This is a genomic window from Tsuneonella amylolytica (assembly GCF_003626915.1).
GTDB lineage: Bacteria > Pseudomonadota > Alphaproteobacteria > Sphingomonadales > Sphingomonadaceae > Tsuneonella > Tsuneonella amylolytica.
In genome coordinates, this window is record NZ_CP032570.1 from 1,740,211 (window position 1) to 1,966,924 (window position 226,714).

Sequence of the window (226,714 nt, forward strand, 5' to 3'; positions counted from 1 at the left end):
GTGTGCCCCGCCGCCGTACCGCACGGCGTTCGACACGAGGTTGCGCAGCGCCCGCTTCGCCCACGTCACGTGGACCGGGGCGACCACGCGGGGCCCGTGGGCCAGCTCCACCGGCTGGCCCATGTCCTCGAATTCCTCGACAACCGATGCGGCGAGCGCGCCAAGTTCGGTGCGCTCGGGAGGATCGCTCGCGCGGCCGACCCGGGCGAGGCTGAGGATGTCGTCGAGCGTGCGGACGATGTCCTCGATCCCGGCGGCCATCTTGCTGCGCTCGGCCTCGTCCTCCACACTTTCGATCCGGACGCGCAGCGCAGCGAGCGGGGTCTTGAGGTCGTGGCCGATGGCGCCCAGCATCACGTCCTTTTCATCCAGCATGGCGGCGATGCGCGCCTCCATGGCGTTGTGCGCGGCGATGAGGCGGCGGATGTCGTCGGGCCCCTCGGGCTCGACCTGATCGGCCGGATCGCGGGTGCGGGCGAAGGCCTCGACCCGCCCGGTCAGCGCGGCGAGGGGGCGCGCGATACGGCGCAGGATGATCCAGATCGCCAGCATGATGATGCCGAACAGCACGATCGTCTGCAGGATCAGTCCGCGCACCATGCCGGGCTCGCGCGGCGGCGCGACGGTGCGCGCGGTCGCCCAGGTGCCGTCGTCGAGGCGGCGGCTGGCGACGTACATGCGTCCCTTGCGGCCCTCCGCCCAGCGGCCCGTCAGCCGCCCTTCGCGCAGCCGGGCGATGAGGCGCGGATCGCGTGCGGCGGGATGGCTTACGACGCGCACCGCGCCCGCCGTCCGGTCGAGCCCGAACAGGTCGGCAAGTTCGCGCGCCAGTTCGGGTTCGGTCGTGTCGATCGCCATGCGCGGGCTGTCGGCAGCGAATTCGAGCCGCATCCGCCGCGCCCCTTCGCGAAGGGGGACGCCGCGCGCCGCGCGCCGCTCGCGCATCCGTTCGGAGCGGTCGCGCGCGCCTTCGGCATCCTGCAGCTGGAGGGCGAGCACGCCGACCACGGCGTGGGTGCGCCGCTCCTCCGACGCGCGGAACAGCAGCGCGGCCGAGATCGCCTGCGCCGCCAGCAGCGCGACCGCGACGGTCAGCAGGACCTGCCCGACGAGGCTGCGCGGCCAGATCCTCATCCCGCGCCGCCCGCCGCGACCCGCCGCACGTCCGCGGCGAAGCGGTAACCGCCGCCGCGCACGGTCTGGATGAAGTGGGGGTTGCGGCTGTCTTCCTCGATCTTGCGGCGGAGGCGGCTGACCTGGTTGTCGACCGCGCGGTCGAACAGGTGCGCTTCGCGCCCCTGCACGAGATCGAGCAGGCGGTCGCGGTCGATCACCTGCCGGGGCCGTTCGAGGAAGGCGACCAGCAGGCGGAACTCGGCGGTCGAGATCGGCACGGTCGTGCCCTCGGGATCGGTCAGCCGGCGTTTCAGCGGATCGAGCAACCAGCCTTCGAATTCGTACGAGGCGTCGTCCTCGGGCGCGGGCGGCGCCTTGCTCGCGCGGCGCAGGACGCTGCGGATGCGGGCGACGAGTTCGCGCGGCTCGAACGGCTTCACCACGTAATCGTCGGCACCGATCTCCAGCCCGACGATGCGGTCGGTCGGCTCGCCCTTCGCGGTCAGCAGGATGGTCGGGATCGCCTTCGATTCCACCAGGTGCCGGCAGAGCGATAGCCCGTCCTCGCCCGGCATCATGATGTCGAGCAGGACGAGGTCGGGCGCGCCTTCCACCAGCGCGCTGCGGGCGGCGGCGGCGCTCTCGGCCTCGCGCACGACGAACCCCTGGCGCGCGAGATAGGCGGCCAGGGGTTCGCGTAGGGTCGCCTCGTCGTCGACGAGAAGGAGGCGGACGGGCGCAGGTTCGGTCATGGTCGCCGTCATCCGTGGCCCCGGTGGGGCACGCCGGTCAAGCGCGCCCCGTGCCGGTTCCTTACTGGGCCTGCCGTTCGGCCTTGCGGGCTTCCCATTTGGCCTTCATCGCGGCGCGAGCGGCCTGCCGTTCGGCCTGGGTGACCACGCCGTTGCGGTCGGTGTCGGCCGTTTCGAAGCGCTTCAGCGCGGCGGCGGTGAATTCGGCGCGGGTGATCGTGCCGTTGCCGTCGGTGTCGCCGCGCATACCGCGCTTCGCGCCCATCTTCTGGCCGCCCATCTTGTGGCCGGCGTGCATGCCGTCGCCGCGCTTGGCCATCCGGGCGCCTTCGGGCCGGTCGGGCCGGGCGGGGCGGCTGGCCTTGAACGCGGCGCGTTCTTCGGCGCTGACGGTGCCGTCCTTGTTGGTGTCGAGCCGGGCGATCATCTGCGCGCGGCGCGCCTCGCGGTCGGCCTGGTTGAGCACGCCGTCGCTGTTGACGTCCATTTTCGCGAAGCGCTGGGCGGCCATCGCCTCGGCCTGGGCGCGGGTCATGTCGCCCTGGGGGGCCGTGCCGGGGGCGGCGAAGGCGGTGGCGGCGGTGGCGAGCGCCGCGGCGGCGAGCGAAAGCTTGATGGTACGCATGATTGGGTCTCTCCGATCCGGTGAAAAAGTAGAGCTGCGACGGGCCGAGTGGGAGGGGGGAGGGAGGCCCACCGGCATCGCGCCGCAGCTCATGTTGGCCGTTCTAGGCCCGGATTGTCGCACGGATATGCCGGCCGCCGGCCATTTTGTCGCGAAGTGTATCGCGTGGCCGGCGGCGTTCACCGGATCGACAGCGGAGAGAGCCGCCGCCTCACTCGTCGAGGAAGGCGCCGTTGTTGCGCTCGGCCCGCTCGGCCTGGCGGGCGCGTTCGCTGTCCGGCTCCATCTCGGCGCGGCCCGGCTGCTGGGCCTGCTCCGCCTGTCCGGGTGCCTCGCTTTCGAGCGCGGGCTGCCCGCCCTCGCCGCGATCGCCGTAGCCGGCCGGGGTGTGCTCGGCATCGGCGGGGTTCTGCTTGCTGGCGGTTTCCTGGTCCACCGGCGTGCCGTCCTTCGCCCAGCCGGCGTTCTCCTGGCCCGACGATCCCGCCGCCGAGCCGCCGCCGGGCGACTGCCGGCCCTCGACATCCTTCGGCTTGGGTTCCCCTGACTGGGGTTCGCCTGACTGCGATTGGCCCGACTGGGATTGGGACTGGGTGCCGCCGGACTGGTTCTGCGACTGGGACTGCGATTGCGACTGGTTCTGGCCGTTCTGGTTCATGGGTGTGCCTTTCGATTGGTCTGCCCCTTCAAGCGAGCGGCACCCGCGGTCGTTCCGAAAGGGCGGGGGAGGGTTGCCCCGAACTCGGGGGATGTCACACCTGTCACACGGTCCAGGGGGTAAAGTGTCGCCTTGGCCCGGGAAGCGTCGCCTTGTGCGATACGGAGTGTCGCCTTGCGGGATGGCGACGTCGCCTTGGCAGGGGAAGGGAGGCCGGAGGGGCGGCGGAGGGGGAGGGCGCGGCGCATGACCACCCGCATAGCGCGGACAGGGGGCTGTAGGAAAATGCGCAGCGGCCGCAGCGCCGCGGCCCGCTCAGCGCGATAGCATCCATCCGATCAGCGCGCCGAGGCTGAGCATCTGGATCACCGCGATGCGGAACAACCGGCCCGAGAACGGCTGCTTGCGCGTCTTGTGCCGGAACACCCGCCGCCCGGCATAGGCCTCGGCGTGCCGCCCAAGAGCGCCAGCCGCAACGACGTCGCCTCCGCCACCCGCCGCCCGCCCGCCCGCGCCGACCGCTTGTCGATCCCGAACGCGGCGAACGCGGCGATATTGACCGCAAGGAGCCAGAGTGCGGCGAGGGCGGGCGGATCGAGCGGCATGGGACGGCGGGTGAGGGGAGTGTAGCTAGGCGCGCGATTTCCCAGGCGGTTGGGCAGCAGCTCGCTTCAACTCTTCGCTGTTTCTCATTTCGATGGCCGGCTCAAAGAGAGATGTTGTAAATTACTCGACCAACCTAAGGTTTCCAATCTGCTTGCCGCTGCCTGTTGCCCCTCCCTCTAACGGCAACATCGTGACAAGACCAAACACTAGATTATCTATCTCATTCGGTGGGATAGACAAGTCCCTAGCCAAATCCGCCTTGCCCAAACCCATGCTGCGCATTTCAGTAAAAACCTGATTCCAGAGCTGAGAGGTTTCTCTTGCGATCCCCTCGGGTTCCCGAGTGCGGTAACCTACCTTTTGTATTTCTATGCAAAGGCCTCGATATTCCCAGTCAGTTGTCAATCCGAGCTTGTGAACGCGATAGTTGAGAGCTGCTACTGATACTTTCCACCGTTTCTTAGCTCGAACCAACGAACTCAACCCATAGACGATTGGCAGTGTGGCGCGAACATCCGCAGCCGGCATAAGAAATGACGACGCAAAGCGATTTGCCTCGTGTTCGGCTTCCCGACCACGTGGTGCTCCGTGGCGGTGAAGAACCAAATGACCAAGCTCGTGAGCAGCATCGAAGCGCTGATGTTCTGAACTCTTAAACGAATTTAGGAACACGTAGGGCTTGTCACGACGCCACGTAGAAAAAGCATCAACTGATTTTACAGCCTCAGCGAGCGAGCACACGCGCACGCCTTTGGACTCAAGGAGCGCGACCATATTTGAAATCGGACGCTCGCCGATCAGCCAGCGTTCGCGGAGTACGCGGGCAGCACCTTCCGGAGTTTCATGTTTTAGATCTTCGAGGTCAGGCTCAGGGAGATTGAACCTCTCCTCAATCCAATCGAATGCTAGAAAACCTAATGACCCCGACGCAAGAGCTCCGTCACGCTCAGCCGCGGTCATAGAGGACATGGATCGAAAACTGGCTGATCTTTGATCTGCTACATCGATCTCAGCACCCATAAAAAATGATGCAGGAAATCGAAGGAGCGCCGAAATCTCGTCCAACTCCGTTGGACCTGGCTCGCGTTCGTCGGCTTCCCAGCGCATCACGGTTCGTGGATGCAGACCGAGTTGTTCGGCGAATCCCTTTTTGCTTAGCCCCGCGCGCTGCCGGGCTAAGGTAAGTCGTTGGCCACTGAACATAGCTACTTACGGCTGATCTGAACTCGGAATTCGGGGCCATCGTCGAGATCAATGGGCGAACGAACGCGAAGGTCATTGTCGCCGCTGACCAAGATGATGCGTTCCTTCCAACCGCCGATGATTCCCCCCTCACACTTTGTCGGAAGTGAGAGCTCAGCCCGCACAGTTTCTCCGACGGCGTAGATACAGAGGTACCATGTCGTTACTCCAGGTGACTTGGCTTCGTCTGGCTCAAGAAACGGAAGTCGCAGTTGGTTCGATTCAATCGCCATCTTACTGAACTCGCCACGACGCGAGCGGTTCGTCGGAAAGGAGATCGGATTGCCCGCACCATCGTCGGTATTCACCACCGCGACCTTGATGCCGGCTGCCTCGTCGAAAATTGTGGCAAAATTCGCAGTATCGTCTGCCGCCCAACCGGACGGTCGAAATTCTTGGCGGAGTCTGACGACGGCGTCATGCCAAGCCAGCCAACCCCTTGCGATTGGTGGAGAATCCACTGTGCAACCTGCGACCGCAGCGGAAGCGGCGCGAACGGCAGAGATCAGCCCTTCACGATGAAGGCCTAACTCGCGAATTCGATCATCGACCGCAGAACGGGTTATGTAAACAGCAGCAGCCACGAATCACCTTTCGGTCACTTTTTTCTTCCTCATTTGTGATCCAAAAAAGTGACCGCGTCAACTACTCCGCCGCCACAGTTCCGCTCGCGCCGAACATGTCCGGCTCGCCGCTCGCGTCCTCGACGTCGTTCGCGCCTTCGCCCTTCTTGGCTTTCTGGCGGCTGTCGAAGCTCGACCACACGTCGTTCCAGTTGCCCTTCGTCGCGGCCTTCGAATACTCGGTGGCGCGGGTTTCGAAGAAGTTGGCGTGCTCCACGCCGTTCAGCAGCGGGGCGAGCCAGGGGAGGGGGTGATCCTCCACCATGTAGATCGCCGGCAGGCCGAGCTGCGACAGGCGCCAGTCGGCGATGTAGCGGATGTAGCGCTTGATCTCCTTGGCGCTCATGCCCGGCACCGGGCCGGCCTCGAACGCGAGGTCGATGAAGGCATCTTCCAGCCGCACGGTCTTCTGGCAGGCGTCGATGATGTCTTCCTTCACCGCCTTGGTCAGGCAGCCGCGTTCGGCGCAAAAAGCGTGGAACAGGCGGGTGATGCCTTCGCAGTGGAGGCTCTCGTCACGCACCGACCAGCTGACGATCTGGCCCATGCCCTTCATCTTGTTGAAGCGCGGGAAGTTCATCAGCATTGCGAAGCTGGCGAACAGCTGCAGCCCTTCGGTGAAGCCGCCGAACATCGCCAGCGTGCGGGCGATATCCTCGTCGGTGTCGACGCCGAATTCCTGCAGGTAGTCGTGCTTGGCCTTCATCTCCTCGTACTCGAGGAACATGCCGTACTCGCTTTCCGGCATGCCGATGGTGTCGAGCAGGTGCGAATAGGCGGCGATGTGGACCGTTTCCATGTTGCTGAACGCGGTCAGCATCATCTTGATCTCGGTCGGCTTGAACACGCGGCCGTACTTCTCGTGGTAGCAATCCTGCACCTCGACGTCGGCCTGCGTGAAGAAGCGGAATATCTGCGTGAGCAGGTTGCGCTCGTGGTCGGAAAGCTTCTGCGCCCAGTCGCGGCAGTCCTCGCCCAGCGGCACTTCTTCCGGCAGCCAGTGGACCTGTTGCTGGCGCTTCCAGAACTCGTAGGCCCACGGATACTCGAACGGCTTGTAGGTCTTGCGGGCTTCGAGGAGCGACATCTGGTATCTCCGGTTCGGACTGGCCCCACCATATAGCGCATTGGGGGCGACAAGGGAATCGATTGGGCGTGCGAATCGCACACGGGGCGCGGTGCTGCGAAAGGGGAGGCTATGCGTTCGCGGGGCCGGTGCGAACCCGCCCGCAACGTCCCGGTTGGGGATAAACGCCGGCGCGCGTGAACAGGCCGTTAGCCATGTGCGGAACCGGGCAGGATTTGCCGCATTGTGCGGTCAACGGCCAGGCATGGATCGAGCCCTACCTGGTTGCATGAGGGAAAGCACGGACCTGTCCGTTTTTCCCCTTTTCGCGGACCAGGTCCGCAAACCCTCGCGGCCTCCTGTTTCGTTACTTCGGTAGCGGCAGGGGGCCGCAACGGGTTGCGGTGCCCATTCGTTCGGCATCGGGAACGCGAGGTCGCGCCCGCCGGTTCTGCGCGTGAAGGAGATACCCGATGAGCAACCTCGAACCCGACGATTCGCGCGACGTGACCGGATCGCAGACCCCGGCCCCCGGCGAACCGCCCCGCACCGGCCCGCGCGAAGACGAAGCGCGCGAACGGGCGAAAAAGGATGGCGTGACGCCGGCAGAACCCCATCCCGACGGCACGCAAGTCCCGACCGAAGGCGACGCCACCGGCGATCGCTGGCACCGCAAGGCGACCGATGGCGGCACGGCCTGATCGCTCAACCCCGGGCGGATCGGCAACCTCGCCGGTCCCGCCCGAAGGGCGGGGGCCTAGCGCCAGAACCAGCGGCTCTTCGCGCCGCGGCGCGCCCGGTCGCGCCACATCCGCACGTACATCCAGATCCCGCTGAACGAGAAGAACAAGAGGGCGAGGCCCGACAGGAAGCTGATCGCCTCGCCCGCCGGGCCGAACTCCTCGCCCGAGTGGAGGTGATGGAAGAACCCGGTCAGCGACGCGAAACCTTCCTGCTCGCCGCGGGGCGGGCGGCATTGCCAGCCTTCGGGGCAGACGAACCCGGCGGGCGGCGCGGCGGCGGCTGCAGGCGGCTCCACCCGCGACCACGCGGCGAGATGACTGAGCAGGCCGGTCGCCGCGATGAAGAGGAGGAAGACGCCGAAGAAAACCGACAGCCAGCGGTGCCACTTGCGCATGAAAAGTCCCGTATAATTGCGAATCGTTCGCAACAGCCTCTGGCGCATCGGCGGGGCGGCCGCAAGTCGCGGGTTGTAACGCGCGTCCTCAGCGGCGCGCAGCGAGGCTTTCGGCAAGGCGGAAGGCCTCCGCCTCGGCCCGCGTGAAGGCGGTTTCCGCGCCCGGCCCATCGTCCGGGCCGAGGCCGGTGACGAAGTAGGCGACGCCGACCCCGCGGGCCCGGTCGATCCACAGGCCGGAGCGCAGGCCGTACGCCTCCCCCGCATGGCCCACCCACCGGCGCGCCGTGCCGGTGGCATCGTCGCGGCATCCGGCCTGGCGGCTCGCCAGCGTCTGCACGGCGAGGCCGTAGGTGCAGAAGAACCCGCCGTCGGTCGCGCCGTTGCCGCCGTCGAACCGCCATACGGGCGCCTCGATCGCCGCGATGCCGGCCGGCGACAGCAGGCGCACCCCGTCGACCGTGCCGCGGCCCAGCAACAGACGGCCGATCTTCGCCAGCCCGCGCGCGCTGATGCGCAGGCCCCCCTGCGGCGCGAACAGCGACCCGTTCTCGCCTGCGGTCCATCGGGCCAGATCGCAGCTGCCGTCGCCTGCGGCCTGCACCGGGCAGGCGGGCCGCGCGCCGCGCAGCAGGTCCTTGCGCTCGGCCCCCTCTGGCGTGGTGAGCGCCACCGCGCGCGCGACCGCCGCGTCGCTGCAGGTCGGCCAGTTGAAACAGCCGTCGATCGACAGCGGCGCGAGGACTTCGCGCTGCATCAGCCGGTCGAAGCGTTCGCCGGTCGCCTTCTCCATGACGGCGGCGACGACGGGGAAGTTGAGGTTGGCATAGGCGAACCGGTGCGCGGCGGGGCCATGACCGGGGTCCCAGCTCGCCGGGTCCGCCAGCACGCTACGCAGCGATCCGCCGAGCGGGATCGCGTACCGGTCGTCGTGATCGCGCAGCGATGCGGTGTGGCTCAGCAAACCGCGCAAGGTCACGACTTGCGCCGGGTAGGCCGGATTGACGACCGGATAACCGAGCCAGTCGCCGACCGGGCGGTCGAGGTCGAGGATGCCCCGCTCGGCGAGGCGCATGACCCCGATCGCCACGACGAGTTTGCTGACCGATGCGACCCGCACCGGATCGTCCAGCGTCAGCACGCGGTTCACGGCGGCATCGGCGAACCCCTCCGCCCGGCCGCCCCGTTCGCCCGCAGCGTCGAACGCGATCGCCGCGCGCGCCGTCCAGGCGGGCGGCGCCGGATCTTCGGTCGCGACCGGACGGGGCAATGCGCCGCACGTTGCGGCCAGTCCGGCGAGGATTACGACAAGCCAGCGCATCGTTTTGCCCCCTCGTGCATTGTGCCTGTGTAACCCCCGTTTCACCAGGAGAACAGAGATGACCGATACCAGCCAAATCCGCGAACACATGGAAGTCATCGGCGCCGATGGCGTCCACGTCGGCACCGTCGACCGGGTCGAGGGCGACCACATCAAGCTGACCAAGAAAGATTCTTCGGCCCAGATCGAAGGCGCCGAGGGCCAGCACGAAGGCCACCACCACACGATCCCGCTCGGCCTCGTCGCCGACATCGAAGGCGATCAGGTCCGCCTGAGCGCGACGGGCGCGAACGCCCAGAACTTCGAGGAGGAAGCCGACTGACGGCGTTGCCTTTGAGCGAAGCAAACGAAAAGGGCCGGCATCGCGCCGACCCTTTTCTGTGCGTGCAAGGGGAGAATCCGTTCAGTCCTCGGGCGTCTTCACCTCGACACCGAACGGGGTCTGCTGGTGCTGGACGACGACCCAGTCCTCGTGGGCGAGCCGGCGGATCGTGCTGGTGCACAGCGCGCGGTAGGTTTCCTCGCCCCGGCTCGCCTTCACGCGATACCCGATCACGATCAGCCCTTCCTCGGGGCGGCTGACGCGGGTCTCGGCGAAATCGACCTCTTCCCAGCGCGGCGTGTCCTCTACCGCGGCGGTCGCCGCGCCGCCGTCGAACAGGAACGGCTGCGCGGGCAGCGCCATCACGCAATCGTCGGCCACCTTCTCGCGGTAGACGTCCCCGCCGCCGAGCCACAGCTCGCGCTCGAATTCCCAGATGCGATCGTCGTTCATGAACTTCTCCTTCGCCCGCTCAACGCGCGGGGCGGGGAGACGTTCTCGTGCGCGAACGCGTCAGGCCGTCACTGGCAGGCCAGGCACTCGTCGTAGTCCGTCGTCGGCAGTTCGTACTTCGCCGCCTCGGGGGTGTTGTCGGCTTCGACGCCGCCCGCGAAGCCGGCGCGCTGCACGGACTTCGACCGCAGGTAGTAGAGGCTCTTGATGCCCTTTTCCCACGCCTGGAAGTGCAGCATCGCGAGGTCCCACTTGTCGACGTCGGCTGGGATGAAGAGGTTCAGGCTCTGCGCCTGGTCGATGAACGGCGTGCGGTCGGCCGCGAATTCGAGCAGCCAGCGCTGGTCGATCTCGAAGGAAGTCTTGTAGACCGCCTTTTCCTCCGGCGTGAGGAAGTCGAGGTGCTGGACGCTGCCGCCCTTTTCGAGGATCGAGTTCCACACGTTGGTGGAATTCTTGCTCTTCGAATCGAGCAGTTTTTCGAGGTAAGGGTTCTTCACGATGAAGCTGCCCGACAGGGTCTTGTGGGTGTAGATGTTCGCCGGGATCGGCTCGATGCAGGCACTGGTGCCGCCGCAGATAATGCTGATCGAGGCGGTCGGCGCGATCGCCATCTTGCAGCTGAACCGCTCCATCGCGCCGGCATCGGCGGCATCGGGGCAAGGGCCACGCTCCTGCCCCAGGACGAGGCTTGCCTCCTCCGCCTTGGCGCTGACGTGCTTGAACATCTTCAGGTTCCAGACCTTGGCCATCGGGCTTTCGAAGCCGATGCCCTTCTTCTGAAGGAAGGAGTGGAAGCCCATCACGCCCATGCCCACGCTGCGTTCGCGCATCGCGGAATACTTGGCGCGGCCCATCTCGTCGGGCGCGCGGTCGATGTAGTCCTGCAGCACGTTGTCGAGGAAGCGCATGACGTCTTCCACGAAAGCCTTCTCGCCTTCCCACTCTTCCCACTTTTCGAGGTTGAGCGAGGACAGGCAGCAGACCGCGGTGCGATCGTTGCCGAGGTGGTCGACGCCGGTCGGCAAAGTGATCTCGGAGCACAGGTTCGAGGTGGAGACCTTGAGGCCCAGATCGCGGTGATGCTTGGGCATCATGCGGTTCACCGTGTCGGAGAACACGATGTAGGGCTCGCCGGTGGCAAGGCGCGTCTCGACCAGCTTCTGGAACAGGGCGCGTGCATCGACGGTCGCGCGGACCTCGCCCGTCTTGGGGCTGGTGAGGTTCCATCCCTCGCCCGCGCGGACCGCCTCCATGAAGGCATCGGAAATGAGCACGCCGTGGTGCAGGTTCAGCGCCTTGCGGTTGAAGTCGCCCGAGGGTTTCCGGATCTCGAGGAACTCTTCGATCTCGGGATGGCTGACGTCGAGATAGCACGCGGCCGAACCGCGCCGCAGCGAGCCCTGCGAAATCGCCAGGGTGAGCGAATCCATCACGCGCACGAACGGGATGATGCCGCTGGTCTTGCCGTTGAGGCCGACCGGCTCGCCGATCCCACGCACGTTGCCCCAGTAGGTGCCGATGCCGCCGCCGCGGCTGGCGAGCCACACGTTCTCGTTCCAGGTGCCGACGATACCGTCGAGGCTGTCGCTGACCGAGTTCAGGTAGCAGCTGATGGGCAGGCCGCGGTTGGTGCCACCGTTCGACAGCACCGGGGTCGCCGGCATGAACCAGAGCTTGGAGATGTAGTCGTAGAGCCGCTGGGCGTGGTTCTGGTCGTCGGCGTAGGCATCGGCCACGCGGGCGAACAGGTCCTGGTACTTCTCGCCCGGAAGCAGATAGCGATCGTCGAGCGTTTCCTTGCCGAACTCGGTCAGCAGCGCGTCGCGCGATTCGTCGGTGACGATCGTGAAGCGCCGGTCGGCGATCTTCTTGCTGTCGTCGGCCGGCTTGACCGCGGCCTTCACCGCCTCGCCCATCGCACCGGCCATCGCTTCGGCGGCCTTTTCGGTCACCAGTGCGTCGCTACCCATATCCGCCTTGTCCATCGTCATCGCCGCGCTCTTGCTGCTGGTGGTCGCCGGTTCGCTCTCGGTCGCGGTCGCCTCTGCAATCGTGTCCTCGAGCCCCATCGCCGCTTCGTCCCCAGTCCTGAAATCCATGTGTCCCCGCCCGCCCTGTCGTTTCGGGAGCAACGGGGTTCGGTTAGCCCCGATGTTCCGCCTTCGTTCGATTCGGAGCCGAAGTGCCCCGAGTATCATTTCCGGGTTCGCGAAAGGGGAAAACTTTTCCCCGGATTCGTCCCCGGACGGGCGCCGGGCGGTCCCGCAAGGCGCAGTTCGGGCCTGCCGGTACCACATGGTGCCGCCGGCATGCGAAAACTAGGTCTTGTGGGTCCCCCTCAGGCACCAACCACTATCCATAGTGAATCATGCGGGACTCGCGCGCAATAGGGTGAAGCCGCCGTTAACCCCGATCGAGCGTTGGAGTGGCAGGGTGTCATGCGCCGCTACGACACCGCGACGCGGCGGAATTCCTAGGCCCGCACGGCGCGCAACCCGCAAACCGCATTCTGCCGATATTTTTTTCTCCACGGTGCGGCGCGGCAGGATCGGATCCGAAGCGGCAATTTTCGACTCCGGACCGGAAATGTGCGGCAACGATCAATCGGCCATGCAGGCGCCCGGATCGTCAGCCTTGCTGCGTGCCGTCTGATTCTGGTCGGGGCCCGGCGGGACAGCCGCGACCAGACACGGGTCGTCATCGAGCCTCACGACGAGCAGGTAGCTCGTTTCGGGCGCGGGGTGCGCTTGTTCCGCCACATCGTAGCGCACGATCATCGAATCGGGCGCGAACGACGCGGCGCGCGGGCCTCTCCATTCGACGTTCCTGCCGAAGCTGCTGAATCCTCCGCCGCCGATTCGCGCGGTCGGCACCCGGTAGAGTTCGCTTGACGGGGGGACGAGGGTGAGAAGCTGGCGCGCGTCCGAATCGAGGACCTGCAGCGAATACGAGCCCGCACCGGGGCAAGCGACTTCGGTCATCGGCATCTCTTCGCGTTCCTGCCTGAGGATCTTGCAGTTATCGAGCGACGTGTAGCGATAGGTCCGGCCGGCGACCGGCGAGGGGGCGGGCTCGGGCGCTGCAATCGTTCCGCCGGGCGATGGCGCTCCGGCGTTGCCTGCAGGTCGGCCCTCGCCGGCAGCTATCGTCGATGCGTCGGCCGCGTCACGCTCCCGCTCCCCGGTCGCGGGGTCGGGCGAACAGGCGGCGACCGACGCGAGGGCTGCGGCGAAAACGGGCAAGGCAATCGGGCGACCGGAAATGCGCATGACCGGAAAAACGAACAGCGGAGCGGCGCGGTTCCGGTTCGATCACGCGGCGGCCTGTTCGCCCTTCGCGTTGCCGGCTACCGCATCGGCGACTTCATCCACCAGTTCGAGCGGCAGGTCGTGGCCCCAGCCCGGGATCGTCCGGATTCGCGCGCCGGGTATCGCGGCGGCAACGTCGTGGCCGTTCGCGACCGGGATCAGCGGATCTGCCTCGCCGTGGAGGACGAGGGTGCGCACGTCGAGGGACTTCAGCATGTCGCGCCGGTCGCCGTCGGCGATGATGGCGGCCATCTGCCGTGTCGGCCCCTCGGGATAGACGCTGCGGCGCACGTTGGCTCGGGTGCGTTCGCGCACCGCGTCGATGTCGCGCGGGAAGCCGGGGCTGCCGATCACGCCGGAGAGGTACACCCCGTGCTCGACCAGAACGTCTTCCTCCAGGCTGGCGGGCCGCTTCGTCAGGGCCCTGATCGCCTCGGGCTTCGCGCGCGGCATCTTGGGGTTGCCGGTGGCGGTGAAGACCAGCGTCAGGCTGTCGGTCCTGCCCGGGTGCCGCGCGGCGAAGTGCTGGGCGATCATCCCGCCCATGCTGGCCCCCACGATATGCGCATGCGCGATGCCGAGCGCATCGAGCAGGCCCGCCCCGTCGTCGGCCATGTCGGCGAGCGTGTAGGGCACCTTGGGCGTGAGGCCGATCTTCGACAGCAGGACGAGCTTGACGGGGCCGGGCGCCTTCACCCCGTCGAACTTCTGGGACAGGCCGATGTCGCGGTTGTCGTAGCGGATCACGCGGAAGCCGCGCTCCACCAGCGCCTCGACCAGCTCGATCGGCCACAGGGTCAGCTGCGCACCGAACCCCATGATGAGGAGAATGACCGGATCGGCGGGATCGCCGTGATCCTCGTATTCCAGCGTGATGCCGTTGGCTTCGATCTGGGGCATGGTCGGTTCCTCGGAAGTCGGGTGGGGCGGAGTTACGGAACCAGCACGGTGTCGCGCGGAACGGGGTCCGTTTCGGGGTAGTCGAGCGTGTAGTGCAGCCCGCGGCTCTCGTGGCGCTTCAACGCGCTGCGGACGATGAGGTCCGCGCACTGGTGCAGGTTCCTGAGCTCGACGAGGTCGGTCGTGACGCGGAACGAGCCGTAGTAGTCCTGGATCTCCCGCCCCAAGAGCTCGATCCGGTGTGCCGCGCGCTCCAGCCGCTTGGTCGTGCGCACGATGCCGACGTAGTTCCACATCATTCGCCGGATTTCGGTCCAGTTCTGCTTGATGACGACTTCCTCGTCGGAATCGGTGACGCGGCTTTCGTCCCATTCCCGGATCGCCGGGGGCTCATCCATCTCGTCCCATGCCTCGAGGATGTCCTTCGCCGCCGCCTCGCCGAAGACGAAGCATTCGAGGAGCGAGTTCGAGGCGAGGCGGTTGGCGCCGTGAAGGCCGCTTTCGGTCACTTCGCCGGCGGCCCACAGGCCGGGCAGGTCGGTGCGCGCGTCGAGCCCCACCAGCACGCCGCCGCAGGTGTAGTGCTGGGCGGGGACCACCGGGATCGGCTGCGTCGTCATGTCGATGCCGAGGCCGGTCAGCTTCTCGTCGATGTTGGGGAAGTGCTCGCGCACGAATTCGGGGGCCAGGTGGCTGATGTCGAGATGGACGCAGTCGAGGCCGTAGCGCTTGATCTGGTCGTCGTTGGCGCGGGCCACGATGTCGCGCGGGGCAAGCTCGGCGCGTTCGTCGTACGAAGGCATGTAGCGTTCACCCGTTTTCGGGTTCTTGAGGATGCCGCCTTCGCCGCGCACCGCCTCGGTGATGAGGAAGTTCTTGACCTCTAGGTTGTAGAGGCAGGTCGGGTGGAACTGCATCATCTCCATGTTGGAGACCCGCGCGCCCGCCCGCCAGGCCATCGCGATCCCGTCGCCCGTGGCGCCGCGCGGGGCGGTGCTGAACTGGTAGACGCGGCCCGCGCCGCCGGTGGCCAGCACGGTCGCGCGCGCGACGTGCGCCTCCACCTTCCCGGTTGCCTCGTCGAGGGCATAGACGCCCCATACGCGCCCGCTGCCCGAATACTTCTCGCCGTTGCGGCCCGTGATCAGGTCGATGCACGCGCGCCCCGCCAACATCGTGATGTTGGGGTTCGCTTCGGCCGCCCTGAGCAGCGCTTCCTGTACCGCCCAGCCGGTCGCATCGTCGACATGGACGATCCGGCGGTGGCTGTGCCCGCCCTCCCGTGTCAGATGAAGGGTGTCGGTGTCCCTGTTGAACGGAACGCCCAGTTCGATCAACCGATCGATCGAGGCGGGCGCGTTCTCGATGACGAATTCGACCGTCTCCAGCCGGTTCAGGCCCGCGCCGGCGACCATCGTGTCACGGATGTGGTCCTCGAACGTGTCGCCCGCGTCGAGCACTGCCGCGATCCCGCCTTGCGCCCACGCGGTGCTGCCGCCGGTCAGCGACCCCTTGGCGAGCACCAGGACCGATCGCGTTTCGGCGAGCGCGAGGGCCGCGGTAAGCCCGGCGGCGCCGGAGCCGATGACGATGACGTCGTATCGGGAAGCGGATCGGGCGTCGGAAGAAGCGTTCATCCGCGGCTTATTGCCCGCGGCGAGGGGAGGCCGCAAGCGGCGCGCGATTCATCCACATACGGCAATTTCTGAACGGCTCGGCGCGCGGCAGTTTCCGGCGCCCGCGTGCCGGGATAATCGAACAAACGACAGGGGACATGGACGGGAAGGGTCGCGATTCTATGAAGATCGCTCATTTGGCGTGCGCGTTCGGCCGCCACAGCGTGGATGCAGGCAAGGCGCGCAAGGTGCACGGCGGTATGGTCGGCCGCTGCCGGCATTGCGCGACGCCGATGGAAGAAGTGATGCCGCAGCACTGGACCGTGCAGCACGTGCGCGACGCGGGTCTCGGCGACCGGATGCTCGGCTGAAGCGGTTCAGGCGGGGCGCGATACGACGAGGCAATAGCCTGCGTCGATCGCGTTCCGATCCATCAGGTGGCCGTATTCGGCTTCCCAAGCCCCGCTGGCGAGATCGGCTGCAAGGCGGTCGAGCCCGTCCTGCGTACCGTCGATCTTCCAGAACGAGCTGATGCCCTTGCGGATTTCGGGGTCGAGGTAGGCCGCGGGCCGGCGCCAGTAGGCGTAGAGGAAGCCGTCGGTGCAATCGGCGGGGATGGGAACGGGCACGATCTCCACGTGGCCGAGGACGTCGCCGTAGAGCGATAGCTTGGGCATGATGGCGGCATCGAGTTCGGCGAGCTGCGGCCAGTAGTCGAGGATCCAGGCCACCCGATTGTCGGGGTCGAAGGTCAGCAGCACCACCGGCCCGCGCGAGACGCGGCGCATTTCGCGCAGGCCCTGCGCCGGATCGGTCCAGTGATGGATGGTCAGCACCCCCATGACCGCATCGAAGCTGTCGTCGGCGAACGGCAGCGCCTCGGCCGCGCCTCGCACGCACGGGGCGGCGCCCGCGGGCCGCTGGGCGATCATTTCGGCGGACGGTTCGAGCGCGGTGACGTCGCGATCCGCCGGCTCGTAGCTGCCCGCGCCGGCCCCGACGTTGAGCACGGTGCGCGCATCGCCGAGAGCGTCCTCGATCATCGCCGCGATGCGCGGGTCGGCGCGGCGCAGGTCGGCATAGTCGATGCCGATCGTGTCGTAGATCGGCGCTGTATCAGACATTGCTGGTGAGGCTGACGAAGACGTCCTCGAGGTCCGCCTCGCGCGTCGTCACGTCCTCGATCACGAAGCCCTGGTCCTGCACCAGCGCGAGCACCTGCCCGGCGGTCAGCTTGTCCTTGTCGTAGGTGATCGCGACGGTGCGCTCGCCCTTCTTCTCGGCCTTCTTGAAGGCGGCGTGCGCGGGCGGCTGGCCCATGTCGCGGTCGACCGTCACCTCGACGACCTTTTCCGCCATCATGCCGACGAGTTCGCGGGTCGGCTTGTCGGTGATCAGTTCGCCGTGATTGATGATGGCGATCCGGTCGCAGAGCTGCTCGGCTTCCTCGAGGTAGTGCGTCGTCAGGACCACGGTCACGCCCTCTCGGTTGAGGCGGGTCACCAGCTCCCACAACTGCTTGCGCAGTTCGACGTCGACGCCGGCGGTCGGTTCGTCGAGCACGAGGATGGGCGGCGAATGGACCATCGCCTTGGCCACCAGCAGCCGCCGCTTCATCCCGCCCGACAGCGTGCGGGCATAGGCATCGCGCTTGTCCGACAGGTGCACTGCTGCGAGCAGTTCCTCCGACCGGCGCTGGCCCGCGGGAATGCCGTAGAAGCCGGCCTGGTTCTCCAGCACCTCGAAAGGGGTGAAGAACGGGTCGAAGACAATTTCCTGCGGCACGATGCCGATGCTGCGCTTGGCATTGCGCGGGTTCTTCGCAATGTCGAAGCCCCAGATTTCCGCGTTGCCGGCGGTCTTGTCGACGAGTCCGGCCAGGATGTTGATGAGGGTAGACTTGCCCGCGCCGTTGGGGCCGAGCAGGCCGAAGATCCCGCCCTGCGGCACGTCGAAGCTCACGCCCTTCAGGGCCAGCTTCCCCTCCTCTCCCTTGATGCCGGCATAGCGCTTGACGAGGTTGGCGATGCGGATCGCGGGGGGCGTGGTCATGGGCAGGTCGCGTACTGATGTTGGGTGCAACCCGCAACAGCGGGTGCACGGGCGCCGTTGCGCGCCGCCCGCAACATCGGTATCCGCCGCTCCATGAGCATTCCCCCGCCCGAAGTAACCAAGGTGATCCAGCGCCGCGTCTGGTGCGACGGCGCGACCGACATCCGCAGCGGCGCGCACTATCGCCCCGCCGCGCTCGGCCATCCCAAGGTCTGGCTGGAGATCGACGAGCACGGCTACGTCGATTGCGGCTACTGCGACCGCCGCTTCGTGCTGGAAGGCGGCCCCGCCGACGGCGCCGACCAGGCAAGCCTCGTCGACATCTCCGAAGGAAGCGATCCGGGCCACCGCTAACTAGGAGCCGGTCGCAATTGCATCGCGCGTTACCTACATAGCGCCTGATGACATCCGATCCCCACAGCCTGATCTATGCCGACGGCAAGCTCGATCCCGACGAGGCGAAGGCGCTTGCCGCCGAAACGCTGCGCGGTTGCGACGATGGCGAACTCTACCTCCAGTTCGCCGCGAGCGAGAGCTTCGTCTTCGACGACGGGCGGCTGAAGACCGCGGACTATTCGCGCGATGCGGGCTTCGGCCTGCGCGGTGTATCGGGCGAGACGACCGGGTTCGCCCATGCGAGCGAGATCAGCGCCGGCGCGATCCGCCGGGCGGGTGAGACGCTCCGCCTCCTCGATCCCGCGAAGGGAGCGCGGGCCGCCCCGCCGCCGCGGTCGAACCGGCACCTCTATACCGATGCCAGTCCGCTCGACGGTATCCCGTTCGAGCGGAAGGTCGCCCTTCTGGAGCGGATCGACGCCGCCGTCCGGGCGAAGGACCCGCGGGTCGTGCAGGCGACGGCGAGCCTCGCCGGATCGTGGACCGGGATCGAGATCGTGCGGCCCGACGGTTTCATTGCGCGCGACATCCGCCCGCTGGTCCGGCTCAACGTCTCGGTCGTCGCCGAGTCGGGCGGGCGTCGCGAGACCGGCAGCTTCGGCTTCGGCGGACGGTATCTCTACGACGACCTGTTCGACGAGGCGAACTGGATGCGCGCGGTGGACGAGGCGGTGGCGCAGGCGCTCGTCAATCTCGAAAGCGTGCCCGCCCCCGCCGGTGAGATGACCGTCCTGCTCGGTCCCGGCTGGCCGGGCGTTCTGCTGCACGAGGCGGTCGGCCACGGGCTCGAGGGCGATTTCAACCGCAAGGGCACCAGCGCGTTCTCGGGCCGCATCGGCGAGCGTGTGGCGGCCCCCGGGGTCACGGTCGTTGACGACGGCAGCATCGCGAACCGCCGCGGCTCGCTCAGCATCGACGACGAGGGGACGCCCACGCAGGAGACGGTGCTGATCGAGGACGGTATCCTCAAGGGATATATGCAGGACCGGCTCAACGCGCGACTGATGGGCGTCGCGGCCACCGGAAACGGACGGCGCCAGGGCTATGCCCATGCGCCGATGCCGCGCATGACCAACACCTTCATGCGGGCCGGGGCCGACGATCCGGCCGAACTGCTGTCGCGCGTGAAGAAGGGTATCTTCGCCAAGAGCTTCGGCGGCGGTCAGGTCGATATCGTCAGCGGCAAGTTCACCTTCGGTTGCACCGAGGCCTATCTCGTCGAGAACGGCAAGCTGGGCGCGCCGATCAAGGGTGCGACGCTGATCGGCAACGGGCCGAGCGTGCTCACCCGCGTCACCGGCATCGGCACCGACATGGCGCTCGACGAGGGCGTCGGCATGTGTGGCAAGGGCGGGCAGAGCGTGCCCGCCAGGGTCGGCCAGCCGACGCTGCTGGTGGGCGGACTGACTGTCGGCGGCACGGCCTGAATGGTCAGCACCGGTTCAGCCGCCTCGTGCTACATGGGCCGGGTCATGAGAAGAATCGCCTGCATAGCTCTCGCCGTTTCACTCGCCGCTCTCGTGGCGGCCCCCGCCGCCGCCGACCGGGCCGATCGCGGCGAGGCGCGGCTGGCGAAGATGCTGGACGGGCGGGTCGCCGGCGCGCCGGAGGATTGCATCCGCGACTTCGCGCAGGAAGGCATGACGGCCGTCGACGGCGTGGGCTTCGTATTCCGCCGCGGCGATACCCTGTGGGTCAACCGCCCGGCTGCGGCCAACTTCGTCGACGACGGCGACCTGCCGGTGATCGAGAAGTGGAGTTCCTCGCAGCTGTGCGTCCACGACCGGGTGGAGATGCGCGACCGGCTGTCGCTCATCCCCGGTCCCGTCCTTACGCTCGGCGAATTCGTCCCGTTCCGCCGCCCGACACCCGGAGACATGCAATGATCCGCTCCAAACGCCTACCCTACTTCGTCGCCCTCGCTGCCATCGCCGCTACGGCTGCCATTCCGGCCCAGCTTTCGGCGGGAGAGCGGCGGACCGGCGAACAGAAGCTCGCCAAGATGCTCGAAGGCCGGGTTGCGGGCGAGCCGGTGAGCTGCGTCGATACCTATCGCAATCGCCAGTCGCAGATCGTCGAAGGCGCGGCGGTCGTGTACGGCTCCGGCCGCACGATCTGGGTCAACCGGACAGCCCGTCCGCAGGATCTCGACCGGTGGGATGCGATGCTGACGAAGCAGTTCGGCACGCGCCTCTGCCGCCAGGATATCGTGACGACCTTCGACACGTCGACCGGGATGTACACCGGCAACATCTTCCTCACCGACTTCGTACCCTACACCCGCGCGAACTGACGGGCGCCGTGGCCGCCGCCCCGCGCCGCTGGGCGGCGGACCTGCTGTATTTCTGGTTCCACGAACTGTCGCCCGCCGATTGGTGGGGCGGTTCGCCCGCGCTCGACGCGCGGATCGCACGGCGGTTCGGCGGCGACCTCGCGATGTTGCGCACGCGTTGGGCGAGCGAGTTTCTGTCCGACCCGCTGACGGCGCGGGCGGCGATCCTGCTGTTTGACCAGGTGCCGCGCAACGTGCATCGCGGCACGGCGGAGGCCTTCGCCACCGATCCTCTGGCCCGCGCCATCGCGCGCGGCGCCATGGCGAAGGGGTGGCACCTCGGCTTGCCGGACCGCGAGCGCGCCTTCGTGGGCATGCCGCTGATGCACAGCGAGGGAATCGCCGACCAGCGCGCCAGCCTCGCGTTCTTCCGCACCATTCCTGCGAACTTTGGCTTTGCTCGGGATCACTGGCGGATGATCGCCCGTTTCGGGCGGTTTCCCCACCGCAACCCCATCCTGGGGCGACGCTCGACGGCGGCCGAAAAGGCTGCGGTCGCGGCGGGGAACGCGTGGTAACGATGTGCGGTGTAGCCATATCGTGAAGACAGAACAGCAAAGGGAGGAGATCGCCATGAACACCCCGCAGCAGCCAGTGGGCTCGCCTTTCGGATACCGTTCGACCGCCCGCGAGGCGATGGCGGGGCAGGACCTTACCGGCAGACGCATCGTCGTCACCGGCGGCTATTCCGGCATCGGCACGGAGACGGTGCGCGCACTGGCGGGTGCGGGCGCCGAGGTGATCGTCGGGGCCCGGCGCGTCGAAGCCGCAGAGGGAGTGCTGGCTGGCATTGGCGGATCCGTCGCGATCCTGCCGCTCGATCTGTCGGACCCCGCATCCATCGACGCATTCGCCGACGCCGTCGCGAACCGGTGGGACGCGCTCGACATCCTGATCAACAACGCCGCCGTCATGGCCAGCCCGCTCACCCGCGATGCGCGCGGGTACGAGGGGCAGTTCGCGACCAACCATCTCGGGCATTTCCAACTGACTGCCCGCCTCTGGTCCTTGCTGGCGACCGGCGGCCATGCGCGCGTCGTGGCGCTGTCCTCGATCGGGCACCGTCTCGGCGCCCCCGACCTCGACGACCCGAACTTCGAGCGGCGCGACTACGACAAGTGGCAGGCATACGGCCAGGCCAAAAGCGCCAATGCGCTGTTCGCGCTCTACCTCGACCGGCTGGGCGAACCCCACGGCGTGCGCGCCTTTTCGGTCCACCCGGGGGGGATCATGACCCCGCTCCAGCGGCATCTCAGCCGAGAAGAGCAGGTCGCGATGGGCTGGATCGACGCGGACGGAAACGTCAACGAACGCTTCAAGACGACCGAGCAAGGCGCCGCCACCACGGTCTGGGCGGCGACCTCGCCGCTGCTCGAGGGCAAGGGCGGGGTCTATTGCGAAGATTGCGACGTGGCCGCCCCGGCGAGCGCGGACCGGCCGACGGGCGGCGTCCATCCGCACCTGCGCGACGAGGGGCTGGCCGAACGGTTGTGGGCCCTGTCCGAGGAGATGACCGGGGTGCGGTTCAGGCCGTAGGACGCGCGGCGGCGGCGTAGAACTCGCACAGGTCGTTCACCGGACACACGGGACACTGCGGGCTGCGCGCCTTGCAGATACGCTTGCCGAGCTGGATCAGCCAGAAATGTCCCTCGTGAAACGCCCAGGCGGGCGCGCGCGCCTCCAGCTGCCCGGCGGTCTTGTCGGCAGTCCTGGCGTTCGTCAGCCCGATACGGTTGCAGACGCGGTGGACGTGGGTGTCGACCGCGATGGTGTCGGTGCCGAACGTGAACTGCAGCACGATGTCGGCGCACTTGCGCCCGATGCCGGGCAGCGCCATCAGCCCTCCGCGCGTGTCGGGCACCACGCCGCCGTGCCGATCGAGCAGCGCGGCGCAGAACGCGCGGATGTTGCGCGCCTTCATGTTGTAGAGACCGGCGGGCTTGATGGCCGCGGCGATCGCCGCGTCGTCGAGCTTCAGCATCGTGCGCGGGGTGCGGGCGAGCCGGAACAGCGCCTTCGTGGCGGCGGCGGTGTTGCGGTCGAGCGACTGGGCCGACAGCATGCAGGCGATGCAGCTGCGGAAGGCGTCGGGCTGGCCCTTGGGACCCTTCGCCCCCCGCGTGCGGCCTGGCATCGCCTGCGACAGGCGGCGGAACACCTCTTCGACTTCGTCCTCGCCCAGCATGAAGCCCTAGCGGTCGGGAACGCGCGCGGTTCCGGCGGGGCAAAGCGACAGCGCGGGGCACTCGGCACACAGCGGCGCGGCGGGCCGGCAGAACTGCTGGCCGAGCTTCTTCATCAGAAGGTGGTGCTCGTCGAATTCGGCGGCAGTCCATTCGGGCGGCATAGCGGGCATCAGGCTGTCGAAGGCGCGGATCGTGTCGGCGCGCGGCGGCACCAGCTTCATCCGCTGGCTGACGCGGATGTGGTGGCTGTCGAGCACCAGCGCGCGCCGGTCGAAGGTGCTGGCGTTCATAACCCCGGCGGCGACCTTGCGCCCAACGCCGGGCAGGCTTTCCAGCCACGCCATCGCGTCTTCGGTGGAGAGCGCGCCGAGGTGCGAGAGGTCCATACGGCCGATCCGCTCGACTACGCCGCCCAACGCCGATTTGACCCGGGCGGCGGCAATGTCGGGAAAGGTTTGCGTCGCGAGCTCGGCCTCCAGTTCCTCCACCGGCGCGGCGGCGACCGCGTCCCACGAGCCGTAGCGGACGAGCAGGCGTTCGGTCGCGGCGTTCGACGTCGGCGTCAGTGTGCGCGCGCCGATCACACCCTGCACCAGCACCCATTCGGGCTTGCGCCAGTCCGCCGCGGCACGGTCGATGCGGCCGAAGCGCTGGATCATCAGCGCCTGCAATCGGCGCAGCACATCGGTGCGCGGATCGGGGCCGAAGTCGAGCTGGTTCACCGGATCGCCACTGGTACGCGCTCGGCGGACAGGTCGACGATGAGGTCGGCGGGCTCGCCTGCCAGCATGGCTCGGGTTATCCGCTCGTAATGCTGGACGAAGCGGGCGAGGGCGGCGGGCGGCATGGCCCGATCCCCGAGATGCGCTTCCTGCTCGCCGCGCCATCGCTCGACGACGGCGAAGGACGGCGCGCGAAGCACGACGGTGAGGTCGAGGCGGCCGAACAACCCGGTGTAACCGGTCGCCAGCCGATCGTTGACCCAGCGCCGCCATATGCCATCCGCGTCCTCGAACCGTTCGAGTGCGTTGACCGGTTCGGCCAGTTCGACCGCCGGCTGCGGCAATGCGCCGACGCACCAGCCTTCAAGCAATACGACATCGACCGGGCCGGCCACTGTCCGCGACCCGGCACGGTCGTCGTTCGCCTTGTCGAACACCGGCACGTGCGCGCTGCCGCCGGCGAGCAACACATCGAGCGCATCCGACAACAGCCCGACATTGTGCGTCCCCGGCACCCCTCGCGTGGCGAGGAGCGGGTGCACGTCTTGCGACAGCATCGCCCGCTCGGCGCGGGTGAGGTAGAAATCGTCGAGCGCGAGGATCGCGGTGTGCAGGCCCCGGTCCGCCAGCAACGCGGCGAGGCGCGGGGCCATCGTGCTCTTTCCCGAGCCCTGCGATCCCGCCAGCCCCACCAGGACCGGGCGGCCCAGCGCGGTGTGACGCCCGGCGACGGCGAGCCCGGCCGCCGCGTCAGCAGCGGGCCAGCCTAGGTCCGGCTCTGTCCGGTCGGGCATAGCGAGAGCGCGGGGCATTCGGGGCACTTGGGGTTCTTCGGCGTGCAGATCTCGCGGCCCAAGTCCTTCATCAGCATGTGGTGTTCGTCGATCGTGGCCGCGTCCCATTCGGGCGGAAGTTGCGGCATGAGCGCGTCATAGGCCTTCGCGGTATCTTCGCCCGCGGCGATCAGCCCGAGCCGCGCGAGAATGCGAAGGTGGTGCGTATCGAGCACGAGCGCGGGCTGGTCGAGCGTGGTGGTGTTCACGACCTGCGCGGCAATCTTGCGCCCCGCGCCGGGCAGCGCCTCGATCCACGCGACGGCTTCCGACGTATCCATGCTTTCGAGCAGCGACAGGTCGACGGTGCCGACTCGCTCACGGATCGCGCCGAGCACCCCATGCACCCGCTTCGCCGACTGGTTGGGAAACCGAACGCCCTTGAGCGCTGTGACAAGGTCTTCGAGCGGCAGCGCCGCCACCGCGTCCCACGATCCGTTCTCGGCAAGCACCCGGTCCGCCACCGCACTCGACGCCTCGCTCGGCATACGGCTACCGATCAGCCCCTGCACCAGCGACCATTCCGGCGCGCGGCGATCTTCAGGGGCACGGAGCATGTGCCCGAAGCGCTGTACTAGCGCGTCCTGCAGGCGGCGGAGGATTTCGGTTGCGTGGATCTCGGCGGCTCCTTCCGTCGCCGAGCGATTTGGCCGGATTGATCCCCCGGATCAATCCGTGTCGCAAATCACTCCCATTCGATCGTGCCCGGCGGCTTGCTGGTGTAATCGTAGACCACCCGGTTCACACCCTTCACCTCGTTGACGATGCGGGTCGCCACGCGGCTGAGGAAGGCGGCATCGAAGGGGTAGACGTCGGCCGTCATCCCGTCGGTGCTTGTCACCGCGCGCAGGGCGAGGACGTGGTCGTAGGTGCGATAGTCGCCCATCACGCCCACGGTGCGGACCGGCAGCAGCACCGCGAAGGCCTGCCAGATCGCATCGTAGAGGCCGGCGCTGCGAATCTCCTCGAGGTAGACCGCATCGGCCTTGCGCAGGATGTCGCAGCGTTCCTTGTCGACCGCGCCGGGGATGCGGATCGCGAGGCCGGGGCCGGGGAAGGGGTGCCGCCCGACGAAGATGTCGGGCAGGCCGAGTTCGCGGCCCAGTTCGCGGACCTCGTCCTTGAACAGCTCGCGCAAGGGCTCGACCAGCGCCATGTTCATCCGTTCGGGCAGGCCGCCGACGTTGTGGTGGCTCTTGATCGTGACCGAAGGCCCGCCGGTGAAGCTGACGCTCTCGATAACGTCGGGATAGAGCGTGCCCTGCGCGAGGAAGTCAGCGCCGCCGATCTTGCGGGCCTCCTCCTCGAACACGGTGATGAATTCGGCGCCGATGAATTTGCGCTTCTTTTCGGGGTCGGTGACGCCTTCGAGGCCCGCCATGAAGCGGTCTTCCGCATCCACCACCACCAGCGGGATGTTGTAGTGGTCGCGGAACATCGTTTCGACCTGCTCGCGCTCGTTGAGGCGCAGCAGGCCGTGATCGACGAATACGCAGGTGAGCTGCTCACCGATCGCCTCGTGGATCAGGATCGCGGCGACCGAGCTGTCGACCCCGCCCGAAAGGCCGCAGATCACCCGCCCGCTGCCGACCTGTTCGCGGATCTGTGCGATCTTCGTCTCGCGGTAGGCGGCCATCGTCCAGTCGCCCGCAAGACCGCAGACCTTGGTGACGAAGTTGGCGATCAGCTTGCCGCCGTCAGGGGTGTGGACGACCTCCGGGTGGAACTGGGTGCCGTAGAACTTGCGGCTCTCGTCGGCGATCACCGCGAAGGGCGCGCCGTCGCTGGTGGCGACGACCTCGAAGCCGGGGGCGAACCGGGTGACCTTGTCGCCGTGGCTCATCCACACCTGATGCCGTTCGCCGACCTCCCACAGCCCGTCGAACAGCGCGCAAGGCCGCGTGACGGTGAGGAACGCACGGCCGAATTCGCCCTCCCACTCGCCTTGGTTGCCGGCCTCGACCCGGCCGCCGAGCTGGTGGCTCATGACTTGCTGGCCGTAGCAGATGCCGAGGATCGGCAGGCCGGCCTCGAACAGCATCTGGGGCGCGCGGGGGCTGCCTTCCTCGGGCACCCCGGCGGGCGAGCCCGACAGGATGATGCCCTTGGGCTTCAGGCGGTGGAACGCCTCCTCCGCCTGGGTGAACGGGGCGATCTCGGAATAGACCCCCGCTTCGCGCACGCGCCGGGCGATGAGCTGGGTCACCTGGCTGCCGAAATCGACGATAAGGATGGAATCGGGGAGGGTCGCGTCGTCCATGCGGGCCGTTAAGCGAAGCCCTTCGCCCGAGTCCAGCAACGGCAGCGCGTCCTCCCCGATGAAGCGTTACGACATTGGAACGAACAGTTGCACCAAACGCAACACATCGCGCCGTTTTCTCATTTGTGAAAAGTGCGGCGCAAGATTATTTCGGGCGCCGAAGCCGGGCTGCATCCAGTCCTCTCCCCCGTGTGATGGGGCACCCCGGCATCGCCGACCGGCCCCGTCCCCCCGAGTAGGCCCGTCGGCGAGTTCGCCCCGTCCGCCCCGATGCGGATGCGCGCGACGTGAAACGGGGCGGCTGGCCACTCCTCTCCCTCCCAGGCCGCCGCCCCGTATTCATTCCCCCATCGCTCAGGCCGGTTGCGGCAGCGTGTCGGCGATCGTCCTGAGTTCGGTTTTCAGCAACTTGCCGATGTGGCTGCGCGGCATCTCGTCGATCGCATGGAGCATCGCGAGCCGCTGGGTCTTGCCGAGCTTGCCGTTGGTATCGGCCATGATGGCCGGCAGGTCCGCCTCGCCGGCGCCGCCCGCCAGCCGGACGAAGCCGACCGGGGTCTCTCCCCACTTGTGGCTCGGTACGCCGATCACCGCGGCTTCGACCACCCGCGGATCCGCCTCGAGCGCCGTTTCGAGGTCGCTCGGGAAGATGTTGAACCCGCCCGAGATGATCATGTCCTTCGCACGGCCGACGAGTTCGACGAAGCCGTCGGCGTCGATCCGTCCGATGTCGCCCATCCGCTGCCAGACCTCGCCGGTCTCGGGATCGGTCCAGTACCCTTCGCGCGTCTTGGCGTCCTGGTTCTTGTAGCCCGACATCATCGTCGGCGACCGCCCCACGAGGTTGCCCGGCGTCCCCGGCGGCACCGGCCGATCCTCGTCGTCGAGGACTTTGAGCTCGCTCACCGGAGAGGGGCGGCCGACGGTGTGCAGCTTGTCCGGAAACTCGTGCGCGTTGAGCAGGCACACGACGCCGCCTTCGGTCATCGAATAGATTTCGGTGAGCGTGCCGGGCATCCGGTCCAGCACCTCGCGCTTCAGCTCGGCGGAAAACGGCGCGGAGGTGCAGTACTTCACCGCCAGGTTCGACAGGTCGAAGTCGCCGAAGGTCGGCTCGGCCATCAGCCTCTGATACTGGACCGGCACCAGCATCGTCACGCGCGTCCTGTCGGCTTCGGCATGGGCGAGCCAGCGCCTGCTATCGAACTTGCCCATCACGCGCACCGTGCCGCCCGCCAGCAGCGGGGCGAGGAAGGCCACCATCGTGGTGTTCGAATAGAGCGGGGTGGAGGCGAGGCTCACCGGGTCCATTCCGCTGGCGGCGAACGCGCTCGCCGTGGTGGCGAACTGCCGCCAGCGCATCAGGTGCGAATGGACGATGCCCTTCGGGATGCCGGTCGTGCCGCTGGAATAGATGATGTTGAACGGATCGCGCTCGTCCGGATCGAACGGCGGAGCGGTCGTACCCGCAGGCGCCATCCAGTCGCCCAGTTCTTCGTCGAGGACGATGCGGGTCATGCCGGGAAACGCGTCGTCGCCGAGTTCGGCCAGCTTCGCACGATCGACGAAGATGTGCTTCGCCCCCGAGTCCTTCGCCATGCCGGCGAGCTGCTCGGCACTGGCGCTGGTCGTGAGCGGGGCCGCGACCCCGCCCGCGCGCACCGCGGCGAGGAAGACGAGCGCATAGGGAACCGTGCTGGTCCCGAGGATCGCCACAGACTGGCCGCGCTCGAGCCCGTCCTCGATGAGGCGCGCGGCGATCCGCTCTATCCGGTCGCCGAGCTCACCCCACGTGATCTCGCCATCCTCGTCGCGCAGCGCGGGCTTTCCGGGCTGTACCCGCGCCCAGTCTGCCAAGACCTGCGGAAAGGAGCCATAGGGCTGCGACAGGCCGGCGGTGATGCCTTCGGCGCTCGTAATCGGGTCATTCATTACTGCCGGTCCTTGTCGCCGCTCTCTGCCGTTTGATCGTAAGCCGTGAATTGAAGGCGATCGAGACGCCAAGCGGGATAGGGAGCCATGAGTTCTTCCGGGGAGGGGACGGGTCCCGGATCGGCGACGTTCTCAACCGAAGCGTAGATGTAGCGCCCGGACTCGCGAAGACGGACCGTGGCACGGGGCCAACGGTCCAGCAGGCGTTCCTTGAGTTGCCGGGCATCGTCGGCAATGTCGGAACTTTCCAACGCGCGAGGGGCACCATCGAGCAATTCGGCGGCGGCGGTCCGGATGTTTTGATATCCGTCCTTCAATATCGAGATCGCGATGAATAGCGCGGCTGCGCTGTCGGCCCACCAGTATCCCAGACCGATCCCCATCACACCGACTACGCCGGCCAGACCCGTCTGCCAGTCGGCTTTCTGCATGAGTGCGTCGGTATGCAGGACCTTGTCCCGCAGGCGTTCGGCGACGGGCTGCTTCATCCGGCCCAGGACGACGGGCGGAACGATCGAGTAAACCAACGCGGCGACCATCAGCCATCCCAGCCAGATGTCGCGCCCGAACAGGGTTACGGGCGGAACGGTCGGATGTTCTCCCATCAGGAGGGTGGTCGCGCTTTCGTAGAACAGGAATCCGCCCACGAGTGCCAACGCGACCGCGGCGATCAGGAAGGCCAAACTGTTGAAACGGACGAAACCGAAGGGGAATTTTTCCGTCGATCGCTTCGGTTCAAGCCCTGCGGCGACGAGCCAGGTCACCGCCGGTACGAGGCTGAGCACGTCTTCGATCAGCGCGCTTTGCATGGCCTTGCTTGCACCCATGGTGAAATACATCGCGGCGATGATCGAACTCATCCACGCCAGCGTCCACCATTCGAGCCGGCGAGCCCGTGCGAAATCGGCCCGTATCTCCTCGGGAATGCCGCTCATGGGGCCGACCCCTCCACCAGGTCGATCCAACCGTTCTCGCCGTTTTTGAAGGCGAAGCGCGTGAGGCGCATCGACTTGGGCGGAGACGGCGGGCCACCCGGCGGCGTTCCGAAATGAACCGCGGTGGCCCATGGCGAATCGTCGGCGAAACGGCCCAGGACGATATCGAACCGGTCATCCTCCAGCCCTTCGAGAAGCTCCTCGCCATGCCCCCGGACCGAGACGACGCGCGCGCCGGTTTTCCGCGCGACGGTGGCAAGGGTCGCAAGACTTTCCGGATCGGGCGTAACGCCCGCTATGATTCCGAGACGGATCGCCCCCCGTTCGCGGATGCGACTTTCGGTTTCGCCGGGGTCGCGCGGTATGTCGCATCCTGTAAGCGTGACCAGACCCAGCGCTATCGCAAGATAAATCCGCATCATCCTACTTCGACGACAACGCCTGGACCAAGTCGTAAAGGAAGTCGCGGCCGCGATAGACGCCGGCGATCTCGATCCGTTCGTTGAGGCCGTGGGTTCCGTTGCCGTCGGGATTTGCCCAGGCGCTCGGCACGCCGTAAGTCGGGATGCCCGCCCCGCCGGTATAGACACCGTCGGTCGCCCCGGTGCTCATCGTCGGGACGACCGGCACGCCGGGGAAATACTTCTTCGCCAGCGTCTCGATCGGGCCGATGATGGCAGGGTTCATCGGCGGGTTGACCGCAAGCGGCTTGTCGTCACGGCCATAGGCGATCGAGATTTTGTCGTTGCCGATCACGCGAGCGAGTTCGCCCTTGATCTCCTCGGGCGTATGGCCGGGGAAGATGCGGCAATTGACGTTGGCGGTGACCTTCTGCGGCAGCGCGTTCACCGCGTGACCGCCCTCGATCATCGTGGCGACGCAGGTCGTCCGCAACATCGAATGCAACGCCTTGTCCCGGTCCACAACCGCGAGCGCGGCGGTGTCGCCGAGGTTCTTCGACAGCGCGACCATCGCCTTGCCCGCCTCGTCCTGGCGGATCGCGCCTGCCTTGGCGAAGAAGGCGCGGGTGGTGTCGTTGAACTCGGCCGGGAATTCGTGCTTCGCCACCGCGTCGAGTGCCCGCGCCATGTCGTAGATCGCGTTCTGCGGCACCGGCTGGCTCGAATGGCCGCCGGGGTTGGTCGCGGTCAGCTTGTAATCCTGGTAGACCTTCTCGCCGACCTGGACCGTCTGGACCACGAGGTTGCCGTTCCCGTCGGTCCGCCCGCCGCCGCCCTCGTTGAGAGCGAAGGCCGCGCCGACCAAGTCCTTGCGCTGGCTGGTGAGGTACTGCGCCCCGTTGAAGGCGGTGTCCGTCTCCTCGCCGCAGGTCAGCGCCATCTTGATCGTGCGCTGCGGCCGCTTGCCGGTTGCCTTCATGCGGATGAGCGTGTCGGCCCAGACCGAGGCCATGTACTTGTCGTCCACGATGCCGCGGGCGTAGTAGTATCCGTCTTCCTCGATGAACTTGAAGGGATCGCGCTCCCAGTCAGCGCGCTTGGCGGCGACGACGTCGATGTGTGCGAGCAGCAGCATCGGCTTCAACGTCTTCGAAGTGCCTTCCAGCGTGGCGACGAGGCCGCCGTCCTCCGGATGCTCGGGCACCGAGAAAGGGGTCAGTTCGGCATCGGTGAAGCCCGCCGCCCGCATCCGCGCGGCGATCTGCGAGGCGGCCTTCGTGCAGCTGCCGCCGTTTACCGACGTGTCGGTTTCGACCAGTTCCTTGTACAGCGAGAGGAACTGCGTCTGATCCGCTCGCAGCGGGCCCATCGGCTCGATCTTCATCTGCGCTGTTGCGGGGGAGGTGGCCGCGACGAATGCGGCGGCGAGTGCGATCAGGCTGGTCTTCATGTTGGCACCCCCCCCGGTTGTTCGTTAAGCCTAAATTGAGCACCAATCGCCTGTGGATGGAAGGGGCCTTCGAAGGTTTCCCATCCGCCCCTTCGTGCCTATATAATCGGCATGGACGAAACCCCCGAAAACGCCGCGGCCGGCGAGCCGCAGAAGCAGGCCAACCAGAACGGCTACGGCGCCGACTCGATCAAGGTTCTCAAGGGCCTCGATGCGGTGCGCAAGCGGCCCGGCATGTACATCGGCGATACCGACGACGGGTCGGGCCTGCATCACATGGTGTTCGAGGTTTCGGACAACGCCATCGACGAGGCGCTGGCGGGACATTGCGACCTCGTCCTCATCGAATTGAACCCCGACGGCAGCGTCAGCGTCGAGGACAACGGGCGCGGCATCCCGGTCGACATGCACGCCGAAGAGGGCGTGAGCGCGGCCGAAGTCATCATGACCCAACTCCACGCGGGCGGTAAGTTCGAGAACACCAGCGACGACAACGCCTACAAGGTGTCGGGCGGCCTGCACGGCGTGGGCGTGTCGGTCGTCAACGCGCTCAGCGAATGGCTGGAGCTCACCATCTGGCGCGACGGCAAGGAGCACTGGATGCGCTTCGAGCACGGCGATGCGGTCGCCCCGCTCGTGGTCAAGGGGCCGGGGCGCGATCGCAACGGCACGCGCGTCACCTTCATGCACTCCAACGACACGTTCAAGAACGTGACGGAGTACGATTTCGACAAGCTCGAGCATCGCTACCGCGAACTTGCGTTCCTCAATTCGGGCGTGCGGATCAAGCTGGTCGACAAGCGGCACGAGGAGCCGATCGAGCACGACCTCTACTACGAAGGCGGGATCGCCGCATTCGTGAAGTACCTCGACCGCAACAAGCAGCCGCTGGTGCCCGAACCGATCTCGGTGTCGGCCGACAAGGACGGCATCGGCATCGACGTCGCGCTCGAATGGAACGATTCCTACTACGAAAACGTGCTCTGCTTCACGAACAACATTCCCCAGCGCGACGGCGGCACGCACCTCGCCGCGTTCCGCGCCGCGCTGACCCGCACGATCAACAACTACGCCGAGCGCACAGGCCTCCTGAAGAAGGAAAAGGTCGGCCTGACGGGCGAGGACATGCGCGAAGGGCTGACCGCGATCGTCTCCGTCAAGCTGCCCGATCCCAAGTTCGGATCGCAGACCAAGGACAAGCTGGTCAGCTCCGAAGTGCGTCAGCCGCTGGAATCGCTGATGAGCGAGAAGATGACCGAGTGGCTGGAGGAAAACCCGGCCGATGCGAAGGCGATCATCCAGAAGATCGTCGATGCCGCCGCCGCGCGCGAGGCCGCCCGCCGGGCGCGCGAAATGAGCCGCAAGGGCGCGATGTCGGTCGCATCTCTGCCGGGCAAGCTCTCCGATTGCCGCGAGCGCGACCCCGCCAAGAGCGAGATCTTCCTGGTCGAGGGTGACAGCGCCGGCGGCTCGGCCAAGTCGGGCCGCGACAGCCAGTACCAGGCGATCCTGCCGCTGAAGGGCAAGATCCTCAACGTGGAACGCGCCCGGTTCGACCGGATCATCTCGTCGAAGGAAGTCGGTACGCTGATCCAGGCGATGGGCACCGGTCTGCGCGACGAATTCAACCTCGAGAAGCTGCGCTACCACAAGATCGTCATCATGACCGACGCCGACGTCGACGGCGCGCACATCCGCACGCTGCTGCTGACGTTCTTCCACCGCCAGATGCCCGAGATCATCAAGGCCGGGCACCTCTACATCGCGCAGCCGCCGCTGTTCAAGGTCGCCAAGGGGCGGAGCGAGGTCTACCTCAAGGACCAGGGCGCGCTCGACCGCTACCTCGTGGATGCGGGCCTGTCCGGGCGGACGCTTGAAACCGCCGGCGGGGCGCGCTTCGGCGAGGATCTCCGCTCGCTCGTCGACTATGCGCTGCGCATCCGCAGCCTGCTCGGTTTCGTGCCGCGCAAGTACGATCCCGCGGTGGTCGAGCAGATGGCGCTTGCGGGCGCGTTCGATCCCGAACTCGATGCCGGCACCCGGATGCAGGCGCTCGAGTACGCGGCGCAGCGCCTCGGCATGAGCGATCCGGAGGCCGAATGGTCGATTCTTCGGCGCGACGACGGTTCGATCGCCTTTGCCCGCAAATGGCGCGGGGTAACCGACGCGCACGAGATCGACGCCAAGTTCCTCGACAGCGCGGAGGCGCGCAAGCTGCACCGGATCGGCAGCGAGCACGCCGAAGCGTTCGCGAGCCCGGGCAACTTCGTCCGCTCCTCCGCCGAGCCCGAACCCGAGCCGGAAGGCGATGTCGCTGAAAACGAAGACGGCGCGACCGCCGGGTCCGAGGCCGCAACCGTCGCGGTCGAAGGTGCAATCACCCGGCCGACCGAGCTGCTCGACGCGGTGCTCGCGGCCGGGCGCAAGGGCCTCTCGATCAGCCGCTACAAGGGGCTGGGCGAGATGAACGCGGAGCAGCTGTGGGAGACCACGCTCGATCCCGACAACCGCGCGCTGCTGCAGGTGAAGGTCGAGGACGCCGATGTGACCGACGAAATCTTCACCCGCCTGATGGGCGACGTCGTCGAGCCGCGCCGCGAGTTCATTCAGGAAAACGCGCTGAACGTCGCCAACCTCGACGTCTGACTTTCGGCACGGAGAGTTGTCCGTCCCACGCCAGCGGGACGGACAACGGTATCGTCGGTCGAAGGCGGCCTTGCGGGCTTAGCGCATCGCCTGCGCCTGGCGGCTCACCGCGCCTTCGGGTCGCTCTGGTCCTTCCTGCGCGAGGTTGCTGAACAGCTCTTCGTAATGGATCATCGCCTGGCGAAGATCCTCGGTCGTCGCAGTGCCGTTGGTCTGCGCCAGCGCGATGTCGTGACCGGCGCGGTAGTGGCGGGCGACCTCGCCGTGATCGACCGTCAGGCTTTCGTAGCGGGCATCGAAATCGTCGACCGGGTAACCGCGCGCGCCCATCACGCCGCCGATCACGCGGTCGGCGTCGAGCACGGCCTTGGCCGGATCGTCGACGAACCGGTGCTTGGCGGCGTGCCAGTCGTCGGTGAACCGGCGGCGTTCGTCCGGGCCGAGCGGGCGCAGGTCGAGCTTGGCGTGACGCTTCTCGCGCGCAAGGAGATCGTCCTCCGCCTTGCCGCGGGCACCGCGCGCTTCGAGCGTGCGGTCGTACTCGTCCTCGCCGAAGCGTTCGCGCAGGGCGGCCGTCCGGCGCGATCGGTAGAGAAACCACAGGATCAGCGCCGCGACGAGAATCGCGGCGACGATGACTATGACGGTCGTCTGGTCGGGTTGCATACGGGTGCCTTTCAACAAGTGTCACCCCTCCCGACCCTGTGCGAACCGAACTGCCCTGCGGGCCCGGCGGTTCCGCGCGCGGCGCGGGTTATTTCGGGCCGGTGCTTCCCGGCAACAGGTACGTGCGGTCGGGCGAGACGTCGTCGAACGGCACGTTCTCGTTCTGCATCCGGTAAAGCGCGCCGTCGCCCACCAGCACGAGCGGTTGGTTGACCACCCCGCCGAGCCGCAGCCGCCGCCCGTCGGGCAGCCATTCGTAGCGCCCCGTCACGGGCCGGCCGTTCTCGACCAGCACGAACGTGCCGTCAGGCCGGATGTCGAGACTGTTCGCATCGGCCTCGCCGCCGCTGCGGACATAGGCGGTGCCGGTCTTTAACGCGCTACGGGCATGGGCGGGCAAGGCGGGCCCGGCGGCGGGTGCTCCCGAGACGGTGGCAGCCGGAGCGGGCGCGCCGGTGCCGACCCGGCTCGCGAAGTCGTCCGACGTCTCGCCCTGGGGCTGGTCGCCGCAGGCGGTGAGGAGGAGCGCGATGGCGAGAGCCGCCGGCGCGAACGTGAGCGTTGTCATGCCGCAACCCGCTAGCGCCGCCATGTGACGGTTTCTTGGCAGCTTTTGCGCTTGCCAGCGCGCCGCGCGGTGGGGCACCAGCGCGGACATGCTCCGCCAGATCGCCATGCTCCCGCTCGCCCTCGGCCTCGCCGCGTGCGCCACCGTCCCGCCCGTTGAAACCGCCAAGCCGGTCACCGTCCGCATCGTCGGTCTGAACGATTTTCACGGCAACCTCGAACCGCTGGCGCGGCCCTATGCGCTGGGCGACGGGAAGGGCGGGACGCAGGAGGTCTACGCCGGCGGCGCCGCCGCTTTCGCCACCGCCGTCGCGAAGCTGCGCGGGCAGAATCGCGACAGCCTGGTGATCGGGGCGGGCGACCTCATCAGCGCGAGCCCGCTGGCAAGCTCGCTGTTCCTCGACGAACCCACCGTCGGCGTGATGAACCGCATCCGCCTCGACTACACCAGCGTCGGCAATCACGAATTCGACCGCGGGTGGAAGGAACTGAAGCGCCTGCGCGAAGGGGGCTGCGAGAAACTGACCCAGCGCGAACCCTGCGCGGTCGAGCCCGATTACAGGGGCACCGACTATCCCATACTCGCGGCCAACGTGCGGATGCCCGACGGCACGACACTGTTCCCCGGCTACGGCATCACGCGGTTCGGCAGCGGCGCCGATGCGGTGGCGATCGGGGTCATCGGCCTCACCCTCAAGGGCACGGCCGATATCGTCATGCCCGCCGGGATCGAAGGCCTGACGTTCGAGGACGAGGCCGATTCGATCAACGCACTGGTCCCCCGTGTGCTGGCCGAAGGGGCCGATGCGGTCGTCGTCGCGATCCACCAGGGGCTGGTGTCCGAACCCGGTGACGGCTTCAATGGATGCGGGGCGATGGCGGGGGACCTGCGCGCGATTCTCGACCGGCTCGATCCGCGCGTGAACCTCGTCCTCAGCGGTCACACGCACAGGGCCTATGTCTGCGATTTTTCCAAGGTCGATCCGGCGCGCCGCTTCACCGTCACGAGCGCCGGGTTCGGCGGTGCGATGCTGACCGACATCGCGCTGACGATCGACCCGGCCGCGCATCGGGTAACCGGGATTACCGCGCGCAACGTTCCGGTGCAAAGCGCGGGCGGCGAAGGGCGCGCCGTGAACCCCGCCTTCGAAAACTTTACGGCCGATCCCGCCATCGCCGCCTACGTCGCACGCTACGTCGCCGCCGCGGCCGAAGTCGCGGACCGCCCGGTGGGCCGCATCTCGGCCACCGCGACGAAGGCGGGCCGCGAAAGCGAGCTCGGCAACCTCATCGCCGATGCCCAGCTGGCCTCCACGCGCGATGCGGGGGCGCAGCTTGCGCTGATGAATTCGGGCGGCATCCGCGCCGACCTCGCCGCGCGCGACGGGGGAACGGTGACTTACGGCGATATCTATGCTGTCCAGCCGTTCGGCAACACGCTCGTGACGATGACCCTGACCGGCGCGCAGCTGCTGGCCGTTCTGGACCAGCAGTTCGCCGGGCGGGAAGGCAACATCCTGTCGGTGAGCCGGGGCTTTGCCATGACGCTCGACCCGTCGCGCCCTGCCGGGCAGCGGGTGGTGGCGGCCACGCTCGACGGTAAGCCGATCGATCCGGAGGCGAGCTACCGCGTGACGGTCAACAACTTCATCGCCGGCGGCGGCGACGGTTTCACCGCCCTGAAGGCCGGAACGAACCCGGTCGTCGGACCGCTCGATCTCGATTCGATGGAGGCGTATCTGGCAGGAACGGCGACGGTGCCGGTACCGGCGCTGGGCCGGGTCACCATCGTCGGCGGCTAGCTCCGTTAAGCGGGGTCGGGCGGCGTCAGGCGGCGCGCAGGCCCGTGACGCCGCGCGCCCCGCCATCGCGGGCGGACAGGCCGGCGAACAGCGTGTCGACGATCCGGCCGAGCTTTTCCTCGCTCAGCTTGTCGTCGAGGAAGACGATGAGATCGGACAGGGTGTAGGCCGCGACCATCTGGTTGATGAGCGACAGCGCCTCGCCAATCGCCAGCCCTTCGAACGCGCCTTCGGCCTGCGCCTGCGCGATCAGTTCGCACAGGTAGTGATCGCCAAGATCTATGTAGCTTTCCAGCCGGTCGAAATGGGCTGTGCCGAGATCGCAGTACACCTTGAAGGCGGCCGGATCGGCGCGGTAGCGCTGGCGGTTGAGGACGAACCGGCGGGCGAAGAATTCGTACATCTTGCGATTGGCCGGAAGATCGCTCGCGAGCACCTCCTCCATGATCGCGACGGGTTCGTCGAACCACTGTTCGACGATCGCGTCGAGCAGATCGGCCTCGGCCGGGAATACCGCCTCGATCCGCGCGCGAGAAACGCTGGCGCCGGTGGCCACGGCAGCGCGGCTGACGAGATCGCCACGCTCGGCAATCAGGCGTCTCGCGACTTCGACGAAGCGGCGTTTCTCCGCGCCGTCCGCGGTCTCGTTCCCGGTCACGTCGTCCTCCCTTGGATCGCCGACAATCTAGGGAAGCCCGCGCGCGGCGTGAAGGGCCGCGCGCGGGAAATCGTCAGCTCGCGGGTGCGGTATTCACCGCCTTGGCGGCGCCGGTCCGGCGATAGGTCTGCCCTTCGGTCATCGTGCCGGTGGTCGGCGCCTGCGCGTCGGGCATGCGGTAGAGCGCGCCGTCCGCGATTGCGTAGACTTCGTTCTGGCCGTTGTTCTTGATGAGGATGCGGCTGTTGTCGTCGTACCAGTTGTAGGTGCCCGTGGTCTCGCGGCCGTTCTCGTCGCGCATCGTGTAGGTGTCGTCGGTCCTGAGGGTGATCGACCTTTCGCCGCTGCCGACCGGCTGCGCGTAAGTGCCCGCGTAATTCACGCTGGTGCGGGCGTTCGGCGCGACCGAGGGGAAGCGCGTGTCGACCTGCGGCAGGTTCACGTCGACGCCGGCGGTGGTGTCGGTAGCCGCGGGCTCGGTCTTCGCTCCGCCGCAGGCGGCGAGCGCGAGCGAGGAAGCGGCGGCGAGGGCGAGTGCGATACGGTTCATGACGGGTCCCTTCTTCCGTGTGAGTACGCCGCCATAACGGTCGAGCCCGCCGGATGTTTCGGCGGTGTTCGCTCAGCTGTCGGCGAGCGTGTCGTCGCCGCGCGCGGCCAGCCGTTCAGCCTGCTCGGCGAGCCGGTCGAAACGGTCGCATTCCGGCCGCTTCGTGCGATAGAAGGCGGCAAGCTGCGCCAGGTCTGCGGCGAAATCCTCGCTCGGCCACAGGGCTTCCCCGATACCGCCGCGCCGCCCGTCCTGGTCGACCCAGGCCGGAACGATGGGTACGCCCGCCGCCCGCGCAATGTGCCAGAAGCCGGACCGCCATTCGCCGCCCGACGTCCGCGACCCCTCGGGCGCGATGACGAGCGCGAGCTGGTCGGCCCGGGCGAAGGCATCGGCGACCTGGCTCACGTAGTTGGCCTTGCGGCGCGAACGGTCGACCGAAACGCCGCCCATGTCGTACATGAAGCGGGTCATCGGCCAGCGGAACAGCGTGTGCTTGCCCATGAAGGCCGGGCGCATGCCGAGGTCCTCGACCGCGCCGAGAACGAAGACGAAGTCCCAGTTGGAGGTGTGCGGCGCGCCCAGCACCACGCACTTGGCGACCGGGGGCGCGCTGCCTTCGATCCGGTAGCCGCGCCCCCGATAGAGCGCGATGAGGGCGCGGTGCGCGATGCGGGACAGGAACCCCGGCCGCGCGCTCACATCCGGAACACGCCGAAGGCGGGGCGGTCCGGGATCGGCGCTTCCAGCGTGGCGGCAATGGCAAGGCCGAGCACGTCGCGGGTCTGCGCCGGGTCGATCACGCCATCGTCCCACAGGCGGGCGGTGGCGTAGTAGGGGTTGCCCTCGTCCTCGTACTTCTGGCGGATCGGCGCCTTGAACGCCTCGGCCTGTTCGGGGGTCCAGGTGTCGGCGTCGCGGTGGACCGTGGCCAGCACCGATGCCGCCTGCTCGCCGCCCATCACCGAAATGCGCGCGTTGGGCCAAGTGAACAGGAAGCGTGGGCTATAGGCGCGCCCGCACATGCCGTAATTGCCCGCGCCGAAGCTGCCGCCGATGACCACGGTGACCTTGGGCACGGTGGCGGTGGCAACCGCGGTGACGAGCTTGGCACCGTGTTTGGCGATCCCCTCCGCTTCGTACTTCCCGCCGACCATGAAGCCGGAAATGTTCTGGAGGAACAGCAGCGGAATGCGCCGCTGGCAGGCCAGTTCGATGAAGTGCGCGCCCTTCTGCGCGCTTTCGGAAAACAGCACCCCGTTGTTGGCGAGGATCGCCACCGGCATGCCCCAGATGTGCGCGAACCCGCACACGAGCGTGCTGCCGTAGAGCGCCTTGAATTCGTGGAACTCGCTGCCGTCGACCAGCCGCGCGATCACCTCGTGCACGTCGTAGGGCGCGCGAACATCGTCGGGGATCAGCGCATAGAGGTCGTCGCTGCCGAATTTCGGCGGTCTGGGCGTGCCGAAATTCACGCTTTGCGCCGCCGAAGTGTTCGCGCCCAGATGGCTGACGATATCGCGCACGATGGTGAGCGCATGCTCGTCGTTCTCCGCGAGGTGATCGACCACGCCGGACTTACGTGCATGCAAGTCGCCGCCGCCCAGATCCTCGGCCGAGATTTCCTCGCCCGTCGCGGCCTTCACCAGCGGGGGGCCGGCAAGGAAGATCGTGCCCTGTTCGCGCACGATCACCGTTTCGTCGGACATCGCGGGCACGTAGGCGCCGCCCGCGGTGCAGCTGCCCATCACGCAGGCGATCTGCGGGATGCCCAGCGCGCTCATGTTGGCCTGGTTGAAGAAGATGCGCCCGAAATGCTCGCGGTCGGGGAAGACCTCGGCCTGGTAGGGCAGGTTCGCCCCGCCGCTGTCGACGAGGTAGATGCACGGCAGGCGGTTTTCCTGCGCGATTTCCTGTGCGCGCAAGTGCTTCTTCACCGTCATCGGGTAGTAGCTGCCGCCCTTCACGGTGGGATCGTTGGCGACGATCATCACCTGCCGGCCCGAAACCCGCCCGATGCCGCAGATCATCGAGGCGCCCGAGACGTCGCCCTCGTACATCCCGTTGGCCGCAAGCTGTCCGATCTCGAGGAACGGCGAACCCGGATCGAGCAGCCGCTCGACCCGCTCGCGCGGGAGCAGCTTGCCGCGCGCCACGTGCCGCTCGCGGTGCTTCTCCGGCCCGCCGAGCGCCGCTTCCGCGACTTTGGCGCGCAAGGTCTCGGCCAGCGCCTTGTTGTGCGCGAACCGGGCCTTGGCCTCGGCGCTCTCGCGGTCGAGCTTGGTGGTAAGGACGGGTGCGCTCATCCCGCAGCCCCGATCAGTTCGCGGCCGATCAGCATGCGGCGGATCTCGTTGGTGCCCGCACCGATGTCGAGCAGCTTCGCATCGCGCAGATAGCGTTCGACCGGCCAGTCTTTGGTGTAGCCCGCGCCGCCCAGTGCCTGGACCGCCTCGCCCGCCACGCGAAAGGCATTCTCGCTGCTAAGCAGGATCGCGCCTGCCGCGTCGAAGCGGGTGGTCTGGCCGGCATCGCAGCTCTTGGCGACCGCGTAGGTATAGGCGCGCGCCGATTGCAGCGCCACGTACATGTCCGCGACCTTAGCTTGCATCAGCTGGAACGCGCCGATGGGCTTTCCGAACTGCTTGCGCTCGCGAAGGTAGGGGATGACCGTGTCGAGGCAGGCCTGCATGATGCCGAGCTGCAGCCCGGCGAGGACCACGCGCTCGTAATCGAGGCCGCTCATCAGCACGCCGACACCGCCGTTCAATGGCCCCATGATGCGGTCTTCGGGGATGTGGCAATCGTCGAACACCAGTTCGGCCGTGGGGCTACCGCGCATGCCCATCTTGTCGATCTTCTGCCCGATCGAGAACCCGGCGTCGTCCTTTTCGATCAGGAACGCGGTGATCCCGCGGCTGCCCGCGCTGCCGTCGGTCTTGGCATAGACCACCAGCGTGTCCGCGTAAGTCGCGTTGGTGATCCAGAACTTGGTGCCGTTGAGGACGTATCCGCCCTGAACGGCGTCCGCCTTGAGCTTCATCGAAACGACGTCGGACCCGGCGCTGGCCTCCGACATGGCGAGGCTGCCGACGTGTTCGCCGCTCACCAGCTTCGGCAGGTACTTGGCCTTCTGCTCCTCGTTGCCCCAGCGTCGGATCTGATTGACGCACAGGTTCGAGTGCGCGCCGTAGCTCAGGCCCACGCTGGCGCTCGCGCGGCTGATCTCCTCCACCGCGATCACGTGTTCGAGATAGCCGAGGCCGAGGCCGCCCCATTCCTCTTCCACGGTGATGCCGTGGAGGCCCAGCTCGCCCATCGCCGGCCACAGTTCCCGCGGAAACCAGTCCTCGCGGTCGGCCCGTTCGGCCAGCGGGGCGACCTGTTCGTCGGCGAAGCGGGCGGTGGCCTCGCGAATCATCTCGGCGCTCTCGCCGAGCTGGAAATCGAAATCGGGGGTGGCACGCATGGGCAATCCTCTCTGGCCTGCGGCGCATAGCGGAGCGGGAAGGGCGCGCAAACCCCGCGATTCCAGCCCGTTGCACGCAGGTTAAAGATTACCCGAAAACCGTTGAAGTCGTTCGCCTTTCCATCTATTCCGTGCGTGGATCGCCCGCACATGACACGAGAAGACACGACCGAACGGCCGCCCGTCGCCGCCTCGACCGCAGAGTTCTGCGGAGAAGACGAGCGTGTCCAGGTCCTCGCTGCCTATGGTGCGGAGGCGCTCGACGACGATCCGGAGCTGACCGCGATCGCGCGCTTCGCCGCGCAGCTGTGCGATACGCCGATCGCGTTCGTCAGCCTGGTCGATCGGGAGAATCAGCGGTTTCTCGCCCGGGAAGGGGCTGAACTGCTGGGTACGCCACGATCGATGAGCTTCTGCGCTCATGCGATGCTGAATGGCGAGACGATGGTCGTGACCGATGCAACCGCCGATTCCCGGTTCGTCGACAACGAACTCGTGACTGGCGATGCCCACGTACGATTTTATGCCGGAGCGCCTCTGGTCAGTCCCGAAGGGGCACCCCTCGGCGCGCTGTGCGTGATCGACCGCGAACCGCGTGAAGAAGGGCTCACGCCCTTGCAGCTGGATGGCCTGAAAGTGCTCGCTCAAACGGTCATGCGGCGCCTCGCAGGCCGGCGAAACGAACTTGCCGCCGGGCAGGAAGCCAATGAAAGCGCCCGACGCCTGCGCGAGATCGCGGACATGCTACCGGGCATCATCTGGTCGGCCGACGGCGACGGCAAGTTCGAATACTTCAACCAGCGCTGGAACGAAATGACGGGTCTCGACCGCCCCAAGGAAGTCGGCGATTGGCGTCCCGTCGTGCACGAGGACGATGCCGACGGCGTATTCGCCAGCTGGCAGAAAAGCCTGACCGGCGGCGAACCGTTCGAAAGCGAAATTCGCCTCAAGCAGAGCGACGGCAACTGGCGCTGGATGCTTTCGCGCGCCCTGCCGTTCCACGATACCGACGGCAACGTGGCGCGGTGGTACGGAACACTGGTCGACGTGGACGACAGTCACCGCGAGTCGGAAGGGCGCGACCTGCTGGCGCGCGAACTGTCGCATCGGATCAAGAACATCTTCGCCGTCGTGGCCGGGCTTGTTTCGATGCGCGCGCGCAAGCACGAGGGGGCGAAGGAGTTCGCCGAGGAGCTAAACAGCGCGATCCGGGCGCTGGGCCGGGCGCACGACTTCGTCCGCCCGATGGAAGGGCTGAAGGGGGAGGGGCTGCGCGGGCTCCTTATCGAACTGATGGCCCCTTACGCCGACGGCAACGGCCGGGTCGAGATTACCGGGGACGACTGCAGGATCGCGCCCGCCGCCGCGACGCCGCTGGCGCTGGTCTTCCACGAACTCGCTACCAATTCGGCCAAGTACGGCGGCCTGTCGGCGGAAGGCGGATCGGTGGCGATCGCCATAGATTGCGGCAATGACGATGGAACAGCCGACGTGAAATGGCGTGAGCGGGGCGGCCCCGCGGTTGTCGAAACCGGTGAAGAAGGTTTCGGCACCCGGCTCGTCAAGATGTCGATCGAGGGGCAGCTCGGCGGAAAGATGGAACGCCGTTTCGCGGCCGGCGGCATGGAAGTCGACCTCGAAATTCCGCTCGCCTCCATCCGCGCCTGACGCGGTTCGCCCGCCGGCCCTAGCCGCCGCCCCGGTGCGCGGGTAGGCTATCCTCCAATGCTGGCCTTCGACAACGTGACCACCCGCTTCGGCGAGACGACCGCGGTCGACGGCGTGACGCTGTCGGTAGCGGATCGCGAATTCGTCGCGCTGGTGGGGGAATCGGGCTCGGGCAAGTCGACCCTGCTGCGAATGGCGAACCGGCTGGGCGATCCCGACGAAGGCCGGATCACGGTGGGCGGCGCGGACGTGCGCGACGGACCGCCCGCGGCGCTGCGGCGGCGGATCGGCTACGTCTTCCAGTCGATCGGGTTGTTCCCCCACATGACGGTCGCCGCCAACATCGGCATCGGGCCGCGGCTGGCGGGCGACCCGCTCGGCGAGGCCCGGATCGCCGAACTGCTCGAGCTGGTCGACCTGCCCGCCGCCTATGCCGCGCGGATGCCCGATGCGCTGTCGGGCGGACAGCGCCAGCGGATCGGCGTCGCCCGCGCGCTGGCGGGCAATCCCGAATTGCTGCTGATGGACGAACCGTTCGGCGCGCTCGACCCCGTCACCCGCGACGCGCTCGGGCGCCGGGTGCGCGAATTGCACGAAGGGTTGGGCCTGACGACGGTGCTGGTCACTCACGATATGGCCGAGGCGCTGCTGCTGGCGGACCGGGTGCTGGTGATGGCCGCGGGGCGCATCGTGGCCGACGAAACTCCGGCCGCCCTGCTCGGCGGGGCCGGCGGGGCCGAGGCGCAGGCGCTTGTCGCCGTTCCGCGCGCGCAGTCCGACGCGCTGCGGGAGCTTGCCCAAGGCCGACACCCGGCATGAACGGCGTCTGGCCGGTACTTCTGACGCTGGGCGACAAGCTCGCCGCGCACGTCCTCCTGTCGGCGTCGGCCCTGGCGCTGGGGATTGCGGTCGCGCTGCCGCTGGCGGTCTGGGCGAGCCGCAACGCCGCGGTCGCGCGCGTGGCGCTGGGTTTCGCCAGCCTCGTCCAGACGATCCCCGCGCTCGCGCTGCTGGCGCTGTTCTTTCCCGTGCTGCTGAGCCTGCGCGCGGTCTTCGGCGAAGGATTGCCGACGCTGGGCTTCCTGCCCGCGCTGCTCGCATTGGCGCTCTATGCACTGCTGCCGATTTTGCGCAATGCCGTGACCGCGCGGGCCGAAATGGATGCCGGCGTGCTCGACGCGGCGGACGCGGTGGGGATGACGCGGTCGCAAAAGCTGCGGTTGGTCGAGGCCCCGCTCGCCGCGCCCTACGTGATGGCGGGCATCCGCACCGCGGCGGTCTGGACGATCGGCGCGGCGACGCTCTCGACGACCGTGGGCCAGCCCAGCCTCGGCGATCCGATCTTCGCCGGATTGCAGACGCAGGACTGGTCGCTCGTGCTGGCGGGATGCATCGCTTCTGCCGGACTGGCGCTCGCGGCCGACGGATTGCTCGCGCTGGTCGAGCGCGGGCTCAAAACGCGGCGGCCGGCGCTGGCCTGGACGGGCGCGGCGCTGATCGCATTGGGGCTCGTTGCGGCGCTGGTGCCGGGGCGGGGCGGGGATACCCGCGATACGGTGGTGATCGGGGCCAAGAATTTCTCCGAACAGTACATCCTCGCGCGGGTCATCGGCGACCGGCTGGAGCGGGCGGGCTATGCCGTCACCTACCGCGAGGGGCTGGGTTCGGCGGTGATCCACAATGCGCTGACGAGCGGCGCGATCGACGTCTACGTCGACTACTCGGGCACCGTCTGGGCCAACGAGATGAAGCGTACCGGTACCCCGCCGCGCACGGAGATGCTGCGGCAGATCGCGGCGTGGGAAGCGGCGAACGGCGCGCGGATGCTGGGCGCGCTGGGCTTCGAGAACGCCTACGCCTTCGCGATGAAGAGCGAGCCAGCGCGGGCCGAAGGGATCGCCTCGCTGGGCGACCTTGCGGCAAAGGGGCGCGGGCTGGTGCTGGGAGGCGATCTCGAATTCTTCCGCCGCCCGGAATGGCGCGCGGTCGACGCCGCCTATGGGCTGGGCGCGCTGCGGCAGCGTAATTTCGCGCCGACCTTCATGTACGATGCGCTCGCATCGGGCGAGGCGGACGTGATCACCGCGTTCTCCTCCGACGGGCGCATCGCGGCGGACCGGCTGGTGGTGCTGGCCGATCCGAAGGGCGCGCTGCCGGCCTACGATGCCATGCTGCTGGTCGCCCCGGCCCGCGCGAACGATCGCCGTTTCGTCGGCGCGCTGACGCCGCTGGTCGGCGCGATTCCGGTGGAGACGATGCGCGAGGCCAACTTCATGGTCGACCGTACCGTCGACAAGAAGAGCCCGGACGAAGCCGCTCGGTGGCTGGCCTCCCGGATCGGGCGCTAGTCCGCTTCTAGTCGGTGCGCGTCCAGAGCTGGGTCTGGCAGAACGGCCCGATGCAGCCCTTCACCTCCAGCGTGCGCGCATTGCGGCGCTTCAGCACCGAGCGATACGACTTGCCGCTCTTGGGATCGTAGATCGTCCCGCGCCACACGTCGCCGTCTGGCCGGAAACCGGTGAGGATCGGCAGGCCGAGCAGCTTGCGCCCGCGCAGCCGCGCCTCGGGGTTGTTGACGTCGCGCTGGTCCACGCCCTGCGGCGGGGTCTCGAGGAACCTGGCGAGCTTGCCGCAGCGGGTGCCGCCGCAATCGCCGACCTGCACGATGCCGCTCTTTTCCTCCGTCACCCAGCGCCCGTCGATCGGCGCGGCGGCCGCGAGCGGGGCGGCGGCGAGCAGCGCGGCAAGGGACATTGCGACCTTCATCATGTGCTTCACTCCGTTTCGAATCCGACGCCCTGCGGCCAGCCGGGGGCGGCGAGCCCCATAACCTTGAACAGGTCGCCCATCTGGTCGTCGGCAATGAGACGATCGCGCTGGGCGGTGAGTTCCGCGCGGTAGTGCGGCGCGCGCTGTGCCAGTGCTTCGGCGCGGGTTTCGATACCCAGCGCGCGCAGCCAGTCGCCCTGGGTCCGCGTGCCCATCCACGTGACCTCGCGCGATTGCGCCACCCGGGCGAGCGTCGCGAAATCGACGTGTGCGGTGAGATCCGCCTCCCCCGGCGCGGCGAAGGGATCGACCTTGCGATGCGCGCGGACGGCCTGCACCGTCGAACCGGTGCGGACCGCGTCGTGGCCGTAGTCGATCAGCAGCGCACAGCCGCCCTGCGAGGCCAGCCGCCCGGCGATCTCGTAGAGAATCGCGGCGGAGGCGGGACTGGTCTCGATGATCGTCCCCTCGTCCGCGTCGCGGCGATCCTCCGGCACCGCCGCCTCCATCGGCTGGCGGCCCGCGACATAGACGAACCGCTCGCCGTCGAGCCCCACCATCCGCTCGCGCCAGCCGTCGCCTGCGCGGACCAGCTGGCGCACCGGCAGCGCGTCGAGGAATTCGTTGCCCACGATGAGCAGCGGGCAGTCCATCGGCAGGCCTTCGAGGTCGGCATGGAACTGCGCCTGCGGCACCGCCCCCATCTGCACCTCGCGCAGGGCGGGCGAGGTTTCCACGAAGTGGACCTCCGGCGAGAGGCCGTAGCGCTTCATCGTGCGCAGCGCGTCGCGGGTCAGCGTCGCACGGCCCGGCCCCAGTTCCACCCAGGCGACGGGATCGGGGCGCCCGCCGCGGATCCACATGTCGGCGAACCACAGCCCGATCAGCTCGCCGAACATCTGGCTGATCTCGGGCGCGGTGACGAAGTCGCCGTCCGCCCCCAGCGGATCGCGCGTGGTGTAATACCGCGCGTTGGATTCGGCCATGAACTGGGCGAGGCTGATCGGCCCGGTGTTGCGGATCAGCCGGCGGAATACCTCCGCCAGCGGGGTCTCCGCTTCGCTCATGCCCGACCGCTCATCCGGGCATCCTCATGCAGGCACCGTGCGATGCGCCTCCGCGCCCAGCGGCGGGCGCATCAGCGCCCGGACCGCGAGCGCGATGCCGAGCACGATCAGCGGCACGGTGAGCCACTGGCCCATGCTGAGCCCGGTCTGCCGCGCGAAATCGGCGAGCTGCGAATCGGGTTCGCGGTAGAATTCGACCGTGAACCGGCCAAGCGCGATCCCCGCGGTGAAGACACCCACCAGCAGCCCCGGCCGCCAACGAGCCTTGGTCTTCCAGAACAAAAGCAGCATCACGACGACCAGCAGCGCGCCTTCGAGGCCCGCTTCGTAGAGCTGGCTCGGGTGGCGGGGCACCTGCAGCGGGTCGGTGGGGAAGATCATCGCCCACGGCACGTCGGTCTGGCGGCCCCACAGCTCGCCGTTGATAAAGTTGGCGAGGCGGCCGAACAGCATGCCGAAGGGCACGACGACCGAGATGTAGTCGGCAGTGCGCAGGAAGCTGATCTTCCCGCGCCAGCAGACCCAGCCGATCGCCACCAGCACGCCGACCAGCCCGCCGTGGAAGCTCATGCCCCCGTCCCACAGGCGCAGCAGATCCCAGCTCGGCGTTTCACCCGGGGTGAAGTGGGTGAACATGCTGGGCAGGCCGGTGTCGCCGCCGGTATAGAACGCAGCGTAGCCCAGCCGGCCGCCGATGATGATGCCGAGCGTGCAGTAGAAGAACAGGTCGTCGGCGTGGCGCTGCGCCATCGGGCTGCCGGGCGCCTTCACCATTTTCGTCAGGTGCCAGTAGCCCAGCACGATCCCGGCGAGGTAGGCGAGCGAGTAGAACCGCAGCTCGAAGAAGCCGAGGTCGATGCCCCTGCGAAGGCCGAGGTCCTCGAAATGGAGGTACTGGTGGGCCTGCTGGCCCACTTCCGTGCCCATGCCCTGGGCAGCCGCGGCGAGTAGTGACAGCAGCACGTTTGATCCTTACCCTTGGCGTAACCCGTATCCGGGCAGGCCGCCCGTCCGCGCGCGTCTTTGGCAGAAGCGAAGGACACGCGAAAGCCCGGCGGTGAAAACGACAAAAGCGAGAGGACCCGAATGCCCACCCAGCTCGACCAGGACATCCAGCGGATCAACACCGGCCTCACCAGCGCGGGCCAGATGTTCGAGACGAAGTCCGTCACGCGGCGGGGGGTGGAGATGCCCGCCTTCCTCAACGCCCCGCCGACGCTGGCGCACTACATCGCGCACTTCGCGAACCAGCATAAGGACGCCACATTCGTCGTCGATGGCGACCTGCGCATGACCTACGGCGAGGTCTATGCCGCCGCCGCCTGCGTCGCGCATGGCCTGGTGACCAAGCAGGGCATGAAGAAGGGCGACCGCATCGGCATCGCCGCGCGCAACTCGGCGAACTGGATCGCGGCCTACATGGGCGTGCTGATGGGCGGCGGCTGCGCGACCCTGCTCAACGGCTGGTGGACGGGCGAAGAGCTCGCCTACGGCATCGACCTGTGCGAATGTTCGATCGTCCTCGCCGATCCGCAGCGCGCGGCCCGGCTGGACGGGATCGATCACCCTGCGAAAGTGGTGGTGTTCGAGCACGGCGGCCCGCCGCAGGTGGGGCTGGAGGCGGTATGGGCCGAAGGCGACACCGCGATGAAGATGCTCGGCGAATTGGGCCCGGACGATCTTGCGACGATCCTCTACACCTCGGGCTCGACCGGGTTTCCCAAGGGCGCCTATTCCGATCACCTCGGTGTCACCAGCGCGGTGATGAACTACGTCGCGCAGATGGCGACCGTGCTGCAGCTCCTCACCGAGCGCGACGAAGCGCCGACCGCGCAGGCGAGCGCGCTGGTCAACGTGCCGCTGTTCCATGTGACGGGCGAGGTGCCGCTGTTCCTCCAGAGCTTCGCGATGGGCCGCAAGCTGGTGCTGATGCCCAAATGGGACGCGACCGAGGCGCTGCGCCTGCTGGAGAAGGAGCAGATCACCTATTTCGTCGGCGTGCCGCTGATGAGCTACGAACTGGCGACTCATCCCGACCGCGAGAAGTACGACCTGTCGCAGTGCAAGAGCTTTGCCGGCGGCGGCGCTCCGCGTCCGCCCGAACACGTCAACAAGATCAAGGAGGCGTTCCCCGAAGGCTTTCCGCTTCTGGGCTATGGCCTCACCGAAACGAACGGGGTGGGGGCGGGCAACCTCAACGAAAACTACATGGCCAAGCCCGGTTCCACCGGCACCGCTTCGAAACCGCTCGTCGACCTCGCGATCCTCGACGATGCGGGGCAGGCCCTGGCGCAGGGCAAAGTGGGCGAAGTCTCGATCCGCTCGGTATGCAACTTCCTCGGCTACTGGAAGAACGAGGAAGCGACCGCGGCGGCTTATACCGACGACGGCTATTTCCGCACGGGCGACCTCGGCTATCTCGACGAGGACGGATACCTGTTCATCGTCGACCGCAAGAAGGACATCATCATCCGCGGCGGCGAGAACATCGCCTGCATCGAGGTCGAGCAGGAAATCTACGCGCACCCGGCGGTCGCGGAATGCTCGGTCTTCGGGCTCGAGGACGAGCGACTGGGCGAGATTCCGGCGGCGGTCTACGTGCTGAAGGACGGTCACGAGGCGAGCGAGGACGACTTGCGCGAGTTCGTCGCCGAACGGCTCGCGAAGTTCAAGATCCCCCAGTACTTCTTCGCAGAGACCGGCAACCTGCCGCGCCTCGGAACCGAGAAGATCGACAAGCGCGCGCTGCGGGCCCGCTACGCCGACCGGCATGCCGAAAAGCAAGGGCAGGAAGCCGGGACCGCTTGAACAACGTCCGGGTCCCCAACCAGCGCAGCGTCGTCGACCGGCGGGCGCTTTCCGGCGAAGTCGCCGCGCTGTGGGCGGACGGCGGGGCCGGGGCGCGCCCGGCGATCGTCGCCGCGCTGAAGGCTGCGCTGGAGGCGGGGCGCGCGGAGCTAGGCCGCCGGCTGGAGGAGAAACCCAGCGCGGGCCACGAGATCACCGCCGGCTACGCTTTCCTCGTCGATCAAATGCTGCGCGCGGTCCACGACCACGTCGTCGCCGACGTCTATCCCGCCGCCAATCGCACCGCGGGCGAGCGGCTGACGATCATGGCGGTGGGCGGCTACGGCCGGGCCGAGATGGCGCCGCATTCCGACGTCGACCTCGCCTTCATCCACCCCACGCGCAGCGCGCCGTGGTGCGAGCAGGTGATCGAGGCGATGCTCTATTGCCTGTGGGACCTCGGCCTGAAAGTGGGCCATTCCAGCCGCTCGGTCGACGACACGATCCGCATGGCCCGGGGCGACCTCACCATCCGCACCGCGCTGCTCGAAGGGCGGTACGTCTGGGGCGACCAGGACCTCTACGACGAGGTCACGCGCCGCTTCGCCGACGAGGTCGTGAAGGGCACCGAGAAACAGTTCGTCGCCGAGAAGCTGGAGGAGCGCAACGCGCGGCACAAGCGGATGGGCGACAGCCGCTACGTCGTCGAACCCAACGTGAAGGACGGCAAAGGCGCGCTGCGCGACCTGCAGACGCTCTACTGGATCGGGAAGTACATCCACAAGGTAAGGAGCGCCGCCGACCTCGTCGATGCGGGGCTGTTTACCGAGGCCGAATATCGCAGCTTCCGCCGGGCCGAGGGGTTCATGCTGGCGGTGCGCTGCCACCTCCACACGATCACCGGGCGGGCGGAGGACCGGCTGACCTTCGACCTCCAGCGGGAGGTCGCGCGGCGGATGAACTTCGCCGATCGCACGGGCAAGAGCGCGGTCGAGCGGTTCATGCAGTTCTACTTCCTGCAGGCGAAGCGGGTGGGCAGCCTGACCGGCGTGTTCCTCGCCCACATCGACGAACAGTTCGCCAGGAGCCGGGTCCGCAAGGGCCTGCTTGCCGGCTTCACCCCGCGCGCCCGCGACCTGAAAGGCTACAAGGTTTTCGGCGGGCGCATCGCGGCGCCGTCGGACGACTGGTTCCGCAAGGACCCGGTGCGATTGATCGAGGTGTTCCAGCTCGCCGAAACGCACCGGCTGGAAATCCATCCCGAGACGATGCGGCAGGCCGCGCGCGATGCGGGCCTCATCCGCCGGCAGGTGCGCGACGATCCCCGCGCCAACGCGCTCTTCCTCGACGTGCTGGCGGGGCGCAACGATCCCGAAACGGTGCTCCGCTGGATGAACGAGGCGGGCGTGTTCGGCCGCTTCGTGCCCGACTTCGGCCGGGTCAACGCGCAGATGCAGTTCGACATGTACCACCACTACACGGTCGACGAGCACACCATCCGCGCGATCGGCCTGCTCGCCCGGATCGAAAAGGGCGAACTCGCCGCCGACCATCCCCGCTCGACCCGGCTGATTCACGAGGTCGCGAGCCGCCGCGTCGCCTATGTGGCGGCGCTGCTGCACGACATCGCCAAGGGGCGCGGCGGCGATCATTCGCTGCTGGGCGGCGACATCGCCGAGGAACTGTGCCCGCGCTTCGGCCTCGACGCGCAGGAAACCGACCTCGTCGCCTGGCTCGTGCGCCAGCACCTCCTCATGAGCCGCACCGCCTTCAAGCGCGACCTCACCGACCCCAAGACGATCGAGGATTTCGTCGGCGAGGTGCAGAGCGTGGAGCGCTTGAAGCACCTCATGATCCTGACCGCGATCGACATCCGCGCGGTGGGGCCGGGCACCTGGAACAGCTGGAAGGGCCAGCTCCTGGGCGAACTCAGCGACGCGGCGACCGAACGGCTGCGGCTCGGCCACATGAAGCACGGGCGCAAGGAACGGGTCGCGGCGAAGAAGGAAGCGGTGGGCTCGCTACTAGGCGACCGGCGCGGACTGTTGGCGCACTACGCCGACCGCTTCGACGATTCGTACTGGATCGCCGAGCCGGAGGACATCGTCGCCCTCAACATCGTCCAGTACGGCCAAAGCCACGAGGACAAGGACAACCTGTCGGTCCACTGCGAGGTCTATCCGAGCCGCGGGGCGACGCTGGTCACCGTAATCGCGGCGGACCACCCGGGCCTTTTCTACCGCGTGGCGGGCGGCATCCACCTCGCCGGCGCGAACATCATCGACGCGCGCATCCACACCACGCGCAGCGGATGGGCGGTCGACAATTTCCTGGTGCAGGACCCGCAAGGGCGCCCGTTCAGCGAGGCGGCGCAATTGAAGCGGCTGGAGGCCGCCATCGCCGACGCGCTCGCCAACAAGCGCGCATTGGTGCCCGAACTTGCCAAGCGCCCGCTGCCGCTCAATCGGTCGAAGGCGTTCGACGTGAGCCCGGTGGTGACCTTCGACAACCAGGCATCGAACCGCTTCACCGTGATCGAAGTGCAAGCGCGCGACCGCGCCGCACTGCTCAACCGCCTCGCGCGCACGCTGTTCGAGAACCGGCTGGTGGTGAACAGCGCCCACGTCACCAACTTCGGCGAACGCGCGGCGGACACGTTCTACGTGACCGACCTCACCGGCGGGAAAATCGTCGCCCCGACACGGCTAAAGGCGATCGAGGCGGCACTGCTGGCGGCGGCGAGCGACGAACGGCAGGCGGAGCTGGAGGGGGTTTAAAATTTTGCTTGTGCGTAGACTTTAGGCGGCATCTGGTCGCGAAATTTATTTCATCCGGAGCGCTTAACCGGCTCGTTTATTGTCGCAGAGGACCCGATTAGAAATGCCAGCACACAGCTCTTGGCAACTGATCGTTGCGACCATGCAGGCCACTGCTACATCCTTCCAGCGTGATGCAGATGCCACTTCTGAGCACCATAGCGACGACGGTAGCAGCGCCACTGTAAACGCTTCCCGTTCGGCTCGAATGCAAATGGTAATGGTCGCTGTCGGCGGCTTCTCGATGTTGGAAGGCATTCTCGAACAAACTCGTGACTGGAGTTCACCCTTCCGTGAATTAGACGATAAGCTTCGGAAAATCGGGGCGGCTTCGGTCGCAAACGAGTTCCTGGCATTCCGACTAGCCATCAACGTTCTGAAGCATGGCTACGGCGATAGCTACGAGCGATTGCTGAAGAAGGAGGGGCTGCCCTTCCGTGTTAAAGGGAAAGATCAATATTTCTTCGATGAGGGGGATGTCAGCGAAATACCTGGATTGATTTCAGTCGATGTGGATTTCGTGCATTCATGCGCGCTCGCGATCGAGAAGGCCATGACCGCACTTCGCATTCCGCGTTCGGATGTCTAAAAGTTCGGTCACGAAATGAAGAATTGGGGTCGAGAAAGAAACCTACTTCCGCCCCCCGAATAGTGACGTCCCCACCCGCACGTGCGTCGCGCCCAGCTTGACCGCCGTCTCGAAGTCGCCGCTCATGCCCATGCTGCGGCCGTCCAGCCCCTCGTCGCGGGAGAGTTTGTCGAGGAAGGCGAAGAAGGGGGCGGGTTCGATATCGGCGGGGGGCACGCACATCAGGCCGATCACCGGCACGTCCGCGTCGCTTGCCTGGGCGAGCAGGGCGGGCAGTTCCTTGACCGGGCAGCCGCCCTTCTGCGGTTCCTCGCCGACGTCGACCTGGACGAAGCACGGCACCTGTCGCCCGGTCTTGTCGAACGCCTTCGCGAGCGCCGTGACGAGGTTCGAGCGGTCGAGCGAGTGGATGCAGTCGAACACCCGTACCGCATCCTCCGCCTTGTTCGACTGGAGCTGGCCGACGAGGTGAAGGTCCACGCCTTCGTAACGCTCGCGGAGCTCCGGCCACTTGGCAGCCGCCTCCTGCACCCGGTTCTCGCCGAACACGCGCTGGCCCACCTCGAGCAGGGGGGCGATCGCATCGGCGGGGTGGGTCTTGCTGACCGCCACCAGCGTCACTTCGTCAGGCTCGCGGCGGGCGAGGGCGCAGGCTTTCGCGATGCGGTCGTGGATTTCGGCGAGGACTAACGCTGCGTTCATGGCGGGGTGCGCTATAGCGGGGTCATGGGCCTGCGCCATACCCTCCCGAACCTCTGGTTGCTCTCCGACGCGCGCAACGACGAACTGCTGCCCCGCGCGCTGCGGGCGCTGCCCGAATGGTCGGCGTTCGTGTTCCGCCACTACCACCTTGACCCCAAAAGCCGCCGCGCGCGGTTCGACGAATTGCGCCCGCTGGTCGAGGAAGGGCGGCACCTGCTGATCCTGTCGGGGAGCGACGATCAGGCGAAGGCATGGGGCGCTGCCGGATCCTACGGCCCGCCCGAAGCGGTGGGCGAGGCGCCCGAGCTGCTGCGCATCGCCACCGTCCACGACGCCGAGGAGATGGCCCATGCCAACGCGGCCGGCGCCGATGCCGTTATGCTGAGCCCCGTGTTCGCCACGCGCACGCACCCCAATACCGTCCCGCTCGGCCCCGAACGCTTCCATGCGCTCGCCGCGCTGGCGGAGATGCCGGTGATCGCGCTGGGCGGCATGAACCCCGACCGGGCGCGCGAACTCGGCTGGAACCGCTGGGCCGCGATCGACGGGCTGGCGCTCAAGCAGGCGTCATGACGCTCTAGGATTGACGGGCGAGTCCCGCACCTGCGATAACCCCCACCGACGGTTCGAGGGGTAAACGACGATGGCCACACGCGCGATGGATCGCGGCACGGGACGGGCGCCGGCGACCGACTGGCGCGCGGCGTTTCGCCGTTCGCTGCGGCGTGCCGGGCAGATCGCGGGGGCGGCGGGGCTGTTTGCGGCGATGCTGTTCCTGGGCCTCGCGCTCGCCAGCTACACCCTCACCGATCCCAGCGCCTCGACCGCTGCGGCGGGCGACGACGTCGCGAACTGGATGGGCGCGAGCGGCGCCTGGACGGCCGAGCGCGCCTATTTCCTGTTCGGCTGGACCGCTATCCTGCTCCTCCCGCTGCTTTACGTCGCCGCGCGCAAGCTGTGGCGCGAGGTGGAGGAAGAGGACCGCGAGGACCGCACCCGCTGGTGGCGCCCGCTCGGGCTGCTGCTGGGTTCGATGGCGCTGCTGGGCACGGTGCTCAGTCTCGCGTTCGACGGGCCGGGCGGCTCGCTGCCAGCCGGGATGGGCGGCATTTCGGGCCTCCTCGGCGCGGGCGCGGTCGAGGCGGTCGCCTCGCGGTTGGGCGAGGGGGCGCGGGGCTGGGTGATCCTGGCGCTCGCGCTGGCCGCGCTGGCGGGCGGGGTCGTGGGCATCACCCGGGTCTTCGCGCTCGACTGGGCGGCGCTGCTGACGCTGCCGCAATTCCTCCGCCGTGCGCCTGCGATGCCGCCGCAGCTCACCGAAATCGACCTGCCGTTCGTGCCCAAGCGCCGTGCGCGCAAGGTCGAGGCGCCCGAGGACGAGGCCCTGCCGCAGATCGCCGAGCGCCGCGCGCCCGAGATCGCCGACCCCGCCGCCGCGCCCAAGGTGGCCAAGCCCGCCGGCAAGAAGGCGCAGACCGATCTCTTCGCGACCTACCAGCTCCCCAGCCTCGACCTGCTGGAGGAACCGCCCGCGCATACCGCGCCCAAGCTCGACAAGCTGGCGCTGGAGCGCAACGCGCGTCTGCTCGAAACCGTGCTCGACGACTTCAACGTGAAGGGCGAGATCACCGCCGTGCGTACCGGCCCGGTGGTGACCATGTACGAGCTGGAGCCCGCCCCCGGCATCAAGGCAAGCCGCGTCATCGGCCTTGCCGAAGATATCGCCCGCAACATGAGCGCGATCAGCGCGCGCGTTTCACCCATCCCCGGCAAGACCGTGATGGGCATCGAACTGCCCAACGCAGACCGCCAGATGGTGGCCCTGAAGGAGCTGGCCGCCTGCGACGCCTTCGTGAACGCCAAGGGATCCCTGCCGATCATCCTCGGCAAGGACATCGCGGGCGAGCCGATCGTCGCCGATCTCGCCGCGATGCCGCACCTGCTGGTCGCGGGCACGACCGGCTCGGGCAAGTCGGTGGGCCTCAACTGCATCCTCCTCAGCCTGCTCTACAAGTTCACGCCCGAGGATTGCCGCCTGATCCTGATCGATCCCAAGGTGCTCGAACTCAAGAGCTACGACGATATTCCGCACCTGCTCAGCCCGGTGGTGACCGAGCCGGCGAAGTCGGTCCGCGCATTGAAGTGGGCGGTCGAGGAAATGGAGCGCCGTTACCGCATGATGTCGAGCATCGGCGCGCGCAACATCGCCGGCTTCAACGAACGGGTGAAGACCGCGATCGCCAAGGGCAAGCCGCTCGGCCGCCGGGTGCAGACCGGGTTCGACCCCGACACCGGCGAGGAGCTGTTCGAGGAAGAACAGCTCGATTACGCCCCGCTGCCGCAGATCGTGCTGATCGTCGACGAACTGGCCGACCTCATGGTCACCGTCGGCAAGGAGATCGAGGTGCTGATCCAGCGCCTTTCGCAGAAGAGCCGCGCGGCGGGCATCCACCTCATCATGGCCACCCAGCGCCCCTCGGTCGACGTCATCACCGGCGTCATCAAGGCGAACCTGCCGACCCGGATCAGCTTCAACGTGACCAGCCGCATCGACAGCCGCACGATCCTGGGCGAACAGGGCGCCGAACAGCTGCTGGGCAAGGGCGACATGCTCTACAAACCGAGCACCGGCGCGCTGGTGCGCGTGCACGGCCCGTTCGTGTCCGACGAGGAGGTGGAGCAGGTCGCCGAGCACTGGCGGGGGCAGGGCAAGCCCGACTACGTCGACGCCGTGACCGAGGAGCCGGAAGAGGGCATGGGCTTCAGCTTCGACGACGAGCTGACCGCGTCCGACAATCCGGAGGAACGCAAGTACCGGCAGGCGTGCCAGATCGTGTTCGAGCACCAGAAGGCGTCGGGATCGTGGCTGCAGCGGCAAATGGGCGTCGGTTACAACACTGCCGCCAAGTGGATCGAGAAGATGGAGGAGGACGGCCTCGTCGGCCCTGCCAACCACGTCGGCCGCCGCGAGGTCTACCGGGACCGGGATGGCAATCCGCTGTAACCGCCGGTATTGTTACGCAACTGCAACACAAACGCTAATTCGTTACAGGTGCTTCGCCAGATTATTGCGTAGACGGTGGTAAGCGGCGTAACTTTCGGTTTCCTGGTTGGGAGGCCAAAGTTCATGTCGTTTCGTCGTACCCTGCTCGCCGGCACTGCCGGCGCAACTCTTGCCCTGTCCTACACCCAGCCCGTCATGGCACAGGACGTTCCGGGCGAAACCGACGCGTCCGAACAGGGCGAGGCCGCCCCGCAGGACCAGCTGATCGTCACCGGCACCCGCCGTATCGACCGGACCGTGGCGGACAGTGCGGTGCCGATCGACGTCATCTCCAACGAGGCGCTACAGCATTCGGGCACGACCGAAACCAACCGGCTGCTCAACAACCTCGTCCCCTCGTTCAACTTTCCGCAGCCCTCGCTGACCGACGGCACCGACTCGCTGCGTCCGGCGACGCTGCGCGGCCTTTCGCCCGACCAGGTGCTGGTGCTGGTAAACGGCAAGCGGCGGCACATCTCCTCGCTGCTCAACCTCAACGGATCGGTCGGCCGCGGCTCGGCCGGCGTCGACATGAACACGATCCCGGCGATCGCCATCGACCGGATCGAGGTGCTGCGCGACGGCGCCGCCTCGCAATACGGCTCCGACGCGATCGCCGGCGTGATCAACATCCAGCTCAAGCGTCGCCCCGGCGGGCGGGCCGTGGCGACCTACGGCAAGTACATCACCACGCTGGAGGACGTCTTCGACGTGGCCGGCGTCACCACCAACGGCACCAGCGATCCGACGATCGCCTACGGCGACGAGCGCAAGCGCCGCGACGGCGACACCTGGACTTTCGCCACCAACATCGGCGTGCCGGTGGGCGACGGCTATTTCAACGTCACGGCCGAATACAAGGACCGCGACCCCACCAACCGTTCGGGCCCCGACATCCGCCGCCAGTACGCGCCAGCGAACGACCCGCGCGAACTCACCTTCGACCGGTTCAGCCACCGCTACGGCGACGGCCAGTCGCAGGATTACAACTTCTTCATCAACGCCGGCGCACCGCTGTTCGACACGGGGTTCGAGCTTTACGAATTCGCCAGCTACGGCAACCGGCAGGGCAACGGCGCGGGCTTCTACCGCCGCTCGCTCGACGCGCGGAACATCGACTATTCGAACGGCGGCCGGCCGATCTATGCCGACGGCTTCCTGCCGCTGATCGTGAGCGACATCGAGGATATCGCGGCGGTCGTCGGCGTGCGCGGCGATCTTGCCGGCTTCAACGTCGACCTGTCGGGCAACTACGGCACCAATCGGCTGAACTACCACGTCGAGGAGAGCGTCAACACGTCGCTCGGCGGGGCGGTCAGCCCGCGGCGCTTCTACGCCGGCGGCCTGCGTTCGGGCCAGACCTCGATCAACTTCGACGCCCAGCGCGCGATCGATCTCGGCCTCGGCGACACGTCGATCGCGGCCGGGTTGGAATACCGCAACGAGAACTACAAGATCGTGCGCGGCGACCGGTTCAGCTACGTGGCCGGTCCCTACACCTTCTCCAACGGCGCGGCGCCCGGTGCCCAGGTGTTTCCGGGCTTCTCGCCCAGCACCGAAGTCGACGCCTCGCGCGACAGCTACGCCGCCTACCTCGAGCTCGATGCCGACCTGTCGGACATGATCAACGTGCAGGCCGCCGGCCGGTACGAGCATTTCTCCGACTTCGGCGGCACGCTCAACGGCAAGCTGGCCGGGCGTATCGAGCCGGTGGACGGCATCGCGGTGCGCGGATCGATCTCGACCGGCTTCCGCGCGCCGGGCATGGCGCAGCAGTACTTCTCGACCACGTCCACCAACAACGTGGCGGGCGTGGGCCTGATCGAGATCGGCACCTTCCCGGTCAGCTCGCCCATCGCGGTGGCACTCGGCGCGCAGCCGCTGGAGCCCGAAAAGTCGGTCAACATCGGCGGCGGCGTGGTTTTCACCGCGGTGCGGGGCTTCAACCTCACGGTCGATTACTACAACATCAAGATCAACGACCGCATCGTGCTGACCGAGAACCTGCAAGGGGCCGACGTGGTGGCGATCCTGCAGGCGGCGGGCGTGGTCGGCACATCGGGGCGGTTTTTCATCAACGGCGTCGATACCCGCACACAAGGTCTCGACGTGGTTGCGAACTACCGCGTGCCGGACTTCGGCTTCGGCCGGGTCAGCCTGACCGCCGGCTTCAACATCAACGATACCAAGATCACCGACCGCAAGACCTTCAGCGGGTTCACCGCGGCCCGCCTGTTCGCGCGGCCCGAGAGCTTCCGCCTGACCGACGGGCAACCGTCGAACAAGCTCAACCTCGGTCTGGACTGGGATTACGAGCCGGTCGGCTTTACCCTGCGCGCCAACCGCTACGGCAAGGTCTTCCTGCCGGTGGGCAACGTCAACGACATCGGAATCGAGAAGGGCGCGGCGCCGGGCGACATCACTTTGTCGCCCAAGTGGATCGTCGATGCCGAAGTGCGCGTGCAGCCCGGCAACGGGCTGGAGCTGGCGGTGGGCGCCAACAACCTCCTCGACGAGTATCCCGACCGCCTGCCGTTCGGGACCGTGAACGGCTACAACTACGGGCTCAACAACAGCTTCCTGCCGTATTCCGCGCAGTCGCCGTTCGGGTTCAGCGGGCGGTTCGTCTACGGCCGGATCGCGCTCGACTTCTGACGGCGACGAACGAACTACGCGATGCCCCGCCGGTTGCCGCCGGCGGGGATTTCGTTTTAGTCCTCCAGCGGCCAGCGCACGCGGTCGATCTTCGTCCGGTCGCTGCCGCGCCAGTACCAGCCGGCCCCGTGCGCGCGGCCGACGAGCTTCATCGCCGGGGCGTCGATGCGCAGGCGCCCGTCCTCGTCGCCCACGAAGCGGTCGTCGATATGGGTCGCGAGCACCTCGCCGATCACGATGCCGCCGCGATCGTGCGTTTCGACGAAGCGCCACAGGCGGCATTCGAAGGCGACCGGCGCATCGGCGATGCGCGGCGGGGCGACGAGCGACGATGGCACGAGGGCGACGCCCACTGCCTTCGCCTCGCTCGCATCCGCCGGGGCGTCGGCGGCGGTAAGGACCATCGCCTCGGCCTGATCCTCGCCCACCAGCGCGATGGTGAACTCCTCGGTGTCCAGGATGTTACGCAGGCTGTCCTTGCGCGCCTCGCCCGCGCGCACATCGTCGGCGCCGATGCCGATGGCTACCAGCGGGGGCGTGCCGCCCATCGCGTTGAAGAACGAATAGGGCGCGGCGTTCACCATGCCGCCCGAACCGGTACTGACGATCCAGGCGATCGGGCGCGGGTGGACGGTGTTGACCAGCAGCTTGTAGCGGGTCGCCGGGTCGAGCTCTGCCATCGTGAATTGCATCGCCGAGAGATGGGCCGCCCGGCCCCGAACGAAAAGACCCCGCCGGATCGCTCCGGCGGGGTCTCTCGCATACGGTCCTGTCGGGCGCGGCTTACTTGAGGCCTTCACCCGTCATCGCAGTGCCGCCTGTCGCGGCCTGCGTGGCGGCGGCCTGGACGTCGTCCGGCGCGGCGACGAAGCCGATCTTCGACAGCGGGCCGCCCTTGCCCCAGCTCTTGGCCCACTGGGCCATGTATTCGCCGAGACCCGGGATCACGCCGACGTGCTGCTTCTTGTAGTAGACGTACAGCGGGCGCGCGCCGGGGTAGGTGAAGTTCGAGATGTTGTCGTAGGTCGCCTCGACCCCGTTCATCGGCAGATCCTGCAGCTTCTGGATGTTCTCCTCGAGGTAGGAGAACCCGAAGACGCCCACGGCCTTGGGATTGCCCTCGATCTTCTGCACGATCAGGTTGTCCTGCTCGCCCTGGTCGACATAGGCGCCGTCCGAGCGGACTTCGGTGCAGACCTGCTCGAACTGGTCCTTGTTGCTGTCTTTCAGCGCCTTCATCGCCGGGTCGCTTTCACAGCCCTTGGTGAGGATCAGTTCCTTCAGCGCGTCGCGCGTGCCCGAAGTGGACGGCGGCCCGTAGACGAGGATCGGCTCGGCGGGCAGCGAGGGGTCGACGTCGCGCCAGGTCTTGGCGGTCTGGTCCTTGCCGAACGGCTTGGCGGCCAGCGCCTTGTAGACGATCTCGGGGGTGAGATTCATCATGATGCCGCCCTTGGTCGAGGCGAAGGCGATGCCGTCGAGGCCCACCTGCACTTCGACGACGTCGGTCACGCCGTTCTTCTTGCAGTCCTCGAACTCGCTCGCCTTCATGCGGCGGCTGGCGTTCACGATGTCGGGGGTCGACGGACCCATGCCGGCGCAGAACAGCTTGATGCCACCGCCCGTGCCGGTCGATTCGATGAGCGGGCTCTTCATGCCGGCATTGGCGGCGACGAAATCCTCGGCGACCTTCTTGGCGAAGGGATAGACGGTGCTCGAACCGACCGCGCGGATCGAATCGCGGCTGCCGCCGGCATCGCCGCCCGCGCCGCCGCAAGCGGCGAGCGCGAGGGTGGAGATGGCGGTGAGCGCGATGGTGGTGAACTTGGTCATTTGGATTGGTGCCCTCTGTTTCAGGTCGCCCGCGCCGCTAGCCTTGCTTTGTGACACGGGAATGACAGGTTTCTGGCGATATCAGAAATCGATCTGCGCGCGCATGCCGACGGCGTCGACGGCGTAGTTCCGGTCGCCGCCCGCGGCAGGGATGGCGGCATCCGAATAGACCACATGGCCGTAGTTCAGCACGAAGCGGACGTAGTCGATCGGAGTCCAGATCAGGCTGGCCTCGTAGCCGTTCTGGCGGCCGCCGACTACGCCTCCGTCGACTAGGTCGAGATAGTCGTAGCGCACGTTGAACTGCACGGCGCCCATGCCGCCCTTGCTGACCGGATTGGCTGGCTTCACCCGGTCGAACGTGCCGCCCTTGTAGCCGCGAGTGTCGCCCTTGGTCAGGAATACCCCGGCTTCTGCATAACCGCCGAAGAACGTCGGATCGGTCAGCGCGCCGGGGCGGTTCACCCGCTGCCAGTGCGTTTCGCCGGTGACGTGGAACGGCCCCTTGATGAACGCCGCCTCGAGACCGTAGCCGAGCTCGCTGCGTGCGGAGAGATTGCCGGTGTCGATGAAGCGGATGTCGGGCGTGTGGATGAACGGCCGCACGCGGTATCGCACGCTGGAAGCCGAATCGTTGAGGTCGTGCCAGTGGACCGACCCGCCGAGGTGCAACTGGCCGCCGGCAAGTTTCGGCGCGAAGACCGCCCGCCCGTCGAGCGAGACCGAGTTGTTGCCGTCGTCGTTAAGGTCGGCGACATTGTCGGTGAAGGCGCCGGCCTGCACGACGACATCGCCGGCCGAATAGGTGGCGCTTGCGCCCAAGCGCCGCTCGAACCCGAACGCGGTGTTCATCGCGGCGCGCTCGGTCATCGTCGTGAACAGGTCGCTGGTCAGTTCTTCCAGCCCCCAGAACGGCTTGTGCTGGCCGACCGTGAGGCCAAGTTCCTTCGACGCCTCGTAGGTGAGGTAGAGGTCGGTGATCTCGACGCTGCTCGCGGCGACGTCGATTTCGGCGCGGTAGCCGAAGCCGCCGGGGATCTTGCCATCGAACCCAAGATAGGCGCGGCGCAATTCGCTGCCGAAGCCGGTGGCGGTGTCGACGATCCCGTCCGGTGCCGACAGGTTGCCGGCATCGACCTGGATGCGGCCGCGGGACTTAAAGCTCCAGCCGCTGGCGGTCGTGAACTCGGGCGCGCCCTTCCAGGCGGTCTTGGTCTCGGCGGCGGGGGCCGGAGCGGGGATCGGAGCTATTGCGGCGACAGCGACGGGGGCGGGCGGGGACGGCTGCGCCTTCGCGGTCTCGAGCTCGGCTTCCAGCATATCGATGCGGCTGGCCATCGCGGCCATCTGCGCGCGCATCGCGGCGATCTCGCGGGCGACGGCGGCATCGTCTTGCGCGGCGGCGGGGGCAGCCCAGCCGGCCGCAACGGCGACGGCAAGCGTCGAGATCGAAAGACGGTTCGCGGTCACTTTCGTGTGTCCCTCATGACAGGAATGTGTCGTTCGCCAGCGCGCCTAGTCGGGATGTGTGACAACTGCGTGACGACAAATCCGATAGCCGCGCGGAATGGCGCCGGTCCCCATGGCGCTTGCGGGGAACCGGTTGCAACTGTAACGGCCCGCGCACGTGGGGACGCTTCCCCATTTGCGGAGAGTTATCATGCGCATCGGTTGCCCCAGCGAGATCAAGAACCACGAATATCGGGTGGGGCTCACTCCCGAATCGGCGCGCGAACTGACCGCGCATGGGCACGAGGTCTGGATCCAGTCGGGCGCCGGCCTCGGCATCGGCGCGACCGACGCGGATTACCGCGCCTGCGGGGCGCAGATCCAGCCCGATGCGAGGACCGTGTTCGACGGCTGCGAGATGATCGTGAAGGTCAAGGAACCGCAGGCGGCCGAGCGCGCGATGCTGCGCGAAGGGCAGGTGCTCTACACCTATCTGCATCTCGCACCCGATCCCGACCAGACCCGCGAACTGGTCGAAAGCGGCGTGACCGCCATCGCCTACGAAACCGTAACCGGGCCGGGCAGCCAGCTGCCGCTGCTCAAGCCCATGAGCCAGGTTGCCGGCCGCATGAGCATCCAGGCCGGCGCGACCGCGCTGGAGAAGGCCCACGGCGGGCGCGGCGTGCTGCTGGGCGGCGTTCCGGGCGTGATGCCGGGCAAGGTCGTGATCATCGGCGGCGGCGTGGTCGGCTTCAACGCCGCGCAGATGGCCGCCGGCCTCGGCGCCGATACCACCATCCTCGACCGCGATCCCGAAGTGCTGGAAAAGGTCGGCACCTTCTTCGAAGCGCGGGCGAGCACGCGCTTTTCGAATAAGGCCAATCTCGAAGAAGCGGTGAGCGAGGCCGACCTGGTGATCGGCGCGGTGCTGATCCCCGGTGCCGCCGCGCCCAAGCTCGTCACCCGCGAGATGCTGAAGACCATGAAGCCCGGCAGCGTGCTGGTGGACGTGGCGATCGACCAGGGCGGCTGCTTCGAGACGAGCAAGCCCACCACCCATGCCGAGCCGACCTACGTGGTCGACGACGTGGTGCATTACTGCGTCGCCAACATGCCGGGCGCGGTGGCGCGCACCAGCACCTACGCGCTCAACAATGTGACACTGCCGCACGCGCTGCGGATTGCCGAACTGGGCTGGAAGGAAGCGCTGCGGCGCGACGCGCACCTTGCCGAAGGGCTGAACGTCCATGCCGGCCGGGTGACCTACAAGGCGGTCGCCGACGAGCTCGGCTACGAGTGGTACGAACTGGCCGACGCGCTGGCCTGACGCGCTGGCTTTACCGGGGCCGGCCCGCTTTCGATAGGGTCGGCTTCCAGTGGTCCTCGTCAGGTCGGCTTCCAGCCGATGTCGACGAAGCGGGCCGACTTGGGCACGTCGGTCACGGCCTGGTTAATCGTGACCGTCTCGCCCGCCGCGATCGTGGCCTTGGGCGGGGCGATTTCCCAGCTGAACACCTTGCGGTCGCGCGCGTCGCTCATCACGATCAGCACCGGCGGCAGGCGCAGTGTCTCGCGGCCCACATTCTTGACCGTGCCGCTGACCCCGAAGAACTCGGTCCCGTCGGGCAGGGTTCGCCGGTCGAGCTGGTCGCGCGGGAAATCGAGCACCAGGTCGCGCTGGCCGAGCGCGAAGGTCGGCCGGCTGATCGGCACCCAGTCGGGCAGGCCCCAGTAGCTGACCGCCGCCACCGTGCCGAGCGCGATCGCAGCGAACAGCGCGGCGGCGATCGTCCAGACCTTCATCATGTTGCGCCGCGGCCGGAACGGCGGGGCGTAGTCGAACTGCGAGACTTCCTCGCCGTAACCCTCGGGCTCCGGCTCGGCAGCGCGTTCGCGCTCTACGACGGTGGGCGGGGGCAGGTCGTCATCGGAATAGGTTGCCGCGACAGGGCGTGGATCGGGGCGGGCCTCGGGTTCGTCTAACGGCTCTTCCGAAAGGCGGCGCGGCGACACATCCGCGGGCGGGCCGGACAGCGCATCGTCGGGGCGCTCGTCGAAGGCCGGCGGCGCGGCGGGCGGCGGGGCGGGGCGCTGAACGGCGGCCGGGCGCGGCTCCGGTTGCTGTGCGGGTGCAGCAGGAGCGGGTGCGGGCGGCGGCGGGGCCATCTCCGCCAGGTCGAGCACCGGGCCGTCGACATGCCAGCTGTGGCGGCATTTCGCGCAGCGCACGGTCCGCCCTTCCGCGCCGATGGCGCTGTCCGGCACGACGTAACGCGTCGAGCACGCAGGGCAGGCGATGATCATTCCGACGCGATTCCTACGGCCTGCCGCAGCGCGCAACAAGGCTCGCCGCCGCCATGCCGTCACGCAGACGGCTTTTTTCCACATGGAAGCGCGGCTATAGCCCGCGCGCCGATGCCGTTTTCCCGCAATCCCGCCCCATCCCGCTGGCTCCCGCCGAGGCGATCGCCGTGAGCTTCGACGCGCCCGACATCGTGACGTTCGACAACGTGGGACTGCGCTACGGCACCGACAGGGAAGTGCTGACCGACGTCTCGTTCACGCTGCATCCGGGGGGTTTCTACTTCCTCACCGGAGCGAGCGGCGCGGGCAAGACCTCGATGCTCAAGCTGCTCTACCTCGCCCAGAGGCCGAGCCGGGGTGCGATCCGCATGTTCGGCACCGACGTCATCACCGTCCCGCGCGAACGGCTGCCCGCGTTCCGCCGCCGGCTCGGGGTCGTATTCCAGGACTTCCGCCTCGTGCCGCACCTGTCCGCCTTCGACAACGTGGCGTTGCCGCTGCGCGTATCGGGCGTGCGCGAGGACGAACTCAACGGGCCGGTATCCGACATGCTCGACTGGGTGGGCCTGACGCACCGCATCGACGCGCGCCCGGCCACGCTGTCGGGCGGCGAGCAGCAGCGCGTGGCGATCGCGCGCGCGGTGATCGGCCGGCCGGACCTGCTCATCGCCGACGAGCCGACGGGCAACGTCGATCCCGAAATGGCGCTCAAGCTGCTCCGCCTGTTCGAGGCGCTCAATCGCCTCGGCACGACCGTGGTCGTGGCCACTCACGACGTGCACCTGCTGCGAAAGGTGCCCGATTCCCTCATCATGCGGCTCGACAAGGGGCGGCTACACGACCCCACCGGCGCGCTTCGCTTCCCGCCGCGCCGCGAACCGCGCAACCGCGACGACTTGCTCGAGGCGGAGGATTTCGCATGAAGCGCCCGCCGGTCCTCACCCGCGCGGTTGCGCGCAGCCTCGTGCCGTTCGGCGGCGAGCGTGCCGCGGCGCTGGTGCCGCACGCCCGGTTCGCCGGCCCGATGCCCTGGGTCATCGCCATCATGATCGCGCTGACGACGATCGCGGCGGCAGGCGGTCTCGCGCTCAGCAACCTTGCCGACGGTGCGCGGACGGAGCTTTCGGGCGCGGCGACGGTGCAGGTCGTCGAACCGCTGCCGGAGGAACGCGACCGGCAGGTCCGCGCCGCCGAGCGCGCGCTTGCCGCCCTGCCCGAGGTCGCGAGCATCCGCGTCGTGCCGGAAAGCGAGCTCGACGCGCTGATCGAGCCGTGGCTGGGCGGCGGTATCGACGGCGAGGCGGTGCCGATGCCCGCGCTGGTCGACGTCGAACTGCGCGGCCCCGCCGACGGGACGCGGCTCGCGCGGCTGCGGCAGGCGCTGGCCGCCACCGCCCCGGCGGCGCGGGTCGATGCCCAGTCGAGCTGGCTCGCCCCGGTGTTCGCGGCGATCCGCTCGCTCCAGCTCCTCAGCCTCGCGCTCGTGGTCCTGCTTGCGCTCACGAGCGCGGCGGCCGTCTGGCTCGCGGCCCGCAGCGCGCTCGGCGCCAATCGCCCGACGATCGAGATCGTCCACCTACTCGGCGGGACCGACGGGCAGATCGCGCGGATCTTCCAGCGGTCGGTGGGGTTCGATGCAGTGGCCGGCGGGGCGGCGGGCCTTGCCATCGGGATGGTCGCGGTCTTCGTGCTCGGCAACCAGTTCGCCGCGCTCGGTTCGGGCATGGTCGCAGGCGGCGGGCTGGGTCCGTTCGACTGGCTGGCCATCGCCGCGATCCCCATCGCGGGCGTCGCCATCGCGATGCTGACTGCCCGTTGGACGGTCCTGTCGGCCTTGAGGAAGATGCTGTGATCCGCCGCGCCGTGTCGTTCGTGCTGGTGGTCTACGCCCTCGGCTTCATCTGGTTTGCCGCCGCACTGCCGCAGCCTTCGCCAAACGTGCGCACCGATATCGTCGTCATTCCCACCGGCGGGCCCGGGCGGATCGAGCACGGGCTCGAAGTCGTCGCCGGCGGACGGGCGCGCAAGATGCTCGTGACCGGGGTCGACCGCGAGGTGAAGCCGCGCGAATTCGCCGCCCAGTTCGAGGTGCCCGACCGCTTGATGGAATGCTGTGTGGTGCTGGGCTACGCCGCCGTCGATACCCGCAGCAATGCTGCCGAGACCGCCGCCTGGGTGGCCGATCACCGCGTCCGTTCGATCCGCCTCGTCACGACCGACTGGCACATGCGCCGCGCCGCGGGCGAGATCGAGGAGGTGCTGCCCGAAGGCGTCACGGTGGTGCGCGATGCCGTCCGGTCCGAGCCGAGCCTTCCGACCCTGTTCCTCGAATACAACAAGCTGATCGCGAGCGCGCTCGTGCGGCTGCTTCCGGCGTAGGAGTCCCGACCATGACCGTCCTGCGCAGTATCGCCTTCTACCTTGCGTTCTACCTCGGCTCGATCTTCTACACCTCGGCCTCGCTCCTGGCGGTGCCGGTGGGCCGCGACCTGTCGCACCGGATCGTGCAAGCCTGGTCGCGGTATCACCGAGCCTGCGCGCGGGTATTCCTGGGCATCCGGCTCGTGCAGGAAGGCGCGCCGATTAATGGGCCGGTGCTCTACGCGCTGAAGCACGAGGCCTTCTACGAGGCGATCGACATGCCCGCGCTGTTCCGCGATCCGGTCGTATTCGCCAAGCAGGAATTGTTCGACATCCCGCTGTGGGGCCGCGCGGCGCTCGCCTACGGCCTCATCCCGGTGGCCCGCGATCAGGGCGCGAAGACGCTGCGCACGATGCTCAACGCGGCGAAGGCACACGCGGCGACGGGCCGCCCGCTGGTGATCTTTCCCGAAGGCAGCCGGATGCCGCACGGCACGCAGCCGCCGCTGCTTTCTGGCTTCGCGGGCCTTTACAAGCTGCTCGGCCTGCCGGTCGTCCCGGTCGCGATCGACAGCGGGCCGCTCTATCACCGCAAGTGGAAACGCCCCGGCACGATCACCTACCGCTTCGGCGAACCGATCCCCCCGGGCCTTCCGCGCGAGGAAGCCGAGCGCCGGGTGCACGAGGCGATCAACGCGCTGAACGCGTGATTAGTGATCCGAGCGGCCGAAGTCGGGCCGCGCGTCGTCCTGTCCCTGCTCGACGATCGAGCGGCGAATGTCGCGGGTGCGGGTGAAGAGGTCGAACAACGCCTCGCCGTCGCCGCGGCGGATCGCGCGCTGGAGCGCGGTCAGGTCTTCGGTGAAGCGGCCTAGCATCTCCAGCACCGCCTCGCGGTTCGACAGGAAGACGTCCCTCCACATGACCGGATCGCTGGCGGCAATGCGGGTGAAGTCACGGAAACCGCCGGCCGAGTACTTGATGACTTCCCCCCGGGTCACTTCCTCGAGGTCGCTGGCGGTGCCGACGATGGTGTAGGCGATGAGGTGCGGGATGTGGCTGGTGACCGCGAGCACGAGATCGTGATGCGCGGCGTCCATGATCTCGACCCGCGCGCCCAGCGCTTCCCAGAAAGCCGACAGCCGCGCGGTGGCGGCGTGGTCGGCGTCGGCAGGCGGGGTGAGGATGCACCATCGGTGGCGGAAGAGGTGGGCGAAGCCGGCGTCGGGCCCGCTGTTCTCGGTGCCCGCGACCGGGTGGGCGGGAATGACCGTGGCGCCGGGCAGCGCGGCCCGCAGCGCCTCGGCAACGGAGGCTTTCGACGAGCCCACGTCGCTGACGATCGCACGTTCGGGCAGGGCATCCGCGATCTGCGCGGCCGCATCGCCCATCGCGCCCACGGGCACGCAGAAGATCACGAGATCGGCGCCCGCCACGGCTTCGGCAGCGGTGTCGCAGACCCGGTTCACCAATCCGCGTTCGGCGGCGCGGAGGCGGGTGGCGGGATCGGCGTCGTAACCGGTGGTCGTGCAATCGGGCAGGTTGTCGGCGATCGCGAGACCCACCGACCCGCCCAGGAGGCCGAGCCCGACGACCGCGACGCGCCCGAACGTCACCCTGCTTTCTCCACCGCGCGGCGAATCGCCTCGGCGACCGCTTCCATGTCGATCGCCTTGCCCACGGTAATCCTCAGCGCGTTGCCGAGCCCCTGGCCCGGCAGGTGCCGCACCGCGTAACCGGCAGCGGCGATCGCCTCCATCGCGGCCGCGGCGTTCAGCGCGCCGTCGAACAGCACGAGCACGAAGTTCCCCTCGCTCGGAAGCGCGCGAATGCCGTGATTGCCGAGCGGGGCGAGCGCACCCGCCAACCGCTCGCGGTTGGCGGCGTTCTCGGCCCGGCTTCGCTCGACGAACGCCTCGTCGCCCAGTGCGGCCAGCGCGGCCGCCTGCCCGGTGGCGGTGACATTGAAGGCGCCGCGCAGCCGGTTGATCGCGTCGATCAGGTGCGGCGCGCCGGTTGCCCAGCCGACCCGCTCGCCGGCGATGCCGTAGGCCTTGGAGAACGTGCGGGTGACCAGCACGTTGTCGTGCGCCGCTGCTAGCGCGAGGCCGCCGTCGTCCTGTCCCTCGCCGAGATACTCGGCATAGGCCTGATCGACGACGAGCAGCACGTCCGTCGGCAGCCCGGCGTGGAGGCGCGCGACCTCGCCGGCATCGAGCCAGCAACCGACGGGGTTGTTCGGGTTGTCGAGCAGGACGACTCGCGTGCGGTCGTCGACGCTGGCCAGCAGGCTGTCGGCGCTGGCGGCGTAATCCGCGTCCGGCGCCGGCACCGCTTCTGCCCCGACCTTTGCCGCCAGCAGCGGGTAGAGCGAGAACGAGTAGCGCGGCATGACCACGGTGTCGCCCGGCCCGGCGAAGGCCTGCACCGCGCAGTGGAGCAGTTCGCCCGAGCCGGTACCGCATACGATGCGTGCCGGATCGATGCCGAACCTCGCCCCCAACGCTTCGCGCAGGTCGGTGCTGTCGGGATCGGGGTAAAGGCCGGGCGCTGCGGCCTGCGCGCGAGCGTCGAAGACCGCGGGCGAGCAGCCGAGCGGGTTCTCGTTGGCCGAGAGCTTGACCAGCGGTGTGCCGTCCGCCCCGGCGGACTTGCCCGGGACGTAGGCATGGATGCACTCGATCCAGGGCTTCAGGGTGGGTCTGTCGGCCATCGGGCCGCGCTTATGACAGCGGTGAAGGCGTTGCATCAAAGAAAAAGCGGTGGTTGGCCACGGCGAGCTTCCTCTCTATCGGGACGGTCGATGCCGCCCGCGACAGCCCCGCAGACATACACCCTCCCCGCGCCCCTGCCGCTCGACGGCGGGCAGGCGCTGGACGGCGTCGAGATCGCTTACGAGACGTACGGCGAACTGGCCGAGGATCGTTCGAACGCCATCCTCGTCTGCCACGCGCTGACGGGCGACCAGTACGTCGCCAGCACCCATCCCCTGACCGGCAAACCGGGTTGGTGGGAGCGGATGGTCGGCCCCGGCAAGCCGGTCGACACGGGCCGCTACCACGTGATCTGCGCCAACATTCTGGGCGGGTGCATGGGTTCGACCGGCCCGGCAAGCCTTGCGGCGGATGGCGCGCCCTATGCCATGCGCTTTCCCGTCATCACCATCCGCGACATGGTCCGCGCGCAGGTCGCGCTGCTGGACGGATTGGGGATCGGGCGCCTGCACGCGGTGGTCGGCGGATCGATGGGTGGGATGCTGGCGCTGAGCATGGCGGCGAATTTTCCGGACCGCGCCGCCCGAGTGCTCGCGATCGCGACGACCGCGCGGCACTCGGCCCAGAACATCGCTTTTCACGAGGTCGGCCGGCAGGCAGTGATGGCCGACCCCGACTGGCAGGGGGGCGACTACTACGGATCGGGCCGCGCGCCGGACAAGGGGCTTTCGGTCGCGCGGATGGCGGCGCACATCACCTACCTTTCCGAAGGGGGCCTGACCGAGAAGTTCGGGCGCAACCTGCAGGAACGCGACGAGAAGACATTCGGCTTCGACGCGGATTTCCAGGTCGAAAGCTACCTGCGCCATCAGGGCAGCGGCTTCACCCGGCGGTTCGACGCCAACAGCTACCTCTACATCACCCGCGCGATGGATTACCTCGATCTGGCCGAGGAGCACGGCGGGCGGCTTGCCAACGCCTTCGCGGGCACGGACGCGCGGTTCTGCCTCGTCAGCTTCGACAGCGACTGGCTCTATCCCACCGCCGAAAGCCGGCACGTCGTGCACGCATTGAACGCTGCCGGCGCGGCGGTGAGCTTCGTCGAACTGAGTGCGCCGCACGGGCACGACAGCTTCCTGCTCGAACACGCAGCGCTCGACCGCGTGGTGGCGGGGTTCGTCGGATGACCGAACTGCGTCCCGATCTCGCGGTTATCGCCGCCCATGTGACGCCCGGCACCCGCGTGCTCGACGTCGGCTGCGGCGACGGGGCGCTGATGGCTGCGCTGCGCGACCGCGGATGCGACGCGCGGGGGCTGGAACTCGACCCCGCGCTGGTCGAACGCTGCGTGGCACGCGGCCTCAGCGTGGTGCAGGGCGATGCCGACCGCGACCTCGCCGATTATCCCGACAAGGGGTTCGACACCGCGATCCTGTCGCAGACCCTCCAGACCGCCGCGCGGCCCGACCGGATGCTCGACGAGCTTTTGCGCGTCGGGCGGCAGGCGTTCGTGTCGTTTCCCAACTTCGCGCACTGGCGGATGCGCGCCGCGCTGACGTTCGGCGGGCGGATGCCGGTCACCCGCAGCCTGCCGGTGAGCTGGTACGAAACGCAGAACATCCACCACGTCACCGTCGCCGATTTCCGCGAGCTCGCCGCGGCGAAGCGCGTGCGGATCGAACGCGAGTGGTTCTTCGCCGGCGACCGCCCGATCGGCAGCGCCGGGGCCAACTGGCGCGCCGAGCACGCCGTATTCGAGATCAGCGCATGACCACCGTCACCCGTTTCGCCCCGTCGCCGACCGGCCTGCTCCATGTCGGCAACATCCGCACCGCGCTCCACAACTGGATGCTGGCGAAGAAGGCCGGCGGACGTTTCGTGCTGCGGATCGACGATACCGATGCGGAGCGCAGCCGCGAGGACTACGTCGACGCGATCCGCGCCGATCTCGCCTGGCTGGGGATGGAACCGGACGCGGAGGAGCGGCAGTCGGCCCGGACGGCGATCTACGAGGACGCGTTCGAGCGGCTGCGGCAGGCGGGGCGCGTCTATCGCTGCTACGAGACGGCGCAGGAACTCGACCTCAAACGCAAGGTGCTGCTGGGGCGCGGGCTCCCGCCGATCTACGACCGGGCGGGATTGTCGCTGACCGAGGCCGATCACGTCCGGTTCGCGGCCGAGGGGACTGCACCGCACTGGCGCTTCGCGCTCGATCCGGCGGAACCCATCGAGTGGAACGACGGCATCCGCGGGCCGCAACACTTCGATCCCGCGCAGCTCTCCGATCCGGTGGTGCGCCGCGCGGACGGAAGCTGGCTCTACATGCTGCCGAGCTGTATCGACGATATCGAGATGAGCATCACCGACGTGTTGCGGGGCGAGGACCATGTCAGCAACACGGCCGCGCAAATTCAGATGTTTACCGCGCTTCATGCTGCGGGCTTCGGTGCAGCAAGGCCGCTACCGCGGTTTGCCCACGAGGCTTTGCTGGTGGGTACCGAGGGCAAGCTGTCGAAGCGGCTGGGATCGCTGTCGGGCGCGGCCCTACGCGAGAGCGGGATCGAATCGGACGCCGTGGTGGCGTTGCTCGCGCGGCTCGGCACCTCGTTGCCGGTGGAGCCGATCGCCGACCGGCAGACCCTCGTCGACACGTTCGACCTTTCTACCTTCGGGCGCGCGCCCGCTCGGTTCGACGAGGCCGAGCTCGACCGGGTCAACCACGGCATCGTCCACCAGCTTCCCTTTGTCGCGGTGGCCGATCGCTTGCCTGCGGGCATGGACGAGGCGGCCTGGCTCGCGATCCGTCCGAACCTCGAAAAGGTCGCGGATGCGGCGGACTGGTGGCGTGTGGTGACGGGGCCCATCGACCTGCCTGTTTTCGACGCCGACACGCGCGCTTTTCTCCGGCAGGCGGAGGCTGATCTTGCATGGCAGGACGATGCGTGGGCCGTCTGGACGGGGGCGCTCAAGGAGGCCACGGGCCGCAAGGGCAAGGCGCTGTTCCTGCCCCTGCGCCGGGCACTGACAGGCCAGGATTCGGGCCCGGAAATGGCGCGCCTGCTGCCGCTGCTGGGGGAAGATACGGTCCGCCGGCGGCTGCTGCGGGCGGCCGGCGCATGAAGGTGTTCCACGATCCCCGCCAGCGGGACCATGCTCCGGTGCGCGAACTGCACAACGGCGAGTGGACCCCGTTCGCCGAAGTGCCCGAACGGCTCGACGCGATCGTCGCCGCGATCGGTGCGGGCGAGTTGCCGGATGATCGGGGGATGGACCCGATCCTGGCGGTGCACAATCCCGGCTACCTCGCCTTCCTGCAGACCGCCCATGACGACTGGCTGGCCGCGGGCCGGACGGGCGACGCCATCGGCTACAGCTTCCCGGTCGTCCGCCGCCGCCCGCTGGCGCTGAAGCGGGTCGATGCGCGGATCGGTGCCTACGCGATGGACGCCAGCAGCCCCATCGCGGCGGGCACGTGGCAATCGGCCTACTGGGGTGCGCAAGCCGCTCTCGCCGCGACCCACGCGGTGCTGGGCGGGGACCGCAGCGCCTTCGCGCTCTGTCGTCCGCCCGGCCATCACTGCGGCCGCGACTATCTGGGCGGCTATTGCTTCCTCAACAACGCCGCCATCGCCGCCCGCGCGGCCGAGGCGGCCGGACACCGCGTGGCGATCCTCGACGTCGACTATCACCACGGCAACGGGACGCAGGATCTGTTCTACGAGGATGGCGGGGTGCTCTTCGCCTCGATCCACGCCGATCCCCGGACCGACTACCCGTTCTTCTGGGGCCATGCCGACGAGCGCGGCGCAGGCGAGGGCGAAGGCGCGACGCTGAACCTGCCGCTGCCGCGCGGTACGGGATGGGCCGACTACGCCCCGGCGCTCGGCACCGCGCTGCGGGCCATCGCCGACTTCGGCGCGACCATCCTGGTCGTGTCCTACGGCGCCGACACCTTCGCGGGCGACCCGATCTCGCAGTTCCGGATCGAAACCGCGGACTACACCGCGATGGGCGCCGCGATCGCCGGTCTCGGGTTGCTGACCGCGATCGTCATGGAAGGCGGCTACGCGGTGGACGCGCTGGGCGCGAACGTCGCCGCATTCCTCGAAGGGTTCGCCTAGGCGTCGTTGCTCACGTGCCGCTTCAGTTCGTCGCCGGTCAGCGTGACGACATGGAGCAGGTTGGTGCTGCCGGGCGTGCCGAAGGGGACGCCGGCGAGCGCGATCAGTTTGTCGCCCGCCTTGCCGAACCGATGGCGCAGCGCCATCCGTTTTCCCTTGGCGATCATCTCCTCGAAGCTGCCGATATCCTTGGTGGCGACGGCGGTCGCGCCCCATAGCAGCCCGACACGGCGTGCGGTCTTCACGCTGGGGGTCAGGACCAGCATCGGCACGCTCGGCCGCTCGCGTGCGACGCGGCGGGCCGTGCTCCCCGAACCGGTGAATACGACGACCGCGGAGATGGCGACCGTATCGGCGATGGTCATGCAGGCGTGCGCCAGCGCGTCGGCGGTCGTGCGGTCGGGCGGGGTGTCGAGATAGCGCACCCGGCCAATGTAGGCGTCGTCGCGTTCGACCTGGGTGGCGATGCGGCTCATGATCGCGACGCTTTCGACCGGCCAGTCGCCCGCCGCGGTTTCCGCGCTGAGCATCACCGCGTCGGCGCCGTCGTAGACCGCGTTGGCCACGTCCGAGACCTCGGCGCGGGTGGGCGTCGGGCTCTCGATCATCGATTCGAGCATCTGCGTCGCGACGATCACCGGCTTGCCGGCGTTGCGCGCCAGGTCGACGATCTTCTTCTGGAGCGGCGGCACTTCTTCCGGGTCGAGCTCGACCCCGAGATCGCCGCGCGCGACCATGATGCCGTCGCTCATCTCGAGGATTTCCGCGAGGCGCTTCACCGCGCTCGGCTTCTCGATCTTGGCGCAGAGTGCGCCGTATCCGCCCATCAGCTTGCGCGCTTCGGCCAGATCCTCGGGCCGCTGGACGAAGCTGAGGCCGATCCAGTCGACCCCCTGCTGGACGGCAAAGGCGAGGTCGCGCCGGTCCTTTTCGGTGAGCGCCGGGATCGGCACTTCGGCATCGGGCACGTTCACACCCTTGCGGTCGGAGATGACCCCGCCGACTTCGGCCGAACACAGGATCGCGTCTTCATCGGCCTTGATCACCTTCAGACGGATCTTGCCGTCGTTGATCAGCAGCCGCTGCCCTTTCTGCAGGATGCCGAACAGTTCGGGATGCGGCAGTTCGACGCGCGTCTCGTCGCCGGGGGCGGGGTCGCGGTCGAGCGTGAAGTGGCCCGAATGGCGGATCACCGCCTGTCCGTCCTTGAAGCGGCCGACGCGCAGCTTGGGACCCTGCAGGTCGGCGAGGATGGAGATCGGACGGCCCGATGTCTTCTCGAGCTCGCGGATGGCCTTGATCGTGGCGGCATGGTCGGCATGCTCGCCGTGGCTCATGTTGACCCGGAAGGCGTCGGCACCCGCGACGAGCAGCTTCTCGAGCATTTCGGGACTGCGGCTGGCGGGGCCGACGGTGGCAAGGACCTTGACCTTGCGGCTGCGCGGTTCGAGCTTCTGCATGACGTCCGCCTATGGCAGGGCAACGGTGCAAGACAAAGGATTGTTAGCTTCGATGGATACGAATTCGGACCCGCTCGACCGCCTCGACGATGCGCAGGCCGCCGCCGCCTTCCGCCGGCTGGTGCGCCACCTGCGCCACCGGACCGACGCGCAGAACATCGACCTGATGGGGCTCGCCGGGTTCTGTCGCAACTGCCTCGCCGACTGGATCGGCGATGCCGGCTTCCCGGGCGACAAGGCCGAGGCGCGCGAACTCGTCCACGGAATGCCGGCCGCCCAGTGGAAGGAGCGCCACCAGTCGCCCGCCACGCAGGAACAGCTCGACCGCATGGCCGCGAGCATGGAGCGCAACGCGCCCGAATAGTTTTCCACGGCACCTTCAAACGCTCCGTACGGCTGGCTATCGCGCGGCCGACCGATTCTCACATTGCCGGAGTTACCCTGAAATGGCCGACGCCACCGACGACCGCCTGCGCCTTCTCATCGAGCGCATCGAACGCCTCGAGGAAGAGAAGAAGGGCATCGCCGACGACATCCGCGACGTCTATGCCGAGGCCAAGGCGGTCGGTTACGACGCCAAGATCATGCGCCAGATCGTCCGCTTGCGGAAGATGAAGCCCGACGACCGCGCGGAGATGGAAATGGTGCTCGACACCTACAAGGCGGCGCTCGGTCTCGGCTGACGCCTGCGACCGATGGCAAGGCAGCGCTCGGCCTCGGCTGACGCCTGCGACCGATGGCAAGGCAGCGCTCGGCCTCGGCTGAGCGCGCTTCTATCGCAGGATAAGGAACGCCCGTTCCGCCCCGTTCATTGCAACCTCGAACCCCAATTCGAGGAACTGCAAAGATGACCACCGATACCGAAACCGTCGACCAGGCCTTCGTCGAGGAGACGAACGAAGAGCCGCGGATGCCCGGCCACGAATCGCAGATGGACGACAAGCCTGAGTGGCAGCCGCGCTATCCCGGTTCGGGCCGGCTTAAGGGCAAGGTGGCGATCGTTACCGGCGCGGACAGCGGTATCGGGCGGGCCACCGCGATCCTCTTCGCGCGCGAGGGCGCCAAGGTCGCGATCGCCTATCTCGAGGAAGACGACGACGCACAGTTCACCGCCGACCGCGTGGCGGACGAAGGCAGCGAGGCGATCCTGCACAGGGGCGACCTCGGCGATCCCGACGTGGGCAAGGCGCTGGTCGACAAGACCATCGAGAAGTGGGGGAAGCTCGACGTCCTCGTCAACAACGCGGGCGAGCAGCACCCGGACGAGGACGTGACCGACATCACGGTCCAGCAATTGCAGCGCACGTTCCAGTCGAACATCTTTTCCATGTTCTACCTCGTCCAGGCCGCCCGCCCGCACCTCAAGAAGGGTGCGGCGATCGTGAATTGCACCAGCGTGACGATGTACAAGGGCGCGCCGATCCTGCTCGACTACAGCGCCACGAAGGGCGCGATCACCGCGTTCACCCGTTCGCTGTCGGAGAACCTGATCGAGCACGGCATCCGCGTGAACGCCGTGGCGCCGGGGCCGATCTGGACGCCGCTCAACCCCTCGGGCGGGCAGCCGCCCGAAAAGATGGACGACTTCGGCAAGGACACGCCGATGGGCCGCCCGGGCCAGCCGAACGAGGTCGCCCCGGCGTTCCTGTTCCTGGCGTGCGAGGATTCCAGCTACATGTCGGGACAGGTCCTGCACCCGAACGGCGGGATCGTCGTCAACGGCTAGGCGGCGCTGCTGCCCAGCAGCATCAGCCCGACGAACAGCGCGTTGTGGAGCACGTGGAACACCATCGAACTCCACAACCCGCGCTGGACCCGGATGTAGGCCAGCAGCAACCCGAGCACGAACTGCGGCACGACGAGCGGCACGAGCAGCGCCGTCGCCATGCCGCTGTTCGCGTAGTTGGTCAGGTGGACGAGTGCGAAGATCGCCGCGCTCACGTAGAACAGCACCGGAAACGCCCTCGCGAACCAGCTCATCGCGTCGCGCCGGCGCAGCAGGAACAGCGCGGCGAGCGCAAGCACCGGCGCGATCAGGGCTACCACCAGCATCGCCATGTTCTCTCGCCCGAACACCGCGGCGGCGACCGCCACCAGCAGCAGGATCGTCGCCAGGACGTGGCCCGGCCGCCCGGAGACCCATCCGCGAAAGACGATCTCCTCCCCGATCGGCGCGGCGAGGACGAGGGCGGCGACGACCGCCGGCGTCAGCGCCATGTCGGCCAGCAGGTGTTCGGGCATCTCGAAGCCCAGTCCCGCCGCGATCCCGACGCCGCCGATCAGCACGACCATCAGCGCCACGTCGAGCAGCAACAGCGGCCCCAGCATGCGCAGGGTCCCGCCGGGTGAAAGCTCGGCCCGCGGTGGAAGGACGGGGCGCTTCAGCAAATCCCATACCCGCGCCCATTCGCCTCGCACCAGTCCGCGCGATCCGGCTCTTGTCGGCTGCCCGTCCATGTGGCTAATGCGCCCCCACTTTTCCCGCCCAGAACAACAGTCAGAACGGACCCATGGCAGGCCATTCCAAATTCAAGAACATCATGCACCGCAAGGGCGCGCAGGACAAGAAGCGCTCGGCGCAGTTCAGTAAGCTCAGCCGCGAGATCACCGTGGCGGCCAAGAGCGGGATGCCCGATCCCGACATGAACCCGCGCCTGCGGCTGGCGGTGAACAACGCCAAGGCGGCCTCGATGCCCAAGGACAACATCCAGCGAGCGATCGACAAGGCGAGCGCCAACGAAGGCGACGATTACGAGGAAATCCGGTACGAGGGGTACGGCCCCGGCGGCGTCGCGCTGATCGTCGAGGCGCTGACCGACAACCGCAACCGCACCGCCACCAATGTGCGCACCGCGTTCAGCAAGAACGGCGGCAACCTGGGCGCTACCGGCGCGGTCAGCCACGGGTTCGAGCGCAAGGGCCTGATCGAATACCCGGCGAGCGCCGGCGACGAGGACAAGGTGCTGGAAGCCGCGATGGAAGCGGGTGCCGACGACATCGAGAGCACCGCCGACGGCCACACCATATGGACCGACATGGAAGCCCTGCACGAAGTCGCGAGCGCGCTCGAAAAGTCGCTCGGCGAACCCGAATCGGTCAAGCTCGCGTGGAAGCCCAACCTGACGGTCGACGTCGACGAGGCCAACGCCGCGACACTGCTGAAGCTGGTCGACGCGCTCGACGACGACGACGACGTCCAGACCGTTTGGGGCAACTACGAGGTCAGCGACGAGATTCTCGAGAAGATGGGCTGATGGGCCGGGCGGTCGTCGCCTGTTCGGCGATACCGACCGCTCCGACAGCGTTCATCCGCCGATGATCGTGCGCCGATGATCATCCTCGGCCTCGACCCGTCGCTCAGCTGCACCGGGTGGGGCGTGATCCGTGCCGAAGGATCGCGCCTGTCGCACCTTGCCAACGGACAGGTGCCGACGCACGCGAAGGCGCCGATGGCCGAGCGTCTGCATCATCTCCACGACGCCATCGCCGCGCTGATCGCGGTCCACGCGCCCGACCGGGTCGCGGTGGAGGAAGTCTTCGTGAACAAGAACCCGCAATCGACTCTGAAGCTCGCCCAGGCGCGGGGCGCGGTGCTGGCGGCGTGCGGCCGCGCGGGCGTACCGGTGCGCGAACACGCGGCGCGGCTGGTCAAGAAGGCGGTCGTCGGCACCGGCGGGGCGGAAAAGGCGCAGGTCCAGGCGATGCTGCGTGTACTCCTGCCCGGCGCGCGGGTCGCCGGCGCGGACGCGGCCGACGCGCTCGCGGTCGCCATCGCCGACGCGCACCTCGGCTGAGCGGGGGAGGGCGGCGCGATGTTCCTCGTCGTCTTCCGCAACCGCAAGCGCGCCGACATCGATAGCGGTGCCTACGCCGCCGATGCCGCGGCGATGGAGCGCCTCGCGCAAGCGCAGCCGGGCTTCCTCTCGTTCAAGTCCTACACCGCCGACGACGGCGAGGTCGTCGCGATAAGCGAATGGGCGGACGAGGCCGCGGCCCGCGCATGGGGAAGGCTGGAGGAGCATCGCGGCGTCCAGCGGCGGGGCCGCGCCGAATACTACGCCGACTACACCCTGTTCGCGTGCGGCGACGTGCGGGTCCACCGCTTCGCCGCCGACCGACCGCACCCCTCGCGGAACGACACGCGGCCTGCCGCGTAGAGTCGGCATTCCGGCGCGATGGTGGACGTGTCGCCCTCTACCCAAAAGGATACAGACATGCGCACATCCGTTATCGCCGCAGCACTCGCCGGCTCCCTCGCTCTTGGCGGTTGCACCACCTACGGAGGCGGCTACGGCGGTGGATACGGCGGCGGCTACAACAACGGGTACGGCTACGATCCGCTGGGCGGCCTGCTCGCCGGCATTCTCGGCGGCACGACCGGCAACTACAACAACAACTACAACATGAACGATTTCGAGCGCGCCGCGGTCGATGCGTGCGGCCGGCAGGCCTCGCGGTACGGCCGGGTCCAGATCACCGACGTGCGCCAGGGCGGCGACACCGTCCGCGTGCTCGGCCGGATCGACAGCCGCGACAGCCGCACCGACGAATTCACCTGCACCTTCCGCAGCGACGGCCGCATCGTGGATTTCCGCGTCGGCTGACTTCGCGACCGCGCACGCCCGCGCTAGGCGGGCGGTGACGACAGGAGATTCCCCACCGTGACCGCCCGCTTCTATGGCATTCCCAACTGCGACACCGTCAAGAAGGCGCGCGCCTGGCTGGATACGAACGGCGTCGATTACGCTTTCCACGACTACAAGAAGGAAGGCACCGATCCCGACCAGCTGCGCGCCTGGGTTGCGGCAGTCGGCTGGGAAGCGCTGCTCAACCGGCGCGGTACAACCTTCCGCCAGCTCGAGCCCGCGCAAAAAGTGGATCTCGACGCCGAGAAGGCGATCCGGCTGATGACCGCGCAGCCTTCCATGATCAAACGCCCGGTGGTCGAGCACGACGGCGGCCTGCTGGTCGGGTTCGACGAAGCCGAATGGACCGCCGCGCTCCGATGAACGGCCGGGCGTGAACCCGCTGGAGATCGCCGGGACCGCTCTCGGCTTCCTCAACATCGTCCTCCTCATCCGCCGCTCGGTGTGGAACTTCCCCGCCGCGATGGCCATGGTCACGTGCATCGGCTTCGTCCTGTTCGAGGCGAAGCTCTATGCCGAGACGGGCCTGCAAGCGTTCTTTTTCATCGCCAACATCTGGGGCTGGGTCCTGTGGTCGCGGGCGGGCACGAGCGGAGGCCCGGATACCGCGGTTCCGGTCGGCTGCATGCAGTGGCCGGCGCGGATCGCATGGCTCGGCGTCACCGCCGCGGCGAGCATCGCGGTGGGGCTCCTCCTCGGCGTGCATACCGATGCCGCGCTGCCGATGGCCGACAGCGCGGTCGCGGGGATGAGCGTGGCCGCCCAGCTCCTCCTCGCGTTCCGGCGCATCGAGAACTGGATCCTGTGGATCGTCGTCGACGCGGTCTCGATCGTCCTCTATCTGGTGCGCGACCTGCACCTGCTCGCGGTGCTCTATGCCGCGTTCCTGGTGCTGTCGGTCGTGGGCCTGCGTGAATGGAGGCGCGCGGCCCGGGGGGAAGTGGCGGTATGATCAGGGTGTGTTTCCACGGGGCCGAGAGCACCGGCAAGTCGAGCCTCGCGGCGCTGCTGGCGGGCGAGCTGGGCTGTCCGCTGGTGCCCGAATACGGCCGGACTTATGCCGAGACGGTGACGACCGATTTCACGATGCAGGACCTTTTGACCATCGCGCGCGAACAGGACCGGCTTATGCACGCGGCGAGTGAAGGCGATCCGCCGCTGGTCCTGCTCGATACCGATCCGCTGATGACCGCCGCCTGGGCGCACATGCTGTTCGGCGAGATACCCGGCGAGCTCGTCTCGTTCGAGAAGGCCGAACTCTACCTGCTGTTCGCGCCAGACGTGCCGTGGGTGTTCGACCGCACGCGCTTCTTCGGGCTGGAGGAAGCGCGCGCGCAGTTCGCCGGAATCGCGGAGGAATTGCTCCGCACTGCGGGCGTGCGTTACGAGACGATTTCCGGCGACTGGGCCCAGCGTGAGGCGGCGACCCGCGCGGCAATCGCCCGCGTGGCCGGGTACCGGTGATCGGGTGAGGTTCAGGATCGCATCGGCAAGGGGCGGGGCGATGCGCTTCCTCCCCGTTCTGCTCGCCGCGCTGGGCGCGTTCGCCGCCGCCGGTCCCGCCCACGCCCAGACCGTCATCGCCCACCGCGGTGCCAGCGGCGAACGGCCCGAGCACACGCTGGCCGCCTACGAACGGGCGATCGACGCCGGGGCCGACTTCATCGAGCCCGACCTGGTGGCGACCAAGGACCTCGTCCTCGTCGCGCGGCACGAGAACGAGCTGTCGGACACGACCGACGTCGCTGCCCGCGAAGAATTCGCGGATCGCCGCAAGACTGCCGAGATCGACGGCCGGCTGGTGTCCGGTTGGTTCGCCGAGGATTTCACGCTTGCCGAATTGCGCACCCTTCGCGCCAAGGAGCGGCTGGGCGTGCTGCGGCGCGGCAACATGCGCTACGACGGGCTGTACCAGGTGCCGACCTTCCACGAGATCGTGACGCTCGTGCGCGCCAAGGTGGCGGAAAGCGGGCGGGCGGTCGGGCTCTATCCCGAACTCAAGCACCCGACCTACCTGCTGCAACAGGGCATCGACACCGTCGACCTGTTCGTCCGCGCGCTGAAGACCGAAGGGCTCGACGGGAAAACCGTGCCGATGTTCGTCCAGAGCTTCGACATCGCGCCCCTGAAACGGCTCGACCGGCTGACCGACCTGCCGCTGGTGCAGCTCGTCGCCGCGGAGGGCGGGCCGGCGGACGAAGCGGGCATGACCTATGCCGGGATGATCGCGCCAGCGGGTCTTGCGGAGATCGCCGGGTATGCCGACGCCATCGGGGTCGACACGCGCCTGGTCGTTACGGCCGACGGCAAGCCGACCGGGCTCGTCGATGCCGCGCACGAGGCGGGCCTGAAAGTGCATGCGTGGACATTGCGCAAGGAAAACGCCTTCCTCCCCGCGCCCTTCCGCAAGGGCGGCGGCGAGGCGGCGGCCGGGGACTATGCCGCCGCGTTCGGGGCGCTGGCGGCGACCGGGGTCGACGGCATCTTCACCGACGATCCGGCGCTCGCCGTGCCGCTGAGGAAACGATGAGCAAGCCTTCCGACGCAGACTGGATGCGGGCGGCCCTCGATCACGCGGTGGCCGAGAAGGGCACCGATCCCGCCGACACGCCCATCGCCGCGATCGTGGTGCTGGACGGGCGCGAGGTCGCACGCGGGGTCAACCGCACCGCCGAATGCTGCGATGCCACCGCCCATGCCGAAATCGTCGCCCTGCGCGCAGCCGGCGCGGCGCACGGCGACATGCGGATCGAGGGCGCGACGCTCTATTCCACGCTCCAGCCGTGCGGGATGTGCACCTTCGCCAGCATCTGGGCGGGGGTCGGCCGCATCGTCTACGGCGCGGGCCGCGACGAGGTGCACGAGATGTATTTCGAGGACCGGCACCTCTCGACGCTCGACTACGTCGCCGACGCCTACAAGGACGACCTGACGCTGGAGGGCGGGGTCCTGGCCGGCGAGTGCGCCGCGCTCTATTTCCGCCCCGGCGACGACGTGCCCGAGGACATGCAAGCGAACGACTAGGCCCGCGTCGCGGTGACGATGTAGTTGAGCGACAGGTCGTTCGACAGGTGCAGGCCCTTCGCGGGCGAGAATGCGATCCCGGTGGGCGTGCCCATCGCCAGCCCTTCGGCAGCCAGCAGGTCGGCGAGTTCGTCGGGCGTGACGAAGTCGTCCCAATGGTGGGTGCCGCGCGGGACCATCCCCATCGCCTCGGCCGCGCCCACCAGCAGCAGGCGCGACTGCACCGTGCGGTTGGGCGTGGACAGCACCATCAGGCCGCCCGGCGCGAGGCTGCCCGCCAGCGCCGCGACGAAGGCGGGCTTGTCGGCGACGTGCTCGATCACCTCCATGCTGGTGACGAGATCGAACGTGCCGAGGTCGAGGTCGCCGATCTCGCCGGCCATGTAGCGGATGTCGAGACCGCCGCCTTCGGCATGGGCGGCGGCGGCCATGACGTTCTCGGCCGCTGCGTCCACCCCGGTCACGTCTGCCCCCAGCCGCGCGAGCGGTTCGGTGAGGAGCCCCGCGCCGCACCCCACGTCGAGCGCGCTCCTGCCCGCCAGCGGCCGTACGCCGAACACGTCGCCGCCCCAGTGCATGTCGATCGCCTCGCGGATGAACTTCAGCCGGACGGGGCCGAGGCGGTGAAGCATCGCGCTCGACCCTTTCGGGTCCCACCAGTCCGCCGCCAGCCGGCCGAAATGCGCCGCTTCTTCCGGCCGGATCGTTTGGCCGCGCGAAGTTTTGGTATCGGCGGGGGTTGTTGCATCGCTCATGCCGCATCCCTAACAGCGCGGGCGTGGGTCATCCAGCAGGAGCGTGAACGGCTTGGCGCGGATCGTGATGAAATTCGGCGGCACCAGCATGGCCGGGACCGAGCGCATCCGGCGCGTGGCCAACATCGTGCGCAAGCAGGCTGCAGGGGGCAACGAAGTCGCCGTGGTCGTCAGCGCGATGGCGGGCGAGACCGATCGCCTCGTCAATTTCTGCCGCGAGGCCAATCCGCTCTACGACCCGGCCGAATACGATGTGGTGGTCGCATCGGGCGAACAGGTAACGAGCGGCCTCCTCGCACTCACGCTGCAGGCGCTTGGCTGTCCGGCGCGAAGCTGGCTCGGCTGGCAGCTGCCGATCCACACGATCGAGGCGCATGCCAAGGCGCGGATCGAGGACGTCGATTCCGACGCGCTCCTCGCCAGCATGGCGGCGGGCGAGATCGCGGTGATCCCCGGCTTCCAGGGCGTAGGTCACGACGGACGGGTCACCACGTTGGGGCGCGGCGGCAGCGACACCAGCGCGGTGGCGGTGGCCGCGGCGATCGGGGCGGACCGCTGCGACATCTATACCGACGTCGACGGGGTCTACACCACCGACCCGCGGATCGTCGCCAAGGCGCGCAAGCTGAAGGCGGTGACCTACGAGGAAATGCTCGAACTCGCGAGCGTGGGGGCCAAGGTCCTTCAGACCCGCAGCGTCGGCCTCGCGATGAAGGAGGGCGTGCGGGTGCAGGTCCTCTCCAGCTTCATCGGCGACGACGCGGTTCCCGCCGACGACCTCCCCGGCACGATGATCGTTTCGGAAGGGGAAATGAACGACCTAGTGGAGAAGGGCGAAATGGAACGCCAGCACGTCACCGGCATCGCGCACGACAAGAACGAGGCCAAGGTCATCCTCACCCGCGTGCCCGACAAGCCGGGCGCGGTGGCGCACATCTTCGAACCGCTGGCGCAGGCGAGCATCAACGTCGACATGATCATCCAGAACGTCGGCCGCGACAAGGGCGAGACCGACGTGACCTTTACCGTGCCCCAGGCCGACCTCGCCCGGGCCGAGGCGCTGCTGGAGAACCGGCGGCAGGAGATCGGCTTCAACCGCATCATCACCGACAGCCGCATCGCCAAGATCAGCGTCGTGGGCGTGGGCATGAAAAGCCATGCGGGTGTCGCCGCGACGATGTTCAAGAGCCTCGCCGAGCGCGGCATCAACATCCAGGCGATCTCTACGTCCGAGATCAAGGTCAGCGTGATGATCGACGAGGACGAGACCGAACTGGCGGTCCGCGTGCTGCACACCGCCTACGGCCTCGACTCGGTGGACGGCGCGGCTTGAGACGGGGGCGATGAGCCACATCGCGACCATCCTCCTGCTCGGTTCGGGCGAACTGGGGCGCGAGTTCGTCGTCTCGGCCAAGCGGCTCGGCGCGCGGGTGATCGCGGACGATGCGCCCGCGATGCAGGTGGCCGACGCGCGCGAGGTGTTCTCCATGCTCGACGGCGCGGCACTGCGCACGGTGGCGGAAAAGCACCGCCCCGACCTCATCGTGCCCGAGATCGAGGCGATCCGCACCGAAGTGCTCGCCGAACTCGAGGCGGAAGGCTTCGCCGTGGTCCCTTCCGCCCGCTCGGCGCAGCTCACCATGAACCGCGATGCGATCCGCGATCTCGCGGCAGGTGAGCTGGGCCTCGCGACCTCGCGCTACCGCTATGCCGAAAGCATCGAGGAGGTTCGCGCGGCGGCCGGCTTCACCGGCTTTCCCTGCGTGATCAAGCCGGTCATGTCGTCGAGCGGCAAAGGGCAGTCGACCGTGCGCGACGCGGGCGAACTCGATGCGGCCTGGGACCATGCCGTCGCGGGCATGCGCGGCGACCGTACGCGGGTGATCGTCGAGGCGTTCGTCGACTTCGACTACGAGATTACCCTGCTCACCGTCAGCCACGCGGGCGGCATCTCGTTCTGTCCGCCGATCGGGCACCGGCAGGAACGCGGCGATTACCAGGAAAGCTGGCAGCCCGCGCCGATGTCCGCCGCGGCGATCGCCAGCGCGCAGGACATGGCCCGCACCGTTGTCGAGGCGCTGAAGGGCGACGGGCGCGGCTGGGGCCTGTTCGGGGTCGAGTTCTTCGTGAAGGGAGACGAGGTCGTCTTCTCCGAGCTCAGCCCGCGCCCGCACGATACCGGGATGGTCACGCTGGCAAGCCAGAACCTCAGCGAATTCGACCTCCACGCCCGGGCGATCCTGGGGTTGCCGGTGCCCGCCGCGATCCGCGCGCGCCCGGCCGCCTCCGCGGTGATCCTGGCCGACCGCGAGAGCGACCGGCTCGGCTACTCCGGCCTTGCCGAAGCGCTGGCGGAGGACGGCACCGACCTGCGCATCTTCGGAAAGCCGACCAGCCGCCCCTATCGGCGGATGGGCGTGGCGCTTGCCACCGCGGGCGACGTGGACGAGGCCCGCCGCAAGGCGCGCGATGCTGCCGCCAAGGTGCGGATCGACTACGGCGCGTGACGCTTGCCCGCGTGGCCGCCGCCGCCTAATCGCGCTGGCCATGACTACCGAGACCAAGACCTCCTATCCGAAGACCGACGCTCTCATGGCCCGCGGCCGGGACTTCCTCGGCAGCGAGTACGCCATCCTGTGCGGAGCGATGAGCTGGGTCAGCGAGCGCAACCTCGTCTCCGCGATCAGCAACGCGGGCGGGTTCGGCGTGATCGCCTGCGGGGCGATGACGCCCGAACTGCTCGATGCCGAAATCGCCGCGACGAAGGCGATGACGGACAAGCCCTTCGGCGTGAACCTCATCACCATGCACCCACAGCTCACCGATCTGATCGAGGTCTGCGGTCGGCACGGGGTCGGCCACGTGGTGCTGGCGGGCGGCATCCCGCCCAAGGGCAGCGTCGAGGCGATCAAGTCCTTCGGGGGCAAGGTGATCGTCTTCGCGCCCACGCTCGCGCTCGCCAAGAAGCTGCTGCGTTCGGGCGGCGACGCGCTGGTGATCGAGGGGATGGAGGCCGGCGGCCACATCGGCCCGGTATCCACCAGCGTGCTGGCGCAGGAATTCCTGCCCGAACTCAGCGAAGACCACCTCGTGTTCGTCGCCGGCGGGATCGGCCGGGGCGAAGCGATTGCGGGCTACCTCGAAATGGGCGCGGTCGGCGTCCAGCTCGGCACCCGGTTCGCCTGCGCGACCGAGAGCATCGCGCACCCCGACTTCAAGAAGGCGTTCTTTCGCGCCGGCGCGCGCGATGCGGTGGCGAGCGTGCAGGTCGACCCGCGCCTGCCGGTGATCCCGGTCCGCGCGCTGAAGAACAAGGGCACCGAGCATTTCACCGCCAAGCAGCGCGAGGTCGCCGGCCTGCTCGACAGCGAAAGCGTCGAGATGATGGAGGCCCAGCTCCAGATCGAGCATTACTGGGCCGGCGCCCTGCGCCGCGCGGTGATCGACGGCGATGTCGAGAACGGCAGCCTGATGGCCGGTCAGTCGGTCGGCATGGTCAAGGAAGAGGAACCGGTCGCCGCCATCATGGCCCGCCTGATGGCTGAAAGCGAGGCCGCGCTCGCCCGTAGGTGAGCAAGCGACGTGACGGCTGATCAGGAAGGCGCGGCGGTCAGGCGGGCGCCATCGGCCTAGGCTCCCACAGTTCGACCTTGCGGCCGTCGCAGTCGAGGACGTGGGCGAACCTGCCGTTGGCCTCGTCGAGGATCGCGCCCAGCGGCCCGACTCCGTGCTCCCCGCACCGGACCAGCACGGCGTCGAGGTCGTCGACCATCAGGTTGATCATGAACGGTTCGGCCGACGGCGCGAAGTATTCGGTATCCGCGGCGAACGGGGCGAAGACCGTGGCCGCACCCGGATGCGCCGCCGCGGTGGCGGGCAGGAAGACGGCGCCGCCCCATTCGCCGAACTCGATGCCGAGGACGCGGCCGTACCAGTCGCAGGTGGCGGCCGGATCGGGCGCCTTGAAGAACACGCCGCCTATTCCGATTATGCCCGCCATGCCGCTCAGGCGAACCAGCGCCGCTTCCTGGCGGGCTGCGGCAGGCGGCCGGAAATGCCGAACAGGTAGTTCGCCAGCACCGCGGCCTGGTTCTTGGTCATCATCAGGCGCGTTTCGTCGGCCATGCCATCGGGGCTGAGCGGGCGGCGCGACTGCATGCAGATCATGACCCGGTCGCCCAGGTCCTCGTGCGTCCATCCCACCAGCGCGCCGTGATGCTGGATCGGCTCATCCTCGGCAGTCGCCATGCGTGTCCTCCCTCGACCCGGGCGCGACCCCGCCACCGAATGGACCGGGGCGCGCGCGGTGGCAAGCGCGCCCCGGTGGCGTGCGGCGGATGTCGCCTGGCGCCGAGGCTTAGGCGAAGGCGTCCTTCTTCACCGTGATGACCTGCGGATAGGTGAATTCGCGCAGCCCATCGATGCCGTATTCGGCGCCGAAGCCCGACTGCTTGTGCCCGCCGAACGGGGCAAAGGGCGACAGGTGCATGAACTCGTTGACCCAGACCGTGCCGGTCTCGAGCTGTTCGGCGACCTCCACGCCCTTGTCGGGGTCGGACGTCCAGACCGCGCCGGCGAGCCCGTAGTCGGAGTTGTTGGCCCGCTCGATCGCTTCCTCGGTGGTCGAGAACTTCATCAGCGGCATGATCGGGCCGAACTGCTCCTCGGCGACGATCCGCGCATCTTCCGGCGGGTTGTCGAGGATGGTGATGGGCACATAGTAGCCCGAGCCGGACGGATCGGTCTCGCCGCCGACGAGGAACTTGTAGCCGTTGTCCTTGGCATCCTGGATCAGCTCGACCACGCGGTCGAACTGCTTCTTGTTCTGGATCGGGCCCACGGCCGTGCCCTGTTCGCTGCCGTCGCCCACCTTCACGTTCTTGGCGTAGTCGGCGATCGCCTGGCTTAGCTCGTCGTAGATGTCTTCGTGGATGTAGATCCGCTTGGCCGCGATGCAGACCTGCCCGGCGTTGGTGAAGCTCGACCAGAACAGCTGTTCGGCCACCTTCTTCACGTCGGCATCGGGCAGCACGATCGAGGCGTCGTTGCCGCCGAGTTCGAGCGTGATGCGCTTCAGGTCCTTGCTGGCGCCTTCCATGATCTTCTTGCCGGTGGCGGTGCTGCCGGTGAAGGTGATCTTGTCGATGTCCGGGTGCTCGGTGATGAGCGGGCCCAGGCTGTCCTCGCCGGTGATGATGTTGACCGTGCCGGCGGGGACCACGTCCTTGATCAGCTCGGCGATGCGCAGCGTGGTGAGCGGGGTGAAGGGCGAAGGCTTCAGCACGATGGTACAGCCCGAAACCAGCGCGGGAACGATCTTCTGGATCGCCATCATCACCGGGAAGTTCCACGGCACGATGCCGCCGACCACGCCCACCGGCACGCGGCGGGTGCGGCTGTGGCGGGTGTCGTCGTCCTGGTTGATGACCTCTTCGAGGTTCAGCCCGCCCTGCGCTGCGGCAAGCCCCGCGGCGCCGTAGATTTCCTGCTGGGCCTGCGCGTGCGGCTTGCCCTGTTCGCTGGTGAGCAGCCGGAACAGTTCCTCGGCATTGTCCTTGATCGCCGCGGCGATGCCCATGACGACCTTCTGGCGTTCTTCGGCGGGGGTCTTCTTCCAGCTCTTGAAGGCGCGGCGGGCGGCGGCGACCGCGCGGTCGAGCTCGTCCTTGCCGCAGGCGGGCACGGTGGCGATGACCTGCTCGTTGGCCGGATTGACGACCTCGATGGTGGCGTCGGCGGATACCATCTCGCCGTCGATCAGGTTCTTGTAGGCTTGGACCATCGTCTCTCTCCAGTGTTCGAAGTGTTCGCAGTGTTCGCGTTCGGTTTCTGGGGGCAACCTATCACGCCGGCCCCCGCCGCCCCAAGGGCAATCGGCGGGCCCGGCGGCTACCCGCCCTTCTTTTCGAGCGTCTTGTCCTCGTTGGCGCGCTTGATGAGGTACTGGCGGATCGCCTCGGCATCGGCGGAGCTCAGCGCCTTGGCGAAGCTGACCATGCCGTTGTGCTGCAGCGCGCCGTCGATCACGATGCCCTTGATCGTGTCGGCATAGCCGATCGCACTGGAATGGCGGAGATCGGGTACCAGCCCGCCCGCGACCGCCGCGTCGCCGTGGCAGACGAGGCAATAGCGCGCGTACTGCTGCTGGCCCAGGGCGACCTGTTGCGCCGTGCCGGTGAAGGGCGGCGGATCGAGCGGCGTCTCCTTGAGCGGCGGCGGATAGGGCAACTTCGCGGTTGCGCCGAGCTTGAACACCAGCAGCCGGCTGATGTTGCGCACCGGGCCCGACTTGCCCGCCAGCGTCCCGCCGACGAGATCCCACACGCCGCCCCAGCCGGCCAGCACGGCGACGTACTGTTCCCCGTCGACGGTATAGGTCATCGGCGCGGCGACGATCCCGGTCTGCGCGGGGAACGACCACAGCTTGCCGCCGGACTTCGCGTCGTAGGCGACGAAATCGCCCGCCGCGGTGCCCTGGAACACGAGCCCGCCGGCGGTCGCCAGCGTGCCGCCGTTCCACGGGCCGGGATAGCTGACCGTCCATGCCGGCGCCTGCTTCGCCGGGTCCCATGCGAGCAACGCGCCGGTGACGGTCTTCGCCACCGCGTCGCGGGTGGCGGCGTCGGCGGGCATCATCGTCTTGGAACTGTCGAGCCCGATCTGGAAGCCGATGTCGGTCGGCGAAAAGTCCTTCGCCGCCATGTACGCCTGCCCGACCTGGTTCGTCGGAATGTAGACGAGCCCGGTGTCGGCGCTGCGGCTCATCGGGTGCCAGCTGTGCGCGCCGATCGCGCCGGGCATGCCTACGAACGGGGTATCGCTCTTCTCGTAGCGCGCTGCCTCGGCGACGATCGCCTTGCCGGTCCTGGGATCGACCCCGGTGGTCCAGTTCTGCTGGGCGAATGGCTTTGCCGACAGGAATTCGCCGGTCTTCGCGTCGAGCACGTAGAAATAGCCGTTCTTGGGCGCGTGCAGCGCCACGTGGCGCATCTTGCCGTCCACCTCCATGTCGGCGAGCATGATCGGCGCGTTGCTGTCGTAGTCCCAGCGGTCCTCCGGCGTTTCCTGGAAATGCCAGCGATAGGCGCCGGTCTTGGCGTCGACCGCCACGATCGACCCGGTGTAGAGCGCGTCGCCCGATCCGCGGTCGTTGGCCGCAGGGTTCCACGGTTCGGCATTGCCGGTGCCGAACAGGACGAGATCGGTGGCCGGATCGTAGACGATCGAGTCCCACACCGTCCCGCCGCCGCCGAGCTTCCACCACTCGCCGCCCCAGGTCTTCGCGGCGGCCTCCATCGCCTTGGCGTTCACGCCTTCGCCGCCGAAGCCTTTCGACGGATCGCCCGGCACGACGTTGAAGCGCCAGACCTCGTTGCCGGTCGCCCAGTCGTAGGCCGACAGGTACCCGCGCGCCTTGTATTCCGACCCGCCGCTGCCGATCAGGATCAGGCCCCCGGCCGCGCGGGGCGCCCCGGTGATCGTGTAGCTGTCCTGGTCGGGCACGGCGGTCTTCGTCCAGGCGACCTTGCCGGTCTTCTGGTCGAGCGCGACCAGCCGCCCGTCGAGCGTGCCGAGATAGACCTTATCGCCGTAGAGCGCGACGCCGCGGTTCACCGCGTCGCAGCAGGCGCGCACCAGCGTCTCGCGCGGCACCTCGGGGTCGTAGGACCACAGCGGCTTGCCGTTCGCCGCGTCGTAGGCGAAGACCTTGCTCCACGCGCTGGTGACGTAGAGCACGCCGTTGTGGACCAGCGGCGTCGCTTCCTGCCCGCGCGCCGTGTCGAGATCGGCGAACCATGCGAGCCCGAGCTGGCCCACGCTGCCGGTGTCCACCTGTTCGAGCGGCGAGAACCGCTGTTCGTCGTAGGTGCGGCCGTACGTCAGCCAGTCGCCGCCGTCGGCCGCGGCGATCATCGCATCGGTCACCCCCTCGGTCGGCGGCGAGACGCCTGCGGTGCCCCCGTCGCCTTCAGCCCCCGGCATCGAACACCCGGCGAGCGCCAGCAGCGCAGCGGCGACGATCGTGGATCGCATGATCTCTTCCTCTTCTCCCGGCGACGATATTGCCAAAGCGCAAGGCCTTGCGCGAGTCCCGAATTGCAACCCGCCGGTCGCCTGCTAGGCTGGCCCCCGAACAGACATCGAGGAGAGCGAGATCATGTGCGACGAAACCGATCTGGAGGCATTCGCCAAGACGGACAGCGAGAAGACGGGCCTGACTCGTCGGGGCTTCGCCGCGACCGGCGCGGTGGCGAGCCTCGCCGCCTGCACGTCGATGCCGGGCGGCGGCATGGGCGGGGCGCTCACCGAAAGCATGGTCATGATCCCCACCAGCGACGGCACGATGGACGCGTTCTTCGTCCATCCGGCCAAACCCGCGCCGGCGGTGATCCTGTGGCCCGATATCGCGGGTCTGCGCGAGGTGAAGATGCAGATGGCCCGGCGGCTTGCGGGCGAAGGCTACGCGGTGCTGGTCGCCAACCCCTACTACCGCGACGTGAAGGCGCCGCAGTTCGCCGACTTCGCCGCGTTCCAGGCGCAGAACGGGTTCGAGAAGGTCGGCCCGTGGCGCGCCAAGGCGACCGAGCCGGCGGCCGTGAACCGCGATGCGACCGCGCTGGTCGCGTGGCTCGACAAGCAGGCCGCGGTGAACACTAGGCGGGGGATCGGCAACCAGGGCTACTGCATGGGCGGACCCTACACGGTCTATACCGCCGCGGCGGTGCCGGGGCGGGTCAAGGCGGCGGGCAGCTTCCACGGCGGCGGCCTCGTCAGCGACAAGCCCACGAGCCCGCACCTGATGCTGCAGGCCGGCACGCAGTACCTCATCGCCATCGCCCAGAACGACGACGCCAAGCAGCCGGCCGCCAAGGACGAACTGCGCAAGGCGGCCGCTTCGGTGGGCGCAAAGGCCGAGATCGAGGTCTATTCTGCCGACCACGGCTGGTGCGTGCCCGACAGCCCGGCCTACGACCAGGTCCAGGCCGAACGCGCGTGGAGCCGCCTGCTGGCGACCTACAAGGCGGCGCTCTGACGCTTCCGCCTGCACACCACACCCGCTCTCGCCGAGCTTGTCGAAGGGTTTCGCGAACCGGCCCACGTCGGCGAAGCGCCCTTCGACAGTCTCAGGACGAGCGGGGTTGGTTTGCCGGACTCAGTCCGCGAAATCCTCGGTGTCGATCGAGGCCTGCATCGCCGAATTGTAGCGCGGGCCGCTGACCGAACGGCGGCCCACCAGCGCGCCGGCCTCCGCAATCGTCTCGGGCGCGATGTCGCACGACAGCATCCCGAAATTCTCTTCAAGATGCGCGATGCTGGTCGTGCCGGGGATGGCGTGGACGTGCGGCCCCTGCGCCAGCACCCAGGCGAGCGCGAGTTGTGCCGGGGTGACGCCCGCGCGGTTTGCCAGAGCGCAGAATTCGGCGATCAAAGCGTGGTTGGCGGGCCAGTGCTCGGCATCGAAGCGGGGCATGCCCGCGCGGATGTCGGCCTGGCCGAACGCGGGCGCCTCGCCGATCGTGCCGGTGAGCGCCCCGCGCCCCACGGGCGAGAACGCGACGAACGCGATGCCCAGTTCGCGCGTGGTCTCCAGAACGGCGATCTCAGGCTGGCGGGTCCATAGCGAGTATTCCGTCTGCACCGCGGCCATCGGGCATTCGGCATGCGCCTCGCGGATGTGCGCGGCGGACCACTCGCTGACCCCGTAGCTGCCGATCTTGCCCGCTTCGATCAGGCGCGCCATCGCGCCCGCCATTTCGGCCACCGGCACCGCGGGATCGAACCGGTGCATGTAGTAGAGGTCGATGCGGTCCGTCTTCAGCCGCGCCAGGCTCTCGTCGATCGAGCGCGCGATGGCCCCTGGCGAGCAGTCGATCCCGCGCTTGCCGTCGTCGCGCACGATGATGGCCATCTTGCTCGCCAGCAGGAAGTCCGCCCGCCGGTCCATGACCGCCTCGCCCAGCAGCTCCTCGTTCTTGCCGAGGCCGTAGATGTTGGCGGTGTCGAGGTGGTCGATGCCGAGATCGAGCGCGCGCTCCAGCAACCGGATGCGGTCGCCATGCGGGGGCGGGTCGCCGTAAGCCCACGACAGGTTCATGCAGCCGAGGCCCACGGGGTGGACCTGCCGGCCGGCGAGCGCGCGTTTCTCGAATGCCATCGCCGTGAGCCTACAAGCGGCGGGCGGGTGGAGAAACCGTTTTCCTACTGCCGGCGAGGTGGGGCAGGGGGGCGGCGATGCCGTTTTCCTGCCTCTGCTTGCCATCCGCCGCCTTCGGTCCCGGCGCGAGGTGCCGGCCAAACGGCCTCGGTCGGAAGGTGACAACCGAGACACGCGGAAACGGCCTCGTCACCGAGGTAGATCAGCCGAATCGACGATATCAAAAATTAAGCCCTGTTGGCGTGACACGGCTTGCGGAATCGGAGAACCGCGGTCCGGTTTTCCTTGCCCGCCGCCCCCCCGTCTCTAGGATGCGCGGGCTAAACAGGAGGCAATCGAAATGGGTCCGCTGATAACACTCGCGCTGGTGGTCGCGGTTCTGTTCATCTTCGTCATGTCGGCGATCAAGGTCGTGCGGCAGGGCTACGTCTACACCATCGAACGCTTCGGCAAGTTCACCAAGGCGGCCGATCCCGGCATGCACGTCATCATCCCCTTCGTCGACCGCGTCGGCCAGAAGGTGAACATGATGGAACAGGTGCTCGACATCCCGGGTCAGGAGATCATCACCAAGGACAACGCCATGGTCGGCGTGGACGCGGTGGTCTTCTTCCAGGTGCTCGACGCGGGCAAGGCGGCGTACGAGGTGCACAACCTCTACAACGCGATCATGGCGATCACGACCACCAACCTGCGCACAGTGATGGGCTCGATGGACCTCGACGAGACGCTGTCGAAGCGCGACGAGATCAACGCCCGCCTGCTGGGCGTGGTCGACCACGCGACTTCGCCGTGGGGCGTCAAGATCACCCGGGTGGAGATCAAGGACATCCGCCCGCCGCTCGACATTTCCGAAGCGATGGCCCGCCAGATGAAGGCCGAACGCCTGAAGCGCGCCGAGATCCTCGAGGCGGAGGGCGAGCGCGCCAGCCGCATCCTGCGTGCCGAGGGCGAGAAGCAGTCGGCGATCCTTTCGGCCGAGGGCAAGAGGGAAGCCGCGTTCCGCGATGCCGAGGCGCGCGAACGCGCCGCCCATGCCGAGGCGGAGGCGACCCGCGCCGTCAGCGACGCCATCGCCCAGTCGGGCAACCAGGCGATCAACTACTTCATCGCGCAGGAATACACGAAGGCGGTCGGCAAGTTCGCCACATCGCCCAACGCCAAGACCATCCTGTTCCCGGTGGAGGCGACGCAGCTCATCGGCTCGCTCGGCGGGATCGGCGAACTGGTGAAGGACCTTGCGCAGCCCGGGGCGCAGCCCGGCGACGTGCGCGTGCCGGACCAGCGGGCCGCCTCCGGCACGCCGCTGCCGCCGCAGCGCCCCCGCGTCGGCGTGCCGCGGACGGGCAGTAGCGACAGCTGATGGACTGGCTGGGCGACATCGACGCCTACTGGCTGTGGTTCGCGCTGGGGCTGGTGCTCGCGGGCGCGGAAATGGTCGTGCCCGGCGTCTACCTCATCTGGCTCGCGCTCGCGGCGCTGGCGACCGGCGCGCTGACCTTCGCCTTCGACCCCGGCATACCGCTCCAGATCGTGAACTTCGTGTTCCTGTCGCTGATCATCGTGTTCAGCGCGCGGCGCATCCTCGCCGACACGCCCATCGCCAGCTCCGACCCGCTGCTCAACAACCGCATGGGGCGGCTGGTGGGGCAGACGGGCACGGTCGCGCTCGCCATAGAGCACGGCGAAGGGCGCGTGCGGCACGGCGACAGCGAATGGAGCGCCCGCGGGCCCGAGCTTGCCGCCGGCACCCGCGTGCGGATCACCGGCTTCGACGGCGGGACCCTGATCGTGGAGCCGCTGGCCCTGCCCGATGCGAGGGCCGACGGGGCGGCCTAGCCGGCGAGCTTCTCGTTGAAGCGGCCGTGCTTGCGGTAGCGGGTCATCCACCGATCGAGAAACAGGCCGAGCGGGCGGGGCGTGATCCCGAGTTCCGCCAGCCCCGGGTGGTCGCCGGACGGGCGGTTGCCGGACTTGAGCAGTGTCCACTGGTCGGAATTCATGGGCGTGCCCGGCAGCGAGGCGAACAGCGCGCTCGCCCCGTCGGGCACGTCGATGAAAGTGCGCTTGCGGTTCTGCGCCGCGGTGATGCGTTCGTTAAGCTGGCGCATCGTGATGGGTTCGGGTCCGGCGATCTCGAAGGTCTTGCCGCCGTGCGCCGCCGGATCGGCAAGGGCGACGACGATCGCCGTGGCCGCATCGTCAACATAAAGAGCCTGGATCGGCGCTGTGGGTGCGAAGACCGGCAGCACGGGGAAGGTGGACACCAGCCCGGCGAACATCTGGACGAAGTTGTCATCCTCGCCGAACAGCACCGACGGGCGCACGATCGTGGCGTTGGGGAAGGCGGACAGGACCTCCGCCTCGCTCGCCGCCTTGGCCTGCGCGTAGCCGGCGGGCGAATCGGCATCGGCCCCGATCGCGCTGACGTGGACGAACGCGCCGCATCCCGCCTCCGCCGCCGCCTTGGCCAGGTTCGCGGCGCTCCCGGCGATCGTTTTCATGAGGTCGCCCTCGAACGATCCGACGAGGTTCACCACCGCGTCGGCGCCGGAGACCGCTGCGGCGGCGCTGTCGGCCCGCGTGGCGTCGCAGCGGGCGAACTGGATCTGGCCGAGCTGGGCCAGCGTCTTGAGGCGGTAGGCCTTTTCCGGATGGCGACTGGCGACCCGCACACGCGCTCCGCGCGCCAGCAGTGCCTGCGCCACGTGATCGCCCACGAAACCGCTTCCGCCGACCACAATCACCAGCTTGCCATCGAGAGGATCGCGCCGCGCCATCTTCATTTCACCTTCGTTGCCGTCGCCGCGCGCCCTGCCGCAATCGTCGCTTCCGCGCAACACGCGAGCACGACTTGCGTTGACAAGCCCGCCCGCCCTTCGTATCGGCGCGCCCCTACCCGCCGGACGGCTCAGACGACCGTCCGCGCATCCGGTGCCCAGATGGCGGAATTGGTAGACGCACCAGCTTCAGGTGCTGGCGCTCGCAAGGGCGTGGAGGTTCGAGTCCTCTTCTGGGCACCATTTGTTCTTCTCACGTTCTCCCAAATAGTCTATAAAAACCGCAGAAATCCTAGGGAATTGGCCCTCGGATAGTGCCGGACCGTCCCGCGTTTTCCCGGGGGTTCCGCACATTTTTGCGGGCCTTTTGCGGGCTTTGCAAAAACCGCATTGAGAAAAGGCCCGCACGTGCCTCTGACCGAGACTCGGCTTCGCGCCCTCAAACCCAAGGACAAGCCCTACAAGGTGGCTGACGACCGTGGCCTCTACGTAGAGGTCACTCCTTCGGGCGGGAAGCTCTGGCGGTTTCGCTATCGCATCGGCAAGCTCGAGAAGAAGCTTTCAATCGGAAACTATCCAGACATCAGCCTTAAGGATGCGCGCCAAGCCACCTACGAGGCGCGGCAGGCCGTCGCCCGGGGAGGCGATCCGGCGCTGGAGAAGCGGAAGCAGAAGATACGCTCCGAGTTCCTGTCCGCGCAAACCTTCGAAGCAGTCGCCCGCGAGTACATCGAACAGATGATGGTTCAGAACGGCCGGGCCGAAGGCACGGTCGTCAAGGCGAACTATTTTCTGGACCAGCTTGCTCCGGCTATCGGCAAGCGGCCCATCGATCAGATCGAACCGTTCGAAATTCTTGCCCCGCTCAAGCGGCTTGAGGCGCAGGGAAAGCACGAGACAGCCAAGAAGTGTCGATCATTCGCCGGTCGCGTGTTCCGCTATGGCGTGGCCACGACGCGCTGCCAGGCTGACCCGACGAGTATGCTGAAAGGAGCGTTGGTGACGCCGCGAGCAACGCATTACGCGGCGATCATTGAACCGACTGAGCTCGGCGGCCTTCTCAGATCGATCGATGATTATACGGGCTATCCGATCACCAAGTTCGCCTTGCAGATCGCCCCCCACGTGTTCGTCCGGCCTGGTGAACTTCGGCACGCGGAGTGGCACGAATTCGATCTGATCGAAGGAATCTGGAAGATACCCGCAGGCAAGATGAAGGCCCGCCGAGCCCACGCCGTCCCTTTGTCAAAGCAGGTCGTCAATCATCTGACCGATCTGGCTGAAATGCTCGGCTATGACGGTTACGTATTTCCTTCGGCGCGGACGTCCAAACGGCCAATGAGCGAGAACACGCTCAACGCCGCGTTTCGCCGGATGGGTTATTCGAAGGACGAAGTCACTGCACACGGCCTCAGAGCGACCGCTTCCACCCTTTTGAACGAATCCGGCCTCTGGAATCCGGATGCGATTGAGCGGGCGCTTGCCCATGGCGATAGCAATGCGGTGCGGGGTGTTTACCACCGAGGAAAGCACTGGGACGAACGGGTGCGCATGGCCCAATGGTGGAGCGATCATCTGGACCAGCTAAAAGCAGGTGGCCGCATCCTCAACCTTCGGGCGGGATGATCAGGCGCTCGCCGTGCCGATCCAATCTGTCCGCAGGCGATCCAAGCCGTGGCTTTCACCCTCGGCCGTCACCTGATTGCCAATCATGTCACCATCGGGCTCGCAACCTACGAGCACCCAGTGAACTCCGGCTTCGGTCACGATTGCATAGCCGCGCGGGCCGAGTTCGAGCTTGCCCGTTATGCGCCTGCGATTAGTCGTCATTAGTTGGCGTAACTCATCCAGCGTTCGAGCACGCTTCGAACATAACCGGGCGTCTCGCGATTTCTTGGAATTCCGCCCGCCTTCGTCACGGCGCCGGGTCCAGCGTTGTATGCGGCAAGGGCGAGATGCACCGACCCAAACCGATCGAGCATCTGTCTGAGATAGCGCGCACCACCATCGATGTTCTCCTGCGGATCGTGTCGGTTCGCGACGCCGAGTTCGCGGGCGGTGGCCGGCATCAGTTGCGCAAGACCTGCTGCGCCTGCGGGACTGACCGCAAGCGGGTTGAACCGGGATTCCGCCCAGATCAGAGCCTGAAGAAGCCGCGGCGGTAGGCGATACCTTAATTCGGCTTCGCGGATGAGCGGCAGGTAGATCGCTTCTCGATAGCCGGGAACGACTGCGCGGAATGCAAAAGTGCTTTCCTTCGAGCGTGGGCTGCTCTCGCTGCTGAAGCTTCCTGCGCCTGGGTCCCCCGCCGTGCCATGGTCGTGATCAAAAATTCGAAATTCCTGAGCGAATGCTCCTTCGCCGGCCGTCAGGCTCGCTGCACAGATCAAGCATGCAATGAACCGGCTTACCATTTCGCGTTCTCCTCGAGTGCACCGAATCGCAAGAGAACATAAAAAGAACATCAACCTGTAGGAAAGCGATTAGAACATCACAAAGAGGAGAGGCAGCGCTGGGGAATAGCAGACGATACGGAGTCTTCCGATGCAGTCCCGAAGTGAAGGTCAGAACACACAATCCCTCGAAGCAACTGCTCGCCAGCTCTGCAAAAGCCGCGGCGGGCGCTGGTCCGGTTTCAAGGGCATGGCTCGGTGCCCGGCTCACGATGATCGCACTCCCTCGCTCGGCGTCACGCTGGGCCGACGTGCTATCCTGTTCCATTGCTTTGCCGGGTGCGACCAAGCGAGCGTGATTGACGCTTTCAGAAGGGAGGGGCTTTCGCCCTCTCAGCTGTTCGACGGTTCTCCGCTGAATGCCGCGGAATCGAAGATTGAGCTATCGCCGTCGCGAAGTGCGCTCCGGACATGGCGCGGCGCCTCCCCCCTGATCGGCAGCCCGGCCAAAGCTTATCTCGAAGCGCGCGGCATTACGGCTATCTCGCCCGCGCTGCGCTTCAACAGTCGAACGCCTCTCGGACCCAAAGGCCGCGCGCAATTTCTGCCAGCGATGATTGCAGCCGTCAGCCTTGACGAAGGTCCGATCGCTATTCACCGAACATTTCTCGATGCGGAGGCGCCCAGGCTTGCCACATTCGACGGTCCCAAGCGCGCACTCGGTGCGCTCCGAGCAGCCGCCGTCCGACTGTTCCCCGCGATCGATGGAGTGCTTGGCATCGCCGAAGGTGTCGAAAGCGCGCTCTCGGCCCGTGCACTCACCGGCGTTCCATGCTGGGCAACGCTGGGTAATGAGCGCTTTGCGCTCGTCTCGATCCCGCAGAGCGTCACCGAGCTCCATCTCTTTGTCGATTACGATGCAGGCGGCAAATTGGCGGCGGAACGCGCGCTACGGAGCCATGCGCTCGAAGGCCGGACTATCCATGTCCGGCGTCCTTCAAAGCGCGAGACCGACTGGAACGACGAACTGGTGAACTGGCTCGCCCGCAAGCAGGCTTCCTAGAGAAGAGAGAGCTTTGGCCTCGTGATCGGCAGACGGCTTCGTGCCCGATGCCTCCATCAGGAGAACCCAAAATGCTTCAGTTCGAACTCTTAGAACCCGACGCCGAACCTCGTGCTCACCTATTGCCTGTGACGATCGGCGATCGGATCGCCTCTCGTCTGGTCGACGGCTACCATCTCACGCGTAGCTCCATTTCTGCGCTTTTTGCCGAAGAGACCGGGATCCAGAGCTGGGGGACGGCTTGGTCCATCGACGACTACAACGATGCGATCGAGATTGGCGCGCTCCTGTGGCTGAAGTCTCACGGCCGGATTACGCTCGATACAGCGATCCATGAGGCGGACGCGCGCTTCGAATGGCTCGATACCGCCTTGCCTGCCCGTCATGTGCGTAGCGAGGCGCAGATCGAGCTGCAGCAGTTCTCGACCCCGCCCATGCTGGGCTGGCTCATGGCGCGAGCGGCCCAGCTTCGCTCATGCGACCTGGCTCTTGAGCCCTCCGCAGGTAACGGTGCGCTCGCCCTGTGGGCGGCGATGCAAGGCTGCGACCTCGCTCTCAATGAAATCGATCCTGATCGGCGCCTGTCCCTTGCCCATCTGTTTTCCGACGCAACAGTGACCGCCCACGACGGTGAGGTCATCGACCATCTCCTGACCCACAGGCCGCCCACCGTCGTCCTCATGAATCCGCCGTTTGCGCGCAGTCGCGAGCGCGGGGTCAGTGCGGCAACGGCGTTGCGCCACCTTCGCAGCGCGTTCCGTCTCTCGAAGAGCGGCGCTCGCCTCGTCGCGATCATGCCGGAAGGTTTCAATGCGTCTCGCTTCGCCAGCTCATTGAGCGATGCCAGACTGCGGCTTGATGTGCGCATCGCCGGCGCGTTCCGGAGAACGGGCACAGGCATTCGCGTGCGCATGGTGGTGTTCGACAAGGCCGTCGACGACCAGCCGGTGGTCACTGCGGAAGCGGACGATTTGTCCGATCTGGCAACGCTGATCGGCCGACTCCCGCCGCGCCCTCGCGATACTCCGGAAGTTCCCGTGCTGACCGCGCGGCCCGCGACCGGCACTTTGAGAAAGCCAGCGAACGCCCGGCCCGCGGCTCCGTTTGGAACTCGCCCTGCACCTGGCGAGCCGTTCGAAGAGCTCGGCTATGTGACGCTCGATGAGCCCGCGCCCGTCCCGGAGCAGACAGGGATCTATCTTCCCTATCGCCCGAGCCGGGTTCAGATCGGAGGCGCGCCCGTCCATCCGACGCCGCTTGTGGAATCCATCGCGATGGGGTCGGTCGCGGCTCCGAAACCCACCGTGCGCCCAAAGATGCCCGCCGACTGGCGAACACGCGAACTGCTTTCCGAAGCCCAACTCGAAACGCTCGTCTATGCCTGCGAGGCGTTTTCGCACGATCTGCCAGGGCGCTTCCGAGCCACTCAGGAAGGAACCACGCTCGAGCAGGCGGATGATGGAGCCCGTTATCGCCAGGGCTTTTTTCTCGGCGACGGCACCGGAGCGGGAAAGGGGCGGCAGATTGCGTCGGTGATCATGGATCGCTGGCTTGACGGCGAACGCCGACACATCTGGATTACCAAGAATGAGGCGCTGCTCGAGGATGCCCGCCGCGACTGGGAAGCACTCGGCGGCATGCGCCTCGACATTCAGCCACTCTCCAGTTGGAAACTGGGAGTACCGGTTTGTTGGTCCCAGGGCATCCTCTTCATTACCTATCCGACGCTTCGCTCGGGTCGCGCAGACGATACGCGGCTTGACCAGATCCTCGCTTGGACTGGCGATGATTTCGAAGGCGTGATCGCGTTTGATGAGGCCCACGCGATGGCCAACGCCATAGGCAGCCGTAATGCGCGCGGCGCTTCCAAAGGCTCCGAACAGGGCATGGCTGGACTAAGACTGCAGAACCGGCTTCCTCGCGCCCGGATCCTCTACGCCTCGGCTACCGGCGCTTCGGACATTTCCAACCTCGGATATGCGACCCGCCTCGGCTTGTGGGGAGCCGCAACCGCTTTCCCGACACATGAGGCGTTCACGACCGAAATCCGGGCAGGCGGTGTCGCGGCGATGGAGCTCGTCGCCCGGGATCTCAAGGCTCAGGGACTTTACCTCTCGCGCGCGTTGTCCTTCGCGGGAGTCGAGTACGAAATCCTCGAGCACCGTCTGACTGATGCCCAAGTCGCGATCTACGATGCCTATGCCGAGGCCTGGGCGATCATTCATCGCAATCTCGACGAGGCGCTCCAGGCCACCCGGATCGTCGACGAGGACAGCGGCGATACGCTCAACCGCAACGCGAAGGCTGCCGCGATTTCGATCTTCGAAGGCACCAAGCAGAGGTTCTTTGCTCAGCTCCTGCTCTCCATGAAACTCCCGAGCCTGGTCCCCGCGATGGAGGAGTCGCTCGCGGTCGGCCACTCGGTTGTCGTGCAGCTGGTCTCGACGGCCGAGGCGATGCTCGACCGCCGCTTGGCCGATCTCACTCCCGAGGAACGCGAAGCGCTCGATATCGACCTTTCGCCGCGCGAGTACGTCATCGACTATCTCGCCCAGAGCTTCCCCACTCGTCTGATGCAGGTCTTCACCGACGAAGACGGCAATCTGCGTTCCGAACCGATGAGCAACGACGATGGTAATCCGGTCATGTGTCCACGCGCCGTCGCCGCGCGCGATGCACTGATCGAACAGCTCTGCGGTCTGCCGCCGATCGCAACTGCGCTCGATGCGATTATCGAACACTTTGGAACCGGCAGCGTCGCCGAAGTGACGGGCAGGACGAGACGACTGGTCTTGGGGCGGGACGGACAGCAGCGGCTCGAACGCCGCGGCGGTTCGGCCAATGTTGCCGAGGCTCAGGCCTTCATGGATGGCGCCAAGCGCATCCTGGTCTTTTCCGACGCCGGCGGAACGGGCCGTTCCTACCACGCCGACCTCAATTGCGAAAACCGGCAGCGGCGCGTGCATTTCCTGCTCGAGCCGGGGTGGCGCGCCGACAATGCAATCCAGGGCTTGGGCCGGACCAATCGCACCAACCAGGCTTGCGCGCCGCTGTTCCGACCTGTGACCACGGATGTGAGGGGTGAGCGGCGGTTCATCTCGACGATCGCCCGGCGGCTCGACAGCCTCGGTGCGCTCACCCGCGGACAGCGGCAAACGGGCGGACAGAACCTGTTCGATCCGGCCGATAATCTCGAAAGCGATTACGCCAGAGACGCGCTGACCCGCTGGTTCCACCTGCTATACGACGGCAAGCTCGAGGCCACGAGCTTCGCCGGGTTTGTGCGTCAGACCGGTCTGCGGCTCGAAGGCCCCGAGGGTGGTCTTACGGACGACCTGCCCTCGATCCAACGTTGGCTCAACCGCGTGCTCGCGCTGCGGATTGGGATGCAGAACGCGATCTTCGACGAATATCTTGCTCTGATCGAAGCGCGCGTAGAGGCCGCCCGCGAAGCGGGAACACTCGATCTCGGGCTCGAAACGGTCAAGGTCGACAGCTGTCGAGTAATTTCGGATCAGATCCTTCGCAGCGACCCGCTCACCGGTGCTGAAACCCGCCTCCTCTCGCTGGAGATCGAGCGGCACTTGCGGCCGCTGCGCTTCGGGCGGCTCGCGCGACTGAATGACATTGGCTCGCCCGATGGCATACCCCTGCACAATGCACGCTCCGGCCGCGTGGCGCTCAGCGTTCCCGCGCGCCGTTTGATTGCCGACGACGGCGGTGTGATCGAGCGGCGGCGTCTGCTGCGTCCGCTCAAATCCGCCAACTGGACCCGCGAGGCGCTCGCCGAAAGCGCTTGGGAGGCCATCGATCCGGCTTCGTTCGAACGTCTCTGGCGCGCGGAAGAGATCGAAGCCGCGAAAGAGCCGGTCCGCGAACGCGTGCACCTCGCAACCGGGCTGCTACTCCCGGTCTGGAAGCGCCTGCCCGGCGATCACGTGCGCGTAACCCGTATCGTTTCGGCCGACGGGGCCTCCATCATCGGCCGCGAGGTGGTGGCCGCGGATATCGCCAAGGTGTCGGAGACCTTCGGCCTCGGCAACTCGGCCTTGCCTACTCAGGGTGAATTGGCCGCTCTCGTCCTGTCTAGCGGCACCGCACAGACCTTGCAGAGCCATGATCCGCTGATCGTCAAGCGCAGTCTCGTCGGTGGTGAGCAGCGCATCGAGCTCACTGGCTTCGCGCCCGATCGGCTCGACTGGTACAAGGCCAAAGGCTGCGTCACCGAGATCATCCGCTACCGAACGCGCTTGTTCGTGCCTGTGCCCAATGGGGCGGCCATTCTTCAAGCGCTCGCCCCCTGATCAGCGGCAGCACGTCCCACAGCAGAGAGAAGAGAGTGCCATGGGCTGGCGAACCTTGTGGGATGCACCCGCACCGGTTCGTTCAATCCATCAGGAGACGATCGATGATCCAGTCCATTCCCTTGAAGAAGCTCGTCCCGAGCCCACGCAACGTCCGGAAGGTGAGCGATGCCACTGCCGATGCACAGCTCAAGGCCGATATCGCGGCCCGCGGCCTCCTCCAGAACCTCGTCGTGCGCAAGGCTGCGCGCGGCAAGTTTGAAGTCGAGGCCGGCGGCCGGCGGCTTGCCGCGTTGCAGTCGCTCGCCGAGGACGGCGCAATTCCCACAACCCACGAAGTGACCTGCCTCGTCATTGAAGGCGACGAATGCGAAGTGCGCGAAGCGAGCCTGGCCGAAAACTTCCAGCGCCTGGCGATGAATCCCGCTGACGAAGCGCAGGCATTCGCCGCAATCATCGAAGCGGGCGCCACGACCGAGGACGTCGCCCGGCGCTTCGGCCTGACCGTCCGCTTCGTCGAAGGCCGACTGCGGCTCGCTTCGCTTGCGCCGTGCGTCTTCGAAGCGCTGGCGGAAGGCGCGATCACGCTCGACATGGCCAAGGCCTATGGCGCGGTCTCGGACACCGAGCGGCAAGCTCACGTCTTCGCCGAGCTGCAAGATGCCTGGTACCAGATCACGCCCGATACGATCCGACGGATGGTGCTGGACGCGACCGTGCGCGGCGGCGATCCGCGCGCGATCCTGGTCGGTCGCGAGGCCTATCTCCAGGCCGGCGGGCGGATCGAGCGCGAGCTTTTCGACGACGATGCCAGCGAGAGCTGGGTCGATATCGCGCTGCTCGAGGGTCTCGCTCACAAGAAAATGGAGGAGGCAGCGAGCGTCAAGGCGCGCGAACTCGGTCTTGCTTGGGTCCGTCCGACGCTCGGGGCCTATGTCTGCCACGATCTGATCGAGGGGCTCAGCCGCCTTTCCGCCGAGCCGGCCCCGTTGAATGAAGCGGAAGCTGAGGAACTTTCGATACTCGAGGCAGACTACGACCGTGAAGCGGCAGTCCTCGAGGACGAGGACAGCAGCGAGGAGGAGGTCGCGAGAGCCGAGGAGCAACTGGCCCGCATCGATCGGGCGATGCGAGCGCTCAATGATCGCCCGCCGGTGCTTGCCGACGATCTGAAGGAAGAAGCGGGGGCGTTCCTGGTCCTGTCGCGCGGTGGCGAGCCTACTCTTGTTCCGCAGTACTACACGGAAAGCGAGGTGGCACAGCCGGACGAAGGCATCATCGAGCCCGTCGAAGATGGCGGCGATGCGTCGGGCAAGCCTGCAACCTATTCGCAGCGGCTGCTCGACGAACTGGCGATGCAGCGCCGCGACGTCCTCGCCATCCATCTCGCCAACGACCCCGGCCTGGCGCTCGACCTCATGATCTTTACGTTGGCCGATGCCGATGGTCACGACTGGCGCGCCAAGAAGGCGGTCACGATCTCTGGGCCGACTGCGAACGGCCCGGTCTCGGGATTTGAAGCCAAAGATGCTCCGGCGAGTGCGGCGCTAGCGGAGTTCACTGGTTCGCTCGACGAAAGCTGGCGCGCCGGCGCTTCGGACGTCGAGCGATTTGCCGCCTTTCGGGCACTCCCCGAAGAGGCGCGCAGCCTATGGCTCGGCTTCGTGGTTGCCCGCACGCTCATTGCCAGCCACAACATCGATGCGGAGCGCGGACTCCCACTCCACGACGCACTGGGCGCCTTGCTTGAGATCGAGATGGCGCACTGGTGGAGGCCGACGGCTGCGAACTTCTTCGATCGCGTGCCGAAAGCGCGCATCCTCGAAGCCTTCGATGCCGTGGGCGGGCCCGAGCTTGTCAGCCGCTATGCCGGTTCCAAGAAGGCCGATCTCGCATCGGCTGCCGAACGAATCTTCTCGGGCGAGTTCATCGGCGAGGCGGAGGTGAAGCAGCAGGCGTTGGCCTGGGTTCCAGCCGTCATGCGTTTCGGCACTCCGAGGGAAGAACCCATCGGCAACGATGAAACGTCTGCTGAGTCGGAAGACGCCAACGACGAATTGACCGAGCAAGCTGCCTGACCCTCCTGACAGATCGGCTTGCGCGGTCGGCGGTCCGTCCATTTTTGGACGGGCCGCCTTTGGTCGTTTTGGCCAAGTCTGAACCGTCAGTCGTTCTACCTAGTGGATGAGACGTCCTCGCTAGATAATCAGCAGGAGCGCCGTTGCGAACGTCTGCCTGGAGCTCCATGATGAGCAGCGAGAGGATGCGAGATCGATCACGCCACAGCCAACCTGCCGTCGAGGGATTTTGAGGTCACCTCAATATTTTACGCCAAGCTGGGGTTCGAGCGGGACTGGCGGGATGACGGCTGGATGATTTTGAAGCGTGACAGCGTGATCCTGGAGTTCTTCCCGCATCCAGACCTGAACCCAGCCGAAAGCTGGTTCAGCTGTTGTCTTCGGCTTGATGACGTGGCCGCGTTTTACTCGGTCTGTTTAGACGCTGGAGTGCCAGAGCAATGTTGGGGTCACCCCCGGGCTCAGCCCCCGCAGCAGGAAGATGGCGGTCTCCTGATCGGAGCCCTGATCGATCCAGACGGAACCCTCATTCGCCTTATTCAAAACTGATTGCCGCGCCGGCTTTCAAGGTCACCAGAAATCGACGAGCGCATTGATTGTCAGCGGGGTCACACCCCAGTGGACAGCCTTTGATCCTCTTGGGGAACCCGTACCAACTATAGCATCGTTCCTCTCTTGAGGAGCGCGCAAATGCAATACGATTTGATCATCATCGGCACGGGCACGGCGGCAATGGTCGCAGCGATGCGGGTGCGCGATGCAGGTTGGGCGGTTGCTGTAATCGACGAGAAGCCGTTTGGCGGCACTTGCGCCTTGCGCGGTTGCGACCCCAAGAAGATGCTCGTCTCGGGCGCAGAGGTCATCGATGCGGAGCGCCGGATGAGCGGACACGGCGTCGACGGTGATTTGCGGATCGACTGGCCGGAATTGATCGGTTTCAAGCGCACCTTCACCGATCCCGTGCCGGAGAAGCACGAGCACCGCTACCGCGATAAGGGCATCGACACTTTTCACGGTGCGGCCAAGTTCACCGGCCCGAACTCCCTCAAGGTCGATGCAGCAGAGCTAAGCGGCCGTCATGTTCTGATTGCCTCGGGCGCCGCACCCGTGCCGCTCGGTATCCCGGGCGAGGACCATCTGGTCGATAATGAGTTCTTCCTGGCCATGGAGCAACTGCCACGGCGGATCGTCCTGGTCGGCGGCGGCTACATTGCAGCGGAGTTTTCCCACATTGCCGCACGCGCTGGCGCCAAGGTGACGGTGGTCCAGCGCAGTCCGCGCATGCTGACGCACTTCGAGCCGGAGCTCGTCGGCTGGCTGACGGAGTCGTTCGACAGTATCGGGGTGCAAGTCCTGACCGATACGACCGTCGTTGCGATCGAGCGCAAAGACAGCGGATTTGTCGTGCATGGCGAAAGGGGTGACGACAGGATCGCCGTGGAGGCCGACCTGGTCGTTCACGCCGCCGGCCGCGCCCCTGCACTCGACCGTCTGAACCTCGAAGTCGCCGATGTTGCTGTCGCTCAAGGTCGGCTCAAACTCAACGAGTACCTGCAAAGCGTGACAAACCCGGCAGTATATGCGGCCGGCGATGCTGCCCAGCAGGGACCGCCGCTGACGCCTGTTTCGAGCCATGATGCGAAGGTGGTCGCGGGCAACCTGCTCGAAGGCAACCAGCGAACGCCGGACTATCGGGGCGTGCCGAGTGTCGCCTTTACGCTTCCGCCGATTGCAGCTGTGGGCATGGGCGAGGACGAGGCGCGCAGATCGGGAGCGCAATTCCGGTTGAAATGCGAGCGCGCTTCGCGCTGGTACACGGCGAGGCGGCTTGCCGAGCCGGTTTACGGATACAAGACGCTGGTCGAGGAAGGCACGGGTCGAATTCTGGGTGCGCACCTCGTCGGTCCTCACGCGGACGAGGTCATCAACATCTTCGCCCTGGCTATCCGGCACAATCTCACCGCCGATGATCTGAAGAGCACCATGTTTGCTTATCCTACCGGGGCATCGGACGTAGGCTACATGCTCTAGGGGGCAACGCCGTCCAGCATGTCGATGACCGGACAGTCGGGCACGTGCCCACCCGAACAGCGCTCGACCGTCGAGGCGAGCAGTCGCTCCAGTCGCTCGAGGTCCGCCATTTTGCGCCTGACCTGGTCCAGATGATGAACCGCGATTTCGCGAACTTCGTCGCAGCACGCCTCTTCGGGGCCGCCCAGTTCAAGGATGGCGCGCACTTCGCCAGGCGTGAAGCCAAGCTCCCTCGCCCGCTTTATAAAGCTCAGGGCCCTGACATGCTGGTCGGTAAAGACCCTGTGGCCGCCTTCGGTTCGATCGGGCTCGGCGAGCAGGCCAACTTTTTCGAAGTAGCGAATTGTCTCGATATGCACGCCTGTGCGGCGGGCGAGTTCGCCTATCGAAAGACCGCCCACGCAGAAACTCCTTGATCCTGTAGCGACTACAGGTGGCACATAGCGCCGAATCGCGCTGGAGACGAGACCTGACTGATCGAAGTGCCCCTTCCGTTATCCGACTGCAGGGACCCGAGCGAGGCGTCGCTGCCGTTGGAACGGCAGCCAGCTTGACCGCCCTGTTCTCTGCTGCTGCGTGCTGCGTGCTGCCTCTCGCGCTCGCCGGGCTAGGGCTCGGAGCAGGCGGTCTCGCTATATTCGTCCCCTACCGATGGCCGATGACAATCATCGCCTCGGTTCTGATCATTGCGGGTTGGATGCTCTACTTGCGCAAGCATCGCGCTTGCTCTGCTGACGCGGACTGTGCGGTGCCGGCGCCAAGTCGAGCCACGCTGGCGATGCTCGTGGGTGCGACGGTGATCGTCGTTATCAGCGCGTTGTGGGGTTTTATCGAGCAGCCGCTGATGCGCGTGCTGGGCGGCGCGTGATGCAGACAACCTCTACCATCACATGTCCCAAGTGCGGCGGCACTTCGGTCGAAACAATGCCGACCGATGCCTGCTGGTTTTTCTACGACTGCCGCCATTGCGGCGTGAAGCTCAGACCGCTTTCCGGCGATTGTTGCGTCTTCTGCTCCTTCGCAGATGTTCCGTGTCCGCCGATCCAGGAAGCCCAACAGTCCGGTTCGCCGTCCGGATGCTGCGGAGCTGGATAGCAGATATCCCCCGCGCCGCTCCGCTCGAGGCGGAGGACGCCGGTCGCACCTATGCGACTCTTGGGCGAGATCTACAGTCTCTCCGCACTATTCGTCGCAGAGCGCAAAGCTGACACGACGTCCAGATGAGAGGAAAGAAGGCTTCTTCTGATTGCCACGGGACAACCTCGTTCCGGCAATCGGGAGACACCTTATGTCCAGGTTTGAACGCCGCAGCGGCGGGCAATCCCCTGCTGCGCAAATCACCTCTGTGATTATCGAGAAACTCGAGCAGGGAACCAGACCATGGGTAAAGCCATGGCGCGGGGTACCGGTATCACGACCCCTGCGCAGTTGCGGCACGCCCTATCGGGGCATGAACACCTTCTGGCTGTGGATGATCGCCGAAGCGGCCGGGTTTCTGTCGCCCTACTGGATGACATACCGGCAATGCCAGAAGCTCGGCGGGCAGGTCCGCAAGGGCGAGAAGTCGACGATCGCGATCTTCTACAAGAGCTACGACAAGCAGGTGGAGCGCGAAGATGGCGAAGAAGGCACCGAGACGCGGCGTGTCCTGAAGGCCTATGCGGTCTTCAACGCCGACCAGTGCGATGGCTTGCCTGAGATGTACCGCGCCAGGCATGAACTCGAGCCGGTCGAGCCTGCGGGGCGGGAAGAGCGGCTCGACGCTTTCTTTTCAGAGGTGGGCGCTGAACTTCGGCATCAAGGAGCCGAAGCCTACTACGAGCCCATCCTGGATCGGATTACGATGCCGCCGGCGACGCTGTTCAATGGCTACGACCACTACTACGCAACGCTGGCGCACGAACTCTCGCACTGGACCGGACATGGCTCTCGCCTAGGTCGCGATCTCAAGAACCGCTTTGGAAGCGGATCCTACGCGGCCGAGGAACTGGTGGCGGAGTTGTCCGCCGCGATCCTGGGCGCCGAGCTCGGTCTGCCGGTCGCGCATCTCGACCACCATGCGAGCTACATCGCGCATTGGCTTGAGCTTCTGAAATCCGATGATCGAGCCATGCTCACGGCAGCCGCCAAGGCGGAAGAGGCTGCGAGCCTCATCCTGAAGCTCGGAGGGCGTTCGGGCGCCGGTAGCGAGGCTGCGGCAGCCGATCTCGCCGAAGCGGCTTGAGGGAGGTGGATGATGGGACGTTCCGTCAGCTATCCGTCCGGCGCAATCGTCGCCTTCCGTACTTTGGAGATCGAAGACGAGGATGATTGGGAGTGGGAATACGAGTGTCTCGTCGAGGAGGTGATCGAAACCGCGCGCAGCACCTTTCCCTCACTTGAACCCTGCGAGGGGTGGCGCGGCCGCGAAGATCGCATTCTGCTGCGCAACGCCTTTGCCGATTGCGGGATCTCCACCTACTGCGGACTTGCCGCCATCTGGCTCGCCGAGCGCGACGACAGCCGGTACTTGGAAGCCGATGCCTCTCATCCGCGGTCCGGGCGGGCGCAGCGCTGGCTTTCGCAGGTGGCGAGCCGGTTCGAAGCGACATTCGGTGAGCTACGCATGATTGGGCGGTTTTCGAACGGCGAGGCGTTATTTGAACGAAGTTCTGTTCAAATGAGCCCCTAAGAGCTATATCGTTCATATGAAAGGATTCGCCGATGGCAACGAGAGCCGCTGAAGTCGAGGAGGGAGATGGCAAGGTCCTGACCGCCGCAATCACAAGAATTGCGGAGTTCTGGGGCCTCACCAATGCCAAACTTGGTGCGGTTCTCGGGCTGTCTCAGGCCACCGTCTCGCGGTTGCGCTCGGGCAGGTCCGAGCTCGATCCGGCCAGCAAGTCGTTCGAAGCCGGCCAGTTTCTGCTTCGCCTGTTCCGCTCGCTCGATGCGCTGCTCGGCAGCGACGATTTGGCTGCTCGAGCCTGGCTCGCGACCCCAAATCTCGACCTCGAGGCACGGCCGCTTGACCTGATCGACAGCTTCAAGGGCCTCATGACGGTTTGCGACTATGTGGACGCCCACCGCGCTCGCGTCTGAGCTGCGCCGGTATCGCAGGACGGTCTGGCGTGTCGTCGAGGCGCAGCATCGCATCTCGACCAATCGCCTTGCCGCAACTCTCGCGGACCAGAAGCGGCTCGAAGAACTTGCCGATGCTGCCAAGCCCGATCTGCCCAAGGCAGCGCGCGGCCTGCACTACCTTCTCGCCTCGCCCTTTCGCTACGGCCACGGCGTTGCCAGCCGTTTTCGGCGCGCGAACGAGCGCCCCGGCATCTTCTATGCAAGCGAGGCCGAGCAGACCGCGATCACTGAAACCGCCTACTGGCGGCTCCGCTTCATCAGCCGCTCACCCGGGTTCGTCCCCGGCAACCGCACCAGCGAGCATCTGAGCTTCTCCGTTCCCGTCTCCATCGCCCGCTTGCTTGACACCACGCGCCCGCCTCTGTCGCGCGACAGCAAACGCTGGGCCGACCCGGTCGACTATTCCGCGTGTCAGGATCTCGCCGAGGCTGCTCGTGCCGCGGGCGGACAGGCGATCCGCTCGCCGTCGGCGCGCGATCCGCAGGGGATCAATCTCGCGCTGTTCGATCTCGCCTGCTTTGCCAAGGCCCAGCCCGATCACGGACGCGGCTGGCACCTGCGCCTCGAAGGCCGGCGCCTCACTGCACTGGCTGCGTTTCCTTCGGACGAGGTGCTGGAATTTACGGCCGAGCAGTTCGGGTTACCTTCGCTCGGCTGAAGCTCGACCCGCACGGTCCCTCTTCGCGGGGCCTGCCGGAGCCAGATTTCCTGCCTGTCCTGTTCGCTCGTGCGGGCCCTGGACCGGTCCGGTTCCGCCGCAACCCGCGCAAGGCTGCGGCCCGTGTGGCCCGCGCCAGCCTTGCCTTGCGGGGTTTCCCGCTGCGCGGTGCGGCGGCCCCCTCGACCCGGTCCCTTTTGGGCCCGGCGAACAGGCCGCAGGAAACTTCTCTTCCCCTGCGGCTGTCGCCTTCGCTCAGGAGGAATGACCCATGTACGACAGCTTCACCGCCCAGCTTGCCGGACTCGATCTGACCGGCTTTTCGGTTCAACCCGCACCTTTCAACGAAACCGATTTTCCCGCCGAACAGGCGAGCGCGCAAACCCTCGCGGCCGTCTGGTCGGACATGTTCGCCTTGTTCGCCGACACCGCGCTCGAGGCCGATGCCGAGGACATCGCCTGGGGCTTCGTCAATCTCTTCCACCGCGCGGCGACCCGCAAATCCGCGCAGGTCGATCGCGCGAGCGACGAGATCCGGGCGCTGCTTGCCGCGGCCGATGGCTCGGAAATCCACTCGAGCAACCTCGAAGAGCAGGTCGAGCGCGCGCAAGCAGCCGAAGCCAGCATGCTCGCTTTCGAGCACATGCGCGAGGTCGCGGCGATGCTGTACCGCGAAGAGACCGGGGCATCCTGGAAGCCGATGACGGGGTCGCGCATAGCGCAGGGAAGGAACCTCACCTCTGCGGTCATCGATGCGCGCGATTTCCTCAAGGTCCGCTCAGAACGTCGGCGAGCCGCACTCACGCCCGAAGGCACCGCCGTGGTCTTCGCCGGAGGACGCGCGAGCTTCGCCACGACCGAGGAGGCGAAGAGCTATGCGGACAACATCTGGGCCACGCTCGACCGAGTGCGTGAGCAGGTGCCCGATATGCTCCTCGTCCATGGCGGCGACGGCAAGGGCGCCGATCGGCTTGCAGCCGCTTGGGCCGAACGCCACGAGGTACAGCAACTGACCTTCGGTCTCGATCGCAGGCTGGGTGCCCGGGCCGGGTTCAAGCGCAACGAGCAGATGCTGGCGATGGCCCCGCGCTATGTGATCGCCTTTCCCGGCAATGGCGTCACCGAGCGTCTCGTCATCGAAGCCAAGGCACACCGCATCACGGTGGTCGATCGCCGCGGTCCGCTGGGCACTAAGCCTTCCGGCAGCTAAGCGCCCCGCTTGCTGCCGTTCAGGGGATGTCGTCGCATTCCCCCAGCAGACAATGAGGTGACCTCGACCGCCGCTGTGGGAGCGGCAGAAACTCGCGACCAGAATATCGCCATTCAGGATCGCGTGGGTGTTGTAACTGAACGGCAATCGAAATCGAGCTCAGGAAGCCATTGAATGTGCGAATTCAATCGTGTGGTCTCTTCAGAGACCTAGGCGAACAGCTTCAAGGCAAAGCTCATCGCCCGGCCTGTCCCGGCCGTCAGAGAACCTGCATGGTCCTCGCCTTCGAATGCTACATATTGCACTTCGCCGAGAGGCAAAGTCGACAAGTCCTCGGCGAACTCACGTGCGGCATCTACCATGCGAACCCATCGAATGGTGGCGCGCAGATCCTCCAAGTCCAAGCCGGCTGGCGCGGTTTGCGGATCGTCCTGCTCAGTCGATCCGACGCCGACCAGCACTCGAGGCCGCGCGCTGGTCTCAGCCAACCGCTTCACGAACTGCTGACGCTCTTTGAGCACGGCAAACTCATTCCACCACAATGAAGGGGCGATGATCGAAAACACCTCAAACGCTTCCGGCCGCTTCAGAAGCGCGTAGGCTGCGAATAGCCCGCCGAGTGAGAACCCATGCAGCATGAGCCGATCGGCCGACGCCTCGGGCACGCGGTCCCGCACCGCCGGCGCCAGCTCGTCTATGAGAAAGGCGAGGAACGCGTCTGCCCCGCCATATTCCGTGCCGGTCAGGGAGGTCATCGGGTTGCGGGCGTCCCTCGGGGTTTCGGGCGTGAAATCGACTGTCCGTGCCTGCAGGCTGTCGAACACGCCTCCAGCATAACCCACCCCCACGATGACGGCTGAATGAAGCGCTCCCATGGCCGAATACATGCTGACGCGCTCGACCGCGGTGCCGAACGTTAGAGAAGAGTCGAGCACAAAGAGTATCGGACAATTCTCAGGAGACCTGCCGGTCGCAAGGAGCGGCAGGGGCCGGGCCAAGCTGATATCGAAGGAGCGGCCCGTTTGGGCTGCCTCAATCGAAAAGCGTTCTGCTCGTTCGAGAGTGGCGGTCGGCATCATCATTCTCCTAAAGAGAGCAGCTTCTCTCTTTGCAATAGCTCGTGATCGCGGGTATGAGAAGAGCCAATGGGGTGAAGGATTGGATGCCGAAACGCAGCCGGGAGTATATGGACAGTCAGCGGCTTCGGTTCTGCGAGGCGGCGATGGCTTGTTTCAGTCGCAACGGCGTGGTGGCGACCAATCTCACCGATATCTGCGACGAGACTGGCCTCAGCATGGGCGCGCTCTACAAGCATTTCGCCAGCCGCGACGAGCTGTTGGTCGCGGTTTTGCAGCTCAGGCTTGAGCACCGGAACGCGCTGCTTCGCGGCGAGACTTGGGCCGAGTTGAGGGACGCCCTCCTTCGCTATCGGAACGATTTGGATGGATTGCCTTTCTGGCGCGAGCTACAGGCCATGGCCGACTGGAACGAGCGCTTGGCCGGCATCCGGGTCGAGCAGGCGGGCCTGATCCTTGCCCAGATCAAGGAGCAACTCGCGCGCTACGTCGCTACCGGCGAAATTAGCCCGGCGTTCGACCTGTCGCGGACGACGCAGCTGGTCAGCATCATATTTGAGGGTTCGCTCACCAGTGTGAGGTCGTCGGGCGATCTCCACATCGTTTTGGAAGACCTGGCCGACTATCTTGACCTGGCCGTGGGGGTGATCAGCGACTGAAGCGTCAGCGGTCGAAGATTTCGTCAGTCGCCGAGTCCGCTTTCTAATCCAGCCAGCCAGCGGTCGAGCAGAAATACGCCGAACCCGGTCGCGCCAGGCCCCGAGCGCGCAGTGCGCCGAGTGGCCCAAGCCGTGCCGGCGATATCGATATGTGCCCATTTCGTCCCGTGCGCGAATCGTTCGAGAAACTTAGCGCCCGCGGTCGATGAGCCGCCGCCCACCCCGAGAAACCCTACCGCGCCGAAGTTGGAGACATCGGCGACTGCGGAGTCGACGAGGTAATCCTGTGACGCGCTCAGCGGCATTCGCCATAGCGGCTCGCCGGCCACTTCGCCGGCACGCATCAACGCATTGGCCAAGCCGGCATCGGAGGCATAGAGGCCAGCAAACTCCTCATGAAGGACGCCGGCTATCATCCCCGTTAATGTTGCGATGTCGACGACGTACGCGGGCGCGTAGTTCTCAATTGCATAGGTGATCCCGTCAGCCAGAACGAGCCGCCCCTCGGCATCGGTGTTGACAATTTCCACGGTGAGCCCGGCGAGCGAGCGCACCACATCGCCAGGGCGGGCGCTACGACCATCGATGACGTTCTCTGCCATGGGAACGATGACAACGATATTGGTGCGCGCCTTACGGGAAGCGGCGAGTTCGATTGCGCCGAGCACCGACGCGGCGCCCCCCATATCAAACTTCATCTTCTCGATAATTGGCCGCGTCTTGATGTTGAGCCCGCCTGCATCGAAGGTCAGCCCCTTACCGACAAAAGCTGCGTCCCAGCCTTCGCGGGCAGGGTCACCACGCCACTCGGCTATGACCATCCGCGGTTCGTGTTCAGAAGAGCGGCCCACGGCCAACAGCGCGCCGGTACCCAGCTCTTCCAGCTCCGCCGGTCCGAGCACGCGTACCGAGACGCCATGCCTCTCAAGCGCCGATGCGGCTTCATCTGCGAACACAGCCGGGGTCAGCAGATTAGCGGGTTGCTCCACCCAGGCTCGCGCTCGGTTGATTGCTTCGGAGACACGCTGCGCCTCCTCGGCATGGACCATATCGGCTGAGTTGATCACCAGCCGCTCTGGTTGAAAGCCTGGCACCGCATCGCTTCGGCCCTGCTCGAGGCGATAGCTGTGGAGCAGTGCTCCTGTGAGCAATGACTGGAGAGCGTCGGGGCCGCCCAGATCATCGCAGCCCGGCAAGCGCACGCTCGCGATCCGCAGGGTCCGCATGGCGTCCACCAAGTGTCCGCCGGCGGCAAGCCATCGCTCGGTTGTGTCCGTACCCTCCGCACCAGTGCCGACCACAAGCAACCGCGGCAAGGCGTCGTCGCCCACGATGTCGAGCCAACGACCTTGATCCGGCGCAAAGTCCGCTGAGCGGATGGCGGCCGAGGCGCGGGGCCGCTGAGGATCAGCGCCGATTATCTCGCCCGATCCTCGCGCCGCAAATAAGGCCGTTGTCGACGGCGTCTCGTGCGAGACCATCATGAGGGTGTGCCAACTCGTCATCGCTTCACTAATACCCCTTGCACCGATAAAAGAAAGAGGACATAATCTTTTTATTGGATTGAGATTGGAGGGTGTCGATGAAACCTCAAGCTGGGCGATTCACCGGAATTTCCGTTACCGCGTTTCTCGTCAGCCTATCTGCGGTGCCTGCCTGGGGGCAGGCGTCCACGCCGGCTACAGCACCCTCGCAGGAACCGCAGCCGCCGGCCGCAGCCGCGACCGGTCCGGCCGAAACAGCCGATATCGTCGTGACCGCGCAAAAGCGGTCGGAGCGCCTGCTGGACGTTCCCGCGTCCGTCACCGCCCTTTCGAACGATACGCTGCTGGCGCGGGGCGCAGTCCGCTTCGAGGATTACCAAGCATACATTCCAGGCCTGTCGACCACGGCAGTCGCTCCCGGCTACAATCAGATCAATATCCGCGGAGTGACGACGGGTGCCAACCAGCTTTCGGCTACGGTGGGCACATATTTCGACGAGTCGCCGACCAATTCGAGCACCGCGGCCGCAATCGGCAACAGGCTGACGCCGGACCCCGACCTGCTCGACATTGCCCGGGTCGAGGTGCTGCGCGGCCCGCAGGGGACGCTTTATGGGGCCAACGCACTCGGCGGTGTCGTCAAATACGTATTCGTTCGCCCCGAGTTGAATGAGGTGCACGGACAGGCGCAGCTCGGCATCTCGTCGATCGCGCACGGCGAGACGGGCTATATTGCCCGCGCTGCAATCGGAACGCCGCTCGTCCAGGACACGCTTGGCGTGCGGGTCAGCGGCTTCTACACGCGCGATCCAGGTTTCATCGACAATGTCGCGACCGGCGAAGAAGACGTCGATACCTCGACCAACTTCGGCGGTCGGGTTGCGCTGCTGTGGAGGGCGAGCGACTGGCTGACCGCAACAGCTTCAGCTCTCTACCAGAAGCGCGATACGCAGGGGTTTCCGTCCGAAACCGTTTCTTCGACGACGCTTGAACCTGGCGCCGGCGAATATCGGCAATCCGTTGGCACCGACGAGTTCGTCAGAACGCGCTACCAGCTTTACAACCTCACGCTCGACGCCGACCTCGAGTTTGCGAATGTGGTTTCAGCGACGAGCTACGGACGACAGCAGGTCGACCTGGCCTTCGACTACAGCCCGAATCTGGGAACGGTTCTCGATCTGATCGGCATTCCAGGTGTCCCGTTTGTCTCGCTGCCGATCGACAATGAGGTGAAGAAGTTCACCCAAGAACTCAGGTTGGCCTCGCCCACCGGGAGGATTTTCGAATACATAGTTGGTGGTTACTACACGCACGAGCGCTCCCGCTCGCTCAACGGCGGCACGGCTTTCTTGGCGTCAGGCGAACCGGCGCCTGCCCCGATCAACCCGCTCCAGGAAGTCGACCTCCGGAACCGCTACCGCGAGTTCGCCGTGTTCGCGAACGGGACGATCAACTTCACCGATCGGTTCAGCGTGCAGGCCGGAGGGCGGTGGAGCCGCAACAAGCAGCGCTCGAGCGAGCCGTTGGAAGGACTATTGTTTGGACCCCTCGCCGGAACGATCATAGCCAACCGATCGTCCGAAAGTGCCTGGACCTTCGCAGTGTCGCCTCAGTTCAAGATCACCCGCGATCTCAATGTTTATGCACGCGTAGCAAAGGGGTTCCGTCCGGGCGGCGCGAACCTCGTCCTTCCCGGTGGCGGCGGCACGCCCACCTACAATTCGGACTCGCTGATCAACTACGAGACGGGCATCAAGGCTTCGCTGTTCGATCGGCGGCTCAGCCTCTCGACCGCAGCGTTCTGGATTGATTGGGAGGACATTCAGACGACCGCCAAGGACGCCATTGGGTTTAACTTCCTGATCAACGGCGGGCGCGCGCGAAGCCGCGGCATCGAAACCGAGGCGCGGTGGAACGCTGACGGCCTCAGCCTTGGCGCGAACTTGAGCTATATCGACGCCGAGACGCGCGAGGCGATACCGGCCGTCGGCGCGCAGCGCGGTGATCGCCTGCCCTATAGCCCGCGCTGGTCAGGCGCGATCACCGCCGACTATGAAGTCCCGGTCGACGGTAACATTCGGCCGACGATCGGCGGCGGCGTCCGCTACACCGGCTCACGGCAGGCTTACTATTCGCTGCCGACTGCGACCAATCCCGGCGACCTGCGACTGCCTGGCTATGCGCTTTTCGACCTTCGGGCTGGTCTTCGCTGGGACCGCTACGAAGTGAGCGTGTTTGCGCAGAACATCACGGATAAGCGCGCGATACTTTCGGCGCAGACGGAGGGAGCAAACCCGTTAACCGGCCTGGACGCACGGGCGACCATTGCGCGTCCTCGGACGATTGGCGTCACCTTCGGAGCGGGCTTCTGATCTCCGAGTCTCGGAGGACGAAGCCTCGAGTTGACGCGGAGCGGTACGATGAGGGCCTTGCGGCGCGCGAATAACATTGCCGACTTGCGCGCGCTGGCCCGCCGAAGACTGCCGCGTCCGATATTCGACTATATTGACGGCGGTGCCGACGACGAGGTGACGCTCAGGCGTAACGCAGCGGCATTCGCGCAGTACGAGCTGGTGCCGGACGTGTTGAACGACGTGTCGCGGATCAGGACCGGGACGACGTTGTTCGGCGAGCGGATCGCATGGCCGTTGATGCTTGCGCCGACGGGGTTGACCCGCATGTTCCACGGCCACGCCGAGCTGGCAGTGGCGCGCGCGGCGGCCAGGCATGACCTGCTCTACAGTCTGTCCACCCTGGGAACGACGCGGCTCGAAGCACTGGCGGAGACGTTTGGCGGTCCCAAGGTGTTCCAGATCTACATCTTCAAGGATCGTGGGCTCACGACCGAGTTCGTGGCGCGATGTAAGGAAGCGGGGTTCCATGGGCTCGCGCTGACCGTCGACACTCCGGTAGCAGGTAACCGCGAACGCGACCGGGTTAACGGCCTTTCGCTTCCGCCCCGCCTGACGCTGAAATCGATGCTGAGCTTCGCGCTTCACCCCCGATGGTCATTGCCTGCGCTCACCGGATCTCGGTTCGACCTCGCGAACGTCAGTCACAAGGTCGATGCGCTCGCGGCCGGGCCGATGAGCCTGTTCGACTATATCGGCGGTCAATTCGACCGCGCTGTAACTTGGCGCGACGTGGAATGGCTTGCTGCCGAGTGGGGCGGCCCGCTTGCAATCAAAGGCGTCATGACGCCCGAAGATGCCAAACGGGCGATCGGTTCGGGCGCTACCGGCGTGATGATTTCCAACCATGGCGGCCGCCAGCTCGACGGAGCTCCTGCTCCGATCGATCAAATCGGACTAGTTCGTGATGCAATCGGCGAAGGCCCCGATGTGATTTGTGATGGCGGTGTGCGGCGCGGCTCCGACGTGGTGAAGGCGCTGGCGCTTGGCGCGACCGCTTGCTCGATCGGTCGTCCTTACCTTTACGGGTTGGCGGCCGCCGGCGAAGCAGGCGTGAACCGTGCGCTGTCCCTCCTCTTTGAAGAGTTCGAGCGAACCCTGATCCTTGCCGGCGTCAATGACATTACACAGCTCGGTTGCAGACATATTAGACGATTGAACGAGCTTTGGTGCTGATTTGACGCACTTAGAGCACCCCGCAACTTACCGTGTAAGCGTATAACCCTTTGAATGTTAGCGATGAGGTAAATACCGAAGGTTATCTTCGTTCAGTTAGCCGTCTCAAAGCGTTCGATCCGCTTCCGCCCCAGTAAGCGACGATCAATCCCGTCGCGAACCAACGCCGCTGTCCCCTGTGAAATAGAGCTATGTCTTCGTTATGGACCTCGATGACCTGCTTCGACGCTACTTTTCATCCACCGATCTATCGGAGGTCAGTCCCGACGTGCTGGCCTCGGGTTTGGAGCGCTGTCAGGTAGATCTCGGCCTCGAAAAGGACCGCGGCAAGCGCTTTGCCCTGTGGGCGCTGCTTTACATGCTTGGCTCTGCGCCTGACCTTGAGGCGGCGCTCAAAGATGCTGACGATCGGGAGGCGGCCCGCAATTTCATGGACCTGCTGGCGGCTAGCGAGGGTGAGGGGCAGGGCGGATAGGAGAGCGGCGCCGCGTGCGCCTTCGCCAGGCCACCCGAACCCAATCCGGCTTTTTCGCGAACAGTCCTGAATCAGGTCAGCTGAGGCCGGCAACGCCTTTGCTTCGGGCCGTGTTGGCAGCTGCGCTGCCTGCCCGCACCACCCCTTGCAAACGGCGTTTCCCTTGGGCGCGGGCGCGCCCTGCGGTGCAGTCCTCCCATGCCCTGCTTCTTTCAGCTGTTCGCAAGCCGGAAATGGTTTCCGGTTTGGCACACCGAAGGACCAGTCACATGACCAATCTCGTAATCCTGACCGGCCGTCTCGCCCGCGATCCCGAATCCCGCGAGACCAAGGGCGGAACCTCCGTCACCGGCATCACCGTCGTCACCGACCGACCGCTGCGCGACAAGGACGGCAAGACCTACAAGGATGAAAACGGCTACACCGCCAAGGACAGCGAATTCCACCGGGTGACCTGCTTCAACGGCCTCTCCAAGACCGTCGGGCAGTTCTGCACCAAGGGCCAGCTCGTCTCGGTCCAGGGCCGGCTTCACTACACCCAGTGGGAAGACCAGGATGGCGTCAAGCGCTACGGCTGCGAGATCCTCGCCGACAAGGTCGACTTCCTCTCGCGCGGCAACGCCAGGGATGGCGACGGAGACAACCGCGACGCGCCCGAGATCGACTGACGTCATCGATTAACCGGCGACCGAGAAGGGGCTCTGCCGCAAGCGCGGCAGGGCTCCTTCTCGTGTTGTTCAGGAAGCAGCGGGCGTACCGTTGCGACCGGATGCAGCCGGTTCGCTTCTCAGCCGCCGGAGCGCTTCGGCTTCACCGAGCTTGCCGAGCATCTCGCTGGCCTGTTTGAGGCCCTTCCTCGAGAACGCCTCGATACCTGATCCGAGGATCAGTTGCCCCAGCTCTAGAGCGGCTTTCTCTTCCAGTTCGCGTTGCCGCTCGTCGAGAGCTTGCCGGTCGGCTTCGAGCTTCCTGAGCGCATCGACCGCGCTTCGCTTCGTGGGCATTCGTGGGGTCCTTTCCTCGTCCCCTCTTTGATGCCTCCACCATTCAGTCTGCCGGGCTCATCGGGGTGTAGGAAAGAGTTTTTTTGCGCTTCTCATCGGCCCTCCCTTCATTCGAGAGGTGGGGAATGGTCCTGGCTCACGGATCGTCCATGGTGATGGACTTGCGGCTCCCGCGTCAAGGACGGCGGGGCCCCACCATTTTGCCTCCCCTTCGCTTCGCTTCGGTCCGACAAAATCGTTGCCCCCACCGCCGCTGACGCGGTCGCCCGGAGGGCGATCCTGGACCCGGGATCCGCAAGACCATCGGCCGACCTCCTGTCGTCTCAAGGACAGACAACAGGAGGATATCATGGCTTCACTTGCTCCAATCGCGTCGAACGCGGATAGCTACTTCGAAGCACTGGCGGTTGCCGAACGGCGCGCGCTGCACAGCTACTTCGATCAGCATATCGTCGAGGACGAGACCCTAGGCTACTTCGCGCTCGACGAGGGCGACTACAACGCCCTGCCGGCGCATCTGACAAACCGGGTGGTCCACACCGTGCGCGGGGGAATGCTCGACGAGTTCTGAGGATGAAGAGAGGGCGGGAACCGGCGACGGTTCTTCGCCCTTTTTTCATGCTCGCCGGACGATGGTTCGGGGATGCGGAGCGGGGCTGTGGACGCGCTCTGTCCCGCGCATCTGGCAATGCGCTCCTGAGGGCGCGATCTTCTTGTTCTGGGCCCCGCGCGCACTTGCGAACCGGCGGCGGGTCGGACCAGCGCGCGCGGGCCGAAACGACAGACCCCGTTCCGGCCGCTTCGCACATGATCCTTTGCCGCCGCCTCTTTCGCAGGTGCGATCTCTTGTCGGGCCGGGGCCGAACTCATTTCCTGCTGCCTGAAATCTCGCCGACGAGGGATTGCTCACGCTCCTTAGGCGAAAGGCGGCAAATGCCCTCAAAAACACAGCGTCTTCGGCAACTGGCACTGGCCGCGCAATGGGGAACAGTGGGCACACCGTACGCAGCGGTGCTGCCGGATGTTTCATTGTCTCTTCAATGGGATAAATCCTGATTTCGCGAGATGCAGCAACTGATTTGCCGGTGATGCATGAAGCGGATTCGCAAATTGCGGGTAAATCACTTTGTCATAAAGCCTTGAACAGATGGGCGAACTTTCCGTTTTCCTACAGGCTGCCCGTGATTTAGTCTGATCCTCGCCTTCCGCAGGGTGGACCAGGTTCCTTATCGTTCAAGGAGCTTGGAAAAAGTGCAACGTCATCAAAGTCTGCAAAGCTATGTTCCGCCACTGATCGCGGACTGGATTAGGGACCAGGCGCGCCTCAGGCAGGTCAGCGTCAGCATCGTCGTGCGCGACCTGCTGGTCGCAGCCTGGACCCGTGACAACGATGCGCTTCTGCGCCCCACCGGGGCCGATCCGGAGCGCCAGAGGGTGTTCGCCACAGTCGCGCTCGACGCGCTGCTGACCCACCATTCCGACGAGTCTCTGAGGGAGCGCACTCTCGCCGCCTATCACCGTCGCCTCGAGCGCCTCGGTCTCATTCCGGCTTCCGGCAAGGGAGGCGAGCATGAAGCATAATCTCGTCAACTTCACCCGCGGCAGCCAGCTGCTGGGCCACTTCGGCTTCATGTTTGCGGCGGGCCTCAAGGGACCGCTGCTTGTCACCGTGCTCGTCATTCTCGGCCTTGGCTGGTGGGAGGTCCAATCCTCGCTCAGCGAGCAAGAGGCCTATCTCCTGTGGATGCATCTCTACGCCTCCGCCTACGGTTTCATGGAGTTCGATCCCGCCAAGCTCGTGCACCTCAAACTGGGCAACGGCGAGACCGCCGCCTTTCCCATGTCGGTCGTCACCCAGTACCCGCCGATGCGCGCCGCGGTCGCCGCATTCGGGGAGGCCCTGCAAAGTACGTTCTTGGTTGCAAGCCTGGTCCTCGTCCCGCTGTTCATCGCCTTCTGGTGGATTGCCGAACGCTTCGGCGAGCGCTCGAAACAGAAGAAGCATGTGCGCGGCTCTTCGCTCGCAACGCTGCCCGAACTGGAGCGCGACATCGCCCGCCACAACGCCCGCGAGCGGGCGCGCGAATATGGCAGCGAAATGGGTTGGTCATGGCGTCTGGCCGGTCGCGCATCATTGCGCGAAGCGGGACTCTATACCCCCGCGCATCTCGCCGGCGTGAGCTGGCCGTGGCGACGCGAGCAGAGCCACGCGATGCTGGTCGGGACCACCGGAACCGGCAAGACCGTGGCGCTCACCGATCTCGTTGACGAAATCCGCGAGCGGGGCGAGCGCGCGGTGATATTCGACCTCACCGGGGCCTTTATCGAGACCTTTTACGAGGCGGATCGCGACGTCATTCTCAACCCACTCGACGCCCGCTGCCCGGCGTGGAGCGTGTTCAACGACTGCACGTCGCGCGCCGAATTCCATTCCGCCGCGGAATCGCTCGTGCCCCACGACGGGGGCGGCTCGGAACAGTTCTGGGTGCTTGCCGCGCGCACCATGTTCGTCGAGACCTGCATCAAACTCGCCGCGGAAGGACGGGGCAGCAACCAGGCGCTCGCCGACGAGTTGATGAACGCCGACCTGTCCGATCTGCACAAGCTGCTCGAGGACACGATGGCGGGACCGATCACTACGCCGAGCGCAGCCAAGATGGCGGAATCGGTGCGGGCGGTGTTCAACGTCAACGCCAAGGCGATGCAAATGTTGCCCTCGGACGGAGAGCCGTTTTCGATCCGCAAGTGGGTCAGGGGGACATGCGGACCGGGCTCGCTGCTGTTCCTTTCGGCGCGCTATGTCGACATGAGCGTGCTCTCGCAGTTGCTCACGCTGTGGCTCGATACCGCGATCAACACGTTGATGACCGGGCGGCGCACGCGCGACCTCAAACTGTGGTTCCTGATCGACGAATTGGGGGCTCTGCACCGCCTGCCGTCGCTCGAAAAGGGCCTCCAGACCGCGCGCAACTTCGGCGGCGCAATCGTCACCGGCGTGCATGCCTTCGCCAAGCTCAAGGAGGTCTACGGCGAGAACATGGCGATGACCCTGTCCTCGCTCGCCAGAACCAAGCTGATTCTTGCCACGGCAGACCGTGAAACCGCGACCTGGTGCTCCGATGTCGTTGGGCACCGCGAGGTCCGCGAAATGGAAGAAGGCTACAGCTATGGCTATAACAACGCCCGCGACGCGGTCAGCCTGACACCCCGCCGACAGGTCGTTCCGCTGCTCCTTCCCGACGAGTTCATGGAGCTTGCCAGCCTGTCGGGCTTCATCAAGTTTCCGGATGGATTCCCGGCAGCGCCGGTCACGCTGATCCCGCGCGATTGGCCCCGTTTTGCCGAAGGGTTCATCGCGCGTGAGATGCCATCGCGAACCGGCGCAGCCCACCGCAGCGACAGCGATCGTTCTGATACTCGGGGCAATGCGGAGCATCGCGCAGGGAGCGACGACGAGGGCGGCGAACCGCGCCGTCTGGCGCGCAAGGATCGCCCATCAGTTGAACCGCAGAAGGCACCGTCGCGGAGCAATCGCGCGGCGCAGTCGGACACTCCGAAATCGGGAAGAAGCGGCAAGCAAGCCTCGGCCAAGGCGTCCTTGCCCTCCGATCCGGCAATTGACGTGCGGCTTGCATCAAGGTCTAGCTCCAGGCCGGAAACCGGTGCTCACGCGCAATCCGAATTGCCGCTGGGCGAAGCCAGGGAGAGCCCAAGAGAACCCGCCGGCCTGACGGACAAGCCGTCGCGCCCGGATGTCCCTGATCCGCAAACCTCACAGGATGCGGCACGCGATCGTAACTGCGCCGACCACCGGCAACAGGAGGATCAGCAGCGCGCGCTGCTCGGAGGCGCCGCGCGCGAACAGCAGGACCGCGACCTGGGCGATATCGGGCCCGATATCTGATCGCCTGGCGGGAGGCTTGAGGGGCCAAACGGGATCCGCCGCCAATGCTCTCTGTCGCCAATGTCCGCTCGCCGTCGGCCGCCGCGAGCTACTTCGCCGCTGACAATTACTACGCCAGAGCCGATGCCGACCGGTCGGGCCAGTGGATCGGCAAAGGCGCCGATCTGCTGGGCCTGAAGGGCCGCGTCGAGACCAAAGCCTTCGATGCGCTGTTGCGCGGCGAGCTACCCGACGGATCGAACGTCGGCAATCACGGCCAGTGGCATCGGCCCGGCACCGACCTCACCTTTTCGCTGCCCAAGAGCTGGTCGCTGCTGGCTCTCCTCGGCAAGGACGAGCGGATCGTCGAAGCCTACCGCGAAGCGGTCATCGAGACGCTCGCCTGGGCGGAAAAGAATGCTGCCGAAACCAGGCTAGTCGAGAAGGGGCAGGTGCGCACGGTCGCCACCGGCAACCTTGCCATCGGTCTGTTCCAGCACGACACCAACCGCAACCAGGAGCCCAATCTGCATTTTCATGCGGTCGTCGCCAACGTGACTCGGGGCCCCGACGGCGTGTGGCGCACGCTCAAGAACGACCGGCTATGGTCCCTGAACACGCTCCTCAATTCGATCGCGATGGCGCGGTTTCGCACGAGCGTCGAGAAGCTCGGCTACGAGACCGGTCCGGCGCTCAAGCACGGCAATTTCGAGGCGCGGGGGATCGGCCGCGAACAGCTGATGGCATTCTCCACCCGGCGGCAGGAAGTGCTCGATGCGCGCCGTGGCTCGGGACTGGAGGCCGGGCGGATTGCCGCCTTGGCGACCCGTTCAGCGAAGGAGGCGATCGAGGATCGCGGCGCGCTCGCCGTTCGCTGGGATCAGGCGGCAAAGGAGATCGGTCTTGACCTCGAGCCGCTGGTCGAATCCGCGCATCTGCGGGCGGCGTCGCAGGAGAGGGAGGCCGCGCGGCCGGCCACACTGGTCGAGCGCGGTATCGCCCGCCTGCGGGAATTTGCCGCGCGCATTTCGGGCGAAGAGCGCGACCCGCTGGTGCCGAGCCATGTCTTGAAGAAAGGTCCCGAAGCCATCGCGGCGGCGCAGGCGGTCGCCTCTGGCGTGCGCCATCTCTCACAGCGCGAGGCAGGCTTCGAGCGCGAAGCGCTTTACAAGGCGGCGCTCGACTTCGGTCTGCCGACGACGATCTCCCACGTCGAAACCGCCGTCCGCTCACTGGTCCGCTCGGGCCATCTTCTGGAGGGGACGGGCAAGCACAGGGGCTGGGTCACGAGCCGTGAGGCGGTTGAAGTCGAGACGCGCATCCTTGCCTGGGCGGCCGAAGGCAAAGGCGCGATCGAGCCCGGTATCGCGGAAAGTGAGGCAACCAGCCGCGTCCAGGCGTCGGCCCAGGTCAACCACGGGTTCAAGCTCAACGAGGGACAACTCGGCGCCGCCCGGCTGATCCTGTCGTCGGCCGATCGCACCATCGCCATCCAAGGCGTCGCGGGTGCCGGCAAGTCGAGCGTGCTGAAGCCGGTGGCCGAAGTGCTGCGCGAAGAAGGGCATCCGGTGATCGGCCTCGCGGTGCAGAACACGCTGGTGCAGATGCTCGAGCGGGACACGGGCATTCGTTCGCAGACGCTCGCCCGCTTCCTCAAGGACTGGGACAAGCTGATCGACGAGCCGGGAAATGGCCCTAGTCACAATGAGGCGAAGGCAGCCTTGAGGGACTATATCCTGGTGCTCGATGAGGCCTCGATGGTCTCGAACGCAGACAAGGAACAGCTGCTCCGCATCGCCAACCTGGCCGGCGTGCACCGCCTGGTCCTGATGGGCGATCGCAAGCAGCTCGGAGCGGTCGATGCCGGAAAGCCGTTCGCGCTGCTTCAGCAGGGCGGGATCGCCAAGGCAGAGATGAACACCAATCTGCGCGGCCGCGACCCCGTTCTCCGGCAGGCGCAGGCGGCCGCACAGGCAGGTCTTGTGCGATCGGCGCTCGACCATCTCAAGGAGCACACCGTCGAAACCGAGGGCGAGGGCGCGATCGTCGCGGCGGAACACTGGCTCGCGCTTCCCCCCTCTGAGCGCAAGCACACAGCGATCTATGCCTCGGGCCGCAACATTCGCTCTGCGGTCAACGAGGCGGTCCAACGCGGCCTGCAGGCGAACGGAGAAATCGGCCCCGAGAAGATCGCACTCGACATGCTCGATCGCGTGAACTTCACCCGCGAGGAATTGCGTTACCTAGCTGCCTACCGGCCAGGCATGGTGCTTGAGGTCGCGAAGGCGGAGCGTACCTTGGGGCTCAAGCGCGGCGAGTATGCTGTCTGCGGCATCGATGAGGCGAAAGGCATCGTTCGGCTTGAGGACGAGCGCGGCCGGCAGCATGCGTTTAGGCCAGCCCGGATGCAGAAGGCCGACAAGGACGGCAATCTGGTGCTGTTCGAACGGCGCGAGCTCGAAATTCACCGTAGCGACCAGATCCGCTGGACGCGCAACGATCACCAGCGCGGACTGCTCAATGCCGACCGCGCCAAGGTCGTTTCAATCGAGCGGGGTCGGTTGACGGTCGAGACCTCGAAGGGCGAGCAGCTCCAGCTGAAGCAGGGAGACCCGATGCTGAAGCGGATCGATCTCGCCTATGCGCTCAACGCGCACATGGCGCAGGGGCTGACATCCGACCGGGGCATCGCCGTCATGGACAGCCGCGAGCGCAATCTCTCGAACCAGCAGACGTTTCTGGTGACCGCGACGCGTCTGCGCGATCATCTGACGCTGGTGGTAGACAGCGCGGCGAAGCTGGCAGGCGCGGTGGCACGCAACAAGGGCGAGAAAGCTTCGGCGCTGGAGGTGATCGAGCGCCTGCGAAATGCCGCTGCTATCGGAGTGTCGAAGGGCCTTGGCGAGCAGCCGGGGCGCGATACCGAGCGTGAACTGTCTCGCGAAAAGACCCGGGCAATCGATATCGGGATTTAGGCGCGGCTACTCGCAGTCTGTGCCATCATTGTCGCGATCGAGGTGGCTCCCGTAGCCGGGCTGCCCCCGCCGGACCGGGCGGCGTCGGCCTTCCGCGCGGCGGTGCAGTTCGGGTAGTACACCTCGCCGCCTGCGCGCTGAGGACTGGCCGGTTGCGCGGAGCTCTGCCCCAGATGACAATGCCGGCCGCCATTCTTGCGGTCGTTGTAGCAGCCATTGGCCGCAAGACCTCCGGAGTGCGCCACGACTTGCGCGCTCGGCGGTGTGCACCAAACGTCCGGATTGCGCCCCAATAGCGGCCATAAAGTCAGGCGAGGACACGCCTGAAAGCTGCCGTTCCAAAGTTTCGTCTGATTGAGGAAAATAAGCCTTCAATCGCAATAGGTCGAAAAATTTTCTTCGCGATGCGTCTTGGTCGCTGAAGTGAGGCGCATGAAATCCTCGTTAAGTTCGGCTTTGCCGTATCGTGACCGTGCACGAATTAAGTTGCTCCTTCATTATGACTTTCGGATGAGCACCACCCCAGCAATCACAAGCGCGCCGCCAGCCAGAAGCCAGGATTGATCGACAAGCAACGCGCTAGCTATGATCAATGCGGCAGCTAGAGGGCCTTTCAAGGACTGACGCTCATTGCGAAGTCCAGTGAGCTGCTCGATACTGAGCGGATCGAGCTGAACCGGCACATATCCTGACTTTGCGATCGAGTTCGCAGTGGCAAGTATGTCGGGCAAGGACGCCGACAAACCCAGCAGCTGACCGCGAAGTCTCTTCAAACCCGACCGAGCGCTGCCGAGCGAGAACCGCTCGGCGAGAAGCTCCGTCATGATCGGCCGGGTCTCTTCGGCGATGTTGTAGTCCGGTGCCAGCGATCGGACGAAGCCCTCTGCAGTCAACAAGGTACGCAGAAGAATGGCCAGATCAGGTGGCAGAACCAGTCGATAATCCCGCAACAGGTCGAAAACGCGGGAAAAAATCTGCGAGAACTCGATGCCAGATAGCACGGTCCCCCTGAACTCTCCGATCAACTGATCCAGATCCACCGCGAGCGCATCGCGATCCACCTTCGGCTCCCCCGCCCATGCGAGCAGGACATTCGCGACATCGCTGGTTTCCTCACCAGCGATCGCAAGCACGAGGCGGACGATCTCGTCGCGCCTGGCCTTGGTGAGCGTCCCGACCGATCCAAAGTCGATGAAGCCGACATCCTGCTCGCCGATCATGAAGACGTTACCGGGATGGGGGTCGCCGTGAAATTCGCCGTTCAGGATGATCATCCGCAGGACAGCGTTGGCATAGCTTTTAGCGAAAGCCGCCACCCGCGGGTCGCCCGATGGGCTGCCCAGCGAAGACGCGGGCCTGCCGTACAGGCGTTCCTGAACGTTCACCCGCAGCCCGGTCAGTTCCCAATGGATGGCCGGGGTCCTGACGCCGATGGTATCGAGATATGCGCCGATCCGCTCGCAGGCTCGGGATTCCGCAGCGAGGTCCATCTCCCAGGCAAGATTGCGGCCGAAGGTCCGCAGAAACTCGACTGGCCGGTAACGCGCGATGTCCGGCGACCGTGCTTCCACGATCCCGGCAAGGCGTATAAGGAGGCGCACATCAGCCTCCATCCGAGCGGCAGTGCCTGGCCGCCGAACCTTCACGATGACCTCGCTTCCGTCCCGCAGTCTGGCGGAATAGGTTTGCGCTATGGAGGCAGAGGCCAAAGGCTTTTCGTCGAACTGCGCAAAGTCGCTCCGCCAGTCCTCACCCCAGCTTGAAGCAAGTACGGGCTCGATATCTGCGAAGGGCACTGACGACACCTGATCGTGCAGGGTTGAGAATGCCGTGATCCAGTGTTCGGTAAACAGATCGCTTCGGGTGGCGAGGAGTTGCCCCAGCTTTATGCCGACTGGCCCGATGTCACGGAGGAACGCCACAACTGCAGCCGGACGAAATTCGCGAGGATCGATGACATTGCTCGAAGAGGGAATAAATCCGAGGGCTCCGGCGAGATTCTTCGCGCCGTGCCTCATTAGGATTTGGCCGATCTCCGCGGCGCGAGCGATGCTGCTGATAGGCTTTTCCGGGGGCGATGCCATGATTTTACTCAGCCTCGGCCCGGAGTTGGTCCAGATTTTCCGATACCCTTGCAAGAATCTGCTGCAACGTTTGCTTCTCGTCGGCGGCAATGTCGCGCCAAAGCAGACCATGAAGCCTATCCGCGGAGCCTCTCAGTTCGGGCAGCAGATCGTCAAGCCGCTCCGTGAGGATGAGCTGCCACGCTCGCCGATCCGTCTCAGCTCGAAGCCTTTTCATCAGCCCGCGTGCGCAAAGACCTGCAACCGCCTGGCCGATGGTCGCCGATTCCAGTTCCAGTTTCTTGGCGATTTCAGCCTGCGTAAGAGCAGGATCGCGAAGAAGTTGTCCGATGATCCTCCACTGTGTCTGATTGAGACCGATCCTGGCGACCCTCGCATCGTACACTCTGCGCGCGCCGCGACTGATCTCGTCCATAAGATAGAGAATGCGGTCATCATCGGTGATGACCTTCTGCCGACGCTGAGACCGTGACATGGTATCTGGTTTTTCATCCACAGCGCTGTGTAGTCGGATAGCCTCGGATGCCCAAATGCAAACTGCTAAATGCCTTTACTATCTGACTCACGGCTCATAGGGCGCGAGACGCGTTCACCTTTTACTGAGGCTGCCGAAAGAGTCAGATGACCGATAACTCCAACCAACCGGAGCAGGAGGGCACAACCCCAACGAAACCGCAATCGCGGCGTGGCTTGCGCATCGTGCTAATCATCGTTGGTCTTGCCGTGCTGCTTGGCGGGATCTGGTGGTACTACCGGCACGTAACCTACGGACAGTACATGCAGTCGACCGATAACGCCTATGTCGCTGCCGACAGCGTCGTTATCTCTTCCAAGGTAGCGGGATACGTCGAAGAGGTCTTCGTGGGGGAGAACGAGCAGGTTGCTCGCGGCGGAGCCCTCGTACAGCTGGATCTGCGGGATTATCAGGCGCAAGCGCAACAGGCGCGCGCACAGATCGCTGCGACCCTGGCCGGTGCCGACACAATCCGTTCTCAGGTAGCCGAACAGGATGCAGCCATTCGCCAGGCGCGGGGCCAACTCGCCGCCGCGCGCGCAGCACTGGACCTCGCGAACGACCAGGTGGCGCGATATCGGCCCCTTGCCGCGACAGGAGCCGAACCGCGGGAAAAGCTAGACCAGTATGAGGCGCAGGCGCGGCAAGCGCGGGCCGAACTCGTCGCCGCGCAGGCGGCGGTGGCTGCCGCGACCGCGCGCCGAGGGACCCTGTTCGAGCAGATCAACCAGACCCAGGCGCAGGCAGACGCTGCTCGCGCTCAGCTGGAAACAGCCGACCTTACGGTTGAATCGACCTTGCTGCGCGCCAGCAAGGCCGGCCGCGTCGGCGATCTCTCGGTGAGGGTGGGCCAGTTCGTGCAACCGGGTCAACGTTTGATGACGGTGGTTCCGGTGAGGGCGATCTACGTGACGGCAAACTTCAAGGAAACGCAGGTCGGCCTGATCCGGGCTGGCCAAAGCGTCAGGCTCGAAGTTGACGCCCTACCCGACCTTGAGATCGCGGGACAAGTGGACAGCATATCGCCGGGAACGGGCGCGGAATTTTCCATCCTCCCCCCCGAAAATGCCACCGGCAACTTTACCAAGATCGTTCAACGGATACCCGTCCGCATCGCTATCGATGCTCCCCCTGAAGTGCGGCGTCTGCTCGTTCCCGGCATGTCGGTAGTGGCTACGGTCGACACCCGGAATGCTGCCGGCGAATTGGAAGAGATCTCGAGTCGGACTCAATGACCGAGATACTGGCAGCGCAGGACACTTCGATCGGGCCGGCCGGGGGCCGAAAGAACGCAGACGTGACTGCCTGGGTCGCTGTGGCCGCGGGCGCGCTTGGCGCCATGCTCGCGACGCTGGACATCTCGATCGTCAATTCGGCTCTTCCGGTCATTCAGGGCGAGATCGGGGCCAGCGGGACAGAAGGAACCTGGATCGCAACTTCGTTTCTTGTCGCTGAAATCGTCGTCATTCCGCTGAGCGCCTGGCTGGAACGGCTGTTCGGTCTGCGAACCCTTCTCATTATAGCGGTCAGCGCGTTCACCGCTTTTTCGGTGCTATGCGGGGTTGCCACCGACCTTACTACCATGATCATCGGCCGCACGGGCCAGGGCTTCACGGGCGGTGTCCTCATTCCGACCGCAATGACTATTGTGGCTAAACGATTGCCGCCGCACCAACAGCCAATCGGAATGGCCCTGTTCGGCATGACTGTGGTTCTTGGCCCCGTGATGGGGCCATTGATCGGCGGCTGGCTGACCGAGAACCTGAGCTGGCACTATGCCTTTTTCGTCAATGTGCCAGTCTGCGCAATCCTGCTGCTCCTGCTGTTTATCGGGCTGCCTCACGAGAAGCCCAAGTGGGAATATCTCACGGACGCCGATTGGGCTGGCATTCTCGGGCTGATCCTCGGACTGGGCGGTCTGACTGTTGTACTCGAGGAAGGGCACCATGAGGAATGGTTCGAGTCCTCACTCATTCGCTGGCTAACGGTGGTGACCATTATCGGCTTTGCCTGTTTGATTTACGGACAAGTGAAAGCAAGCAAGCCGGTCTTGAAACTTCGGCTTCTGCTCAATCGACAGTTCGCCAGCGTCGCGATCATGGCGCTCGCCCTGGGCATGGTGATGTATGGTTCGACCTATGTCATTCCGCAGTTTCTGGCGATCATCTCTGACTTTAATGCTTTTCAGACGGGACTGGTCATCTTCTGGATGGGTGTCCCGGCCTTTCTCCTCATGCCGGTTCTGCCCCTGATGATCCGCAAGGTGGACATCCGCATTGCCGTCGGCACCGGAATGCTGCTGATGGCGATCAGCTGCTTTGTCAGCACGAGTCTGACTGCCGAATCCGGCGGCGCTGTCTTCACTGAAAGTCAGCTTATCCGCGGGGCCGGAATGATACTTGCGATGATGTTCCTGAATCAGGCAACGGTTGCGTCGGTGGCCAAGGAAGACGCGGGCGATGCCTCGGGCATTTTCAACGCGGCCCGCAATCTTGGCGGATCATTCGCCCTTTCGGCCCTCGCTTCGTTCCAGGACCAGCGAATTTGGCACCATACGAGGCGCATGGAAGAAACGCTGAATGCGAACAGCGTTTCGCTGCAGACCTATCTCGACGGACTGGCGCGAAGCCTGGGCGATATGGAACGAGCGATGGCGGCACTCGGCGGCACTCTCCAGCGCGAAGCGTTCATCATGACCTACAATGACGTCTTTCTGGTGATGGGACTTCTCACACTCGCGACGGTCCCGCTTGCCCTGTTCCTCAAGCCGCTCCCGAAAAATGTCTCCCTTTCGATGCACTGAGCCCGAGATTATGCGCCACTTGCTACCTCCGCTTGTCACTATCGCCTTGCTAGCTGGATGCACGGCAGGGCCCGATTATGCAGGCCCCCCGGAAGTTGTGTCAGCAGACACGGGCGCTCGCTTTGTGCGCGCTGGCAGCGATGTGAGCGCATCTGATCCGGTTGTCGCTCAATGGTGGCTGCTGCTCGGCGATCCCGAGTTGACGCGGCTGGTGGAGGCTGCGCTGTCCGGCAACCCCTCGCTCGCCGCAGCGCAGGCGCGCATTGCTCAGGCACGGGCATCCATCAGGCAAGACCGTGCGGGTCGAATGCCAACGCTTGGGGCACAGGCCACTACCGTGCAGGGCCGGCTTCCTGGTCTCGACCTTCAAGGCGGGGCGCCCCCCCCGTCAGAGCAAACCAATCCTGACGCAGAAACCGATGACTCGCTCAGCTTTTACAATGTGGGCCTTAACGCGAACTGGGAGCTGGAGTTTGCCGGTGGCTCGCGCAGGCGTATTGAGGCCGGCAATGCCCAAGCTGCTGCAACGGTAGCCAATGCAGAGGACGCAAAGGTCCAGTTGACTGCCCAAGTGGCCAGCACCTACGTCAATTTGCGGGAGGCCCAATTCCGCGCAGAGCAATTTGAGGCGCAGATTTCGTTGCAGGAAGAGATCCTGGCGCTGACATACCAACGCTATCAGCGCGGTGCATTGCCGCTTTTCCCGGTAGGCACCGCGAATGCCGAACTGGAGGTGCTCAAGTCACAACTTGCCGAAGCTGAAGCGGATATCGCAGTCCTGTCTGATGCGCTCGCTATACTGACCGGACAGGTGCCGGGATCAGCTGATGCAGCGCTCACGACTGTGCGCTCCATTCCCATGCCGCCAGAGCAGGTCGCGATTGGCGATCCGGCAAGCCTGGTGGCGCGTCGGCCTGACATAAGGGCGGCCGAACGGTCTCTTGCCGCGTCGACGGCGCGGATCGGGGTGGCCGAGGCGGCGCGGTTCCCGAAATTGTCCTTCACAGGGATCCTGGGCCTCGGCGGATCCTCGTTGGACGACGTTGTCGATGTCGGCGAATTCTCCGCACTCGCGATCCCGCGCCTCCAGTGGAATTTTCTGGATTTCGGCAGGGTAGACGCTGCGATCGACCAAGCCGGGGCGGCGCGCAACGAAGCAGTCGCCAATTACCAGCAGACGGTGCTTCTGGCACTGCAAGACGCCGAACGTGCCTTGGCTCGCTTCGGCCAGCAGCGTGTTGCGCTCGCTGCCAGTATGCAAATCAAGAAGCAGGCTGACGGCGCGGCGGACCTGAACCGCCAACGTTTTGCCGCAGGAGCGATCTCGAAGGCTGACCTCAACCGGGCCCTGCGAGAACAGCAGCAGGCCTCAGCAGACCTCGTCCGGGCAAAAGGTGCCCTTACGCTGGCGTGGATCGCGCTGCAGAAGTCGCTGGGCCTTGGGTGGCAAGAGCCTGTTCGAGATCAATAGTCCCGCCGCGCTGATCAAGTGATCCGGTTGACGAGAAGTAGGCGCCCCTGCCGCTGGCGACCAACTTGTCGTCGGGCTCGAGAACCCGGGTTTCGGCCACCGAAATCTGTCGCCCGATCTTCACGATCTGTCCGTGAGCAGTGAGAGGTCCTGAGGTTGCAGGACGGTGGTAATCGACATGCAGATCGGCCGTCGCTCTCGCCGCGACGCCCCCGGCAAGCAGAGTATAAAGCCCGGTGAGGTCGACCAGTGAAGCCAGGATCCCTCCATGCGCCGACCCAATCATAGGGTTCGACACGATCTCTTCGCGCCATGGCATGGTGATCGCGATTGACTGGTCGGAGCATGTCGCAATCTCCAGCCCAAGCCATCGGTGAAACGGCGCGATATGCAGCATTTCCTGCAAGCGCTCTCGATCGATCATAGCTCCCTCGTCCCCTGTGGCTGAGCCGTATCGGATGAGTGATGGCACCCTAGGAAATCGACGATAGCGGCGGAGAAGGCATCGTTCGCATCGCCCACGACCATGTGCGTGGCATCGGCAATATCGGTGTATTCTGCATGGGGGGCGAGTTGTCGCAGATGCAAAACGGCCTCTTCGGAAACAAGATCGCTAGAGCCGCCTCGGATGAGGTGAAGCGGAAGCGTGAGATTCGCCGCAGCTTGGCTCAGCATTGCCGATTGACGTTCTTGGCTGTCTGGGTCGCCTTGTCTGGCTGACATTATATTACGGATAAACACCGGGTCCCAGTGCCAATAGAAGCGCCCATCCGACTTCTGCCGCAGATAGTTTTTCAGACCATCGCTCGCGCCCCGCTTGGGACGATGCGGCATGTAGCGAGCGATCACGTCGGCCGCCTCCTCTGGTGAGGCGAAGCCGCTATCGACATGCTCTTCCATGAAACCAACCACGCGCATCACACCGCTGGGCTCCATGCGCGGGGCAATGTCGACCAATGTGAGTGAAGCAAAGCTACCTGGAGCAAGCTCCCCTGCGGCAATCAGTCCAGCGAGCCCGCCCAGTGAAGCGCCGACCAGCGCTGGCTTCTGGTCCAGGCGCGACGCTGCAGCGACCAGATCCGCCGCGAAGTCGCGCATTTCATAAGCTCCGCATGGCGACCAATCGCTGTCTCCGTGACCGCGCATGTCGAAGGCGATTGCGCGAAAGCCGGCTTGAGCCAGCTCGCTGACCACCCTTCTCCACGCGCGCCGTGTCTGCCCGCCGCCGTGCGCAAGAAGGACGGGTTTAGCGTAGGCATCCCCCTCAGCCTCGGCTGTAAGAGAAATCGCGCCTGCGCCCTCAATCGTAAAGGTTTCTCTCGCCATCTCTGGATGGTAGGAAAGGCGCGCTAAATAGTAAACCGATTTAGTTTGTGGCTCTCGGCTCCGTGTTGGCTGTCCTGCAGGGCGTTTCAACGACGGCAAAAGTCTATGCCAAGAGGGGTTTCTCCAGACCATTCTCTAATGCACCGGCTTGCGATTCGGTCAGCAGTCGCTGTCCGCTTAATCCGCTCAAAGATATAAAAGCTGCCTTTCCGCTTCCGGCCCAAATCCAGCCGCGACGCTCTACGCCGATCGCCGTCGGTGGCAGCCCTTTTCTTTTCCGACGCTTACCCCCAATATGCTCACGGAGGGCACGTGGACGCTGACGAATTCATCGCAAAGTGGCAGGTATCAGGGGGCAATGAGCGCGCGAACACGCAGCTGTTCGTGACCGACCTGTGTGCGCTGCTCGGCGTCGACCAGCCGCAGCCGACGCAGAGCGATACCGTGCGCAACGACTACGTGTTCGAGCGCCACGTGGTAAAAGCCGAGATCGACGGTACTACCTCCAATGGCTGGATCGACCTCTACAAGCGTGACTGCTTCATCCTCGAAGCTAAGCAGGGCAGCGCTGCAGACGCCAACGCAGTGGACGAGGGCCGGGGCGATGCCTTGCGCGACCTCTTCGGCCAAACCGCCGCTGAGCGCTTCAAGCGCGGCATGGCGAAGCGCGGCACTGAGCAATGGACTGGCGCCATGTTGCGCGCTGCCGGCCAGGCCGATGGTTATGCCCGTGCCCTTCCCGAAGGTCACGGCTGGCCACCGTTCCTGCTGGTGAGTGATATCGGCTATTGCATCGACGTCTATGCCAACTTCGCCTGCGACGGGCGGCCCTACGTCCCGTTCCCGGACCGCCGGCGGTTCCGCATCACGCTGGAGGACTTGCGCGACGAAGACGTACGCACGCGACTGGCGGCGATCTGGACCGCCCCCATGTCGCTCGACCCTTCAGCCGAGGCGGCGCGCGTCACGCGCGAGGTGGCCAACCATCTCGCCGCTTTGGCCAAGAATATCGAGGCGCGCGAGCAGAACCCCGACCGCGTTGCCGCCTTCCTGATGCGCCTGCTGTTCACGATGTTCGCCGAGGACACGCGCCTTATTCCGAAGAAGAGCTTCAGTGCGCTGCTGGCGAAGGTGCGCGACCGGCCCGAGAACCTGCCGCCGCAACTCACCGATCTTTGGAAGGCGATGGACAAAGGTCGCTTTACCGGCGCGCTAGGCGAAGCGGGCGAGACCGTGCGCCGGTTCAACGGCTACCTGTTCAAGGATACCACGGCGATTGCGCTGACCACGGGTGAGATCGACGTGCTGCTCGGGGCGGCCAAGGCTGACTGGCGGCAGGTCGAGCCGGCGATCTTCGGGACTCTACTGGAGCGCGCGCTCAACCCAAAGGAGCGGGCGAAGCTTGGCGCGCATTACACCCCGCGCGCCTACGTCGAGCGGCTGGTCGGGCCGACGATCATGGAGCCGCTGCGCGAGGACTGGCTTGGCGCCCGCACGGCAGCGATGGAAGCGGCCGAGGCGGGCGACCGGGAGAAGGCGCGGCGGCTCGTCGAGGCGTTCCACGGGCAGCTGGCGCAGACCAAGGTGCTCGATCCCGCCTGCGGCACGGGCAATTTCCTCTACGTCGCATTGGCGCGGATGAAGGAGCTCGAAGGTGAAGTGCTCGAGCTACTCGAGGAACTAGGCGACGAGCGCTACCTTGCCGAGCTGTCCGGCCACACGATCACCCCGGAGAACTTCCTCGGTATCGAGATCAACCCGCGCGCGGCGGAGATCGCCCAGCTGGTGCTGTGGATCGGCTATCTCCAATGGCACTTCCGGGTGAACGGCGAGGATCGAATGCCGGAGCCGCCGGTGCTGCGCGACGTGAAGACCATCGAGTGCAGGGATGCGCTGATTGAGTGGGATAGGCGCGAGCTAGTTCGCGACGATCAAAATCGGCCCGTTACGCGTTGGGACGGCACTACAATGAAGCGCCAAGCGTCGACAAATCGGCTGATCCCAGACGAGTCGGCGCGCGCGGAGATCTATAGATACATCGAGCCAAGACAGGCGCGATGGCCGGACGCCAATTTCATAATCGGCAATCCTCCTTTCATCGGGTGCCGTCGGATGCGTAAGCGACTTAGTTCGCCTTACGTGGACGCCTTGCGGTTGGCCTACAACGATCTCTCCGGCGAAATCGACTTTGTGACCTATTGGTGGGCACGGTCCGCGATGCTTGTCGGCATAGGGAAGGTGCGGCGCTTCGGACTAATAACGACCAAGACGATCGCGCAGCCTAGCAACCGTTCGGTCTTACGTGAGCACCTTGAGAAGGATCGTGGACGTCTGATCCACCTTAAATTCGCAATCCCCAATCATCCCTGGCACGATCAAGAGACGACTGCCTCGGTGCGAATTGCGATGACCGTTGGCGCAGCCGGCGACAGCGCAGGCTGTTTGTGGACAATAAAAACCGAGAGCCGGCGGAGTGGCACAACTTATCTAGATTTTGACACTCGGATGGGACGGATCAATGTTGACCTAACTATCGGCCCGCAAGTGGCTTCAGCAACAGCGCTTAAGTCCAACTCCAAGATCTGTTGGATGGGCGTAAAAATGTCCGGCGAAGGCTTCAAAATAAGTTCAGCTCGTCGCGACGCTTTCGAGCGAGAGGGCGTCCCCTTGGACCGGATGCCCCGGGTCTTCGCGGGAACCGACGTGAGTGAACTTCGCGCCTGGATTTTTGCTCTGGATTTCTTTGATTTTTCTGAGGACGAGGTGAAGCGGAACTATCCGACAGTCTATGATCACCTTTTGACCTACGTAAAGCCCGAGCGCGATCACAACGATCGTGAAGCGTACAGTGAAGAGTGGTGGCGTTTCGTAGAACCCAGGCCGCGCCTGCGGGCCTCGACCCGAGACCTGCAGCGCTACATTGTTACCTCCGAGACTCACACGCACCCCATCTTCACGTTCGTAGAGAGTCGCCAACTCATCATCGATGGGTCTGTAATTGCAGTGGCGTCAGACGACGCTTGGATTCTGGCAGTCCTCTCCAGCCGCATTCACGAATTCTGGGCGTTACGCGCCGGCGGGAGACAAGGCGCGGGTGATGATCCTCGTTACCAGAATGAAATGTGCTTCGATCCCTTTCCTTTCCCGGACCCCTCCGACGAAACGCTCAAGTTCCGCATCCGCGACGCCGCCGAAAAGCTCGACGCCTTGCGCAAGGACGTGCTCGCGCGGCACGAGGACCTCACGCTGACCAAGCTCTACAACGCGCTCGAAGCGCTGCGCGCTGCCGAGGCGGCGGCGAAGGTGTTGTCCGACAAGGATCGCGACGTGGTGGGGCGCGGCTGCGTCTCGCTGATCCGGCAATACCACGAAGAGATCGATGCGGGGGTGGCCGAGGCCTATCGCTGGCCGGCCGACCTGAGCGAGGAGGAAATCCTAGACCGGCTCGTCGCGCTCAACAAGGAGCGGGCGGCGGAGGAAGCAAAGGGCAAGGTGCGCTGGCTTCGCCCTGAATTCCAGGCACCCACATATGTCGCGCCAGTCGAGCAGGCGGCGCTGGCGCTGCCCCAAGCGGAAAAGCCAGGCATCGAGATCCTCGAATGGCCCAGGGCATTGCCCGAGCAGGTGGTAGTGGTGGCGAGCGTGGTCGCGCGCGCTGAGAAACCCCTCGGTGCGGGAGAAATCGCGCGGGCTTTCAGAGGCAAGCGTGCGGCCACGGTGGTGCCGGTGCTCGATGCGTTGGCGGGCATGGGCCGGGTGCGCAAACTGCAGGATGGCCGCTACGCGGCGTGAGCCGTCCCTACCCACATAGCGGCTAACCGATCAGGAGAGCCGAAGTGGGCAATCTTTCAAGCGGAGGCTGCGAAGGGCTGGCTTTCCGGATCGTGAGCCAACGTCAGACCGGCCGGTTCCGGCCCATCCTGCCGTACAAGCTAGAGCGCCCGCCCAAACCAGATCACCCGCCCCACCACGTGTACCTCTGAGCGGTCCATGTCGCTCCAGGTCGGGTATGCGGGATTGTCGCTAGCGATCGTAATCTGCTTGCCTCCCGGCTTGATGGCGACGCGTTTCACCACAAGTGCATCATCGGCGCGAAGGACGTAAATTCCGTCGCGGAGCCGCGAGGCATGATCGGACGCATCGACGAGCACTTCATCGCCGTCGCTGAGCGTGGGCTCCATAGAGTCGCCCATCACGCGCACGATCGACAGGCTGGCGCTTTTTGCCGACGTCAGACTACGGAGCCAGCGCTCATCGAACCCGAAGCGCGTTTGTGCAGTCTCACTCGCCGCCACTGCGCCAAAACCCGCGGATGCCTCGACGTCGAGCACGGGGATTTCCACGAGGCCGTCCCAAACGACGTTGGCCGGGCCACCGAAAACCTGTTCATCGACGCCGAAGAAGCTCGCCAGGATCTTGCGGTCTTCATCGTCGAGCTTGCGGGGCGAGCCTCGCTTGATGAACTGCTGGATGTAGCTGGCATTGCGCCCCAGCAGCCTCGAGATCGATGCATAACCGTATTTGTGCTTCTGGATCAGCCGGTCAAGCTCTTCCCTGACATTCTCCATGGTCAGTCCTCTACGTTTCTCGTCGGGTATAGGATTCTTCCTAGACTCGCAAAATTCTTCCTAGTAGGAACATAACAGGAACGCAAGGAAGATGTGAGTCGAGGCTAGGAGTGATGACGTTGTTGGACCGGATCGAGATACACCTCATCAAGCACCGCATTTCCGCGACACGCTTCGGCCGCCGCGCAGTCGGTGACCCGAGGTTCGTGCTCGACCTGAGAATGGGGAGGCGCCCCAGACGACGCACTCTCGAACGGTTGAATGCCTATCTCGATCGGATCGAACGCGGCAGTGAAGGCAAAGGGCTTACGAGGACGGATCGTCTTTCTGCCGGTCCGCGAGACTGTCAAAGCGGCGAGCAACCTCCTGCCACAGGCGAGCCCCGTCCTTTTCACCGGATCGAGAAAGCGCGTCTATTCTCTCGGCAATGAAAGAGGGCCCGCGATTGCCGTGTGCCTTCTCAACCCAAAGCGCCATGCCCCACAATTCCTGTTCTCGGGTAAGCGTCACATTAGCCAACCGATAGCGCCTGCGATCGCCAACAGCATCGCGGCCCCGATTATCCACGCTTCGAGATGGAGTTTCCAGGCGTTCGCTTCGTCCTCGGCGCGCTCTTCGTCGGTCCGCCAATCGCGCATCAGCACCACGACTCCCGCCGACCGGTCCAGGTGCGGGCCAGGTTTTCCGATACGAGCTGATCGCCTAATGACCGGCCGCTTCGCATTATGACGCGAAGCTTGCGTCCGTACTGGTCCTCATCGCGGTTTCCGATCGGGCGCAGTTCGAACTCGCCTCCGTTGAGCAGCACGACAAGCCGATCCCGTGCACGAATTCCTCTCTCGTATTCGGCGCTGCATTTCGGCGAGGAAATCTCCGGCGTGTCTATATCGGCAATGCGGATTTTCACGCCCTCGAGCCAGATCGTGTCGCCATCGACCACGCACGTCTTTCGGATCGTGCCGCACACGGCAAAGGTATGCGCCCCTGTGGCTTGCGCGCTAGCTATACTCGCCGGCCAATTGGTTCCGACGAGCCCGCCAATAGCTCCCGCCAGCAGACCACCTCCAACAAGCATCGCGAGCGAGCGGCGCTTCGTCCGCTTCTGCCGACGTAACTCCTGGCGGAAGTCGAAGATCAGCGCACTCGGTTTGCTGTCGCACTGCTTGTTTGATCTGCGCCGGAACATCATGCCCAGGCCAGGCAGGTCGCGATGAGGAGCGCGCATTTCATTCTGATTGTCTGCCATCACCGCTGACACGAGCCAAGTCCTGCATATCGTAGTTCCGAAGCTTTTGTGCTAAGATGCGGGCACCTCCTCTCCCAATTTCTTTCAGGAGAGCGGAGATGGGCGGCGCTGGTTTGTGAAGGAGATGGTCGATGAGCGATCCAGACAAATCCCGGAACGCCGGTGGGCAGGATTGGCAGGGCTTTGCCGAGGTCGATCGAGCCATCGCCGAGAACCGATTGACGGCTTACACCTGGAAGAAGACCTGGGCCGACCCTTGGGGGCGTCTCAAGCTAATCATGATCTTCCTAGCCCTTGTAGCATTCGCAGCCTTTGTGATCGTGCAGGACGTAATTCTCTAGTGATCACCATTTCTTGACCTGGTCAGCCGCTTCTTCTGAGGCCCCCCGAGCATCACGGGTGCGACCGTCTAGATAGTCAGTAACACGATCCAGTCGCTGAGAACCGCGAGTTTGTGCTCGCTCGACTTCACGTTCAATCTCCTCGCCCTCTCCGGACAAGTCTGACAGCGTACTTGGAGACACTCCGAGCATTACCGAACCGCGGACATCGCCTTGTGAACTCACATCTGGGCGTGAGACCGGCGAATAAGGAGGCAGGACAAGCTCGTCGGCGATTTCGCCATGCAGCTGATCCGCATAGCTTTCGACGAAGCGCGCCTGCAACTGCTGCCCTTGCGCGCTCATCTGGAACTCGATGTCATCGAAGTGCACCGGGCCGTAATAGTCTCGATTGGCCTCAATCTCGGCCATGCCCCATTCGCGGTAGGCCTGGCTGAGATTGAGCGATCCCGCCGCAGTGGCGCTTTCGTACCAGCTCGCCTGATTCTCCAGACGGCTGGCAAGCTCTTCGGCGCGGCGTGCTTCGACGGTGTAGCTCTGCGCCTCGGTGAGCGAGGTGGTGAGGCCCGAGGCACTGCTCGAGACCAGCGCTTCCGAGCTCGAATTTGTCTCGCGCAGGAAGCCCTCGCGCGTGGTCGACCAGCTCTGGCTCTCGGAGATCTGCCTGAGCGCGCCGAGCAGCCGTGACCGGTCCTCCGACGCGATCCCGATGTCGCTGTCGGTCCAGCTCTGGTTGCGCCCACCTCTCACTCCCAGTGTTGCGGATCCCGCACCGCGTTCACCCTTCAGGCCAAGCCCCGCATCGCCATTGAGGAACCACGAGACACTGATGTCATCTGCGGCGCGGCGCGACAGACCGAATTGCTGCTGAAGCGTCCGCGATGCGTTGTCGACCTCGCTGAATGCGCTGCCGATGCTGTCGCTGTTGGAGGTACCGCTGACGCTCTCGTTCGAGCGCGAGCGCGTGTACGCATCGCGGATCTCGTTAAACCGTGTGACAGCCGAGCTGGTCGATTGCTGGGCGAGGTTGGAGAAGGTCTCGCTCTGCCCGCGGCTCTGGCTCGCCATGGTCGAGAGCCTGCCGCTGAAATCCTGTCCCAGCGTCGGGCTGAACGGATAGCTCGAGGTTGGCACATGCGCGAACTCGGCACCGGGGAAGCTGGTGGTCTGTGTGCCGCTGTCACCGAAGCTGCGCGTCTGGCCCGCGCCATAGGCGATGTTGGGCGCAAGGCTGCCTTGCGCGAACTGGCGCGAGAACACGCTCGAATTGTCGATGTTCGAATTGCCGAGCGAGACATTGCCCGTGCTCGCCTCGCGTGCGGCTTCCTCGGCCGCGTTCTGGCTCGGATTGAGGTAGGAGGTCGCCTGGGTGGAGATGGCCATAGCGCCCTTGGCTACGCCGCCGGCGAGGAACGGCACCGAGGCGATGAGATATCCGGCGAGCACGCCGATATCGCTGTTGACGTCGCTCATTCCGCCAAAGGTCGCCAGGCTGAGCCCGGTGCTGCCGCTCGCTGCGGCGACGTCGCTCGCGCCCTTGAACATCAGGATCATGTGCAGGATGACGAACAGCGGTCCCCAGGCGGCAAGATAGAAGAAGCCGGTGACGTAGCCTCTGAGGGCCAACGGGCCGCTCCTGGGCATCAGGAACAGCGGGAAGAGCACCGGGAACAGCGCGTAGAAAACCACGGTCAGCACGATGTTGAGGATCGGCACCCATTTCATGGCATTGTGCGCGATCGAGGAATAGGTCCGCTCGGTCTGGATGTCGGCGCGGGTCTGGGCGAAGACATCGACGCTGGTCGTGCCGCTGGCGCCGGCAAAGCCGTGCATCGCCTGATTCATCGCATTGATGGTGAGGACCTGGCGGAAGATCGCGCTCGCGCTTTGCGTGACGCCGCTCAGATATTGATAGGCGACCGGCAGATCGGCCAGCAGCTTGGCCCTGGCGAGCGCCTCGGTCTGGCGGGGGTAGAGCTGGCGGCCCGCGACCCGCGTCATCTCGTCGATGAGACCCGCCCACTGGTTCGAGAGCGCCGTATAGGCTTCGCGGCAGGTGACGATCGAGGCGGTGACGCTGTCGTCGCTTTGTCGGGTTACGAACTTCTGCGCGCGCGCCGCGCTGCCCGGCGCGATGGTCGCCCAGATGTCACTGCTCTGCGACAACTCCTTCATCGAATAGCGGCCGAGCAGGATGTCATAGAACACGCATTGCCGGACATGCTCGTCAAAATTGGCGGCGAACTCGGGATCGTTGATGCGCAGGGAGCGCGTCGCCTCGAGCAGCCGCGCGCCGTAGATCATGCCGTTCTTCGAATAGTTGAGATCGTCCGGCAGGCCGAAGACGAGCTCGGCCGAACGGGTGAGATAGTCGCCGGCCTGGCTGGTGAAGCTCGCCATAAGCGCCAAGCCGAGCGGGACGTTGGCGACCGCGGCCGGAGCGAGGCTTGGGTTGACGCGGTCGGTGACGTGCACGTCCATCCGCGGCACCATCAGGCACATGTAGATGAGCGTCGCGCCAAGGAACCAGTTGAGCCAGGCGCGCCAGTCTTGATTGAAGGCAAGCACGACAACCGCCAGCGCCATGCCCATGACCAGCGCGACCTGGATCAGGCTCTTGTAGCCGCCGGCACCGGTCCAGGCCGCGACTGCGTTCAGGACGTTGACGATGTATTCGCCGCCGCCGACCGTGAATATCTCGACCACTTGCTTGATCCCTTACGGTACGATCGAGCGCGACTGCAGCCCGCGCGACCAGTCGAGCGCCGCAGCCATCGAGGGTGACATTGAGGCGGCGAGCATGTTCTCGATCATCGCGGTCTTCTCGATGATCTGGACGATCGCGGTGATGCGTGCCTGTCCGTTGGCCTGCCGGTGCGCAAGCTGGCTGCGGACCTCCGCCACTTGTGCGCGCCACAGGGCGAGCTTGGCTTCGTCGGCGGCAATGAAACTGGCCATTGAGCGGCCGGCTTCGGAGACGATCCGCTCGAGGATCGCATGGAGCAGATCGATGCTGGCGACTTCGGCGAGGGTTGCGCGGTCATCGGTCGCCATGCCGCGTCCAAACGCCGCCTGCACGGTGAGGATCTTGTAGAGCGGCAGCGACGCGACCTGGAGCAGTTCCTTTTCGGCCTCGCCGATCGCGGTGTCGGTGCGGATCGCCTCCACCATGTTGCCGATCATCAGAGCGACGCGCGGGCGGATCGCCTTCGCGCTGGCAAGGCTCAATTGCTGGAAGCTCGGATTGAGACACTGGTCGGTCTCGTCGCACTGGAAGACGCGCACGCTCTGGCCCTGCGTCCCGTCGAGCAGCGCTGTCACCAGCGTCGAGGAGGCGTCGCCCGCAAAGGGCACGAACCTGCCGGGCTCGTCGTCCTTGGGCGGCACGTAGATGACCGTTCCGATCAAGGTCATCGCGTATTCGGCAAGCTCGCGGTCGAAGGTGCCGCCGGGGTTGAAGAAGGCGCTCTGCTTGAGGACATGCCAGGTGTAGTTGCGCGGCACCCCGGGATTGACGTCGGCGAAGTCCTCGCCGCCGTTCTCGTTGGTCGAAGCGCGCTGCCCTCGGGTACCGCAGCCATGCTTGGCCGCGGCATAATCGGTGAAGATGCCTTCGGAATTGCCGATCGCTTCGCAGATCGCCTTGTCGGCAAGATCGCCCTTGGGCCACACGCCACCGACGAGCCCTTGCGCCATTTCGCAGGAGTTGATCGACAGCTCGTTCATGAGCTGCGCCTTCTGGCTGAACTCCTGCATGATCTTGTTGCACTCGGGGCAGATCGTGTCGATCGCGAGGCTGAAGGCGAAGCCAACCGCGTTGTTGGCGACCGCCTTCAGCAGCGCGACCATCTCGCTGGCATTGATGAACGAAAAGGAGCCGGCGAAGATGTCGATCCCGCCGCAGCCGGCCCGCGCGCGCGGCAGTTGAAGATTGGCGATGTTGGTCGTCTTCTGCGGGAAGCGGGTCCAGACATTGCCCATGCTGTAATAGCCCGCCGACTGGCCTTCGAAGGCGGTCGGCCCGGTGACGTTCGCCGCCCCGCCCATGTCATCCATGAACCGGTCCATGCTGTCGCCGACGTTCGCCGATGCTGGTCCCGAGATCGGGGCGGCGACCATGCTCGTGGCGGCCAGTGCAAGCGCAACGGTTCTAAGCCTAGTAGTCATGTCCGGCTTCCTTCGAGGTGAGGAGATAGATGCGGTCCTGCAGCTCGTCGGCCGAGAGCACGCCGTAGCCGATCGGGATCGGGCGCTTCCCGACGCTGTCCCACAGCACCACCGCCGGGGTTATCCCGGGCTCGAGCCCCATGCGCGGCCGCTGGCCCTTCTCGACACTGTAGTCCGGGAAGTGCCGCGACGGCCCGCCATCGGTCGAGATCGCGCGCACGGTGATGCGCCAGCGTGACGCGACCGCCTTGACGATCGGGCTCATGACCTCGCAGGCGCCGCAGGTCTGGGCGAAGAAGTAGAACAGGCCGTAGCGCTCAGAGAGCCGGGCCATGGCGACGTCGCGCTCGGCCGCGCGGGTATCCTGCCACTGCTTCTTGGCGAGCGCGCCGACGGGACGTTCGAGCGTGTAGTCGAGCGCCGGGTCCTGCCACAGCGCGCGCTGCCAGACGTCGGAGAACAGCGAGGCACGGTCGAGCTGTTCGCGCTGGAAGCGGATGTAGGCGGCGACATTGTCCGGCGTGGGATGGAGGATCGCTTGCGCCTTCAGTTCGCGTAAGGTGCCCGTGATCGCGTCGAGCTCTTCCGCGACACTTGTCGAGGCCTGCGGCTGCGGCTCTGTCTCACGAGGCGCGGGCGCAGGCCTCACGCAGTAGAACCAGTAGCCGAGCTTGCGCTCCGCGCAGTAGAGCGCGTCGGCCGCACCGGTTGGGGGACCTGCGTCCTGCGCGGCCAGCGGGCCAGCCATGTACAAGCCTGCCGCCGCGCAGAGCGCGAGTTTGGTGGCGCTCCGCATCACTGTGCTTCCCTTGCGTAATAGTCCTGGATCTTCTGCTGGATGATGGTGCTGGTCTCGAGCTCGTCCGGCAGCCGCGCGGCGTCGGTGAACTCGGCATAGACTTCGGAGAAATCCATCTGGCTGAGGTCGAGCCGCGCGAACTCGTCGAGCGTGAAACCCGTGCAGGTCTCGGTCTTCGGCTTGCCCCAGGGCTTGGGCAGCTGTCGCCGGCCCTGCTCCTGCAGGATCCGCGAGAGCTTGGACTCAAAGCAGCAGTAGACCTTCTTCTTGGTCAGACACACGCCGAGGAAGCTGTCGGAGCAATAGGTGCCGACATAGGCGCAGAGGCCCTGCGCATCGCGCTCGTGCAGCAGGACTTCCTCGCGATCGCAGCCGAGCGCCACCAGCAGGCTGATCCCGGGGATGAGCGGGAATCCCTTGCCCTTGCAGCAGTTGAGCACGCCGAAGACCTTCGACGAGCAGGTGTCGCGGGTTCCGCGAAACAGCGTCAGCGTTTGCGAGTCGAACTGCCCGCGCGCCTCGTTCATCGCGTGAAGCGCGGTCACCGCATCCTTGAACTCGTCATTCGCTTTGCGCTCGATCGTCTCGCAAGAGCCGTCGATGCAGTAGACGTCGCCGTCGCAGACATATTGGGTGCCACCCGTTTCACCGGCCGGAAGCGGGCATTCGTAGACGCGCTCCCAGGTTTCGCATGCTTCGTCGCCGCTCAGACACTCCTCGCGCACGAAGCGGCAGCTTCCCTCATCCTCGAGCGCAGAGCAGTCGCTGGCGGCGCTTCGGGTGACGCAGCTGTAGCTGCGCTGCCAGGCCCAGCAGGGCCGGGTGACCGCGATGCCGTCCACTATCCGGGTCTGCGGCGCGCTGTCGGTGCAGATTTCCGCGTCGAGCGTGCAATTGCCGTTGCTCGCGAAACCGGCGCACTGACTCTCGTCGGGGGTGGCAGACACGTCCGTGGCGCTTGTGACCGCATAAGGCGTCCGGCCCGATACCGGAGCATCGCAGGTAATTTCGGTCAGGGGTTCGCCCGGTTCCGAGCAGAACCGTGTGTGTCCGTTGTCGAACCATTGCAAGCAGCGGCCCTCGCGCTGGCCGGTCGCGCGGCAGCTCGCGTCGGCAAAGCCTTCGCAGATTGGCTCGCCCAAGCTGTTGAAGTCGCCGAACCTGCTGCAAAGGTAGTGATACTGCGGCCGCCGGGTGACGCTCGCGACAAGCGGGACCGCGCATTGGCCGGCGCTCTGGTCGATCCTTGTGCCGGTATTGCAGGTCGCGAAGTACGTTCCCGCCGATCCCGCGCCGGGAGGAAGCGGCACGCAGGAACCCTGCGCACCCCCTACCGCCATCCCGCTGGTGTAGTCGAGCGGGGTCTCGCTGATCGTCCGGCTCCGCGCGAGCATGTCGGAGATGTCCTGCGGGTCGAACTTGGCGCGGCTGGTCATGCTGTCGCGGATCGTGCGCAGCGCCGGGTTCGTTGTTGCAGCGGCGCGTGCGCGGGCCTCGATCTGCTCGGGGCTCTGCGCAAGATTCTGTAAGCCGCGCGACGCCTGCGGATCGTAATTGGGCAGGCGGTTCGCATCGACCGGCGCCGAAGCCGCGTCGCGCGCGGTGTCTAGCAGGTCGCTTGCTGTCTGCTTGCCGTCGGCCCTGGCCGCCTCGGTGGTCTGGGCGGTGCTCGCGCCCGGCACAGCAAGGATCAGCGCGAGCACAGCGGCAACCATCCGCGTCATGGCCGGTCTCCTTCGAGGCGGGCGAGGTGGAGCCGTGCAAGCGCCGCGCCGGGGCCGCCGCCTCCGGCGAAGGTTTCGAGAACATGGGCGACGCTGACATTACCGGCGATGCGGTCATGCGGCGGGACCGCGCTCGTGCAATCGAACCCGTCGCACGGGCTGAAATCGGTGCTGAGCATGACGAAGCTCGGCGCGGCCTTTATGTCGAAGGCGCGAAAGAGCCGAGGATCGATGCCGAGCGAGCCCGCTTCGCTGCCATCGCTCCAGATCGCCGCGAGGCGCTTCTTGAAGCCTTCGCTGTCGCCCTGCGGAAAGCCGCGCAGCACCGTGACCCCGCCCGCGCGGCGCATGTCGCGCACCAACGCTTTCAGGGATTCCGGCGGCATCGACAGCGAGACAAAGGCAATGAAGCGTGGGCCTTCGCTCAGCGATGCCGCCTCGGCCTGCGCCTGGGCACGGACCATGGCGTCGAAGTTGAGTGGGTCAGCAGTGAGATCGGTGCCGACGCTTTGGGCATAGGCCGCGCGCTTGGCCTGCGCGGCGTCCTGCGTGCTTCGTGCATCCTCGGCGAGCACGTCTGCCCGCTCGCGCACCGCGGTGGCCAGCGCCTCCGCATCGCCGGCGTGCTCGGAGGCGCGCGCACGGATCGCAGCGAGATCGAGGTGGTCCGATTCGCTCTGCGCGAGCGCCAGGCCGCCAAGCGAAAGGGCGAAGACAAACGGGACAAGGAGGAGGGGCTTGTTCATAGCGCGCAGCAGTTCCTCTTGCGCCAGACGAGGTAACCCATGTCCTCGCCGATGGCGGGGACGACCTGTCCGGGCTCCTGGAGGGTGGTGGAGGTGCCGATCGGCGGGCAGGCGTAGCGCCCGCTCGTCGCCGGGTTGGGATTGGTGGCCTGGAAGCGGTATTGCTGCTTGCGCATCACCGGCATCAGATATTTGCCGCAAAGACCCTTGGAGCCCATCGTGCCCCACGAGACGAGCTCGCGGTGGAGCTTGTAGGCGAACCGCGAGAGCACGAGCCGCGAGGCCTGCACGTGCCCGATCGAGGCCGAGACATTGCCGTTCATCGGGTACATCGAGCCTTGGCAGCCCGCGCACCAGAACATCTCGTCGATCGGGAGTTTCGCGGTCGCCGCGGCGCAGTCGGCGGCGCAGGCCGCCAGCGCTAGCGGATTGGCGAACAGGACCGCTTCGGGATTGATGATCGCGGTGAGCTCGCTGTCCTGCCACAGCGGATCGATCTCGGAGATGTAGAGGATGTCGATCGAGCCGGGCTCGAGGCAGAGGAAATCGGCCACGATCTCCATCCAGTAGATCAGCGGATAGGCGTACCAGTGGACGTGCCAGCTCGAGTAATACTGGCTCGCCCCGCCCACCGCCGAGGGTCCGGAAATCGAACGGAAGCCGATATCGAAGCCGGGATCGAGCTTCATTCCGCCCAGATTGACGAAGCACCAGGGCTTCATGCTGACATCGGCGAGCCGTACCGGCTCCCAGAAACCCATCGCGATGCCGGGCCTTACGCCGCACAGGCACAGCGGCAAGTCGGGATTGTCGGGATCGGGTCGGTTCGAGGGCCAGATCTCCAGCCCACCGACCGAGATCGGGAACAGGCACGACCAGCAGATGTCGGTGATCGGGTTGACGAAGCTGCCGGTGCACTTGCCCGGCCCGGCATCGGCCGCGGCGGGCGTTGCCAGTGCCAGCGACACGGCAGCGAGGAGGGCCGCTGCGAGCTTGTGGAAGAGCCTCATCGCGCCGTCTCCTTCTTCGCGGGAAGCGCGACCTCGCTCACCGCGAGCAGTCGGCCTTGCTGGCGCACGCGCGCGGGCACGGCCCTGATTCCGAAGCGCTCGGTGAGCTTGCCGCCCTGGTCGAAATAGAAGCGGCGCTGGCGGGCTTTCATCAGCTCGAGCGGTGCGCCCCTGACCAGGATCAGCTTGGCCTGGCGATCCTTTTTGAGCGCCCAGGCGACCTGCGCCGGGTCGTCGCCGTCGAGAAACAGGAGGTCGGCGCGCAAGCTCACGCTGTCGAGTGGGTTGACCCTGGTTCCCGCGGCATGGATCAGCTCGCCCTTCGCGCCCCTGATATCGGCGGCGAGCGTGATCGTCGGATCGAACGACCAGCTGCGATCGTCGATCGCCCGCGCGATCCCCGCAACCGGGTCCGGGCGATTGACGCGCGCCACGGTACGGCGCTTCAACCGGTCGTTGAGCTTCGCGGTTTCGCCCGACTTTTCCATCGCGATCAGGCGCGACTGGATCTGGTCGAGCAGATCGCGCTCGATCACCGGAAAGACCGCGCCTTGCTGGCCGAAGTCGCGCGCCTGCGCGGCGGCCGGCAGGGCAAGAGCGATTGTCAGGACAAGCGCGAGCCGGATCACAGGATCGCCCCCCCGCTGCCGAGGATCTGCCCCGCACAGACGAAGCCGATCGCGCCGTAGCGGCTGTCGAGCCCGCGCGGATGATCCGTGCCGGTGTAGTAGCAGTTTGCCGGGATCGTTCCTGCGGGACCGCGCGTCAGCGGAATGCCGAGGCGGGTCACGGCGAGGCGCGTCGCGATCTTCTCGCCGTTGACGAACACGTCCATGCCTTCGTGGCTCACGACATCGCCGGGCAGACCGAGCACGCGTTTGCCGAACATCTGCGGGTCGGGTCCGAAATGGGTCTCGACCAGCGTGCTCGGCGGCGGCTCGAAGAAGATCAGGCTGCCGCGCTCGATCGGTGCGCGCTTGTCCAGCCAGAACGCCCAGTTGGGCAGGCTCGGGCTCGCGTTGAGCAGCAGAGCGTGGTCCTTGCTCAAGGCGTCGAGCGGCGCCCAGGCCAACGGCAAGGCGCACAGCGCGCAGAGGATCAGCGGACGGCGCCAGTGAATGAAGGGACGCTTCATCGGCGCGGCTCCTGCTGGAGCTTGTCGGCAATCCGCCGCTCGAGCTCGGGCGTCGCATCCTCGGCCGCGCCCGCGAGCACCGCCTCGGCCACCAACACGACCCGACCGTCGCCGCCCATTTCGGCGACCGACGCTTCGGCGGCCTTCAGATAGGCAAGGCTCGCCGCCTGCACGGCCTCCGGTCCGGCATCGGCGCGCGCGGCTTCGTCGACGAACTTGCCGATGGTCTCGGCGAGCCGGACGGTAACGATCCGGGGCGGTGGGTTCTCGGTCACCGCGCGCGTGATCCACGCGGCCCAGAGCAGCGCAGCGGCAAGGCCGAGCGTCGCGAGAATGCCGAGGGCCAGCCTGGGGTGGGGGAGCCGCAGTCTAGTCATGACGCCTGTCTCCTTCGGCAAGGCGGCGCTCGAGCCGCCGGAGGAAGGCCGGCAGGCGCAGCAGCGCGTAACCGCCTCCGGCAAACAGGAACGCGACCTTGAGGTCCTGGCTGAACAGGTGCCGGGCGACCGGCTCGGCGAGCCGGTAGTGATCGGCGAGGTTGCCGAGCTGCGCGAACAGCAGTCCCAGATCCCACCCTGCGAGGAACAGGAACGCGAACAGCGGCAGGCCGAGCACGACGAGCACGATGTTCATCGCAAATCCCGCCGCCTCGATCAGAACGAGGCAGGTGCCCTGCGCCAGCGACCTCGTGTCGATCTGCCTCGCCCGGCTTTGCCCGCTTGCAATGCGATCGACCGGCGTTTCGTAGTCGAGGGCCATCATGCGGCTCCTCGGGCCGAGCCGGCGATGCCCGCGACATGGCCGATCGCCCTGTCGAGCGGCATGCCGTCGGCGACATGCTTGTGGATCGCGGCATAGGTGTCGGGATCGGACGAGAAGATTGTCGCCGAGAACGGGTCGAGCACGAGCCGGCCGACCGCCTCTATCTCTGGCCCCTTGATGTAGACTTCGCTGTATTCGGTGCCCGAGCGCTTGAGACTGCGGATCAGCGTCTCGGTGCGGTCGTCCATGTCGAGCCGCGCTTCCTTGCGGAAATCGGCGATGGTCTCGGCCTTCTGCTGGAGCACCAGCATCCAGTCGCTGTTCTCGAGCGCGGCGCGGGCGCCGTCCGACTTGTAGTAGTCGTTGAGGGATTGCGTGGCGGTGGCAAGCGCGCCGCCGTACTTGCGCGCGGTGCGGGCATAGGTCTCGACGAACTCGCCCATCGAGCCGCCCTTGAGCATGGCCCAGGCTTCATCGATCAGCAGCAGCTTCTTCGTGGAGCGCGAGGAGCGGGTCATCGCCTGGCCTGTCATGAACATGATCGCCGAAAGGACCACGCTCCGCAGCTCCTCGCGCGAGGCAAGATCGCTCATCTCGAAGACGGTGAAATCGTCCTCGAAGGCGAAGCTCGCCTTGCCGGAGAAGAAACCGGCATAGCTGCCGCCGCGGCAGAACGGACCAATCGCGGTCGCCAGTTCCTTGCCGGCCTCACTTTCGGCGGAATGCAGCGCATGCGCGACATCGTCGATGCTGCCGCCGCTGCCGAGGCTGTCCCAGACCTGCGTGATCGCGCGGTCGATCAGGCCTCGCTCGGTATCGCTGGGCGCCGTGCTCGGGCGCGCCATCTGCCCGACGATCGCCTTGATCATCGCGAAGCAGTCGAGCCGGTAATCCTCGTCGCTTTCGGCGCGGGCATCGTCGACCATCGAGAACGGGTTCAGCGAGAAGCCCGAAGCGAGCGTGAACTCGACAAAGCGCCCCCCCTGCAGCTTGACCGAGTGCTCGAAGCTGCGCCCGTCGTCGATCACCACGACCTTGGCGCCCGCGCCCCTCAGCGCCGCGCAGAGCTCCTGCAGCAGCACCGACTTGCCCGAGCCCGACTTGCCGCAGATCGCGATGTTGTGGTTGCCCGCGCGATTCTCGAAGGGCGACCAGAAGAAGGGCTGGCCGCGCCGTCCGACGAGCAGCAGATGCGGGATGTCGCTGCCGAGATACTCGCCCTGCATCGGCGCGATGTTCGCCGCGGTCGTCGAGAGCATGGTCTTGAGGCGCTTGAGCCTCGCCATGTCGCTTGCGAGACCGTCGGCAAGGCTCAGCGGGAAGGCGGCGATCAGCCCCTGGAGCTGGAGGAAGCGCTCGTCGGCGAGGTCCCAGCCCGCCGCCTTGTAGATCGCCTTGACCACGCGCTCGTGCGTGTCGCCCTGGCCGAGCGGCGAGATCGTGGTCAGGCCGTAGAACAGCTTGACCAGCTTCTTGCCCGCCTGGAGCTCGGCCTGGACATGGCGCCATTCGGCCGATTGCTCGCCGAGCCTCGGCAGGAAGCGCGCGCTCTTCGTATCCGAGAGGCTGGTCGTGCGCATGAACTTGTAGCCCGCGCGCGCGGCGGCGGCTTCCTGGTCGGGATAGACGAGGCACAGCATTGTCGCCGTGGGGCACGGGAAACGCAGCTTGTCGGTGAACATGTCGCCGATGAGGCGCGCGCATTCCCACGGCGCCCAGCGCTCGGGCGTCGAGCGCACGGCATAGTGGCGCAGATCGAAGCGGTCGGGATAGCATTCGCCGACCTGCGGCACGCCGTCGCGGTCGCGGCCGATCTCGCGGAAGCGCTCGGTGCGCAGGATCAACCGGTCGTCCTCGACCTCGAGTTCGATGTCGCGGCGGATCGCCTGGACATCGAGCGTCTCGTGGCGATTCCAGTCTATCCGGTCGGGCTCGCGCGCCGTGGTCGGCGAGGTCAGCTCGTCGATCAGCGCGAGCAGGCCGTGCGGTTCGAGACTGGCTGCGTGCAGTCCCAGCGAATGGAGCATGCCGAGAAGACCTTCGCGGCATTCGGTGAGTTCGGCATCGCTCGCATTGCCTGGCACGGGAACGCCCAGCGACAGGATCAGCCGGGTGGCGCGCGCGTGGAACGGCGCATGCGCCGAGCCCGATTGCCAGACCAGATCGTACAGACGCTGCGTGCGTGCCCGCGCGATCGCCTCGTAGATCCCGCCCTGCTCGTAGCGCGGTGCGAACCATGGTCCGACCACCGAGCCGATCCTGGGCGAAGCGAAATTGAGCACCTGCAGGCAGGCGCCCGCCGGCATCCCTTCGGAGAAGAACTGCCCGAGGATCTCGCCGGTGCGCTCGTCCGCGCCCACCAGCGGGGTCACTTCGAGCACGAAACCCTTCGACGCGCGGTTGCGGTAGAGGCCGGTACGCTCGTCATAGACCCGGTAGGGCAGCCAGTCCGACAGCATGTCGAGCATCAGCGGCGCGCGAGCATGCTCCGCGCGGTCGGTGTCGGCGAACAGGCCGGAGAGCACCGCGTCGCGCGCGGCGCCAAGCGAAAAGCTCACTTCTGGTCTCCTTGTTCTGGGGCTGTTTCGGAAAGCGAAAGGGGCACCCGGCCGGGGGAGGCGTTACGACCGGGTGCCCCAGGTTCCGGCGCGTCTGCGCCGGGTATCGCCGGACCGGGCTGCGAGGGGAGGAACAGCTGGTCCGGCAATTCGGGGAGGTTGGGATTCTTGGAATTCTCGGGCTCGGGCGCGCGGGCGACCGACTGGCCGATCGCGCGCAGCAGTTCGCCGGTCCCACTCGGCTGCCGCCAGCCCGCGCCGACTGGCTCGGGCAGCACGACCTGGACCACGCGGGCCTCATGCTCGCGCCCGGCTTCGTCGCGGTGCGCGGCGAGCACGATGCGCAGACTGCGACCCACGGACGTCCGACCCTGTGCGGAAGAGACGGGCAGCGTCTCCTGACCGGCAGCCGCGCCGGTCGCCTGCGCGTCGATCAGCGAGGTCGGTGCGCAGGTGCCCTCGGGCGCGCGGCAGGCGAAATTGCCCTCGACGTTGCCGCCGAGCGTGGCGCAGCCGGCGAGAAGCGATGCCGCGAAGATCCCGCAGGCGAGGTTGCGGATGCACGCGCTCATGACCGCGGCCCCTTTTCTCCCGCGGCGAACGCGCGCAGCGTCTGGGCATCGCGGAAGCCTTGGAGCACCGCGCCGTCGCTGGCCCGAACGATGACCGGCGTACCGGCAAATCCGTTCGCTTTCGCGAACGCTTCGTTAGCGTCGAGCGCTTTGGCATTGGCGCAGGATTTGCCGGTGCCCTGCAATTCTCCGGCATAGGCGGCGTGAAGCGCCTTTTCCGGGTCCTTCGCGCAGAGCACCGTCTCGGAAAGCTGCCGACTCGCCGCGCCGAAGATCGAGATCGGGCGCTCCTCGACCTGGAGCTTCGCCTTGACGAGTTCGGCCGCGAGACGCTGGCAATAGCCGCACTGGAAATCGGAGAAGACCACCAGCCTCGCACCCTTCGGGTTGCCCCAGCGGATTGCGCCCTCGGCGGGCAGGCTCGCAAGATCGACCGTCTTTGCCGCTTCCGACGGGATGGTCTCGTTTTGTTCCGAACGTGCCCGGGCGCCGCCCGCGGCGAGCAGATCGGGATTGAGTTCAAGCAGCCGCGCGGCGGTAACATCGCGCCGCTCTTCCATGTCGTAGAGTCGGCCCACGAAGAGGTAGCGGGCGGTCTCGTCGATATAGAACAGCGTGTCGCCCGAGACGACCTCGCACCACGGACCGAGCGTATCGCAGGTCAGCGCATCGACCGGTGTTTTCGGGAGGCGCAGCTTGAGCGCGGCGGCGACATCGCTTGCGAGACTCGCCGCATTGGCGGGAAGCGCGGTGACGGCGGCGACCCCGAGGCTCAGCACCGTGGCGGCGCCGGTCATCGCGAGCGCGACATGGGTGGCGCGGGCTTTCAGGCCTGGGCGGGTGTGCGTGAAATTCATGTTACTTGGTGCTCCTGACATGGACGCCGTCGAGAAAGACGATCTCGACCTCGATGCCGGTCGGCATCTCGACGACGGGTTGGTATTGTTCTGCGCGTTCGATGAGGTACCGGCTGACCGTATCGGCGGCGTCGCCCGCGCCCTGGCCGAAACCGCCGGCAAGAATGTCGGTCGGCGAGAGCGCCTCGCGCTGGCCATTGGCGCCGACCTGTCCGGTGAAGATGCCGTTGGCATTGGCGGAGAAGCCGCGCCCGAACCCGCCGACGATCCCGGCGAGCAGCGCCTGGCCGACGAGACTGCCTTCGCGGCTGACCACGCGGCCGCGCACCCCCGACTTGCCTGCAAAGGCGATGAACCCCTTGACCTCGCTCACCGCGTAGCGGCCGCCGGGCTGCGCGCAGGTCATCCGCGCGAGCTTGACGTAAACCTTCTCGGCCGAGAGGTCGCCGCGCGCCGCGCCGTTGACGAGGCACCCGGTAAGGTCGGTGGTAAGCAGCCGCTTGCCGCTGACGACCGAGCGAGCGGGACCGGTGATCCTCAGCACCACCGGCAGCGGATCGGTCTGGCTGGCAACGCCGGTCGAGGCGTCGACCCCGACGATCACCCGCGCCGGGGCATAGGAATTGGGCGGCAGGTAATCGCGGCTCGCCTCGAGCATCAGTGCAGGCGTGCGTTCGACCGCCGGGCGGCTCTTTGCCTCGCCCGCCTCGCCGAAGCTGAGCGTGCTGAGGCCTCCGCTCTGCGAACCGGGCGCGAGCGCGTCGCGCTGTTGCGGCCCCTGTCGCGGCTGCGGCGGCGTGACCCCCGGCCCATAGGTCGGCGGCGGCGCGGCCGGTGCCGGTGGCTCGGCCTGGCGAACCTGCTGCAGCTCTCCGCGCAAGGCGGCGTTCTCGGCCGAGATCGCGTCGATCGCCGTCTGACCGTCGCTGCGCATCTGCGCGTTCTCGGAGCGCAGCGCTTCAAGTTCCTGCTCGATCGCGGGCCGCGGCACTTGCGTTTCCTGGAGATCCTTGATCGCGCGGCCCTGCGCATCGAGCCGATTGCCGTAGGTGGCCACGAACTCGCGCTGCGAGAGGTTGCGGTTGACCAGACCGCCGGTGTCGATGGTTGTCGCGCCCTCGGTCGCGGCGCCGTCTTCGTCCTCGCCGCCGAAGACGATCCACGACCCGCCGATCAGGACCAGCGCGCCCAGCCCTGCGAGCAGCAGCTTCTGCCGCCTGGCGATCTGCGTGTTGAGGGTCCGTCGGCCTTCGGCATGACCGTTGTCGTGCGGCGCGCGTTCGGGCGCGGCCTCGGATGCGTTGGCCATCACTCGACCCCTCCGGTGCTGAAGACAAGGAAAGCGCTGGTTGCTTCGCCGGGCGGCAGCGTGTCGCGGCCATATGCGAAGGCGAGCGCGCCTGCGGGCGCCTCTCGCTCCTCGCCGAGCGCGAGCGGCTCCTTTCCCATGTTGCGAATGAGAAAGCGCTGACCGGTCAGCGTCGCCCCGTCGTACTGCGCGACCTGCTGGACCTCGATGGCGCCGGTGCGGCGCGGCCGCGACAGTTCGGCGCGCGCCGAGAAGCCTGGCAGTACCCCATCGCTCGCCATAGCCTCGATCAGGCGGATGGCGGCTTCGTTCTGGCCGCTTTCCTGCTCCCATTCGGCCGCCTCGCTACGGACGAGCGCCGGATTGGTGATGAACAGCTGGCCCGCCTCCACGCCGCCGAGGCGGCAGGCGAACTTGTAGACGTAGCCGGCCTTGCTGGTGGCGAAGAAGCTGACCTTGTCCGAGGCGAACTGCGGCGGCACCGAGATGTAGATGTCGCCGCGGACAGGCTCGTGGGTCACCTGAAAGTCGTTGTAGGGAAAGCCGCTCCCGATCTTCGAGACATTGGCGAACCCGTCCTCGACCAATGCGATGCGGGTCAGCTCGCCGCGCGCGAGCTCGCAGTCGATCGTCGCATTGTCCGCCGCCTCGACGAGCTGGTCGGCGTGCGCGGGGACCGCGAAGAGCGCGAACGATGCCGCCACGAAGGCCGCGCCGATCGCGCGCAGGCCGCTGTCGGGAACCCTGCTCGCCCCGATGCAGAAGCAGGCAAGGCCGGTCCCCGCGAGCGCCGCGCTCAGCGGCGTGGAAAAGAGGCTCATGATGGCTGCTCCTCGTTTGTGGTAATTTGCTCGAAGCCGGTGAGGCCAAGCGAAAGCCCGCGCTTCGCCCAGGCAAAGCGGAAGGTCCGTTCCTGACTCGCGATCACCTGCGCTCCGACGAACGTCTTGAGCGTGCCGGTGACGGACGCGGTGAGGCTCTTGGTGTCGACCAGCATCGAGCGGATTACGAAGGCCTGGCTGACGTCGGAGCCGCGCTGCTCGTCGACGATCTTGACCAGATCGGCCTTGAGGCGGCCGTGCGCTGCCGGATCGGCCACCTTGAGTATCTGCTCCATCCAGTAGTCGAGGCTCTCGGGCGAACGGTTCAGGAGCATCAGCGCGGTGTCGCGGGTGACGAGCTCGAGGTAATGCGTATCGATCCCGCCGCTCGAGACCGTGAGGTTCTCGGCGGTGACCGGCACGAGAACAACCTGCTCGTCGCGGGTGATCGCGGCGCCGATACCCAGCACGCTGGTCGCTGCCAGGATGGCGCTCAGCCCTGCGAAGCGGTTGCGCTGGGCGAGATATCGCTGGGCCTGCGCATGCGCGAATTCGGTTTGCATGTCGGTCCTCCTCTCAGCCGGCCAGCAGGCGGCAATGGGAGGGCGGCGTGGCTTTCAATCCCAGGAAGCTCCCGGGCAGATACCAGTAGGCAGCATGCACCAGTTTCGACCCAGCATTGCCTGCCTTCGCCTTCCGCAGGGCGAACCAGGTCACGACCGATAGGCCCGTGCCGATGATGATGTGCTGCGCGAGAATGCCCCAAGCGAACGGGACGAGAAGTCCCGCGAACTCGTCGATGGTCCAGAAGCCGATGAGCTCCGGATCGTCGAGCCGCCGTGGAACAAGGTATCTGTCGGCCATGATGCCGCCCTCCTGCCGTTAGACCGCTGTCAGATGACCGCGGTCACGACCGAGGTGACGATCGGCACGCCGGTGCCGACGCCGATCCCGACACCCACCGGCACCGCCACCTGGCCAAGCGCAAAGCGTCCCGAGGCCAGTGCGATGAGGCCGCCGGCGAGCGACATGACGGTGATGATTTTGCCGCCCGAACCTTCGAGGAAGTCGGTGAACTTCTGCAGCGCCGGATCGAACGTGGTGTCGGCGCCGGCATAGGCGGCACCGGCGCAGGCGATCGCTACAATGGCGGGAAGGATATAGTCGCGGCCCCGGGGGCGGGCGGCGCTGAGCGGCTTGGTGATCATCGGGAGGAACTCCGGGAAGGTTGAACATCGAACCAGCGAGCATGTTCGCTGTATGTTCATTCCTCGCCCTGGAGCCGGGGTGTAGGAAATCGCGAAGTGCGTTGGGCGCTGTCTCACCAAGCAAAAAGCGACATCGACATGGGTCCGGGCCGGGTTCCGCGCTGGTCGGGCGGCGAATCGCGCAAACTTGGCTGCATTCTGCGCGGGGCGTGCCGCGAATCGCGATCCGGCAGCCGGAATTCGCGCGAATCATCATAGGAAGCTGATTCGATCCTTCCTCTATGTTCTCTTCTTGTTCTTTTCGTTTTCCTACAGCCTTCCTTCGCGGCTAGCCCTCGAGTCGATCACCAACTCGCGAAAGGATTCGTCGATGACCAACATGGCGCTCTTTGCCGAACAGCAGGTTCGCGCAGACCTCGCCCAGTTGCTGCTCGCAGCAGTCGAAACCAGCGGCCGGACGCGCTGCGACATTGCGCGCGTCGCGCAGATTCATAAGGATGCCCTGCGCCGTGTTCTGGCAGGCGAGCGCTCCGCCAGCCTGGGCGAGGCCCTGCGCATTCTTGCCGCGAGCGGCGTTACCCCCCAGGCCCACATCCTGCTGTTCCTCGTCAGCAGCGGCGATCATGCTATTGCCTGGCTGCAATCGGATCTCGCGCAGTTCTTCGAGGACTTCACCGGCGAGCTGCCATCTGCGCTCGAACGCGTCCTGGGCAACCAGGTCCACAATGTGAGGCCGCGTTGGGCCAAGGGCACGGCGCACCGCGTCGCCCGGCTCCTGTCCGACCATATCGAGGAACTCGAACGCAGGGATGCGCTGCTTGGTGACGGTTTCCCCTCGACCCAGGGAGGCCATCATGGGTGAGGCGATCGATCCTGCAGCGCCTGAGCCGCGCAAGGTCCCGCGCCTTATCCGTCTCCCTGAAGTCAAGCACCGGGTCGGACTGGGCAGGTCGACGATCTACCGCTGGATGGCCGAGGGCAGGTTTCCGAAACCGGTCCAGCTTGGGGGCTATGTGGTGGCGTGGCCAGAAGATGAAATCGAGCACTGGATTTCCGCGAGACTAGAATGATCATCCATAACGTCGACTGGGACAGCGGGCTCAGCTTAATGAGTCGGCTTTTCCGCTCCTGCTTGCCCCGCGGCGGCGGTCATCTCCGTGTGTACGCAGGCAATCTGGATGGCGGGCGGGCTGCTAGGCGCCAAGGCTATCCATGATCCGGCATTCTGAAACCGATCCGCCCGCGCAGGAACGAGCGATTTGTTCGAGTTCATCGCGCAGAAGCGCGAGCCTGGCGATTTTTTCGTTCACATCGTCGAGGTGCCGCACCGCGATTTGCGTCACTTCGTCGCATGGTCTTTCAGGATCGTCACTCAGCGCGAGCAGCGACCGGATCTCCTGGGTTTCAAACCCTAGCTTCCTTGCGTGCCGGATGAAGCGCAGTCGTTCCAGATCACCCGCACCGTAAGTCCGCCGGCCTGATTGGGTCCGCGCTGCGCGGCGCATCAGCCCGATCTCTTCATAGAAGCGGATCGTGTTGACCTTCGTTCCGGTTGCGGCGGCAAGATCGCCTATCATCAACATCTTCGACATTCCGCTTGATCCTCCAGTCACTGGAGGATGTAGGAGAACGAAGAGCCGCCGCCAAGGCCGGAGTGGAGACGCCCGCAAGATGCATAGCAACCACTTCACTCCCGCACTGGGAAGACCGGGGCTAACGCGTGCCTATGACCTGGCGATCCGACTCTTGACGCGTGAGACCGTCTGGCGGAGCGAACTTCTTCGACAGGTCGCGCCGCACAACAACGAGACGATCATCGATGTCGGCTGCGGTACCGGTACATTCGCGCTGATGTTGAAGCGAGCGGCGCCGGGAGCACGGATTACGGCGATCGATCCGGACCCACACGTGCTCGCACTAGCTCGGAAGAAGGCCGAGGCCGCTGGCATCGAGATCGCCTGGCGGCAAGGGTTTGCTCGGGACGTCGCCGGTCTTGGCGGAAGCTACGACAAGGCCGTGTCGAGCCTGGTCTTCCATCAGGTGCCGCTCGCGGGCAAACGAGAGGGTGTGGCGGCGATGTTCGCTAGCATCAGGCCGGGTGGCGAAGTCCACATCGCGGATTACGCTCACCAAAGCGGCGCGTTGATGCGTGCGCTGTTCCGCCTGACGGTCCAGGCGATCGACGGCCTGGCAGACACCCAGCCAAACGCAGACGGCGCGTTGGAGAGCATCCTTTCCGACTATGATGAGGCCGCCGTCGCACCTCAAGCCGTCGTGCCGACCGCCACCGGTGCGATCAGCCTCTTCAAGGCGATAAGGCCAATCCAAAACAATTGCGACACGTTCGCAGAAAGGGCTTGATCCTCCAGCGGCTGGAGGTTGTAGGGACCGGCAATGGAAGCGAACGAATCAGACGGCTGCGGCTGCACCGGCGACACCAAGCGGGCCCAAACCGATCCCGCGTACCGCCGCGCGCTGTGGTGGGTGGTCATCCTCAATGTGGGCTTTGGCCTCGTCGAGATCGTCGGCGGATTCATCGCCAACAGCCAGGCGCTGAAAGCTGACGCGCTCGATTTTCTCGGTGACGGCTCGATCACTTTCGTCGGTCTGCTCGCTCTCGGATGGGCGGCATCCACCCGGGCGCGAATAGCGATGACACAGGGGCTCTTTCTCGGCGCGCTCGGCCTCGCCGTCATCGCCATGGCCATTTGGCGCGCTCTGAACGCCATTCCGCCGGAGCCCGAGCTGATGGGGGGCATCGGCATCGCAGCGCTGATCGTGAACGTGACCGCGGCCCTGATCCTCGCTCGTTTCCGGGACGGTGGCGACGCACAAGCCCGAGCGATCTGGCTGTTCTCGCGCAACGACGCGATCAACAACGTGGCGGTAATCGCGGCAGCTGCGCTCGTCTTCTTCCTCGACAGCGCGTGGCCCGACATCATCGTGGCTGCCGTAATTGCCGTAATTTTCCTGCAGTCGGCGTGGGAGATCATCCGAGACGCTGGCGGCGAGTTGCGTGCGAAGGCATGACGACTTTCCGCTACCTCAGGGCGTTGGCCCTCGCGCTTCTGCTCGGCTGCGTCCTCGCCGCTCCGGCCCGTGCGCAGACGGCGCCGGCTCAGACCATATGGCGTCTTCTGGACTATATCGCAGTCGATTACGCAGGTGCGGTCTCTGACGGCCGAGTGGTGAACGAGGCCGAATACGTCGAGATGGTGGAGTTCTCCGCGAGCGTGCGCCAGCGCCTCGGCGAGCTAGCGCCAACCGAAGCGCGGGCAAACCTGCTGCAAGGAGCAAAGCGACTTGAGGCCGATATCGCTGCGAAGGCGGCCCCGGAAAGCATCGCCACGTCGGCCCGGCAGCTGGGAAGAGTCCTCTTGGCTGCTTACCCGGTGCCGCTCGCCCCGTCGAACCTGCCCGATCTCAGCCGAGGCGCAACGCTCTATGCTCAGAACTGCGCCAGCTGCCATGGATCGATGGGCGACGGGCGAGGTTCGGCGGCGGGCGGCATGGACCCGCCTCCGATCGACTTCACCGACGAGGCTAGAGCGCGTGAACGGAGCCTCTTCGGCCTCTATCAGGTCATCGAGCAGGGCCTCGAAGGCACGGCCATGCCCTCCTTTGCACAGCTCAGCCCTGATGACCGATGGGCGCTCGCATTCCACGTTGGCCGCTACGCGTATCCAAACAAGCTTGCTCGCTCTGGAGACATGGCCTGGTCGAATGACGATGCGCTGCGCCGCCTGATCCCGAACATGACTGTCTTGGCCGGTATGACCCCGGCGCACCTTGAAGAGAAGCTGGGAGCCGAGAAGGCGCGGGCCGTCACCGCCTACTTGCGCGGCAATCCAGAGGCTCTTTCCGGAGCGGAGGGCTCACTCAGCCTGGCCAAGGAGCGATTGCAGGAGGCGCTCGACGCCTACGAAGCTGGCCAGCGGGCCAGAGCAACCGATCTGGCGCTTTCTGCCTACCTCGATGGTTTCGAGCCCGTTGAGCCGCTCCTGACCGCGCGTGATGCTTCGCTGATGAGGCGGATCGAAGGGGCGATGGCAGAGCTGCGCGCCCGCATCGGCCGCGGCGCGCCGGTGGACGAGGTGCGAGCGCAAGTCGCGGTAGTACAGACGCTTTTCACAGACGCCGAAGTCCAGCTTAGCCCCGATAAGGCCAGCGCTGCATCCAGCTTCTTGGGTGCCTTCACCATTCTCCTTCGGGAAGGGCTGGAGGCGCTCCTCCTCGTTATCGCGATGATCGCGTTCCTCAGGAAGGCCGATCGCCAGGATGTGCTGGGCTACGTTCATGGCGGGTGGGTGGCAGCCCTGGTGGCTGGCGTAGCCACCTGGGCGGCAGCGACGTATCTGATCAGCGTAAGCGGGGCGAGCCGCGAGCTGACCGAAGGCTTCGGTTCGATCTTGGCTGCGGTAATTCTCCTGTCGGTCGGGATCTGGATGCACGGGAAAGCCCAGGCCGGGGCATGGCAGCGCTACATCAACGAGCGGCTCAGCAAGGCGCTCTCGAAGCGGTCTGCCTGGTTTCTGTTTGGGCTTACCTTTCTCGTCGTCTACCGCGAAGTGTTCGAAACGGTCCTCTTCTATGCAACGCTTTGGAACCAGGGCAATTCTGGCGCTGTCGCCGCGGGAGCGCTCGCGGCCATTGTTCTGCTTGCAGTAATCGCCGTCGGAATGCTCCGGTACAGCCGGAAAATTCCGATCGCGAGGTTCTTCGCATACAGCTCCGCCCTTATCGCCATCCTGGCCGTCGTCCTCGCCGGCAAAGGCGTAGCGGCCCTTCAGGAGGCGGGGTTGATCGACGTGCAGCCCCTCGCACTCGTGCCGCGGATCGACCTGCTCGGCCTCACCCCCACGGTGCAGTCAGTGCTCGCCCAGTTGGTCATGCTGGCCGCGGTGCTGTTCGGCTTCTGGTACAATCGGCGAGTGGCCCGAAAGAGCATCCCGCCCGGCGTCCGCCCCGCCAATTCAATATAATCGCGATGTGGCATTGGGCAAAGCAGCGCGCGTCGGCTGCTGCGGACCGGTTCGCCATGAGCGGCGTTCACTTCAAAAGATGTGGCTACCAAGGATCCACGGATGAGCGACGACTTCGATATCATCGTAATCGGCGGTGGCACCGCGGGCTACCCAGCAGCCATCCGCGCAGCTCAGCTCGGGATGAGCGTCGCCTGCATTGAACGTCGGCCCACGCTGGGCGGCACCTGTCTTAATGTCGGCTGCATTCCCTCCAAGGCTCTTCTCCATTCCACGGAACTGTTCGCCGAAGTGAGCGAGGGGCTGGAGGAGCACGGTATCGGTATCGGCGGCGTTGCCTTGAACCTGGGCCAATTGATCAGCCGCAAGGACGAGGTCGTCGCCGGGCTTACCAAGGGCGTCGAGCACCTGTTGAAGAAAAACGGCGTCGAATGGGTGAGAGGAAGCGCCCGGTTCGAGGCTGCCGACCGGCTCACCGTTGACTTGGTCGAAGGCGGTGCCCGATCGCTGACCGCGAGCAAAGGCATACTCGTCGCGACTGGGTCCGACGTGGCGCGCCTGCCAGGGATCGATATCGACGAGATGAGCATCGTCTCCAACACCGGCGCACTCTCCTTGACGAGGGTGCCAGAGCATCTGGTCGTGATCGGCGGCGGCTATATCGGCCTCGAGCTTGGCTGCGTCTGGCGGCGTCTGGGGGCCAAGGTCACGGTGATCGAGTTCCTCGACGGCATTGTCCCCAGCATGGATCGTGAAATCGCGCGGCATCTGCTCAAGGCACTGAAGCAGCAGGGCCTGGAATTTCATTTCGAAACCAAGGTAACCGGTGTCGAGAAGCGCCCTGACGACCTGCTCGTATCGGTCGAACCGGCTCAAGGCGGCGAAACCGGGACGCTCACCGCCGATGTCGTACTCGTCGCGGTGGGGCGCAGGCCGTACACCGACGGCCTGGAACTGGAGCGGGTGGGAATCACGCTGGATCCCAAGGGGCGCATTCCGGTCGAGCTTGGTTTCAAGACTCAGGTTTCAGGGATTTACGCGATTGGCGATGTGATTGCCGGACCGATGCTCGCGCATAAGACGACCTTGGATGGGGTGAGGTGCGTGGAAGGGATCGCCGGACGTTACGCTGGGGTAGACTACAACACCGTGCCGGCCGTCATCTACACCTCGCCCGAAGTCGCGAGCGTTGGACAAACCGAGGAGCAATTGAAGGCTGCTGGTGTCGAATACAAGTCTGGCACATTTCCATTTTTGGCGAACAGCCGCGCGCGCTGCAACGGCGACACCCGTGGAATTACCAAGCTGCTGGCGGATGCGAATACCGATCGTCTGCTCGGCGCCCACATCATTGGCCCAGACGCCGGCACAATGATCCCGGAAGCGGTGCTGTTGATGGAATATGGCGGAACGACCGAAGACCTCGCGCTGACGACCCATGCACATCCCACCTTGCCGGAGTCGCTGAAGGAGGCGGCTCTCGTCTTGCTTGGGCAAGGTATGCACATATGACCCGGCGCGGGATTGGTCTTTAACGACGCGATCGAAACCTCTCGAACGCTCCAATTTGTCCTGACGCCGGGGGGGATGGCCCAGTTTTTCTGTACGAGCAGAGCGGTTGAGAATTACTGATGGGTGTCCTTGTGAGCATCACGCAAGATCTCGATCCCACCATAAACCGCGATGCAGGCGACAGCGATGCCAACAATCAAATCAGGCCAGTTCGCCCCTGTCAGCATGACCGCGATTCCCGCAAAGACGATGCCGCCGTTCGAGACGAAGTCATTGAAGCTGAACGTCGTTGCCGCGCGCAAATTGACATCCTTGTTCTTCAGTTTGTTCAGCAGGCGCAGGCACCACAGATTTACGACAGCAGCCACGATCGCCATGCCGATCATGAGCGCGCCGCCGGGAGTCGAGCCGTTGAGATAACGCTGCACAGCATCGGCCATCACACCGACGGCGAAGATCAGAAGCATCACGCCTGAGAATCGCGCGGCGCCTCGTTTCCAGCGACGTGACCGCGTCAGCGCCAACAGGCTCAAAGCATAGACAACTGCGTCCGAGGAGTTGTCGACACCGTTGGCCAGGAGTGCATTCGAATCCCCCAGAAAAGCCGTCACGAAAAAGCCTGCGGCGATGGCGACGTTGAGCGCCAGGACCAGCCACAGGGTCTTTCGTTTGTCGGCCGAGCCGAGATCGAAATTGGCTTCGCTCATCCCTTGCGCTCCTTTGTGGCCGGTTTCCCGGCGAAAGGCACCTCTCGAAACGCCAGAAGCCGCAGCGCGTTGAAGACCACGATCAACGTCGATCCCTCGTGGGCAATGACGGCAGGCCCGATCCCAAGCCCGAGTATCGTGGCAGGCAGCAACACTGCCACCACACCCATGCTCACGAACACGTTCTGGCGGATGATCCGCCGCGTGCGCCGGCTAAGATCGACCGCGAACGGCAGTTTGGACAGGTCGTCGGCCATCAGCGCGACATCGGCGGTTTCGAGCGCCACGTCGGACCCGGCCGCTCCCATCGCAATTCCGACCGTGGCCGTGGCAAGTGCGGGCGCATCGTTGACGCCGTCACCGACCATCGCGACTTTGCTCTCCGCTGCACGGAGCTTCTTGATCGCCTCGACCTTGTCTTCGGGCATGAGATCGCCCCAGGCGTCCTCAATGCCGACGCTCGCGGCGACGGCCTTGGCGACAGGTGTCGCATCGCCCGACAGCATGATCATTCGCGTGATGCCGAGTTCGCGCAGGCGGGCAGTCGTTGCGGGAGCCGCCGACCGAGGAGTATCCATCAGCCCGATTACGCCAAGGTACCGCGCACCCTGGCGAACGATCATAATGGTCCGCCCCTGGGAACGCAGTTCATCCGCCGAGGCCTTCACTGCATCGGGAAGCGGTTCGCCGCCCGCCTCGGCAAAGAGTTCGTCGCGTCCGATGTGAACGGTCTGGCCGTCGACGACGGCTTCGACACCGCGTCCCGTGATCGATTTAAGGTCGGTCGCCTTCGCGGCCGGGCCCTTGAGCCGCTCCGTCCCATCGCGGACGATCGCCGCGGCGAGCGGATGGTCGCTGAGCGCTTCCACCGCGACCGCCGTCTGCAACAATTCTTGCTCCGTTGCATCGGCCGCCGCAACGACATCCGTCACGCGCGGCCGCCCTTCGGTCAGGGTTCCCGTCTTGTCGAACGCAATAGCGCTCAGTGCGCCCAGGTTCTCGAGCGGCCCGCCGCCCTTCACGAGCACCCCGCCGCGCGCCGCCCGTGCCACGCCCGACAAGACCGCGCTCGGTGTTGCGATCGCGAGAGCACAGGGGCTGGCCGCGACCAGAACAGCCATCGCCCGATAGAAGCTGGCACTGAAGGGTTCGTCGATCACGACCCATGCGAACAGCAGCAGCACCACCAGTCCGAGAACGACCGGCACGAAAATGCGCTCGAACCGGTCGGTGAAGCGTTGAGTGGGAGACTTCTGCGTCTCCGCTTCGCTGACGAGCTTCACGACTTTGGCTAATGTCGTGTCGGAGGCGAGACGGGTGACCTGGATTGCCAGTGCGCCAGAGCCGTTGATCGTGCCCGCGAATATTCTGGACGTGGCCGCGACGCTGTCCGCTGCGGCCGCAGCGGCTGCCGGATCCTCTACCGGCTGCTTGTCGACCGCAACGCTTTCGCCAGTCACCGGCGCCTGGTTGACGCTGCTGGTGCCTTCGATCACGAACCCGTCAGCCGGCAAGCGCTCGTTGGGTTTGACGACGACAATGTCGCCGACGACCAGCGCCTCGACAGGCACTTCCTCGGTGGCGCTGCCGCGCCGCACGACCGCCGTCTGCGGCGCTAGCTCTGCCAGCGCTTCGATCGCCTTCTTGGCGCGCCCCATGGCATAATGCTCGAGCGCGTGGCCAAGGCTGAACAAAAACAGGAGCAAGGCCCCTTCGGCGAATTCCCCCAACAGGGCCGCGCCGGCGGCCGCGACGAGCATCAGCGTATCGATCTCGAAGCGGCGCAGTTTGAGGGAATCGATAGCTTCGCGGACAGTGAAGAACCCGCCGAAGAAGTAGGCGGCAAGGTAGAGCGCAGTGGAGACAACCTCCGGCGCGGCGTCGGCCCAGGACAGTGCAAATCCGATAGCGAGCGCGACGCCGGAGATGAGCGCAAAATACAATTCGGTGTTCGACCCAAATACGCCGCCGTGAGCGTGGCCCCCGCCCTCGGTATGATCATGGGAGTGCTCGGCATCTTTGGCGTGGTCGTGCGGGTGCTTGCCGGCGGGAGTAGCAGTCGGGGTCGTAACCGGATCGGGAGAAGCGCCCGAAGCCTCTGTAGCGCGCGTGTTCGAGCCTCGGCAACTTACGCCGAGCGAGGCAAGCGCCGACGTTATCTCTGCTTCGTCGACGAGGCTCCGGTCGAACTCCACTCTCAGAGCTCCGCTACCCGTTGCTTGCGCCTCGAACACGCCCTCGATGCGGCACAGCGTTTCCCCAACGGTCCGCGCCCGCCGCTCCTGCTCGATCCCCTCGACCTGCCACACGAGGTGCCCAAAGCGAGCGGTCAGCGCGGCCCCGGCCGCGCGCGCCGCCTTGCGTATCTGTTCCAGCCCGACCTTCTCCGGATCGTAATGGACACACAGCTTTGCCGGCTCGTCCCCCATCGCAGCGATCACATGCGCGTCACGCACGCCGTCACGCTCGGTCAGCTCGTCAAGCAGCCTCGCGACACAGCGATCCGCTTCATCGGGAACTGTCGGGAGAAGGAGCGGAAGGTCGAGGCGTGTGCGTGTCGTCACAAAGTGTTCTCCTCGAAGACAGGTCTTGGACGGATCATGCTGGCAGCGGTTCCGACCCAGGTATTCCGTCCTCGAAATCGCCCGGCTGATGGGGCTCCCCGCGCTTCCTCAGGATGAGATGGCTGATCGCGGGAAGGACGTAGAGGGTCATGATGGTGGCGACGATCAGGCCGCCGATGACCACGATCGCGAGCGGCTTCTGGACCTCTGCCCCTCGCCCGGTGGCCAGCGCCATGGGCACGAAGCCTATCGCCGGCACGATGCCGGTCATCAGCACCGCGCGGACCCGCTCCAGAGTGCCTTCGACGATCGCTTCGTCCACCGGTCGTCCAGCATCGATCCGCTGACGGACGCTGGTCATCACCACGAGACCGTTGAGCACGGTCACCCCCGATAGCACGATGAAACCGACCGCCGCCGAGATCGAGAACGGCAAGCCCGCCAGCGCCAATCCAAACGCGCCACCGGCGAGCCCCAGCGGAACCGCCGAATAGACGGCCAGCGAAGAGCGCAAATTGCGCACCGCCAGGAACAGGATGCCAAAGATGAGCAGGAATACCACTGGCACGATCAGGGTGATGCGCTGCGAGGCTGCCTGCAAATTCTCGAACTGCCCTCCCCAGGTGATGGTGACACCGGGTGGAAGCTTAACCTGCGCGACCCGCTCCTGCGCCTCGTCGACATAGGAGCCGAGATCGCGGCCCCTCACATTGGACTGCACGACGACTCGGCGCTGTCCGTTCTCACGGCTGACCTGGTTCAGGCCTTCGGACGTTCGGAAGGCGACCAGCTCGCGCAGCGGGACGGACGTTCCGGCACCGGAAGCACCTTCGGGGAGCTGCACGGGAAGCGAGCCGACCACGTCGAGGTCGTCACGGTTGAGATTGTCGAGCCGGACGATGATGTCGAAGCGGCGGTCACCCTCGAACACCAATCCGGCTTCGCGTCCGCCCAGGGCCGCCGCGACCGTGTCGGTCACGTCCTCCATGGCCAGACCGTAGCGAGCGATCGCTTCGCGATCGAACTGCACCTCAAGCGTGGGAAAGCCCTCGGTCTGTTCGACCTTCAGATCCGCAGTTCCCTCGACACCGCTCATCGCGGCTGCGACTTCGCCCGCGACGCGATTGAGAACGTCCATGTCGTCGCCAAAGACCTTAACCGCGATGTCGCCGCGGACACCGGCGATAAGCTCGTTGAAGCGCAGCTCGATCGGCTGGCTTGTTTCATAGGCGTTGCCGACGAGGCCCCCCAGCTTGTCATCGATCCGGGCGAGAACGTCCTCGCGGCTGTCGACTCCGTCCGGCCACTCGTCGCGCGGCTTCAGGATGATGAAGGCATCGGATGCGTTCTGCGGCATGGGATCGGAAGCGACTTCGGCCGTACCCGTCTTCGAGTACACATAGGCCACCTCCGGGAGGCTGGACACCGCGCGCTCGACCGCCAGCTGCATCTTGGTCGACTGCTCGAGCGAGGTCGAAGGTACGCGCAGCGACTGCATGGCAAGATCGCCCTCGTCGAGGGTGGGAATGAATTCGCGCCCCAGACTTGTGAAGACAAGAAAGGCTGCCGCCATGGTGGCCAAGCCGCCACCAATCCACGGCCAAGGCCGCTGGACCACTCGGCGCAGCACGGGTTCGTACCGCTCCTTGTACCAGGCAACCGCCTTGACCTCTTTCTCCGCGACCTTGCCGCGTATGAGGACGGCGACCATCGCCGGCACGAAGGTCAGCGACAGGATGAAAGCACCCACCAGCGCCAGCATGACCGTGATCGCCATCGGCGAGAACGTCTTGCCCTCGACTCCGGTGAAGGTGAGCAGCGGCGCAAAGGTGAGCAGGATGATTGCCTGGCCGTAGATGGTGGGCCGGAGCATCTCCTTGGAGGCTTCGAACACTTCGTGAAGGCGCTCCGGCAGGCTCAGCAGGCGGCCCTCATGATGCTGGCGCTCCGCCAGCCTGCGCAGGCAATTCTCGATGATGATGATCGATCCATCGACAATGAGGCCGAAATCGAGTGCGCCGAGGCTCATCAGATTGCCCGACACGCCGAAGCGATTCATTCCGATCGCCATGAACAGGAAGGAAAGCGGGATCACGAGCGTCGCGATGATTGCCGCGCGGATATTGCCAAGCAGCCAGAACAGCACCGCTGCCACGAGCAGGGCTCCTTCGAGCAGGTTCTTCTCGACGGTTCCGATCGTTGCTTCGACCAGGGCGGCGCGATCGTAGACCACGTTCACCGCGATGCCCGGAGGCATCGACTTCGCGACCTCCTCCAGCCGCTCGCGCACGTCTTCGGCAACGATGCGGCTGTTCCCGCCCAGCAGCATCAGGGCCGTCCCCACGACCACTTCGCGCCCGTTCATGGAAGCCGAACCGGTCCTGAGATCGCCGCCGCTTTGCACGGTCGCAACGTCGCGGACGAGCACGGGCACCCCTCCACGGGTTCCTATGGCCGTTCGGCCGATCTCGTCTTCGGTGCGAATGCGGGCGTCCGCTCGCACCAGAAAGGCTTCGCCGGCGCGCTGCACGAAGTTGGCGCCGATCGAGATGTTTCCGCGCTCGAGGGCCTCGGCGAGCTCAGTGAACGAGACGCCGTAAGCCGCCATGCGGCTTGGGTCGGGCTGGACCACCAGCTGTTTTTCGTAGCCGCCGATGGAATCGATCCCAGCAACCCCTTCGACACTGCGGAGCTGCGGCCGGACCACCCAATCCTGGATCGTCCTCAGATAGGCTGCCTTCTGCACATCCGTCGTTAGCCGTTCCCCATCGGGTGTGAGGAAGTCGCCGTCGGGCTGAAAACCGGGTTGCCCGGCGATCATCCTCGACTCTTTGGACAACGGCCGTTTGTAATCGACCGTCCACATCAGGATTTCGCCGAGGCCGGTCGACAGCGGGCCCATCTGCGGCTCGACCGCTTCGGGAAGGCTCTCGCGTGCCTGGTTAAGGCGTTCGGCAACTTGCTGCCGCGCGAAGAAGATATCGACGCTGTCCTCGAAGATCACCGTGACCTGGCTGAAGCCATTGCGCGAGATCGAGCGCGTGCTTTCTAGGCCGGGAATCCCGGCCATCGCCGTCTCAACCGGAAACGTGACCAGCCGCTCCATGTCGAGTGGACCCAAGGCCGGCGCCTGGGTGTTGATCTGCACCTGCTTGTTGGTGATGTCCGGCACTGCGTCGATCGGCAGGCGGAATAGCTGGTAGGCGCCATACGCCGCAACGAGCAGGGTAAGGGCGATGACCACCCAGCGAAATCGGACCGAAGCGTCGAGAAGACGATCTAACATAAATACGTTCCTGGGAGGCGTAAGCGGTCGGCAATGCCGAGATCAGCATCGCGGGCGCGGCCGAAGCCTCGAAAATGGGGAGGTGCCTGTATCAATGCTCGGCTTCGCTGGCGCCAAGCTGCGACTTGAGAACGAATGCGCCTTCAGTGGCGATCACGGCGCCCGGCTTGATGCCTCCGAGAATCTCGATGCGGCCACCGCTGCGTTGGCCCGCAGACACGGGGGTTGCCTGGAAGCCGCCGTTCACCTGAACGAACACGACATCGCGGCCTTCCACCGATTGGACGGCACCCTCCGGGATGACGATGCGATTTCCAGTCGCGCCACCACGCGGCGTGATCCGGACCCGAAATGCCTGGCCCTGGGTCAGCCCGGCAGGAATGCCCGACGGAGACAGCACCACGGTTGCGGCGCGGCTCTCGGTGTCGAGCGAGGGTGTGGTCGATCGGACCACCGCATCCAGGGTCGCCCCATCGCCCAGCTCGATCACGGCCCGATCGCCTGGGCGGATGCGCTGAGCGTCTGACCACGGCACCGCCGCTTCGATCTGGACGCTGCGCGGGTTGGCGACCTCGAACAGCTCGGTCCCGGCCGATACAAAGGCGCCAAGCTCCGCATCCATCTTGGTAATCCGGCCGCTGATCAGGCTGCGGACGGCAATGTGCCGTCCGTCTGAGGTCACCCCGGCCGCGGTCACCGCCGCCTGGGTGCGGCGCAGCTCCGCCTGAGCCTGCGCAGCCTCGGCCTGGGCAGCCTCGAGATCCTGCCGAGCGGTGATCTTGGCATCGAACAGACGCCGCTCACGATTGAGCGCGGCGGCCGTCGCCTGCGCGCGGGCTGTGGCCGAAGCGCGCTCGGCGATGATCGCGGCCGCTTCGCGACTCTCGAGCAAGGCGACGGTCTCACCGGCACCGACTCCATCGCCGAGGCGCTTGTAGATGCTCGTGATCGCACCGTCCGCCCGAGCGGTCAGGGACGAGCGACCGGTCGGGGGAGCGGTCGCGGTCGCCTGGGCAAGGATTTCGGATCCAAGCGAGCCCGCAGTAATACGCTCGGTCCGAATTCCGACCGCTTCCAGATTTGCAAGCGGCACGGCCACAAACCCTTCGGGTCCGTGATCCTCCTCGCCCTCTTCTTCGCCCGCCTCGGCTTCTTCGGCAGTTGCACCGGCTGCGGTCGGCTCGTCCGTAGCACGGCCGATAATTATTCCACCAACGCCCGCCAGCAAGGCGATGCCTCCGGCGATGGCGATGAGCCTTTTGCGATCATCAGCTGGATTGAGGTCCATGGTCGTGTCCTTACTGCGCCGTAGCGCGCGCGAGTTCCGCGGTGGCTTCGGCCTGCGCCAGGCGAGCTTCGATCAGTTGGGTTTCGGCACTTGTCAGCGCGGCCTGGGCATCGAGCAGCTCGATCAGTTCGATCTTGCCAGCCTCGTACGATAGCTGCGCCAGCCGCAGTGCTTCACGACCTTCGGGGATGGCGCCGCGTTCGAGCGCTTCGACACGAGCGTCGGCTGCGCTGAGATTGGCTGTCGCATTGGCGATACGCGTGCTGGCACCAACACGCGCACTGGTCCGCTCAGCCTCCGCAGCGCGGATTTCGGCTCGAGCGGCCTCGATATTGCCGCTGTTGCGATTCCTGATCGGCAGCGGCATCGAAAAGCCCGCGACGAGCGCCTGATCGCCAAGCTCCTGGACATGGCGGATGCCAAGTCCAACCGCGGGATCGAGCCGCCGCTCCGCAAGCTGTTGCTGGAGACTCGCCTCGGCCAAAGCGAGCTGGGCACTGGCGAGCCGCACATCCAGCGATTCGACCGGCAAACTTGCGGCTGTCAGTGGCTCGCGGAGATCGCCCGCAATCGAGCTTGGTGCGGTGTCCGCACCGAACAGGGCTGCTAGCGTGCGGCGTGACGCGGCTTCTTCGGCTTGCGCGCCGCGAAGCTCTGCCGCGGCTTGGCTGGCTGCGGCCTGCGCGCGCAGCGCACGCAGCGGCGGCTCCCGGCCAACTTCGACCAGAATGTTGGCGATCCGTGCGAGCTCGCGCGATCTCTGCTCGTTCTCGGCCGCGATTCGCAGCCTGTCGCGTGCCGCGACCGCTGTCGCAAACTGTTGCCTTACAGATCGAGCCAGTTCCGCGCGCGTGATGAGCAAGCGGAGCTCGCTCACCGCGAGCTCGGCGCGTCCCACGGCCTGGCGCGCGGATCTCCGGCCTCCCAAGTCGAGCCTTTGATTGACCGCTACGGTCACTTCAGTGCTTTGCAGCCCGCTCAATTCTCCAGTGCCCAGAAAGTTCTCAACCTCGACGCTGAGTTCGGGGTTGTCTCTGAATCCCGCCTGGCGGAGCCTCCCCTGTGCCGCCGCTACAGATGCCCGGGCGGCTACGATCGCCGGTGATCGCGCCTCGGCCGCCCCCAACGCACCTTCAAGGGTAAGGTTGTCAGGCAGCGGCTCGTTGCTCGGCACCAGCAGCGGCAAGGGTGCATCGCTTGTAGTGCGCTCGATTGGCGCAGGCGGACCGATCGTCGGCGAGCCGACCTGCGGCGTTGCCGGCGAACTTACCTGCGCGCTTGCTGCCGTGAGGCTGAGGGAAAGAACCGCAGTCGCAACGGCAAGCCGAGCATATCCGCTCGCATGACCGATCGCGCTCGATCGCGGGCCAGGAATCCGGCGCCAAGAGGCGCGGACTCGCATTTGGAAAGGCATTTTTGAGAGTTCCTCTGCTGACACTAAACACGCGCTGCGACTGCAGCACGGCTGGTGTCAGGCCCGAGGCGGCTCTTTGTCTAAGGTGATTTCAGCTCCGTTTAGCGCGACCGTACGCAGGGCAAAGTGCAGCGGATCCGGCGCCAATTGCTCGGCCTCCAGCGCGACTCCACTATCCACCTGCGCTACGTTGTGACAATGGCCATGCGCGCACAGCGCGTCTTGCTGCGCGTCATCGCTGCTCTTTTTTTCGGGTGCCGGCGAAGTATCGACGGATTGAGTCGCCTGCTCCACCGACGCTCCCACGTCACCGCACGCGACCGCATCGGACGCGCCCCCGAAAACCACGGCGAATAAAAGCAGCAGAGCCGCGAGTGTCCGGAAGGGCGAGGTTGAGCGAAGTGTCATCGACCGCGCGCCAATGCCACGGCAATTGCAGCTAGACAACCTCAAGATATGCCGTCGTTCCGACGATGAGGTATGAACGGGGCGAAAGAAGCCCATGGGATCTCTCGCTGAAAGGAACGTCGGAGCCCCGCGCTGCGTTGGACGACTGAGCGCGCGATTGGCGCGCGGCCACTTCAAGAGCTTAGGAGAGACGATGTGGAAATTCGCGAACTGATGACGAAGGATCCGGCATGCTGCAGCCCGTCGGACAGTGTGAAGGAAGCCGCCTCGCTGATGGCAAGCAACGACTGCGGCCAAATTCCAGTGATCGACGCAGATGGTGGGTTGGTCGGCGTCATTACCGATCGCGACATCGCTTGCCGCTGCGTTGCCCAAGGCAAATCTGCCGAAACGAAGGTGGAGGAGATCATGTCATCTTCTCCCGTCACCGTGACCATCGATGCGAGCGTTGCTGAGTGCTGCAAAAAGATGGAAGAGAACCAAGTCCGTCGTCTCCCCGTCGTCGATGACGCCGGTAAGTGCTGTGGGATCGTGTCCCAAGCTGATATTGCGCGCCATGCTAGTGAGCATGAGACTGGCGATCTAGTACGTGAGGTGTCGGAGCCGACGCGTTAGGCTTCAGCTCATCGTCCCTTTTCCCATCAGTCGCTCATGGACACGGGCGGCCAGTGCGTAATGCGGTGCAAAGCGGGGGTACCCCGAATCTAGCGGCGACAGCGACCGGCAGATGAACGGCCAATAATCTTCAGGCCTATCCAGCGCGAGGCTGCTAGTTCGGGTGCAGGCTTGTTGCAGCCAGATTCTGATCGAACACGCGGGTGAAAAATTCGCCGAACAGTCTGGTCTTGGCCACGCAAGGTTGTGCTGAGCGCGAAGATTGCTGCATCTCACCGAGATATGCGCTCCCGGCGCGCGCGGACCCAAGCGAGATCATGCTTCCACATCGTCCGGAACAGCAGCCAAAAGCCCGTCACCGCCAGCCACGCCATCGCGACGCCGGCGGTGATGATCAGCGGATGGTTGAAGCTTGTCCTGTCGGCGTAATCCATGTTGTGAAGCATCCAGAAGAAATCCCACCAGCGCCAGGTGTCATTCCGCCGCTCGAGCACGGCGCCCGTGGTGGCCGACACGTAATATGTGCTCGCGTCGTCGTCGGCGAAATCGACCTGCCAGATCGGCGGCTCGTGGTCCCTGACCGGCAGCGATCGCTCGGTAAGAAGCTTCGCCGCGCCGGGCCTCGCCCCGTTGGGATGGTTCGACTGCGCAATGGCGCGGGCGGCGGGCGCATCGATCGTCACTGGAATTCCCGTTCGGGCATCGAACATCCGGGTCGATCGCGCGGTCCGCACTTCGACCACCGGCCGATCAAGCAGAGTCTTCAGCCGCAGACCCTCGATTTCTGCGCTGCCCAACTCGCGGACGATCCCTGGCCACGCGGTCGCTTCGCCAGCGACTGCCGCTTGGGTCGCTTGAGGCCGGGGGCCTCCGGCAACCGCCTCCATGTCTAGCAGCGCCATCGCGGCGCCACTGATTGCCCAGATCACGAACTGCAGGCCGATCGCCAGCCCGACCCACTTGTGGATTTTCCGCAGCCAGGTCGACTTGATTGTCATAGGGTGCTGCGCCCCTTCTTCTTGCGCTTGGGAAAGGCATGGAAAAGCAACCAGATGCCCGAAAGCGCCATCAGTACCGCGCCCCACGTGAAGACGCGAAGAAGGGAGTTGTTGACGTTCTCGCGCTCGTCATAATCCATGATGTGGAGCATCCACACGAAGTCGAACACGCGCCACAGTTCGTGCCGGCGCGACAGCAGTTCGCCGGTAACCGGTGAGAGATAGAAGGTCGGACTGTTCCAATGATCGAACTCCACCCGCCAGAGCGGAGGCGTTCGTCCGCGGATTTCCCCGGGCACATCCGTAAAGAGTTCGACCGATGCGATGGACTCGGACCCGGTGTAGTACGACGAAGCCAGGGCTCTGATTGCCTGCTCGTTCGGCGGGTCCAACCGCGTAGCCGAGGTTGCCCCGAAGGCGCGCTCTCCCGAGGGCCCTTCGGTGACATAAATCGGGCGCTCATCAACCCAGGCCAGCCTGATGCTGGAAGCTTTCTCCCGCGCGGCAAGCGCGAGCGGATCCCGCAAGGCGTTCGCATGGACGCCCGGAATGGACGCCACGCGAATGAGATGGTCGCCGTGGATCGTATCGATATGGACGATGGTCATGTAAAGGCCGCTAAGCGACCAGACGACCACCTGCAGGCCGACGAACAGCCCGATCCATTTATGCGTCTTGCGGGCGATTACGTGGGTTCGCATCTGCGGGCGAAAGCTCCGGCCTTGGATGAGAGTGGCCCCGGCGAAGTTCTCGCCGGGGCCATCAAGGGGCGATCAGCAGTGGCCCGCTTCCCGATGTTCGGGAGCGCAGGTAGGCGACGCGTCGGGCTCCGCTGCAGGTTCCGCCGAGGGCTTGGGCGCAGCCGCTTTGGCCGGGGCCGGCTTTGCATCGGCAGCCTTCGGAGCAGCAGGTTTCGCGGTAGCCGCCGGCGCAGAGGTTTCGCTCTTGGCTTGCGCCTGCATGGCCATCGGCTTGCCGCGCAGCATGGCTTCGACCATCCCCACTTCCTTGAGCTGCTCTGACCGGGTCTCCACGATCTGCGCGCGCACGGCCCCGCTCGCGCCGTTCGCGAGTGCGATGTCCGACATCGCGACGGCCCCGCGGTGGTGGGCGAGCATCTTGGCGAGATAGGTCTCCGAAGGGGTCGCGCCCGATGCCCCCATCATTTCGCTGTGCATCTCGGTCATTGCCGCTTCGTAGAGCCTGGCGCTTTCCGGATCGGCGGTGCCGTTGCGGGCGAGCGCCTTGAGCGCTTCGATCTCGGCGCCCTGGTTGTCGATCGTCATCTGCGCCATCTTCGCGACATCGGCGGTGGGTTGGAGGCCGAGCACAATCCGCGACATGTCGATCGCGCCGTCGTGGTGCGCGATCATCTTCTTGACCCAGGTGTCGGCGGCATTGACGCCGACCGCGGCCTTCATCGCCTTGTCCATCGCCATCTCGGGTTTGGCATAGGGGCCGTCCATGGTCATTTCGTTGGCGGGCGCGGTGTCGTCGGCAGGCTGTTCAGGGCTTCCGCAGGCGCCGAGTGAAGCAAGGAGCGCTAGCGCGCCAATTCCGGTCATTCGGATCACTGAATATCTCCATGGTTGCAGATCGTGTTGGGTCAGAGGCGGTCCATGATGCGCTTCATCTGGGAAATCTCATCTTTCTGGGCCTGGATGATCTCGCCGCAGAGCTGGCGTATCTCGGGGTCGGTGAGCTTGGCTTCCTCGCACATCAGGATAGCACCTGAGTGGTGTGGAATCATCGAGCGCAGGAACTGGTCATCGCCGACGAGGCTCTGTTGCCGGATGCCGACAAGCGACAGGACGAAGATCGCCGCAAAGGCTACATAGAGCGCGGCGTTGAGCTTCCGGTTGCGATACATACCTCCCATTGTCGCAAGCATGATCGCGCCCATTGGCGCCCACATGACCAGCGCCATGTAAAAGAAGTTCACGTTTTGGATGAACTCGCCCCAGCTCCAGATCATGGCGAACATGGCGACATACATCACCAGCAGGCTCAGGCCGAGATTGACGGCCAGCATCATGTAGGGCTTCGAGCCCACCTCGTGATGCGCGCACTTTGCGTGGTCTTCCATCGGTCGTTCTCCTTACCAGTTCAGGTGATCGACGCCGTGCACTAGCGCACCGCCGAACCACCCCTGCACAAGGATCGCCGCTGTCAGGATCGACAGGCCGACGATCATGCCGGAGCCGCGGTCTTGCTCGGGGCGCCTGAGCGCGAACACACCCAAGGCGAACGCCCCGATCCCGATGCCGGTCCCGAGCCAGCGGTGGCTCTGCATCATCCAGTCGTCGAGGCCGAGTTCGAACCCGCCGCTCAGCCAGCCCGACAGCATGGCGAACGGAGCGGTCACTCCTGCGGTCACCACCAGGAACTGGACGGGCTTCGCGAAGCCGGGCCGCTTGCGCCCGACGATGGCGGTGAAGAGCGCCGCCGGAATGAAGGCTATTGGAAAATGCACCAGCATGGGATGGAAGCGGCCGAGCCAGTCGAGCAGCCGCGCCGCGACGCTCTTCGGCGGATCGTCTATCTCGTTCATGGCGGCCATGGCCGTGGCATGACCCGGCATCGCCATGTCGTGCGCCATGGGAGCACTTTGCGCCGATCCACCCGCAGCCGCGCGCTGTGCCTCGAGTTGCGCTGCCTCCTGCTTCGCCTTGTGATCCTTGTGCGCCGAGACGGGCGCAGCTGGCATCGACAGCACGGCAATGGCTGCCAGTATCGCCAGCACCGACCGCGCCAGCAAGCGATGCGATCGTCGGATGAACATGCTCATCTCAGGTCCCCTTCGGCTTGCGCGCCGAATTGTGCATGACCAGGATCTTCCAGCCATCCGCCGTTCTCGTGAGCACGCTCGTGGCGACGCCCCTGCGCATCGCGATCTCACCGCTCTCCGTCTCGATCCGGTAATTGTAGGTCTCGGTTGCGAGCGCGAGATCGCCTTCGATGCGCACCGCGACCGCGTAGTCGGAGAACGCGAACGCGCGGAAAGCCGCGAGCTCGGGCCCCAGATGATGCGCGAGATACTCCTTGTAGGTGCCTTCGACCCCGCCGGTTTCGAACACCGCGGAATCCTCGGTGAAGAGCGCTTCGGTGCCGCTCGCGTCCAGCCGCTCTATCGCGGACTTGTAGCGCGCCAGCACGTCGCGAACGGCGCTCTCGTCGGCGCCGAGCGGCGCGGTTTGCGGTGCCGTCGGCCCCGCTTTTGAAGGATGGTGCCCTGGTGCCGCCTGGAGCGCCAGCAAGGCTGCGATCATGGTCGTTATCAACATTGCTCTTCTCCCCTCAGAACCAGAAGCGAATGCCCGCCAGGAAGCTAAAGCCTCCGGCAGATTCGCCTTCATCACGCAGGAAATCGCGCGTCCTGCCGAACGCCCGCTCGTATTGGACGCCCACGTAAGGAGCGAATTCGCGGGCGATGTCGTAGCGCAGCCGGACGCCGATCTCTGCATCGGTCAGACCCGCGCCGACACCAATGTCCTCGCTGCTCTGAGCCGCGAAATTGAGCTCGGCACGCGGCTGCAGGATCAGCTTTTGGGTGATGCGCTGGTCGTAGTAGCCTTCGAGCCGGCCCAACAGTTCGCCCCGATCCGACAGGAACAGCGCGCCCTCGACATCGAAGAAACCCGGCGCCAGCCCCTCGAATCCGATCGTGGCGTAGACGCGCGATGGGTCTGGCTCGAAATCGTACCGGACACCGGCCTGAAGATCGAAGTAAGGGCCAATGGCGCGGCTATAGAGCGCCTGGACCTCAGCCGATTCCACCCCGGCGCCGAACTCGCCTTCACCTTCGGTTTTGACCACCAGCCGATTGATGTCTCCGCCATACCAGGCCTCGCCGCCCCATTCGTAGGCGTCCCGCCCGCTCTTGATCTTCACCTCGGCGATGTTGAGCATAACCATCGAAAAGTTCTGGCCGCCGTGATGCAGCGACAGATGGTGACGCCCCATGGCCATCGCGGATGGGCCATAGATCGCGTCCGCGGCGTAGTCCGTGGGCACGGGCGGAGCCGTGCCCGAGCCGGCAGGGAGGTTCGTCCCCTCTGCCGTGATCGTTTCGGCCGGGGTGCAATGTCCCATCGCCGCGTGTTCCGGCGCGCACGTCACCTGAGCCACAGGTTGCGCTGCGGGGAGTGTGCAATGCCCCATCGCCGCATGCTCCGGCGAGCAAGTGGTTTGGGCCGGGGACGCGGTCTGTGGCGTCGCTGTGGGAGCGGCAGCGGGACGCGTGCAATGGCCCATTGCAGCATGTTCGGGCAGGCAAGTGCTCGGCGCTTGCGGTACCGGAAGTGGCTGAGCGGCAGCCGGTTGGTTTTCCGTTAACGTACAATGTCCCATCGCGGCGTGCTCGGGCAGGCAGGTAGGCGGCGCTTTGGGCCCGGGCTGCGGCTGAGCGACCGCCGATCGATTTGCCGGCAGCGTGCAATGCCCCATGGCAGCATGCTCGGGAGTGCAACTCGTGGCTGCGGTAGGGACCGATGTCTGGTCCGGCGAAGCCTGTTCTTGCGCGACTGCTGGCACGCTGGCGAAAGCCGCCACGGCAAGCAGGGGAAGTCTGTGAAGCCAGATCATCTTACGCGTCTCCCTTGTCGGGACGCACGGTGACGACACGCATCATCCCGGCGGTCATGTGGTAGAGGTTGTGACAGTGGAACGCCCAGTCGCCCTGCGCATCGAGGGTGACGTCGAAGGTCGCCGTCCCGCCCGGCTGCACGTTCACCGTGTGCTTGCGCGGCGACCAGGCGCCATGACCCGTCACCAGCTCGAAGAAATGGCCGTGCAGATGGATCGGGTGCTGCATCATCGTGTCGTTGACCAGTCGCACGCGCACGCGTTCGTTATGGCGGAACGGGATCGGCTCGGCCGGCTCGCTCATCTTCACCCCGTCGAACGACCACATGTAGCGTTCCATGTTGCCGGTGAGGTGGATGTCGAGCTGGCGGGACGGCGCGCGCACGTCGGGATTGCGCTCGAGCGCCATGAGATCGCGATAGGTCAGCACACGGTGGCCGACATCTTCGAGGCCCGTCCCCGGATCGCCCATGCGATCCACCGGCATCGGCGAGATCGTCTGCACGCCCGGGTTCCTGTCGACCTGCGGCGCGTTGGCGAAGTCGCGCATGCCCATCGAGCCATGGTCCATCGGAGCGGCTGCCTGGCCGGCGGCCGCCGGGGCCGTGTGTCCCATCGCGGCGTGGTCCATGGGTGCTGCCGCCGGAGATGCCGCAGCGGAGCCATGCCCCATCGCCGCGTGATCCATACCCGCCATGCCAGCCGCCGCTGCCGTTGCAACTACGGCGCCTGTCTCTTTCCAGCCGGTCAGCTTCCACAACTCGCCGGAGGCGTTCTGTTGGGCAGTCGGATCGACGCCGCGTACCTTCGCCGGGTTCGATGATCCACTGCCCATCGCGCCATGATCCATCCCGGAATGGTCCATGTCGCCCATGCCCATGTCCTTCATGGTCAGGAGCGGGCGCGGGCGCAGCGGCGGAACCGGCGCGCTCATGCCCTCGCGCGGCGCAAGGGTCGCGCGGCCCAAGCCCGACCGGTCGCTCGCCTCGCTGACAAAACTGTAGGCGCGGTCCCCGGGTGTAACGACGACGTCGTAGGTCTCGGCGGTGCCGATCTGGAACTCGTCCACGGTGACCGGCCGCACGTTGAGACCGTCGGCCTGGACGACCGTCATCGGCAGGCCGGGAATGCGGATGTTGAAGGTCGTCTGCGCCGACGCGTTGATCACGCGCAGACGCACTCGCTCGCCGGGCGTGAACAGGCCGGTCCAATTGTCGTAGGGGCCGAAGCCGTTGATGGTGAAGGCGTAGGTTGACCCGGTGACGTCGGCGATGTCGGCCGCGTCCATCCGCATCTGCGCCCATTCCCAGCGCTCCTTCGCAGTGAGGTCGCGCCCTGCGAGCAGTCCCGACAGCGTCATGCGCTGCCGGTTGAAGTAGGGCCCGCCCATCTGCTTGAGCTTGCGGTAGATCGTCGCGCCGGCGAGCGGGCTGTGATCGGACAGCACCAGCACATGCTCGCGGTCGTAGGCGACCGAGTCGGGTCCCGCCGGATCGATCACGATCGGGCCATACACGCCGTCTTCTTCCTGATAGGCGCTGTGGCTGTGATACCAGTAGGTACCGGCGTGGCTGAGATCGAACTCGTAGTCGAACGTCGAGCGCGGCATGATGCCGGGGAAGCTGACGCCGGGAACGCCATCCATCTCGAACGGCACGAGAAGGCCGTGCCAGTGGATCGAGCTGTCCTCATCGAGCGTGTTCTGCACGCGCAGGCGTACCCGCTGGCCTTCCTTGAGGCGGATCAGCGGGCCCGGCACGGTGCCGTTGATGCCGACGGCGCGGGTGACCTTGCCGTCCACCTCGACGTTGACCTGACCGATGGTAAGCGCAATGTCGTTGCCACCGACTGTCGGCAACGGGCGCACGAGGCCTTTCGAGAGCGGCTGGGCCCAGGCGGGCAGAGCCTGCGCCAAGCCGAAGCCTGCGCCGGACATAGCGACGGCGCGCAGCAGCGCACGCCGTCCGAGGACGAGTTCATTCATGAGGGAGTTCCCTGATTCACTGGCGCGAAGACGATCGCCTGCCGACGGGACTGACGCCCCGCCGGCAGGTCAGTCGTGCTTAGTGGTGCGCGTGCCCGTTGGCGGGGGCCGTCGGCGTCATGTTATGGCCTGCGTGCGGATCATCCGCGGAAGGCGCCGCGGTGCCGCTGGCGGGCTTGCCCGCCATCTTGTCGCAGCACGCGCACTTCTCCTTCATCTTCTCGCAGCATTCCATCTTCGGCTTTTCCGCAGGAGCGGCCTGGGCGTGCGCGACGCCGGGAAGAGCGATCGCCAAAGCGACCGCAGTCATCAACTTGTTCATGTTCCTAAACTCCGTGAAATCGAAAGAAGAGCGATTTCACGCAAGTTTGGGAGGCGGTGTTGGAAGCTTCGCCAGGAACGCACGATGCTCGGTCGACCGGAAGCCGGCGAGAATGGGCGCATGATAGACGACCGGGTCGAGCGCGGGCGAGCCGAGCGGCGCCACGGCCGAGCACATCGCGACACAGCACTGTGTCATCGCGCCGGACTCGTCGTCGCCGCCGGAATTCTCGTCGCCGCAATGCCCTGTTTTCGCCATCTCGCGATGATCCATCGGCATCGCCGCCATGGCCACGCCGGACTGCATGGCGAGAGGTGCGACCACCATGGCCAGCGCTGCCAGGATGAGATGGATTCGGCGAAGCATCAGGAATTTGTCCTAGGCGCGGGCGGAACAGGGGTCAATTTCCTTGTGAGGTCCAAGGTACGCGCTTGCTTTCCACGTTTGCCCCTATGCGCCCGCATCATCCCACGGACTCAAGGTCATCGAGGATGGGGCAATCGGGCATTTGATCGCCGTGACATTCGGCGGCCAGGTGCTCCAGCGATCGGCGCATCGAATCCAACTGCCGAGACTTGGAACTCAATTCGGCCGCACGGGCGAGAGCAAGTGCCTTGACTTCGGCACTGGCGCGGCTGCGATCCTGCCAGAGCCCCAGCAGCTGCCGTATTTCCTCGATACCGAAGCCAAGATCGCGGGCCCGCCCGATGAAGGCGAGCGTGTGAACGTCTGTCCGATCATAGTCCCGGTATCCCGAATCTCTCCTTGGGGCAGCAGGGATCAAACCCACCTTCTCGTAATGCCGGATCATCCGCTGGCTCACGCCGGACGCGCTGGAGGCTTCGCCGATCTTCACAAGTGGATGCTCCGCAAGCGCAGCGAATTGCCGATGACCGCCACCGAACTGAACGCCATCGCCGCACCTGCGATGATCGGGCTCAACAGGAGGCCGAACCACGGGTACAGAACCCCTGCCGCGATGGGCACGCCGGCGGCGTTGAACACAAACGAGAAGAAAAGGTTCTGCCGGATATTCGCCATGGTCGCGCGGCTCAGCTTGCGCGCGCGGACGATCCCCCGCAGATCGCCCTTGACCAGGGTGATCGCGGCGCTTTCCATCGCCACGTCGGTGCCCGTGCCCATGGCAATGCCAACGTCGGCAGCCGCGAGAGCCGGCGCGTCGTTGATGCCGTCTCCAGCCATTGCCACGCGCCGTCCCGCGCGACGGAGCTCCTCTACTTTCGCCTGCTTCTGCTGGGGCAGGACATCCGCCATCACTTCGTCGATCCCGACGCGGCGAGCCACTGCTTCCGCTGTCCGGCGGTTGTCGCCGGTCATCATTACGACGTGGATGCCGCTCTGGCGCAGTTCCGCGACGGCCTCGGAAGCGCTATCCTTGATCGGATCCGCGACCACCACGATGCCGGCGAGCTTTCCATTGACGGCGACGAACATGACGCCTTCGCCGTCTGAACGATGCCGGTCTGCCTGACCTTCAAGCGGGCCGGTGTTCGCGCCGATCGTTTCGAGGAGGGCAGCGTTGCCCAACGCGACCTGGCGTCCATCCACCCGCCCGGTTACGCCCTTGCCGGTTATCGAGGCGAAATCGGAACTCTCCGGCAGCACGATCCCCCGGTCGTTCGCACCTTCGACGATCGCCGCTGCCAGCGGGTGTTCGCTCCCGCGTTCCAGCGCCGCGGACAGGCGGAGAACTTCGCTCTCATCGAAACCACCTGTCGGCTGAACTTTGACCAGCTTCGGCTTGCCGACAGTCAGGGTACCAGTCTTGTCGACAACCAGAGTGTCAATTTTTTCCGTCAGCTCGAGAGCTTCGGCGTTCTTGACCAGTACTCCAGATGTCGCCCCGCGACCGGTTCCCACCATGATCGACATCGGCGTCGCAAGACCGAGCGCACACGGACAGGCGATGATGAGCACCGCTACCGCATTGACCAGTGCGTGCGCGGCGCGCGGTTCGGGCCCTACGAAATTCCACACGATGAAGGTGGCGATGGCGATCAGCACGACACCGGGAACGAACCAGCCGGAAACCTTGTCGGCAAGGGCCTGGATCGGTGCGCGCGAACGCTGTGCATCGGCAACCATCCGGACGATCTGCGAAAGCATCGTATCGCGGCCGACGCGATCGGCGCGCATGACCAGACCGCCGGTTCCGTTCACCGTGGCGCCGGTGACCCGGTCACCTTCGCTCTTTTCAACTGGGACGGGCTCGCCGCTGATCATGGATTCGTCGATTGAGCTCCTGCCCTCGATCACGATTCCGTCGACCGGTACCTTTTCGCCGGGCCGAATGCGAAGCAGATCGCCGACCTGCACAAGGTCCAGTTCGACGTCCTCGTCGTTACCGTCGGAGTTGACCTTGCGGGCGGTCTTGGGAGCCAGGCCGAGCAAGGCGCGGATCGCCTTTCCGGTGGCGGAACGGGCGCGAAGCTCGAGAACCTGACCTAGCAGCACGAGCGTGGTGATAACGGCCGCAGCCTCGAAATAGACGGGCACCAAGCCACCCATGGTTCGGAGCGCTGGAGGAAATATCTGGGGCGCGAGGGTCGCGACCAGGCTGTAGCCGAAGGCGACCCCCACCCCGAGCCCGATGAGTGTGAACATATTGAGGTTCCGGGTTCGCAGCGACTGCCAGAATCGCTCGAAGAACGGCCAGCCGCCCCACAGGACGACCGGCGCCGCGAGCACCAGCTGCACCCATTGGGACGTGCGCATGGGCATCACTTCCCAGCCGAGTAGTTCCATCAGGACGACCAGAACCACAAGCGGGACGCTGAACGCGGCGCTCACCCGGAAGCGCCGCGTCATGTCTATGAGCTCGGGATTGGGACCTTCCTCCAGCGTCGGCTCGAGCGGCTCCAGTGCCATGCCGCAGATGGGGCAGGTGCCGGGACCATTCTGGCGAATCTGGAGATGCATTGGGCACGTCCAGATCGTGCCGGCGGGCACATCTGACAGACCCGCTGTTCTTGCTTCCGAAGTCGGGGCCGAGAGATAGCGCTGCGGATCGGCCTGGAACTTGCCAAGACAGCTGGCGCTGCAGAACCAGTAGGGCGCTCCGTCGAGCTCGAACCGGTGAGAGCTGGTGCGGCTATCCACCTTCATGCCGCAGACCGGGTCGGTCGTTATCCCGCCATCGTGCTCGCCCGGAAGAGCCGCGGGCGAGCCATGCTTGCAGTCGTGGTGCTTATGGGTCTCGTGCATGTCCGGCTCCTTCGAAGCGAATCGGTATGCGGCACCTTATGATGTTTGACATCGTGTCAGGGTCAAGAGGATCCGCCAGTGGTCGTTGAACCACGATGGAAATGCTGCTGGTGCCGCGTTCCTATGGACCGTCATCGTATGTCCGCAGTTTGGCCTAGGCGAGCGCTTCTTGTCGTTCGTACCAGCCGCGCGACCGCTTCACGATGGCCACGACCGAAAGCATCACCGGCACTTCCACCAGCACTCCGACGACCGTGGCCAGTGCTGCTCCGGAATTGATGCCGAACAGCGAAATGGCGGCGGCGACGGCGAGTTCGAAGAAGTTCGAAGCGCCGATCAGCGCCGCTGGCGCGGCAACGCACCAGGCCACACCGAACTTGCGGCTAAGCCAGTATGCCAGGCCGGCGTTGAAATAGACCTGGATCAGGATGGGCACAGCGAGGAGCACAATGACCAGCGGTTGCGCCAGGATCTGCTCACCCTGGAAGCCGAACAACAATACAAGCGTCGTCAGCAGTGAGACGAGCGAGATCGGCCCAAGCACGCCAAGCAATCTGTCGAGCGCAGGCTGTCCGCCCGTTGCCAGCACGCGCCCTCGCATCAGCTGCGCGATCACGACCGGGATCACTATATAAAGCACGACTGAGAGCATTAATGTGTCCCAGGGCACGGTGATCGACGCTACGCCTAGCAGCAACCCGACGATGGGTGCGAAGGCGAACACCATGATGAGATCGTTCAGCGCAACCTGGCTAAGCGTGTAATTGGGCTCCCCTTCGCAGAGGTTCGACCAGACGAAGACCATCGCCGTGCACGGCGCGGCGGCCAGGATGATGAGGCCGGCGATATAGGAGGATATCTCGCCAGCGGGCAGCAGCGGCGCGAAGAGCCAGCCGATGAAGAAGGTGCCCAGCGCCGCCATCGAAAACGGCTTCACTGCCCAGTTGATGAACAGGGTGACACCGACGCCCTTCCAGTGCTGACGAACCGACCCGAGCGCCCCGAAATCGATCTTGAGCAGCATGGGAATGATCATCAGCCAGATGAGCACCGCAACGGGCAGGTTGACCCGCGCGATCTCGGCAGCGGCTATTGCCGCGAAGGCGCCCGGAACGGCCGCCCCGAGAGCGATGCCGACTACGATGCACAGCAGCACCGATACCGAAAGATACCGCTCGAACTTCGACATTGCGGGCCGCGCCGCCAATCCAGCATCAGCCATTGGCGGGCACAACCTCGCCGTCTTCCCTCACGAAATCGGCGTCAAGAGTCCGGTCGAGGACCGACAGCACCTCTTCGGACGGGCGGCAGAGCCTTGCGCCCTTCGGCCCCACCACAATCGGGCGATTGATCAGGATCGGATGCTCCATCATCGCGTCGATGAGTTGGTCGTCCGTGAGCGACGGCTCCCCAAGCCCAAGCTCCGCGTAAGGCGTGCCCTTTTCGCGGATGAGATCGCGTGGGCCGATGCCCATGTGCTGGATGAGCGAGGCCAGTTCTTCCCGGCTTGGCGGGCTCTCCAAATAGTGGATCACTTCGGGCTCGATCCCTGTTGCGCGGATCAGCGCCAAGGTGTTGCGCGACGTCCCACATGCCGGGTTGTGGTAGATGGTAACGCTCATCCGCAGCAGCTCGCTGATTGTGCGGGCACGGCCGGGGCGCAGCATGCGCCGTCGGCGGCATTGGTGGAAAGAGCCGCCAGCGCGGGGCTATCGCCGTAGACTGTGGCGTCGCCATTGGTGAGAAAAGCTTCCCAGACGATGCCGTCCGGATCGGCAATCCAGCTCTTTTCCGACTTGGCGTAGCAACAGGTGGTCGCGCCTTCCTCCAAGACAGGACGATCGGCTGCCTTGAGCCGATCGTAAACCTCGGTCAATTCCTCGCCGTCTTCGACCTGGATACCGAGATGCTCGATGCCTTTGGCAGCGTGGTTGCCCGAGGAGATCGCGAAATTGACGCGGGGGTCTTCCAGCATCCACTTGGCATAATCATCTTTCGTCACGGTCGGCTCCGCTCCAAACAGGGTTGAGTAGAACCCGATGGACGTGCTCAGATCGGCGACGCCGACGTGGACATGCAGACGCTTCATGCGGAAATCCTTTCCTGAGGCTGCGCGGCATCCTCGCCGCATTGTGCCGTCGGCGCGCAGGCCGCACCGCCGCAGCAATTCTCCATGAGGTAGCCGACCAGCGCGTTCATCGCCCCATAGTTGGCCGTGTAGATGAGCGAGCGTCCCTGCCGCCGCTGCTGGATCAACTCTGCGCGCGTGAGCTGCGCCAGATGGAACGATAGGGACGAGTTGGGCACACCGAGCATCTCGGCAATGGCGCCTGCGGGCATACCGTCATCGCCGGCCTGAACTAGCAAGCGAAACAGTGCCAGGCGATGCTCCTGCGCAAGGGCGCCAAGCGCCTCGACGGCGGCGGTTGAACTCATTTCCATAAGAATCGAAATATCGCTAGTGATCTCGCTGGTCAAGATATATTTTGACCAATCTCGAAACGAGTGTGCGTTTGCTCACTTTTACGCCATGGGTCACGGTTGTCCGCTAAGAGTTGAAAGCGGCTATTATCGATCGTCGGCAGAAGGGTCCAAAAGTGGTGCTGAGTCCCTAAAAAGGCATCGAACCAATACCTTACACGCCTTTTGCGGGCCTTTTGCGGACCTTTCTAAATGCCCACATCGCAGAAGCCTCTGTTACAGAAGCAGAAATTATCTCAAATTGGATGCCTCTTCTGGCACCATTTGTTCCGGCGGTAATGGCCGCCGGTGTTTCCAAAATCCGCAGAAAGCTGCCAAAAAAGAGCTCAGTCGAGCCATTGGCGTTCAGCTCGATTTGCTGAGAATTGGGGGCCTTTGGTGGCCTCAATCGGCAAAGGCCTCGACTTTCTAGGGGCGCAACAGCGCTGTGTTGGAGGTGAGGCCCCCAATGGCACTGACTGACCTTTAAATTCGGCAGGCAATTCCGCGGGATAAAGAGTGGAAGCTGACGGACGGAAATGGACTCGACCTGCTGATCCGACCGAGCGGCTCCAAACTCTGGCGATTCAAATACCGGGCCCAAGGCAAGGAGCAGAAGCTCAGCTTCGGCGCATATCCGCAAACCACCCTCAAGGAGGCACGCCTTCGGCGGGACGAGGCGCGGGTCGAGATAGGACGCGGCGGCGATCCGGCGAGGAAGAAGCGACAGGCGAAGATTGAGGCCATAATTCGTGCTGGGGACACGTTCGAGAAGGTGGCTCAAGAGTATCGCGCGAAGTGCGAGGCCGAAGGCTTCGCAACCGCCACGCTTTTGAAGGCCAACTGGTTCATCTCTCTGTTCAAGCGCGATATTGGCCATCGGCCGGTGGCGGAAATCGCACCGCATGAGATGCTCGTCGCCTTGAAGAAGATCGAACGAGGCGGAAGGCGAGAGTCAGCTCGGCGAGCACGGTCGTTTGCCAGTCGCGTGTTCCGGTATGCTGCTGCGACACTGCGCGCAGAACACGACCCCTGAGCACCGCTGAAGGGCGCTCTTACAGCTCCCGTGTTGCGGCATTACCCCGCTATCACCGATCCTGCTAAGTTTGGTGCACTGTTACGAAGCATCGAAGCGTACGAGGGCAACCATGTGCCCATGTACGCGCTCAGGATGGCGCCGCATGTGTTCGTCAGGCCTGGAGAGCTGCGCCACGCCGAGTGGTCTGAATTCGATTTCGAGAAAGCAGTTTGGCGGATACCTGCTGGGAAAATGAAATCCCGCAGAGATCACTCGGTCCCCTTGTCGCGCAAGGCCGGCGATGCTGAAGGGGTGGGCCGACCTGCAGGGAAAGGCTGGCTACGTGGCCGATCGCCCGGCCTACCGTCGCGCAATTGCGCACGATCAAGTGAACTATCTTAATCCGAGCAACGAGGAGATCGCCCTCGCTCACGAGTATCGCCGCAAGCCCTCGGCGACGTTGTCGCAGGCGCAACTGGTTATCCGGTCGATGCCGCACTCTACCGACATCGAATTAAGTGACCGTGCGATCCTCGCCTGCGCATTCCTGACTGGTGCTCGTGTGTCCGCGCTACGCACCCTCAAACTCAAGCATGTTCTGGCCGACGGAACGGGCATTCTGCAGGACGCGAACGAAGTAGAGGTGAAGTTCGCGAAGAGCCAAGTCACCAGGTTCTTCCCAGTGGGTGAAGACATCCGGCGGGCCTTTTCGGAATACGTCGAGCCCCTGCAGTCGAAGCTCGACTGGAAGCCCAATGACCCGCTTTTCCCTTCGACCGAGCAGCGGGCTGGTGAAGAGGGCGTTTTTCGGGTTGTCGGCTTGAGCCGCTGCCATTGGAACACACCAGACCCTATCCGCACGCGCTTCAGGCGGGCCTTTGAAGCTGCCGGGGTGCAGTATCTCCCGCCCCATCGAGCGCGCAATTCTATCACTACGCTCGGACTGCAGACCTGCGAGTCCATCGAAGCGATGAAAGCCTGGTCGCAGAACAGTGGCCACGAGTCAGTGCTGACAACCTTGCGCTCTTACGAGGAGGTGTCACCGGAACGCCAAGCAGAAATCCCCAGTGAAATGGCGCGGCCGAAGCCGGAGCAAGATAACGTCACCGCATTGGCGAAGCTGATGCTCGACAATCCGAAGATCGCCGAACTCTTCGCCCGCATTTCGTCACCGGAGGACAAAGGCCGTGAATGACTATCGAATGCCCCTTTTCTCTCGTTACGATATGTCAGTCATCTTTGACCACCGGGTGGCCTGGATCCAAAAGCGACTGCGCGAAGGCTGGGGCGATTATTGCGGCTTAACCGATGCAGAGGTCGTTTCGAGATTCTGCGAGTTTGAGACGATTTCCGCCCTCCAGCTTGATCGAGAGGATTTCAATCTCGAGCGGGTTGGGAAGGGTCGTTACGAACTCGAAGTCTCTTTTTGTGGAGACGACGAACTTTGGCAGCTTTATCCGGTCGCCGCATTATCTCGGTTCGACGGAGAAGTCTTCCGCCTGAAATTGATCCTTCAGGCACTCACTGATTCTCGCGAGAAAGCGCAGTGTATCTTCAATGCGGACTTGGAGGGCATCGAAGTGGTTCTCGATCAGCAGCAGAAGAGAATCGAAGTTTTCGAGAATGCGTTGCCAGGTATCTTGACGGGCGAGGTGGCTAAGCTTCGCTACTATCATTCCGGTTCGCGGAGCTACCTCATGCACTGATGAGCAGCGCGCCTGGGGGCCAGCTGAGGGCCCCTCTAGAGCCTGTGTGCGATTGAGGGGCTGTAATTTAGACGTTCTCACTTGCAAATGGAGTCCTTCAACAGGACTCGATCGATGTCCGCAACTGGGCCGATAACGGTCTGTCCGGTTTGAGTGCTCAGGCAAAACGAAGCGACGTTGTCGATTTCAGCTGATTAGGATCAGGACGGCAACAGTCCGATTGGAGCGTCACTAAACTTTCGGCCGCTTCAGCCGCTTGCAGGCCTAAGGATAATTAGCTCGTCAGCTATTTGTCCGATTAACCCCGCAGTGGCCGCTTCCTCGAGAACTTCATCGGCGGAAATCGCCCAGCAATCGTAAGTCGTTTCGTGGCAAGCCATCTCACGTCCGTCCATGCTGGCCCGATAGGTCATGTGCCACCGCTGACGGTCGGGGCCGATCTTGCGGGCTGAAGCAGCACCGCGATACGTCATGCGCCCAACCCCGACCTCGCCTATGGCGGCTTCAGGCAAGTCTTGCGCGTGCGGGCATTGCACCTCGGCGACGATGCGTCCGCCCGGAGCCAGCCGGCCGGCCAGCAGCGGCCAGAGATGAGCTCGGTCTGCAGGACTGAAGTGAACCAGCGACGCACTGAGCACCGCCCCTGCGATCCGTTCAGGCAACGGCGTTTCCGCAATCCCGCATGGCAGAATGGTAACCCGCGTCCGCAGGTCGAGGTCACTCCAGACACGGGTCATAAGGGCCGGCCGCATCGCCGGGTCCGGCTCCACCGCCCAAATCTCCACCTCCGGTAGCGCCGCCGCGATCAGCGCGGTTGTCAGCCCCGTGCCGGCGCCAATATCGATGAACGGTCCTCCGGTTTCATCCAGCCCTGCTAACGCTGCCGCTATACGGCGATCCGTTTCTGCGTGGGTCAAGCTGGCCAGCGGGTCATAGTACTGCGCGGTAACCGCGTAGCCGCCCATCAGAAGCGCGTCGCCAAGCCGAGACCGGCAACGCGCCCACGCGCTACTGCTTCGCCTTGCACTCCGGGTCCGTACAACACGCCATTGAGCACTTGGGGCGCGTGGAACAGGTTGCGGGCGAACGCATAGGCCTCGACCTTGCCGAAGTGTAAGCCTGCGCGCACGTCGACATTGTGATAGCTCGGGAGATCGAAGCTATTGGCGATGTCCGCGGCGCGCTTGCCGGCGAATTGGTGGCTTAGCGACAGGATCGGCTGGGCACCCAGCACCGCGATATCACCGCCGCGCCAGTCGAGCGCCAGCGTGCTGGAGAATCCGGCAACGTTGGGAATCCGGTTTCCCGGCACCGCGCCCGAGAGCGCGTCGGCCTCCCTGACCCGGCCGTGCGTCCACGCCAGGCCGCCCGCCACGCTGAACCCTGCGCCGAGCACCACGTCACCTTGCGCCTCGATCCCGTAGCTGCGCGTATCGATGTTGACGGGGCGGAACTGGAAGCTGGTGAAGTCGAGCGCAAACAGCTGCTCGTCCTCGACGTCGTTGTAGAAGCCGCTCAGGTCGAACCGGGCTCGGCCACCAAAGGCGCTTGTCTTGATACCCGCTTCATAGGTCCACGAGGTGGATTTGCGATAACTCTGGCTGGGCAGGCCAACGGCGGCATCCTGCCAGAAGCGCGGGAAGCCGCCACTCTTGGCGCCCCGACCGATAGTCGCATAGAGGTTCACATCGTCGTTGACAGTATAGGTCAACGCGGCCCGGCCGGTCCACAGGTTGAAGTCGCGCTGCTGACGCTCGCTGAATGCGGCCACCGTTCCGGGGAAGCCGTTGCCCGTGTAGGCGGCACGCAAAGTCTTCTCATCGCGCGTGTAGCGGCCGCCCAGGGTCAGCTTCAATCGCGTGGTGATCGGGGCGGTGACCTCGCCAAAGACGGCATAGCTGTCGATGGTCTGGCGATCCCGTCGCCGCCCGTTGAGATAAGGCGAGAAGCTGGAGATGTTTTTCAAGTCGACGTTGAAGTCCGAACGGAAGTAAGTGCCGCCGAGCGTCCAGGCGACGGGCGCGCCGGCGGCGTTGGCCACGCGGACCTCTTGGAAGAACCGGTCCTCATCCTCCAGCCAGTCCGAACGCTCGTTCTGCGGCAGGAACACGCTGGATGGCGCCCCGAACAACGGACCGTAGAGCAGCCCGTCGGTATCGTCGGTGACCTGATCGTTGTGAAAACCGTTCAACGCCGTGATCGTCGTCAGCTCCACTGTGCCGAGCGGGATCTCCGACTTGAGGCTGACGCCCCAATAGGTGCGCTTCACCCGCAGTTCCGGAGCGAGCTCCACCTGATCGCGGGCCTGTCCGCCCAGAACATAGTAGAACGGGTCGCTGAGCTGGCGGTCGGCGCTGCCCGTCAGGGTGAAGCGTGCCCCGCCGTCTCCCGCCGGCGTGAAAACGAGCGTTCCGCGGCCCGAATAGCTGTCGCGATCGCCCAGCTTGCCGCCGCCCGAGCGATGTTGGGGATGAACCCGTCAATCGTGGACGCGCGTGCCGTGATCCCCGCCGCTAGCCGGTCCGCAACGAGGGGGCCGGATATGGCGGCTTGGACGAGCCCGTATTCATCTTCTCCGCCCTCGATCCGCGCGCTGCCCTCCACTTCGTCGCCGGGCTGGCGGGTGATGATGTTGATTGCGCCTCCCTGACTGTTGCGCCCGAACAGCGTGCCTTGCGGTCCGCGAAGCACTTCGATCCGCTGAAGATCGAGATAGGCGAACTCGGAGGCATAGACCGGCTGCGGCACGCCATCGACATAGGTGACCACCGACCCGTCGTCCGGGCTGGCCGCCTGACTGAGCGGACCGATACCGCGCAGCTGGAAATAGGCGAAGCGGCCGTCGTCGAAGCTGGTGAGCGACAGCCCCGGCACCTGGCGGAAAAAGCTTTGCGTGTCGTCGATCCGCCGGGTGGCCAGCGTGTCGGCATCGAGCACGGTGACCGCGAACGGAACCTCGCGCACGGGCTCCTCGCGAAGCCGCGCGGTGACGATGATATCGCCGGCGATGTTATCGGCAGCATCAGCCGGAGTTGCGGTCTGCGCCAACGCGGGGGCCCCCGCGGCGCACACAATGATGGACGTTGTGAGCAAAAAAACGTGACGCATAAGTCCCCGACCGGATAGATATCCCTGCCGCTCTAAACCTGCGCGGATTCAACCATGTGGGGTGTGCGGGAGTATCAACCGTGCCGTGCGGGAGTTTTCGCGAGCGTCGCCTTCGTCATGGCGCTTGGCAGCACACCGAAGTGCCGGCGGAACGCATCACTGAAGCAGCGGGGGCATTCATAGCCTGCCTGGAACGCCGCCTGCGCCACCGACAGCCCGTCGTGCAGATCCCCAGCCGCCCGTTCCATGCGGCGTTGGCGGACATACCCGAACACGGTCGTACCGAATGCCGCCTTGAAGCCCCGCTTCAGTTTGAAATCGTTCATGCCCGCGATTGCAGCGAGCTGCACAATCCCGGGTGGATCCTGCAGGTGAGCATCCAGATAGTCTCGGGCCCTCGTCAGGGCGCGTTCAAGCGCGGCCTCTGAACCAAACTGCTGGCCTCCCGCGTCCTCCACTTGTGCTGCCAGCAAACCCAGGGCGCACGATTCGAGGAACAGCGTTCGACCGGCACCGGCGTAGGGTGCGGCAAACATTGCTTCGATCATCGCCACTCCGGCTTGATTGAGCGGCGCCAGTCGCGTTGTCGCGATGGTCTCGCTGGCTTGATCGACGATCGCCATGAGACTGCTTCCGCCCAAGCCATGCCGATCCAGCAGTTCCCCCGCCGTCTCTGGTGCGAAACGTATAGCGACGGTGCGGAAACCATGCTCCGGCAGAACGAACGACGATGAGGAGGTGCGCGGCGCGGTACCAGCGCGCACTTCCAGGGGCCGGGTTTCGAACCGCCGGCCCTCCATGTCGAACCGGCTCCCACCCTTCAGGTGGAAGTCAATCGCGAACACGTCTTCGGGTTCGACATAGTGAAAGGTGCATTGGTCTGAGGAGCGGATATCGCTCAGAACCAAGGTCATCCCGTCGCGGAGCTCAATGGTCTCGATCGTATCGATCGGACCAGGCCGCGCTTGTGGCCAGAGAGCTGGCTGGTTCCTGCTTGTATTGCCGGCTCTTTCGGGTGCCCCCTGGGTGGCAGACCGAAGATCGGGCTGCGAGGCAAGCTCATGCCTTGACCTACGCGCAGAAGGAGGCCGCAGATTGCAGCTCATCGCGTTCACTGATTGCCCTCTTCGAACTTCGGCGCTCGGTCGAAGTCAGCACGACCGAACGGAAGGTCGCGGAACAGATAGCCGTAGTAGAACTCGCGCAGGCGGGCATGGTAGGCCCGAATGCGATCTTGGTAGGCGAGCTGCGCTTCCAGATCGGTGTCAGCCATGCGCGTCAGCAGCGCCTGCACGCCGACGGACGGGAGAACCCAGCCCAGGCTTTCGGCCAGTGCCGCGCGCCGCTCCAGCCCCGCCCGATACTTCTGCACCAACGGCGCGACGCTCTCGTCCCCATTCTGGTGAAAGGCCAAGTACCATTTGTAATGAAACTCGTGGGTGAGCGGCGGCGAGTCGGCCCACCGCGGATGATTGGCGTAGAAGCGCCGCATCGTATCTTCGCGCGGAATGTCCCAGGCGCGATTGACCATCTCGCGCTGGGCAAGTGCGATCTCGGCCCCTTGGTTCACCGGCACCGCGCGGTTGATGACCACATGGGCGAGCGTCGGCAGCACTAGCACCAGCACGATCCAGACCGCCGCCAACGTCGCCGCATTCGCGACCGAGCTCCATCGCAGGCGCGCAACCAGCAGCGCGAGCAAGGTCCAGAACAAGAGGTAAGCGCCGGCGATGCCAATCACGGCAAACGTGGTGGCAATCGGAACGGCGGACAGCGCTGCAGCGGCCGCGAACGGCACCGCGATCATCGCAAACAGCAAGGCGAACCGAAGCAGTACACGGCGACGCCACAGCCTGCGCCCGCCGACGGGCAGCGCCTCCAGCGTCCGCAGCCGGCCCGCCTCGCGCTCCGACGAGGTGAGATCGTGGAACAGCACGAGCGCAAACAGGGGCGCGAGGAAGACCAGCACGAAGGCGAAGTCGAACCGCCCCGGCAGAGCCAGCTCCGGGTTGAACACGTCGCCATCGTAGACCTGCGCCTCCAGCCCCAGTGCTCGCACGCGCAGGATGAACGGCGATACGTCACGCATGCCGAGCGCGGCGAACGCAAGCGGCGAAGGCGCATCCCACGTGGGATGGAAGCTGTAATAGGCCGCGCTGCCCGCATCCTCCGTCCGGACGACATAATCGGCGACGGCGGCGATGTCCTCCGCCTGCGCCTCCGGAATGGCGGCGATCTGCGCGCGCTGCCGCGACACTTCCGCCATGCCCGTCCCTAGTGCGGCCACCGTCAGCACCCCTAGTAGAGCCAGCGCGATGACCGCCAGCCGCGCCCGCAGCAGCAGCCGCAGCTCGAACATCCACAAACGCATCACTTGGCTCCCAGCCGGCGCGTTGCGCGCCACAGCATCAGGCTGGCCAGCACCAGCCATGCGAGGACAATCCCGAGGCCCGGCAGGGCGCGGGCTGTGAGGGCGGCACCGTCCGGCGCCTGGTAGGTGAAGTCCGGAATCGCCTGCCAATTGCCGGCCTCGATCCGCTTGCGGCGATCCGCACCGGCGTCGGAAGCCGTGTCGTCGGCATAGGAGACGCTGTCGGCCTGCAGTTGGTTCAACCGCTGGACGACATCGTAGCGATAGGCCTCCGCCTGCTCGAGGAACCGGCGATGACCCACGAAGCCAGTCCCCGCCGCCGCCATGGACAGGCTTCGCAGTGCGATGGTGGGGCTGACGAGCCCAATCGCGTTGATGATGCCGTTCTGACGCGCCTGCGCATCGTAGCTCTCGTTTGAATACCGATCGAACAGCTCGGAGGTAAGCCGCTCCCCCTCCAGCGCCAGCAAACCCTTGTAGTTGACCGGCAGGTCCTCGACCCGGTCGGCGCCATAGCGGTCGAGCACCGACTGCTTGAACTCGGCGAAGTGGGGGTCGTCGGGGTTGTGACTATCGCCGATCTGGCGGAGGTCGCGAGCGATGGAGACATCGGTCTGCAGCCGGTCTCGCAGTGGCACCGCCGCGCTCGCCACGTCAGGCGCGATGCGCGGCAGCAGAATGGCGACCACTGCCCAGATACCGAGCAGGAGAAGCAGCGCGTCGCGGCTGCGCTGGGCGGCGGCCGAGACGGCGACGATGCCGACCACCCAGGCAGCGAGATAGATGCCGTAGCCAAGCGCGACGACGATCATCGGCAGCGCCAGTGCGCCGGGCTCGCCGGCGATCAGTGCGAAGCCGATCATCGCCGGCAGGCCGACCAGCAGGGCGACGAGGCTCAGCGCGCCGAGCTTGCCGCGGACCAGCTGCCCGCGCGAGGCACCTTGCAGCATCAGCAGACGCAAGGTCCCGCGCTCCCGCTCGCGCGCTACGGCACCGTAGCCGAGGAAGATCAGCAGTAAGGGCGCAACGATCTGCAGCACGAAGGCGGGGGTGAGCTGGCCGAACCGGATCAGCAGGGAGCTTTGCCGCACATCGCCGAAATTGGCGCTATTCTGGCGATGCCCCTCAAGGAACATCGAGCTGCCCGTGAATGCATCGACACCCGGGTCGAAGGCCGCGAGGGGGCTCAATGGCCGATAAATAAAGGTGCCATAATGGACCACGCGGTGCGGGTGGCGATCAGGCTGCGCATCGAATGCTTCCGCGGCGGCCGCCTGGTGGCGTTCGCGCAGGTCAGCGATGCCCTGCTGGTGCGTCCAGGAGGTGAGCGCGGCAGCCAGAGTTAAAAGGACGAGCAGGACAAAGGCGGTGACCGCGACACGATTGCGGCGCATCAGTCGAAGCTCGTCCGCAGCGATAAGGCGGACGGGGCTCATGCCGCCAGCGCCCCCGGCGCGGTAGCGAAGCGGGCGTGAAGCGCGCGGATGTCGAAGCGTTCCGGGCCCGATGCGGTCACTTCCTCAACGATGCGGCCAGCCTCAAGGAATCCGATGCGATCCGCGACGTCGGCGGCGCTCAGCAGATCGTGGGTGACCATCAGCACGGCGGTACCGCGCTCCCGCACACTGCTGAGCAGAGCGTTGAAGTCAGCGGTGGCACGGGGATCGAGGCCGGAGGTCGGCTCGTCCAGCAGCAGCACCGGCACCTGGCGTAGCAAGGCGACGGCGATCGCCACCTTCTGCCGCATGCCCTTGGAGAAGCCGCCGAGCCGCTCGTCCCAGGCGCGCTCCTGCAGACCGGCCGCGGCAAAGGCATCGGTGATCGCGCCCTTGCCCTGCGCCTCGCCCGACAACGCCAGCAGGTATTCGGCATTTTCGGTCGCGCTCAGGTGCTCATAGAGCGCGACGTTCTCCGGCAGGTAGGCGGTCTTGCGGCGCGCCGCGTCGGGATTGCTACCTGGATCGATCCCGCAGACGCTTATTGTCCCGCTGTCCGCTCGGACGAAGCCAAGGAGCGCTGCAAGGGTGGTCGACTTGCCGGCCCCGTTGCCGCCGAGCAGCGCGGTGATGCTGCCTGCCGGGACCTGCAACGAAAGTCCGTCCAGGACGCGATGCCCGCCATATGCGAGCACCAGACGATCGATCAGGATCGGTGTGGATTGGTCTTGTCTCATCGGCTGGTCCTCAAATTTCGAAGCGGAGGGAGGCGCGAACGGTGCGCGGCGCGCCCGGGTAGATCCACAACGCGCTGTAGGAGCTGGCCGCGTATCGCTCGTCGAAGAGGTTATCGACCTCCAGACGGAAGCGGAGCTGCTCCATCAGCGGCGCTTCGATCGCGGCTTTTGCCTTGACGTATCCGGGCAGCAGCACAGGCGTCGCCGCCACCGATCCCGATCGGTCGCCAACGTATGCGACACCGCCGCTCAGATGCCAGTCGCCGCGGCCGGTCGGGATCTGGTGCACCACCAGCAGCGTGCCTGAATGCTCCGGCACATTGAGCACGGCGGGCGTGGGAAACGCCTCGTCATCGGCCCGTGCATCAAGCCAGGCGTAGTTGGCGACGATCTGCCAGCGATTGCCGAGCCGCGCGGACGCGTCGAGTTCGATGCCGCGACTGACGAGGCTCCCTACCGGGGCGAGATAGCTCGGATCGACCGGGTCGGTGGTGAGGATGTCACGCTTGCGAATGTCGAACCAGGTCGCCGCTAGGTCGATGCCGGGCAGGTCAGCAGCAATGCCGAGCTCATAGCCCCGGCCGGTTTCTGGTCCGAAGCCGTCCCCGTTGCGGTCCGTGCCGGTGTTGAGCGAGAAGTTCTCGCCCCAGTTGGCGTGCACCGCGACCACGTCGCTTACCTGGTATCGCGCGCCGACACGCAAGCTCACCGGTTCGTCGATGTTGCGTCCGGTTCCGCCCGTGTTGTTGTTGACGATCGTTTGCCGGTAGGGGTCGATCCGGGCGCCGCCGACCAGCGTCAGCCGGTCCGTGACATCCCACATATCCTGCACGTAGATGGTGCCGGCCCAGCGGCTCTCGTCATTGTTGGTGAACGGGCGCAGCGGTGCCGCTGTCGACCCATACACCGGATCGAACAGGTCGATGGCATAAGGCGCGCCCGCCGACGGATTGATGCGCATCCACCTTTCGCCATAAAAGAAGCGATAGCCCTTCACGCCGATGCTGACGCGGTGCCCGCCAATCTGCCCGGCGAGCTCCAACCGGGCGGAGAGATCATCCACGCTGAAGTTCCGCGACCGGCGCTGGCGCCACAGTGACGTGCCGACGATACGCGACTGATCCGCCGAGAGGCCTTTCAGCGTTCCCGTGCGCCAGACCACGCCGCCGTTCAGCGTCCAGCTGCCGCCGATCTCCGCCAGACCGGTGACCTGGTGCTGATTATTGCGCGACCTGGTGAGCCCGTTCGAAGGCTCTCCGTAATAGTTGGACCGAGGCAGGGCATTGGCATCGCCATCAATCGCCGGGATGCCCCGGTCAAACGGCGTGTCGAACTGGCTGAACTCACCCGCGTAGGTCAGCCGCAGCGCATCGCTTGGCCGCCAGGTTAGCGATGGCGCGACGATGCGGCGCCGGATCGACACGGTATCGCGCCACCCGTCGCTGTCTTCGGCCGCCACCACGATCCGCGCGGCAATCGTGCTCGACAGCGGCCCGGTTACATCGACCTCGGCTCGGCGCGTGTCGAAGGAGCCGTAGCTGATCAGCACATTGGCTTGCGGGGTGAAGCGCGGCACCTTGGTCACGATGTTCACGCGCCCGCCGGGGTCCACGTCACCGAACAGCGCGCCCGCCGGTCCTTTCAGAACCTCAACGCGTTCGGTTGTCGCGGGGTCACGCGGAGGCGCCATGCCCCGGTTAGCGAGGAAGCCGTTGACGTAGTACTCCGCACCACCATCCGGCGTGCCGAGGAAGCCGCGGACCGCGAAGTTATCGATCACACCGCCACGGTTGTTCTGCTGGCTGAAGCCGCTCACCAGTTCCAGCGCATCGCTAAGCCGGTATGTCCCGGCCGCGTCCAGAATGTCGCGCTCGATCGACCTGCTCGACTGCGACATCCGCTCGGTCGCGCGGTCGGACGACAGGGTTCGGTCAACAGTATTGCGGGTGCCAAGCACGACAATCTCGTCCTGCTCAGCGGGCTGCGAAGCCTCGTCGGCGCTATTTTGGGCTTGCGCGTGCGCGGAAGTTGCTCCGATGCACAGAGCGCATGCAGCAGCACAGGAGCGCAAAACGAGTCTGGAAGGGTGGGAAGAAATCAACATGATGCTTTCTGCTTAAGACCCGCGGTGCTGTCGCGGACGTGGTGTGGTGTGGTGTGGTGTGTGGCTTGGTTCGTCGGCTGGCAGGCAGCGCATTCGCCGCCGCATTCGATGACCAGCTGCTGCGGAATGTGACCCGTGGCACCGATCACGTCCCGAACCACGCGGGCCGGAGCACCGAACGGGATCAGCCGCGCCTTCTCGCAGTGAGAGCAGCGCACGAACGCCCAGTCGTGCTCATGCGGGTGGGGCGAGATCTGAACCGCGCGACTGCTCGCGATCGGAATGACTAGCCGGGCCTCTTCAAGAGTGCTCAGGATACGGTAGATGCTGTTGGTGTAGACCTCCGCGCCGCCCTTCCGCAGGGCGTCGGCCAGCTCGTACCGCCCCCACGGGCGATCATGCGTCCAGAGCAGTTTCATGATCTGCAGCCGCAGGGGCGTCCAGGACACTCCCCGCGAGCGGCCGGCGTCCAGATAGCTCTGGAGCTTCGGGCGCTGCGTCTCGCTCATCCTATCGGCACCGCCCATGTCGGCAGAGGTCTTCATACCGTTCTCGCTTTTGCTGCTGGTAAGAGTGACCGCCGCCGGTCCCCGTGTCCGGCGGCGGCCGTCGTGCCGGCACCGCTAAAAGGCGGCGCGCACCCCGAGCACGACATTGCGACCCCGCAAGGGAGCGGCTTCTTTGACGAACGAGACGTGATTGTATGCCAGCTCGTCCAGCAGGTTGGTCGCCCGCAGGAACACCTCGCTGCGGACCGGGCCGAGCGGCAGCTGGTAAGCGACCGTGGCGTTGAGCATGTTGTAGCCAGGCGTCGCCGTCTCGAAGTCGGCGACACTGTCCTGCTCGAACACGTGCTGGAACTCGAGCTCACCGAACAGCGGGCCACTGCGTGCATCCGCACGCGCGCCCAGACGCCCCGCCGGTATGCGCGGCAGGTTCTCGTCCAAGCCTTCGCTGAACTTGGCGCGCACGTAGTCGCCGAACACCGCGAGCCCGAGCACGGGGGTCAACTGCTGGCGGAGCGACCCTTCGAAGCCCCAGAACCGCGCATCCCGCTGGTCATAACGGATCAGGCGGAAGTCCTCGAATCGGTCGAGAGTATCGGCATAGATGTAGTTATCGATCTGGTTGCGGAAGGCGCTCAGCGTGATCCGCGTCGGCCCCTGCGTTTTGCGGAAGGTCAGGTCGATCGTGTGAGCGGTCTCCTTGCCGAGCGCCGCATCGCCGATCTCGAACGTATTGGTGGCAAGGTGAATGCCGCGCGCGAACAGCTCCTGGTTGGTCGGCGCGCGTTGGGCCCGGGACAGGCCCAGCGCCAGCGAGTAGCCTGGCGAGAACGTCCAGATGCCAGCGCCGGAGATCGAGAACGGCGAATGTTCAGCGCTGCGGCCGTCCACCGTCCTGATCCGCTGCCATTCCTTGCGCGCCCCCAGTTCGAAGCGAACCGGCCCCGCTTCCAGGCTTTCGAACAGGAACACGCCGGTGTTCTTGGTCAGGCTCTCAGGCAGGAAGGCCTCAGGGCCCTCGGTGCGGAAGCGGCTGCGGCTGTTCTGGATACCGACCACTCCGCGCAGACCCATGATGGGGGCGTGCTCGACTTCGAGGCGGACGTCGTGGCCCTTGTTGAAGAACCCGGTCGGCTCCTCGCCTGCCTCGTGCTCGTGATCGTCTTCGTCGTGGGCGTGATCATGCTCATCCTCATGGTCATGATCGTGCTCTTCGGCATGAAGTTCGTAGTGGCGATAATCGCTGAAGCCGCCGCGCAGCCGGATGCGCTCGATCGCGGGCACGGGATTGCGCAGCTCACCGCGGACATCGAAGCGGTTGCTTACGAGGTCGACGAACACATCGCTGTGCTCCTCGTGATCATGATCGTGGTCATGCTCCTCTTCCTCATGCCCATGGCCACCACAATGCAGCGAGCTACCGTGCGGATGGCAGCTTTCGTAATCGTGGTTGTGCCCCGGTACGCCGTACTCGCTTTCCTGCCGCGTATAGGCGACGCCGAAATAGCCATTATCGCCCACGATCGAGCCGCCGAGCGTGCCGGTCCGGGTCCTGTTGAAGGTACCGGCAACGCGGTTCTCGTCCCAATCGGGCGCGCGATAGTCTTCGCTGTCGCGGTAAACCCCCTCGGCGCGCAGCGCGAACGGACCGGCGCCGACGGTCACCCCGCCGACCGCGGTCCGCTCGTCATCCGCCGTGCCCCCGCGCAATTCGGCGACTGCAGCGATGCCGCGTGCGGGGATTTCTTCCGGGATTCGCGTATCGAGCAGGTTTACCGCGCCTGAGATGGCTCCACCGCCATACAGCAGGGCTGCCGGGCCGCGCAGGACCTCGATCTGACGCAGCAGCAGCGGCTCGCTGGAAATGGCGTGATCAGGCGACACGTCGGAGGCGTCCTGGATCTGGGCGCCATCCTGCAGGATCCGGATACGCGGCGAAGTCTGGCCACGGATGACGGGGCGAGCAGCGCCGCCGCCGAAGGTATCGGCATTGATGCCCGGCTCGTTCATCAACGTTTCGCCGAGCGTGGCCTGCCGGCGATAGATCAGATCGTCGCCGGCGATGACGGTCACGGGCGTAGTGGTCTCGTCAGCCGTGCGGCCGAGCGGCTGCGCAGTCACAATGATCTGGTCCGGGGCCACCGTGCTGCGCGCGCCAGTCGCAGTCTGTTCGTCTTGCGCGGCAACCGCTCCTGAGATCGTTGCAAGGGCAGTTGTAGCAAGCAGTCGTATGGACATTGGATACTCCGAAAGGATCGTGGAAAGGGAAAGTGAGAAGCTCAGCGCGTGTCCCGCGCAGCGTATCGGTTGGGGGATCTGCTGGCGCTCAGCTGCCAGTTCCGAAGATGCGCCCCCGCGAGCAGCACGCTGCCGGCAACAGTGACCGCGGTTTCGGTGATCGGCGTCAGCCCAGCGAGCGCGCCGATGCCGAGCAGCGACAGGCCAGTCAGGGCGAGCAAGGCCGGGTACATCACCCCATGGTGGCGATAGCCGCGCAGGACAGCCCACGCGCTCACCGGGACGGCGAAGGCAAAGGCAATGAGATGTGCCTCTTCCGGCAGGCTCAAGACCCTGGCGGTGGCAGGTAGCGCCGCAATCAGGAACGGCAGCATCAGGCAGTGCGCGAAACATGCCGCAGAGGCACCTATCGCCAGGCGGTCGAGCCAAGGGCTCGGGGCAGAAGACATTGGAAAAAGGATCCGGCGTGACGGGCGCATGGGCCACGAAGCATCGGTCCGCGGAAAAGCTGCGGACGGCGATTAGCTGCCGAGGGGAGACGCCCTGGGGCGACGCGATTCGGGCACTTAAGCGTGCCCGATCCCTTGGCAGCGCCTCAGATCAGTGGCGGATTGAGCAAGGGTGAGATGGTACGCCCGGTCAGAACCGCCCCGTCCGCCGGCGCAGGTTGAGCTCGATCTTCGATGCCGACCGCAGCAATCACAGGGAGGTCCGGGAGCAACATGTTGCCTAGGTTCACGCTGCCGTCTGCCGCGTGCCCTTTTTTCTCGGCGACCGAAGCCGCCGCTTCCTCAGCTTGTGCGCTTGCAGACACGATATCGTCCGAACTGGTCAGCGCAGCTTCGTGAGCTTTGGCATCCGCATGACGACATACCGATAGCGGCGCAGCTGCCACTTGGGTCATGCCGAAGGCAAGCATCATGACGAAGAGGAACAGGCGGCGCACGCGAGAGGTAATAACATTACATTCAAGCTTTGCAAGTGCCGTTCTCTGAACTAAGCGACGCGCCATGCCAGACAGCAATCGCATGTTCCTAGACATGTTCTCCGACCCCGACCGCATCGCGGCTTACGCTGAGGGGCCACCGCGCTTCACCCCAGGCCTGGAAGCAGTGCACCGCATGACGGGCATTCTTTTAGCAGAACGCACGCCAGCCGATGCGCACGTGCTGGTCCTTGGTGCCGGAGGTGGGCTTGAGCTCCGGGCCCTTGCGGCGGCCGAGCCCGAGTGGCGCTTCACTGGCGTGGACCCTGCCGGCCCCATGCTCGAGCTTGCCCGCAACGCGTTAGGCGCAGACGCAAGCCGAGCCGAGCTGGTCGAAGGGTACATCGATGACGCTCCGCCGGGACCTTTCGATGCCGCCACTTGCTTGCTCACCTTGCACTTTCTGGACCGCGCCGAGCGCTTGCGTACGCTGCAGGAGATGCGTCGGCGGATGAAGCCGAGTGCACCCCTGGTGGTGGTGCACTCCAGTTTCCCACAAGACGAGCCCGCTCGCACCCGCTGGCTGGAGCGGTACGCAGCCTACGCAGTCGCTTCCGGCGCTGATGCGGCGCAAACGGAGCAGGCGCGCGCCGCGGTGTCCGCCAGCCTCGCGCTGCTGACACCCGATGACGACGAAGATTGCTTGCGCGCCGCCGGCTTCAGCGATGTGGAGTTGTTCTATGCCGCCTTCACGTGGCGCGGCTGGGTTGCGACGGCTTGACCTCAACTTCCGCTTTCACGATCGGCGGTTTGAAAGTTGAATGACCGAGCTTTGGGCGCAAAGCGAAAGTTCTAGGGCAAATCTGCGAAAATTTGCCAATGATCTGAGTGCTCATCTTTTGTCCTCTTCTGGGCACCATTTAGCGATACAGCACCCCCGATTAGGGCCGGGACCGCGGCTTGCGGCGGTCGCGACCGCTGCCTGGAAGGGTCGGACAGTAGCGGGCGTGCAGATCGCCGCTTCGCTTCCTACCTTCGGTAGATGATGTCCCCGAACCGCGTCCGCGTGATCGATCTCGAAACGACCGGGTCCAGTCCGCCGGCCCATGCGGTTTGCGAGATCGGCTGGCAGGATGTCGTGCGTCAAGGCGATGGCCGATGGGAGCTGGATGCGGACGGGAGTGCGCGCTTCGTCGATCCGGGGCGGCCGATCCCGCCGGTGACGATGGCGGTGCACCATATCATGGACGACGACGTCCGGGGCGCCGCGTTCTGGGCGGATATCGCGCCCGCGATCCTGCGACCGGAAGGCGGGGCAGTCGCGCTCGCGGCGCACCGGGCATCGTTCGAGCAGCGCTTCTGCACGCCCAAGTTGTCGGGCGGTGCGCGGTGGATCTGCACCTGGAAATGCGCGCTGCGGCTGTGGCCCGACAGTCCGAGCTTCTCGAACCAGGTGCTGCGGTACTGGCGGATGCCGGAAGGCCTCGACCAATCGAAGGGTCTGCCGGTCCACCGCGCCTTTCCCGATGCCTACGTAACGGCCCACCACTTGCGCGATCAGCTAAACGCGGCTGGTCTCGACACATTGCTGGCGTGGAGCGCCGAGCCGGGATTGCTCCCCCGCGTCCCGTACGGAGCGGATCGCGGCCGTTACTGGCACGAGCTCGATGACGAAGCCGTGCGGGGTTACACGGCGGACCGTAACGAGGACGTGCGCTTCTCGGCGCAGAAAGAGGTCGAGCGCCGGTTCGGCGTCGCTCCGGCCTCCGGCACCGGGCCGGCGCAGGGCGAGCTTCTCTAGCCGAGGATCGAAAGGACGAGGGCAGCCGTCGTCACAGCGAAGCCCAGCCCGGCCGACCATACCGCGTCGCGGTGGCTGTCCCACCAGGAACCGCGCCTCATCGCGCGGCCACCACGGCAGACGGCGACCAGCCCCCGCCAAGCGCGCGGAACAGCGCGATCTGGCGCTGCGAGACGAGCGTATCCTGATCGGCGAGGGCGGCCTGCGCCTCGGCAAGCGTGCGTTCGGCGTCGAGCGTCTGCAGCGAATCGACCACGCCTTCGCGGTTCTGGGCGCGGGTAATGCGCGCGGCACGCTCGGCGGCATTCTGCGCGGCGGTCAGCGCGCGTCGCTGCTCGATCGCGCGAGCGTAATCGGACAGTGCGGTCTCGGTTTCCCTGAGCGCGGTCAGGATCGTTCCGTCGAACGCGGCCAGCGATCCTTGCGCATCCGCACCCGCCGCATCGATCCGCGCGCGAACCGGTTCGCGGTTGACGAACGCCCAGTCGACCAGCGGACCGAGCAGGAACCCGAGCGGCCCACCGGAAAACAGGTTGCCGAGGCTGGACGCCGTCGACCCCACCGAACCGCCCAGCGTAATGCGCGGATAGAGGTCGGCGCGGGCGACACCGATCCGGGCGGTATCGGCCAGCAATCGCTGCTGCGCCGCCCGCACGTCGGGCCGGCGGGCGAGGAGCTGTGCCCCGTCGCCTACCGGAAGCGGGGCGGTGATCTCGAGCGGCAGCGAACGTTCGCCGGCAATGCCGGGAAGCTGCGAGGGTGTGCGACCGGTGAGCGTCGCGAGGGCGAACAGCGCGGCATTGCGCTCCGCCTCGATCGCCGGGATCGTGGCGGCGCGTTGTTCGCGCAGAGCTTCGATACGGGCAACCGCCAGACCGTCGGTCAGGCCGGCATCGTGCCGCTTGCGGGTGAGCCGCAGGCTGTCGTCGAGCAGGCCGACGATCGAGCGCGCCGTCGCGATCCGGGCAGCGGCGCTGGCGGCGGCGGCATAGGCCTCGGTGGTGTCGGCAATCGCCATCACCCGCACCGCGTCGGCATCGGCCTGCGCGGCGGCAAGATCGCCTCGCGCCGCCGCGACCGAGCCCGAGACACGCCCGAACAGGTCGACTTCGTAGGCGATGTTGCTGCCTACGCTGAATGCGGCACCGCTGCGGTCCTCGCCCGGCAGGGTCTGCCCTTCCGGCGTGCGGCCGTACCCCGCCGAGGCGCTGAGCCCGCCCTGCGGAAGCCGATCGGCCCGCGCGCCGCGCAGTGCAGCCCGCGCGCGCGCGATACGGGCGACCGCCTGGCGGACATCGGTGTTGGCGGTCGCGGCATCGGCGACCAAGCCGTCGAGCACGGGATCGTCGTACATCCGCCACCAGTCGGCGGGCAGCGGCGACGGGGTGACCACCCCGGCCTCGGCGGAAAGGAACGGCCCGGCCGACGCGGAGGGGGGGACAGTGGTCGCGACGTCGGCCGGGTTGGCCGCGCACGCCGAAAGGGCAAGTGCGGAAGCGGCGGCGAGTACGAAAGAACGAAGGGTCATAGGTTGCATCCTCATTCGGCCGGCAGGGAGGGCGCGTCGCCCCGGGTGGCTGGACGGCCGCGCCAGGCGGCGATCCGGTCGCCGAGCGCGCGGCTGACGACGTAGAAGGTGGGGGTGAAGACGAGGCCGAAGCCGGTTACGCCGAGCATGCCGAAGCACACCGCGGTACCCAGCGCCTGCCGCAGTTCGGCGCCTGCACCGGTCGCGATCACCAGCGGTACGGAGCCGAGGATGAAGGCGAAACTGGTCATCAGGATCGGGCGCAGGCGGGTGCGTGCGGCTTCGATCGCGGCATCGACGGGTGACAGGCCGTGATCGCGTTCCCCCTGCCGGGCGAATTCGACGATCAGGATCGCGTTCTTGGCCGACAGCGCGATCAGCACGATGAGGCCGATCTGCGTCAGGACGTTGTTGTCCATTCCCCTGAGGTTCACGCCGACCATCGCCGCCAGCAGACACATCGGCACGATCAGGATGATCGCGAGCGGCATGATCAGGCTCTCGTACTGCGCCGCCAGTACCAGGAAGACGAGCAGCACCGCGAGGGCGAAAATGTAGACCGCAGTGTTGCCGGTGGTCGCTTGCTGGTAGGCGATACCGGTCCATTCGGTGGCGTAGCCCTGCGGCAGGATTTCGGACGCGACCTTTTCCATCGTCGTCAGCGATTGGCCGGTGGAGCTTCCGGGCGCAGTATCGCCGTCGATGGCGACAGCGGGCTGCAGGTTGTAGCGCGACACGCGGTAGGGGCCGGTGGTGTCCTCGAACGTCGCCAGCGAGCCCAGCGGCACCATCGCCCCGGTGTCGGACCGGGCATAGAGACCGGCGATATCGGTCACGTCGTTGCGATAGGGCGCGTCAGCCTGCGCGGTGACGCGGTAGGTGCGGCCGAGCAGGTTGAAGTCGTTCACGAACGCGCTGCCGAGGTAGACCGACAGGGTGTCGAAGATGTCCGAAGGCGCAACCCCCAGCATCTGCGCCTTGTCGCGGTCGATGTCCGCTTTGACCCGCGGGGTGCCGGTGTCGAAGAAGGTATAGACCCCGGCGAGCCCCTCCTGCGTGTTGGCCTTGGCGATCACCGCATTGGCCACGTCCTGCATCTCGCGGTACCCCTTGCCAGAGGTGTTCTCCAGCATCATGCGGAAGCCGCCCGCCGAGCCGATCCCCTGGATCACCGGCGGTTTGACGATCATCAGCCGCGCTTCGTTGATATCGGCGGTCGCCTTCTGCGCTTTGGCGACGAGGGTATCGACGTCGAGGCCCCTGGCCTGACGACTCTCGAAGTCGTCGAGCACCCAGTAGGCCGCCGCCGAACTGGCCGATTGCGTCTGGGTGGTCCCGTCGAAGCCCGACAGCATGACCGTGCCCTTGATCCCGTCGAGCTTGAGGACGCGGTCGGCAACCTGCTTCATCACCGCGTCGGTGCGTGTGGTGGCGCTACCCGGCGGAAGCTGGATCACGCTGACGAAGTAACCCTGGTCCTGCTGCGGCACGAAACCGGTTGGGGTGGCGGACAGGGTCAGCCCGGTGAGGCCGATGAGAACGGCGTAGGTCATCATCATCCGCCTGGGCATCGCGACGAAGCGCGCGGTCCATCTGGCGTACCAGTCGGCGAACCGCTCGAACGCGGCATTGAATTTCGCGCCCGCGTTCTCGATCGCGTGACGCCAGCGCGGCGCGTCGGCGGGCAAGTCCTCGTGCGGCTTCAGCAGCATTGCCGACAGCGCGGGCGACAGCGTGAGCGACACGATCAGCGAGATCACCGTCGCGGCAGAGATCGTCACCGCGAACTGCTTGTAGAACTCGCCCGACAGGCCGTCCATGAACAGCGTGGGCACGAACACCGCGCACAGCACCAGCACGATGGCGACCAACGCCTCGCCTACCTCGTCCATCGATCGCCGCGCGGCTTCGAGCGGGGAGAAACCCGCCTCGAGGTTTCGCTCCACGTTCTCGACCACGACAATCGCGTCGTCGACCACGATACCGATGGCCAGCACCAGCCCGAACAGCGACAGGTTGTTGAGCGAATAACCCGCCATCGCCAGCACCGCGAACGTGCCGACCAGCGAGATCGGGATCGCCAGCACCGGGATGATGGATGCGCGCGCCTTCTGCAGGAAGACGATGATGACGAGCACGACCAGCACGATCGCCTCGAGCAGGGTATGCAGCACCGCGTCGATCGACTGCGCGATGAATTCGGTGGGGTTGTAGACGATGCGGTATTCGAGATCGTGCGGGAACGATGCGGCAAGGTCGTCCATCGTGGCTTTCACGCCCTCGGCAGCGGCGAGCGCGTTCGAGCCGGGCTTCTGGAACACCGGAAGGATCACGGAATCGTCGCCGTTGAGGTAGGCGCTCGTGGCGTAGTCCGCCGCGCCGATCTCGACCCGCGCGACGTCGTTCACCCGGACTTGCCGGCCCTGATCGTCGGTGCGGATCACGACCTGGCCGAACTGCGCCGGGTCGGTAAAGCGCCCTTGCGTCTCGACGTTGAGCTGGAAGGCGGCGTCGGGGCTCGGCTGCTGGCCCAGCGTGCCGGCCGCGACCTGCACGTTCTGCGAGCGCAGCGCGCGCACGATGTCGCTGCCGGTCAGGCCGAGCGCGGCGGCGCGGCCGGGGTCGATCCAGACGCGCATCGCGAGCTCGCGCTGGCCGAACAGCTGGACGTCGCCGACGCCGTCGAGCCGGGCAAGCCGATCCTTGATCCGGGTCTGCGCATAGTTCGAGATGTATTCGCGGTCGAGCGACCCGTCGGGCGAGACGAGATTGACCACCATGAGGAAGTCGGGCGTCGTCTTGCGCGTGACGATGCCGAGCCGCTGGACTTCCTCGGGCAGGCGTGCCTCGGCGATGGCGACGCGGTTCTGAACGAGCACCTGCGCCTCGTCGAGATCGGTGCCGGGCTTGAAGGTGACGGTGATCGTCATCCGCCCGTCGCCGGTCGATTCGCTCGACTGGTACAGCATGCCGTCGACGCCGTTGATCTCCTGCTCGATCGGGTTGGCGACGGTGTCGGCCACCGTTTCCGCCGAGGCGCCGGGATAGACCGCATTCACCGTGACCGTCGGCGGAACGATGTCGGGATACTGGCTGACCGGCAGGAAGAAGTAGGCGATCGCTCCCACCAGCGTGATCAGCACGGCGATCACGGCGGCGAAGATGGGGCGGTCGATGAAGAAACGGGACATGCGCATCGGGCGGACTCCGGGCGTCGTTCGGTGACGAGCCGCTGAAAAGTTTGAATTTTTAGTTGGCGAGCGTGGCGAATGCCGCGCGCGAGACCTGTTCGGCCTCCGGCTGTGCTGTCGGTGCGGTCGCCGAGGCTGCGGTGATCCGGCCCGGCTGGGCGCGGACCTTCTGGCCCGGCATCGCCATCTGCACGCCCTTGATCACGACACGGTCGGTGGGCTTCAGCCCCTTCTCGATCACCCGTAACCCGCCGACCTGCGGCCCGAGCACGACCGTCCGGGCGGCCACGATACCGTCGCTGCCGACGACGAGGACCTGCTTGCGGGTCTGGTCGGTCGTGATCGCGGTATCGGGCACGAGCAGCGCTGCGCGGGTGCCGCCGGTGGCGAGGCGCATCCGGCCGAACAGGCCCGGTGCCAGCACGCCGCCCTGGTTGGCGACCACTGCGCGGGCACGGATCGTGCCGGAGTTCGCGTCGAGGCCGTTGTCGGTGAAGTCGAGCTTGCCGCGCCAACGATAGTCGGGCTCGTCGGCAAGGCGGATTTCGACGTCGGTGCCCTTGAATAGGCCGTCGCGCTGCGCCTTGAGATAGAGCGCTTCCGATCCGGCGAACTCGAAATAGACGGGATCGACCGCGTTGATGGTGGTCAGCAGCGTGGCGCTTTCGCCCCCGCCGCCCGACACGAGGTTGCCGGCATCGATGCGGCGATCGGAAATCCGGCCGGATATCGGCGCGCGAACGGTGGTGAAACCGACGTCGATCGAACGGGCGGAGGTCGCCGCGCGGGCGGCCTGCAGGGCGGCCTGGTTGCTGCGCACCTCCGCCCGCAGCCTGTCGATCTCGGTCGCGGCGACAGCGTCTTCCGACACCAGTCGCTGCGCGCGGGCGAGGTTTGCCTGCGACAGAGACAGCGCGCTCGATGCCCGGGCGACGTCCGCCTGCGCCTGTGCCAGAGCGGCGCGGTAGGTGCGCCCGTCGATGGTGAACAACGGCGCCCCCGCGCGGACGTACTGGCCGTCGGTGAAGTGTACGCGGGAAATCTGTCCCGACACCTGCGGGCGAACCTCGACCGATTTCGTCGCCTTGAACCGGCCGACGAATTCGTCCCACTCGGTCACCTGCCTCTCGAGTGGGGTGGCGGCGGTCACGACAGGGACCGGCATCGCGGCGGGGGCGGGGGTGCCGCCGCGCAAGAGCCACCAAGAACCGATGGCAGCCACGGCGAGGACCAGCGCAATCAGCCAAATCCGGCGAGGCCGGCCTCTTTCGGCTGCCTGCGCCTCACCCGGTGAAAGAGGGATCGACCCGTCGATATGATCGTCGGTGTCCGCTTCCTCGATCCGGGCGGCTGCGGCCAGATCGTCGTAGCGGTCGAAAGGTGTGTCGAACATGAGAATGCCATCCCCGTGCCATGCAGGCGTGCGTCGTCGGTCCCGGAAGCGAGCCTCGCCGCGGCCGGGTGATTGCGTTCACGGTGTGGAAGAAAGGCGCGAGCACCCGCCACGCGAGACGGCATGAACCGGCTCGACCGCGATATGTACCGCTAAGTATGTAATCTGGCGTTCAGGTCAAGCGCTATTTATATACCGACCGATATTTTTTCGCAGTGCAGCGAAAAGCGCCTTATTTCGAAGGCCATGCGGCCAGCGCGGCATCGGCCACGCCCATGAGTTCGGCCCGCGTTGCGCCCGATTGCGCCTGGACCGAAATGCCCTGCATGATCGCGAGGAGGTACCGGGTTATGGCGTCGGCTTGCGTGGGGACGACGAATTCGCCGGCATCGATGGCTTGCTGCATCCGCTCGACGATCAGCGCCTTCGCCGCTTCGGCACGCTGGTTCACGTCGTCGCGGATCGAGGGCTCGACGCTCTGGCAGGCGACGGTCGAGATTACGCCCATGCACCCCCGGCATTCGCCGCCGGTCGCGGTATCGACAGCACCGTGCAGAAGGTACTGCGCCACGGCGCGCGCGGTCGGCTCGCGCATGGCCTCGCCGATATAGGCGGTCTTGTCGCGCTGGTAGAGGTCGAGAGCCTGGCGGAACAGCGCCTCCTTGTTGCCGAACGCGGCGTAGAGGCTGGGGCGGGTAATGCCCATCGCATCGGTCAGGTCGGACAGCGACGCGCCCTCGTAACCCTTCGTCCAGAATACCTGGAGGGCGGAAGCGAGCGCCTCGTCGGGACAGAACTCCCGCGGGCGACCCCGGGTTGCGAGCTTTTCCATACTGGACAGTATGGTAATTTTGCCGAGATGATGCAAGGCCGATCCGGCGTTACCGCCACACGGTCGTCGCGGTTCGTCGCGAGCCTTACGGTCGCCGCGTAATAAATTGTAACAGCCAGCTGTCCCAACCGGGTTGCCGCTTGCGCTTGATGGGGACTTTCCCGAAAGCCCGCCCGAACCATTGGATACGATCATGCCTACTTCCGTGCGACGCAGCGGCGCCGCCATTGCCCTGTTGCTGTTGCTCGCCGCCTGTTCCGGCGGCGAGGAAGAAGGGCGCCAGGAACGACCCACGACCGTCGGATTCGTCGTGGTGCAGCCGACCGACGTCGCCTTGCCGAGCACGCTGGCAGGACGCGTCGTTGCGCAGGAGACGAGCGAGGTCCGGCCGCAGATCACCGGGCTGGTGCGCCGGGTCCTGTTCCAGCCCGGTGGCTACGTGCGTGCCGGGCAGCCGCTGTTCCAGATCGATTCCTCGCTCTACCGCGCAGCCGCGGCTGAGGCGCGCGCTAACGTGGCCAGCGCGGAGGCGAATGCACGCGCGGCGAGCGCCAAGGCCGCCCGCTACAAGCCGCTTGCCGACATGGAAGCGGTCTCGAAGCAGGACTACGACGATGCCGCCGCCGCCGCCAACGCGGCCCGGGCAGCGGTCGCGCAGCAGCGCGCGAGCCTCGACACCGCGAACATCAACTTGCGCTTCACCACCGTGCCTGCGCCGATCTCGGGCCGGATCGGCCGGCCGCTGGTGACCGAAGGCGCGCTTGTGGGGACGACCCAGCCGGATCCGCTGGCGGTGATCCAGCGCACCGACAGTGTCTATGTCGACATGCAGCAATCGGCCGCCGATCTCACCGCGCTGCGCCAGAAGCTGGCGGGCAACGGCGCGTCGGCCGGCAGCACCACGGTTCGCCTCCGCCTCGACGACGGCAGCATGTACGGTTCGACCGGCACGATGCAGTTTTCCGAAGTCACCGTCAGCCAGGACACCGGCACCGTGACCCTGCGCGCCCGCTTCCCCAATCCGCAGGGCCTGCTGCTGCCCGGCATGTTCGTGACCGCGATCCTCGACCAGGCGGTGGAGAAGGGCGCCTATCTCGTCCCCCAGTCCGCTCTGCAGCGCGATTTCAACGGCAAGGGGTACGTCTTCCTGGTCGGCAAGGACGGCAAGGCCGTGCGCCGCGCCGTCGAGGCGGAGCGGACTTCGGGCACCAACTGGGTCGTGACGTCCGGCCTCCAGCCGGGTGCGAAGATCATTACGCAGGGCCTGAACCAGCTCAAATCCGGCGCCGCCATCAAGCCCGTGCCGGCCTCCGCGCCGCAGAAGTTACAGGCCCCGCCGCCCGGCGGCGAAGGCGCCGGTCCGAACGGCCGCGGGAGCTGATCCGCCGATGTCGCGGATATTCATCGATCGCCCGATCTTTGCCTGGGTCCTTGCCATTATCGTGATGCTGGGCGGGCTCGGCGCGCTGGTAACGCTGCCGATCGAACAGTATCCCGACATTGCGCCGACGAACGTCAACATCCGCGCCAGCTATCCCGGCGCGTCGGCCGAAACGGTCGAGAACAGCGTCACCCAGATCATCGAACAGCAGCTCAGCGGGCTCGACGGTCTGCTGTACTTCAGCTCGCAATCCTCGTCGCAAGGATCCGCCTCGATCACCGCGACCTTCGCCAAGGGGACCGACCCCGACATTGCGCAGGTCCAGGTGCAGAACAAGGTGCAGGCGGCGATCTCACGCCTGCCGCAGCCGGTGCAGACGCAAGGGGTGCGCGTCACGAAATCGAACCCCGACCAGTTGCTGACCGTCGTCGTCTGGGACGCGACCGATACGCGCACCAGCGACGACGTATCCGATTACCTCATCTCGTCGATCCAGGATCCGCTGTCGCGCGTCGACGGGGTGGGCGACGTCAACGTCTATGGCTCTTCGCGGGCGATGCGCATCTGGCTCAACCCCCATCGCCTTGCCGGGGTAGGGCTGATGCCGAGCGACGTGATCTCTGCCGTGCAGGCGCAGAACACCGAAGTCGCCGCGGGCCAGGTGGGCGGCCTTCCGGCGCCCGACGACCAGATGCTCAGCGCGTCGGTCACCGCGATGTCCAAGCTGCAGACGCCCGAGCAGTTCCGGGCCATCGTGCTCAAGACCGCCCCCGACGGTTCGACCGTCAGCCTAGGCGATGTCGCCCGTGTCGAATTCGGCGCGCAAGGATACGACACGCGGCGCCGGGTCAACGGCCATCCGGGCGCCGGCATCTCCATCTCGCTCTCGCCGGGCGCCGACGCGCTGGCGACGGCCGAAGCGGTGAAGCAGCAGGTGGACCAGCTGAAACCAACCTTGCCCGAAGGGCTCGTGGTCGGATACGCCAACGATTCCACGGCTTTCATCAAGCTGTCGGTGGAAGAAGTGCAGAAGGCGCTGCTGGAAGCGATCGTCCTCGTGATGATCGTGATGTTCGTCTTCCTCCAGAGCTGGCGCGCGACGCTGGTGCCGGCGATCGCGGTGCCGGTCGTGCTGCTCGGCACGTTCGCGGTGTTCTCCATCGCAGGCTTTTCCATCAACACGCTGACCCTGTTCGGCCTGGTGCTGTCGATCGGCCTTCTCGTCGACGATGCGATCGTGGTGGTCGAGAACGTCGAGAGGTTGATGGAAGAGAACCCGGGCATGACGCCGCGAGAGGCGACGATCCAGTCGATGGACGAGATCCAGGTCGCACTGATCGCCATCGCGCTGGTGCTGTCCGCGGTGTTCCTGCCGATGGCGTTCTTCGGCGGATCGACGGGCGTCATCTACAAGCAGTTCTCGATCACGATCGTCTCGGCGATGGTGCTGTCGGTCTTCGTGGCGCTGATCCTCAGCCCGGCGCTCACCGCCAATCTGCTGAAGCGCAAGGACGAGGAGCGGGCCTCGCCCGGCTGGCTGGCGCGCCGCTTCCCCCGCGCGCAGCATCTGTTCGAACGCGGCACCGACCGGTTCAACTCGGGCTTCGAGCGGATGTCGAACGGCTACCGCGACCGGGTGCGCCAGATCGTCGAGCGCAAGTGGCTGTTCCTCGGCATCTATGTCGCGCTCGTCGGTTTGCTGGCGGTTCTGTTCGTCCGCCTGCCGACCGGCTTCCTGCCCAACGAGGACCAGGGCGGCGTTTTCGTCCAGTACCAGCTGCCGCCGGGCGCGACGATCGTCCGCAGCCAGGAAGTCGCGGATTCGATCCAGAAATACTTTCTCGAAGAAGAGGGAGACAACATCAGCGTCCTGTTCGTCCTTGCGGGCGGCGGGCGCGGGGCGGGCGGCCAGAACCAGGGCCTCGCCTTCATGAAGCTCGTCGACTGGGACGAACGGCCGGGCGAGGAGAATACCGCACAGGCCATCGCCGACCGCGCCACCGCCGCGTTTCGCGGCCTGCGCGATGCGCGCGTGTTCGTGAACGTGCCGGGCGCCGTGCGCGGGCTGTCGTCGTCCAACGGGTTCTCGATGGAATTCCGCAACACCGGCAGCCTGCCGTCCGAGAAGTTCGAGGAATACCGTGACGCACTGCTGGAAGACGCAAACCAGGATCCCCGGCTTACCGGGGTTCGCCTCAGCGATTTGCCCGACCTTGCGACGCTGAAGGTCGACATCGATCCCCAGCGCCTGGCGGCCTATGGCCTCACGCAGGATGCCGTGAATTCGACGATCGCGACCGCCTGGGGCGGCCGGTACGTCAACGATTTCATCGACAAGGGGCGGGTGAAGCAGGTCTATGTCCAGGGCGATGCCGAATACCGCTCGCAGCCGAGCGACCTCGGCCAGTGGTTCGTGCGCGGCAGCAACGGCCAGATGACGCCGTTCACCGCCTTCGCGCAGCTCGACTGGTCGAGCGCCCCGCCGAGCACTTCGCGCTTCAACGGCGTGCCATCGGCCTCGTTCTCCGGCCAGGCGGCAACCGGGGTGAGTTCGGGCGATGCGATGAACGCGATCGCCGAACTGGCGGCGAAGTTCCCGGGCACCAGCGTCGCCTGGTCGGGATCGTCGTACGAGGAGCGCAACGCCTCGAGCCAGGCGCCCCTCCTCTATGCGCTGTCGCTGCTCGTCGTGTTCCTGTGCCTGGCGGCGCTGTACGAAAGCTGGTCGATCCCGGTGGCCGTGCTGCTGGTGATCCCCGTGGGCCTGCTCGGCGCGATCGCCGCGACGACGCTGCGGGGGCTGGAGAACGACGTCTACCTGCAAATCGGCCTGCTCACGACGATGGGCCTCGCCGCCAAGAACGCCATTCTGATGATCGAGTTCGCCGAACAGGCGGAGCGCAAGGGGGCGCGCGTCATCGACGCCGCGCTGGAGGCGGCGCGCATCCGCTTGCGGCCGATCCTGATGACGAGCTTCGCCTTCATCTTCGGGTGCCTGCCGCTCGCGATTTCGTCGGGGGCGGGCGCGAACAGCCGCATCGCCATCGGCACCGCGGTGATCGGCGGCATGCTGGCGGCGACCCTGCTCGCAATCTTCTACATCCCGCTTTTCTTCGTCCTGGTGCGCCGCGGCGTGCGCGACGGGATCGCGGCGGTGAAGGGCCGGATGAAGCGGGACGAAGAAACTCCCGCTGGCGAACCCGACGGGGCGCCCGCATGATCGCCCGGGTCCTGATATCCGGCACCGCCGCGCTGTCGCTCGCCGCGTGCTCTGTTGCGCCGCCGGTCGCCGGTCCGCCCCCGCCGCCGGTCCCCCTATCGTGGCCGGTCGGCGACGCGTATCTCGCGCAATCGGAAGCGGCGCTGCCGATCGTGTCCTATACCCAGGTCTTCACCGATCCGCGGCTCCAGCAGCTCGTCGCCACCGCGCTGATCGAGAACCGCGACCTGCGGGTGGCGGCGGCCAACCTCGCCGCCGCGCGGGCGCAGGTTCGCGTCACGCGCTCGGCACAGTTCCCGCAGGTGGGCGTGAATGGTTCGGTCGACGTCTCGCGCGGAAGCACGGCCGGTTCCGGCACGAATACCGGCAGCGGCAACGGCAGCGGCACCCGTACCTCCTATTCCGTGCAGGGCGGGGTTTCGAGCTACGAGCTCGACCTCTTCGGCCGCTACGCCAATGCGACCGAGGCCGACCGCGAACGGGCGCTCGCGACCGAGGCGTTCGCGCGGACCGTTCGGCTCGGCATCGTGGCCGACATCGCGTCCGCATGGGCGACGTATGCCGCCGACCGGGATCTTCTCGCCATCGCCGAACAGACCGCGGCCAATGCGCGCGAAAGCGTACGGCTGACGGACCTGCGCCTGAAGGGCGGTATCGCGCCGCGCACCGATCTGGCGCAGGCGCAGCAGGTTCTCGCCAGCGCCGAGATCGCGATCGGCGAACAGAAGACCGCGCTGGCGCAGGACCGCAATCTTCTGCGCCTGCTCGTCGGCACCGAGTTCGACGCGGCACTGCTGCCGAATTCCATCGAAGAAATCGGCCCGACGTTCGCAACGCTGCCCGCCGGGCTCGATTCGTCCGTCCTCCTGCGCCGGCCGGACGTGATCGAAGCCGAATACCGTCTTCGCGCGGCCGGTGCGGACATCGCGGTCGCGCGGGCGGCGCTGTTCCCGTCGCTGTCGCTTACCGGGCTTCTCGGCTTGGCCAGCACCGCACTGACCGACCTCTTCACCGGCGGCGCGTTCCGCCTGTCGGCCGGCGCGGGCGTCGGATACTCGATCTTCGACGCAGGCGGCCGCCGCGCGCGGGTCGAAGTGACCGAGGCGCAGCGCGACGCCGCGCTGTCTTCGTACGAGGGGACGATCCAGACGGCCTTTCGCGAAGTGTCGGACGCGCTGGCCGACCAGGGCACGCTGGGCGAGCGCGCGCGCGACGCGCGCGACAACGCCGCCGCCGCGACCACGAGCGTCCGGCTCAGCGATGCGCGCTACCGCAACGGGGTGGACAGCTTCCTCGACAGCCTGATCGCCCAGCGCAACGCCTTCGCCGCGCGCCAGCAGCTCGTCCGGATCGAACTCACGACCCTGCTCAACCGGATCGCGGTGTACCGGGCCCTGGGCGGCGACCAGCTCGGGGTCGATCCAGAGGCCCCGGCAGGCTGACTGAGGCTGCCGGTTATTCGCCCCGCGCCGTCGTCTCCGGCGGGAAAACGGCGGTGGTCATGCGCGTCTCGGTGTATCGTTGAACGGCGGCCAGCCTAGCTCTGCCGGGCCCGCATGGAAACGCCGTAGCCTAGCGCTCGTCAGCCCGCTCCGGCCAGTTCCAGACTTTCCTGCGCTTCCAGCCATTCCTGCTCGGCCGCTTCGAGTTCGCCGGCAAGCTGCGCGCGTTCGCGCAGCAGGTCCTCGGGCGGCCGGCCGGCGGCGGCAGGATCGGCGAGCGCGGCATCGAGCGCGGCCAGCTTGTCCTGCAGGCGGGTCATCGCCTTCTCGCTCGCCGTGACGGTGCTGCGGGCGAGGCGGATGGCCTCGCGGTCCTTCGCCGATCCGCGCCTGTCCTTCTTCGCCTTCGCGCCGCCCCCGCTCTTTCCGTCGCCGCGGGGCTGGTTCCGGCCGAGCACGAAATCGATGTAGTCCTCGATGCTGCCCGCGTATTCGCGGGCGGTACCGTCGTCGACGAGGACCAGGCGGTCGGCGGTCAGTTCCACCATGTGGCGGTCGTGGCTGATGAGAATGACCGCCCCATCGAAATCGTTGAGGGCCTGCACCAGCGCCTCGCGCGCGTCGACGTCGAGGTGGTTGGTCGGTTCGTCGAGGATCAGGAGATGCGGCGCGTCGCGGGTGATGAGCGCCAGCGCCAGCCGCGCCCGCTCCCCGCCCGACAGAGTGCCGATCTTCGCGGTCGCGCGATGCCCGGAAAAACCGAACCGGCCGAGCTGTGCGCGCACCGCGCCGGGCGAAGCGCCCTCCATCGCCCGGGTCATGTGGTCGAGCGGGGTGCCATCGGTCGACAGTTCCTCGACCTGGTACTGGGTGAAATAGCCCACCCGCATCCGGCCTGATGCCTGCATCGCGCCGTCCATCGGCGCGAGCTGCGCCGCGAGCAGGCGGGCGAGCGTGGTCTTGCCGTTGCCGTTGCGGCCCAGCAGCGCGATCCGGTCGTCGGGGTCGATCCGAAGGTTGAGGCGCTTCAGGATCGGCTCCTCGCCGTATCCCACGGCCGCCAGGTCGAGCGTGATGAGCGGCGGGCGCATCTCGTCGGGGCTGGGGAAGTCGAAGCTCAGGCTAGGATCCTCGATCAGCGCGGCGATCGGCTGCATCTTGGCCAGCATCTTGGCGCGCGACTGTGCCTGCTTGGCGGTGGAAGCGCGGGCGCTGTTGCGCGCGACGTAATCCTCCAAGCGGGCGCGCTGGGCGTCCTGCGCGGCCTTTGCGGCGGCAAGCTGCGCGGCCCGCTCGGCGCGCTGCTTCTCGAACGCGTCGTACCCGCCGGGATAGAGCGCCAGCTTGCCGTCCTGCAGGTGGAGGATCGCGGTAACGACATTGTTGAGCAGGTCGCGTTCGTGGCTGATGACGACCAGCGTGCCCTGATAGGCCTTGAGGAAGCTTTCCAGCCACAGCGTCGCCTCGAGGTCGAGGTGGTTCGACGGTTCGTCGAGCAGCAGGATATCGGGGTTGGACAGCAGCAGCGCGCCCAGCGCCACGCGCATCTTCCACCCGCCCGAGAACGTGTCCAGCGGCTGCGCCTGCATCTCCTCGTCGAAACCGAGACCGGTGAGGATGATCGCCGCGCGCGACGGGGCGGCATAGGCGTCGATGGCGAGCAGCCGGTCGTGGACGTCGCCCAGCCGGTCCATGTCGGTGCAGGTCTCGGCCTCTTCCAGCAGGCTGGCGCGTTCGGCGTCGCCGGCCAGCACCGCGTCGAACGGGGTGATCGATCCGCTCGGCGCTTCCTGTGCGATATAGCCCACCCGGGCCCGACGGGGCATCTCGATCCCGCCCTGGTCGGGCTCGATCTGGCCGATCAGCGCCTTCATCAGCGTGGACTTGCCCGCACCGTTGCGGCCGATCAGGCCGACCCGGCTGCCCGGCGGGATCGTGGCGGAGGCATCCTGCAGGATGGCGCGGCCGCCCAGCCGCACGGTGAGGTTGTCGATGGAGATCATGGCGGCGCGGCCCCTACAGGGCCCGCCGCGCATGGGCCAGCCTTCAGTACAGCTTGACCTCGATCAGCCGCGGTCCCGCCTCGCCGTTCGCATTGAGCAGCGCCTTCGCCAGCCCTTCGGCGGTATCGACCTGGACGCCGGGCACGCCCATCGACCTGCCCATCGCCAGCCAGTCGATCGTCGGCCGGTCGATGTCGATCAGGTTCAGCGCTTCGGCCGACGGGCGGTCGCCCGCGCCCATGTTCGAATATTCGGCCTTGAGGATGTTGTAGGTGTTGTTGGCGAAGACCACGGTGGTCACCGGCAGTTGCTCGCGCGCCTGCGTCCACAGCGCCTGGATCGTGTACATCGCGCTGCCGTCGCCGACGAGGCAGATGGTCCGCCGGTCGGGGCACGCGATCGCCGCGCCGGTCGCGACGGGCGGGGAATAGCCGATCGAACCGCCGAGGTTGTTGATCATGTCGTGCGGCGCCGCGCCGAGCGTATAGCTCATCGATTCGCGACCGCTCGTCAGGCTCTCGTCGACGACGATGGCGTTCTCGGGGATGCCGGCGCACAGCGCGTGGGCAATCGATACGGGATCGAGCTTGCCCTGCGGTGCCGGAGTATCGGCAGGCGGCTGGTGGGCGGTCTGCGCGCTGCCGAGGCCGAGCGCGTCGACCAGCATCTCGAGTGCGAGCGTGCTGTCCTCGTCGGCTTCCGAAAGGGTGTGTACCTGCGTGCCCGGTTCCTTCAGCAGGCTCGGCTGGCCGGGGTAGCTGAAGAACGCCACCGGCTCCTTCGTTTCCAGGGTGACGATGTGCTTCGTACCCTTGAGAAAGGCGAGCGCGGGGGCGACCGAATAGGGGATCCGCTCCAGCGGTACGCGGCCCGCACCGCGTTCGATGCGGTTGGTGAAGAACTGGCTGGCGAGGCGGCAGCCGGTACCCGCCGCGACCTTGCCCGCGAGTTCGAGCGGCGCGGTGCGGCAGGCCTTGTTGGCGAGGATCAGCATCGTCGGCTCGCCGCTGCGTAGCACCTTGGCGACTTCCTCGATCCGGGCCGGGTCGGGCGCCTTGCGCGCCGGCGGGGCGGGCGAGGGCAGGGCGGGCTCGCCCGCGCCCTGCCACGCGGTGTCGCCCGGCAGGATCAGCGTTGCGATGCGCCCGGGGTGCGCGCCGGCTTCGGCGATGGCGGCGGCGGTGTCCCAGGCGATGGTCGCCGCGCTGCCGCCGCGGCGGACCCAGTGCGACAGCGGGCGCGCCAGCCCTTCGATGTCGCTCGTGAGCGGCGCATCGTATTTCAGGTGCTTGGTCGCGTGTTCGCCGACGACGTTGACCATGCCGGACGAGGCGCGGCGCGCGTTGTGGATGTTGGCAAGCCCGTTCGACAGCCCGGGTCCGAGGTGGAGCAGCGTGGCGGCGGGCTTGTCGGCCATGCGGTAGTACCCGTCGGCCGCGCCCGTGCACACGCCCTCGAACAGGCACAGCACCCCGCGCATCCGGGGATCGCCCAGCGCGGCGAGGAAGTGCATTTCGGACGTGCCGGGGTTGGCGAAGCAGGTGTCCACCCCGCGGGTGACCAGAGTGTCGACCAGGCTTTGCGCGCCGTTCATCGGAATTCCTTCGGTAGCGTGTGCGCCCGCGGGCGGGATCAGGCGGGGCGCGTATCCATCCGCCGGGCGAACGCGACCGCCAGCGCGATCAGCGGCGGGACCAGCACGATCGACAGGACGACCTTGGCGAGCATCTGGCCGAGCAGGAGGTCGCGGATCGGAAACTCGCCGTAAAAGGCGAGGCTGATGAAGATCAGCGTGTCGACGACCTGGCTCAACGCCGAAGCGATGGCGCCGCGCACGAGCATGAAGAAGCCGCCCGATTCGCCCCCTTTTCCGCGCAGGGCCTGGAAGATCCAGACGTTGAGCAGCAGCGAGACGCCATAGGCGACCGGTCCCGCCGCCATGATGCGCGGGGTGGAGCCGAGCAAAAGGCTGAAGGCGGCCTGCCGGTCGGCCGGCATGTCGACCGAGGCGGGCAACGCGAGGACGATCGGGATGAGCACAATTGAAAACGCGAGCGGCACGAAGCCCCACAGCACCAGCCGGTCGGCGGTCTTGC

215 protein-coding genes, 1 tRNA gene and 1 pseudogene (2 of these 217 running past the window's edge) are annotated in these 226,714 nt (G+C 66.0%); 90 read left to right on the forward strand and 127 right to left on the reverse strand.

From position 1 onward, the window contains the following. The 8 genes and pseudogenes from D4766_RS08545 to D4766_RS08575 form a co-directional block, all read right to left on the reverse strand. On the reverse strand, positions 1-1,134 hold the 5' portion of the coding sequence (locus tag D4766_RS08545; RefSeq protein ID WP_120717079.1) for a sensor histidine kinase. 270 nt of this gene lie to the left of the window's left edge; only the first 1,134 of its 1,404 coding nucleotides appear in the window; it begins with the start codon at positions 1,132-1,134; the stop codon falls past the left edge of the window. After that, positions 1,131-1,868 carry a response regulator gene (locus D4766_RS08550; protein ID WP_120718141.1) on the reverse strand — a complete coding sequence of 246 codons (738 nt, stop codon included), beginning with the start codon at positions 1,866-1,868 and terminating at the stop codon, positions 1,131-1,133. Before D4766_RS08550 ends, D4766_RS08545 begins: the two co-directional genes overlap by 4 nt. Before the next feature lie 61 nt (positions 1,869-1,929). Further along, positions 1,930-2,493 (reverse strand): EF-hand domain-containing protein, encoded by a 564-nt coding sequence (locus D4766_RS08555; protein WP_120717080.1) that lies wholly within the window; start codon positions 2,491-2,493, stop codon positions 1,930-1,932. A 211-nt stretch (positions 2,494-2,704) separates the two neighbouring features. Continuing rightward, the gene (locus tag D4766_RS08560) at positions 2,705-3,151 is read right to left on the reverse strand and encodes a hypothetical protein (RefSeq protein ID WP_120717081.1); all 447 of its coding nucleotides are present in this window, start codon (positions 3,149-3,151) and stop codon (positions 2,705-2,707) included. Positions 3,152-3,648: 497 nt separating this feature from the next. Continuing rightward, positions 3,649-3,756 (reverse strand): annotated as a pseudogene (locus tag D4766_RS14215) (hypothetical protein); the annotation flags it as partial. 121 nt (positions 3,757-3,877) lie between these two features. Further along, on the reverse strand, positions 3,878-4,960 hold the full coding sequence (locus D4766_RS08570) for a helix-turn-helix domain-containing protein (protein WP_120717082.1): 1,083 nt from the start codon (positions 4,958-4,960) through the stop codon (positions 3,878-3,880). 2 nt (positions 4,961-4,962) lie between these two features. After that, positions 4,963-5,583 carry a hypothetical protein gene (locus tag D4766_RS13835; protein ID WP_162935715.1) on the reverse strand — a complete coding sequence of 207 codons (621 nt, stop codon included), beginning with the start codon at positions 5,581-5,583 and terminating at the stop codon, positions 4,963-4,965. A 61-nt stretch (positions 5,584-5,644) separates the two neighbouring features. Beyond that, entirely contained in the window at positions 5,645-6,709 is a 1,065-nt protein-coding gene (locus tag D4766_RS08575; protein ID WP_120717083.1) for a ribonucleotide-diphosphate reductase subunit beta, read from the reverse strand. A 452-nt stretch (positions 6,710-7,161) separates the two neighbouring features. Between D4766_RS08575 and D4766_RS08580 the strand changes: the two genes are divergently transcribed. Next, the gene (locus tag D4766_RS08580; RefSeq protein ID WP_120717084.1) at positions 7,162-7,389 is read left to right on the forward strand and encodes a hypothetical protein; all 228 of its coding nucleotides are present in this window, start codon (positions 7,162-7,164) and stop codon (positions 7,387-7,389) included. A 56-nt stretch (positions 7,390-7,445) separates the two neighbouring features. Here D4766_RS08580 and D4766_RS08585 read toward each other — a convergent pair whose 3' ends face one another. After that, positions 7,446-7,997, reverse strand: coding sequence for a PepSY-associated TM helix domain-containing protein (locus tag D4766_RS08585; protein ID WP_325049070.1), 552 nt, complete (start codon positions 7,995-7,997; stop codon positions 7,446-7,448). Continuing rightward, positions 7,915-9,147 carry a serine hydrolase domain-containing protein gene (locus D4766_RS08590; RefSeq protein ID WP_120717086.1) on the reverse strand — a complete coding sequence of 411 codons (1,233 nt, stop codon included), beginning with the start codon at positions 9,145-9,147 and terminating at the stop codon, positions 7,915-7,917. The genes D4766_RS08585 and D4766_RS08590 overlap by 83 nt, the downstream gene beginning before the upstream one ends. A gap of 58 nt (positions 9,148-9,205) precedes the next feature. Between D4766_RS08590 and D4766_RS08595 the strand changes: the two genes are divergently transcribed. After that, the gene (locus tag D4766_RS08595) at positions 9,206-9,469 is read left to right on the forward strand and encodes a DUF2171 domain-containing protein (RefSeq protein WP_120717087.1); all 264 of its coding nucleotides are present in this window, start codon (positions 9,206-9,208) and stop codon (positions 9,467-9,469) included. Positions 9,470-9,550: 81 nt separating this feature from the next. On the opposite strand, the gene D4766_RS08600 is transcribed toward D4766_RS08595, so the two are convergent. From D4766_RS08600 to nadB, 5 genes are all read right to left on the reverse strand, one after another. Continuing rightward, positions 9,551-9,922, reverse strand: coding sequence for a DUF4440 domain-containing protein (locus tag D4766_RS08600; RefSeq protein WP_120717088.1), 372 nt, complete (start codon positions 9,920-9,922; stop codon positions 9,551-9,553). Between the two features lie 68 nt (positions 9,923-9,990). Continuing rightward, positions 9,991-12,024, reverse strand: coding sequence for a ribonucleoside-diphosphate reductase subunit alpha (locus D4766_RS08605; RefSeq protein ID WP_120717089.1), 2,034 nt, complete (start codon positions 12,022-12,024; stop codon positions 9,991-9,993). A gap of 501 nt (positions 12,025-12,525) precedes the next feature. Then, entirely contained in the window at positions 12,526-13,167 is a 642-nt protein-coding gene (locus D4766_RS08610; protein ID WP_162935716.1) for a hypothetical protein, read from the reverse strand. Between the two features lie 69 nt (positions 13,168-13,236). Further along, on the reverse strand, positions 13,237-14,133 hold the full coding sequence (locus tag D4766_RS08615) for an alpha/beta fold hydrolase (protein WP_120717091.1): 897 nt from the start codon (positions 14,131-14,133) through the stop codon (positions 13,237-13,239). Between the two features lie 32 nt (positions 14,134-14,165). Further along, on the reverse strand, positions 14,166-15,770 hold the full coding sequence (nadB, locus tag D4766_RS08620; protein ID WP_120717092.1) for an L-aspartate oxidase: 1,605 nt from the start codon (positions 15,768-15,770) through the stop codon (positions 14,166-14,168). A 161-nt stretch (positions 15,771-15,931) separates the two neighbouring features. Between nadB and D4766_RS08625 the strand changes: the two genes are divergently transcribed. Further along, positions 15,932-16,120 (forward strand): hypothetical protein, encoded by a 189-nt coding sequence (locus D4766_RS08625; protein ID WP_162935717.1) that lies wholly within the window; start codon positions 15,932-15,934, stop codon positions 16,118-16,120. 6 nt (positions 16,121-16,126) lie between these two features. Here D4766_RS08625 and D4766_RS08630 read toward each other — a convergent pair whose 3' ends face one another. Together D4766_RS08630 and D4766_RS08635 are read right to left on the reverse strand one after the other, a co-directional pair. Continuing rightward, positions 16,127-16,873, reverse strand: coding sequence for a class I SAM-dependent methyltransferase (locus D4766_RS08630; protein WP_120717094.1), 747 nt, complete (start codon positions 16,871-16,873; stop codon positions 16,127-16,129). Next, positions 16,866-17,801: an ABC transporter ATP-binding protein gene (locus tag D4766_RS08635; protein ID WP_120717095.1), complete on the reverse strand. Its 936-nt coding sequence runs from the start codon at positions 17,799-17,801 to the stop codon at positions 16,866-16,868. Before D4766_RS08635 ends, D4766_RS08630 begins: the two co-directional genes overlap by 8 nt. Before the next feature lie 93 nt (positions 17,802-17,894). Here D4766_RS08635 and D4766_RS08640 point away from each other — a divergent pair, with 93 nt between their 5' ends. From D4766_RS08640 to D4766_RS08665, 6 genes are read left to right on the forward strand one after another with little or no spacing between them, the layout of a single operon-like run. Further along, the gene (locus D4766_RS08640; protein ID WP_120717096.1) at positions 17,895-18,155 is read left to right on the forward strand and encodes a zinc-finger domain-containing protein; all 261 of its coding nucleotides are present in this window, start codon (positions 17,895-17,897) and stop codon (positions 18,153-18,155) included. A gap of 47 nt (positions 18,156-18,202) precedes the next feature. Beyond that, positions 18,203-19,624 carry a metalloprotease TldD gene (gene tldD / locus D4766_RS08645; protein WP_120717097.1) on the forward strand — a complete coding sequence of 474 codons (1,422 nt, stop codon included), beginning with the start codon at positions 18,203-18,205 and terminating at the stop codon, positions 19,622-19,624. Positions 19,625-19,669: 45 nt separating this feature from the next. After that, on the forward strand, positions 19,670-20,083 hold the full coding sequence (locus D4766_RS08650) for a hypothetical protein (protein ID WP_162935718.1): 414 nt from the start codon (positions 19,670-19,672) through the stop codon (positions 20,081-20,083). Then, complete coding sequence (locus D4766_RS08655) at positions 20,080-20,490, forward strand: hypothetical protein (protein WP_120717099.1); 411 nt, start codon at positions 20,080-20,082, stop codon at positions 20,488-20,490. Before D4766_RS08650 ends, D4766_RS08655 begins: the two co-directional genes overlap by 4 nt. Before the next feature lie 8 nt (positions 20,491-20,498). Continuing rightward, on the forward strand, positions 20,499-21,047 hold the full coding sequence (locus D4766_RS08660) for a DUF924 family protein (RefSeq protein ID WP_120717100.1): 549 nt from the start codon (positions 20,499-20,501) through the stop codon (positions 21,045-21,047). 55 nt (positions 21,048-21,102) lie between these two features. Next, entirely contained in the window at positions 21,103-22,065 is a 963-nt protein-coding gene (locus D4766_RS08665; RefSeq protein ID WP_120717101.1) for an oxidoreductase, read from the forward strand. Here D4766_RS08665 and D4766_RS08670 read toward each other — a convergent pair. The 9 genes from D4766_RS08670 to D4766_RS08710 all read right to left on the reverse strand — a co-directional run bounded on the left by D4766_RS08670 (position 22,055) and on the right by D4766_RS08710 (position 31,248). Then, complete coding sequence (locus tag D4766_RS08670; RefSeq protein WP_120717102.1) at positions 22,055-22,714, reverse strand: endonuclease III domain-containing protein; 660 nt, start codon at positions 22,712-22,714, stop codon at positions 22,055-22,057. The two genes, D4766_RS08665 and D4766_RS08670, sit on opposite strands and share 11 nt — an antisense overlap. Before the next feature lie 6 nt (positions 22,715-22,720). Continuing rightward, positions 22,721-23,437: an endonuclease III domain-containing protein gene (locus D4766_RS08675; RefSeq protein ID WP_234024752.1), complete on the reverse strand. Its 717-nt coding sequence runs from the start codon at positions 23,435-23,437 to the stop codon at positions 22,721-22,723. Further along, the gene (locus D4766_RS08680) at positions 23,434-24,249 is read right to left on the reverse strand and encodes a kinase (protein ID WP_120717103.1); all 816 of its coding nucleotides are present in this window, start codon (positions 24,247-24,249) and stop codon (positions 23,434-23,436) included. The genes D4766_RS08675 and D4766_RS08680 overlap by 4 nt, the downstream gene beginning before the upstream one ends. Then, the gene (locus D4766_RS08685) at positions 24,204-24,827 is read right to left on the reverse strand and encodes an endonuclease III domain-containing protein (protein WP_120717104.1); all 624 of its coding nucleotides are present in this window, start codon (positions 24,825-24,827) and stop codon (positions 24,204-24,206) included. Before D4766_RS08685 ends, D4766_RS08680 begins: the two co-directional genes overlap by 46 nt. A 128-nt stretch (positions 24,828-24,955) precedes the next feature. Further along, entirely contained in the window at positions 24,956-26,530 is a 1,575-nt protein-coding gene (gene guaA / locus D4766_RS08690) for a glutamine-hydrolyzing GMP synthase (RefSeq protein WP_120717105.1), read from the reverse strand. A gap of 354 nt (positions 26,531-26,884) precedes the next feature. Continuing rightward, positions 26,885-28,462: a class I adenylate-forming enzyme family protein gene (locus tag D4766_RS08695; protein WP_120717106.1), complete on the reverse strand. Its 1,578-nt coding sequence runs from the start codon at positions 28,460-28,462 to the stop codon at positions 26,885-26,887. Beyond that, a complete protein-coding gene (locus tag D4766_RS08700) occupies positions 28,462-29,322 on the reverse strand; it encodes a cation diffusion facilitator family transporter (RefSeq protein ID WP_234024753.1) in 861 nt (286 codons plus the stop codon). Before D4766_RS08700 ends, D4766_RS08695 begins: the two co-directional genes overlap by 1 nt. Before the next feature lie 71 nt (positions 29,323-29,393). Continuing rightward, on the reverse strand, positions 29,394-29,816 hold the full coding sequence (locus D4766_RS08705) for a type 2 periplasmic-binding domain-containing protein (RefSeq protein ID WP_162935719.1): 423 nt from the start codon (positions 29,814-29,816) through the stop codon (positions 29,394-29,396). Between the two features lie 4 nt (positions 29,817-29,820). Beyond that, on the reverse strand, positions 29,821-31,248 hold the full coding sequence (locus tag D4766_RS08710) for a M20/M25/M40 family metallo-hydrolase (protein ID WP_120717109.1): 1,428 nt from the start codon (positions 31,246-31,248) through the stop codon (positions 29,821-29,823). 111 nt (positions 31,249-31,359) lie between these two features. On the opposite strand from D4766_RS08710, the gene gyrB reads away from it, so the two are divergent. After that, positions 31,360-33,894 (forward strand): DNA topoisomerase (ATP-hydrolyzing) subunit B, encoded by a 2,535-nt coding sequence (gene gyrB / locus D4766_RS08715; protein WP_120717110.1) that lies wholly within the window; start codon positions 31,360-31,362, stop codon positions 33,892-33,894. A gap of 78 nt (positions 33,895-33,972) precedes the next feature. Here gyrB and D4766_RS08720 read toward each other — a convergent pair whose 3' ends face one another. Both D4766_RS08720 and D4766_RS08725 read right to left on the reverse strand, forming a co-directional pair. Beyond that, positions 33,973-34,560 carry a hypothetical protein gene (locus D4766_RS08720; protein WP_194955753.1) on the reverse strand — a complete coding sequence of 196 codons (588 nt, stop codon included), beginning with the start codon at positions 34,558-34,560 and terminating at the stop codon, positions 33,973-33,975. An 88-nt stretch (positions 34,561-34,648) separates the two neighbouring features. Continuing rightward, complete coding sequence (locus tag D4766_RS08725; protein WP_120717111.1) at positions 34,649-35,128, reverse strand: hypothetical protein; 480 nt, start codon at positions 35,126-35,128, stop codon at positions 34,649-34,651. Between the two features lie 88 nt (positions 35,129-35,216). On the opposite strand from D4766_RS08725, the gene D4766_RS08730 reads away from it, so the two are divergent. Then, complete coding sequence (locus tag D4766_RS08730; protein ID WP_120717112.1) at positions 35,217-36,929, forward strand: bifunctional metallophosphatase/5'-nucleotidase; 1,713 nt, start codon at positions 35,217-35,219, stop codon at positions 36,927-36,929. A gap of 25 nt (positions 36,930-36,954) precedes the next feature. Here D4766_RS08730 and D4766_RS08735 read toward each other — a convergent pair whose 3' ends face one another. The 5 genes from D4766_RS08735 to D4766_RS08755 form a co-directional block, all read right to left on the reverse strand. Next, the gene (locus D4766_RS08735) at positions 36,955-37,587 is read right to left on the reverse strand and encodes a TetR/AcrR family transcriptional regulator (RefSeq protein WP_120717113.1); all 633 of its coding nucleotides are present in this window, start codon (positions 37,585-37,587) and stop codon (positions 36,955-36,957) included. A gap of 73 nt (positions 37,588-37,660) precedes the next feature. Beyond that, positions 37,661-38,137 (reverse strand): hypothetical protein, encoded by a 477-nt coding sequence (locus D4766_RS13910; protein WP_194955754.1) that lies wholly within the window; start codon positions 38,135-38,137, stop codon positions 37,661-37,663. 72 nt (positions 38,138-38,209) lie between these two features. Next, a complete protein-coding gene (locus D4766_RS08745) occupies positions 38,210-38,839 on the reverse strand; it encodes a 1-acyl-sn-glycerol-3-phosphate acyltransferase (RefSeq protein WP_120717114.1) in 630 nt (209 codons plus the stop codon). After that, positions 38,836-40,443, reverse strand: a complete 1,608-nt coding sequence (locus tag D4766_RS08750; protein WP_120717115.1) for a carboxyl transferase domain-containing protein — start codon at positions 40,441-40,443, stop codon at positions 38,836-38,838. Before D4766_RS08750 ends, D4766_RS08745 begins: the two co-directional genes overlap by 4 nt. Further along, positions 40,440-41,606: an isovaleryl-CoA dehydrogenase gene (locus D4766_RS08755; protein ID WP_120717116.1), complete on the reverse strand. Its 1,167-nt coding sequence runs from the start codon at positions 41,604-41,606 to the stop codon at positions 40,440-40,442. Before D4766_RS08755 ends, D4766_RS08750 begins: the two co-directional genes overlap by 4 nt. Positions 41,607-41,756: 150 nt before the next feature. On the opposite strand from D4766_RS08755, the gene D4766_RS08760 reads away from it, so the two are divergent. The 3 genes from D4766_RS08760 to D4766_RS08770 are packed head-to-tail and all read left to right on the forward strand — an operon-like array spanning position 41,757 to position 45,622. Beyond that, positions 41,757-43,274: a PAS domain-containing protein gene (locus D4766_RS08760; RefSeq protein ID WP_120717117.1), complete on the forward strand. Its 1,518-nt coding sequence runs from the start codon at positions 41,757-41,759 to the stop codon at positions 43,272-43,274. Between the two features lie 57 nt (positions 43,275-43,331). Continuing rightward, the gene (locus tag D4766_RS08765; protein ID WP_120717118.1) at positions 43,332-44,093 is read left to right on the forward strand and encodes an ATP-binding cassette domain-containing protein; all 762 of its coding nucleotides are present in this window, start codon (positions 43,332-43,334) and stop codon (positions 44,091-44,093) included. Then, entirely contained in the window at positions 44,090-45,622 is a 1,533-nt protein-coding gene (locus tag D4766_RS08770; protein WP_120717119.1) for an ABC transporter permease/substrate-binding protein, read from the forward strand. Before D4766_RS08765 ends, D4766_RS08770 begins: the two co-directional genes overlap by 4 nt. 7 nt (positions 45,623-45,629) lie before the next feature. On the opposite strand, the gene D4766_RS08775 is transcribed toward D4766_RS08770, so the two are convergent. The 3 genes from D4766_RS08775 to lgt are packed head-to-tail and all read right to left on the reverse strand — an operon-like array spanning position 45,630 to position 48,037. Next, complete coding sequence (locus D4766_RS08775) at positions 45,630-46,043, reverse strand: DUF2147 domain-containing protein (RefSeq protein WP_325049071.1); 414 nt, start codon at positions 46,041-46,043, stop codon at positions 45,630-45,632. 5 nt (positions 46,044-46,048) lie between these two features. Further along, positions 46,049-47,110, reverse strand: a complete 1,062-nt coding sequence (locus D4766_RS08780) for a class I SAM-dependent methyltransferase (protein ID WP_120717120.1) — start codon at positions 47,108-47,110, stop codon at positions 46,049-46,051. A 24-nt stretch (positions 47,111-47,134) separates the two neighbouring features. Then, a complete protein-coding gene (gene lgt, locus D4766_RS08785; protein WP_120717121.1) occupies positions 47,135-48,037 on the reverse strand; it encodes a prolipoprotein diacylglyceryl transferase in 903 nt (300 codons plus the stop codon). A 159-nt stretch (positions 48,038-48,196) separates the two neighbouring features. Here lgt and D4766_RS08790 point away from each other — a divergent pair, with 159 nt between their 5' ends. The 3 genes from D4766_RS08790 to D4766_RS08800 all read left to right on the forward strand — a co-directional run bounded on the left by D4766_RS08790 (position 48,197) and on the right by D4766_RS08800 (position 53,302). After that, the gene (locus tag D4766_RS08790) at positions 48,197-49,918 is read left to right on the forward strand and encodes a class I adenylate-forming enzyme family protein (RefSeq protein WP_120717122.1); all 1,722 of its coding nucleotides are present in this window, start codon (positions 48,197-48,199) and stop codon (positions 49,916-49,918) included. Beyond that, positions 49,915-52,674 carry a [protein-PII] uridylyltransferase gene (locus D4766_RS08795; protein ID WP_120717123.1) on the forward strand — a complete coding sequence of 920 codons (2,760 nt, stop codon included), beginning with the start codon at positions 49,915-49,917 and terminating at the stop codon, positions 52,672-52,674. The genes D4766_RS08790 and D4766_RS08795 overlap by 4 nt, the downstream gene beginning before the upstream one ends. A gap of 103 nt (positions 52,675-52,777) precedes the next feature. Further along, positions 52,778-53,302: a hypothetical protein gene (locus D4766_RS08800; protein ID WP_162935720.1), complete on the forward strand. Its 525-nt coding sequence runs from the start codon at positions 52,778-52,780 to the stop codon at positions 53,300-53,302. A 42-nt stretch (positions 53,303-53,344) separates the two neighbouring features. On the opposite strand, the gene D4766_RS08805 is transcribed toward D4766_RS08800, so the two are convergent. Further along, the gene (locus D4766_RS08805; RefSeq protein WP_120717125.1) at positions 53,345-54,004 is read right to left on the reverse strand and encodes a YggS family pyridoxal phosphate-dependent enzyme; all 660 of its coding nucleotides are present in this window, start codon (positions 54,002-54,004) and stop codon (positions 53,345-53,347) included. 24 nt (positions 54,005-54,028) lie between these two features. On the opposite strand from D4766_RS08805, the gene D4766_RS08810 reads away from it, so the two are divergent. From D4766_RS08810 to D4766_RS08820, 3 genes are all read left to right on the forward strand, one after another. Next, positions 54,029-54,577, forward strand: coding sequence for a thiamine phosphate synthase (locus tag D4766_RS08810; RefSeq protein ID WP_120718144.1), 549 nt, complete (start codon positions 54,029-54,031; stop codon positions 54,575-54,577). 70 nt (positions 54,578-54,647) lie between these two features. After that, entirely contained in the window at positions 54,648-57,008 is a 2,361-nt protein-coding gene (locus tag D4766_RS08815) for a DNA translocase FtsK (RefSeq protein ID WP_120717126.1), read from the forward strand. Positions 57,009-57,131: 123 nt separating this feature from the next. Beyond that, the gene (locus tag D4766_RS08820) at positions 57,132-59,702 is read left to right on the forward strand and encodes a TonB-dependent receptor plug domain-containing protein (protein ID WP_199798083.1); all 2,571 of its coding nucleotides are present in this window, start codon (positions 57,132-57,134) and stop codon (positions 59,700-59,702) included. Between the two features lie 56 nt (positions 59,703-59,758). Here D4766_RS08820 and D4766_RS08825 read toward each other — a convergent pair whose 3' ends face one another. The 3 genes from D4766_RS08825 to D4766_RS08835 form a co-directional block, all read right to left on the reverse strand. Then, complete coding sequence (locus D4766_RS08825) at positions 59,759-60,382, reverse strand: flavin reductase family protein (RefSeq protein ID WP_162935721.1); 624 nt, start codon at positions 60,380-60,382, stop codon at positions 59,759-59,761. 103 nt (positions 60,383-60,485) lie between these two features. Further along, entirely contained in the window at positions 60,486-61,535 is a 1,050-nt protein-coding gene (locus D4766_RS08830; protein ID WP_120717129.1) for a substrate-binding domain-containing protein, read from the reverse strand. A gap of 81 nt (positions 61,536-61,616) precedes the next feature. Continuing rightward, a complete protein-coding gene (locus D4766_RS08835) occupies positions 61,617-63,005 on the reverse strand; it encodes an OprO/OprP family phosphate-selective porin (protein ID WP_120717130.1) in 1,389 nt (462 codons plus the stop codon). A 190-nt stretch (positions 63,006-63,195) separates the two neighbouring features. Here D4766_RS08835 and ald point away from each other — a divergent pair, with 190 nt between their 5' ends. Beyond that, complete coding sequence (ald, locus tag D4766_RS08840) at positions 63,196-64,311, forward strand: alanine dehydrogenase (RefSeq protein WP_120717131.1); 1,116 nt, start codon at positions 63,196-63,198, stop codon at positions 64,309-64,311. 59 nt (positions 64,312-64,370) lie between these two features. Here ald and D4766_RS08845 read toward each other — a convergent pair whose 3' ends face one another. Beyond that, on the reverse strand, positions 64,371-65,288 hold the full coding sequence (locus D4766_RS08845; protein WP_120717132.1) for a zinc-ribbon domain-containing protein: 918 nt from the start codon (positions 65,286-65,288) through the stop codon (positions 64,371-64,373). A 53-nt stretch (positions 65,289-65,341) separates the two neighbouring features. On the opposite strand from D4766_RS08845, the gene ftsE reads away from it, so the two are divergent. Genes ftsE through D4766_RS08865 form a run of 4 tightly spaced genes read left to right on the forward strand, consistent with a single transcriptional unit; the run spans position 65,342 to position 68,359 of the window. Then, entirely contained in the window at positions 65,342-66,211 is an 870-nt protein-coding gene (gene ftsE / locus D4766_RS08850) for a cell division ATP-binding protein FtsE (RefSeq protein WP_120717133.1), read from the forward strand. Then, positions 66,208-67,140 carry a cell division protein FtsX gene (locus D4766_RS08855; RefSeq protein ID WP_120717134.1) on the forward strand — a complete coding sequence of 311 codons (933 nt, stop codon included), beginning with the start codon at positions 66,208-66,210 and terminating at the stop codon, positions 67,138-67,140. Before ftsE ends, D4766_RS08855 begins: the two co-directional genes overlap by 4 nt. Next, positions 67,137-67,667, forward strand: a complete 531-nt coding sequence (locus D4766_RS08860; RefSeq protein WP_120717135.1) for a YdcF family protein — start codon at positions 67,137-67,139, stop codon at positions 67,665-67,667. The genes D4766_RS08855 and D4766_RS08860 overlap by 4 nt, the downstream gene beginning before the upstream one ends. Positions 67,668-67,678: 11 nt before the next feature. Continuing rightward, positions 67,679-68,359: a lysophospholipid acyltransferase family protein gene (locus D4766_RS08865; RefSeq protein WP_120717136.1), complete on the forward strand. Its 681-nt coding sequence runs from the start codon at positions 67,679-67,681 to the stop codon at positions 68,357-68,359. On the opposite strand, the gene D4766_RS08870 is transcribed toward D4766_RS08865, so the two are convergent. Beyond that, positions 68,360-69,265, reverse strand: a complete 906-nt coding sequence (locus tag D4766_RS08870) for a prephenate/arogenate dehydrogenase family protein (protein WP_120717137.1) — start codon at positions 69,263-69,265, stop codon at positions 68,360-68,362. Further along, complete coding sequence (locus D4766_RS08875) at positions 69,262-70,362, reverse strand: pyridoxal phosphate-dependent aminotransferase (protein WP_120717138.1); 1,101 nt, start codon at positions 70,360-70,362, stop codon at positions 69,262-69,264. The genes D4766_RS08870 and D4766_RS08875 overlap by 4 nt, the downstream gene beginning before the upstream one ends. Positions 70,363-70,452: 90 nt before the next feature. On the opposite strand from D4766_RS08875, the gene metX reads away from it, so the two are divergent. Genes metX through D4766_RS08895 form a run of 4 tightly spaced genes read left to right on the forward strand, consistent with a single transcriptional unit; the run spans position 70,453 to position 74,484 of the window. Further along, entirely contained in the window at positions 70,453-71,550 is a 1,098-nt protein-coding gene (metX, locus tag D4766_RS08880) for a homoserine O-acetyltransferase MetX (protein WP_120717139.1), read from the forward strand. Continuing rightward, the gene (metW, locus tag D4766_RS08885) at positions 71,547-72,134 is read left to right on the forward strand and encodes a methionine biosynthesis protein MetW (protein ID WP_120717140.1); all 588 of its coding nucleotides are present in this window, start codon (positions 71,547-71,549) and stop codon (positions 72,132-72,134) included. Before metX ends, metW begins: the two co-directional genes overlap by 4 nt. Further along, complete coding sequence (locus D4766_RS08890; RefSeq protein WP_120717141.1) at positions 72,131-73,483, forward strand: glutamate--tRNA ligase; 1,353 nt, start codon at positions 72,131-72,133, stop codon at positions 73,481-73,483. Before metW ends, D4766_RS08890 begins: the two co-directional genes overlap by 4 nt. Further along, on the forward strand, positions 73,480-74,484 hold the full coding sequence (locus D4766_RS08895; protein ID WP_120717142.1) for a histone deacetylase family protein: 1,005 nt from the start codon (positions 73,480-73,482) through the stop codon (positions 74,482-74,484). Before D4766_RS08890 ends, D4766_RS08895 begins: the two co-directional genes overlap by 4 nt. Here D4766_RS08895 and pyk read toward each other — a convergent pair. Next, positions 74,481-75,944 (reverse strand): pyruvate kinase, encoded by a 1,464-nt coding sequence (pyk, locus tag D4766_RS08900; protein ID WP_120717143.1) that lies wholly within the window; start codon positions 75,942-75,944, stop codon positions 74,481-74,483. The genes D4766_RS08895 and pyk overlap by 4 nt on opposite strands. Positions 75,945-75,996: 52 nt before the next feature. Here pyk and D4766_RS08905 point away from each other — a divergent pair, with 52 nt between their 5' ends. From D4766_RS08905 to D4766_RS08915, 3 genes are all read left to right on the forward strand, one after another. After that, on the forward strand, positions 75,997-76,308 hold the full coding sequence (locus D4766_RS08905) for a DUF1244 domain-containing protein (RefSeq protein ID WP_120717144.1): 312 nt from the start codon (positions 75,997-75,999) through the stop codon (positions 76,306-76,308). Positions 76,309-76,390: 82 nt separating this feature from the next. Continuing rightward, positions 76,391-76,627: a DUF2312 domain-containing protein gene (locus D4766_RS08910; protein ID WP_067676531.1), complete on the forward strand. Its 237-nt coding sequence runs from the start codon at positions 76,391-76,393 to the stop codon at positions 76,625-76,627. 164 nt (positions 76,628-76,791) lie between these two features. Beyond that, positions 76,792-77,670, forward strand: coding sequence for an SDR family oxidoreductase (locus D4766_RS08915; protein WP_120717145.1), 879 nt, complete (start codon positions 76,792-76,794; stop codon positions 77,668-77,670). Here the strand turns inward: D4766_RS08915 and D4766_RS08920 are convergent. Then, entirely contained in the window at positions 77,667-78,401 is a 735-nt protein-coding gene (locus D4766_RS08920; protein ID WP_120717146.1) for a CPBP family intramembrane glutamic endopeptidase, read from the reverse strand. The two genes, D4766_RS08915 and D4766_RS08920, sit on opposite strands and share 4 nt — an antisense overlap. Before the next feature lie 53 nt (positions 78,402-78,454). Here D4766_RS08920 and D4766_RS08925 point away from each other — a divergent pair, with 53 nt between their 5' ends. The 9 genes from D4766_RS08925 to D4766_RS08965 all read left to right on the forward strand — a co-directional run bounded on the left by D4766_RS08925 (position 78,455) and on the right by D4766_RS08965 (position 83,614). After that, the gene (locus D4766_RS08925; protein WP_120717147.1) at positions 78,455-79,198 is read left to right on the forward strand and encodes a YebC/PmpR family DNA-binding transcriptional regulator; all 744 of its coding nucleotides are present in this window, start codon (positions 78,455-78,457) and stop codon (positions 79,196-79,198) included. Between the two features lie 75 nt (positions 79,199-79,273). Beyond that, the gene (gene ruvC, locus D4766_RS08930) at positions 79,274-79,738 is read left to right on the forward strand and encodes a crossover junction endodeoxyribonuclease RuvC (RefSeq protein WP_120717148.1); all 465 of its coding nucleotides are present in this window, start codon (positions 79,274-79,276) and stop codon (positions 79,736-79,738) included. Between the two features lie 18 nt (positions 79,739-79,756). Then, positions 79,757-80,101 (forward strand): antibiotic biosynthesis monooxygenase family protein, encoded by a 345-nt coding sequence (locus D4766_RS08935; RefSeq protein WP_120717149.1) that lies wholly within the window; start codon positions 79,757-79,759, stop codon positions 80,099-80,101. A 57-nt stretch (positions 80,102-80,158) separates the two neighbouring features. Further along, positions 80,159-80,548 carry a hypothetical protein gene (locus D4766_RS08940; protein ID WP_120717150.1) on the forward strand — a complete coding sequence of 130 codons (390 nt, stop codon included), beginning with the start codon at positions 80,159-80,161 and terminating at the stop codon, positions 80,546-80,548. Between the two features lie 57 nt (positions 80,549-80,605). Continuing rightward, a complete protein-coding gene (locus tag D4766_RS08945) occupies positions 80,606-80,953 on the forward strand; it encodes an ArsC family reductase (RefSeq protein WP_120717151.1) in 348 nt (115 codons plus the stop codon). 10 nt (positions 80,954-80,963) lie between these two features. After that, positions 80,964-81,542 carry a nicotinamide riboside transporter PnuC gene (gene pnuC / locus D4766_RS08950; RefSeq protein ID WP_120717152.1) on the forward strand — a complete coding sequence of 193 codons (579 nt, stop codon included), beginning with the start codon at positions 80,964-80,966 and terminating at the stop codon, positions 81,540-81,542. Beyond that, positions 81,539-82,054, forward strand: a complete 516-nt coding sequence (locus D4766_RS08955) for an ATP/GTP-binding protein (RefSeq protein WP_120717153.1) — start codon at positions 81,539-81,541, stop codon at positions 82,052-82,054. Before pnuC ends, D4766_RS08955 begins: the two co-directional genes overlap by 4 nt. Positions 82,055-82,094: 40 nt before the next feature. Beyond that, positions 82,095-83,120 (forward strand): glycerophosphodiester phosphodiesterase family protein, encoded by a 1,026-nt coding sequence (locus D4766_RS08960; protein WP_120717154.1) that lies wholly within the window; start codon positions 82,095-82,097, stop codon positions 83,118-83,120. After that, the gene (locus D4766_RS08965) at positions 83,117-83,614 is read left to right on the forward strand and encodes a nucleoside deaminase (protein WP_120717155.1); all 498 of its coding nucleotides are present in this window, start codon (positions 83,117-83,119) and stop codon (positions 83,612-83,614) included. The genes D4766_RS08960 and D4766_RS08965 overlap by 4 nt, the downstream gene beginning before the upstream one ends. Here D4766_RS08965 and ubiG read toward each other — a convergent pair. Further along, entirely contained in the window at positions 83,611-84,369 is a 759-nt protein-coding gene (ubiG, locus tag D4766_RS08970; RefSeq protein ID WP_120717156.1) for a bifunctional 2-polyprenyl-6-hydroxyphenol methylase/3-demethylubiquinol 3-O-methyltransferase UbiG, read from the reverse strand. The genes D4766_RS08965 and ubiG overlap by 4 nt on opposite strands. Positions 84,370-84,421: 52 nt before the next feature. Between ubiG and D4766_RS08975 the strand changes: the two genes are divergently transcribed. Genes D4766_RS08975 through D4766_RS08985 form a run of 3 tightly spaced genes read left to right on the forward strand, consistent with a single transcriptional unit; the run spans position 84,422 to position 87,942 of the window. Continuing rightward, entirely contained in the window at positions 84,422-85,702 is a 1,281-nt protein-coding gene (locus tag D4766_RS08975) for an aspartate kinase (RefSeq protein ID WP_120718145.1), read from the forward strand. A 10-nt stretch (positions 85,703-85,712) separates the two neighbouring features. Then, positions 85,713-86,876 (forward strand): formate-dependent phosphoribosylglycinamide formyltransferase, encoded by a 1,164-nt coding sequence (gene purT, locus D4766_RS08980; protein ID WP_120717157.1) that lies wholly within the window; start codon positions 85,713-85,715, stop codon positions 86,874-86,876. A 40-nt stretch (positions 86,877-86,916) separates the two neighbouring features. Further along, positions 86,917-87,942 (forward strand): NAD(P)H-dependent flavin oxidoreductase, encoded by a 1,026-nt coding sequence (locus tag D4766_RS08985; protein ID WP_194955755.1) that lies wholly within the window; start codon positions 86,917-86,919, stop codon positions 87,940-87,942. Between the two features lie 37 nt (positions 87,943-87,979). Here the strand turns inward: D4766_RS08985 and D4766_RS08990 are convergent, their stop codons facing one another. The 4 genes from D4766_RS08990 to D4766_RS09005 all read right to left on the reverse strand — a co-directional run bounded on the left by D4766_RS08990 (position 87,980) and on the right by D4766_RS09005 (position 92,403). Further along, complete coding sequence (locus D4766_RS08990; RefSeq protein WP_120717159.1) at positions 87,980-88,369, reverse strand: VOC family protein; 390 nt, start codon at positions 88,367-88,369, stop codon at positions 87,980-87,982. 5 nt (positions 88,370-88,374) lie between these two features. Further along, positions 88,375-88,617 (reverse strand): hypothetical protein, encoded by a 243-nt coding sequence (locus D4766_RS08995; RefSeq protein ID WP_120717160.1) that lies wholly within the window; start codon positions 88,615-88,617, stop codon positions 88,375-88,377. Between the two features lie 109 nt (positions 88,618-88,726). After that, positions 88,727-90,151, reverse strand: a complete 1,425-nt coding sequence (locus tag D4766_RS09000; protein WP_120718146.1) for an aldehyde dehydrogenase family protein — start codon at positions 90,149-90,151, stop codon at positions 88,727-88,729. Between the two features lie 107 nt (positions 90,152-90,258). Continuing rightward, a complete protein-coding gene (locus tag D4766_RS09005; RefSeq protein ID WP_120717161.1) occupies positions 90,259-92,403 on the reverse strand; it encodes a PQQ-dependent dehydrogenase, methanol/ethanol family in 2,145 nt (714 codons plus the stop codon). A gap of 124 nt (positions 92,404-92,527) precedes the next feature. Between D4766_RS09005 and D4766_RS09010 the strand changes: the two genes are divergently transcribed. Beyond that, entirely contained in the window at positions 92,528-93,403 is an 876-nt protein-coding gene (locus D4766_RS09010) for a dienelactone hydrolase family protein (protein WP_120717162.1), read from the forward strand. Positions 93,404-93,523: 120 nt separating this feature from the next. Here D4766_RS09010 and D4766_RS09015 read toward each other — a convergent pair whose 3' ends face one another. Continuing rightward, positions 93,524-94,525 (reverse strand): aldo/keto reductase, encoded by a 1,002-nt coding sequence (locus tag D4766_RS09015; protein WP_120717163.1) that lies wholly within the window; start codon positions 94,523-94,525, stop codon positions 93,524-93,526. A gap of 340 nt (positions 94,526-94,865) precedes the next feature. On the opposite strand from D4766_RS09015, the gene D4766_RS09020 reads away from it, so the two are divergent. Beyond that, positions 94,866-95,888, forward strand: coding sequence for an SPFH domain-containing protein (locus D4766_RS09020; protein WP_120717164.1), 1,023 nt, complete (start codon positions 94,866-94,868; stop codon positions 95,886-95,888). After that, entirely contained in the window at positions 95,888-96,364 is a 477-nt protein-coding gene (locus D4766_RS09025) for an NfeD family protein (RefSeq protein ID WP_120717165.1), read from the forward strand. Before D4766_RS09020 ends, D4766_RS09025 begins: the two co-directional genes overlap by 1 nt. Here D4766_RS09025 and D4766_RS09030 read toward each other — a convergent pair. Next, a complete protein-coding gene (locus D4766_RS09030; protein WP_325049072.1) occupies positions 96,361-97,311 on the reverse strand; it encodes an SDR family NAD(P)-dependent oxidoreductase in 951 nt (316 codons plus the stop codon). The genes D4766_RS09025 and D4766_RS09030 overlap by 4 nt on opposite strands. A gap of 150 nt (positions 97,312-97,461) precedes the next feature. On the opposite strand from D4766_RS09030, the gene D4766_RS09035 reads away from it, so the two are divergent. Both D4766_RS09035 and D4766_RS09040 read left to right on the forward strand, forming a co-directional pair. After that, positions 97,462-97,548: transfer RNA gene (locus D4766_RS09035), tRNA-Leu, on the forward strand. A gap of 165 nt (positions 97,549-97,713) precedes the next feature. Further along, complete coding sequence (locus D4766_RS09040) at positions 97,714-98,931, forward strand: tyrosine-type recombinase/integrase (protein WP_120717166.1); 1,218 nt, start codon at positions 97,714-97,716, stop codon at positions 98,929-98,931. Here the strand turns inward: D4766_RS09040 and D4766_RS09045 are convergent, their stop codons facing one another. After that, positions 98,932-99,135, reverse strand: a complete 204-nt coding sequence (locus tag D4766_RS09045; protein WP_120717167.1) for a DUF5818 domain-containing protein — start codon at positions 99,133-99,135, stop codon at positions 98,932-98,934. Next, positions 99,135-99,719, reverse strand: coding sequence for a lytic transglycosylase domain-containing protein (locus tag D4766_RS09050; RefSeq protein WP_234024754.1), 585 nt, complete (start codon positions 99,717-99,719; stop codon positions 99,135-99,137). The genes D4766_RS09045 and D4766_RS09050 overlap by 1 nt, the downstream gene beginning before the upstream one ends. Before the next feature lie 334 nt (positions 99,720-100,053). On the opposite strand from D4766_RS09050, the gene D4766_RS09055 reads away from it, so the two are divergent. The 5 genes from D4766_RS09055 to D4766_RS09075 all read left to right on the forward strand — a co-directional run bounded on the left by D4766_RS09055 (position 100,054) and on the right by D4766_RS09075 (position 109,174). Then, complete coding sequence (locus D4766_RS09055) at positions 100,054-100,761, forward strand: DUF7146 domain-containing protein (RefSeq protein ID WP_407701491.1); 708 nt, start codon at positions 100,054-100,056, stop codon at positions 100,759-100,761. Positions 100,762-100,832: 71 nt separating this feature from the next. After that, complete coding sequence (locus D4766_RS09060; protein ID WP_120717169.1) at positions 100,833-105,065, forward strand: strawberry notch family protein; 4,233 nt, start codon at positions 100,833-100,835, stop codon at positions 105,063-105,065. 104 nt (positions 105,066-105,169) lie between these two features. Next, positions 105,170-107,143, forward strand: a complete 1,974-nt coding sequence (locus D4766_RS09065) for a ParB/RepB/Spo0J family partition protein (RefSeq protein WP_120717170.1) — start codon at positions 105,170-105,172, stop codon at positions 107,141-107,143. Positions 107,144-107,335: 192 nt separating this feature from the next. Continuing rightward, positions 107,336-107,692: a bleomycin resistance protein gene (locus tag D4766_RS13930; RefSeq protein WP_120717171.1), complete on the forward strand. Its 357-nt coding sequence runs from the start codon at positions 107,336-107,338 to the stop codon at positions 107,690-107,692. A gap of 141 nt (positions 107,693-107,833) precedes the next feature. Continuing rightward, a complete protein-coding gene (locus D4766_RS09075; protein WP_120717172.1) occupies positions 107,834-109,174 on the forward strand; it encodes a dihydrolipoyl dehydrogenase family protein in 1,341 nt (446 codons plus the stop codon). Here the strand turns inward: D4766_RS09075 and D4766_RS09080 are convergent. Beyond that, complete coding sequence (locus D4766_RS09080) at positions 109,171-109,575, reverse strand: MerR family transcriptional regulator (RefSeq protein WP_057883273.1); 405 nt, start codon at positions 109,573-109,575, stop codon at positions 109,171-109,173. The two genes, D4766_RS09075 and D4766_RS09080, sit on opposite strands and share 4 nt — an antisense overlap. A 257-nt stretch (positions 109,576-109,832) precedes the next feature. Here D4766_RS09080 and D4766_RS09085 point away from each other — a divergent pair, with 257 nt between their 5' ends. The 7 genes from D4766_RS09085 to D4766_RS09115 all read left to right on the forward strand — a co-directional run bounded on the left by D4766_RS09085 (position 109,833) and on the right by D4766_RS09115 (position 114,165). Continuing rightward, positions 109,833-110,042: a hypothetical protein gene (locus D4766_RS09085; RefSeq protein ID WP_120717173.1), complete on the forward strand. Its 210-nt coding sequence runs from the start codon at positions 109,833-109,835 to the stop codon at positions 110,040-110,042. Next, a complete protein-coding gene (locus D4766_RS14155; protein ID WP_120717174.1) occupies positions 110,042-110,269 on the forward strand; it encodes a GDCCVxC domain-containing (seleno)protein in 228 nt (75 codons plus the stop codon). The genes D4766_RS09085 and D4766_RS14155 overlap by 1 nt, the downstream gene beginning before the upstream one ends. 193 nt (positions 110,270-110,462) lie before the next feature. Beyond that, the gene (locus D4766_RS09095; RefSeq protein ID WP_120717175.1) at positions 110,463-111,398 is read left to right on the forward strand and encodes an ArdC family protein; all 936 of its coding nucleotides are present in this window, start codon (positions 110,463-110,465) and stop codon (positions 111,396-111,398) included. A 12-nt stretch (positions 111,399-111,410) separates the two neighbouring features. Then, entirely contained in the window at positions 111,411-111,845 is a 435-nt protein-coding gene (locus D4766_RS09100; protein WP_120718149.1) for a hypothetical protein, read from the forward strand. A gap of 32 nt (positions 111,846-111,877) precedes the next feature. Beyond that, the gene (locus tag D4766_RS09105; protein WP_120717176.1) at positions 111,878-112,255 is read left to right on the forward strand and encodes an antitoxin Xre/MbcA/ParS toxin-binding domain-containing protein; all 378 of its coding nucleotides are present in this window, start codon (positions 111,878-111,880) and stop codon (positions 112,253-112,255) included. Next, positions 112,227-112,955 (forward strand): RES family NAD+ phosphorylase, encoded by a 729-nt coding sequence (locus D4766_RS09110; RefSeq protein WP_120717177.1) that lies wholly within the window; start codon positions 112,227-112,229, stop codon positions 112,953-112,955. The genes D4766_RS09105 and D4766_RS09110 overlap by 29 nt, the downstream gene beginning before the upstream one ends. 271 nt (positions 112,956-113,226) lie before the next feature. Continuing rightward, positions 113,227-114,165, forward strand: a complete 939-nt coding sequence (locus D4766_RS09115) for a DUF2493 domain-containing protein (protein ID WP_120717178.1) — start codon at positions 113,227-113,229, stop codon at positions 114,163-114,165. A gap of 209 nt (positions 114,166-114,374) precedes the next feature. Here the strand turns inward: D4766_RS09115 and D4766_RS09120 are convergent, their stop codons facing one another. After that, positions 114,375-115,241 (reverse strand): alpha/beta hydrolase, encoded by an 867-nt coding sequence (locus tag D4766_RS09120; protein ID WP_162935722.1) that lies wholly within the window; start codon positions 115,239-115,241, stop codon positions 114,375-114,377. A 44-nt stretch (positions 115,242-115,285) separates the two neighbouring features. Between D4766_RS09120 and D4766_RS09125 the strand changes: the two genes are divergently transcribed. Beyond that, positions 115,286-115,900: a TetR/AcrR family transcriptional regulator gene (locus tag D4766_RS09125; RefSeq protein ID WP_162935723.1), complete on the forward strand. Its 615-nt coding sequence runs from the start codon at positions 115,286-115,288 to the stop codon at positions 115,898-115,900. 23 nt (positions 115,901-115,923) lie between these two features. Here D4766_RS09125 and D4766_RS09130 read toward each other — a convergent pair whose 3' ends face one another. After that, on the reverse strand, positions 115,924-117,384 hold the full coding sequence (locus D4766_RS09130) for a leucyl aminopeptidase family protein (RefSeq protein WP_162935724.1): 1,461 nt from the start codon (positions 117,382-117,384) through the stop codon (positions 115,924-115,926). Positions 117,385-117,482: 98 nt separating this feature from the next. On the opposite strand from D4766_RS09130, the gene D4766_RS09135 reads away from it, so the two are divergent. The 4 genes from D4766_RS09135 (at position 117,483) to D4766_RS09150 (ending at position 122,114) form a co-directional block, all read left to right on the forward strand. Continuing rightward, positions 117,483-119,756 (forward strand): TonB-dependent receptor, encoded by a 2,274-nt coding sequence (locus D4766_RS09135; protein WP_120717182.1) that lies wholly within the window; start codon positions 117,483-117,485, stop codon positions 119,754-119,756. A gap of 84 nt (positions 119,757-119,840) precedes the next feature. Next, a complete protein-coding gene (locus D4766_RS09140; RefSeq protein WP_234024756.1) occupies positions 119,841-120,971 on the forward strand; it encodes an alpha-hydroxy acid oxidase in 1,131 nt (376 codons plus the stop codon). Between the two features lie 202 nt (positions 120,972-121,173). Further along, positions 121,174-121,446: a hypothetical protein gene (locus D4766_RS09145; protein ID WP_120717184.1), complete on the forward strand. Its 273-nt coding sequence runs from the start codon at positions 121,174-121,176 to the stop codon at positions 121,444-121,446. Positions 121,447-121,715: 269 nt separating this feature from the next. Continuing rightward, positions 121,716-122,114: a single-stranded DNA-binding protein gene (locus D4766_RS09150; RefSeq protein ID WP_120717185.1), complete on the forward strand. Its 399-nt coding sequence runs from the start codon at positions 121,716-121,718 to the stop codon at positions 122,112-122,114. A gap of 69 nt (positions 122,115-122,183) precedes the next feature. Here the strand turns inward: D4766_RS09150 and D4766_RS09155 are convergent, their stop codons facing one another. Continuing rightward, a complete protein-coding gene (locus tag D4766_RS09155) occupies positions 122,184-122,450 on the reverse strand; it encodes a DUF6437 family protein (protein ID WP_120717186.1) in 267 nt (88 codons plus the stop codon). Between the two features lie 349 nt (positions 122,451-122,799). On the opposite strand from D4766_RS09155, the gene D4766_RS09160 reads away from it, so the two are divergent. The 4 genes from D4766_RS09160 to mobF all read left to right on the forward strand — a co-directional run bounded on the left by D4766_RS09160 (position 122,800) and on the right by mobF (position 129,308). Beyond that, positions 122,800-123,021: a hypothetical protein gene (locus D4766_RS09160; protein WP_120717187.1), complete on the forward strand. Its 222-nt coding sequence runs from the start codon at positions 122,800-122,802 to the stop codon at positions 123,019-123,021. A 680-nt stretch (positions 123,022-123,701) separates the two neighbouring features. After that, entirely contained in the window at positions 123,702-124,031 is a 330-nt protein-coding gene (locus tag D4766_RS09165) for a hypothetical protein (protein ID WP_120718150.1), read from the forward strand. Then, positions 124,021-126,354, forward strand: a complete 2,334-nt coding sequence (locus tag D4766_RS09170) for a type IV secretion system DNA-binding domain-containing protein (protein ID WP_120717188.1) — start codon at positions 124,021-124,023, stop codon at positions 126,352-126,354. The genes D4766_RS09165 and D4766_RS09170 overlap by 11 nt, the downstream gene beginning before the upstream one ends. Before the next feature lie 44 nt (positions 126,355-126,398). Continuing rightward, entirely contained in the window at positions 126,399-129,308 is a 2,910-nt protein-coding gene (mobF, locus tag D4766_RS09175; RefSeq protein WP_120717189.1) for a MobF family relaxase, read from the forward strand. Positions 129,309-129,314: 6 nt separating this feature from the next. On the opposite strand, the gene D4766_RS14220 is transcribed toward mobF, so the two are convergent. From D4766_RS14220 to D4766_RS14225, 3 genes are all read right to left on the reverse strand, one after another. Then, the gene (locus D4766_RS14220; RefSeq protein WP_407701511.1) at positions 129,315-129,488 is read right to left on the reverse strand and encodes an excalibur calcium-binding domain-containing protein; all 174 of its coding nucleotides are present in this window, start codon (positions 129,486-129,488) and stop codon (positions 129,315-129,317) included. Positions 129,489-129,805: 317 nt separating this feature from the next. Next, entirely contained in the window at positions 129,806-131,392 is a 1,587-nt protein-coding gene (locus D4766_RS09185; protein ID WP_120717191.1) for an ABC1 kinase family protein, read from the reverse strand. A 4-nt stretch (positions 131,393-131,396) separates the two neighbouring features. Continuing rightward, positions 131,397-131,867, reverse strand: coding sequence for a MarR family winged helix-turn-helix transcriptional regulator (locus D4766_RS14225; RefSeq protein WP_120717192.1), 471 nt, complete (start codon positions 131,865-131,867; stop codon positions 131,397-131,399). Positions 131,868-132,013: 146 nt separating this feature from the next. Between D4766_RS14225 and D4766_RS09195 the strand changes: the two genes are divergently transcribed. Genes D4766_RS09195 through D4766_RS09205 form a run of 3 tightly spaced genes read left to right on the forward strand, consistent with a single transcriptional unit; the run spans position 132,014 to position 136,180 of the window. Further along, positions 132,014-133,141: an HlyD family secretion protein gene (locus D4766_RS09195; protein ID WP_120717193.1), complete on the forward strand. Its 1,128-nt coding sequence runs from the start codon at positions 132,014-132,016 to the stop codon at positions 133,139-133,141. Next, positions 133,138-134,709, forward strand: coding sequence for an MDR family MFS transporter (locus D4766_RS09200; RefSeq protein ID WP_120717194.1), 1,572 nt, complete (start codon positions 133,138-133,140; stop codon positions 134,707-134,709). The genes D4766_RS09195 and D4766_RS09200 overlap by 4 nt, the downstream gene beginning before the upstream one ends. 10 nt (positions 134,710-134,719) lie before the next feature. Further along, positions 134,720-136,180, forward strand: coding sequence for an efflux transporter outer membrane subunit (locus tag D4766_RS09205; protein ID WP_120717195.1), 1,461 nt, complete (start codon positions 134,720-134,722; stop codon positions 136,178-136,180). Here D4766_RS09205 and D4766_RS09210 read toward each other — a convergent pair. Together D4766_RS09210 and D4766_RS09215 are read right to left on the reverse strand one after the other, a co-directional pair. Continuing rightward, positions 136,110-136,604 carry a hotdog fold thioesterase gene (locus D4766_RS09210; RefSeq protein ID WP_120717196.1) on the reverse strand — a complete coding sequence of 165 codons (495 nt, stop codon included), beginning with the start codon at positions 136,602-136,604 and terminating at the stop codon, positions 136,110-136,112. The genes D4766_RS09205 and D4766_RS09210 overlap by 71 nt on opposite strands. Further along, positions 136,601-137,506: an alpha/beta fold hydrolase gene (locus D4766_RS09215; protein WP_120717197.1), complete on the reverse strand. Its 906-nt coding sequence runs from the start codon at positions 137,504-137,506 to the stop codon at positions 136,601-136,603. Before D4766_RS09215 ends, D4766_RS09210 begins: the two co-directional genes overlap by 4 nt. Positions 137,507-137,818: 312 nt before the next feature. Here D4766_RS09215 and D4766_RS09220 point away from each other — a divergent pair, with 312 nt between their 5' ends. Further along, on the forward strand, positions 137,819-141,298 hold the full coding sequence (locus tag D4766_RS09220; protein WP_120717198.1) for a class I SAM-dependent DNA methyltransferase: 3,480 nt from the start codon (positions 137,819-137,821) through the stop codon (positions 141,296-141,298). Positions 141,299-141,438: 140 nt separating this feature from the next. Here the strand turns inward: D4766_RS09220 and D4766_RS09225 are convergent, their stop codons facing one another. The 4 genes from D4766_RS09225 to D4766_RS09235 all read right to left on the reverse strand — a co-directional run bounded on the left by D4766_RS09225 (position 141,439) and on the right by D4766_RS09235 (position 143,320). Further along, positions 141,439-142,074, reverse strand: coding sequence for a S24 family peptidase (locus D4766_RS09225; protein ID WP_120717199.1), 636 nt, complete (start codon positions 142,072-142,074; stop codon positions 141,439-141,441). A 306-nt stretch (positions 142,075-142,380) separates the two neighbouring features. Further along, positions 142,381-142,641, reverse strand: a complete 261-nt coding sequence (locus tag D4766_RS14230; protein WP_407701492.1) for a DUF6961 family protein — start codon at positions 142,639-142,641, stop codon at positions 142,381-142,383. After that, positions 142,581-142,718 (reverse strand): hypothetical protein, encoded by a 138-nt coding sequence (locus D4766_RS13840; protein ID WP_162935725.1) that lies wholly within the window; start codon positions 142,716-142,718, stop codon positions 142,581-142,583. Before D4766_RS13840 ends, D4766_RS14230 begins: the two co-directional genes overlap by 61 nt. Further along, entirely contained in the window at positions 142,712-143,320 is a 609-nt protein-coding gene (locus D4766_RS09235) for a thermonuclease family protein (protein ID WP_325049074.1), read from the reverse strand. The genes D4766_RS13840 and D4766_RS09235 overlap by 7 nt, the downstream gene beginning before the upstream one ends. 131 nt (positions 143,321-143,451) lie before the next feature. Between D4766_RS09235 and D4766_RS09240 the strand changes: the two genes are divergently transcribed. After that, positions 143,452-143,661 carry a hypothetical protein gene (locus D4766_RS09240; protein WP_120717201.1) on the forward strand — a complete coding sequence of 70 codons (210 nt, stop codon included), beginning with the start codon at positions 143,452-143,454 and terminating at the stop codon, positions 143,659-143,661. Positions 143,662-143,664: 3 nt separating this feature from the next. Here the strand turns inward: D4766_RS09240 and D4766_RS09245 are convergent, their stop codons facing one another. Genes D4766_RS09245 through D4766_RS09330 form a run of 18 tightly spaced genes read right to left on the reverse strand, consistent with a single transcriptional unit; the run spans position 143,665 to position 161,329 of the window. Beyond that, positions 143,665-146,367, reverse strand: a complete 2,703-nt coding sequence (locus tag D4766_RS09245) for a conjugal transfer protein TraG N-terminal domain-containing protein (protein WP_120717202.1) — start codon at positions 146,365-146,367, stop codon at positions 143,665-143,667. Between the two features lie 12 nt (positions 146,368-146,379). After that, entirely contained in the window at positions 146,380-147,828 is a 1,449-nt protein-coding gene (locus D4766_RS09250; protein WP_120717203.1) for a conjugal transfer protein TraH, read from the reverse strand. Continuing rightward, positions 147,818-148,576, reverse strand: a complete 759-nt coding sequence (gene traF / locus D4766_RS09255) for a conjugal transfer protein TraF (protein WP_234024943.1) — start codon at positions 148,574-148,576, stop codon at positions 147,818-147,820. The genes D4766_RS09250 and traF overlap by 11 nt, the downstream gene beginning before the upstream one ends. 47 nt (positions 148,577-148,623) lie before the next feature. Next, positions 148,624-150,351 carry a conjugal transfer protein TraN gene (gene traN, locus D4766_RS09260; RefSeq protein WP_120717205.1) on the reverse strand — a complete coding sequence of 576 codons (1,728 nt, stop codon included), beginning with the start codon at positions 150,349-150,351 and terminating at the stop codon, positions 148,624-148,626. Next, a complete protein-coding gene (gene trbC, locus D4766_RS09265) occupies positions 150,348-151,097 on the reverse strand; it encodes a type-F conjugative transfer system pilin assembly protein TrbC (RefSeq protein ID WP_120717206.1) in 750 nt (249 codons plus the stop codon). Before trbC ends, traN begins: the two co-directional genes overlap by 4 nt. Next, positions 151,094-152,107, reverse strand: coding sequence for a conjugal transfer pilus assembly protein TraU (gene traU / locus D4766_RS09270; protein WP_120717207.1), 1,014 nt, complete (start codon positions 152,105-152,107; stop codon positions 151,094-151,096). Before traU ends, trbC begins: the two co-directional genes overlap by 4 nt. Then, on the reverse strand, positions 152,104-152,736 hold the full coding sequence (gene traW, locus D4766_RS09275) for a type-F conjugative transfer system protein TraW (RefSeq protein WP_120717208.1): 633 nt from the start codon (positions 152,734-152,736) through the stop codon (positions 152,104-152,106). Before traW ends, traU begins: the two co-directional genes overlap by 4 nt. After that, positions 152,733-153,242: a S26 family signal peptidase gene (locus tag D4766_RS09280; protein WP_120717209.1), complete on the reverse strand. Its 510-nt coding sequence runs from the start codon at positions 153,240-153,242 to the stop codon at positions 152,733-152,735. The genes traW and D4766_RS09280 overlap by 4 nt, the downstream gene beginning before the upstream one ends. Beyond that, positions 153,239-153,619: a TrbI F-type domain-containing protein gene (locus D4766_RS09285; RefSeq protein WP_120717210.1), complete on the reverse strand. Its 381-nt coding sequence runs from the start codon at positions 153,617-153,619 to the stop codon at positions 153,239-153,241. Before D4766_RS09285 ends, D4766_RS09280 begins: the two co-directional genes overlap by 4 nt. After that, positions 153,612-154,001 carry a hypothetical protein gene (locus D4766_RS09290; RefSeq protein ID WP_120717211.1) on the reverse strand — a complete coding sequence of 130 codons (390 nt, stop codon included), beginning with the start codon at positions 153,999-154,001 and terminating at the stop codon, positions 153,612-153,614. The genes D4766_RS09285 and D4766_RS09290 overlap by 8 nt, the downstream gene beginning before the upstream one ends. Beyond that, positions 154,001-156,562 carry a type IV secretion system protein TraC gene (traC, locus tag D4766_RS09295; protein ID WP_120717212.1) on the reverse strand — a complete coding sequence of 854 codons (2,562 nt, stop codon included), beginning with the start codon at positions 156,560-156,562 and terminating at the stop codon, positions 154,001-154,003. The genes D4766_RS09290 and traC overlap by 1 nt, the downstream gene beginning before the upstream one ends. After that, complete coding sequence (locus D4766_RS09300) at positions 156,559-157,134, reverse strand: hypothetical protein (protein ID WP_120717213.1); 576 nt, start codon at positions 157,132-157,134, stop codon at positions 156,559-156,561. Before D4766_RS09300 ends, traC begins: the two co-directional genes overlap by 4 nt. Next, positions 157,131-157,991 (reverse strand): DsbC family protein, encoded by an 861-nt coding sequence (locus tag D4766_RS09305; protein WP_120717214.1) that lies wholly within the window; start codon positions 157,989-157,991, stop codon positions 157,131-157,133. The genes D4766_RS09300 and D4766_RS09305 overlap by 4 nt, the downstream gene beginning before the upstream one ends. A 1-nt stretch (position 157,992) precedes the next feature. Continuing rightward, a complete protein-coding gene (locus D4766_RS09310; RefSeq protein WP_120717215.1) occupies positions 157,993-159,300 on the reverse strand; it encodes a TraB/VirB10 family protein in 1,308 nt (435 codons plus the stop codon). Further along, on the reverse strand, positions 159,300-160,121 hold the full coding sequence (locus tag D4766_RS09315) for a type-F conjugative transfer system secretin TraK (protein WP_120717216.1): 822 nt from the start codon (positions 160,119-160,121) through the stop codon (positions 159,300-159,302). Before D4766_RS09315 ends, D4766_RS09310 begins: the two co-directional genes overlap by 1 nt. Next, positions 160,118-160,684, reverse strand: a complete 567-nt coding sequence (locus tag D4766_RS09320) for a type IV conjugative transfer system protein TraE (RefSeq protein WP_120717217.1) — start codon at positions 160,682-160,684, stop codon at positions 160,118-160,120. Before D4766_RS09320 ends, D4766_RS09315 begins: the two co-directional genes overlap by 4 nt. A gap of 13 nt (positions 160,685-160,697) precedes the next feature. Continuing rightward, a complete protein-coding gene (traL, locus tag D4766_RS09325) occupies positions 160,698-160,985 on the reverse strand; it encodes a type IV conjugative transfer system protein TraL (RefSeq protein ID WP_057883310.1) in 288 nt (95 codons plus the stop codon). Positions 160,986-161,014: 29 nt separating this feature from the next. Continuing rightward, entirely contained in the window at positions 161,015-161,329 is a 315-nt protein-coding gene (locus tag D4766_RS09330; protein ID WP_120717218.1) for a hypothetical protein, read from the reverse strand. Between the two features lie 370 nt (positions 161,330-161,699). On the opposite strand from D4766_RS09330, the gene D4766_RS09335 reads away from it, so the two are divergent. Next, positions 161,700-162,191 (forward strand): hypothetical protein, encoded by a 492-nt coding sequence (locus D4766_RS09335; protein ID WP_120718152.1) that lies wholly within the window; start codon positions 161,700-161,702, stop codon positions 162,189-162,191. Next, positions 162,184-162,399, forward strand: a complete 216-nt coding sequence (locus D4766_RS09340) for a helix-turn-helix transcriptional regulator (protein WP_057883312.1) — start codon at positions 162,184-162,186, stop codon at positions 162,397-162,399. Before D4766_RS09335 ends, D4766_RS09340 begins: the two co-directional genes overlap by 8 nt. A 123-nt stretch (positions 162,400-162,522) precedes the next feature. Here the strand turns inward: D4766_RS09340 and D4766_RS09345 are convergent, their stop codons facing one another. Then, on the reverse strand, positions 162,523-162,921 hold the full coding sequence (locus D4766_RS09345; protein WP_120717219.1) for a MerR family transcriptional regulator: 399 nt from the start codon (positions 162,919-162,921) through the stop codon (positions 162,523-162,525). A gap of 154 nt (positions 162,922-163,075) precedes the next feature. Between D4766_RS09345 and D4766_RS09350 the strand changes: the two genes are divergently transcribed. The 4 genes from D4766_RS09350 to lpdA all read left to right on the forward strand — a co-directional run bounded on the left by D4766_RS09350 (position 163,076) and on the right by lpdA (position 167,823). Continuing rightward, on the forward strand, positions 163,076-163,690 hold the full coding sequence (locus tag D4766_RS09350) for a class I SAM-dependent methyltransferase (protein ID WP_234024758.1): 615 nt from the start codon (positions 163,076-163,078) through the stop codon (positions 163,688-163,690). 33 nt (positions 163,691-163,723) lie between these two features. Beyond that, positions 163,724-164,359, forward strand: a complete 636-nt coding sequence (locus tag D4766_RS09355; RefSeq protein WP_120717221.1) for a cation diffusion facilitator family transporter — start codon at positions 163,724-163,726, stop codon at positions 164,357-164,359. Then, positions 164,356-166,311: an FTR1 family protein gene (locus D4766_RS09360; protein ID WP_120717222.1), complete on the forward strand. Its 1,956-nt coding sequence runs from the start codon at positions 164,356-164,358 to the stop codon at positions 166,309-166,311. The genes D4766_RS09355 and D4766_RS09360 overlap by 4 nt, the downstream gene beginning before the upstream one ends. A gap of 102 nt (positions 166,312-166,413) precedes the next feature. Then, complete coding sequence (gene lpdA / locus D4766_RS09365; RefSeq protein WP_120717223.1) at positions 166,414-167,823, forward strand: dihydrolipoyl dehydrogenase; 1,410 nt, start codon at positions 166,414-166,416, stop codon at positions 167,821-167,823. Positions 167,824-167,936: 113 nt separating this feature from the next. Here lpdA and D4766_RS09370 read toward each other — a convergent pair whose 3' ends face one another. The 6 genes from D4766_RS09370 to D4766_RS09395 all read right to left on the reverse strand — a co-directional run bounded on the left by D4766_RS09370 (position 167,937) and on the right by D4766_RS09395 (position 177,490). Next, complete coding sequence (locus D4766_RS09370; protein ID WP_120717224.1) at positions 167,937-168,530, reverse strand: cation diffusion facilitator family transporter; 594 nt, start codon at positions 168,528-168,530, stop codon at positions 167,937-167,939. Further along, positions 168,527-171,094 (reverse strand): heavy metal translocating P-type ATPase, encoded by a 2,568-nt coding sequence (locus tag D4766_RS09375; protein ID WP_120717225.1) that lies wholly within the window; start codon positions 171,092-171,094, stop codon positions 168,527-168,529. The genes D4766_RS09370 and D4766_RS09375 overlap by 4 nt, the downstream gene beginning before the upstream one ends. Before the next feature lie 34 nt (positions 171,095-171,128). Continuing rightward, a complete protein-coding gene (locus D4766_RS09380) occupies positions 171,129-174,380 on the reverse strand; it encodes an efflux RND transporter permease subunit (RefSeq protein ID WP_120717226.1) in 3,252 nt (1,083 codons plus the stop codon). 91 nt (positions 174,381-174,471) lie between these two features. Then, positions 174,472-175,668, reverse strand: a complete 1,197-nt coding sequence (locus D4766_RS09385; RefSeq protein ID WP_120717227.1) for an efflux RND transporter periplasmic adaptor subunit — start codon at positions 175,666-175,668, stop codon at positions 174,472-174,474. Positions 175,669-175,678: 10 nt separating this feature from the next. Then, entirely contained in the window at positions 175,679-176,854 is a 1,176-nt protein-coding gene (locus D4766_RS09390) for a TolC family protein (RefSeq protein ID WP_234024759.1), read from the reverse strand. Between the two features lie 285 nt (positions 176,855-177,139). Further along, a complete protein-coding gene (locus D4766_RS09395) occupies positions 177,140-177,490 on the reverse strand; it encodes a hypothetical protein (RefSeq protein ID WP_120717229.1) in 351 nt (116 codons plus the stop codon). Between the two features lie 195 nt (positions 177,491-177,685). On the opposite strand from D4766_RS09395, the gene D4766_RS09400 reads away from it, so the two are divergent. Further along, entirely contained in the window at positions 177,686-178,105 is a 420-nt protein-coding gene (locus D4766_RS09400) for a CBS domain-containing protein (protein WP_057883323.1), read from the forward strand. Positions 178,106-178,377: 272 nt separating this feature from the next. On the opposite strand, the gene D4766_RS09405 is transcribed toward D4766_RS09400, so the two are convergent. The 16 genes from D4766_RS09405 to D4766_RS09480 all read right to left on the reverse strand — a co-directional run bounded on the left by D4766_RS09405 (position 178,378) and on the right by D4766_RS09480 (position 191,654). Continuing rightward, positions 178,378-179,103 carry a PepSY domain-containing protein gene (locus D4766_RS09405; RefSeq protein ID WP_120717230.1) on the reverse strand — a complete coding sequence of 242 codons (726 nt, stop codon included), beginning with the start codon at positions 179,101-179,103 and terminating at the stop codon, positions 178,378-178,380. Further along, positions 179,100-179,804, reverse strand: a complete 705-nt coding sequence (locus D4766_RS09410; RefSeq protein ID WP_120717231.1) for a PepSY domain-containing protein — start codon at positions 179,802-179,804, stop codon at positions 179,100-179,102. Before D4766_RS09410 ends, D4766_RS09405 begins: the two co-directional genes overlap by 4 nt. Positions 179,805-179,876: 72 nt before the next feature. Continuing rightward, positions 179,877-180,668: a DUF305 domain-containing protein gene (locus tag D4766_RS09415; RefSeq protein ID WP_120717232.1), complete on the reverse strand. Its 792-nt coding sequence runs from the start codon at positions 180,666-180,668 to the stop codon at positions 179,877-179,879. A 41-nt stretch (positions 180,669-180,709) separates the two neighbouring features. Continuing rightward, entirely contained in the window at positions 180,710-181,189 is a 480-nt protein-coding gene (locus D4766_RS09420) for a DUF305 domain-containing protein (protein WP_120717233.1), read from the reverse strand. A gap of 12 nt (positions 181,190-181,201) precedes the next feature. Continuing rightward, a complete protein-coding gene (locus D4766_RS09425; RefSeq protein ID WP_120717234.1) occupies positions 181,202-181,891 on the reverse strand; it encodes a DUF2231 domain-containing protein in 690 nt (229 codons plus the stop codon). A 1-nt stretch (position 181,892) separates the two neighbouring features. Further along, positions 181,893-182,387: a YybH family protein gene (locus tag D4766_RS09430; protein WP_057883329.1), complete on the reverse strand. Its 495-nt coding sequence runs from the start codon at positions 182,385-182,387 to the stop codon at positions 181,893-181,895. Positions 182,388-182,400: 13 nt separating this feature from the next. Beyond that, positions 182,401-183,072, reverse strand: coding sequence for a copper resistance protein B (locus D4766_RS14060; protein WP_234024760.1), 672 nt, complete (start codon positions 183,070-183,072; stop codon positions 182,401-182,403). A gap of 616 nt (positions 183,073-183,688) precedes the next feature. Continuing rightward, entirely contained in the window at positions 183,689-185,671 is a 1,983-nt protein-coding gene (locus tag D4766_RS09440; protein WP_120717236.1) for a copper resistance system multicopper oxidase, read from the reverse strand. Positions 185,672-185,750: 79 nt separating this feature from the next. Continuing rightward, positions 185,751-185,993 (reverse strand): hypothetical protein, encoded by a 243-nt coding sequence (locus D4766_RS09445; RefSeq protein ID WP_120717237.1) that lies wholly within the window; start codon positions 185,991-185,993, stop codon positions 185,751-185,753. Positions 185,994-186,029: 36 nt separating this feature from the next. Further along, positions 186,030-186,359: a hypothetical protein gene (locus D4766_RS09450; RefSeq protein ID WP_120717238.1), complete on the reverse strand. Its 330-nt coding sequence runs from the start codon at positions 186,357-186,359 to the stop codon at positions 186,030-186,032. 97 nt (positions 186,360-186,456) lie between these two features. Beyond that, positions 186,457-186,849, reverse strand: coding sequence for a Cu(I)-responsive transcriptional regulator (gene cueR, locus D4766_RS09455; protein ID WP_120717239.1), 393 nt, complete (start codon positions 186,847-186,849; stop codon positions 186,457-186,459). Then, positions 186,846-189,218, reverse strand: coding sequence for a heavy metal translocating P-type ATPase (locus tag D4766_RS09460; RefSeq protein ID WP_120717240.1), 2,373 nt, complete (start codon positions 189,216-189,218; stop codon positions 186,846-186,848). The genes cueR and D4766_RS09460 overlap by 4 nt, the downstream gene beginning before the upstream one ends. A gap of 154 nt (positions 189,219-189,372) precedes the next feature. Then, a complete protein-coding gene (gene arsB / locus D4766_RS09465; protein WP_407701493.1) occupies positions 189,373-190,407 on the reverse strand; it encodes an ACR3 family arsenite efflux transporter in 1,035 nt (344 codons plus the stop codon). A gap of 25 nt (positions 190,408-190,432) precedes the next feature. After that, positions 190,433-190,840 carry an arsenate reductase (glutaredoxin) gene (gene arsC / locus D4766_RS09470; protein ID WP_120718153.1) on the reverse strand — a complete coding sequence of 136 codons (408 nt, stop codon included), beginning with the start codon at positions 190,838-190,840 and terminating at the stop codon, positions 190,433-190,435. Beyond that, positions 190,837-191,307 carry an ArsI/CadI family heavy metal resistance metalloenzyme gene (locus D4766_RS09475; protein ID WP_120717242.1) on the reverse strand — a complete coding sequence of 157 codons (471 nt, stop codon included), beginning with the start codon at positions 191,305-191,307 and terminating at the stop codon, positions 190,837-190,839. Before D4766_RS09475 ends, arsC begins: the two co-directional genes overlap by 4 nt. Then, complete coding sequence (locus tag D4766_RS09480; protein WP_194955811.1) at positions 191,304-191,654, reverse strand: ArsR/SmtB family transcription factor; 351 nt, start codon at positions 191,652-191,654, stop codon at positions 191,304-191,306. Before D4766_RS09480 ends, D4766_RS09475 begins: the two co-directional genes overlap by 4 nt. A gap of 580 nt (positions 191,655-192,234) precedes the next feature. Here D4766_RS09480 and D4766_RS14235 point away from each other — a divergent pair. From D4766_RS14235 to D4766_RS09500, 3 genes are all read left to right on the forward strand, one after another. Beyond that, complete coding sequence (locus D4766_RS14235) at positions 192,235-192,714, forward strand: tyrosine-type recombinase/integrase (protein WP_407701512.1); 480 nt, start codon at positions 192,235-192,237, stop codon at positions 192,712-192,714. A gap of 325 nt (positions 192,715-193,039) precedes the next feature. Beyond that, complete coding sequence (locus D4766_RS09495; protein WP_162935727.1) at positions 193,040-193,891, forward strand: tyrosine-type recombinase/integrase; 852 nt, start codon at positions 193,040-193,042, stop codon at positions 193,889-193,891. Next, entirely contained in the window at positions 193,884-194,402 is a 519-nt protein-coding gene (locus tag D4766_RS09500) for a hypothetical protein (RefSeq protein ID WP_162935728.1), read from the forward strand. The genes D4766_RS09495 and D4766_RS09500 overlap by 8 nt, the downstream gene beginning before the upstream one ends. Before the next feature lie 248 nt (positions 194,403-194,650). Here the strand turns inward: D4766_RS09500 and D4766_RS09505 are convergent, their stop codons facing one another. The 12 genes from D4766_RS09505 to D4766_RS09560 form a co-directional block, all read right to left on the reverse strand. Beyond that, positions 194,651-195,367 (reverse strand): class I SAM-dependent methyltransferase, encoded by a 717-nt coding sequence (locus D4766_RS09505; RefSeq protein ID WP_120717246.1) that lies wholly within the window; start codon positions 195,365-195,367, stop codon positions 194,651-194,653. Continuing rightward, on the reverse strand, positions 195,367-196,845 hold the full coding sequence (locus D4766_RS09510; RefSeq protein ID WP_325049136.1) for a TonB-dependent receptor: 1,479 nt from the start codon (positions 196,843-196,845) through the stop codon (positions 195,367-195,369). Before D4766_RS09510 ends, D4766_RS09505 begins: the two co-directional genes overlap by 1 nt. Continuing rightward, positions 196,764-197,450 (reverse strand): TonB-dependent receptor plug domain-containing protein, encoded by a 687-nt coding sequence (locus D4766_RS09515; RefSeq protein ID WP_162935729.1) that lies wholly within the window; start codon positions 197,448-197,450, stop codon positions 196,764-196,766. Before D4766_RS09515 ends, D4766_RS09510 begins: the two co-directional genes overlap by 82 nt. Positions 197,451-197,584: 134 nt before the next feature. Then, complete coding sequence (locus D4766_RS09520; protein WP_120717249.1) at positions 197,585-198,616, reverse strand: helix-turn-helix domain-containing protein; 1,032 nt, start codon at positions 198,614-198,616, stop codon at positions 197,585-197,587. Positions 198,617-198,621: 5 nt separating this feature from the next. After that, the gene (locus tag D4766_RS09525; RefSeq protein WP_120718156.1) at positions 198,622-199,881 is read right to left on the reverse strand and encodes a DUF3526 domain-containing protein; all 1,260 of its coding nucleotides are present in this window, start codon (positions 199,879-199,881) and stop codon (positions 198,622-198,624) included. Then, positions 199,881-201,317 carry an ABC transporter permease gene (locus D4766_RS09530; protein ID WP_120717250.1) on the reverse strand — a complete coding sequence of 479 codons (1,437 nt, stop codon included), beginning with the start codon at positions 201,315-201,317 and terminating at the stop codon, positions 199,881-199,883. Before D4766_RS09530 ends, D4766_RS09525 begins: the two co-directional genes overlap by 1 nt. Next, a complete protein-coding gene (locus D4766_RS09535) occupies positions 201,314-202,054 on the reverse strand; it encodes an ABC transporter ATP-binding protein (protein ID WP_120717251.1) in 741 nt (246 codons plus the stop codon). The genes D4766_RS09530 and D4766_RS09535 overlap by 4 nt, the downstream gene beginning before the upstream one ends. 10 nt (positions 202,055-202,064) lie before the next feature. After that, positions 202,065-204,158 (reverse strand): TonB-dependent siderophore receptor, encoded by a 2,094-nt coding sequence (locus D4766_RS09540; protein WP_120717252.1) that lies wholly within the window; start codon positions 204,156-204,158, stop codon positions 202,065-202,067. After that, the gene (locus D4766_RS09545) at positions 204,152-204,703 is read right to left on the reverse strand and encodes a Fur family transcriptional regulator (protein WP_120717253.1); all 552 of its coding nucleotides are present in this window, start codon (positions 204,701-204,703) and stop codon (positions 204,152-204,154) included. The genes D4766_RS09540 and D4766_RS09545 overlap by 7 nt, the downstream gene beginning before the upstream one ends. Positions 204,704-204,781: 78 nt before the next feature. Further along, on the reverse strand, positions 204,782-206,902 hold the full coding sequence (locus D4766_RS09550; RefSeq protein ID WP_120717254.1) for a TonB-dependent receptor domain-containing protein: 2,121 nt from the start codon (positions 206,900-206,902) through the stop codon (positions 204,782-204,784). Positions 206,903-206,943: 41 nt separating this feature from the next. Next, positions 206,944-207,381 (reverse strand): MerC domain-containing protein, encoded by a 438-nt coding sequence (locus tag D4766_RS09555; RefSeq protein WP_325049076.1) that lies wholly within the window; start codon positions 207,379-207,381, stop codon positions 206,944-206,946. A 116-nt stretch (positions 207,382-207,497) separates the two neighbouring features. Then, entirely contained in the window at positions 207,498-207,848 is a 351-nt protein-coding gene (locus tag D4766_RS09560; RefSeq protein ID WP_120717256.1) for a hypothetical protein, read from the reverse strand. A gap of 64 nt (positions 207,849-207,912) precedes the next feature. On the opposite strand from D4766_RS09560, the gene D4766_RS09565 reads away from it, so the two are divergent. Next, positions 207,913-208,608, forward strand: coding sequence for a class I SAM-dependent methyltransferase (locus D4766_RS09565; protein WP_120717257.1), 696 nt, complete (start codon positions 207,913-207,915; stop codon positions 208,606-208,608). 264 nt (positions 208,609-208,872) lie between these two features. Continuing rightward, entirely contained in the window at positions 208,873-209,628 is a 756-nt protein-coding gene (locus D4766_RS09570; protein WP_194955758.1) for a 3'-5' exonuclease, read from the forward strand. Positions 209,629-209,725: 97 nt separating this feature from the next. On the opposite strand, the gene D4766_RS09575 is transcribed toward D4766_RS09570, so the two are convergent. From D4766_RS09575 to D4766_RS09590, 4 genes are all read right to left on the reverse strand, one after another. Next, on the reverse strand, positions 209,726-211,156 hold the full coding sequence (locus tag D4766_RS09575; RefSeq protein WP_120717259.1) for an efflux transporter outer membrane subunit: 1,431 nt from the start codon (positions 211,154-211,156) through the stop codon (positions 209,726-209,728). A gap of 11 nt (positions 211,157-211,167) precedes the next feature. Further along, positions 211,168-214,353, reverse strand: coding sequence for an efflux RND transporter permease subunit (locus tag D4766_RS09580; protein ID WP_120717260.1), 3,186 nt, complete (start codon positions 214,351-214,353; stop codon positions 211,168-211,170). 52 nt (positions 214,354-214,405) lie between these two features. Continuing rightward, on the reverse strand, positions 214,406-215,740 hold the full coding sequence (locus D4766_RS09585; protein ID WP_120717261.1) for an efflux RND transporter periplasmic adaptor subunit: 1,335 nt from the start codon (positions 215,738-215,740) through the stop codon (positions 214,406-214,408). Positions 215,741-215,972: 232 nt separating this feature from the next. Further along, on the reverse strand, positions 215,973-216,572 hold the full coding sequence (locus D4766_RS09590) for a TetR/AcrR family transcriptional regulator (RefSeq protein ID WP_120717262.1): 600 nt from the start codon (positions 216,570-216,572) through the stop codon (positions 215,973-215,975). A 193-nt stretch (positions 216,573-216,765) separates the two neighbouring features. On the opposite strand from D4766_RS09590, the gene D4766_RS09595 reads away from it, so the two are divergent. The 3 genes from D4766_RS09595 to D4766_RS09605 are packed head-to-tail and all read left to right on the forward strand — an operon-like array spanning position 216,766 to position 222,615. Further along, on the forward strand, positions 216,766-217,953 hold the full coding sequence (locus D4766_RS09595; RefSeq protein WP_120718157.1) for an efflux RND transporter periplasmic adaptor subunit: 1,188 nt from the start codon (positions 216,766-216,768) through the stop codon (positions 217,951-217,953). Positions 217,954-217,960: 7 nt separating this feature from the next. Then, the gene (locus D4766_RS09600) at positions 217,961-221,173 is read left to right on the forward strand and encodes a multidrug efflux RND transporter permease subunit (protein WP_120717263.1); all 3,213 of its coding nucleotides are present in this window, start codon (positions 217,961-217,963) and stop codon (positions 221,171-221,173) included. Beyond that, positions 221,170-222,615, forward strand: coding sequence for an efflux transporter outer membrane subunit (locus D4766_RS09605; protein ID WP_120717264.1), 1,446 nt, complete (start codon positions 221,170-221,172; stop codon positions 222,613-222,615). The genes D4766_RS09600 and D4766_RS09605 overlap by 4 nt, the downstream gene beginning before the upstream one ends. Before the next feature lie 140 nt (positions 222,616-222,755). On the opposite strand, the gene D4766_RS09610 is transcribed toward D4766_RS09605, so the two are convergent. The 3 genes in view from D4766_RS09610 to D4766_RS09620 are tightly spaced (at most 43 nt apart) and all read right to left on the reverse strand, a layout consistent with a single transcriptional unit that may run on beyond the window. Then, positions 222,756-224,618, reverse strand: a complete 1,863-nt coding sequence (locus D4766_RS09610; protein ID WP_120717265.1) for an ABC-F family ATP-binding cassette domain-containing protein — start codon at positions 224,616-224,618, stop codon at positions 222,756-222,758. A gap of 43 nt (positions 224,619-224,661) precedes the next feature. Further along, positions 224,662-226,212 carry an acetolactate synthase large subunit gene (locus D4766_RS09615; protein ID WP_120717266.1) on the reverse strand — a complete coding sequence of 517 codons (1,551 nt, stop codon included), beginning with the start codon at positions 226,210-226,212 and terminating at the stop codon, positions 224,662-224,664. 38 nt (positions 226,213-226,250) lie between these two features. Then, a protein-coding gene (locus D4766_RS09620; RefSeq protein WP_120717267.1) for a queuosine precursor transporter crosses the window boundary here: on the reverse strand, positions 226,251-226,714 show its 3' portion. 223 nt of this gene lie beyond the right edge of the window; 464 of the gene's 687 nt are visible here — the last part of the coding sequence; the start codon falls outside the window, past its right edge; its stop codon occupies positions 226,251-226,253.

Excerpts from the sequence above, each read along its gene's own strand:
- D4766_RS08770 (WP_120717119.1), top strand. The coding sequence starts at position 44,090 with ATGAACGGCGTCTGGCCGGTACTTCTGACGCTGGGCGACAAGCTCGCC.
- D4766_RS08580 (WP_120717084.1), top strand. The coding sequence starts at position 7,162 with ATGAGCAACCTCGAACCCGACGATTCGCGCGACGTGACCGGATCGCAG.
- D4766_RS08555 (WP_120717080.1), bottom strand. The coding sequence starts at position 2,493 with ATGCGTACCATCAAGCTTTCGCTCGCCGCCGCGGCGCTCGCCACCGCC.
- D4766_RS09205 (WP_120717195.1), top strand. The coding sequence starts at position 134,720 with ATGCGCCACTTGCTACCTCCGCTTGTCACTATCGCCTTGCTAGCTGGA.
- D4766_RS09300 (WP_120717213.1), bottom strand. The coding sequence starts at position 157,134 with ATGAGCGCGTGCATCCGCAACCTCGCCTGCGGGATCTTCGCGGCATCG.
- D4766_RS08780 (WP_120717120.1), bottom strand. The coding sequence starts at position 47,110 with ATGAGCGAAGCGGAGACCCCGCTGGCGGAGGTATTCCGCCGGCTGATC.
- D4766_RS09110 (WP_120717177.1), top strand. The coding sequence starts at position 112,227 with ATGTGGACGCCCACCGCGCTCGCGTCTGAGCTGCGCCGGTATCGCAGG.
- D4766_RS09240 (WP_120717201.1), top strand. The coding sequence starts at position 143,452 with ATGAGCGATCCAGACAAATCCCGGAACGCCGGTGGGCAGGATTGGCAG.
- D4766_RS09425 (WP_120717234.1), bottom strand. The coding sequence starts at position 181,891 with ATGAGCATGTTCATCCGACGATCGCATCGCTTGCTGGCGCGGTCGGTG.
- D4766_RS08635 (WP_120717095.1), bottom strand. The coding sequence starts at position 17,801 with ATGACCACGCCCCCCGCGATCCGCATCGCCAACCTCGTCAAGCGCTAT.
- D4766_RS08800 (WP_162935720.1), top strand. The coding sequence starts at position 52,778 with ATGCCAGCACACAGCTCTTGGCAACTGATCGTTGCGACCATGCAGGCC.
- D4766_RS09095 (WP_120717175.1), top strand. The coding sequence starts at position 110,463 with ATGTCCAGGTTTGAACGCCGCAGCGGCGGGCAATCCCCTGCTGCGCAA.
- D4766_RS09450 (WP_120717238.1), bottom strand. The coding sequence starts at position 186,359 with ATGCTTCGCCGAATCCATCTCATCCTGGCAGCGCTGGCCATGGTGGTC.
- D4766_RS09130 (WP_162935724.1), bottom strand. The coding sequence starts at position 117,384 with ATGATGGTCTCGCACGAGACGCCGTCGACAACGGCCTTATTTGCGGCG.
- D4766_RS08615 (WP_120717091.1), bottom strand. The coding sequence starts at position 14,133 with ATGCCCCAGATCGAAGCCAACGGCATCACGCTGGAATACGAGGATCAC.
- D4766_RS08940 (WP_120717150.1), top strand. The coding sequence starts at position 80,159 with ATGCGCACATCCGTTATCGCCGCAGCACTCGCCGGCTCCCTCGCTCTT.
- D4766_RS09000 (WP_120718146.1), bottom strand. The coding sequence starts at position 90,151 with ATGGTCCAAGCCTACAAGAACCTGATCGACGGCGAGATGGTATCCGCC.
- D4766_RS08665 (WP_120717101.1), top strand. The coding sequence starts at position 21,103 with ATGAACACCCCGCAGCAGCCAGTGGGCTCGCCTTTCGGATACCGTTCG.
- D4766_RS09010 (WP_120717162.1), top strand. The coding sequence starts at position 92,528 with ATGTGCGACGAAACCGATCTGGAGGCATTCGCCAAGACGGACAGCGAG.
- ftsE (WP_120717133.1), top strand. The coding sequence starts at position 65,342 with ATGCCGTCACGCAGACGGCTTTTTTCCACATGGAAGCGCGGCTATAGC.
- D4766_RS08585 (WP_325049070.1), bottom strand. The coding sequence starts at position 7,997 with ATGGGCCGGGCGCGGAAACCGCCTTCACGCGGGCCGAGGCGGAGGCCT.
- D4766_RS09600 (WP_120717263.1), top strand. The coding sequence starts at position 217,961 with ATGTCGCGGATATTCATCGATCGCCCGATCTTTGCCTGGGTCCTTGCC.
- D4766_RS08910 (WP_067676531.1), top strand. The coding sequence starts at position 76,391 with ATGGCCGACGCCACCGACGACCGCCTGCGCCTTCTCATCGAGCGCATC.
- traN (WP_120717205.1), bottom strand. The coding sequence starts at position 150,351 with ATGACGCGGATGGTTGCCGCTGTGCTCGCGCTGATCCTTGCTGTGCCG.
- D4766_RS09235 (WP_325049074.1), bottom strand. The coding sequence starts at position 143,320 with ATGGCAGACAATCAGAATGAAATGCGCGCTCCTCATCGCGACCTGCCT.
- D4766_RS08985 (WP_194955755.1), top strand. The coding sequence starts at position 86,917 with ATGACTACCGAGACCAAGACCTCCTATCCGAAGACCGACGCTCTCATG.
- nadB (WP_120717092.1), bottom strand. The coding sequence starts at position 15,770 with ATGAACGCTTCTTCCGACGCCCGATCCGCTTCCCGATACGACGTCATC.
- D4766_RS09475 (WP_120717242.1), bottom strand. The coding sequence starts at position 191,307 with ATGAAGCGTCTGCATGTCCACGTCGGCGTCGCCGATCTGAGCACGTCC.
- D4766_RS08670 (WP_120717102.1), bottom strand. The coding sequence starts at position 22,714 with ATGCTGGGCGAGGACGAAGTCGAAGAGGTGTTCCGCCGCCTGTCGCAG.
- mobF (WP_120717189.1), top strand. The coding sequence starts at position 126,399 with ATGCTCTCTGTCGCCAATGTCCGCTCGCCGTCGGCCGCCGCGAGCTAC.
- metW (WP_120717140.1), top strand. The coding sequence starts at position 71,547 with ATGACCGAACTGCGTCCCGATCTCGCGGTTATCGCCGCCCATGTGACG.
- ubiG (WP_120717156.1), bottom strand. The coding sequence starts at position 84,369 with ATGAGCGATGCAACAACCCCCGCCGATACCAAAACTTCGCGCGGCCAA.
- D4766_RS08990 (WP_120717159.1), bottom strand. The coding sequence starts at position 88,369 with ATGGCGGGCATAATCGGAATAGGCGGCGTGTTCTTCAAGGCGCCCGAT.
- D4766_RS08830 (WP_120717129.1), bottom strand. The coding sequence starts at position 61,535 with ATGACCAAGTTCACCACCATCGCGCTCACCGCCATCTCCACCCTCGCG.
- D4766_RS08895 (WP_120717142.1), top strand. The coding sequence starts at position 73,480 with ATGAAGGTGTTCCACGATCCCCGCCAGCGGGACCATGCTCCGGTGCGC.
- D4766_RS09590 (WP_120717262.1), bottom strand. The coding sequence starts at position 216,572 with ATGGAAAAGCTCGCAACCCGGGGTCGCCCGCGGGAGTTCTGTCCCGAC.
- D4766_RS08560 (WP_120717081.1), bottom strand. The coding sequence starts at position 3,151 with ATGAACCAGAACGGCCAGAACCAGTCGCAATCGCAGTCCCAGTCGCAG.
- D4766_RS08810 (WP_120718144.1), top strand. The coding sequence starts at position 54,029 with ATGGGCCTGCGCCATACCCTCCCGAACCTCTGGTTGCTCTCCGACGCG.
- D4766_RS09225 (WP_120717199.1), bottom strand. The coding sequence starts at position 142,074 with ATGGAGAATGTCAGGGAAGAGCTTGACCGGCTGATCCAGAAGCACAAA.
- D4766_RS09360 (WP_120717222.1), top strand. The coding sequence starts at position 164,356 with ATGACGACTTTCCGCTACCTCAGGGCGTTGGCCCTCGCGCTTCTGCTC.
- D4766_RS09555 (WP_325049076.1), bottom strand. The coding sequence starts at position 207,381 with ATGCGCCCGTCACGCCGGATCCTTTTTCCAATGTCTTCTGCCCCGAGC.
- D4766_RS14225 (WP_120717192.1), bottom strand. The coding sequence starts at position 131,867 with ATGTCACGGTCTCAGCGTCGGCAGAAGGTCATCACCGATGATGACCGC.
- D4766_RS09005 (WP_120717161.1), bottom strand. The coding sequence starts at position 92,403 with ATGCGATCCACGATCGTCGCCGCTGCGCTGCTGGCGCTCGCCGGGTGT.
- D4766_RS09440 (WP_120717236.1), bottom strand. The coding sequence starts at position 185,671 with ATGAATGAACTCGTCCTCGGACGGCGTGCGCTGCTGCGCGCCGTCGCT.
- D4766_RS09405 (WP_120717230.1), bottom strand. The coding sequence starts at position 179,103 with ATGACAATCAAGTCGACCTGGCTGCGGAAAATCCACAAGTGGGTCGGG.
- D4766_RS09210 (WP_120717196.1), bottom strand. The coding sequence starts at position 136,604 with ATGATCGATCGAGAGCGCTTGCAGGAAATGCTGCATATCGCGCCGTTT.
- D4766_RS09420 (WP_120717233.1), bottom strand. The coding sequence starts at position 181,189 with ATGGAAGACCACGCAAAGTGCGCGCATCACGAGGTGGGCTCGAAGCCC.
- D4766_RS09445 (WP_120717237.1), bottom strand. The coding sequence starts at position 185,993 with ATGAACAAGTTGATGACTGCGGTCGCTTTGGCGATCGCTCTTCCCGGC.
- D4766_RS09355 (WP_120717221.1), top strand. The coding sequence starts at position 163,724 with ATGGAAGCGAACGAATCAGACGGCTGCGGCTGCACCGGCGACACCAAG.
- D4766_RS08720 (WP_194955753.1), bottom strand. The coding sequence starts at position 34,560 with ATGCAACCCGACCAGACGACCGTCATAGTCATCGTCGCCGCGATTCTC.
- D4766_RS08625 (WP_162935717.1), top strand. The coding sequence starts at position 15,932 with ATGAAGATCGCTCATTTGGCGTGCGCGTTCGGCCGCCACAGCGTGGAT.
- D4766_RS09195 (WP_120717193.1), top strand. The coding sequence starts at position 132,014 with ATGACCGATAACTCCAACCAACCGGAGCAGGAGGGCACAACCCCAACG.
- D4766_RS08935 (WP_120717149.1), top strand. The coding sequence starts at position 79,757 with ATGTTCCTCGTCGTCTTCCGCAACCGCAAGCGCGCCGACATCGATAGC.
- D4766_RS08710 (WP_120717109.1), bottom strand. The coding sequence starts at position 31,248 with ATGAAGACCAGCCTGATCGCACTCGCCGCCGCATTCGTCGCGGCCACC.
- D4766_RS08875 (WP_120717138.1), bottom strand. The coding sequence starts at position 70,362 with ATGGCCGACAGACCCACCCTGAAGCCCTGGATCGAGTGCATCCATGCC.
- D4766_RS08855 (WP_120717134.1), top strand. The coding sequence starts at position 66,208 with ATGAAGCGCCCGCCGGTCCTCACCCGCGCGGTTGCGCGCAGCCTCGTG.
- D4766_RS09330 (WP_120717218.1), bottom strand. The coding sequence starts at position 161,329 with ATGATCACCAAGCCGCTCAGCGCCGCCCGCCCCCGGGGCCGCGACTAT.
- D4766_RS08965 (WP_120717155.1), top strand. The coding sequence starts at position 83,117 with ATGAGCAAGCCTTCCGACGCAGACTGGATGCGGGCGGCCCTCGATCAC.
- purT (WP_120717157.1), top strand. The coding sequence starts at position 85,713 with ATGAGCCACATCGCGACCATCCTCCTGCTCGGTTCGGGCGAACTGGGG.
- D4766_RS09535 (WP_120717251.1), bottom strand. The coding sequence starts at position 202,054 with ATGAGACAAGACCAATCCACACCGATCCTGATCGATCGTCTGGTGCTC.
- gyrB (WP_120717110.1), top strand. The coding sequence starts at position 31,360 with ATGGACGAAACCCCCGAAAACGCCGCGGCCGGCGAGCCGCAGAAGCAG.
- D4766_RS08730 (WP_120717112.1), top strand. The coding sequence starts at position 35,217 with ATGCTCCGCCAGATCGCCATGCTCCCGCTCGCCCTCGGCCTCGCCGCG.
- D4766_RS09615 (WP_120717266.1), bottom strand. The coding sequence starts at position 226,212 with ATGAACGGCGCGCAAAGCCTGGTCGACACTCTGGTCACCCGCGGGGTG.
- pyk (WP_120717143.1), bottom strand. The coding sequence starts at position 75,944 with ATGCAGAAGCTCGAACCGCGCAGCCGCAAGGTCAAGGTCCTTGCCACC.
- D4766_RS08915 (WP_120717145.1), top strand. The coding sequence starts at position 76,792 with ATGACCACCGATACCGAAACCGTCGACCAGGCCTTCGTCGAGGAGACG.
- D4766_RS09605 (WP_120717264.1), top strand. The coding sequence starts at position 221,170 with ATGATCGCCCGGGTCCTGATATCCGGCACCGCCGCGCTGTCGCTCGCC.
- D4766_RS09145 (WP_120717184.1), top strand. The coding sequence starts at position 121,174 with ATGGACCTCGATGACCTGCTTCGACGCTACTTTTCATCCACCGATCTA.
- D4766_RS09580 (WP_120717260.1), bottom strand. The coding sequence starts at position 214,353 with ATGCGCATGTCCCGTTTCTTCATCGACCGCCCCATCTTCGCCGCCGTG.
- D4766_RS09385 (WP_120717227.1), bottom strand. The coding sequence starts at position 175,668 with ATGGACCTCAATCCAGCTGATGATCGCAAAAGGCTCATCGCCATCGCC.
- D4766_RS09610 (WP_120717265.1), bottom strand. The coding sequence starts at position 224,618 with ATGATCTCCATCGACAACCTCACCGTGCGGCTGGGCGGCCGCGCCATC.
- D4766_RS08920 (WP_120717146.1), bottom strand. The coding sequence starts at position 78,401 with ATGGACGGGCAGCCGACAAGAGCCGGATCGCGCGGACTGGTGCGAGGC.
- D4766_RS09200 (WP_120717194.1), top strand. The coding sequence starts at position 133,138 with ATGACCGAGATACTGGCAGCGCAGGACACTTCGATCGGGCCGGCCGGG.
- traU (WP_120717207.1), bottom strand. The coding sequence starts at position 152,107 with ATGAGGCTCTTCCACAAGCTCGCAGCGGCCCTCCTCGCTGCCGTGTCG.
- D4766_RS08760 (WP_120717117.1), top strand. The coding sequence starts at position 41,757 with ATGACACGAGAAGACACGACCGAACGGCCGCCCGTCGCCGCCTCGACC.
- D4766_RS09505 (WP_120717246.1), bottom strand. The coding sequence starts at position 195,367 with ATGGGCGGCTACGCGGTTACCGCGCAGTACTATGACCCGCTGGCCAGC.
- D4766_RS08595 (WP_120717087.1), top strand. The coding sequence starts at position 9,206 with ATGACCGATACCAGCCAAATCCGCGAACACATGGAAGTCATCGGCGCC.
- D4766_RS08705 (WP_162935719.1), bottom strand. The coding sequence starts at position 29,816 with ATGCGGATTTATCTTGCGATAGCGCTGGGTCTGGTCACGCTTACAGGA.
- arsC (WP_120718153.1), bottom strand. The coding sequence starts at position 190,840 with ATGAGCGTTACCATCTACCACAACCCGGCATGTGGGACGTCGCGCAAC.
- D4766_RS09085 (WP_120717173.1), top strand. The coding sequence starts at position 109,833 with ATGACAATCATCGCCTCGGTTCTGATCATTGCGGGTTGGATGCTCTAC.
- D4766_RS09100 (WP_120718149.1), top strand. The coding sequence starts at position 111,411 with ATGGGACGTTCCGTCAGCTATCCGTCCGGCGCAATCGTCGCCTTCCGT.
- D4766_RS09050 (WP_234024754.1), bottom strand. The coding sequence starts at position 99,719 with ATGGTAAGCCGGTTCATTGCATGCTTGATCTGTGCAGCGAGCCTGACG.
- D4766_RS09305 (WP_120717214.1), bottom strand. The coding sequence starts at position 157,991 with ATGAATTTCACGCACACCCGCCCAGGCCTGAAAGCCCGCGCCACCCAT.
- arsB (WP_407701493.1), bottom strand. The coding sequence starts at position 190,407 with ATGTCGAAGTTCGAGCGGTATCTTTCGGTATCGGTGCTGCTGTGCATC.
- D4766_RS08650 (WP_162935718.1), top strand. The coding sequence starts at position 19,670 with ATGAGAAGAATCGCCTGCATAGCTCTCGCCGTTTCACTCGCCGCTCTC.
- D4766_RS09395 (WP_120717229.1), bottom strand. The coding sequence starts at position 177,490 with ATGACACTTCGCTCAACCTCGCCCTTCCGGACACTCGCGGCTCTGCTG.
- D4766_RS09185 (WP_120717191.1), bottom strand. The coding sequence starts at position 131,392 with ATGGCATCGCCCCCGGAAAAGCCTATCAGCAGCATCGCTCGCGCCGCG.
- D4766_RS09520 (WP_120717249.1), bottom strand. The coding sequence starts at position 198,616 with ATGAGCTGCAATCTGCGGCCTCCTTCTGCGCGTAGGTCAAGGCATGAG.
- D4766_RS09340 (WP_057883312.1), top strand. The coding sequence starts at position 162,184 with ATGGGTGAGGCGATCGATCCTGCAGCGCCTGAGCCGCGCAAGGTCCCG.
- traF (WP_234024943.1), bottom strand. The coding sequence starts at position 148,576 with ATGGCTGGCCCGCTGGCCGCGCAGGACGCAGGTCCCCCAACCGGTGCG.
- metX (WP_120717139.1), top strand. The coding sequence starts at position 70,453 with ATGCCGCCCGCGACAGCCCCGCAGACATACACCCTCCCCGCGCCCCTG.
- D4766_RS09115 (WP_120717178.1), top strand. The coding sequence starts at position 113,227 with ATGTACGACAGCTTCACCGCCCAGCTTGCCGGACTCGATCTGACCGGC.
- D4766_RS08765 (WP_120717118.1), top strand. The coding sequence starts at position 43,332 with ATGCTGGCCTTCGACAACGTGACCACCCGCTTCGGCGAGACGACCGCG.
- D4766_RS08605 (WP_120717089.1), bottom strand. The coding sequence starts at position 12,024 with ATGGATTTCAGGACTGGGGACGAAGCGGCGATGGGGCTCGAGGACACG.
- D4766_RS09020 (WP_120717164.1), top strand. The coding sequence starts at position 94,866 with ATGGGTCCGCTGATAACACTCGCGCTGGTGGTCGCGGTTCTGTTCATC.
- D4766_RS09315 (WP_120717216.1), bottom strand. The coding sequence starts at position 160,121 with ATGAGCCTCTTTTCCACGCCGCTGAGCGCGGCGCTCGCGGGGACCGGC.
- D4766_RS09430 (WP_057883329.1), bottom strand. The coding sequence starts at position 182,387 with ATGTTGATAACGACCATGATCGCAGCCTTGCTGGCGCTCCAGGCGGCA.
- D4766_RS08805 (WP_120717125.1), bottom strand. The coding sequence starts at position 54,004 with ATGAACGCAGCGTTAGTCCTCGCCGAAATCCACGACCGCATCGCGAAA.
- D4766_RS08820 (WP_199798083.1), top strand. The coding sequence starts at position 57,132 with ATGTCGTTTCGTCGTACCCTGCTCGCCGGCACTGCCGGCGCAACTCTT.
- D4766_RS08865 (WP_120717136.1), top strand. The coding sequence starts at position 67,679 with ATGACCGTCCTGCGCAGTATCGCCTTCTACCTTGCGTTCTACCTCGGC.
- D4766_RS08575 (WP_120717083.1), bottom strand. The coding sequence starts at position 6,709 with ATGTCGCTCCTCGAAGCCCGCAAGACCTACAAGCCGTTCGAGTATCCG.
- D4766_RS09410 (WP_120717231.1), bottom strand. The coding sequence starts at position 179,804 with ATGCGAACCCACGTAATCGCCCGCAAGACGCATAAATGGATCGGGCTG.
- D4766_RS09575 (WP_120717259.1), bottom strand. The coding sequence starts at position 211,156 with ATGACCCTTCGTTCTTTCGTACTCGCCGCCGCTTCCGCACTTGCCCTT.
- D4766_RS08550 (WP_120718141.1), bottom strand. The coding sequence starts at position 1,868 with ATGACCGAACCTGCGCCCGTCCGCCTCCTTCTCGTCGACGACGAGGCG.
- D4766_RS08925 (WP_120717147.1), top strand. The coding sequence starts at position 78,455 with ATGGCAGGCCATTCCAAATTCAAGAACATCATGCACCGCAAGGGCGCG.
- D4766_RS08680 (WP_120717103.1), bottom strand. The coding sequence starts at position 24,249 with ATGCCCCGCGCTCTCGCTATGCCCGACCGGACAGAGCCGGACCTAGGC.
- D4766_RS09105 (WP_120717176.1), top strand. The coding sequence starts at position 111,878 with ATGGCAACGAGAGCCGCTGAAGTCGAGGAGGGAGATGGCAAGGTCCTG.
- D4766_RS09280 (WP_120717209.1), bottom strand. The coding sequence starts at position 153,242 with ATGAAGCGTCCCTTCATTCACTGGCGCCGTCCGCTGATCCTCTGCGCG.
- D4766_RS09290 (WP_120717211.1), bottom strand. The coding sequence starts at position 154,001 with ATGGCCCTCGACTACGAAACGCCGGTCGATCGCATTGCAAGCGGGCAA.
- D4766_RS09150 (WP_120717185.1), top strand. The coding sequence starts at position 121,716 with ATGACCAATCTCGTAATCCTGACCGGCCGTCTCGCCCGCGATCCCGAA.
- D4766_RS09585 (WP_120717261.1), bottom strand. The coding sequence starts at position 215,740 with ATGTTCGACACACCTTTCGACCGCTACGACGATCTGGCCGCAGCCGCC.
- ald (WP_120717131.1), top strand. The coding sequence starts at position 63,196 with ATGCGCATCGGTTGCCCCAGCGAGATCAAGAACCACGAATATCGGGTG.
- D4766_RS09545 (WP_120717253.1), bottom strand. The coding sequence starts at position 204,703 with ATGAAGACCTCTGCCGACATGGGCGGTGCCGATAGGATGAGCGAGACG.
- D4766_RS08815 (WP_120717126.1), top strand. The coding sequence starts at position 54,648 with ATGGCCACACGCGCGATGGATCGCGGCACGGGACGGGCGCCGGCGACC.
- trbC (WP_120717206.1), bottom strand. The coding sequence starts at position 151,097 with ATGAACAAGCCCCTCCTCCTTGTCCCGTTTGTCTTCGCCCTTTCGCTT.
- lgt (WP_120717121.1), bottom strand. The coding sequence starts at position 48,037 with ATGGGCACGGAAGTGGGCCAGCAGGCCCACCAGTACCTCCATTTCGAG.
- D4766_RS09415 (WP_120717232.1), bottom strand. The coding sequence starts at position 180,668 with ATGACCGGAATTGGCGCGCTAGCGCTCCTTGCTTCACTCGGCGCCTGC.
- D4766_RS09595 (WP_120718157.1), top strand. The coding sequence starts at position 216,766 with ATGCCTACTTCCGTGCGACGCAGCGGCGCCGCCATTGCCCTGTTGCTG.
- D4766_RS08725 (WP_120717111.1), bottom strand. The coding sequence starts at position 35,128 with ATGACAACGCTCACGTTCGCGCCGGCGGCTCTCGCCATCGCGCTCCTC.
- D4766_RS08570 (WP_120717082.1), bottom strand. The coding sequence starts at position 4,960 with ATGTTCAGTGGCCAACGACTTACCTTAGCCCGGCAGCGCGCGGGGCTA.
- D4766_RS09480 (WP_194955811.1), bottom strand. The coding sequence starts at position 191,654 with ATGAGTTCAACCGCCGCCGTCGAGGCGCTTGGCGCCCTTGCGCAGGAG.
- D4766_RS08695 (WP_120717106.1), bottom strand. The coding sequence starts at position 28,462 with ATGAATGACCCGATTACGAGCGCCGAAGGCATCACCGCCGGCCTGTCG.
- D4766_RS09030 (WP_325049072.1), bottom strand. The coding sequence starts at position 97,311 with ATGAAGATGGCGCGGCGCGATCCTCTCGATGGCAAGCTGGTGATTGTG.
- D4766_RS09160 (WP_120717187.1), top strand. The coding sequence starts at position 122,800 with ATGGCTTCACTTGCTCCAATCGCGTCGAACGCGGATAGCTACTTCGAA.
- D4766_RS09525 (WP_120718156.1), bottom strand. The coding sequence starts at position 199,881 with ATGCGTTTGTGGATGTTCGAGCTGCGGCTGCTGCTGCGGGCGCGGCTG.
- D4766_RS09570 (WP_194955758.1), top strand. The coding sequence starts at position 208,873 with ATGTCCCCGAACCGCGTCCGCGTGATCGATCTCGAAACGACCGGGTCC.
- D4766_RS09250 (WP_120717203.1), bottom strand. The coding sequence starts at position 147,828 with ATGACTACTAGGCTTAGAACCGTTGCGCTTGCACTGGCCGCCACGAGC.
- D4766_RS08825 (WP_162935721.1), bottom strand. The coding sequence starts at position 60,382 with ATGGCAGAGCTCGACCCGGCGACCCGCTACAAGCTGCTGGTCAACACC.
- D4766_RS08700 (WP_234024753.1), bottom strand. The coding sequence starts at position 29,322 with ATGAGTTCGATCATCGCCGCGATGTATTTCACCATGGGTGCAAGCAAG.
- D4766_RS09540 (WP_120717252.1), bottom strand. The coding sequence starts at position 204,158 with ATGTTGATTTCTTCCCACCCTTCCAGACTCGTTTTGCGCTCCTGTGCT.
- D4766_RS08600 (WP_120717088.1), bottom strand. The coding sequence starts at position 9,922 with ATGAACGACGATCGCATCTGGGAATTCGAGCGCGAGCTGTGGCTCGGC.
- D4766_RS13910 (WP_194955754.1), bottom strand. The coding sequence starts at position 38,137 with ATGAACCGTATCGCACTCGCCCTCGCCGCCGCTTCCTCGCTCGCGCTC.
- D4766_RS09060 (WP_120717169.1), top strand. The coding sequence starts at position 100,833 with ATGCTTCAGTTCGAACTCTTAGAACCCGACGCCGAACCTCGTGCTCAC.
- D4766_RS09550 (WP_120717254.1), bottom strand. The coding sequence starts at position 206,902 with ATGTCCATACGACTGCTTGCTACAACTGCCCTTGCAACGATCTCAGGA.
- D4766_RS09215 (WP_120717197.1), bottom strand. The coding sequence starts at position 137,506 with ATGGCGAGAGAAACCTTTACGATTGAGGGCGCAGGCGCGATTTCTCTT.
- D4766_RS08590 (WP_120717086.1), bottom strand. The coding sequence starts at position 9,147 with ATGCGCTGGCTTGTCGTAATCCTCGCCGGACTGGCCGCAACGTGCGGC.
- D4766_RS08755 (WP_120717116.1), bottom strand. The coding sequence starts at position 41,606 with ATGCGTGCCACCCCCGATTTCGATTTCCAGCTCGGCGAGAGCGCCGAG.
- D4766_RS09120 (WP_162935722.1), bottom strand. The coding sequence starts at position 115,241 with ATGCCGACCGCCACTCTCGAACGAGCAGAACGCTTTTCGATTGAGGCA.
- guaA (WP_120717105.1), bottom strand. The coding sequence starts at position 26,530 with ATGGACGACGCGACCCTCCCCGATTCCATCCTTATCGTCGATTTCGGC.
- D4766_RS09015 (WP_120717163.1), bottom strand. The coding sequence starts at position 94,525 with ATGGCATTCGAGAAACGCGCGCTCGCCGGCCGGCAGGTCCACCCCGTG.
- D4766_RS09135 (WP_120717182.1), top strand. The coding sequence starts at position 117,483 with ATGAAACCTCAAGCTGGGCGATTCACCGGAATTTCCGTTACCGCGTTT.
- traL (WP_057883310.1), bottom strand. The coding sequence starts at position 160,985 with ATGGCCGACAGATACCTTGTTCCACGGCGGCTCGACGATCCGGAGCTC.
- D4766_RS08955 (WP_120717153.1), top strand. The coding sequence starts at position 81,539 with ATGATCAGGGTGTGTTTCCACGGGGCCGAGAGCACCGGCAAGTCGAGC.
- D4766_RS09565 (WP_120717257.1), top strand. The coding sequence starts at position 207,913 with ATGCCAGACAGCAATCGCATGTTCCTAGACATGTTCTCCGACCCCGAC.
- D4766_RS09380 (WP_120717226.1), bottom strand. The coding sequence starts at position 174,380 with ATGTTAGATCGTCTTCTCGACGCTTCGGTCCGATTTCGCTGGGTGGTC.
- D4766_RS09065 (WP_120717170.1), top strand. The coding sequence starts at position 105,170 with ATGATCCAGTCCATTCCCTTGAAGAAGCTCGTCCCGAGCCCACGCAAC.
- D4766_RS08790 (WP_120717122.1), top strand. The coding sequence starts at position 48,197 with ATGCCCACCCAGCTCGACCAGGACATCCAGCGGATCAACACCGGCCTC.
- D4766_RS08655 (WP_120717099.1), top strand. The coding sequence starts at position 20,080 with ATGATCCGCTCCAAACGCCTACCCTACTTCGTCGCCCTCGCTGCCATC.
- D4766_RS14060 (WP_234024760.1), bottom strand. The coding sequence starts at position 183,072 with ATGGCCATGGGGCGTCACCATCTGTCGCTGCATCACGGCGGCCAGAAC.
- D4766_RS08890 (WP_120717141.1), top strand. The coding sequence starts at position 72,131 with ATGACCACCGTCACCCGTTTCGCCCCGTCGCCGACCGGCCTGCTCCAT.
- D4766_RS14155 (WP_120717174.1), top strand. The coding sequence starts at position 110,042 with ATGCAGACAACCTCTACCATCACATGTCCCAAGTGCGGCGGCACTTCG.
- D4766_RS09530 (WP_120717250.1), bottom strand. The coding sequence starts at position 201,317 with ATGAGCCCCGTCCGCCTTATCGCTGCGGACGAGCTTCGACTGATGCGC.
- ruvC (WP_120717148.1), top strand. The coding sequence starts at position 79,274 with ATGATCATCCTCGGCCTCGACCCGTCGCTCAGCTGCACCGGGTGGGGC.
- D4766_RS09345 (WP_120717219.1), bottom strand. The coding sequence starts at position 162,921 with ATGTCGAAGATGTTGATGATAGGCGATCTTGCCGCCGCAACCGGAACG.
- D4766_RS09285 (WP_120717210.1), bottom strand. The coding sequence starts at position 153,619 with ATGACTAGACTGCGGCTCCCCCACCCCAGGCTGGCCCTCGGCATTCTC.
- D4766_RS08845 (WP_120717132.1), bottom strand. The coding sequence starts at position 65,288 with ATGATCATCGCCTGCCCTGCGTGCTCGACGCGTTACGTCGTGCCGGAC.
- lpdA (WP_120717223.1), top strand. The coding sequence starts at position 166,414 with ATGAGCGACGACTTCGATATCATCGTAATCGGCGGTGGCACCGCGGGC.
- D4766_RS08960 (WP_120717154.1), top strand. The coding sequence starts at position 82,095 with ATGCGCTTCCTCCCCGTTCTGCTCGCCGCGCTGGGCGCGTTCGCCGCC.
- D4766_RS08905 (WP_120717144.1), top strand. The coding sequence starts at position 75,997 with ATGGATACGAATTCGGACCCGCTCGACCGCCTCGACGATGCGCAGGCC.
- D4766_RS08630 (WP_120717094.1), bottom strand. The coding sequence starts at position 16,873 with ATGTCTGATACAGCGCCGATCTACGACACGATCGGCATCGACTATGCC.
- D4766_RS08775 (WP_325049071.1), bottom strand. The coding sequence starts at position 46,043 with ATGATGAAGGTCGCAATGTCCCTTGCCGCGCTGCTCGCCGCCGCCCCG.
- D4766_RS09155 (WP_120717186.1), bottom strand. The coding sequence starts at position 122,450 with ATGCCCACGAAGCGAAGCGCGGTCGATGCGCTCAGGAAGCTCGAAGCC.
- D4766_RS09460 (WP_120717240.1), bottom strand. The coding sequence starts at position 189,218 with ATGCACGAGACCCATAAGCACCACGACTGCAAGCATGGCTCGCCCGCG.
- D4766_RS09310 (WP_120717215.1), bottom strand. The coding sequence starts at position 159,300 with ATGGCCAACGCATCCGAGGCCGCGCCCGAACGCGCGCCGCACGACAAC.
- D4766_RS09075 (WP_120717172.1), top strand. The coding sequence starts at position 107,834 with ATGCAATACGATTTGATCATCATCGGCACGGGCACGGCGGCAATGGTC.
- D4766_RS08640 (WP_120717096.1), top strand. The coding sequence starts at position 17,895 with ATGAGCATTCCCCCGCCCGAAGTAACCAAGGTGATCCAGCGCCGCGTC.
- D4766_RS08685 (WP_120717104.1), bottom strand. The coding sequence starts at position 24,827 with ATGCTCCGTGCCCCTGAAGATCGCCGCGCGCCGGAATGGTCGCTGGTG.
- D4766_RS09170 (WP_120717188.1), top strand. The coding sequence starts at position 124,021 with ATGAAGCATAATCTCGTCAACTTCACCCGCGGCAGCCAGCTGCTGGGC.
- tldD (WP_120717097.1), top strand. The coding sequence starts at position 18,203 with ATGACATCCGATCCCCACAGCCTGATCTATGCCGACGGCAAGCTCGAT.
- D4766_RS09370 (WP_120717224.1), bottom strand. The coding sequence starts at position 168,530 with ATGAGCGAAGCCAATTTCGATCTCGGCTCGGCCGACAAACGAAAGACC.
- D4766_RS08995 (WP_120717160.1), bottom strand. The coding sequence starts at position 88,617 with ATGGCGACTGCCGAGGATGAGCCGATCCAGCATCACGGCGCGCTGGTG.
- D4766_RS09045 (WP_120717167.1), bottom strand. The coding sequence starts at position 99,135 with ATGACGACTAATCGCAGGCGCATAACGGGCAAGCTCGAACTCGGCCCG.
- D4766_RS09320 (WP_120717217.1), bottom strand. The coding sequence starts at position 160,684 with ATGCAAACCGAATTCGCGCATGCGCAGGCCCAGCGATATCTCGCCCAG.
- D4766_RS09025 (WP_120717165.1), top strand. The coding sequence starts at position 95,888 with ATGGACTGGCTGGGCGACATCGACGCCTACTGGCTGTGGTTCGCGCTG.
- D4766_RS08750 (WP_120717115.1), bottom strand. The coding sequence starts at position 40,443 with ATGAGCGCACCCGTCCTTACCACCAAGCTCGACCGCGAGAGCGCCGAG.
- D4766_RS09335 (WP_120718152.1), top strand. The coding sequence starts at position 161,700 with ATGACCAACATGGCGCTCTTTGCCGAACAGCAGGTTCGCGCAGACCTC.